The sequence below is a fragment of the Opitutia bacterium genome (assembly GCA_016217545.1).
Taxonomy (GTDB): Bacteria; Verrucomicrobiota; Verrucomicrobiia; order Opitutales; family Opitutaceae; genus Didemnitutus.
Map to the genome: position 1 here is coordinate 114026 of JACRHT010000016.1, position 230686 is coordinate 344711.

Below are 230686 nucleotides of genomic sequence, written 5' to 3' on the forward strand. Positions count from 1 at the left end.
AGCCCGGCGTGTTCGCTACGCTCGACGCCGGTGCGCCGAAGACCGTCGGCATCTACTTCATGTATGATGTGAAGCAGTTCGACCCGAAGGAGTGGTCTTCGCCGCCGCTCGAGGGGCGCATCGTCGAGAAGCAAGGCTACGGGAAGGTCATGATCGGTCGCGGCGCCACGAATCAGAAAGGTCCGGAATCGGCCTTCCTTGCGGCCATCGAGGCGTTTCGCGCCGCCGGCAAGAAACTGCCGGTGAACCTCGTCCTCGTCGCGGAAGGCGAAGAGGAGATCGGTTCGCCGCACATCGCGCAGATCGTCTACCAGCCGCACGTGCAGGCGGCGCTCGCGAAGTGCACCGGCGTCTGGATGCCGTTCCCGGCTCAGAGCCTCGACGGCTCCGTCATCGTGAATCTCGGCGCAAAGGGCGTGATCGAGGTCGAACTCACTTCCAGCGGCGCCGCGTGGGGACGCGGACCGACGCGCGACATCCACTCGTCGTTCAAGTCCCTCGTCGACAGTCCCGCGTGGCATTTGGTGCAGGCGCTCAACACGCTCGTGGCCGCCGACGGCAACACCGTGGCGATCGACGGCTGGTTCGAAAATGTCCGTTCGCTCAACGACGAGGAGAAGGTCATCCTCGCCAACGCCGTGAAAGGCCCGACCCGCGAGCGCCAAATGAAGGTGGCATCCGCCAGCAGCAAATGGATCGCGGACCGGCCGTTCGCCGCGGCGATGGAGCACTACGTTTCGCAGCCCACGGTGAACATCGAAGGCATCTACGGCGGCTACACCGGGCCCGGCGGCAAGACGCTGTTGCCGACCAGGGCGTCCGCGAAACTCGATTTCCGTCTCGTGCCGAATCAAACCGCCGACGAGGCCGTGAAGAAACTCAAGGCCCATCTCGCGAAGCGCGGCTTCGGCGACATCGAGGTCAACTACACCGGCGGCTACAGCCCGACGGCCACGCCCTCGAGCGCGCCGTTGATTCAGGCTCAACTCGCCGTGCTGAAGCGCAATGGCGTCGAGGCGATTCTCTGGCCCCGACTCGCTGGCTCGTATCCCGGCTACATCTTCACCGACGCCCCGCTGAATCTCGCGGCCGGCCACTTCGGCCTCGGTCACGGCGGCGGCGCGCACGCACCGGACGAATATCTCGTCATCGAATCGTCGAACCCGCAGGTGCAGGGCTACGATGGCATGACGCTCTCGCTGGCGGAGTATCTATACGAGTTGGCGAAGTAGTCGCGGATCGTCCGGAGTCAGGATCGCATGCGGCGGCACCGTCGCCGCATGGATCGTTTGCGCGCGCGTGGCGATTGCGCGTCGATTCGGGCCACAATTTTTCTGACCGGTTGGCCCAAGGCGGAAGGCGAAAGCTCGCGCGGTTTACAGCGAGTGGGAGCCGCGCACGTTGACGCGCATGGAACAATCCACGAATCCAAACCAAGCGCTCTGGGAAAAAGGTGACTTCACCGCCATCGCGGCGACGATGCGCGAATCCGGCGAGGCACTCGTGCGCTCGCTCGACCTTAACATTCCGCTCCGCGCACTCGATCTGGGCTGCGGCGACGGCACCACGGCGGTCCCGCTTGCCCGGCTCGGTGCCGAGGTGCAGGGCATCGACATCGCGCGCAACTTGGTGGCGGCCGGCAATCGCCGCGCAACCACCGAGGGACTGACGCGGCTCGCGTTTCGACAGGGCGATGCTTGCCGGCTCGACGACGTGGCGAGCGGCACGTTCGATCTGACGCTTAGCGTGTTTGGCGCCATGTTTGCGCCGAAGCCTCACGATGTGGCGCGCGAGATGGTGCGGGTGACGAAGCCCGGTGGGCGCATCGTCATGGGGAATTGGATCCCGAATGAGCCCACGTCCTTCGTGTCGCAGTTGCTGCGGATCAGCGCCGCTTTCACGCCGCCGCCGCCCGCGGATTTCGTCAGCCCGATGCTGTGGGGCGTCGAGTCGCACGTGACGGAGCGGTTCGCGCAAGCCGGCGTGCCGGCGCAGAGCGTGACGTTCGCGCGCGACACGTTCTTCTTTCGTTCCGCGGACCTGACGCCCGAGGCGTTCATTGAGGTGTTTCGCCGGTTCTACGGGCCGACGATGAACGCCTTTGCCGCCGCCGAGAAGACCGGTCGCGCGGACGAGTTGCAGCGCCAGCTGGTCGCCGAGGCAAAGAAGCACAACCGCCCGGGCAAGCGCGGGCTGGAAATCCCCGCAACATTCATGCGGGTGACCGTGCAGCGCTGAATTGGTCCCGCCGGTCCGGAAGCGGATCAGTGCGGTTTCTGCAGCACGAGAACATCCTGCCGCTGGTCCCAGCCCTGTTCGTGGAAGCCGACAATGCGCCACGGCAGCGCGGGCACGAGCTGCTCGAACGTGAACCGCGGATGCGCGAGGCTGAAACCGTAGCCGGACGCATCCGCATAGTCCACGTAGCCGAAGCCGTGCGCCTGATATTGGCGCAGGAGGTCGGCAATCTGCGCTGCCGGCAGATCGACCGTGCGGCGCCCCGAGGCCAGCTCGCGTTCGTAGTGCCGGCCATGGAGGGTGACGACCGCGATCCCTCCCGGTGCCAGGACGCGGTGGAACAGGGAGAGGAACTCGGCGCAACGCGCCTGCGACAGGTGCGTGAGAAGCGAACCGCACCAAATCAAATCGAAGGCGCCGGAGAGCGGCACTTCGTCAGGCTTCGTGTGCGAGTGCACGGGAATGGCTCCGAGCTGGTTCGCACAGAAATCGACGCCATCGCGATTGAGGTCGCAGGCGGTCAACTCCGCGTGCGGAAACGCGGCGCGCAGAAAGCGCAGGACGCGACCGTGGCCGCACGGAAGATCGAGAATTCGAAGCACCGTCGAGCTCGGGCGGCCGATGGTCGCGAGGGCGTTCTCGACGACGCGTCGGGCGGATTCGCCGACGTCGAAATAGTGCTCCAAATTGCCGCTGAACATTTCGTCACGCGGCGAAACTTCCGTCACGACACCAGCGAGCCGGTTGGATTGACGGAACCAAGCGCGCTGCTCGCGCCGACCGTGGAGGAGAAAATGCTGCCAGGCCGAGGCAACGAGGCCGGAGGCAATCGCCGCGGCGACATCCGGGTAGGCCTGGGTGTAGGCGCACGCGTCGAACTCGTCCCGGAGCGGCAGGGAGGACACGGAATCCATCGTCAAGCGGGGAGCTGGCGGCTGATTTCCGAGGCGATCGCGGCGCCGAGGCGGGCGTTGTTCAATACCAGAGCGATGTTCGCCTCGAGCGAACGGCCGTCGGTCAGCTCGAACAGGCGCTGCAGCAGGAACGGCGTCACGGCCTTCGCGGCGACGCGTTGCTCGGCCGCTTCGGTCAGCGCGCGTTCGATGAACGGCGTGATGACGGCGCGGGGAATTTCCGCGGCCGACGGAATCGGGTTCGCCACCAGCTGTCCGCCGGGCAGGCCGAGGCGCGCGCGCTGAATGTGCGCGGCGGCGATTTCGGCCGCGCTGTCGAGGCGCAGCGGTGCGCGCAGGCCGGACGAGCGCGACCAGAACGCGGGAAACTCATCCTGTCCGACCGCGATAACGGGCACGCCGAGCGTCTCGAGCACTTCGAGGGTTTTGGGAAGATCGAGGATCGCCTTGGCACCGGCGGAGACGACCGACACCGGCGTTTCCGCCAGTTCGCGGAGATCGGCGGAAACATCGAACGACAGCTCGGCGCCGCGGTGAACACCGCCGATGCCGCCGGTGGCGAATACGTGGATTCCGGCGAGCCGGGCGCAGATCATCGTGGCGGCGACGGTGGTGGCACCGGTGCGGCCGGTGGCGACGCACACGGCGAGGTCGGCGCGGGAGAGCTTCATCACGTCTCGGGCGCGGCCGAGCTGTTCGAGCTCGGCGTCGCTCAGGCCGATATGGATGCGGCCGCCGATGACGGCGATCGTGGCAGGCACGGCGCCGCCAGCGCGCACTTCCGCTTCCACGCGGCGCGCGGTGGCGACGTTCTGCGGGTAGGGCATGCCGTGCGTGATGATCGTCGATTCGAGCGCGACCAAGGGAAGGCGCTCCGCACGGGCGGCCTCGACTTCGGCGGAGGATTGCAGCGGCAACTTCATGCGAAGAGCGCCATGTGACGGGATTCGCCAGCGGAAGCCAAGTCGTTCCTCACGTGCCGATTTCGCCCGCGACGTGGGCGCTCGCCGCGCGCAGGGCAGCCGCGAGCGCGGCCTCTCGGTCCGCTCCGGCGCGTTCCGCGACGAGGTGCGCGCCCATGAAAACATCGCCGGCACCGGTGACGCGATGGACCCGCACCTTCTCCGGCACGCCGCAGACGAACTCCGCGCCGCGCGCGCCGTCGCAGCATTCGCGGTCTCCGGCCGTCACGAGCACGCGGGCGGCCCCGCGGTCGAGCAAGCCGCGCGCGGCGGTGATGGCGTCGTCGAATCGCGTGTCGCAGAGCAGGCCGGCCTCCTCGAGATTCACGTAGAGCGTGGCGCGAGGATGTCCGAGCAAGGACTGCAACCGCTCGGCCTTGCCCGGACTTGCCGGCGCCACGCGCAGGTCCGCGGCGACGAACAGCGACGAGCGCGCGATCTCCGCCAGCAGCGCCGTGGTGAGATTGCCGTCGATTGCGATGAGTCCGGCCCACGGACGCGCGGCACTGCCGAGCCGTCCATCCGCCAACGGAGCGAGAATCCGATCTCCGGCCGCTTCGAGCGAATGCGCGTCGGCGATCGCAGCGACCAAGCCATGGAGGTCCTCCACCGCCATGTAGCGATCGGTGGGTCTGTCCGGCGAGCGGTAGGCGAATTGGGCATCGATCCCGAGCCGCTGGCAAACGGCGATGAGTTCGTCGCCCTCGGCGTCGCGCCCGATCACGGTGAGCACCGCGGGCCGCAGCCCGAGTTTGCGCAGCGTCATGGCGATGTTCATCGCGACGCCGCCCGGGACGCGAGTGATGCGACCGGGAACGTCCGCGCCGTGGGCCATGCCGTGCGGCGAGCGGCCGATGATATCCCAGAGCACCGAGCCGATGCAGAGAATGTGCGGGGCCGAGGCGTTCATGGTGCGCGAGGGGGCGAGCAGTGCCGGCGAGTCATCGTGAAGATGGAACGAGTGAGCGGCGGTGCGGGCTCGCGTCGTCGCATTCTCGTCTGTCGGGCTGCGGCGCGCGGGCGGTCAGGTCTCCTAAGTGGCGCGCCGGCGCTTCGCGAGGTCGGCCGGCATCTCGAGTGTCTCGACGTTCCAGCCCTCAAGGTGGAGGACGTCGGCGAGGCATTGCTCGAGTTCGGCGTGGGCCTTTTCGGCGGCAAGTGCGATGCGCTCGTGGACGAGGCGATCCGTGTTCTGGTCCACGAGGCATTCCTGCTGGTATTTGTGCAACTCGCGCATCTGACCGATCGCCTTGCAGATCTGCGCCGGACACGCGCATTGATAGATCATGGCCTGCTCGATGATTTTGCGGAGGGCTTCACGAGGGTAGCGCGGTTGCATGCGCCGACTATCCGCCGAGACCGACAAATGGCTAGAGGGAATTCCGGGAAGGGAAGGCAGTTTTAATTCGCGTGCCTGAAAATTGAAGTGCGTTGCGGGCCGACGCGGCTAGCAAGACGAGCCATGCAACTCAAAGACGTGCTGGCCGAGCTGGAGGCGAAGGGGAGCGAGGCGACGAAGCGGATCTTCCTGAAGCATGGTGCCAAGGAGCCGTTCTTCGGCGTGAAGGTTGCCGACCTGAAAGTGATCGCCAAGAAGATCAAGGGCGACCAAGCGCTCGCGCTCGAACTCTACGCGACGGGAAACGGCGACGCGCAATACCTCGCGGGAATCGTGGCCGACGGCGCGAAGATGTCGCGGAAGGAATTGCAGAGCTGGGCGGACAAGGCGGCGTGGCGGATGATCTCGAATACCATCGTTCCGTGGGTGGCGTCCGAGAATCCCGACGGTCTTACGCTCGCGCTCCAATGGATCGACGCGAAGAAGGAGGCGTTGGCGCAAGCGGGTTGGTCCACGCTCGGCGCTTGGGTGACGACTCACGCCGATGCCGAGCTGGACATGAAGCTTTTGACCGCGTTGCTCGATCGCGTGGTGAAGACGATCCACGCGCAACCCGACCGCGTGCGGCAGCAGATGAACTATTTCGTGATCGCCGTCGGCACTTACGTCGCGCCGCTCGGCGACAAGGCCATTGCGGCCGCGCGGAAAATCGGCCCCGTCGCCGTCGATGTCGGCGACACTGACTGCAAAATTCCCGAGGCCGAGAGCTACATCATGAAGTCGCGTCGTGGCGCGGCGGTGGCACCGAAGCGGAAAACGGTGCGCTGCTGAACGCTCAGCGGGCGAGCGCGGCGCGGATGGCGTCAGCGAGCGGCGTGGTGGGTCGCCTGATCAGACGGCTGAGGACCTTCTGGTCGTCGAACAATGCGCCTTGCGAGGCGCCGGTGTCCCAAGAAGCGATGCCATGCGCGAGCGGAGGCGGAAGTCCGGCCTTGAGCAGGATCTCGGCAAACTGCGCCTCGGGCAGGTTGACGTAAGGAATGGTTTTACCGGTTTGTCGGGAGAGCTCGGCGGCGAGTTCGGCGAGCGTGTAGGCGCTGTCCCCGGCCAGCTCGTAGGTGCGGTTGAGTTCGGCGCCGCCGGTCAACGCGACGACGGCAGCCGCCGCATAGTCGGCGCGGGCAGCGGAGGCGATGCGTCCCGCGCCAGCGCTGCCGACGAAGGCGCCGTGCGCCAGTGCGGCCGGGATGCTAGCGGTGTAATTCTCATGATACCAACCATTGCGAAGGATCATGTAGGGCAGGCCCGATCGCTGGATGGTCTGCTCGGTGGCGAAATGTTCGGGGCCGAGATCGAGCGGCGTCGCGTCCGCGCGGAGCAAACTCGTGTAGACGAGGAGGCGCGCGCCGGCGCGACTCGCGGCGGCGATGACGTTCGCGTGCTGCCGCGTGCGACGTCCGAATTCGTTGCCGGAGATCAGCAGGACTTTCTCGATGCCGGCGAGGGCGCGGTCGAGCGCTGCGGCGTCGTCGTAGCTGGCGGCGCGAACGGTCACCCCACGCGCGGCGAGCGCGGCGGCTCGGGCGGGGTCGCGGACGACCGCGACAACTTGTGCGGCGGGGACTTGAGTGAGGAGCTGCTCGACGACGAGCTGCCCGAGTTGGCCGGTGGCGGCGGTGATGGCGATCATGGAAGGATGGAGTGGCGGACGGACGGCAATCGACGCTTGCGTCGGTGCTCGGCCCGCCCTTGGTTACGAAAGAATACCGACACGGGCCCGTTTCCACAAGAGGAGCGTTTCTCGTTACTCGGTTACCTTTCCGTAACCAACCGCCATGCCTGCCAGCCTTGCCTTACCTCCCGTCGAACCGGGCTCCGGCCGCGAAGAGCGTTGCCCGGTCCGCGATGTTCTCGACTGCATCGGAGACCGCTGGAGTCTGCTGACACTCAGCGCACTCGAGGGCGGCACGTTGCGCTTTACCGAGCTGAAGCGGGCGATCGGCGACATCTCGCAACGGATGCTCGCCCAGACCTTGCGGACGTTGGAGCGGGATGGCTACGTGACGCGCGAAGTATTTCCGACGATTCCTCCCCGGGTCGAATACACGCTCACCGAACTCGGGGAGTCGCTGCTGGCCCGGGTGAAACCGCTCGTGCGCTGGGCGACGGAGAACCACGCGCGTGTGCGAAAGGCGCGCAAGGCCTACGTGCCTCCCGCAGCCGTCACGGCGCTCTGACGCTATCGGGACGCGGCCGGCAGCGTTGCCAGGAGTTGTTCGAACGAGCGGCGGGCTTCCGCGTCGACGGCGAAGCGCGTGCCCATCCGCGCGATCGAGGCGGCAATGTCGTTGGCGCCGATGCTGGCGTAGAGTCGCGCGCCTTTGAGGACGAGCGCGCTGTCGCGGGGAAAGGCCTTCAGGCCCTCGTCGAGCACGGCGAGATTGTCCACCTTCGGCGCGGCGGCGCTGGCGGCCCAGGCATCGGCGGCGACGTGGTAGGTCTCGGCGATCAACGGCGTGTGCTGGCGCGCCTCGAACACCAGCCCGAGCACGGACGCCATTTGCGCCGCGTCGAGCTTTGTCCCGGCCGCGGGGTGGGCGAGAGCGGCGGCCAAGCGAGCGCGGGCCAGCGCAGCATACGGTGAGGGGCGATCGACGTGGGCGGCACAGGCGGCTTCCAGAAATTTCGCCGCGCGCTCGGCCTGCCCGGCGTGCGCTTCGGTGACGGCGAGGCCAGCGAGCAACGCCGGGGCGCGGCTGCCGCGTTGGTAGGCTTCGCGGTAGGTCGCGGCGGCGCGGTCGAGATTGCCGGCGAGGCGCTGGGCGTCGCCGAGGATGACGCCGATTTGCGCGGGACTGGCGTCGGCGAGCACGATGTCCTTCGCGTTGAGGCGGTCTTCCGGCTTGATGTCGTAGGTCTGGTATTTGTGGCGCACGTGCCGGATGTAGGCGCGGAGTTCTTCTTCCATCTGCGCGAAGCCGGTTTTGAAACACTCGCGGAAAAGCGATTCGCTCAACGGCTCGCGGCCGAGTCGGCCGACGAACTGGGCAATGGCGTCGCGGTAGCGGAGGTTCTCGCCGAAGAGGCAGAAGTGGACGAACAGGTAGGCCTGCTTGGCCCAGAGGTTGTTGCCGAGCGGGGAGCGGGCTTCGGGGGCGTCGGCGGTGATGGCGAAAAACTGCGCGAGCGGCATCAGCTTCCGGTGACGCAACACGACGTTGAACGGCTGCTCGCCGACCACCGCGGCGCCACTGGCGGACGGATCCGACTCATCGGCGCCGATGCTCTCGCCGCCGGTCGCACCGCCTTTGTAGGTGTCGATCTTCCCGTAAGTGAGCCAGCGGTCGGTCACCTCGGCATCCATCACGATTTGCGCCAGGCCCTCGGCCATCCAGGCGGGTGGGCGACTCGCGGTCTGAGTGAGGAGGGAGAAAATGTATTCGCGATAGAGCAGTTGCGCGTGATCGACATCGAGTTCGATGGAAGTCGCGCCGGTGGCGGCGAGCGCGGTGGCGTCGTCGATGAGCAGGCGATCGGCGGCGAGGTTGACGGCGATGGTGAGCGACTCGGCGTCGCGCAGGAGCCGGCTCGGTGGCGCGTCCTGTTTTGGCTCGGCGCTCGCTGGCAACAGAGAGGCGAACTCACCCTCACGCGCGCAAAGCACGAGGGTGGCGCTCGCGAGGGGTTTGGGCGGCGCGGGCCAGAGCAGCGTGAGGGCTTGCTGGAATTTCTGGAAATCCGCGATGAGCTTGCGCGTGCGTCCCTCGGTCGTGCTCGAAAGCACCTCGAAGCGCCCGATGCGGCCATAGTGCCACGGCGCCGCCTCGGGCAGCACGCGGCTGTCGGTGACGGTGAAGTCCGGCAGGTCGACGGTCTTGCCTTCGACCTTCACGTCATCGGCCGCGGAGGAATCGAGACCGAGGGCGACCGCGAGACCGAGAAGCAGCGTTGGCGCGAGAAGACGCCGGAACGAGAGAGGGGCGACGTTCATGGGTGAAAAGGCGACATCGGAGGAAATCGTCCCGGTTGGATTGGGGCAATCGGAACCTCGGATGAGCCGCTCTTTCCATGACGGTGTCCGTTGTCCAGGGTTTCAAACGTCGAGCAGTTGAAACCGCACGAAACCCTGAATCCTGAAAAACTCCACGCCATGTCCACGAACGCCGTCCACCTTCACCGCGTCCTGCGCGCCGCGCCGGAAAAAATCTATCGCGCCTTCATCGATGCCGATGCCATGTGCAAATGGTTGCCGCCATTCGGCTTCACCGCCCGCATGTTTCACTGCGACGCCAAGGTCGGCGGGACCTTCAAGATGGCGTTCACTAATTTCACGACGGGACAATCGCACTCGTTCGGCGGCACCTATCACGAACTCGTGCCCGGTCAGCGGATTCGCTACACGGACAAATTCGACGACCCAAATCTCCCGGGCGAAATGACGGTGACGATCGACTTGAAACCGGTGCTCTGCGGCACCGACGTGAGCATCGCGCAAACGGATATTCCGGAGGCGATCCCGGCTGAGATGTGCTATCTCGGTTGGCAGGAGTCGCTCCTCCAACTCGCGCAAGTGGTCGAGCCGGCCATCAAGCAGTGACCCGCGCACCGTCCGCCGACAAACGGAGCGCGGCTTCACGCGTTCCGTGCGATCGGCTTTGGAGCGGCACTCGCGATTGCGTCGCGGACCAAGGTCGTTGGCTGTCGCCGATGCGTGGCACTCGCGCGAGCTCACCGGCGAGTGCCGAGGACGTAGCGTTGCCGACCCAGGATCGCACCGGATCGGCAAGCGGCGGCGTGGAGATCAGGAGGACGCGACGGTGTATGCGCCGGGGAGCAGCGTGATCTCGACGTAGTTGGTGGAGCCGTTGGAGAAGAACATGTCGGGATCGCTTGAGCCCTGCAGGCGGTCCGTGAAGGCCATGTTGTAGGCGTTGGTCAGGCTCTGGAAATCGCTCGCGTAGTTGTTGTAGAAATTGGCGTTGCTCGGCTGGAGGTTGGAGCCGAACCACAGCGCCACGTCGGCCGTGGTGGGCTGGAGCGAGAGCAGGTAGAAGAACTGGCCGGTGGACAGTTGACCGATCGCGGTGTTGGCCAGCGCGCCGGTGTTCACGTCGAACACCGAGCCAGTGAGGTTGGCGGCGGTGCCGCTGCTTTGGGCCTGCGCGGCGACGGTGGTGGTGCAGGCGGCCCAGCCGAAGTTGAAGCCCGCGAGCAGATCGCCGACGATGCGTCCGCTCAGATCGTTCGCGATGCTGTTGTAGGGGTAGGCAGTCGGAGTGGGCTCGCTGGTCCAGTCGACAATGTAGGGCGGGTTGGCGCCGTAGATGCCGGTGGGCGCGTCGAGATCCTGATCCGTGAGGTAGATGCTGAAAGCACCCACGGTCGAGCCACTCCCCGAGAGAATGATGCCCGATACTCCGGCCAGCTGGGGAATGCGCGGGTTTGCCTTGTTGGGATTGAGATCGGAGACGGCGGTGGCGGTCATGCTATAGCTCTGCGCCGCGAGCCACTGGGAGGAGATGATCGAAGTGCCGGTGCTGCCCGCGAACCCGAACAGCGTGCCGGTGGGAACGCTGACGTTTTGATCCGAGGTGACATAGCTCGACACGTTGAGTGCGGTGACGTTCGCACGGAGGTTGTCGATGAGGCTGCCCGAGCCGGTCCAGCCGTGATACGGCGTCGCGCCACTGATCATCGACGCATCGTAGAGCGACGGCGAAAGGATGCGCGCCGTCTGGGAGATGGTGTAGGTGGTGCCGTTGGTGCTGGTCGCCGAACCGCTCGCCGCGACTTGCGTGCCGGTCGGGACATTGGAGTCGCTCGTCAGCGCGTTGAAGAGGGGCATGCCCGACGGACTGGTGAGGGGGTTGTTCGCCGGCGGGTTGGCGAGGGCGCCGGTCGTCGCGTTCTTGATCGCGATGGAGACCGGTATTCCGACGAAGTCGACGTAGGAGGCGTCGATGTTGGTGCTGCCGGTGGCGGGAGTGGGGAAGACGGACGGTTCGACGTAGGCGTAGACGGTGGAGAAATCCGGATCGTTCGGGTTCTGCGCTGCGGGTATCGTGGTCGAGTTGAGTTCGTTGATGAGGCTGAAATAGATCCGGCCGCCGGAGTAGCTGTTGAGCGTGAAATTGGCGACGGGATCGGGCAACGCAGGCAGCGCGAGCTGCGAGGTCATCTCCGCGAGGCTGTAGGATTGGCTCGAGGTTTGGCCGCCGTTGGCCAGCGGGACCGTGCCGGCGTAGTTCTGCGCCAGTGAGTTCGCCGCGATATTGGCGCCGAGAAACTTCACGTAGACGAGATCGTTGGGCACGCCGGTCTTGTTCACGACGACGAACTGGACGTTTTGCGGGGCCGCCGTTTCGAACTGGAACGTCACGCTCGGATTGTCCGGCGTCTTGCCAGTGGGGACGTTGACGCGCACGTCCCACGTGCCCGTGCTGGGCATCGAAGGGGTCGTGGCCGTCACCTGGGTATCGGAGGCGCTGATGACCTTGCCCTGAACCTTGCCGAAGATCACGGCCGTGGCGCCGGAAAGACCGGTGCCAGTGATCGTGATGAGGGTGCCGCCAGCGACGGGACCTGAAGTGGGTGAAACACCGGTGACGGTGGCGATAGTGGCGGAACTATTGGACATGGAGGCAGGGGGACGGAGTGACGGTTGATGGGAGCGCGAATTTCGCGTGCGCCCGTGTGCAGGCACCCTACATGCGCGAATCGCATGCAGAAGATGTCACGTCGCGTGAATTATTTCCCCCTGCGCGCGCAAATCGGCGATGAAAGGCGCGCTTGGCGAGCGAGCGAGCGCGCGCGCTCCCACTCGCCGGAACCATACTGCTGATTTTCCGGTGAGCGCGCGGCTCAGGCGAGGCTCACTTCTTCTCCATGCAATTGAACATCCACTTCACACCGAACTTGTCCGTGAGCGTGCCCCAGTAGGCGCCCCAGAACATCTCTTGCAGCGCCATCTCGACCTTGCCGCCGACCGCGAGCGCGGCGAAAAGCCGATCCGTTTCCGCACGCGTGTCGGGCTCGAGATTGATGCAGATGTTGTTCCCGATGTTCACGGTGAAGCCCATCGACGGCGGAGCGTCGGTGCCCATGAGCATGTGCCCGCCGATCGTCGGCAGGGCGACGTGCATCACGAGTTGTTTGTCGGCCTCGGCGAGCGCGGGTGCGCCCGGGCACGGAGGACCGTCGGTGAAGCGCATGATGGGACCGGCAAACTCGGTTTGGAAAACCGACTTGTAGAACGTGAACGCTGCTTCGGTTTCGCGGGCGAAGTTGAGGTAGGTGGAGACGCGGGCCATGGTGATGAGGTTGGTTAAGGACAGGCCGGAGGCTGAGGTGTCGCCGCGCGCGGCCGCGACAATTCATCGATGAACGCCCCGGAAAAGCCATGAATCATCAAGAAAATCGCGTTGTAGCGCGGCTGGCGAACCGCCGTCAGGCGTCGTTCCCTGGGACCGCGCGCGAGGCGGTCGGGGCCACACGGCCTAGCGGTGCGGCTCCGCCGAAGACAGCATGTCGCGCTCGGCTTCGGCAACGACTGGGTCGATCGAGTCGCTGGCCACGAACACCCGCCGGCGAATCACTCCCCGATGGTCGATCAGGTAAACAGTCGGCCAGCCTTTCACGTTCCACGCCTTGGAAATGTGGCTATCGTCGCCGTTCCAGAACGAGCGCCAGGTCATGTGCTCCTGCGCAATAGCGCGGCGCGCGCGATCCTTGTTCGAGTCGCTGTTCACGCCGACGATGGCGAACGGACGGCCTTGAAATTTCTCAACGAGAGCCCGTTCGCGCGGGACCGCAGCCATGCACGGTCCGCACCACGTGCCCCAGAAGACGAGCAGCACGACCTTGCCGCGATAGTCGCTCAGCTTGAATCGCGCACCGTCCAAATCCTCATCCGCAATCTCCGGCGCCGGCAGGCCGACGCGCAATGTGCGCAATTCGACGAGCTGGCTGGCGGCCTCCGCGCCGATCGTTTCGATGTATGCCGCGTCGAGAAGATAGGGCGCGTCCGCGTAGTCGCGTTGGACGGCTTCCATGGCCTCGACGGCGCGGCGCGCGCCTAGCGCTGCCGCCCCAGAATCGCCCGTGCGTTCCAACTCGTCGAAATCGTCCTTCCCGTAGTTCGCCAGCCCGAGTGCGGCTTGGGCCCGAACGTCCCGGCTCGGATTCTTGTCGATCGCGGCTTGGAAGAGCGCGACGACGGATCGCCGTCGCGGATCGTCCGACCAGAGCCGGTAGTGGGCAAGGTAGGCGAGGGAAGGGCCGATGTCCGGACGCGCGAGGTAGTCGGTGCGCAGAAGTTCGATGAGGCGCGCGCCCGAAGGATGATCGAGGGCTCCGCCGCTGCGCAGGGTCCACTCCACTGCCGCCACGCCATCGGGGAAATCGCGGCGGGCGGCCGCAAGCTCGATGGCCGCTTCGTTTAGTCGCTCGCGATCTTCGCGCGCTTGGGCGTAGAGCTTCGCCGCGGCGGCTTCACCGGCGGCGTTGTCGTCCAATCGAAACAGGGCGTGGAAAAGCGCGTTTTGCTGCCGGGCGTATTGTTCCTGGATGGAAGCCAGCGTGCCCGACGCGGGCTTGAGGTAACGCTTGATGGCGAGGCTTCGGAGCTTCGCCGGTTCGCGTCCCGCGACGATCAATCGATGCTCGCCGGCGGAGAGGGAAAAGAACTTCGGATCGAACTCGTCGTCATCGACGCCGCCTTTGCCGCGCCATGTGACCGGGCGTCGATCAAAGTCGTAGGTTTTTCGAATATCCCAAATCATCGTCGGGTCTTCCGGCGCGGCATCGAAATTGATGTAGAATGAGTTCGCGTCGCTGCTGGGTGCGTTCACCTCGGCTTCGATGAAATAGTCGCCGGCCTCCGGCAGGGTGACGACGAACACCGCAGTGCCGGACTGCGCCAGCGACGTTTTCTCGGGCTGCTGGAGCGCGCCGTCGATCCGCTGCATCGGAGCGGTGAGCTGGGCGTCGGCCGCGCGAAGGATAATTTCGTTCGCCGCTCGCGCGGCGACGTTCGACAGGCAGCCGGCGGCCAGGAGGAGAAGCAGCGCGCGCATGCCTCGAAAAATCACGCCCGGCGCGCGCGGGCGAGGCGGATTTGACGGTGCGCGTGCGACAGTTAACCTGCGGAAGTCGCCGTCGCGTGTGGCGCGGCGGCCTACGTTGTTGTCCCATGAAATCCCTGGTTGCCCGGTTGATCATTTTCGTCGCGGTGAGCGCGTCTGCGTTGCCTGCGGAAGCGCCGAGATTTTCGCCGCACGTCGTCCCGAACTCGGAGCTCCGGGCGTTGCCGACGAACGCGCACGGCCGCACCTACCAGTTGCACATCGGCCTGCCCGGCAGCTACCGCGAGCACCCGACGCGGCGCTACCCGGTCGTCTTCGTGACGGATGCCTACTGGGATTTTCAAAAGATCGACGCGATCCGCGGCTCGCTGGTCTACGACCGGGTGGCGCCCGAGTTCATCATCGTGGGACTCGGCTACGCGGGCGAGAAACTGGACTACGATCGCCTGCGCCGGTGGGAACTGTCGCCGGTGCCGCTGGGGCAGGGTGACGACGCCGCGGACTCGGGGCATGCTGCGGACTTTCTGCGCGTGCTCGAGAGCGAGATCATCCCCTTCGTCGAACGCGAGTATCGCACCGATCCGGCGCACCGGGTGTTGGCGGGCGCATCGATGGGCGGCCTCTTCGCCCTCTACGCGATGTATACGAAGCCCGAGCTGTTCACGGGCTACATTGCCGCGTCGCCGGCCGTGGTCTTCGGCGACGATTGGCTGCTGGGTTACGCGGACCGATTCGCCGCGACGAAGCGTCCGTTGCCCGTGCGCTTGTTCGTGAGCGGCGGCGGCGACGAGTCGCCCGGTTTCCTCGGCGGCGTCACCCGATTCAACGAACACCTCACCGCCCATCGTCCCGAGGGTCTCGCTTATCAGTTTCGAATAATCGAAGGCGCGCGACACTCGGGCATGCAATTCGAGTCCTACGTGCGCGGGCTGACCTTCGTCTTCGCACCACTGGCACCGGAGTCGGGGCCGAGTCGCTGAGCGGCATACGGTGCGGAGAAACGGAGTTGGAATTCGGTTGGTTCGCGCGCTTACCTGAGCGTGATCATGTCACTGCCGCGCACGGCCGGGCTTCTCCTGGTCATCATCTATCTCGGATTCGTGAGCCTCGGTTTGCCCGACGGAACGCTGGGCGTCGCGTGGCCTGCGGTCTATCCGGAGTTGGGTTTGCCGGTCGGTCTCGCGGGGGCGTTGATGTTTGTCGGCACCTTGATGACGGCGACCGCTGGATTCTCGAGTGGCTGGCTGATCGCGAAGTTTCGCACCGGTCCGGTGCTGCTGGTGAGTTGCCTGCTGACCTCCGGAGCGATGCTGCTGCTGTCGCAGGCGCACGGCGCGGCCCTGCTTTTCGGCGCCGCGATACCGCTCGGGCTCGGCGGAGGCGCGGTGGATGCGGGACTCAATGGTTACGTCGCGCGACACTACTCGGGGCGGCACATGAACTGGCTGCACGCGTGCTGGGGCATCGGGGCGACAACCGGACCGTTGCTGATGGGGCACGCGTTGGCCGCCGCACATGGCTGGCGCGCCGGATACCTGTTGATCGGGGCGATCCAAGGAGGATTGGCCGTGCTGTTCTTCGCGACGCTTGGACTCTGGGAGAAGGTGCCGGAGCATGCGGCCGACGCGCAGCGAACGGAAACGAGGAACGCTCCGACGCTCACGGCGTCATCGTTCGCGGGCTGGTTGTCGACGGTGATTTTCGCGCTCTACACCGGGGCGGAAGTTTGCATCGGGCTCTGGGCGGGCACGATTCTCGTCGCCAGCCGCGGACTCGCGCCGGAGCGCGCCGCACTGTGGGTGGCGTGCTATTACGGAGCGATCACGGGTGGGCGAATCCTCGTCGGGTTTGTGCACGGACGCTGGACGAATCGCGCGGCGGTGCGTGCGGGCACGTTGCTGGCGGCGGCGAGCGTGCTCGGTTTCGCGTTGGGCGGCGCGGGGCCGGTCGCAACGGTTTCGCTGGCGCTGCTGGGGCTCGGGTTCGCGCCGATCTATCCGGGGTTGATGCACGAGGTGCCGCGGCGTTTCGCGCCGGCAGCGGTGCAAACGGTCATTGGCCGGCAGTCGGGCGCGGGCGCGCTCGGTGCGGCGTTGTTTCCCGCGCTCGCCGGCGCGATCGCACAACGCGCGCTGGAAGGCATCGTCGTGCTCGTCGTCGCGTTGATCGTGGCGCTGGTGGGCGCCGCTTGGTGGCTGGATCGGCGGACGTGAATTCGGTGCAGCGTGTTTGCCGGCGATTGCCGGGTTGCACTGCGGGGGCGGGGCTGTTGCCTTCACGCGCATGTCGCCCACCCAGCAAGGGTCTTTTCGTCTGTTTCGCTTCCGAGGAATCGATGTCCACGTGCATTGGTCGTGGTTCATCGTCGCGATCTATTCCGTCTCGCAACGCGTGCCGGGTTACGAGTCGCCCGTGTGGGCGCTGTTCGAATACCTGATGCTCTTCGTGGTGGTGACGCTGCACGAGTTCGGCCACGCGCTGGCGTGCCGGCAGGTGGGTGGCAGCGCGAATCAGATCGTGCTGTGGCCGCTGGGCGGCGTGGCCTACGTGGCGCCGCCGCAACGGCCGGGGGCGACGCTGTGGAGCATCGCGGCCGGCCCTCTGGTCAACGTGGTCCTGTTGCCGGTGTTCATCGGCGCGGCGTGGGCCTGTGGTGCGGCCGGGTTGTTCGAGGCGATGCCGGACTTCGCGCGATTCATGCGTGCGCTCATCATCATGGATGTGAGCCTGCTGATCTTCAATGTGCTGCCGGTTTACCCGCTCGATGGCGGGCAAATCCTGCGCTCGCTGCTCTGGTATCCGCTCGGCCGGGCGCGCAGCCTGCAGATCGCGACCATCGTCGGACTTGTGGGCGGGGTGGCGCTCGCGGGCCTCGCGTTGTGGGATCGATCGATTTGGCTGGGGGTGCTCGCGTTCTACCTGTTGTCGCAATCGTGGCAGAGCTACAAGGCGGCGGGGGAGCTGGTGAAGTTCGAGCGACTGCCGCGGCGGCCGGAGTTCAAATGCCCGGTGTGCCACGCGTCGCCGCCGAGCGGGGCGCTGTGGCTGTGCGCCTCGTGTCGCGGCGCGTTCGATGCGTTCGCCACCGGCGGGGTTTGTCCGCACTGCCAAACGGAGCAGAAGGAGACCACGTGCCCGGATTGCCTGAGCGCGCGCCCGCACCGCTCGTGGGACGCGACGATCGTGGATGCGTAAGGTCGTCTTCTGCGAATGCCCTTTCTAGGGCAAATCTATAGTCGGTTTGGCTCCCAGCCGATCGTATAGATTCTCAACGTCGCGCAATTGGAGCACTGCTGCAGCGACGCTCATCTCGAACATCAAGTCTCCGAGGTGCCTGATGGCGCTCAGCAAAAAAGCCGGTTGAACACAGTTTGGCGGATGGCCTCGCGAAAATCTATGTCTGATGTTGCGCCACTCGACTTCCGTGTCGGCCTGAGTGAAGACGCCATTGTTGTGGATGCAATTCCTGACGTTGAACAAGATCGCCAAGAGTGGGATGTCGATGTGCGAGGACATCGACAGATTCTCTAGAACGTCCCTTCGTATTTGCCACCAGGCGATGGTGCTATTTTCCGCTGATCGATTCACCAGCAGCCGATGCAACGCTCTGAAATAATTCTCTGTGATCATAACTGCACTGAAAAACACTCCTCTCACCGTGAATGCCTGGAAATGGGAGGCATTTGCCATCAATTGAGCGTCGGTCCCGTCGGCATAATTCGGAAATCTTCTCCACCAAGAAGGATCCACGAGGTGCTCGGCGATGAGACGGAAACCAATCTCAAGATCATGGCAAGTGATCGCGAGATGATAGAGTGATTTTTCGCGCAGATCGCCTGGCGACGCCGTAGATGGCAGCCTACTCCTTACCCGCTGGCTGAGATTCGCCAGATAGTTGGTGAGAACCCCGGCTTCTCCTGCGATCTCGAGTAATCTGCGCTGGTCGAATGACTCGCCCATAAGGCTGTGTCGACGAATAGCTCCCGCACGACTCTAGGTTCAGTAGGACGGTTGCCAGCGGAATTCAGAGCTGCGCGAGGATGTCGTTGAAGGTCTTGCTCGGGCGGAGCGCGGCGGAAGCCTTCGCGTCGTCGGGCTGGTAGTAGCCACCGATTTCGGCGGGCTTGCCTTGGACGGCGAGGAGTTCTTTCACGATCGTCTCTTCCTGAGCGGCAAGTTCGGCGTAGATCGGCACGAACCAGCGATGCAGTTCCTCATCGACGTGCTGGCTCGCGAGCGCTTCGGCCCAGTAGAGCGCGAGGTAGAAGTGGCTGCCGCGGTTGTCGATCGTGCCGAGCTTGCGACCGGGCGACTTGTCGTTCTCGAGAAACTTGCCGTTGGCGGCGTCGAGCGTGTCGGCGAGGACCTTGGCCTTCTTGTGCGAGGCGACGATGCTCAGGTGCTCGAACGAAGCGGCGAGGGCGAAGAACTCGCCGAGGCTGTCCCAGCGCAGGTAGTTTTCCTGGGTGAATTGCTCGACGTGTTTCGGAGCGGAACCGCCAGCGCCGGTTTCGAAGAGGCCGCCGCCGTTCATGAGCGGAACGATCGAGAGCATCTTGGCGCTCGTGCCGACTTCGAGAATCGGGAACAGGTCCGTGAGATAATCGCGAAGGACGTTGCCGGTGACGCTGATCGTATCGAGGCCCTTGACGATGCGCTCGAGGGAGAACTTGCACGCCTCGGCGGGCGGGAGGATACGAAGGTCGAGACCGGTGAGGTCGTGGTTCTTGAGATACTTCTCGATCTTGGCGATAAGCTGGGCGTCGTGCGCGCGAGCTTGGTCGAGCCAGAAAACGGCGGGCGTGTTGCTGAGGCGCGCGCGCGAAACGGCGAGCTTCACCCAGTCTTGCACCGGAGCGTCCTTGGTCTGGCAAGCGCGCCAGATGTCGCCTTCGGCGACGGAGTGCTCAAGGAGGACGGTAGTTGTAGCCGGGGTCGTTGACCCCGGACCGGCCTCAGCGAGGCCGGCTACAGCGACGACGCGGATGGTGCCGGCGGCGGGGGCGACGAACGTTTTGTTGTGCGAGCCGTATTCCTCGGCGGCTTGGGCCATGAGGCCGACGTTCGGCACGGAGCCCATCGTCTTCGGGTCGAGCGCGCCGTTCTTTTTGCAGAAGTCGATCGTGGCGGCGTAGACGCCGGCGTAGGCGCTGTCGGGGATGACGCAGAGAGCGTCGGCGAGCTTGCCGGCGCGGTCATACATCTTGCCGCCGGCGCGGATCATCGCGGGCATCGAGGCGTCGATGATGACGTCGGACGGGACGTGGAGATTGGTGATGCCCTGGTCGGAGTTGACCATGGCGACCTGCGGGCCGGCGGCGTAGGCGGCGGCGATGTCGGATTCGATCGCGGCCTTCTTGTCGGCCGGGAGTTTGGCGAGTTTCTCGACGAGGTCGCCGAAGCCGTTGTTCAGGTCGACGCCGAGTTCGGCGAAGGTCGCGGCGTGTTTCGCGAGGAGATCCTTGAAGAACACGCGGACGCAGTGGCCGAAGAGGACGGGGTCGGAGACCTTCATCATCGTGGCCTTGAGGTGGAGCGAGAAGAGCACGCCGTCGGCCTTGGCCTTGGCGATCTGCTGTTCGTAGAACGACACGAGCGCGACCTTGCGCATGACAGTAGCATCGAGAATCTCGCCGGCTTTGAGGGCGAGCTTCGGCAGGAAAACCTTGACCGCACCGGGGTCAGCGACCCCGGCTACAGCGGCTGGGACGAACTCGATGCGCGCAGTCGTGGCCGCGGCGAGCGTGACGGACTTCTCATTGGCGAAGAAGTCGTCTTTGCCCATGGTGGCGACCGAGGTCTTGGAGTCGGGCGACCATTTGCCCATGGAGTGCGGGTGCTTCTTGGCGTAATCCTTCACGGCCTTCGGGGCGCGGCGGTCGGAGTTGCCTTCGCGGAGGACCGGATTGACGGCGGAGCCCTTCACCTTGTCGTAGCGCGCCTTGATGTCCTTCTCGGCGTCGGTCTTGGGCGTCTCGGGATAGTCGGGGACTTTGTAGCCGTGGGCTTGGAGTTCGGCGATGGCCTCTTTGAGCTGCGGGACCGAGGCGGAGATGTTCGGGAGCTTGATGATGTTCGCCTCGGGCTTGAGCGTGAGCGCGCCGAGTTCGGCGAGGTGGTCAGGTTGACGCTGCGCTTCGGTCAGAAACTCCGGGAAGACGGCGATGATGCGGCCGGCGACGGAGATGTCGCGCGTCTCGATAGCGATGTCGGCGTGCTTGGTGAACGCCTGCACGATCGGCAGCAGCGAGTAAGTGGCGAGCGCGGGCGCTTCGTCGGTCTTCGTGTAGATGATGGTCGGCTTCGGGGCGGACATGGTGGTGGAGAGAGGGACCGCCACGGTAGGCCGGCCAGCGCGAACCGGTCAAAGGCAAACCCCGGGCATACGGTGCTCAGAGGCAGCCGTGATAGTTTTCACGGCGGGGCGATAAGTGCGGCTGTTGCGCGAACGGAGCGGCGAGCGAGCGAAGGAGGGCGAGGGCTTCGCGTCCTCCGGCGTCGGGCAAACAAAAGGCCCGCGCGGTGAGGCGCGGGCCTTGCGAAGCGGAAGTGGGTTGGCGCGAAGGCGGGTGGCGGCGCGCCTTAGTTGATGTTTTCGCCGCGTTTGAGCTTTTCGATGTTCGTGGCGATGGCGGCGGCGTTGACGGTGTCGCCGGCGGGGATCTGCTTCTGCGCCTTGAGCAGGGCCTCGAGCGCGGCCGGATAGTTGCCGACGCCGCTGTAGCCGCGAGCCAAGCCGTAGTTCACCGGCCAGACATCCGGGAAGCGCTGGGCGTTATACTTGAAGACCTCGAGCGCGCGCTCGAACTGCTTCGCGCCGATGAGGCGGTGGCCGTATTGATGGATCAACTGCGCGGTGCCGAGCGGCAGGGCTTGGTCCATGGCCGCGGCGGCTTCGGCGTGACGGCCGAGCTTTTCCAGCACGATCGCCTTCTGCGAGAGACCCGCGAAGGAGACCTGACCGGTGCGCGGATCGACCGCGCGGTCGGCCCATTCGAGGGCGAGATTCAGATCGAGATTGTTTTGGACGAGGTAGTTCGAGGCGACGCTCCAAGCGCGATCGTCGAAACCGTTGCTGCCGGTCAGCTCGCGCTTGAGCGAGGCAACGACCACGGCGTCGGTGTCGACCGCGACGGGGATCGCGATGCGCTTCTTCTCCCAAAGCAGCGAGAGCACGGCGCCGGTTTTCGTGACGTCGGTGAACTCATAGGTGAGCAATTCGTGATGCGCGCCGCTGTCCTCCAACTTGCTGGGGACGCGCAGGGCGTCGTGTGCCGGGTCGTAGAAAAAGCTGCCCCACGCTTCGTGGTCGCGGGAGAAGACGACGGTCACGCCGCCATCGGCAGCGAGAATCATATGCAGCCCATAGGCGCCGGCGGCGAGCGGCTGGCCGGCGACGCGCACGTCGTGCTGGAAAGTGATGCTCGTGTTGATATCGGCGCCCGCGCGCCATGGGGCTTCGCGCGTCGTGCCGTAACCGAGATCGGCGAGGCCGTAGGGGACGAGTTTGCCCCAGACTTCGCGCTTGTTCACGGCAGGGCGGGCGTAGTCGACGCTGATGCGGGTGATGCCGACGGTTTGGGAAACACTGGCGCGCGAGCTAGCCGCGGGCAGCGTGAGGTTCTGGGCGAGGACCGGGGCGACGAGCGCCAGGCCGATCGACAGGAGGCGAGTTTTCATTTTTGGGGGAGTAAGGTGGAAGTGTGCGGAACCTCCGGCGCGCGAACATCGTGAAATCGACAACTCGCGACAGAAACGCGTCAGAAGGACCAATCGGCACGAAAAACCGTCCAACGGCAGGAGGCGCGTTTACTTCATGCTCCGATCGGAGCGACGGAGAGGAAGCGCAGCACGGGCGCGGCGGCGGCGCGGGACTCGGCGAGCGAGAGCGTGAAGGTGGCTTCCCAGTCGTTGGCGTCCTCGGCGTCGATGAGGACTTGGGCGATGGTCCAAGTGCCGTCGTCGTGCTCGTCGATGTGCGTGTTGAGTGCGGAGCGGCCTTCGGGATCGAGGCGGAAGCGCTCGCGGGCGTCGAAGTAGGCGGCGAAGGATTTCTCGATGCGGCGGGCTTCGGCGAGCGCGGTGAGGCCGGGGTCGGCGGCCCCGGCTACAGGGGCGATCGGCGCCAGGCGCGCGACGGCGGCTTCCCAATCGCGCGAGGCGACGTCTTGCAGGAAGCCGAGCACGTCGATGCGCACGGTGCGGCGAAACGCGGCGGCGTCGCGCGTGACGTCGAAGCTGGACGGACGCGCGGGCTTGTCGGCGGCGTCGGCGGCGACGAACTCGGGGTTGCGCAGGCGCTCCCATTCCTCGAGCAGCGACGAGTCGATGCCGCGGATGAGTTCGCGGAAATAGTCCTCCATCTCGATCACCGGCTCGGTCTTGAACGACTCGGGCACAGTCTGCGAAAGGACTTTGAAGGTCTGCATGAGGTGGCGCAGCAGCAGGCCCTCGCCGCGTTCGAGGCCGTAGTCGCGGATGTAGTCGGCGAAGGACATGTAGCGCTCGAACATCTCGCGCGCGATCGACTTCGGCCGCACGTTCTCCTGCTCCACCCACGGGTGCGCGGCGGCGAAGGCGTTGAAGGTGTCGTAGAGGAACTCGCGCTGCGGCTTCGGGTGCTCGGTGATCTCCTCGAGTTGGGCCATGCGCTCGTCGTAGGGGACGCCGGCGGCTTTGAGTTCGTTGAGCTTGGCGGTTTTCAGGCGGTCCACCTGCTTGCGGAGAATCTGGTCGGGGTCCTCGACGATGGCTTCGCAGAGCGTGAGGACGTTGAAAGGGTAGTCGGGGCTCTCGCGGTCGAGCAGCGGCAGCGTGTCGATGAGGTAGAGCGAGAGCGCTTGGTGAAGGGAGAAATCGTCCTGCAGCTCGACGTTCACGCGGAGCTTGCGGCCGGATGGCGGGCGCGCGTCGCGCGGGAGGATTTCGACGATCTTGCGGTCCACGAGCGCGCGGAAGAGCTGCCACGCGCGACGGCGCAACGCGTTTTTCTTCGTCGCGGTCTCGTGGCAGTCGCGGATGAGACGCTGCATCGCGCGGCAGCCGTCGGTGTCGCGGCCGAGCATGAGCAACAGCATCCCGTGCGAGACGCTGAAGCGCGATTGCAGCTCCTCGGACGGCGCGGTCATCAGGCGCTCGAAAGTCTTCGCGTCCCAACCGACGCTGCCTTCCGGCGCGGATTGCTTCACGAGTTTCTTTTTCTTCGCCGGGTCGGCGGCGGCTTTGGCCTCGGCCTGCTTGTTGGCGATGATGTGCTCGGGCGCCTGCACGACGACGTAGCCAGTGGTGTCGTAGCCCGCGCGACCGGCACGCCCGGCGACTTGGCGGAAGTCGCGCACGCTGAGGATCGCGGCCTTGCTGCCGTCGTATTTCCAGAGCTGGGTGAAGACGACGGTGCGGATCGGGACGTTGATGCCGACGCCGAGCGTGTCGGTGCCGCAGATGAGTTTGAGCAGGCCTTTCTGCGCGAGTTGTTCGACGAGGATGCGGTATTTCGGCAGCAGACCGGCGTGGTGGACGCCGATGCCGTGGCGCAGCCAGCGCTTCATGTCGCGGCCGTAGGGGCTGTTGAATTTCACGCGCTCCAACTCCGTCGCGAGGGCGGCCTTCTCGTCCTTCGTGCAGACGTTGAGGCTCATTAGCGCCTGCGCGGCTTCGCTCGCCGCGCGCTGAGTAAAGTGCACGAGGTAGATCGGCGCGCGATTCAACGCGAGGAGATCGCCGAGCTTTTCGGGCAACGGCGTTTCGGAATACTCGAAGGTCAACGGCACGGGCCGGCGATCGCTGCGCACGGTGAGCGACGGCGCGCCGGTGAGCTTCGTCATCTCCCTCTCGAAAAATTCCGTCGAGCCGAGCGTGGCCGACATGAGGAGGAAGCGCGCTTGCGGCAACGTGAGCAGCGGCACCTGCCAGGCGTAGCCGCGCTCGGCGTCCGAGTAGTAGTGGAACTCGTCCATGATCACCGCACCGATGGGCGCGCGGTCGCCGCGGGCGAGGGCGATGTTGGCGAGGATCTCGGCGGTGCAGCAGAGGACGGGAGCGTGCGGATTCACCGAGGCGTCGCCGGTCATCATGCCGACGTTTTCCGGGCCGAAGTCGCGGCACAGGGAAAGGAATTTCTCGTTCACCAACGCCTTGATCGGGCAGGTGTAGACGGACTGGCGACCGGCGCAGAGCTCCTTGAAATGCAGCGCGGCGGCGACGAGCGATTTGCCGGAGCCGGTCGGCGTGTTGAGGACGACGTTCTGGCCGTCGAAGAGCGCGAGGATCGCCTCCTCCTGCTCAGGATAGAGCGAGATGCCGCGCGCCGACATAGCGGCGAGGAAGCGCTCCAGCACGACGTCGGCCGCCGGGTGGCCGGGCAGTGGTGCGAGCGGAGCGGGGAGCGGCGAGGACATCGCGCGAGCACGACGCCTCGGAGTCGGGCTGACAAGTCAGGAGCGCGCGCGTGTCGGCGCGGTGCGGTCAGACGTGAGCGCGCGCGTGCGCCGTGGGCGCGGACTGCGCCGTGCGCGGCGCGTGAGGTTTGGCCTGGGCGGCCTTCAGGAGACCATCGGGAATCTTCAACTCGATGGGCTTGGGGATGTCGTCGAAGTCGGCCGTGACGACGTGGCCGGACACGACGCACTCGAGGTGGTTGACGATCTTGTGCAGCGAATCGGCCTGGCTCTGGAGTTCGACGGCGGCGCTAGCGCTTTCCTCGGCGGCGGCCGCATTTTGCTGGGTGACGGTTTCCATCGAGTCCATCGACTTCTTGAGTTCCTGCATGTGCGAGTCGCGCGCGTGGGAGGCGGCGACGATTTCGCCCATGATGTCGTCGATCTGGTGGACCTTGCCGATGATGTCGGCCATGCGCGTGCTGACCTTGTCGGAGATGGCCTTGCCCTCGACGGATTTGGCGGAGGCGGCGGTGATCTTGGCGGCGGAGTCCTTGGCGGCGGAGGCGCTGCGCTGCGCGAGATTGCGCACTTCTTCCGCGACGACGGCGAAACCCAGGCCGGCCTCGCCCGCGCGGGCGGCCTCGACGGCGGCGTTCAACGCAAGGATGTTCGTCTGGAAGGCGATTTCATCCATGCTCTTGATGATGTCGCCGATGGCGTCGCTGGAGGCGCGGATTTCCTCCATCGCCTGGCCCATCGTTTCGAGTTCGCCGCGTCCTTCGTCGGCGGTGTGGCGCGCTTCCTTGATCAGGGCGCTGCTCTTGCTGGTGCGAGCGGCGTTCTCTCGCGTCATGGCGGCGACGTGATCGAAGGCGTCGTTGGAATTCACGAGCGAGCACGATTGTTCGGAAGCGCCTTCGGCGACGGTTTGCGCGCTGGTTTGCAGTTGCGCGGCGGCGGCGGCGGTCTCGTGGGCGTTGGATTGGAGTTCCACTGCGAGCGAGACGAGCGGCTTGATGACGGAGCGCTGGGTGGCGAAGAAGAAGGCCAGCGAGAAGAGGAACGCGATCGCGCCGCCGACGATGACGATGTTGCGCAGTCGGTGCACGTCGCTGGAGATCGAGTCGAGCGAGCCCGCCATTTCGGCGAGGTGGCGTTGCACGAACGGATCGAGCGCCTGCCCGAGCGTCCCGGCTTTGCCGTCGAAGGCGGGCATGAATTTGTTGCCCTCGGCCGGGCCGCCCGCGACGTAGTGGCGCGCCATTTCCCGGCCGACTTCATAGTATTCCTCGAAGGCGGCGACGATGCGTGCGAGCTCCGCTTGCGCGGCGCGGTCGTCCTGCGCGGAAATAATGGCGCGGCAAGTCGCGGCGTTGGTGCGAAAACTGTTGGCGTGCTCCTCGGCCGCCTTGAAGCCGTCGTCGAGCCCGTCCTGACCGCGGGTCGCTGAGATGTCGCTGAGGAATTGCTGCACCTGGACGGTGTGCAGCTGCATCTCCTTCGCGAGCAGCGCGAGTTGGAGCGAGCGCTCGCGACCTTGTCGGACGGTGGCCTCCACTTGGCGGGCGAAAAAGACGAGACTGGCAACAAACGCCACCAACACGAGGGCGGGCGTGAGGATAGCCCCCACGAGCTTGGCGCGAAGGGAAACAGTAACCATGGTCCCGGCTAAATCGGCCCAGTCTGCGGGTTAATTTAGTGATTTAAACGCCTCGCAGATAGGGTGAAGAGGGTGCGCGAGGTTGGCGTAGGGCGACTGGGGCTCCGGGCGGGAAATCCCACGCGCGAGCCGTGCCGCGGGCTCGGCTAGTCGCAGTCCGTCACCTGTGATTTCGACTCACGGGCGACCGCGCGGGCGGAAGCGAAATGAGGCGCGCGGTGGATCGAGTGGGAAAAGCGGTTCGGCGAACGGCGTGCTCCGGGCCGGCTTGCGCGGCGGAACGTTGGACGCGGGTGCCTTGGTGAGGCTGGGCGATGCGCCGTGCGCGGTGTCCAGCGGCGCAGCGCTCGGCGGGAGATCGTGCGGCGCGCCGTCGGCGGCGAGGCCTTGCGCGCGGGCGGCGGCGGCGCGGGCTTTGTCTTTTTTGTTCGGGCGCTTGCCCTTGATGCCGCCGGTCGGGCTGGGCGCGGGCGCGTCGAGTTCGACAGGTTCGAAGCCTGCGATCTGTTCGCGCGGCACGTCGAGGTGGTTGCGTTTTTCGATCAGGCGGAAGTGCGCGTGCGTGCCGGCGCTGACGAAGCTGACGGCAGTGCCGCTCTCGCCGGCGCGGCCGGTGCGCCCGATGCGGTGCGTGTAGTCGGTGGGCGAGCGGGGAAGGTCGTAGTTCACGACGACGGGCAGTCGCGCGATGTCGAGGCCGCGCGCGGCGACGTCGGTGGCAAGGAGGACGCGGACTTGGCCGGCCTTGAAATCGGCGAGCGCCTGCGTGCGCGCGCCTTGGCTGAGTTCGCCGTGGAGCGCGGTGGCGGTGAGGCCGGCTTTGCGGAGTTTTTCCGCGACGTGCTCGGTGGCGTATTTCGTGGCGACGAACACCAGCACGCTGGACCAGTCGTGGGTTTCGATGAGGTGGCGGAGGAGTTGCGTGCGGCGCGGTGGGTCCACCTCGATCGCGCGCTGGAGGATGTCGGGTTTCGTGGCCGGCTCGGTGGCGACTTCGATGCGCACGGGGTCGCGCAACAGCGCGGTGGCGAGCGCCTGCACCTCGGGTGGGAAGGTGGCGGAGAAGAGGAGATTCTGTCGCCGCGCCGGCAGGAGACCGAGGATGCGGTTGAGTTCGTCGGCGAAGCCGAGATCGAAGAGGCGATCCGCCTCGTCGAGCACGAGCGTGGAGACGGAGGCGAGCGAGAGCGCGTTGTGATTGATGAGGTCGAGCAGGCGACCCGGCGTCGCCACGACGACATCGGCGCCGCCGCGCAGGGCCATCATCTGGGGATTGATCGAGACGCCGCCGAAGACGGCGAGGGTCTTGACGGGAACGGGCAAGTGATGCGCGTAGGTGCGGAAGGATTCGCGGATTTGGGCGACCAGTTCGCGCGTCGGCGCGAGCACGAGCGTGTGGACGCGGCGCGCACCGCCCGGCCGGCGAGCCGCGAGGTGTTCGAGGATCGGCAGCGCGAACGCGGCGGTCTTGCCCGAGCCGGTCTGCGCCGAGGCCCACACATCGAGGCCGCGCAACACGGCGGGGATCGCGGCGGCTTGCACGGGCGTGGGCGCGACGTAGCCACGCGAGGCGATGGCGCGCAGGAGCGGCTCGGAGAGGCCGAGAGAGGCGAACGGCATGAAGACTGGATGCAGGTCGGGCGCGAGCGAGGGAACCTCAAAGTGCGCGGAGCGGGGGCGCGCCCGCAGTTCGGGCTTCGCATCGGGGCGGCGTTGTGTGTTCGTTGGAGCACATGAGCCGTGAAATGAGCCACCGCTGTTTCTGTGACCGCCGCCGCCCAGCTTCACTGCGTGCGCGCGGCGATCATCCCTGCGCGATCTCAGCGGGACACGCGCCAGTCGGCGCGCGACATCTCCGCGCCTTCCCGCTCCGTGTCCGCGCATGAGGGAGACTTGCTACCGCTGTTTCTGGCCCAAGGCGCTGTGCTGGTGCCCGACGCTGCGCGCGATGGCGACGCGGACGCGGTTCGTGTTCCTGATGCACCCGAAGGAATTCAAGCAGGAGAAGGCCGCCACGGGCAGGCTCACGCGGCTGTGTCTCGAGAATAGCGAGCTGCACATGGGCATCGAGTTCGACCGCGACGAGGCGGTGCAGGCGCTGATCGCCGACGAGGCGAATCTCTGCGTGCTCGTTTATCCGGGACGCGAGGCGCTGAATCTCTCGACGGCGGACGCGGCGACGCTGGGAGCGTTTCGCGGGCAGCTCGGCTCGCGGCGACTGTTGGTGTTCCTGCTCGACGCGACGTGGGCCGGGGCGCGGAAGATGCTCCGACTAAGTCCGAGCTTGCAGCGGTTGCCGCGCGTGATGTTCACGCCCACGGCGCCGAGCCGCTACGTCATCAAGCAGCAACCGCAGGAAGGCTGTCTCTCGACACTCGAAGCCACGCATGAGCTGTTGCTGGCGTTGGAGACCGCCGGGCTCGACGACTACGCGGACAAAGCGCAACTGCTCGACGTGTTCGCGCGGATGCAGGACTACCAGCTCAAGTGCGCGGCGGACCCGGAGCGGCCGGGCTATCGGCGCCGCGCCTACAGCGCACCGGAGGAGCGCACGGCGGCGCGCGGGCGCAGCGGCGAGCGACGGCAGAATTTTTTGAGGCGGCCGGCGGAAGGGCAGGGCAGCCCTGCGATCGGCCAGTAGGTGGAAGGCGTCGACGTCAACGCGTTCGAGTGAGCAGCGCATTGAGGGCAATGCGCTCCACCTTGCTCGCCCCCCTGACAGCAGTGGCAAAAAATCTGTAGCCGCAGTCGCTGCCCCCGGGGAGGAACTTCCCCGAGAGACGAAGTGCCGACCGGGCTCAGCGAGCCCGGCTACAGGAGATCAGAAAACGCGCTAGCTGCCGCGCACGATCAGCGTCTGACCGTTGTAGCTCACGCGGTCGCCGGGGACGATCTTCTTGCCGCGCTGGGTCTCGGTGGAGTCGTTGACCAGCACTTGGCCGGCGGCGATGACCTGCTTGGCTTCGCCGCCCGTGTCGGCGAGGCCGGCGAACTTGAGCAGCTGGGCGAGCTCGATGTGGGCGTCGCGGATGAAGACGATGCGAGATTCGGATTCGGCGGACATGGTCAGCCGATCTTCAACAGCTCGACTTCGAACACGAGAGTGGCGTTCGGCGGGATGGCGCCAGGGAATCCGCGCGCGCCGTAGCCGAGGTGCGGCGGGATGGTGAGCTTCACCTTGTCGCCGATTTTCATGGTGGCGACGCCTTGGTCCCAGCCGCCGATGACCTGACGCATGCCGAGGGCGAAAGTGAACGGCTCGTCGCGGTCGCGCGAGCTGTCGAACTTCTGGCCGTTGGTCAGCCAGCCGGTGTAGTGGACGGTGACGAGGTCGCCTTTTTTCGGCGCGGCGCCGGTGCCGGCGGTGAGGACTTCGATCTGGAGGTCGGAGGAGGTCATTTGTCGGCGACGTTGGGCGAAGGCGCGTCGGAGACAAGAAGCGACTTGCGCGGCCGGGGACGTAATACATAGTTTGACGTCATGATCAAACGCATCACCAAAGTCGGCAACTCGCAGGGCATCATGCTGGACGCGGCGCTCATGGACCTCGCGCGCCTCAAGGTCGGCGATGAGGTGAACGTGACCGTGCACGAAGGCGGCGCGCTCTACCTGACGCCGGTGCGGCCGGTGGTGACGAAGGAGGAGGCCGGCGCGCTCGCGAAGGAAATCATCGGCAAGAACCGTGAGCTGTTCCGGCGCCTCTCGTGAGCACTGGGTTCAAACACCCGACTGTCACCGCAGTGTTGGCAATCCACGCGGAAGTTCTCGCTGCGCATGGCGGGGGCGAAGGCTTGCGCGAGGAGGCGCTGCTGGAGTCTGCCGTCGCTGCGCCGCAGGCGACTTGGGGTGGCGATCCGATCATGACCGATCCGGTGGAAATCGCGGCCGCGTATCTTTTCTACATTTGTCGCAACCATCCGTTCGTGGACGGAAACAAGCGAACGGCGCTGGCGACTTGCCTGGTATTTCTGGCGGCCAACGAACTGCTGTTGCCGCAGCCATTAGCGGTGGACGACTGGGAACGACTCACGCTCGACGTGGCGGCTTCGAAACTTGATCGCGATGCGACGACGGAGCGGTTGCGGGCATTGCTACCGGGCACGAAGGCTGCGAAAACGAAGCCGCGCGCGAAACCGAAAAAGTAGGGCCGGTCTCTGACCGGCCGGTTTGAGGTCTAAAACGGTAATGAGTGCCGTTACGCGGCTTGGTTTGGGCCGGTCGGAGACCGGCCCTACTCAGCCGAGCAACGTCAGGGCGATGCCGACGAGCACGCCGAGGACGGCGGGAAGTTTTTGCAGGCCGTTTTTCTCACCGAAGAACCAGAGTCCGCCAGCGAAGGCCACCAGCGTGCTGCCGCGGCGCAGGCTGGAGACGAGTGAGACGAGAGCGTCGGTATTGCGCAGCGCGTCGAAGTAGAGGAAGTCCGCCGCGAGCAGGCCGAAGGAGACGAGCAGGATGCTCCAGCGCCAGTGGAACTCGTTGCGCTGCCAAAGGCGGAATTTCCACGCCAGCGTGAGCGGCAGGAAGAACGCCACGAGGTAGATCGCGAACCACGCCTGCACCGTGGCGGCCGTGAATCCCTGGCGGTGGAGGAGGAACTTGTCGTAGAGCCCACTCGACGCGCCGAGCAACGTCCCGAGCACAAGCCAGCCGATCCATTTGTTGCGGTGAAAATGGATGCCCTCGCGCGCGCCAGCGAGCGCGAGCCCAACGAACGACGCGAGCGTGATGGCGACGCCGAGCAATTCGAGCCTCGAGGGACGCTCCCCGAGCACGAGCAGCGCGCCGCAGAGCGTCCAAACTGGGCCGGTCGCGCGAATCGGCGAGGCGATGGAGACGGGCAGGTGTTTGACGGCGAAGTAGCCGCAGATCCACGAGCTGCCGACGAGGACGGACTTCGCGGCGAGTTGCAGATGCTGGAACGCGGTGAGCGGCGCGACGTGCAGGATCGCGGGGAGGCCGGAGCCGGCGCGGTCGATCGCGATGAGCATGCACCAGACGGTGGCGCTGCAGAGGTTGGCGAAGAACAGCACCGGGAGCACCGCGTTGTCGCGCACGGCGTGCTTCGTCCCGAGGTCGTAGAGACCGAGGAAGAAGGCCGAGAGCAACGTGGCGGCGACCCAGGGAATCATGACGAGGCGCGTGCGAAGCGATGGTGGTCGCCGACGTCCCGGCGGCGACGAGGGGCGTGCCGCGAGCGTAGTGCCGACGGGGACGTCGGCGCCCACCCGCGCTGCCGCGCGAATTGTTCTGCGTTTTCTTGCGCCGCGGTCTGCTGTTCCGCGCTCACTTCTTCTTGTTCAGCGCGGAGCTGAACCAATCGCTGTTGAGCGACTGCGTGGATTTCGGGAGCGGGGCGGGGCCGCGGTTCATGCCGACGCCAGAAGCAGGACGCGGGCCGTTGCCACCGCCGGGGCGAGCGCCGGCGGCTTGCGGCGTGCGCGGGCCGAGCTGCGGGTTGCTGCGCATCGAGAGGGCGATGCGCTGGCGCGGGAGATCCACTTCGGTGACGGTCACCATGACCTTCTGGCCGGGTTTCACGACTTCGGCGGGCTCCTTCACGAAACTGTCGGCGAGCTGCGAGACGTGCACGAGGCCGTCTTGGTGCACGCCGACGTCCACGAAGGCGCCGAACGCGGTGACGTTCGTGACGATGCCGGGGAGCTTCATGCCGGGCTTCAAATCCTCGGGCTTGCTCACGCCCTCCTGGAAGCTGAACGCCTCGAACTTCTCGCGCGGGTCGCGGCCGGGTTTGGCGAGTTCGGAAAGGATGTCCTTGAGCGTCGGCAGGCCGACGTCGGCGGTGACGTAGCTCTCAAGCTTGATGCGCTTGCGGAGTTTCTCGTCGCGCATGAGGTCGGCGACGGTCGCGCCGAGGTCGGCGGCCATTTTTTCGACGAGCGCGTAGCGCTCCGGGTGCACGGCGCTGGCGTCGAGCGGATGCGCGGCGTCGCGGATGCGGAGGAAGCCCGCGGCCTGCTCGAAGGCCTTCGGGCCGAGGCGCGGGACCTCGAGGAGATCGGCGCGCGACTTGAAGGCGCCCTTTTCGTTGCGCCGCGCGACGATGGCGGCGGCGGTGGCTGCGTTGAGGCCGGAGACGTAGGAGAGGAGCTGCTTCGAGGCGGTGTTCACCTCGACGCCGACGCCGTTCACGCAGGAGACGACACGGTCGTCGAGCGAGCGCTTGAGGGCGGACTGGTCCACGTCGTGTTGGTATTGGCCGACGCCGATGGATTTCGGGTCGAGCTTCACGAGTTCGGCGAGCGGGTCCATGAGGCGGCGGCCGATGGAGACGGCGCCGCGCACGGTGAGATCGTGATCAGGGAACTCTTCGCGGGCGACTTCGCTGGCGGAGTAGATCGACGCGCCGGACTCGTTGACCATGACGACCGGGATCGACGCAGGCAGCCCGATGGCGCGGACGAAGGTCTCGGTCTCGCGGCCGGCGGTGCCGTTGCCGATGGCGATGGCCTCGACTTTGAAGAAGTCCACGAAGCCCTTGAGCTTGTCCTTCGCTTCGGCGGGCGACCGATCGGGGAAGATGACGTCGTTGTGCAGCAGCTTGCCCTGGCGGTCGAGGAGCACGGTTTTGCAGCCGGTGCGGAAACCCGGGTCGATCGCCATGACTGCGCGCTGGCCGAGCGGCGCGGCGAGGAGGAGTTCGCGGAGGTTTTCCGCGAAGACCTTGATCGCGGCTTCGTCGGCGCGCTTCTTCGATTCGAGGCGCATCTCGGTTTCCATCGCGGGAGCGAGGAGGCGCTTGAAGGCGTCTTGCGCGGCGAGGCGGACTTGCGAGGCGGCGGGCGAAGTGTTTTTGGCGAAGTGCAGCTCGACGACGGCCTGCGCGGCGAGTTCGTCGGGCAGCGTGATGCGCATGATGAGGAACGACTCGTTCTCGCCGCGACGCATCGCGAGGATGCGGTGCGAGGGCGCCTTGGCGAGCGGCTCGCTCCAGTCGAAGTAGTCCTTGAACTTCGCTCCCTCGGTTTCCTTGCCATACATGACCTTCGAGGAAACGACGGCTTGCTCGCGGTAAATGGCGCGGAGCTTCTCGCGCACGGCGGCGTCGTCGCTCATGCGCTCGGCGAGGATGTCGCGCGCGCCGGCGAGGGCTTCGTCGGCGGTCTCGATCTTGCCCTTGGTGTTCTTGCCGTCGTCGAGCGTGTATTCGTGGCCGACGAGCGCGGCGGCAGCGGCGGCGATGTCGCTGGCGGGATCTTGCGCCCAGATGAGTTCGGCGAGGGCTTCGAGGCCTTTCTCCTTTGCGATGGTGGCGCGGGTGCGTTTTTTCGGACGGAAGGGAAGATAAATGTCCTCGAGCGCGGTGAGCGTGTCGGCGGCGCCGAGGGCGGACTTGAGGGCGTCGGTGAGAAGATTGCGCTCCGTGAGCGAGGCGATGATGGCGCCGCGGCGGGCGTCCACGGCTTCCATGCGCTCCATGCCGTCGCGGATGGCGGTGACCTGGACTTCGTCGAGTTCGCCGGTGACCTCCTTGCGGTAGCGGGAGATGAAGGGCACGGTCGCGCCGCCTTTGAGCAGTTCGGCGGTCGAGGCGACTTGATGCACCTTGAGCTTCAGTTCCTCCGCGAGGCGGAGCACATGGTCGGGATTGGGAAGAGCCGGAGTGGCGGACATGCGGGAAAAGCGCTGAGTTGACCTCGCGCTCTCCGCGTCGGGCAACGGAAAAGTCCCGGCGATGCTATTTCGCTCGCGTCAGGCGCGGGCAGATGCTCGCGCGCGGGACGCGTCAGGTGACCGAGGCGATTTGATTTTCGGTCCTGCGACCGCCGACATCGAGCATCAGGGAATCGCCCTGCTTGCGGCCGAGCAGCTGGCGGCCGAGCGGCGATTGCGGCGTGACGACCATCACGGTCTTGCCGTCGACGTCGATCTCGGTGCCACCGGCGCGCGGGCCGATGAAGTAGCGGGAAAGAGCTCCCTTGTTTTCGAGGACAACGAGCGCGCCGAGTCCGATCGGATCGGCGGCGGAAAAGTCGCGTGGCGCGAGCGCGCGGAATTGGGCGAGAGCCTGCGCGGCTTCCTCGGCGGCCTTCGACTGACCGTGGGCGAGGTAGGAAGCCTCGAGGCCGCGCGTGTCGTATTTGTCCTCGGCCTTGTTCTCGTCGTCGGTCGCCTCGGCGTGCGTGGCGAGGGCGGCTTTGGTCATCGCCTCGACCTCGGCCGAGAGGTGCGCGATGAGTTGTTCGAGCAAGGCACGTTTGGTCATGCGTGGGGGTAAGCGGGGAATTTCACTCGGCAATCCCGGCGCGTCGAGCGCGGATTGCGGCGGCGAGTCGCCCCAGGCCGGCGCGGATGGGAGCGGCGCAGGCGGGGTCGGTTGCCGGGTCGAATCCTTCGGGGATGCGGCCGCGGAGATTGACGGCGATGGCGGCCTCCGGGCGGAAGTCGGCCGAGATGGCGCGCAGCACCTCTTCGAGCGCCGGGCCGGAATAGATCGACAGCGGCGAGGCATGCAGGATGGCGACGGGCTTGCCCACGATCTCGATGCCGCCGACGAGCCAATCGAGCGCGTTTTTCAGCGTGCCGGGGATGCTGTGGGCGTATTCGGGCGTGCTGAACAGCAGGCCGTCGGCGCGGTCAACGGCGGCGCGCCAGTGCGCGACAGCGGCATGCGGCACGTCTTCGATATCGGGGTTGAAGTGAGGCAGGGCGCCGATGCCCTCGAACAATTCGAGCGCGCAATCGGGAGGCGCAAGGCGAGCGGCGGCGCGGAGGAGAAGCGTGTTGGACGAGGCGGCGCGCAGGCTGCCGGAGACGGCGAGGATTCTCATGCGCGGAGGCTCAACGCGGCTCGTCGCCGTAGATGGCAACGACGGGCGGCTGGCCGGCGACACGGTAGGCGCGATACATCCCCTCGGAATTGAAGTCGGTCATCACGTTGCCGCGCGCGTCGATGCCGATGACGCCGCCGTCGCCACCGAGCGTGGCGACTTTGGCGAGCGTCGCGGCGGCGGCCGGGCGGAGGGCTTTGCCGGCGTATTCCATTTGCGCGGAGATGTCGTGGGCGACGTTGGCGCGGATGAAGAATTCGCCCCAGCCGGTCGAGCTGATCGCGCACGTCGCGTTGTTGGCGTAGGTGCCGGCGCCGATGACGGGGACGTCGCCGACGCGGCCGAATTTCTTGTTCGTCATCCCGCCGGTGGAAGTGCCGGCGGCGAGGTTGCCGTGCTGGTCGAGGGCGACGCAGCCGACGGTGCCGTATTTCTGCTCGTGGATGAAATGCAGGTCGTCGCGCACGCCCGGCGACGTGAGGTCGAGCGGGACGGCAGCGGTGCCATTGTCCTTGCGCGACTCGAGCTGCTTGGCGCGCTCGAGCTGTTTGCGGCGGAAGTCGGTTTGGAAATACTCGTTGGGAACGTTCTCGTAGCCGAGCGACCACGCGAATTTTTCCGCGCCTTCGCCGATGAGGAAGACGTGCTTGGATTTCTCCATGACGTCGCGCGCGAGATGGAGCGGGTTCCTGATGTGGCGGATTCCGGCGACGGCGCCGGCTTGGAGCGTGGCGCCGTTCATGATCGAGGCGTCCATTTCGCAAAAGCCGTCGGCGTTGAGCACGGCACCCTTGCCGGCGTTGAAGAGCGGCGAATCCTCCATAACCGTGACGGCGGCGATGACCGCATCGAGGGACGTGCCGCCGCGCTCGAGGACGGCGTAACCGGCGTCGAGGGCTTGCTGGAGCGTGGCGCGGTATTGGGCGTCGAGCTCGGGCGACATGGCCTTGCGCTCGATGACGCCCGCGCCGCCGTGGATGACGAGGCCGTAGGGCTTCATGGGGGAGGCGGTCGATGAGGGTTGGGCGGAAGCGGGGGCGGTGGCGGCCAGCGCGAACGCGGTGAAGGATAGGGCGAGCGTGAGCTTCATTGTGGATCGCGGCGCGGCGGTAGCCGCGCCCTCCAAGTCAGCGGGCGAGGCCGAGCGCGCTCAGGAAGAACGCGTAGTCGCGCGCGGTGTCGTGCAGGGCATCGTAACGGCCGGACGCGCCGCCGTGGCCGGCGCCGAAGTTGGTGTGGATGAGCGTGGCGTTGCCCTTCGCGTGGTCGAGCGTGCGCAGTTTCGCGAGGTATTTGGCACCTTCCCAATACGGGACCTGGCTGTCGTAGAAGGAGACGTTGACGAGGACGTTGGGGTAGGAGGCCGGCTTCAGGTTGTCGTAGGGGCTGTAGGCGCGCATCCAGAGGTATTGCTCGCGGATGTTCGGGTTGCCCCACTCGACGTATTCCTCGGTGGTGAGCGGGAGCGAGGCGTCGAGCATGGTGTTGAGGACGTCGACGAACGGCACGACGACGAGCGCGGCCTTGAACAGATCGGGACGCTGGTTGAGCACGGCGCCCATGAGAAGGCCGCCGGCGCTGCCGCCGGAGGTGACGAGCTGTTGCGGCGTGGTCCACTTGTTGTCCACGAGCCATTGGGCGCAGTCCACGAAGTCGTTGAACGTGGTCATCTTTTTGTCCATGCGGCCGGCTTCGCGCCATTCCTCGCCGAGTTCGCCGCCGCCGCGAATGTGCGCGATGGCGAAGATCATGCCGCGATCCAGCAAGCTGAGACGGTTGGCGCTAAATGTGATCGGCATGCTGATGCCGTAGGAGCCGTAGCCGTAGAGGTGGAAGGGCTGCGGCTGGGCGCGGTCGAGGTCGGCGCGGTAGACGATCGAGAGTGGCACCTTCACGCCGTCGCGCATGGTGGCCCAAACGCGCTCGGCGCGGTAGTTCTTCGGGTCGAAGCCGCCGAGCACTTCCTGTTGCTTGATGAGCTTGCGTTCGCCGGTCGCGAGGTTGGCCGCGAAGGTCGAGCGCGGACGCACCATCGACTGGTATTCGAAGCGGAATTCGTCGGTGTCGTAGTTCCAGTTCGAGGCCGACGAGACTTCGTAGGCGGCCTCGGGCATCGCGAGGCGCGAGGATTGCCCGGTGGCGAAATTGAAGACGCGGAGATGCGGCAGGCCGTTCTCGCGTTCCTCGACCACCATGTAGCGGGCGAACGGCGTGAGGCCTTCGATCTTCACGGCGGGATTGTGCGGGATGACGTCCTCGAGTTGCGCGGGATGGGATTCGGGCGCGCGAGCGACCTTGTAGTTCTTCGCGTCGCGGTTGGTGACGAAGTAGAAATGCTCGCCGTGGTGCTCCGGGTAGACCTTCACGTTCTCGGTGCGTGGGAGCAGCGACTGGAAATTGCCGGTGGCGTCGTCGGCGCGGAGCGCGAAGGCCTCGGACGTGATCTTGCTCTCGGCGGAGCTGAAGAGCCAGCGGCCGTCCTGCGACTTGGCGACGTCGATGTTGAACAACTCGTCGGCTTCGGTGCGGAGCAGTTCGTGGCGCGCGGTGCTGAGCGTCCAGCGGTGGAGTTTGTCGGAGCGTTTCGCGTCGTTCTCCGTGACGTAGTAGAGGACGTCGTGGCCGGCGCCCCACTCGAGATCGGAGACCTTGCCGATTTGCTGCGGGATGAGCTGCTTGGTGGCGAGGTCCATGACGAAGACCTCGTATTGGCGGTAACCGGTCCAATCGATCGAGTAGGCGAGGCGCGCGCCGTCGTCGCTCACGCGGTAGTGGCCGACGGCGACGTAGGGTTTGCCTTCGCCGAGCTTGTTCAGGTCGAGGAGAACTTCCTCCGTCGCGCCGGGCTTGTCCGCGACGCGGCAGAAGATCGGATACTGCTTATCCTTTTCGGTGCGGGTGTAGTAGAGCCAGCCGAGGTAGGGGACTTTGGCGCCGGTGTCGTCCTCCTTGATGCGACCGCGCATCTCCTTGAAGAGCGCCGCGCGCAGCTCCTTCGCGGGCGCGAGCACGGACTCGGTGTAGGCGTTTTCCTGTTCGAGGTAGGTTTTGACCTCGGGGTTGTCCTTCTCGCGCAGCCAGAAGTAGTCGTCGATCCGCTTGTCCTCGTGGACGGTCACGTCCTTCGGCTTTTTCGCCGCGACCGGCGGCTTGGGCGTGGCGAGGTCGAACTGGGCGGACAACGGAGCAGCGAGCATAAGGGACAGGACGAGGACGGTGGGGACTTTCATGCGTAGAAAAGGAAGCCGGGGCCAGGGCACCGGCTCAACGGGCGGCGCCCGGGGACTTGGGCAACTGGATGCGGTTGGCCAGCTCGACGAGTCGCGCGCGCAGGATTTCGTTTTCCTGCTCGGGTGTCTTTTGAAAGGCGGAGCGCTGCGTGACGCGCTCGGCGAGCTCGGCGGTGAGGATGAAAATATTGTTGTTCTGGACGAACAGCAGCGTGCCGCGCTTGGCGACGGCGGGGGCGTTCACCGGGCCTTCGAGGACGCTGGCGCGCGCCTCGAACACAGAGCCGCCGGGGAGCAGCGAGAACACGAAAAGCGCGCCGTCGCGCAGTTGCGGACTGTAGAGGCTGGCCTCATTCGTCGAGCGCGGGAACCGCTGCGCGAAATCCGGGAAGACGAAATCCTTGAAGAAATACTCCAGATAGTCGCGGATGCCGCGGGTCTCGAGTTCCCACTTGTTCGACAGATCGAGCGGGAAGCACGCCACGCTGACATGCGTGCTCACGGGGTCGTCGAAGGTGACGACGTTCTCGGTGTCGTGGATCTGGCCGCCCAGCTCGGGCAAAACCGGGATCGTCATGCGGAAGCGGTTGCCGGGCGCGACGTAGGTCGTGCCTTTGACTTCGCCGTAGAGCGAGGGCGGCGGCGTCGCCACCTGGGCGCGCGCCGCGGCAAGGGCGAGCAGGCCGAAGCAGCAGGCGGCGAGGCGGCAGATGCGCGGGGGAACAACCACGAGGTCGCAGAATGTGCGGGCGCGGAGCGGAATTTCAAGCGCGGGCATGGGCCCTTAGACGCTCAGTCGCTGCCAGAGTGCCACGGGAATCTGCTCCGGGCGCGCGCGGAAATCGAGTCCGGCCTCCGGCAGGAGCGCCAGCCAGGCGGCGCCGCCGTCGGGCAGCTTGCCGCGCAGGAGCGAGCCGATCTGTTTGCGGCGTTGCTGAAAGCACTCGCGGATCAGGCGCTTCACCGCCGGCGCGAAGATGAACGGCTCGGGGCGCCGGACGAGGTTGAGCAGGTAAGATTCGACGTCGGGCGCCGGGTAGAAGCACGTCGCGGGAACTTTGTGGCCGGGGTCGGCCGTGAATGAGGATTGGATGAAGATCGAGATCGCGCCGAATTGCTTTGTGCCGGGCGACGCGACGTAGCGCTGTGCCGCCTCCTGCTGGAGCATGAGCACCATGCGCTGCGGCAGCGGACCGCCGAGCACGGCGTCCATCCACGGCGTGGAAATCGCGTAGGGCAGGTTGGCGACGATCTTGAAACTCGCCGCGCGCTCGGGCGGCAGACCGGCGATCGGGTGTTCGACCGCGTCCTCCTCGATGAGGTGCAGCTTGCCGGGATGCTCAACGGCGAGCGTGCCGCGAAGGTGCGCCGCCATCGTCGCGTCCTTCTCCACCGCAAAAACCTCCGCGCCCGCCGCGAGCAGCGCCGAGGTGAGCGTGCCGAGACCGGGGCCAACCTCGACCACGGTGTCACCGGGCGCGACGGCGCCGAGTTCGACCGACTTGCGGACGATGTTACCGTCGATGAGGTAATTCTGGCCGAGGAAGCGCTTCGGCGAGTGGCCGAGGCGCGCGAGCAATTCGCGGGTGCCGGTGAGCGTGAGCGGCATGCCTCAGGACTTGCGGCCTTCGTCGACTTCCCAGAACTCGAAGAACGTGCGGATGTCCGCGCGCGCGCCGAAGCCGGCTTCGGCTTTCTGCTTTTCGAGGACGGGCGTGGCTAGATCGTTCCAACCGCGTTTGCTCACGAAATCGTTCCAGATGATCACGTCGTCGGCGTTCAAGGCGCGACCGTGTTGCGCGCACCAAGCAAGGGCCTGCTCGTCGCTCGCGCCGGCGAGAACCTGGGCCCCGAGCGCCGCGTAGTCGACATGGAGGAAGTTGCAGAGGCGGCTGTCCATGCCCTTGCCGAGGTTCGGCAGGTAGTCATCGCGCAACTCGCCGCGCGCGTGCTTGCGGATCTTGTCGAGCATGCGGCCGAAATAGAACAGGCCACCAACGGTGACGCGCGGATCGGACGGAAATTGCTTGGTGCTCATGCGGTGGAAAACTCGTGGATGAGAACGGCCGGGTCGTCGGCGCGCATCAGCGCTTCGCCCACGAGCACGGCCTGCGCACCCGCGGCGCGAACTCGTCCGGCGTCCCGCGCGGTAAAGATGCCGCTCTCGCTGACCGCGATGACGTCGGCCGGGAATTGCGGGATCAAGCGCTCCGAGAGCGCGAGGTCGCACTTGAAGATGGCGAGATCGCGATTGTTCACGCCGATGATCGTCGCCCCGTGCTTCACCGCGCGTTCGAGGTCTTTCTCGTCGTGAATTTCGAAGAGCGCGCTCATGCCCGCGGCCTTGGCGCTGGTGTGGAGCTGGGAAATCTCGGAATCGTCGAGCGCGCGAACGATGATGAGGATCGCGCTCGCGCCGGCCTCGCGCGCCTGCAGCACCTGGACGGGGTGCACCATGAAATCCTTGCGCAAGCACGGCAGGGCCGGGGTCTGTTGCTGGAAAAACTGCGTGACCTCCTCGAGGTCGGCCATGCGGCCGCCGAAGAATTTCTCGTCCGTGAGCACAGAAAGCGCGCTGGCGCGGGCGGCTTGGTAGCGCGCGGCCTGTTCGCTGGCCTTCGTGCTCTCGCTGATCGCGCCGGCCGACGGGGAGCGGCGCTTGATCTCGGCGATGACCGCGAGCTTGCCGTCGGCGCGGCGCAGCGCGGCCGAAAAGGACGGCACCGGCGACAGCGAGCCGTTGAGGCGGGCGAGTTCCTCCTCGAAAACCGGCCGGAGGAGCGGCGCGATCTCGCGCCGTTTGTGCGCCATGATTTCGGCGAGTTTGTCCATGCAGAGGGAAGCGCTCAGGATTGGCGAACGCCCGGACAGCGCAACCACAAGTTTCTTGCCGCCGCCGCTGTGACGCGAAGAGTGGGCGCATGAGCGCCATCGACGACCTGCGCCAGACCATGGCCCGCCTCCGCGCCCCGGACGGCTGCCCTTGGGACCGCGAACAGACCCACCAAACCCTCGCCCGCCACCTGATCGACGAGTGCAGCGAGTTGCTCGACACCATCGACCGGGCGGACATCCCGCACATGCGCGAGGAACTGGGCGACGTGCTGCTGCAGATCGTCTTCCATGCGCAGCTCGCGGCCGAGCGGGGCGATTTCAACTTCGACGACGTGGCGCGCGAGATCAACGAGAAGCTGATCCGGCGCCACCCGCACGTCTTCGGCACCGCCACGGCGGGAAACTCCGACCAGGTGATTGACGTGTGGGAAGGGATCAAGGCGCAGGAGAAGGCGGCGGCAGGGAAATCCGAATCCACGCTCTTCAAAAAACTCCCGCCGCGCCTGCCGGCGCTGATGTTCGCGGAGGATGTCGACAAGCGAATCGCCAAGCAGCGACTGCCGGCGGACGGCATCGTCGATAGCACCGCAATCGCGCGGCTCGCCGACACGCTGACGCCGGAAGCGGCCGGGCGCGCGCTCTATGAGATCGCCGCAGCGTGCCGCGCCCGCGGAATCGATCCGGAGATGGCGCTGCGCCGCGAATGCGATCGCGTGATGCGCGAAGTCGAGGCGCGCGTGGGAGCAAAGACGCCGTGAAGGACGCGGACGGGAGTGCCGACGCGTGCGGTAGGGCGGGACCGCTGGGCCCGCCGAAACGCGTTCCCGGCGCGCCCAGCGGTCGCGCCCTACCAGTTGGGCCGACTGCGGTGATGTCGTCGCGATTGGACTGCCGACCGAGGCGATGAGCGAAAAAACTCCAGCGCCTGAGACGAAATTGCCGGCAGCCATCGCGACGGAGTGGCTCGCGCCGTTTCTCGATTTCCTCGCGAAGGAGCGCCGCTATTCCGCCTACACGGTTCGAAACTACCGGCAGGCGTTCGAAGACTTCTTCGTGTGGGCGCAGACCGGGGCGCGTTGGCAGACGCGCGGGCTAGCTGGGCTGACGACGCGCGACATGAGGGACTTCGTGATCGAAGGCCAGCGGCGGTTCGGTCGGCGCACCCTGCACAATCACGTCTCGGGCTTGCGCGCGTTTTTTCGCTACTGGCAGCGACGCGGACGGCTGACGCGCAATCCGTTCACCGGTGTGCCGCTGCCGAAGCTGGAGAGGTCGCTGCCTAAATTCCTCACGGAAACCCAAACAGCGACGCTCCTCGCCGGACCGCAGAAGCTCCTCGAACGCGACGAAATCGACAAATTCACCGCATGGCGCGACCGGCTCGTCCTCGAGCTGCTCTACGGTGGCGGGCTGCGCGTCAGCGAGGTCGTCGGGCTGAACTACGGCGCGATCGACTTCGGCACGGGTAGCGCGCGCGTGCTCGGCAAGGGCCGCAAGGAGCGCATTTGCCCGCTCGGCGCGGTGGCGATGGCGGTGCTGACGAAATTCCGGGACGAGTTCGCACCCGACCCGAAGCCGACGCATCCCGTGCTCATCACCGAGCGACACGACCGCCTCACGGTGCGCGCGGTGCAGTTGATCGTGAAGCGCTACCTCGCGGTCGCCGATCTGCCGATGGATTTGTCGCCGCACAAGCTGCGGCACTCGTTCGCGACGCACCTCTTGAATTCCGGCGCCGATCTGCGCGCGGTGCAGGAGCTGCTCGGTCATGCGAATCTGGCGACGACGCAGATCTACACGCACACCAGCGTCGCGCGGCTGAAGGAAATCTACGCCAAGGCGCATCCACGCGCCTGAGCGCGAGCGGCTACACGAGTCGGATGCGGTTCGGCTCGATCACGATCTTGCGCTCGCGGTAGAGCGCGCCGATCGCCTGTTTGAAGGCCTTTTTGCTCACGCCGAATGCCTCGCGGATTTCCTCGGGGATGCTGTTGTCGCCGTAGGGCAGCTGGCCGCCTTTGGCTTCGAGGGCTTCGAGAATCTGGTCCGTGAGCGCGGCGATGCGACGGTAGCCGGCCTTGCCGAGCGCGAGATCGATTTTGCCGTCGGGCCGGATGGCGCGGACGTAGCCTTCGACCCAATCGCCGATCGCGAGCGGTTTCGCGACGTCCGTGTGGTAGAGCAGGCCGCGGTGCGCGTGGTTGATCACCATGTTGTAGCCGATGGGGCTGCGGCTCGCGACGAGGAGGCGGACGGATTCGCCTTCGTGGTAGCGTGGGGGAGTGCGATCGAGGAAGCGATTGAAGCGCGCCGTGGCGACGAGGCGGTCGGTGTGCGGATCGACCATGACGAGCACGACGACCTTGTCGCCGGGTTGCACGGGGCCGGACATCTCGCGGATCGGCAGGAGCAGGTCCTTCTCCAAACCCCAGTCGAGAAACACGCCGATCCGTGGCGTGAGGCTGACGACGCGCAGCGCGGCGAATTCGCCGGCGCAGGCGAGCGGCTTGTCGGTCGTGGCGACGAGGCGGTCCTCGGTGTCGCGATAAACCATCACGTCGATCTCGTCGCCCGGCTTCGTGCCGGCGGGGATGTAGCGGCTCGGCAACAGGATTTCGCCGTGGCTGCCGCCATCGAGGTAGTATCCCGGTTGGGCGAAGCGGACGATGCGGAGGCGGTTGATTTTGCCAAGAAGGGCCATTGCGCTGCGAACGTGAACGCGTTTGGGGCAAATTAGGAGGGAAATCCTCGCGCGCGGTGGACGGCGCGCGCGACTCAGGCTGCCAGTTTGCAGGGGTGTTCGTTGCAGGCTGGAAGCCTGCGCTACGGCTACTTCAGCGGAACGCGGCGAGCGGCGCTGTTGCCGGACTTGTCGTAGAGCGTGATTTCGACGGAGGTCGCGTTCGCGGCTTTGGCGTCGGTGAACTCGGCGACGAAGGTCTCGCGGCGGCTGTCAAGAATGCCGTCGGCGGGTTGCTCGAGCGTGAGGCGCGCGCCGTTGTTCAGCACGAACTCGGCGCCTTCGAGGAGGCTCAATCCGTCGCGTCCGTCGATCGTGATGCGCCACGCGCCGCCGATGTGCTCGACCTTGGCGTCGAGGATCTCGGGCGGTGTGCGATCGACGGTGAGGTAGTCGGTCTCGAAGGTGTAGCTGAGGCGTTGCGCTTCGGGGCGTGGCGCCTGCTCGCGCACGGCGAGGCGCGAACGGTAGCGCCCCTCGGGCAGGTGGCTGACGTCGAACTGCACGAACGAATCCGTCGCGTTGATCGCGAGGTCAGTCCACTCGTCTTTGCCCTCAGGGCTGATGGAGAAGGTGGCGGCGAGGTTGTCGTCGTCCGGATCGGCGAGGGTCCAGTAGACGATCTGCGCGCCGGGCGCGGGCACGACGGGGCTGTTGAGCAGACCGCCTTTGCGTTTACTCGCGCCGTCGTCCTTCGTCTCGCGCGGCGAGGGGAAGAGCAACTGGCCGAGCGTCATCGTGGGCATCGCGGGCGCGGTCTCCGGCGCGGGCACGAGGCCGAGATTGGCGGGGAAGATGCGAAAATCGTTCAGCTGCGGGCGGCGATTCTGCGGGAGATGGAAGAGCGTGGCCTTGTCGATGTTGGGCTCGGCGCCGAGGAGGAATTTCCACGTCACGCGCAGCTGCACGTAGCGGCCGCGCAGGCCGGGCGCGAACCAGCCGCCGTCGAGCGGCTTCAGTTCGGTCCAGTCGGTCCAGCCCTCGAGTTCGTCGCTGCCGAAGCTCGTGCGCAGCGCGACGCGCACCCGGTCGGCGGCCGCGCCTTCGAGGCGGGCGAAGCGCACCTGGCCGATCTCCGAGGCGACGCCAAGGTCGAGCTTGCGGGTCTCGAGCGAGCGGTCGACCGACTCGGAGAAATTCAGCTGCGAGAGGCCGCTGGCGTTGTTGCGCAGCAGGTGAAACTGGCCGCGCGCGCCGGCGTGGCTGGGGAGAATGGCGTTCACCTGCGCGGACGGAACGGCGCCGAGGTTGACGCTGCGACGCTCGGCCGGGGCGTAGGCGAGGAGTTCGCCTTGCTCGCCGCCGCTGATGAGGATCCAGCGGTTCGCGCCGTCCTCGTGCCACGTGAGGCGATAGAACGCGGTGCCGGGGCGGGCAGCGACCGTCTCGGGCAAACCACCGTCGGGAAAATAGACCAGTTGCGCGCGGCCGGTGAATTTCTCGGTGCGCGCAGCGTCGGCGGCATCGTCGGCCGGCGCGTCCGGTTTTGCGGCGGCGGGGGTGGCCGGCGTGCGGTTCAGGCGCGATTCGCCGGACGCACCGGAAAAGGTGACCGCGGCGTAGAACGAGCTGTCGCCGTCAGCGAGGAGGTCGGTGGTTTCGGCCTCGCGATTTTCGAGCAGCAGCAGCGGCGCGCCGCCCGCGGCGGGGAAAGCGTAGACGTTGCCCTTCGGCGCGGAGCCGGCGATGACGCGGCCGTCGCCGAGTGCGAGCAACGAGCGGACGTTGCGGTCGCGGATTTCGCCGAAGGTCGTGATGCCGTGCTTCGCGAGTTCGCTGGCGGCGAGTTTGCCCTTCGCTTCGCCCGCTGCGGCGAATTTGGCGAGGTCGACGCGGTAGATGCGGCCGGGATTGCCGGTGGCGACGAGGGCGGTCGTGGCGTCTTTCGGTAGGAGCGTAATGTCGAAGATCGAATCGGCGGGGAGCGCGACCGATGCGACGAGCTTGCCGCCGCGCACGAGGCTCAATGTGCCTTGCGGCGACGTGCCGGCGAGGAACGCGTCGCCCTCGAGCGCGCAGACGGCGAACACGTGCGTGGCGTCGAGATCGACCGCGAGCTCGGCCTGGTAATCGGCGCGCACGTCGGTGTTCACGCGGAAGACTTTTCCCTCGGGACCGGTGCCGACGAGCCAGGCTTTGTCGTCCCCGGCGCGGACGAAGGTCCAGAGCAGGTCGGCGGGGATCGAGCCGGGCAGCTCGCGCACGGTCGGGCCGACGAGCAGGCGGCCGTCGGAGCGGACGGCGAGGCCCTTGATGTTGCGGCTCGGGACCTCGCGGTAGAAGTCGATCTCGAGCTGCTTGGAGAGCGGATCGGCGGCGAGGGTTGCGGCGAGTGTGCCGAACGCGAGGAGAGCGGAAGCGAGGCGCATGAGAATTCGATGGCCGCGGAAGCAGCGGCCGCAGGATCAATCCGTGACCTTGAGCGGGCGGCGCGCGGAGGCGTTGAAGAGGCGGCCGGGTAGGAGGTGTTCTTCCCAGAGCGGCAGCGAGGCCTCGCGACGCTGGTAGCGCGCGGCATCGGCCGAACGCGCGATGCGCTCGAAGGAGCCGGGCAGTTCGACGGTGGTCGCGGTGTTGTCGGTGAAGAGCGCGGTGCGTTCGACGACGGCGAGATAAAGTCCGTCGGCATCGCGGGCGTCGCGCAACATGCCGAGGTATTCGTCGAAGGAGCGGAGCTGGCTGACGTTCAAGACGCGCGGGCGGCCGGTGAGTTCGTCGAGCTGGCGGCCGTTCATCAGGACGATTTCCAGATCCTTGCCCGTCCAGTCGGAAGGCACGGGAATCTGCACAGTCTCGGTGGATTTTTCCGCTTGGAAACCGCGCCAGCTGAGCGTGGCGGTCAGCGTGTCGCCGGCGGCGGCGGTCGTGCGCGAGACTTGGAAAAGTTCGAGATAGCCGACGGGCGTCTCGCTGGTTTCCTCGACGGCGAAGCGAATCTTCTCCGGGAACGTGCGCTCGTAAGGGTTGAAGAGCCACTGCTGGAGATTTTGCGTGAACTCGCCGACGCCTTGCGCGAAGCCCTGCGGGCCGGGGTAGAGGCGGCTGAATTCGAGCGGCTCGCGGCCGGCGTATTCGACGGTGGCGCGCAGGCGGAAGCCGCGGGTGAGGCCGGCTTCGTTCGAGCCGAGGACGGCTTGCGTGAGGCCGGTGGCGGCGATGGTGGGCAGCAGCATTTCGTGCTGCACGACGGAGAAGTGGAGACTCTTGCGATTGAGGCGAGCGGGCAGGCTGATCTCGACCGGCACGAGGTGCGGCATGCGGCCGACTTCGCCGTAGATGCCCGACAGGCGGTCCTGCGAGAAGGAGCCGATGACGCGGCCAGTGTTCGCGACTTTGATCGAGTTCAACGAACTCGGGAGAATCGTGACGATCTCGGCTTCGGCCATCGGCACCTCGGTGGCGCCGAGCGTCATGAGCGGGTGGCCGAATGCCAGCACGTGCGTGCCGTCGATGTGCGAGACGGTGCCGCTCGCGGCCATCGAAACATCGCCGACGGCGAGCGCAGCGGCGACGACTCCGCCGGGCTTGAGATTCGCGGCGGGGGCGTTCGGCGTCTCTTCGGCGGCCGAGCCGAGGTTGCCGCCGAGCGCGACGGCGTTGAGGCCGATGGCTTCGAATTGCGGCGCCATCACTTCCGCGACCTGCGGCGCGATGCCGCCGAGCGAGAAGACCGGGCGAAAGGGTTGGAAATCCGCGCTCAAGCCGGCGCGCGGAGCCGCGGCCCGGCCATCGCGCGCGCGTGAACCGTTGACGGGAATCGGGAGCGTCGTGGCCGGCGCGGGCGTGCTGGCGGGCAGCGCGCTGACTTCGAGCATGTCGGCGATCGGCGTGAAACCCGCGTAGCGCACGGTCTCGAAACGCTGGATTTGGTAGGAGAGGACGCCGACGAGTTTGCCGTCGATGTAGAGCGGGCTGCCGCTCATGCCGGCGACGGCGCCCATGGGCTGAACGCGCGGGTCGGTGAGCTCGCAGAGGATGAGGCTCTTGCCGGGGCCGAGGGCGTTTCGGAGGACACCGGTGACTTGGACGCCGAACGGCTCCGACTGCGTGCCGCGGAAGACGGTCCAGACCTCGCCCTTCATGCCGGGCTTCAACTCCGAGAGCGCGAGCACCGGAGCGTTCGCCGGCTGCGCCTGCGCCGCGACGCCGAAGAGCAACGCGGCGACGAGTGCGACTGCCTCGGCGGCAGCGCGGGCGTGGAGGGAGAGGAATCGCATGGTTGCTCTAGGTAAACGGCACGAGGTGCCGTTTCTTAGAGCGACCTAATGGCCTTCGAGATGGTTTCGCAAGCCCGGGCAATGGCATTTCCCTCGTGCGCGGTGCTGAGGAACCACGCTTCGTAGGCGCTCGGCGGCAGATAGACGCCGCCGTCGAGACAGGCGTGGAAAAACCGGCCGAAAAGCTTCGCGTCGGACTTCAGCGCCGTAGGCATGTCGCGCACGGGTGTCGGCGTGAAGAAGAGGCTGAACATCGAGCCGACTTGCGGCGCCTGCAGCGGGAGGCCCTTGGCGGCGGCAGCGGATTTGGCGGCCTCGACGACCTGGCGCCCGAGCGCGTCGAGACGTGCGTAGGGATTCAACTCGTCGAGCATGCGCAGCGACGTGATGCCGGCAGCCATGGCGAGCGGATTGCCGCTGAGCGTGCCGGCCTGATAGACAGGGCCGAGCGGCGCGAGGTAGTCCATGATCTCGGCGCGACCGCCGAACGCACCGACCGGGAGGCCGCCGCCGATGATTTTGCCGAGGGTCGTGAGGTCGGGCGTGATTTTCTCGAGTTCCTGCACGCCGCCGCGGGCGAGGCGGAAACCGGTCATGACTTCGTCGAAGATCAGGATGGCGCCGTGCGCGGCCGTGAGCTGGCGGACGGATTGGAGGTAGCCCGCGTCGGGTTTGATGAAGCCCACATTGCCGATGTAGGGCTCGAGGATGACGCAGGCGATCTGACCGGGATTGGCGGCGAACGCGGCTTGGAGCGCGGCGGTGTCGTTGTAGGGAAGAACAATGGTCTCGCGCGCGAACGCTGCGGGGACGCCGGCGCTGTCGGGATGGCCGTGCGTGAGGGCGCCGGAACCGGCGGCGACGAGCAGGGAGTCGCTGTGGCCGTGGTAGCAGCCGGCGAACTTCACGATCTTGTCGCGCTTCGTGTAGCCGCGCGCGAGGCGGATGGCGGACATCGTCGCCTCGGTGCCGCTGGAGCACATGCGGACCTTCTGGATCGACGGGAAGAACTTCACGATCAGCTCGGCCATCTCGACCTCGAGCGGATTCGGCGTGCCGAAGGACGTGCCGCGCTCAAGCGCGTCGGCGATGGCGGCCTTGATGCGCGGGTGGTTGTGGCCATGGATGGCCGGACCCCAGGTGCAAACGAAGTCGATCAGCTCGCGGCCGTCGGCCGTGGTGAGCGTGGCGCCCTGCGCGGAACGGGTGAAGAACGGCGCGCCGCCGACGGAGCGGAAGGCGCGCACGGGGGAATTCACGCCGCCGGGGATGAGTTGCTTGGCGCGTTCGAAAAGTTGTTCGGAAGGGGACATGCGAGGGAGAAGGAAACCACTAATTGACGCTAAGGGGACACTAATCAGGTCAGAGCACCACGCGTTTCCACTCAAGCTTCGGGAATGCGCCACTTTTGACCAAGGTTCACCGCGTTTTGCGCTAGTTGAGGAACCAGGATGCGGCGATGCCTCCCGCGATCACGATACCCATGATCAACGACGCCAGCGCGAGGTTGCGATGCGAGCGTGCGGTGCCGCCCGCCCAATTCTCGTCGATGAACCGCTGGAGCCGCTTCCCGGCCCAGTTCGCTTCCGGGCCGGCCAAGGCCAAAAACCCCAGCGCGATGCAAGCAAGGCCCAGCGCGAACTGCAAAAGGTCGGAGATCAGGTCGAGCATCGCCGTGAATCAGCTCACGTATTTTTGGACGATTGGGATGCGGCGGCCGACGCCGAAGGCGAGGGGCGTGATCTTCAGGCCGGGCGCGGCTTGCTTGCGCTTGTATTCGCTGAGGTCGACCTTGCGGACGACGTCGTGCACGACGGCCGGCGGGAAACCTTGCGCGACGAGGTCGGCGCGCGACAGGCCTTGCTCGACGTAGCCGCGAAGAATGGCGTCCAGTTGGTCGTAGGGCGGCAGGCTGTCCTGGTCGGTCTGGTTCGGGCGCAGCTCGGCGCTCGGCGCCTTGTCGATCGTGTTCTGCGGAATGATCTCGCGCTCGCGGTTGATCCAGCGGGAGAGCGCGTAGACCTGTGTCTTGAACACGTCCGAGATAACGGCGAGTCCGCCGCACATGTCGCCGTAGAGCGTGCAGTAACCGACGGCCAGTTCGCTCTTGTTGCCCGTGGTGAGGAGGAGCGAGTTGAACTTGTTCGACATCGCCATGAGCAACAGGCCGCGAGCGCGGGCCTGGATGTTTTCCTCGGCGATGTCGCGCGCGGTGCCGGCGAAGAACGGCGCGAGCGTCGCCTCGGCGGAGCCCACGACATCCGCAATCGAAACCGTGTGGAATGGAATGCCGAGATGACGCGCGAGCGTCGCGGCGTCGTCCTTCGAGTGCTGGCTGGAAATGACGGACGGCAGGCTGACGCCGGTGACGTTTTCCTTGCCAAGCGCCTCGGCGGCGAGAACCGCGACGAGCGCGGAGTCGATGCCGCCGGAGAGACCAAGGAGCGCCTTCTTGAAGCCGGTTTTGTGCGCGTAGTCGCGCACGCCGAGGACGAGCGCATCGTAGATGTCGGCGAGTTCCTCCTGCGTGTAGGTGAGATGAACGCTGCCGCTCGTGGCCGGCGCGCCGAGATCGATGACGCGCAACTCCTCGCGAAACGCCGCGAGCCCGCCGAGCAAGTCGCCGTTGGCCGCGCAGGCGAGGCTGCGGCCGTCGAAGATCAGTTCGTCGTTGCCGCCGATGGAATTCACGTAGACCACCGGCGCACGGACGGTGCGCGCGGTGTCGGCGACGAGCGCGGAGCGGACGAGGCCCTTGCCGCAATTCCAAGGACTGGCGGAGAGGTTGAGAACCAAGTCACAACGCTGTCCGGCGAGTTGGGCGACGGGAGTCTGCGCGCCGTAGAGGCGGCGGGTCGGGACCATCTCGTGCGTCCAAATGTCCTCGCAAATCGTCAGGCCGATGCGGCGTCCGGCAAACTCAACAATGGTCGGCGCGGTAGCGGGCTCGAAGTAGCGGTCCTCGTCGAACACGTCGTAGGTCGGCAGCAGGCACTTGTGGGCCGAGCGCAGGATCTGTCCGCGATGGCAAAACGCCGCAGCGTTGAACGCCGGACGGCCGACCCCGGTCGAGTTGGTCTCGACGGTGCCGACGACGGCCGGCACCTCGCCGATCTCGGCGGCGATGGCGCGAGTGGACTCCTCGACGTCGCGCACAAAACGCTTCTTGAACAGCAGGTCGCGCGGCGGGTAGCCGCAGACGATGAGCTCGGGAAACAGGACCAGCTCCGCGCCTTGCGCGACGAGGCCGCGATAGGCTTCGAGGATGCGGCGGCGATTGCCCGCGAGGTCGCCGACGATGGTGTTGAGCTGAGCCAATCCGATACGCATGACGCCGGAAACGTGGGCGGCGGGCGCGCGGCTGGCAACAGCTACTTCCCGCTAGCCGGAACGCGAATTCCCTGCCAACTGTGCCACGTGCCGCGCCTTATTCTTGCCTCCGCCTCGCCTCGCCGCCGCGAACTCCTCGCGCAACTCGGAGTCGCGTTCGAAATCGTCACGGCGGCGGTGACCGAGCACGAAGCACCGGATGCCGATCCGCGGCACATGGTGCTCCACAATGCCGCACTGAAGGCGGATTGGGTCAGTGCGCGGCACCCGGAGGACTTCGTGCTCGGCGCCGACACGACGGTGTGCATCGACAACCATGTGTTGAACAAACCCGCCGACCTCGCCGAGGCGCGGGCGATGCTTTGGCGGCTGAGCGGTCGCACGCACTCGGTGTTCACTGGACTGGCGGTGCGGCGTGGAGTGGACGGCCTGCGGATCGACGAGATCGTGGAAAGCCGTGTCACCTTCCGGGAACTCGATGAGCCGACCATCTCGCGTTACCTGGAGCGCGTGCATACCCTCGACAAGGCGGGCGGTTACGCGATCCAGGAGCACGGCGAGCTGATCGTCGCGTCATATTCGGGGTCCTTGACGAACATCGTCGGTCTTCCCGTGGAAGAAACGAGAACACTTTTGACTCGTGCGGGTCTGATGCGCTGAATCCGCCCCGAAAGTGGTAACTTCGACCAATCCTCTGCGTCCCGACACCGCGCCCGAACCCAGCTCGCCCGTTCAGGCCCCCTCGAACCGTTCGGTTGCGATCGGCCTGCTCTGCACGCTGCTCTTCCACGTGCTGCTGCTGTGCCTCGCGCCGCTCTTCCCGGTCGAGAAATTCGCCGGCTCGCACTCGAATCTCGATTGGGTCGCCAAGGCGAACCGCGGCAAGGAATTCAACTTCGAGCTCGCCCAACCCGAGCCGCAGCCGAAGCAGCCCGATCCCTTCAAGTTCGTCGAAACCAATCCCGACGCCCCCGAAAACACGCCGGACAAGACGAACAACTACTCTAACCGCAACCAGCAGTCGGCCCAACAGGAGAAGCCGAAGGAAACCGATCCGGAAAACCGCCCGAGCATCAAGGGCCGCGACGACATCAAGAACGACTCCGCCATCGTGTCCGGCGACATGGCGCGCCCACAGGACGGCGCCGCGGTGACGGCGATGCAGAACGCGCTCGACAACACCACGCCGCAAGCGGCGCAGCAGGCTCGCGCTGAGCAAATCCCGCTGCAGGGCACCGAAAAGATCGACGGCAAGTCGGAGGAGGGCGTCGGCAGCAACATTTCCCAGAGCCAGTCGCCCTCGAACCACGCCGCGCAATTCCAGGAAGGCGCGAAGAACGGCAAGAGCGCGACCGGCGGCCTAACCGAGAGTCCCGATGTGCAGGAGCAACGTCCGAAGCCGAAGGCGCGCCCGCGTCTCACCCAAGCGCGTCCGAACGTGCTGCAGAACCGTTTGGCCGGTGTGCAGAACATCGGCATCCTCGGCATCGACGCGCGCTGGAGCGAATACGGCGAATACATGCAGGAGTTCGTCGAGATCGTGCAGGCTTCGTGGTATTCGATCCTCGACGAATCGCGCATCGCTCCGAAGTCCGGCACGCACGTCTTCGTGACCTTCACCCTGAATTCCGACGGCGAGGTTTCCATCGTGAACACCGAGGAGACCGCGGGCAAGCCGGGCACCTACGCGTGCACCAACGCGCTGACGATGCGCCAGCCCTACCGCAAGTGGACGGACCAGATGATCGCCGTGCTGGGCAAACAGCAGACGATCACGTTCAGCTTCTATTACTGGTGAGCACCGTCGGGGTAGAGTTCTGGTCCACTGTGCCGCTCGGGTTCGGGGTCAAGTTGCTCGCGCACGACGCCAACGGCCTCGCTGCCTTCGACAAGCCTGCCGGCGTGCTGTCGCATCCCAACTCGCGCGCCGACGAACCGCGCTCGCTGCTAACGTGCCGCTACGACGACGCGGCGGAGAGCTGGGTCTGGACCGACGCGAACGGCGGAGAGCGACGCGTCTGGTTGCTCAACCGCCTCGACGGTGCGACTTCCGGCGTGATTCTCGTGGCGGCGGACGGCGCGCTGGCGCGGGCGATCAAGGAGCAGTTCGCGCGGAAACAGATTCGCAAGGTCTACCACGCGCTCGTCTTCGGCAAACCCTCGGAGCGGGTGCAACTGTGGCGAGATCTCCTCGCGGTGCAAAAGAAGGGCGGCCAGGTGCGCACGAGCGCGAGCGCCGGCCACATTCCCGCCGTGACGCAATTCAGCTTCGTGCGGCACCAGCAGGGTGCGTTCTCGACCTCGTTGATCAAACTCGAGCCGCACACCGGGCGCAGCCATCAGCTCCGCGTGCAATGCGCGAAGCGCAATCTGCCGATCGTCGGCGACCAGACCTACGGCGACTTCGGCCTGAATCGCGCCTTCACGAAGGCCACGGGCGAGAAGCGCCTTTTTCTTCACTCCCTCGAAACGAGCTTCAGCTACGACTTCGCAGGGGCGACGCACCACTTCAAGGCCCACGCCCCGCTGCCGCCGGAGTTCATGGCGAAGTTCTGAGAAGGAGGAACACGCGTCCAAGCGGATCGGACGCACGACACGGCACAGCGTGGACGGACAAGTGAGCACAGGCCGCGAACGGGAAACGGCCCGTGAGGACACGGGCCCTCCGAAAAGCGTTCGTTTATCGGATAGGATGCGGCACTTTGCTGGCGGGCCGCTCAATGACACCTGATTCATTCTCGGAATTGCCCAAGCGCCGTCGGCCGGTGCACCTGCCATTGTGGGATGCCGCCGTTCGTTCGAATATCGTCTTTCTCACGGTGTGCACAAAAGACCGGCGTCCGGTGCTCGCGAATCCGGAAATGATGCGACGATTGACCGAAGCGTGGAGTGCGGCGACACGGTGGCGGGTGGGGCGCTACGTCATCATGCCGGACCACGTGCATCTCTTCTGCGCGCCGGGAAGCTGGCCGGCGGAGTCGCTGGCGCTTTGGGTGCGTTACTGGAAGCGACTGACAGCGCAGGCTGTCGCTGGCGACATCTGGCAGAAGAATTTTTGGGACACCCAGCTGCGTCGACACGAAAGCTACGGCGCCAAGTGGGAGTATGTGCGGCAAAATCCCGTGCGCGCCAAACTGGTGCGGCACGACGAGGATTGGCTCTACCAAGGCGAACTGAACGTCTTGGAATGGGTGGAGTGAAACCGGAGGGCCCGCGTCCCCGCGGGCCGCGAACGAGAGAACGGCCCGTGAGGACACGGGCCCTCCCTTACAGCAGGTTCAACTGCGAGTCGTCGGTCGGCTCGACCGTGATCTTTTTCTTCGGCTTCGCCTGCGGTGCGGCGGGGAGCGTCACGGTGACTTCGTCGGATTCGAGCTGACTGAGGATCGTCTTGGCGCGGTCGATCACCGTGAGCGGCAAGCCCGCGAGGCGGGCGACTTGGATGCCGTAGCTGCGGTCGGCGGCGCCTTCGACGACGCGGCGCACGAACACGATGTCGTCGTTCCACTCCTTCACGGCGACGGAGAAGTTGCGCAGGCGCGGCAGGTGTTTGTCGAGCTGCGTGAGTTCCTGATAGTGCGTGGCGAACAGCGTGCGCGGACCGCGATCGGCGGAGCGGTGCAGGTGTTCGACGACGGCCCACGCGATCGAAAGGCCGTCGTAGGTCGACGTGCCGCGGCCGATTTCGTCGAGGATGATGAGCGAGCGGTCGGTGGCGTTGTTGAGGATGTTCGCGGTCTCGTTCATCTCGACCATGAAGGTCGAGTTACCGCGCGCGAGATCGTCGCTGGCGCCGACGCGGGAGAAAATGCGGTCCACGAGTCCGAGTCGGCAGGCCTTGGCGGGCGTCCAGCAGCCGATCTGCGCCATGAGCGTGATGAGCGCGACTTGGCGGATGTAAGTGGATTTGCCCGCCATGTTCGGACCGGTGAGGAGGATGATCTGCGCGTCGGTGGCGGAGAGCGCGGCGTCGTTCGGCACGAAGGTGTAGCTGCCCGCGAGGCCGAGGCGTTCCTGCTTCATCATCTGCTCCACGACGGGATGGCGGCCGTCGGTGATCGAGAGCGAGTCGCCTTCGTCGAGGTCGGGGCGGCAGTAATCCCACTCGCGCGCCAGCACGGCCCAGCCGCCGAGCACGTCGAGTTCGGCGAGCGCCTCGGCGGTGCGCTGGAGCGCGGCGGCTTCGGCGAGGACGGCGCCAACGAGGTAGGCGAAGAGCTCCTGCTCGCGCGCGAGCGATTTCTCCTCGGCGGAGAAGATTTCCTTTTCCTTCAGCTTGAGGTCTTCGGTGACGTAACGCTCGCCGTTCACCGTCGTTTGTTTGCGGACGTAGTCGGCGGGGACGAGGTGGACGTTGGCCTTGGTGACCTCGATGTAGTAACCGAAGACGGACGTGAAGCGGACCTTGAGGCTCTTGATGCCGGTGCGCTCCTGCTCACGGCGTTCGAGTTCGGCGAGCCAGCTCTTGTTGTCGGTCGTGAGGCTGCGCAGGCGGTCGAGCTCGGCGTCGTAGCCGGCGCGGATGTAATTGCCGTCGGCGAGGTCGTTGGGGAGTTCGTCGGCGAGCGCTTGCGAGAGCAGATCGCGCAGCGCGGGCAAGTCGGTGAGGCGCGCGCGGACCTTGGAAATTTCTCCGCCGTGGCTGCCGACGAGGTGCGAGTCGAGCAGGTCGAGGCAGGCGATGATGGCGGGAATCTGCGCGAGCGTGTCGCGCACGCCGCCGAGTTCGCGCGGGTTGCGGAGGCGGTTTTGCAGGCGACCGAGGATGCGCGGGATGTCGCGGACTTTGTTGAGCAGTTCGCGGATGTTCGCGAGGTCGCTCGGTTGGGCGACGAATTCGCCCACGGCGGTCTGGCGGCGGCGAATTTCGGGGAGATCGAGAGTTGGCGCGGCGAGCCAGCGTTCGAGCAGGCGGGCGCCGGCGGCGGTCGTGGTGCGGTCGATGGCGCCGAGCAGCGAGGCGTCGCGGGTGCCGCGGATGGAGGCGAAAATCTCGAGGTTGCGCAGCGTCGCGGGGTCGAGGAGCAGGGTGTGCGCGCTGCGGTATTCCTGAAGCGAGCGGAGGTTTTCCGGCTTCGCGCAGAGATTTTCCGTCGCATAGTAAACGACGGCGCCGGCCGCACCGAGCGCGGCATGGTTGTTGGCGAGGCCGAAACCTTGGAGATTCAGCACGCCGAGCGCGTCCATCACGGTCTTCGCGCCGCCGCTGATCTCGAAATGGTAGCCGGGCAACTCGGTGATGAGACGCTCGGCGCAAAAGTGCTGGAGGTTGTGCGTGACGTGCTCCTCGTGCGGCGCGGCCTTCCATTTTTCGAGGTCGCCCTCGATGAGGACAAGTTCGGCGGGGTCGAGCGCGGTGAGAACGGGCAGGAGATTTTCCGGACGCGCGTCGGTCGCGACCCGGAACTCACCGGTCGAGACGTCGAGCCACGCGGCGTGCAGGCCGTGTTTGTTCAGCTCGAGGGCGCAGAGGTAGTGGTTTTTCGCGGCTTCGAGCTGATTGGCGGCGAGCGTGGTGCCGGGCGAGAGGATGCGGGTGAGCTGGCGCTTGACGAGTTTGCCGGCCTTGGCGGGCTCGGCCTGGTCGCAGATCGCGACCTTTTTGCCGGCGGCGAGGAGCTTGGTGACGTAGTTGTCGGCGGCGTGGAACGGGATGCCCGCCATCGGGTAGTCTTGGCGCTTGGTCAGAGTGATCCCGAGCAGACGCGAGGCGACCTCGGCGTCCTCGAAGAACATCTCGTAGAAATCGCCCAGGCGGAAAAGCAGCAGCGTGTTCGCCGGGAGGCCGCGTTTGACCTCGAAATACTGCTGCATCATCGGCGTGAGCTTTTCGGACATGAGCGGGCTTTCTTGAACCACCAACGGCCGGAGGGCACGCAGAAAATCGCCCCGGAAGGGGCGCGGGCTTTTCGCGCTGGTTTTGTGGGGCGGCGTGTGCTTCGTGTGCGGCGTGGTGAATCTTTTCCATGTCGATTTGGGCGGGCAGGGGAATCCGCCGATGATCGTGCTGCACGGGTTGCTCGGCTCGTCGCGCAACTGGCAAACGACCGGGCGCGACCTCGCAACGCGCTTTCACGTCGTCGCGCTCGACTCCCGCAATCACGGCCGCTCGCCGCACGCGGGCGACATGAGCTACGAGCTGATGGCGGACGATGTGCTCGCGTGGATGGACGCGCGCGGGCTGCCGGCGGCGACGATCGTCGGACACAGCATGGGCGGGAAGATCGCGATGCTGCTTGCCTGCCGCCATGCGGCGCGCGTGCAGCGACTCGTGGTCGTCGACGTGGCACCGCGCGACTACAGCTGGCAGGGGCATCGCGCGGAGTTCATGGCGATGAACGAGCTGAATCTGACGAACCTCCAGTCGCGGCAGGAGGCCGAGATGCGCTTCGAGGCGCGCGTGCCTGACCTGGGCATGCGGAAATTTCTCACGACGAATCTCGCGCGCAATGACGCGGGCGAGTGGTCGTGGGCGATCAACCTGCCGGTGCTCACACGTGAGTTGCCGCGACTCGAAAAGGACGCCTTGACACCCGCCGATCGTTACGAAAGGCCAACGCAGTTCATTCTCGGCGGCCGGTCACGCTACGTGCAGGAGAGCGACCACGAAGCGATTCGCCGGCACTTTCCGCAGGCGCGGCTCACGACGATCCCGGAAGCCGGCCACAATCCGCACATGGATGCGCGCGAGGCGTTCGTGCGCGCGGTGCTCGATGGATAGGGCGGATCAGGTCTCGGACACCATCGGCAGCCGGCCGCCGCTCGCGACGGCATCGCGGCTGCGTTGCGCATGCGGGAGCCACGAGCGCTTCGTCCAGCGGCGCAGCATCATGAGACCACGTGCCCATTCCTCGACCGCCATGGCCACCCAGACGCCCACGAGTCCCCAGCCGAATTTCAGGCCGAACAGCCAGCAGAGCGGCACGCTGAAGCACCATTGCGAGAAGACCGCGATCGAGATCGGGAAACGCGCGTCGCCGGTGGCGCGGAGCGCATTGATGATGACAATATTCAGGACGCGACCTGGCTCGTAGGGGATCGAAATCAGCAGCAGAAACGCTCCGCCCGCGACTACCACAGCGTCGTGCGAGAATTGTCCGAGCAGTTGCTTCGCGAAAATCGCCACGAGCACGATCGCCGTGGTCGAGATGGCGAAACCGATGCGCACGCTTTTCATCACCTCTCGATAGGCGCCTTCGAAATCGCCCGCGCCGACGAGGCGGCCGATCAGCAGCTCGGTGCCGAGACCGAGCGCGATGGAGAAGAGGATCACCAGCAACTGCACCTGCCGGGTGTAGGTCATCATCGCGAGGCTCTCGGAGCCCATGCGGGCGACAAAGCTCGTGATCACCATCAGCGACACCCAGTAACTCATGTGCTCGCCGGCGGCCGGCAGGCCGATGTGCAGGATGCGCTTGATGCGGTCCATGCTCACATCGACGAAGTCGCGCGCACGCAGCATGAGCTTCAGGCGGCGATCGAGCAGCACCCAGAGGATGATGCATGCGACAACACGGCTGAAGACGCTCGCGAGCGCCACGCCGGTGACGCCCATCTTCGGTGCGCCGAAGAGCCCGAAGAGCAGCACGCAGCTGCCACCGATGTTGATCAGATTCTGCAGCGTCGTGACGACCATCGCATCGCGCGTGTGGCCGTGCGCGCGGAGCGAGGCGCCGAGCGAGACGTTCATCGATTCCATGAACAAGGTTCCGCCCATCAGCGTGAGGAACGGCCGGGCGTGCACCATCAGCTCGTCGGGCAACTGCATCAGGCGCAGCAGCGGCGTGGCGCACGTGAACGCCACGAGGCTGACGGCGAGACCGATCCAGGTGTTCACCGCGATGGCGGTTGTGACGATTTTCTCCGCGCCCTTGGCGTCGCCCGCGCCGACGTGATGCGTGATGACGACGCTTGCGCCGATGCCGATGAAGTTGAAACAAATTAGCGCCAGCACGACGAACTGGTTGGCGACACCCAGCGCCGCGACGGCGCCGTCGGACACGTGGCTGACCATGAAGGTGTCCACGACGCCGATGAGTATGCGCAGCGACTGCTCGATGAAGATCGGCCAGGCGATCTGGAGCAGAGTCGGTGCGGCTTTGGTATTCGACGAGTTCATCGGGCGGGAGGAACCACAGACAGCCGCCGCCGCGCCAAGACAAGGCGAATTCCCGTCAAGGAGGAGAGCGTCCGGCCAAAATCGGCGGAGAGGTAGGGCGAGTCGTCCCGACGAGCCGCGAAAGGGAAAGAGGCGCGCGCCGCGGCCGAGCGGCTCGTCGGGACGACTCGCCCTACCGTCGCGACCAGATCCGCAGCGAGCTGAGGAGGAAATTTTCCAAGGCGGCGGCTTCGTTCAGATTCAGGCGCAGGAGGCCGACGTCGTGCTCGAGTTGGGCGATGGCGGCGACGGTCGAGCGGCGCGCGGCTTCGTCGCCGGCCGCGAGGCGGGCTAGCGCGAAATCTCGGGTGGCGTGCTCGAGCTCAGCGAAGAGCTTCAGGCGGATGCCGTTCGTGATTCCCGTCTGGATCGCGTCGACTTCGTCGTCGTCGAGATCGTCCGGAAGCTTTTCCTTTTGCTGCTTCCACGCCTGCTCGGTGGCGGCGGAGAGCACGGCGTTGAAGCGCGTGGTGAGGCCGTAGACGGAAATCACCTGGTCGGCCACGGCGCGCTTGTCGGCGGCGCCATCGGCGAGCTTGCCGAGCCAGGCAGCATAGGCGGTGCGCGCTTGCTGCCAGGACGCGATTAAGTCGGGCTCGCAGCCGGCGAGCGCCTCGGCGCCGGAGTCGGTGAAGCGGAAGTGCAGGCAGCGGCTGCGGATGGTGGCGAGGAGCGAGTAGGGGCGCGTCGTGAGCAGCAGGATGGCAGTGCTTGCGGGCGGCTCCTCGAGGGTTTTGAGGAAGATGTTGGCCGCGGCGACATTCATGCGGTCGGCCTCGTAGACGACGGCGACCTTGCGGTGCGAGACCTGCGGCGAGACTTGGATGCGGTTGATCAGGTCGCGCGTGGCGTCGGCACCGATCTGGCGCATCTTGCCGGCGGGGCGGAGAGCGAAAAAATCCGGGTGCTGCTTCGGCGCGAAATACTGGCTCGGCGTGCGCGGGTCGTTGAGCAGGCGGTCGGCGATGCCGTGGGCGACGGTGGCGAGCGTGGCGAGGTTCTCGCCGTGGAGCAGGAGGCTGTTCGCGAGACGGCGGCGCTCGATCGCGCGCTCGATCACGGAGACGGCGGGCGTGCCGGCGAGCGTGTCGGGCCAGGGAGCTGGAGTTACGGAGGACAGGGGACGGAGGCCGGTAGGGAAAGGACCGGTGCGCGGGCTCAGGCGGTTTGGAGGTCGAGGAGGCGGAGTTGCACGGCGCCCCAGATTTGTTCCTCGAGGGCGTTGGGGGCCTGCGTGCCGTCCATGACGACGACGCGTTCGGGCCACTGGCGCGCGAGCAGCAGGTAGCCTTCGCGGACCTTGTTGTAGAACTCGATGTTCTCGCGCTCCATGCGGTCGGGCAGGTCGGAGGCGCGCTGGCGGACGCGCTGCAGGCTGACCTCCGTCGGCACGTCGAGGACGATGGTGAGGTGCGGCATGACGTTGCCGACGGCGAAGCGGTTGATCTGGTTCACCGGATCGGGGGCGAGGTTGCGCGCGACGCCTTGGTAGACGGTCGAGGAATCGAGGTAGCGGTCGCTCAGCACGACGGCGCCGCGGAGCAGGGCGGGGGCGATGACTTCGCGCACGAGTTGGGCGCGGGCGGCGGTGAAGAGCAGGAGCTCGGTCTCCGGGCACATCTCGTCGCCGCGATGATTGTGGATGAGAATGTTTCGGATCTGCTCGCCGATCTCGGTGCCGCCGGGCTCGCGCGTGGCGATGACTTCGCGGCCGAGTTTCTGGAGATGCTCGGCGAGACGCATGATTTGCGTGGACTTGCCGGAGCCTTCGGAGCCCTCGAACGAGATGAGTTTGCCAGCGAGTTTGGACTTGTTGGGCATGGGAATGCGGGAGGTGGGAAAACGAAACGCGCGCGAGCGATTGGCGGCAACCGTTTTTCCGCGCGGCCGCGGGAGGAAACCCCTTGATTGCGCCGGACAATCGCGCCAACACTCGGCGCGTCATGCTCAGCCCTGTCTCGGCGCCGCTTTTTCTCGCCACCACCAACATCGTCGAAGTCTTCGCCCGCTGCGATCCGGTCGGCCAAGTCATCACCACCATCCTGCTGATCTTCAGCGTCGTCGCCTGGTCGGTGATGCTCGGCAAGAACTCCGAGCTGAACAAACTGCGCGCGCGCAACTACCAGTTCGAACAACGCCTGCGCGAGGAGCGCAAGCTGCTCGATCTGCCGGAGTCGTTCCGCAACATGCGCTCGATTCCCTACGCCGATCTTTTCGCCGATGCCTCGGAATCCTACTGGCGCGCCGCCGCGATCGGCAAGGAGAAGGGCGACGACTCGCTGCACGCGCGCCTCGAACACGCCGAAAACGCCATTTCCCGCGCGCTCGCGCGGCAAGTGCTCCGCTACGAGGAGAGCATGGTGTGGCTCGCGACGATGGTGACGGTCGCGCCGTTCATGGGCCTGCTCGGCACGGTGTGGGGCGTCATGGAGGCGTTCAGCGCCGTGTCGGTGATGCAGACGGCGAGCATCCAGACGCTCGCGCCGGGCGTCTCGGCGGCGTTGCTCACGACGATCGCCGGCCTCGTGGTCGCGATTCCGTCCGTCGTCGGCTACAACGTCCTGTTGAACAAAACCAAGACGCTCACGACCGAGATCGAGAACTACGCGAGCACGCTCGCGGACCGCATCGAATTGGAGATGCAGAAATAAGGAGCCGTCACCATGGCCCGCACTTTCCGCCGCGCGCGCGCCGCGCATCCGATCTCGGAGCTGAACGTCACCAACCTCATCGATTTGGCGTTCACGCTTCTGATCATCTTCATGATCTCGACGCCGCTGATCCAGTCGGAACAGACGGTCCCGGTCAATTTGCCCGTCGAATCGAAGAGCGAGCAATCGCGTCCGGACAAAGACACGCGTTTCGAGACGATCAGCATCAAGGCCGACGGCACGTGCACGCTCGGCAGCAAGCTGGTGCCGATTGCGAATCTGAAGAAGGCCCTCGCGACCTACGCCGCCGAGGCGAAGCCGCCGGTCTTCCGCATCCGCATGGACCAGAAGGCGACGGCGCAGCACTTCATCAGCGTCATGGACGCCCTGAAGCAGAACGGTCTCTCCAAGGTCACTTTCGACACGCAGACTCCCTGAGCGCCGATGCGCGCGAATTCCCCCAGCGCCTATTTTGCTTCGTTGATGCTGCACGCCGCGGTGGCAGCGATCATCGCGGGACTTTCGCTCTACATCGCGCAGGTGCAATCGCAGCAGCGGCCGCCGGTGATTTTCGATCTCGTCGCCGGTCCGCCCACGGCGCCGGACGAACTGGTCGCCGCCAAACTCGGCAACACGCTCATGGCGCCCAAAATCACGCCGCCGGCGGATGCGCCTGTGCGCCAGCCGGAAGTCGCGCCGCAGCCCGATCCGGTCGTCGAGACGGTGAAAACTCCGCCTCCCGAGGACGTCATTCCCACGCCGCCGAAGGAGACGCCTAAGCCGAAACAAAAGGTCAAGGACGTGCCGAAGCCGAAGGAGCCGTTGACGAAGGAAGCGAAGGCGGTCGTCGACAAGATGAAGAACAAGCAACTCGTCTCGTATCTGAACGAGAAGAGGAAGATCGACCGCGAGATCGCGAAGCAGGAGGCCGCGCGCAAAGCCGCCGAAGCTCGCGCCGCGAAGGCGAACGCCGGCGTCAAGGGCGTCGACGTTGAAGGCATCAAGGAAGGCGTGCTCGGTGGCTCGACCGCGAACAAGCGCGGCGGCGGGGGCGGCAAAGCGCTCTCACGCGAGGAGGCGGACGAACTTTTGGTCTACCAGACGCTGCTGAAGAATGAGCTGAAGCCGATCTTCGATGAACTGAAGCCCACTGGCGTCTCGGACTCGCTCACCGCGGACATCTCCTTTCTGATGACTGCTAACGGGGAGTTCGGCAACGTGCGCGTCGCGCGATCGTCGGGCAACGCGGAGTTCGATCAGGCGGCGTTGGCGTCCTTCAAGAAGCTCGCATGGGGCAAACGCCGGCCAGACGGCAAGACGAGCACCTGGGTGCTGACGTTCCGCATGCGCGACGTCGATTGACCGACCCGGCGTAACGCACTGGAGAAAAGAAAAAACCGCCGGATCGCTCCGGCGGTTTTTCGTTTAAAGTGGTGGACCCGATCAGATTCGAACTGACGACCTCCTCAATGCCATTGAGGCGCTCTGCCAACTGAGCTACGAGCCCACAAAGAACTGCGGAGGGCCAAAAAGCGGAGTTTGCCGGGCGAATGCAAGGCCTTTTTGAACGAGATGCCGAAACTTAGTTCGGACCGTGGAAAACCAGCGGTGGGGGCGGCTGGGAAGGGTCGTCGGGGTTCGCCGCGGCCGCCGCTTGGGCCGCCGCCATGCGCTGGGTCCACTCCGCCCAGTAGGCCGCCTCGCGTTCGCGGCGCAGCAACTGGCGGTATTCCGCGTCACCCGCAAAGAAGATGAAAATGAACAGCACCGACAGCAGATACCAGTGAAGGAAATACGCCGCCGCCAACGCGAGCAACGGCGCGGCGATCTTCCCGATGAGAACGGCGCGGCGAGTGGCCTTGAGGTAATCCATCTTGCGGGCCAGCAACGCGCGGAGGATGCGCCCGCCGTCCATCGGGAACACCGGCAGCAAGTTGAACGTCCCCATCACCAGATTGCCGAGCGCGAGCTGGATGAGCGTCATTTGCGAACCGTAGGCGGGCACCGCCTGCTCCGACCAGAGGTCGCGCCACACCAGCGGCAGCAAGACGGCCACGAGCACGAAGTTCACCGCCGGGCCCGCGACGGTGATGAGCAACTCCGCGCGCGGCCGGCGCGGGATGCGGTCGAACTCCGCCATGCCTCCGATCGGCATCAGCAGGATGCGCGGGACGTGGACGCCGTAGCGCCGGGCGGTCAGCGAGTGGCCTAATTCGTGCAGCACCACGCAACCGAAGAACAATGTCACCACGAGCAAACTCCACAGCGCGCCTGTCGCGCCCGCATCCATCCAGCCTTCCCAACCGAAGTAGGCCAGCAGCAGCAAAAAGCTCACGTGGATCGCGAGCTGTATGCCAAAGATGCGGAACAGATTAATTGACCACCCTAACATCGGCCCTAAGTAGAACCATCGCTCTCGAAAGCGCTAATACAATCCATGTCCACCGACGCTCCGGCACCCACCATTCTCGTCATCGATGATGACACCGAGGTGCGCTACTCGCTCAACCGCGTGCTCAGTTCCCAACGCTACCGCGTGCAAGAGGCCGCGAGCGGCGAGGAGGGCGTGGCGGCGGTCAAGAAACAGGCGCCCGACGTCGTGTTGCTCGACAACCGCATGACCGGCATGACCGGCCTCGAGACGCTGCAGCACATCCGCGCCGCGAGCCCGCGGCAGCTGGTGATTTTCATGACGGCCTACGGCACCGCGCAGACGGCGATCGAGGCGATGAAATACGGTGCCTACGACTACGTGGTGAAGCCGTTCGATCCGCCGAAATTGCTCGCGCTGGTCGAGAGCGCTTTGCGCACGCAGGCCGACAGCAAGTCCGCCAGCAGCTACCAGCCGGTGGTCAATTCCGACGAGCACAAGGAAGGCATCGTCGGCACCTCGCCCGCGATGCAGGAAGTCTTCAAGGCGATCGGCCAATTCGCCGCCTCCGACGCCTCGGTGATGATCACGGGCGAGTCCGGCACCGGCAAGGAGCTCGTCGCGCGCGCCATCCATCGCCACAGCCACCGCTCCGCCAAGGCGTTCGTCGCGGTCAACTGCGCCGCGATTCCGGAAAACCTGATCGAGAGCGAACTCTTCGGCCACGAGCGCGGCTCGTTCACTGGCGCCACCGCGCAGCGCCTCGGCAAGTTCGAACTCTGCGACGGCGGCACGATCTTCCTCGACGAAATCGGCGACATGACGCCGACGACGCAGACGAAGATTCTCCGCGTGCTCCAGGAAGGCGAGATTCAGCGCGTGGGCGGCGTCGAGACGATCAAGGTCAACGTGCGTGTCGTTGCTGCGACGAACAAGAATCTCGAGGTGCTCGTGAAGGAGAAGAAATTCCGCGAGGACCTCTACTACCGGCTCAACGTCGTCCGCGTGAAGCTTCCGCCGCTGCGCAAGCGCGTCGAGGACGTGCCGCAGATCGTCGATTTTTTCCTCCAAGGCCTCTTCAAAGCGAAGAAGACGAAGGTCCGCAAAGTCTCGCCGGAGGCGCTCGCGCTGTTCTGCCGCTATCGCTGGCCCGGCAACGTGCGCGAACTTGAGAACGTCGTCTACCGCAGCGCCGTGGCGGCGACCGGCGACGCCATCCTGCCGCGCGATTTGCCCGACGAAGTTCGCCAAGCCGGCGAACAGGAGGACGTCGCGCTCGCCGCCGACAGTTCGACCGGCGCACCCGTAGCGTCAGTCGCACCGGCAGCACCACTCGCGAGCACCGCCGACTCAGTCGAGGAACTCGCTGCCCGCCTGCTCGCCGCGATCGCAGCCGCGCACCCGGGCAACGAGCGCGCAGCACTCGCGCAGCTGCTCGGCGACAAATTGCCGGCCCCTGAAGCGCTCGCGCCGAAGAAGCGCGCGGCCAAGAAACACTGATCCGCGCTGGCGGGGCTACTTGCGGTCGCCGTAGCCTTTGGGGCGGGCCCTATGCCAGCGCCACGCGGTCTCGACGATCGGTTCGATGTGCGTGTATTTCGGCGTCCAGCTGAGTTCGGTCTTCGCCTTGGTGGCGTCCGCGTAGAGCGCCGGCGGATCGCCCGCGCGGCGCGGCGCGTAGGTGACGGGGACCTTGAGCCCGCTGACTTTTTCGACGGCCTTGATGACTTCGAGCACGGACGTCGGCGTGCCGGTGCCGAGGTTGTAGAAGAGTTTCGTGCCCGGCGTGCCAAGTTTGTCGAACGCGGCGATGTGCGCGCGGCTGAGATCGTCGACGTGGACGTAGTCGCGCAGGCAAGTGCCGTCGGGCGTCGGGTAATCCGTGCCGAAAACCTGCAGGGCAGGGCAAAGCCCTTGCGCGGCGCGGATCGACACGGGAATGAGGTGTGTCTCGGGATCGTGGTCCTCGCCGATTGCGCCGTCCTCGGATGCGCCGGCGGCATTGAAGTAGCGGAACGCGGCGAAACTCACGCCGTGTGAGCGGGCGAGCGCCTTGAGCAGGTTTTCGAGATCGAGCTTGGTCTGGCCGTAGGGATTGATCGGCGCCTGCGGCAAATCCTCGGTGATCGGCATGCGCTGCGGGATGCCGTAGGTCGCGCACGTGGAAGAGAAGACAAATTTCCGCACCCCGCGCTTGAGCATCGTCTCCAACAACGTGAGCGGGGCGGCGACGTTGTTGCGGTAATATTTGATCGGATCGGTGACGGACTCACCGACGTAACAGTAGGCGGCGAAGTGCATCACGAGATCGATCGCATGCGCGTCGAACACGCGATCGATCGCGGCAGCGTCGCCGAAGTTCACGTCGTAGAACGGCACGTCGGGCGCGACCGCCGCGCGATGACCGTAGACGAGATTATCGACCACGACGGGTTGATGGCCGGCGGCTTGGAGCTGGCGCACGCAGTGACTGCCGATGTAACCGGCTCCGCCGGCGACGAGCACTTTCATAGGGCAGACAAAGTTCTATTGAGGTTGCTTTCGCAGTGGCTAGGCAATTCCGTGTCCATTTTCCCGCCCGCCACATGAAGCAAACCCGCATCGTCATCACCGGAGTCGGCCTCACCGCGCCGAACGGCAATACGTTGGCCGAGTTTCGCCAGAACCTGCTGAAAGGCATTTCCGGCATCACGACCGTCGACGTCCGCTACATGGGACGCTGGCCGGCGGGCATGTGCACGTTCGACCCTCTGAAATATCAGAAGAAAAAGGACGTCCGCATCGGCACCCGCGCGGGCAGCATCAGCGTGTATTGCGCGCGCGAGGCGCTCGCCGATGCCGGCGTGAACGTTGAAACGCGCGACAAGAGCCGGATTGGCATCTACGTCGGCATCACCGAGCACGGCAACGTCGAGACCGAAAACGAGGTCTACAACATCTCGCAGTTCAAATACGACACGAAGTTCTGGACGCACCACCACAACCCGCGGACCGTCGCCAACAACCCGGCGGGCGAGGTATCGCTCAATCTCGGCATCACCGGTCCCGCCTACACGATCGGCGCCGCTTGCGCGGCCGGCAACATGGGCCTGATCCACGCCGCGCAGATGCTGCGCCTCGGCGAAGTCGATTTCGCCATCGCCGGCGGCATCAGTGAGAGTCCGCAGACCTTCGGCATCTTTGCTGGTTTCAAGAGTCAAAACGCCCTCGCGGCCCACGCCGACCCGACTAAGGCCAGCCGGCCGTTCGACAAGGCGCGCAACGGCATCGTCATTTCCGAAGGCGGCTGCCTCTACACGATCGAACGCCTCGAGGACGCGCAGGCGCGCGGCGCGAAGATTTACGGCGAGATCGCGGGCTACTGCGTCAACTCCGACGCGACCGACTACGTGTTGCCCAACCCCGAGCGTCAGGCCGAGTGCGTCCGCAAGGCCCTCGCCAACGCCGGCATGACCGTCGACGACATCGACATCGTAAACACGCACGCCACCTCGACGCCCCAAGGCGACATCCAGGAGTGTCAGGCGATCGCCGCCGTGTTCAAGGACCGCAAGGAACCCGTCGCGATCAACAACACGAAGAGCTTCATCGGCCACTGCATGGGCGCGGCCGGCGCGTTGGAGCTGGCGGGCAACTTGCCCAGCTTCGACGACCTCGTGGTTCACCCAACGATTAACGTCGATGAGCTTGATCCCCAGTGCGATATCCCGGGCCTCGTGCTCAACCAACCGCGCTCGGTTAAACGGGTTGACGCCATCCTGAATAATTCCTTCGGTATGCTCGGAATTAATTCCACGCTGATCATCAAGCGATTTACTGCCTGACCTCACCTCCGCACACCATGACGAAAGACGCCTGCAAGAAGCTGGTTATCGACATCATCTCCGACATCGCCCCCGACGAAGATCTCTCGGCCATCAAGCCGGACGTCCGTCTGCGCGACCAGCTCCAGCTCGATTCCATGGACTTCCTCGACATCGTCATGGAGCTCCGCAAGCGCCACGGCATCGAGGTCCCCGAAGCCGACTACATGCAGCTCGCCTCGCTCGACAGCTGCGCCGAATACCTGACGCCGAAGTTCCAAGCCAAGGGCTGAACCGGAACCCGACGAACACGCGAGAGTAGGGGCGCAGCTTGCTGCGCCCTTTGTTTTATCCGGATCGCGACGGGCAGATGCACACCTCCAGCCACTACGACGCAGTCATCATCGGCGCCGGCATGTCCGGCCTCGCCGCCGGCATCCGTCTCGCGCACTTCGGCAAGAAAGTCTGCATCTTCGAACGCCACAACGCCCCCGGCGGGCTCAATGGTTTCTACAGCATCGCCGGCCGGAAGTTCGACGTCGGCCTGCACGCGATGACCAACTTCGTGCCGCCCGGCGTCAAAGGCACGCCGCTCACGAAGCTCCTCCGCCAGCTCCGCATCGACCGCGACGAGTTCGCGCTCTGCCCGCAAAAGCAATCAAAGATCGCCTTCGGCCCGCGCGGCGAAACGGCGCTGCGTTTCACCAACGACTTTGCCGTGCTCGACGCCGAGGTGCGCGAGAAATTCCCGCACGAAGCCGAAGGCTGGAGCCGCCTCGTCCAACTCGTCCGCACCTACGACGACGTGTCGCTCGACGCCCAGCCGCGCTCGGCGCGCGAAGTCGTCGCCCAGCACCTCCGCGACCCACTGCTCACCGACATGATCTTCTGCCCGGTGATGTATTACGGCAGCGCGCAGGAGCGGGACATGGAGTTCGGCCAGTTCGTGATCATGTTCAAGGCGCTCTACCTCGAAGGCTTCGCCCGGCCGCTCGATGGCGTGCGCGTGATCATCCGCGTGCTGCTCGAGAAATTCCGCCAAGCCGGCGGCGAGCGCCGCATGAAGTGCGGCGTCGCCCGCATCGTCGAGCGCGACGGACGCGCCGCTACGCTCATCCTCGACGACGGCTCGGAGATCACCGCCGACCACGTCATCTCGTCAGCCGGCTTCGCCGAGACAATGCGTCTGTGCGAGCCGGCCCGCACCGCCGAGGCGGCCGCAAACACCGGCCAGCTTTCTTACGCGGAAACGATTTCCGTTTTTCAATCCGCGCCGGCGACGTGGGGTTGGGGCGCCGACACGATCATCTTTTTCAATGACTCGCCGCGCTTCGCCTACGAGCGCGCGAGCGAGCCTGTGGACCTCCGCAGCGGCGTCATCTGTTTCCCGAACAACTTCGCGTATCCCGACGGTGCCGACCTGCCCGAGGGCCTCGTCCGCGTCACCTGCCTCGCGAACTTTGACCGGTGGGCAAACCTCCCCGAGGAAGCCTACCAAGCCGGGAAACGCCGCTGGTTCGACGCCATCCAGCGCAGCGCGCGGCGTTTCCTGCCGCCGGTGGACGACGCGGCGCTCGCCGCGCAACTCGTCACCACCGACATGTTCACGCCGCGCACAGTGAAAAAGTTCACCGGCCACCTGAACGGCGCGATCTACGGCGCGCCGCAAAAGATCCGCGACGGCCGCACACACCTGCGCAACCTCTACCTTTGCGGCACCGACCAGGGATTCCTTGGCATCATCGGTGCCATGCTCAGCGGAATCTCCATGGCCAACTACCACGTGCTGCAGGGGAGCGCGAAATAGCGCCGCCTTCCGCCGGGCGCTTGCCTCAACTTCCCGGTTGCCCTGCCTCCGCGCGCACTCTTACTTGGGCCGCTTTCATGGCCTACGACTGGCTCAAAGGAACCCACGATCACTACGACGTCATCGTCATCGGCAGCGGCCTCGGCGGCTTGACCGGCGCCAATGTGCTGGCCAAGTGCGGCCACAAGGTCCTGCTGCTCGAGCACCACTACCAACTCGGCGGCCTCGCGACGTGGTTCACCCGCAAAGGCGGACACATCTTCGACATCTCGCTGCACGGTTTCCCGCACGGCATGATCAAGTCCTGCCGCAAGTATTGGAGCCAGGACATCGCCGACGCCATCGTTCAGCTCAAAGGCGTGCGGTTCATCAACCCGCAGTTCCAGATCGACACGACGTTCGACCGCGACGACTTCACGCGCCAACTGATCGAGACGTTCAAGATCCCCGCCGAGACGGTGGAGCGTTTCTTCACCGACCTGCGCGCGATGAACTTCTACGACAACTCGACCGAGACCACCGGCGAGATGTTCGAGCGCTACTTCCCGGGCCGCGACGACGTGAAGCGACTCCTCATGGAGCCGATCGCCTACGCCAACGGCTCCACGATGAACGACCCCGCGATCACGTTCGGCATCGTGTTCTCGAATTTCATGAGCAAGGGCGTCTTCACGTTCCAAGGCGGCACGAACGTCCTGATCAAGCGCATGGCCGAGGAGCTGAAGAAGAACGGCGTGGAAATCCGCAAGCACGTCCTCGTCGAGAAAATCCTCACCGAGGAAGTCGACGGCCGAAAGCGCGTCTGCGGTGTCGTCGCCAACGGCAAAACCATCCGCTGCGGCGCCGTGCTCTCGAACTCGAACGTCAAGAACACCGTGCTGCGCATGGCGGGCGAGGAGAACTTCACACCCGAGTTCGTCGCCGCCACCAAAGCCGTGCGCGTGAACAGCAGCTCGTGCCAGGTCTACCTCGGCATCAAGAAAGGCGAGACGCTGCCGCACATCGGCGACCTCGTGTTCACGTCCGACGAGCCGAAATTCTCGAGCGAAGCGCTCGTCGGCCTGCACACGACGAGCCGGACGTTCTCGATGTATTACCCTGACACCCGTCCCGGCACCGACCGCTACACCGTCGTCGTGTCGATCAACGCGAAGTATCAGGACTGGGCCGCCCTGTCGGACGACGACTACGCGAAGCACAAGGAGCGCCTCATCGAGGAATCGATCACGTCGCTCGAGCGCTTCATCCCGGACATTCGCGGCAAGATCGAGTGGAAGGAAGCCGCGACGCCGCGCACCGTCGAATACTACACGAAGCACTGGCACGGCACGTCGTTCGGCACGAAGTTCGAGGGCCTGAAAATCTCGATGGACCTGCCGACGCAGCTGCCCGGTCTCTACCACGCCGGCTCAGTCGGCATCATCATGTCGGGCTGGCTCGGCACGATTAACTACGGCGTGATCGTGGCCAACCAGATCGACAAGGCCCTCGCCGCCGCGAAGCGCACCGCCGCCTGATTTCCCCGTGAACGAAGTCGAGCAACTCATCCCGCACCGTCCGCCGTTTCTGTTCGTCGACGCCATCGTGTCCCACGACGGAGAGACCATCGTCACGCGCCGCACTTGGCGCGCCGAGGAGGATTTCTACAAAGGCCACTATCCGGGCGCACCGATCACACCGGGCGTGCTGCTCAGCGAAGCCGTCTTTCAATCCGGCGCCTGTCTCATGGCCAAACTCATGGCGGGCTCGGCCGGGCAGGGCGGCGGCGTTCCTTTGCTCACCAAGGTTTCGGACATCCGTTTCCGTCTGCCGGTTTACCCGGGCGACACCGTGACGATCGAAGTGAAGCGCAAGGAGACCGCCGGCGAGTTTCATTTCCTCACCGGCCTCATGAAATCTGCGGACGGCAAGAAGATCATGAACGTCGATTTCGCCGTCGCGTGGAAGAAACCCGAAGGCCAGGTCACCACGGCATGAGCGATTTCCTCCAAGTCGCGGGCAAAACGTTCCTCGTCCAAGGCGTTGCCAACAAGAAGAGCGTCGCGTGGTTGATCGCGAAATCGCTGGAAGAGCAGGGGGCGCGCGTCGTCTACGCGGTGCGCTCCGAGGCGCGCAGGAAATCCCTCGAAGCCCTGCTCGCCGACCGCCCGGTCTTCGTCTGCGACGTCGAACAGGAGGGCGCGGGCGAGAAACTTGCCGCCGATGTCGCCGCCGCCGGCTTCGCGCCGCTGCACGGCTTGGTTCACTCGATCGCATTCGCGAACTACAGCGAAGGGTTCAAGACGTTCGCCGAGACGAAGCGCGGCGACTTCCTGCAGGCGACCGCCATCTCCGCCTTCTCGCTCGTCGAGCTGACGCGCGCCTTCAAGCCGCACCTCGCGCGCGACGCCTCCGTCGTGACCATCGGCATTTCCTCGCTGCTCGTGACACCCGACAACTACGGCTACATGGGCCCGATCAAAGCCGCGCTGGAATCCTGCGCGCGTTTCCTCGCCAAGTCGCTCAGCGCCGACACCGCCATCCGCGTCAACGTCCTTGGCAGCGGTCCGCTTAAAACGAGCGCTTCGGCTGGCATTCCCGGTTATCTCGAAAGCTATCTCTACGCGGAGAAAATGACCTTCCGCAAACGCGCGCTCGAGACGCAGGAGGTCGCCAACGCCGCGCTCTTTCTCCTCAGCCCGCGCAGCAGTGGCGTGAACGGCACGACGCTGGTCGTGGACGGCGGCCTTGGCTCGAACTACTTCGACAAGGACATCATCCACCTCGCCATGCGGCCGGAGGCACCGAAAGCATGAACCGAGCGCGGCCGCAACATGTAGGAGCCTGCTTGCAGGCGACCACAAATTATCGCCTGCAAGCCGACTCCTCCGGGCCAAAGGCGCATGCCGCAGCCGCATGAAATTCGCGCACGCCTGCATCGAGTCCATCGCCGCGGTCGAGCCGGGCGAAGTCTGGTCGTCAGCCGCCATCGAAGCGCAGCTGAAGCCGATGTATGAACGGCTGCGCCTGCCGGAAGGGCGCCTCGAACTCATGTCCGGCATTCGCGAGCGTCGCATGTGGGCCGCCGGCACGCGGCCTTCCGACGCGAGCGCCGCTGCTGGGCGCAAGCTGCTCGGCATTTCACGAATCCCCGCCGCGAAACTTCAGGTGCTCATGCACAGCGCCGTGTGCCGCGATATGCTCGAACCGGCGACGGCGACCTTCGTGCACCACAAGATGGGCCTCGGCGGCGGCATGCAGGTTTTCGACGTCTCGAACGCCTGCCTCGGTTTCCTTAACGGTCTCGTGCTACTCGGCGGCATGATCGACGCCGGCCAGATTCGCGCAGGCATTGTGGTCTCCGGCGAAAACGGACGCCCGCTCGTCGAGCGCACGATTCAGCACCTGCTCGGCGCCAATCTCGACCGCAACGCGATCAAGCCGTTCTTCGCCAACCTCACCATCGGCTCCGCCGCCGTCGCGGCCGTCGTGTGCCACGAGGACGAGTTGCCCGCCGGCGCGCCGCGGCACCGTCTCGTCGCCGGCGCTGCGCTGGCCGACACGAGCCACAGCGATCTCTGCCAAGGCGACAGCGCGGGCGACGGTCTCTCGATGGAAACCGATTCCGAGCAGCTGCTCATCGCCGGCATCGACGTCGCGCGGCGCACCTGGGCGGACTTCAAGGGCGAGAGCGGCTGGGACGAGGCAACCCCCGACCGCTTCATCTGCCACCAAGTCGGCAGCGCGCATCGCCGCAAGCTCTACGAGACGCTCGGCCTCGATCTCGCGAAGGATTTCTCCTCGTTCGAAACACTCGGCAACACCGGGTCCGCCGCGCTGCCCACGACGCTTGCCCGCGCCGTGGAGCAAGGCGCCGTGCGCGACGGGCAAAAAGTCGCGCTGCTCGGCATCGGCAGCGGCATCAACAGCCTCATGCTCGCGCTCGAGTGGTGATGACGCCCGCCGCACAACTCCCGGACTGGCTGCGGAAACTCTATCCGTTCACGCCGCAACGCTTCGCGACGCCCGCGGGCGAACTGAGCTACGTCGACGAAGGCCCGCGCTCCGACGAAGCGGTCGTGATGGTGCACGGCAATCCGACCTGGTCGTTTTTCTACCGCGACGTCGTGCTCGCGCTGCGCGGCCGGATGCGCTGCATCGTGCCGGATCACCTCGGTTGCGGCCTGAGCGACAAACCGCAGCAATGGGACTACACGCTGCCCAACCACGTCGCGAACCTGCGCGCGCTCCTCGATTCGCTGCAGTTCCGCAAAATTCACCTCGTCGTCCACGACTGGGGCGGGCCGATCGGACTCGGCGCGCTGCTGCCGCAGCCGGAGAAGCTCGGCGGTGTCGCGATTCTCAACACCGCAGCATTCGCCGACACGGTCGTGCCGCTGCGCATCCGGCTCTGCCGCGCGCCGTTGCTCGGTGAGCTGATCGTGCGCGGCGGCAACGGCTTTGCGTGGCCCGCGACGTGGATGGCGGTTTCGCAGCCGCTACCGGGCGACGTGAAGCGCGGTTTTCTTTTCCCCTACGACTCGTGGGCCAACCGCATCGCGACGCACCGTTTCGTCGTCGACATCCCGAGCGGACGCGGCACTGCATCAGACCGCGCGCTCGCAGAGATCGAGTCGCGCCTGCCGCTGCTGCGCGAGCGCGACGTCGCGGTGTTGTGGGGTGCGGATGATTTTTGCTTCAACCGACACTACTTCCGCCGCTGGCGCGAGCTACTGCCCGACGCGCAGCACGAACTGCTCGAAGGCGTCGGCCACTACCTGATCGAGGACGGCGGGAGCAGGGTCGTGCAAAGCATCGCCGCGCACGTGACCGGGGACGCGGGCAACCGGCGCGTGTGACCGCCCCAACTCAACGAACGTCTTAGCCAACACATGGCAAACGCAGCGCCCCATCGTCCGACTGGCACGGGTCACGTCTTCTGGCTTTTCGGACTCTCCGGCGCGGGCAAATCCACGCTCGCCCACGCGCTCGCGAACGACCTGCGACAGGGCGGCCGCAGTGTGCTCGAACTCGACGGAGATCGCTTGCGCTCCGGATTGTGCCGCGGGCTCGGTTTCTCGACCGAAGAGCGGGCCGAAAATCTCCGTCGCGCAGCCGAGGTCGCGAAGCTCGGACTCGATTCGGGACTGTGCGTCGTTGCCGCCTTCATCACGCCGCTGAACGAGAACCGGGCGCTCGTGGCGTCCATCGTCGGGCGGGACGCGCTTTCGTTCGTTTTCGTCGACGCGCCGCTCGACGTCTGCCGGCAACGCGACGTGAAGCACCTCTACGCCGCCGCCGCTCGCGGCGACGTGCAGAAATTCACCGGCGTGAGCGCCGCCTTCGAGCCGTCACCGGACGCCGACCTCCAGGTGCCAAGCGCGCAGGAGAGCGTGGCCGAGAGCAGCGCGCGGCTGCGCGCGTTCGCTTGGGACAAGTTGACAGGAGCGCGATAGCCATGCGTTCGCTGGATCACCTGGAGCTGCTCGAGCACGAAGCCATCTACATCGTGCGCGAGGCGGTGGCGCTCTTCCCGCGACTCGCGCTGCTGTTCTCGGGCGGCAAAGATTCCCTCGTGCTCGCGCACGTCGCCCGCAAGGCTCTGGCGCCGCTCCAGCCCCAGTTCCCGCTGCTGCACATCGACACCGGCCACAATTTCCCGGAGACGCTGGAGTTTCGCGACGCCTACGTGCGCCAGACGGGATGGCGACTGGAAGTCCGGAGCGTCGAGGCCTCGATCGCCGCCGGACGCGTCCAGGCTGACCCCGCGCCGCACGCGAGTCGCAATCACCTGCAGTCCGTCACCCTCACGGATGCCATTCGCGAGTTGAATCTCGACGCCTGCCTCGGCGGTGCCCGGCGCGACGAGGAAAAGGCCCGCGCGAAGGAGCGCGTGTTCTCGCACCGCAATCGCGATGGCCGCTGGGAGCCGCAACATCAGCGCCCGGAGCTCTGGCACCTCGTCAACGGACACAAGGCGCCCGGCGAGCACTTCCGGGTTTTCCCGCTCAGCAATTGGACCGAGCTCGACGTGTGGAGCTACATCCGGCGCGAGAACTTGGCGCTGCCGAGCCTCTATTTCGCGCACGAGCGCCGGGTCGTGAACCGAAGCGGCACGCTGCTGGCGCTGCCGGACGAATCGTGGCTGCAACCGGGCGAAGAGCTGCGCGGCGAGCGCGTGCGTTTCCGCACCATCGGCGACATGACGTGCACCGGCGCCGTGCGTTCCGCGGCGCAGACACTCGACGAAGTGATGGCCGAGGTTGCGGCCGCTCGCCAAACCGAGCGCGCTGCCCGTGCAGACGATCAGCGCTCCGACGCCGCGATGGAGGACCGGAAGCGCGAGGGCTACTTCTGATGGACATCCTGCGTCTCATCACCTGCGGCAACGTGGACGACGGCAAGAGCACGCTGCTCGGCCGCCTCCTGCACGACACCAAGTCGATTTTCGAAGACCAGTGGGCGGCTTTGCAGCGCATCTCGAGCGAGCGCGGCGATAGCGCGGTGAATCTGGCGTTCATCACCGACGGCCTGCGCGCGGAGCGGGCACAAGGCATCACAATCGACGTCGCGCACCGCTATTTTTCCACGCCGCGAAGGAAGTTCATCCTCGCGGATTGCCCGGGCCATCTGGAATTCACGCGCAACATGGTGACCGGCGCCTCCAGCGCGCAGGTCGCGCTGCTCCTGGTGGACGCGCAGCGGGGGATAACGGAGCAGACGCGCCGGCACGCGTTCCTGGTGTCGTTGCTCCGCGTGCGGCACCTCGTCGTTTGCGTGAACAAGATGGACCTCGTGGGCTTCGCCGAAGCGCGGTTTGACGAGATTCGCGACCAGGTCATGGCTTTCGCAGAGCGGTTGGAAGGCGTGGAAGTGCAGTTCATCCCGATCGCCGCCTTGCACGGCGACAACGTCGTCGAGCGGTCGGCGCGGATGCCGTGGTATGCCGGCACGCCGTTGCTGTATGCCTTGGAGAATTTCTATGTCCGCAACGAAGCGAATCTGGTCGATGCGCGGTTCTCGGTGCAGCTCGTGATGGAATCGGCCGGGAAGCGCCTTCTGGCGGGGCGCGTGGCGAGCGGCGTGCTGCGACCAGGCGAGGAGCTTGTTCACTTGCCGTCCGGGCGGCCGCTGAAGATTTGCCGGATCGACGTTGCGGGCGAGGAGACCGCGGAAGCACGTCATCCGATGAGCGTAGCGCTCGAAGTCGACGCGACGTTCGCCATCCAACGCGGCGACATGCTCGCGCGACCGCACAATCATCCCACGCCGGCGACGGAGCTGGACGCGATGGTTTGCTGGCTGGATGAGCGTCCGCTGGAGCTTGGGCGGACTTACCGGATACGGCAGGCGGAGCGCGAGGTTGGGGGAAGCGTGGCGGAGATTCTTTACACGATCGACGTGAACACGCTGCGGCGACAGCCCGCGGCTGACGGCCGGTTGCCGATGAACGCGATCGCGCGCGCGGCGCTGAAAGTGGACGCGGTGATTTTCGCCGACGCCTACCGACGGAACCGGGAGACGGGGAGTCTTCTGATCATCGACCCGGAGACCAACGCCACCGCCGGAGCCGCCATGATCTTGGCACCTTAAGGACGTTGCCGAAGGACGGGCGAAAGGGTTGTGCGTCGGGAGGTTTTCCGAACAAGTCTTATTTGGGACATAATGCTTATTGTGCGACTTTCCACTGAGAAAACAGCCTGTTCCGAGTAGACGCTGATCCGGTCAAGGAGACTCCACTATCGGCGCGAGCGCGTCCGGACTACATCGTCGTCGGTTCGCGTCGGGGCACACCAGCTCCTACGAAATACTTATGACCAGCGAGGTCCAGCGGCTGACTCGCGAGGCCCCTGCCCGGTCGTCACCGTTGCGATCGCCGCGCGTGCCCGCCCGGACAAGTGCGCAAGACCCAAGCGGCTGCGCGTGCCGAAGTCCACTAACCGGCCGATTCAGCGTGCGAGGCCCCAGCGGCGCGTGAGCGGATAATAGATGAACAGCGGTTTGCCGACCACGTCCTTGTCCGGGATAAATCCCCAATAGCGACTGTCCGCGCTGTTCGGCGAGTTGTCGCCTAGCGCCATGAACGAGTTCGCCGGAACCTCAACGACGTTGCCGCTGCCGAGCAGTCCGACGTTCGTGTAGCCCGGATAAAGTCCGCGCTTCTCAGAATTCGCTTTGAATGCATCAGCGCCCGCGATCGGCGCGCCGTTGCGGAAAAGCTGCGCGGCAGGATCGTTCGAATTTTCACCGCCATCGCGGATGAACTTCGGCTCGCGGACCTCGATCTTGTCGCCCGGCGTGCCGACGAGACGCTTGATGTAGTATTGGCGCAGTTGTTCGCCGTTTGGCCCCGTCATCGCGTCGCTGTGGATGTTCTCGGTCTTGAAAACGAAGCCCTGTCCCACTTTCGGCGGGAAGAAGTTGTAGGTGATGCGGTCGACGAAGAGCAGGTCGCCCGTGAGAATGTCGAACGACAGGATCGGTTCGCCGCGCTTCGCCTGCCTGCCCACGGGAATCCAGTATACGCGCTGATCGAAGGTTCGGCCACCCGCGGAGATCGTGAGAATCGAGGATTCCGGCGTCCGCCCGCTGCTCGCCTGCTCGCGGAGCACGCGGGTGAACGGACGATTCTTGCCGCCAAATGCTTCGTCGAGCACGCGTTCGAAACCGAAGTCGACGGGCACCTCGATCTCCGTCGGAGTGCCGTTCACCAGGAACGTGTAGACCCGGTAAGTCGTCGGGAAAAACCCGAGCGCGCGACCGGCGCGCTGCGTCGACACCACGTGGAACTCGCCATCCTGAAACTTCAGCGCCGGGACGAGGATCTCGCCGTCGGCAGGTGCGATTGCCCGGTAGTTCGTCGCGCCAAAGGCGAGCAACCGGCCAACGCGTCCGAGCACGCCGGGCTCCTCGCCCGGTTTAATGAGCTCGTGCGTCATGCCGTAGTAAGTCGGCCACATCGAGTTCGTCGGAATCTTGAACGGCTGCACGAAATACGCGCGCAAACCGAGAATCACGATCGCGGCAACGAGGAAGAACTCGACGTTCTCGACGAGCGACGAGGTCGGATAAATGCGGCCGCCGGTTTGGCGCAGGACATCCTCGAGCTTCTCGATCGCCATCTTGAGCTTCGAGGCGTCGGCCTTGTCCTTTAGGCGCAGCTTGAGGTCGCCCGTCGCGGCGACGAGTTGCTGCACTTGCGCGGGCGGCAACTGGTCGCGGCGGAAGTTGTAGACGCGCTCAGCGACTTCGAGCCAGTTGGCGGCGTGGCGCCGCATCTTTTTTTCTTCGGAGAGGAGAAAGTCGAACACGGCGGAAAGGAAAACGTCTGACTCAGTTGTTGGTTTTTAGAACCTGAATGAAAGCGTCCGGAGGGATCGAGACTTTGCCGATCTGCTTCATCTTCTTCTTACCCTCCTTCTGTTTCTCGAGGAGCTTGCGCTTGCGGGAGATGTCGCCGCCGTAGCATTTCGCTGTGACGTCCTTGCGCATCTCGCGAACGTTGTCGCGGGCGATGATCTTGCCGCCGATGGCGGCTTGCACCGCGATCTTGAACATCTGCGGCGGAATGATCTCGGCGAGTTTCTCGCAGAGCGCGCGGCCCTGCATCTCAGCTTTCGAGCGGTGCACGATGCTCGCGAAGGCGTCGACGGGATCGCCGTTCACGAGGATATCCATCTTCACGAGGTCGGAGGCGCGGTATTCGCCGAGCTCGTAGTCCATCGAGCCGTAGCCGCGCGTGATGCTCTTCAGGCGATCGTTGAAATCGACGAGGATTTCGTTGAGCGGCAGCACGCAGGTCAGCATGACGCGCGCGCCGTCGAGCGTGTCGGTGTGATCGAGCGAGCCGCGCTTTTCCATGATGAGGTTCATGATGTCGCCCATGAACTCGTTCGGGATATGGATCTGCGCCTTGATGGTCGGCTCGGCGATTTCGAGGATCGAGGCCGGGTCCGGCAAATCGACGGGATTGTCGACTTCGATCGTCTCCTTGGCGTGATTCGTCACCTTGTAGACGACGCTCGGATACGTAGAGATGATATCGACGTCGTATTCGCGGCGGATGCGCTCCTGGATGACTTCCATGTGGAGCAGGCCGAGGAAGCCCGCGCGAAAACCGAAGCCGAGCGCGACGGACGATTCCGTTTGGTAGACGAGCGCCGAGTCGTTGAGTCGGAGTTTGCCGAGCGCGACCTTGAGTTTCTCGTAGTCGTCGGACTCGAGCGGATATAGGCCGCAATAGACCATCGGACGCACTTCCTTGTAGCCGGGCAGCATCTCGGCCGCGGGCTTGTTGGCATGCGTGACGGTGTCGCCGATCTTGATCTCGTCGGTGCTCTTGATGTTCGAGACGATGTAGCCGACGTCGCCGGGGCCGAGTTCGTTCACCTTCTCCATCGCCGGGCGGAACACGCCCACTTCCTTCACTTCGGAGCGCTGGCCGGTGCTCATCAGCATCATCATTTCGCCGGCCTTGACGGTGCCGGAAAAGACGCGGGCGTAGGAAATGACGCCGCGGTAGGAATCATATTTCGAGTCGAAAACCAGCGCGCGCAACTCCGCGCAATCGGTCCAACGCGGCGGCGGGATGCGAGTGACGACGGCTTCGAGAATGTCCTGGATGCCGATGCCGGCCTTGCCGCTGGCGAGGATGGCTTCCTCGCCCGGAATCGTGAGGATGTCCTCGAGCTGCTTGATGCAGAGCTCGAGGTTGGCGCTCGGCAGGTCGATCTTGTTGATGACCGGAATGACCTTGAGGCCTTGGTTGAACGCCAGGTGCGCATTCGCGACCGTCTGCGCTTCGACGCCTTGGGCAGCGTCGATGAGCAACAGCGCGCCTTCGCACGCCGCGAGGGAGCGCGACACCTCATAGGAGAAGTCGACGTGTCCGGGCGTGTCCGTGAGGTGCAGCTTGTAGATTTTGCCGTCCTTCGCCGGGTAGTGCATCACGACCGGGTGCATCTTGATCGTGATGCCCCGCTCCTTCTCGAGATCCATCGCGTCGAGGTGCTGATCGGTCAGCACGCGCTGCGACACGGTGTTGGTGTATTCGAGCAGGCGGTCGGACAGCGTCGTCTTGCCGTGATCGACGTGTGCGATGATGCAGAAGTTTCTGGTGAGCAAATCGGGCATTAAGCGGGAAGTTCGGAGAGTTCGCTGAACGATTTGACGACCCACGCCTTCTCGGTGCGGCGCGCGAGTCCGGCGAGGACGCCGCCCGGGCCGCACTCCCAGAATTCCGTGGCGCCGGCAGCGACGGCGCTGCGCATGCAATCTTCCCACAGCACGCTCGACACGACCTGTTTGACCAGCGCTTCGCGAATCTGTGCCGGCTCGCTCACGGCCTGGCCGGTGGTGTTGGTGAAGACGGTGAAGGCGGGGCGATTGAACGTCACGCCTTCGAGGAACTGCGCAAATTCCGCGCGCGCCGGTTCCATCAGGCGACTGTGGTAGGCTCCCGCGACGTTGAGCGGCATGACGCGCTTGAGGCCCTTATCCTTGGCCGCGGCGACGAGCGCTTCGACTTTGGTCTTCTCGCCGGAAACGATGATCTGGCCGGGCGCGTTGAAATTGGCCGCCTCGATGTCGAACTCACGGCAAAGCTCGGCGACCTTCGCGCGCTCCTCGCCGATGATCGCAGCCATGCCGCCGACGCTCTTCTCGCACGCCTGCTGCATGAGTTCGCCGCGGCGCGCCACGACTTTGAGGCCGGTTGCAAAATCGAAAACGCCGGCCGCGGTCAGCGCGGTCACTTCGCCGAGGCTGAGGCCGAGCGCGATGCTCACTTCCGGCAACTTGCCGCGCTCCTTCAGCGCCGCGACGACCGCGAGACCGTGGACGAACAGCGCGGGCTGGCAGACCTTGGTCTGCGTGAGTTCCGCCTCGGGTCCCTCGAAGCTGAGTTTCTTCAAATCCCAGCCGAGCACTTGGTTGGCTTGGTCGTAAAGCGCGCGCGCGGCGGCGGAGCCGTCGTAAAGCGACTTGCCCATGCCGACTTTCTGGGCGCCCTGCCCTGCGAAAAGAAGTGCCAATGACATAGATGAAAGGGGCCGGTTAAACCGGTCCGCCGCGCTGAATCCAAGCCCTAAAATTTTTTCAGCTGCGGGAAGTATTTTTTGTCCTCCGACGGCGGCGGTGGAAGCGCGAGTTTCAGGTCGGGCTTCGCGCGCTCCGGGAGATCGTAAACCGTGCTCGGCGCCGTCGCGGCGGGCGATGCCGGCGAGACACCCGATTCGAGGGCACTCGGACGCGCCTCAACCGGCCGCGGTTGGTCGAACGACGGCAACCCCAGCGCTTGAACGAACGGGTTGCCCGTTGCGGAATGTCGCGCCGCGCCCGTGTCGATTGCCGGCAAGTTCGCCGACGAGGTGACGCGCGATTCGCCCCCGTCCGTCGCGCCATTCGGCATGGCTGCGCCGCCGGTCGCCACGTCCGTGGGCATCGAGTCCTTCAACGCGTCGCTCACCGGCGAGTTCGCCAGCCAGTCCTTCATGAAGGGCGCGAACGGGTCGGCCGCCGCCGAAGGGGTGAGTTTGGTGTCGGGTGCGCCGGCCGCGTCGAGCTGCCGCGTTTCGCTCTGCGCGCGCTGACGTTCGTAGAGACGGAGGAAATAGTCGGGATCAGAAGGATCGAGCGGCTTCGCCTCCTCCTCGCGCTCCCGGTCCCGATCTTCCTTCGTGGCTCCCCCGCTGACCGATTTGCGGCTTTCGAGTTTGTTGAAACCCTCGAGCAGCCAGTCGCGGCGTGCCTTGGCCTTCTCTTGCGCGGCGCGATCTTCGCGCTTCGGAGTCGGTGCAGGCACATTGGTTTCCGGCGTGTTGAGCGATGGGAGGTCGAGTTTCACGCCGCCGGGCGTCGCGGCGTTTTGCGCCGCCTCGTCCTTGCGCAGCGCCTGGAGCTGCTGCTTGGCCTCCGCGAGCGGCGCGTTGGGGTCATCTGCGGCGGGGGCGAGACACGCGACGCCGAACGCAGCAACCATGGCGATCGTGTGTCTCACGTCGGGGCGCCGATTCCCTTCATCGTCATTTCCAGCGCGCGAGGATTCGGCGAGAAGCGAAGGGCCTCGGCTTTGCTGATTTTGCCCTCGCGGAACAACCGGTGCAGATCGCGATTGAACGATCGCGACATACCGTCGGCACCGGAATCGAGCAGCTGTTGGATCTTATCGTTCTGTCCTTCGAGGATCAGGTTCCTGATCGTGGTGTCGGCGACCATGATTTCGTGGGCGGCGAAGCGGCCGCCGCCTTCCATCGCGGGAATGAGTTTCTGGCAGATGAAACCGCGCAGCGAGCCCGCGATCTGGCGGCGCGCCTGCGCGATTTGCTCGGGCGGGAAAAATTCGAAAAGGCGCGTCAGCGATTGCGCGACGGTGGCGGCGTGCATCGTCGAGAACACCAAGTGGCCAGTCTCGGCGGCGGAGATGGCGGTCTCGAACGTCTCCTTGTCGCGCATTTCGCCGATCAGGATGATATCCGGGTTTTGGCGGAGCACGGATTTGATCGCCATTTCGAAGTTCGGCACGTCGATGCCGATCTCGCGCTGCTGGAAGACGGACTTGTCGTCGCTGAACGTGTATTCGATCGGGTCCTCGATGGTGACGATGTGCTTGTCGAGATTCTGGTTAATCCAGTTCATCATCGCCGCCATCGTCGAGCTCTTGCCGGAGCCGGTTGCGCCGCAGACGAGCAGGATGCCGTCTTTGGCCTGCGCGAGTTTCACGAGCACGTCGGATTCGATCTTCAACTCCTCGAAAGTCGGCGGGCGGCTCTTGATATGACGCAACACGATCGAGACCGTGCCGCGCTGGTGAAAACCGTTCACGCGAAAGCGCCCGACGTCCGCCGCCGCATACGCGAAGTCCACCTGGCCGTCCTTTTCCCAATTCGGCCGGAACACCGACGGCACATGCTCGCTGACCCAAGCGTCGGCCTGCTCGTGGGTAATCGGGTCCATCTCGACGGCCCGCAGCCGGCCACCGATGCGCAGATAGCCCGGCTTGTTTGATTTGATCACGACGTCACTCGCGCCGCTCTCGACGGCGAGTTTCAACAGATCGTTCATGATCTCGGTGTGAACCGTTGTGCTCATGGGGAATTTTGGGCGTGAACCGGCAGCCAAGCTTGTTTTGCCTACGAACTTCGCAATCGTTGAGACAACTCTCCATGAAGTCCAGCCGCCCGTTCACCGGGACCATCACTGCCCTCGTCACGCCGTTCAAGAATGGCGCGGTCGCCTACGACGACCTGCGCGCGCTCGTGAATTTCCAGATAAAATCCGGCATCGACGGCATCGTCTCGGTCGGCACGACGGGCGAGTCCCCCACTCTCGACCACGAAGAGCATCTGGAGGTGATTCGCGCGACGATCGCGGCCGCGCGCGGCCGCACGCCGGTCATCGCGGGCACCGGCTCCAACTCCACGAAGGAAGCGATCCACCTCACGAAGGAGTCCGACCGCGCCGGCGCCGACGCGATGCTCGTCGTCGCGCCCTACTACAACAAGCCGACGCAACAGGGTATCTTCGAATATTTCTGCGCCATCGCCGATGCGACGGACAAGCCGATCATCCTCTACTCGATCCCCGGCCGTTGCGGCATCGAGATTAGCGTCGGCGTGATCGAGAAACTCCGCGCGCGCTACAAGCACGTCGCCTGGGTCAAGGAGGCCGGCGGCTCCGTTGATCGCGTCGACCAGATTCTCCAGGCGTGCGGCGACTCCGTGACGGTGCTCAGCGGCGATGACTCTCTCACGTTGCCGTTCATGTCCGTCGGCGCGCAGGGCGTGATCTCGGTCGCATCGAACCTCTATCCGAAGGAAACCGGCAAGATGGTGCGCCTCGCGCTAGACGGCGACTTTGCCAAGGCCCGCGCGCTGCACCGGAAGCTCTACCCGATGTTCAAGACGATCTTCATCGAGGCCAACCCGGTGCCGATCAAGGCCGCCCTCGCGCGCGCCGGATACATCGCTTCGGAGGAAGTCCGCTCGCCGCTCTGCCCGCTGCTCGACGCCAATCGCAAAACCCTTTTCGGCGTGCTCGACGCACTTGCCGCCAAGAAGTGAGCGCGCCCCGCCTCATCATTAACGGTGCCAAGGGCCGCATGGGCCGCGCGCTGCTCGCCGCCGCCGCGGATCTGAAGCTGCCGGTCGCTGCGTCGGTCGACGCAGGCGACGATCTCGCCGCCGCCCTCACGCTCGGCGACGTGCTTGTCGACTTCAGCGCGCACAGCGCGACGCACCGCGTGATCGAACTCGCTGTCGCGCAAAAAAAGGCGCTGGTCATCGGCACCACCGGTCATGCGGCGGACGAGAAGAAGAAACTCGCCGCGCTCGCCGCGCAGGTGCCGACCGTCTGGGCCGGCAATTTTTCCGTCGGCGTGAATCTCCTGTTCGCGCTCACGCGCCGGGCGACGCGCATCCTTGGTGCCGATTACGACACCGAGGTCGTCGAGATGCATCATCGCTTCAAGAAAGACGCTCCGAGCGGCACGGCCGCGCGCTTGCTCGAGATCATCCTTGAGGAGCGCAAGCTCGCCGCAGCCGACGCGCTGCGCCACGGCCGCTCCGGCATCACGGGCGAGCGTTCCACGAACGAGGTCGGCGTGCACGCGCTCCGCGGCGGCGACGTGGTCGGCGATCACACGGTCATCTACGCGGCGCTCGGCGAGCGCGTGGAGCTCACGCACAAGGCGAGCGACCGACAGATCTTCGCGCGCGGTGCGCTGCGTGCGGCGCAGTGGGTCGTGAGCCAGAAACCCGGCGTTTACGACATGCAGGACGTCCTCGGCTTGAAGGAGTGAAATGATCACCCGAATCACCGGCACGCTCGTCAGCGCCACTCCGCTCCACGCCGTCATCGAGACCGGCGGCCTCGCTTACGAGGTGCACATCCCGGTGACGACCGCCGAACGGCTGCCCCAGCCCGGCCAGCAGGCGCGACTGCACACGCTCGTCGTCTATCGCGAGGACTCGCAGACGATGTATGGCTTCGCGAGCGAGGATGAACGCGATTTCTTCCGCCTCCTCGTGGAAAAAGTCTCCGGCATCGGTCCGAAGACGGCGCTGAGCATTTTCAGCAAACTCTCGCTGCCGGTGTTGCAGGGCGCGATTGCGGCAGGCGATGTCGGGTTGCTCGCGAAATGCCCGGGCATCGGCAAGAAGACCGCCGAGCGCCTCGTCATGGAATTGCGCGACAAGCTCAGCGCCGCGCCAGTGGCAGTCCCCGCCTCCGCCGGCGGAGACGCAACCGCGCCAGCGGACAACAAGGTCCGCGATGCTGTCATGGCTCTGGTTGCGCTCGGCTACAAGGCGGCCGACGCCGACAAGTCCGTGCGTCAGGCTTGGGTCGCGCTCGGGGCGTCGGCGACGACCGAAGCGCTGATCAAGAAAGCACTGGGCTAAGAAAAAGCCCGCGTCGGTGGACGCGGGCCGGGCAACGAAGGACTTTCGGGCGCTCAGCGCTGGAATTGGAAGGCGGTGAACTCCGTCTGCACGCGCGGATTCTTGCTCTTCTGGAGCAGGTTCGCGCGGCGTTGGAGTGCATTGCGTTCGTCGAAGACACCGTCGTCGAACAGCGAGTCGAGGCGCGGCGCGGTGCCGTTGGGCAGCGCGAGCAGGCGATCGTCTTCCTGCCGCAGGGACGCGAGGAGCGTCGCGTAGTCGGCGGCGATAGCCTGACGCTGCGGAAGCTCGGCGCGGGCCGGTTGCGGCGCGGCGGCCACGGCCACCGGTGCGGGTTGCTGGACTGCCGCCACCACCGGAGCGGCGGCGGTCGGCTTGGCCGCGGCCAGATCCGTCGACGCGAGCGCGGCGTCGGAAAAATTGGAGCGCATCACCACAAAGGCGACGCAGGCTGCGGCGGCAAGGCCGCTGGCGGCGTAGGCCCAACGCAGGCGACGCTGGCGAATGCGCCCTTGGATGTGGGCGATGGTCGCGGGCTGGCGGGCGGGCTGGCCGGTCTGCTCGGAGTGGGCGCGGAAGCTCTCATAGACGAGCTTCGTGGCGCGGTGCATCCGGCAGTATTGCAGGTAAACCTGGCGGCGACGCGGGTTGGACTGAATCTCCAACTCGAGTTCGGCGGCCTCGTCCGGCGAAATTTGCCGGTCGATGTAGAGGTTCACCAGTTCGGTGAAACGTGTGTCCTTCATTGCTGAAATTCCTCCCCTAGTCTCTCGCGCAGGCTCTCGCGGGCGCGGGCGATGCGGCTTTTGACGGTGCCGACGCTGATGCCGAGAATCTCGGCGATTTCCTCGTAAGAAAGGTTCTGCACATTGCGGAGAATGAGAATCTCCCGGTGCTTCTCGTTGAGCTCCTCCATGCACTCGGCCACGCGATTGACGAATTCCTGCGTGACGGTGGCGTCTTCGGGAGTCTCCTGCTCGGACGGGATGAGTTCGGCGATCGTGGTATCGTTGTCGGCGCCGAGGGGCGCGTCGAACGAGATCGATTGGTCGCGCTTGCGCCGCCACCAATACCAGTAGCGGTTCCGCGCGAGGTTCGTGGCGATCTGGTAAAGCCACGTGGAGAACGCGGACTCGCCGCGGAAATTGGTGAGTCCGCGATGCGCGCGGATGAACGCGTCCTGCGTGACCTCCTCGGCATCCTGCTGGTTGCGCAGGAGCTGGTTGACCATCGCGTAGATGCGATCCCAATAACGGGTGACGAGCTGGTCGAACGCGGCGGAGTCCCCGCCTTTGAAGCGTTCCACCAGCATGCGATCCAATGCGACTTCCTGGGCCTTGGCTGTCATGTGCTCAGGGTCGTTTGGATTTGGAAATTCGTGAATTGTTCCCACAGAAAATTCTCCGGGCCGGTTTATTGGTTTGATGGCAGACCGACCTGACGGGTCGGACGTTGAGCGTTGGGCGGCGAAGTGCCAAATAATTCTTGCTTTGCCCGCCATCTGAAAAAATAAACTGCCCGCTTACTTGGGTTTGGGGTCGATAGCTCAATGGTAGAGCAGCGTCCTTTTAAGTCGTTGGTTCTGGGTTCGAATCCCAGTCGACCCACCACCCCTTCCAAGTGCGTGCGGCCACTTCGGTTGCACAAACATCCGGGTTGTGTTTTCCAGGCCGCTTGTCTTACCTGCGGACACCAAGTCTCTCACTCGCGCTCGCGCATTTTTCCCAACACCACGTGGCTACGCCTCCCCAAATCAAACGCATCGTAATCGTCGAAGATCAGACTGCCATCCGGGAGATGCTCGCGGAGATTCTCCGAATCGATCCCAGCTACAAGATCGTCGGCGAGACCGGCGATGGCCAGGCGGCCTGCAATCTCTGCCTCGAACTGAAGCCCGACGTCATCGTCCTCGATGCGCGCCTGCCGGGACTCAGCGGCGTGGACATCCTGCGTCGCATCGCGAAGCAGTTGAAGACGACTCGCATCATGGTTTTCTCGGGCTACGAAAGCCCCGCGCTCGTGCGCGAAATGCTCGAGGCTGGCGCGCACGGTTTCGTGGAAAAGACGGCCGGCCTGACGGAGTTCAAGAAGGGCCTCGAAACCGTCGCGAATGGCGGCACCTATTTCGGCCCCGGCGTCGCCGCGCTCCTGCGCAACGTCGTCGCGAACAACTCCCCCACTTCCGGCGCCGATCTCCTCACCGACCGCGAGCGCGAAATCCTCAAGCTCGTGGCAGAAAGCCACAGCACGAAGGAGATCGCCCAGAAGCTCGGCATCAGCGTCAAGACGGTCGATAATCACCGCACCAACCTCATGCGGAAACTCAACCTGCACGACGTCGCGAGCCTCACCCGCTACGCTCTCGAAATAGGTCTCATCGATCATCGCTCCCAGGCGTGGGCGTGATGACAGCTGCGGCAGGGTTTTCGTTCTTGCCGCGCCCGGATGATTACCGATAACTCGCGCCATTCTCGTCTCTTTTCCATGAAGCATCTTAAGAAGTTCCTCAGCGTCGCGCTCGCCGGCTCCGTGCTGCTGCTCGCGGCCTGCTCCAAGAAACCCGTGCGCGATCCGAACGCCGGTGCGAACCAAATGGCGCCGACGGAAACGATCGATCCCACTAAGGTGGCGACACTCGATCCGGACAGCACGCTCGCTCAACGCCCGGAAGGCACTCCCTTCGGCAAGAGCGTCGTGGAGCCCGTTTATTTCGATTTCGATCGCGCCGCCGTTCCGGAGCGCGAGCGTCCAAAACTCGAAGCCGCCGTCAAGTGGCTCAAGGACAACGCCGACAAGCGCATGGTCCTCGAAGGCCACTGCGACTGGCGCGGCACTGCTGAATACAACCTCGGCCTCGGCGACCGACGCGCGAACGCCGTGCGTCGTTTCCTTGAGCACCTCGGTGTCGATTCGAAGCGTCTCGAGATCCTCTCGAAGGGTTCCACCGAGGCCAAGCAGGGCGGCTCCGACGCCGAGTGGGCCAAGGACCGTCGCGTCGACTTCATCGAGCTGACCAAGTAAGGCGTCTCTCGCCTTCCGAGTTTTCCAAGCCGCGGTTCGCCGCGGCTTTTTTGTTTTCGAATTTCCCGGGGCGCGCTCGTGGAAAAAGAAAAGCGGCGCCGTCGGGCGCCGCTCGGGGTTTAAACGATGTTTCGCCTGCGCTTCAGCGCGTCAGCTCTTCGCCAGTTGCGCGAGCACGCTCTTGCTGGTGGCGATACCCTTCTTCATCACGCGCAGATCGAAGCCCTCATTCGGCGCGTGCAGGTTGTCCTCGGGGAGGAACAGGCCCATCATCACCGCGTCGAGGCCGAGCACTTCCTTGATGTCGGCGATGAGACCGACGCTGCCGCCCTCGCGGAGATACAGCGGCTCCTTGCCCCAGACATCCTTGGCCGCCTTGTCGAGCGCACGGAAGCACGCGGCGAGTTTCGGTGACTGGTTCTTCGGCGTGTTGGAGCGATCGGGCGGAATCACGACGTAGGGCGTGGCGACGTGCTGCTCGGTGATCTTGATCGAAACACCCTTCGGGCAACGCTTCTTCACGGTGTCGAAGATGAGCTTCTTCACGTTCTCGGGCGTCTGGTTCGGCACGAGGCGGCACGTGACCTTCGCCGAGGCCTTGCTCGGGATGACGGTCTTCGTGCCCTCGCCCTGGTAACCGCCGGAGAAGCCGTTGAACTCGAGCGTCGGCAAAAAGCGGATCGCCTCGAACGGATTGTAGCCGGGCGGCGTGTGGAATTTCGAGATGCCGAGGAATTTCTGGTAAGCGTCTTTCTTCAGGCCGGCCTTCTTCAGTTGCGCGCGTTCCCATTGCTCCGGCTCGATGACCTTCTTGTAGAAGCCCGGGATGTTCACGCGACCATCCGGCGTGTGCAGCGAGGCGCACAGCTCGGCGAGCGCTTGCAACGGATTCATCAGCACGCCGCCGTTCATACCGGAGTGCAGATCCGTCTTTGGGCCGGTGAGCTCGATCTCGAACGCGAGCATGCCGCGCAGGCCGACCGTGATCACCATCTGGTCGGGCGACGGAATGCCGGTGTCCGACATGAAAATGAAGTCGCCATCGAAGCGATGGCGGTTCGCCTTCAGGAAGTCCTTGAAATTCTTCGAGCCGATCTCCTCCTCGCCCTCGACGACGAAGGTGATGTTGAGCGGCAGATCGGGCTGCTCCTCGAGCAACTGGCCGACGGCGGCGACGTGCACGAGCAGCGGGCCCTTGTTGTCGGCGGTGCCGCGACCGTAGATGCGGTTGCCCTTCACCGTCGCCTCGAACGGCGGCGTTTCCCAGAGATTGAGCGGGTCCGGCGGCTGCACGTCGTAGTGGCCGTAGATGATCACGTGCGGCGACGTCTGGTTGACGATGCGCTTCGCGACGATGACCGGGTGCAATTGCGTCGGCACGACGTCGACGCTGAAACCGAGTTCCTTGAACAATGAGGTCAGGAACTGCTGCGCGCCCACCATGCCGTCCTTGAACTTCGGATCGGCGGAGACGCTGGCGTGACGGACGTATTCCTTCAGTTTCTCAACGGGGTCGAACATGCGGGCAGGTTGCCCCCACTCGCTCGCGGCGGCTAGTCGAAATCGACGGGCCGTTCGACTAGTAGCGACTTCGCCTTGCGCAGTAGCGTCCGTCTCGCCCCGCGCATCCATTCAGCCGCGGACCGCGCGAGGCGCGCCGCCGTTCGCGGGCACATCGCGCGTGCACGGACTGCGCTTGCTCAGTGTTTGAAGTGGCGAACGCCGGTGAAAACCATCGCCATGCCGCGTTCGTCGGCGGCTTTGATGACTTCCTCGTCGCGGATCGCACCGCCCGGCTGGATCGCGGCGGTCGCGCCAGCATCGGCGGCGGCGAGCAAGCCGTCCGGGAACGGGAACAGCGCTTCGCTCGCGACGACGGAGCCCTTCAGGTCGAGCTTGGCCTCGCCGGCTTTCCACACGGCAATGCGCGAACTGTCGACGCGCGCCATCTGGCCGGCGCCGACGCCGAGGGTTTGTTCGCCGCGGCAATAGACGATGGCGTTCGACTTGACGTGCTTGCAGACCTTCCAGCCGAAGAGCAGCGAGTCCCACTCTTCGGGCGTGGGCTGGCGCTTGGTCACGACTTTGCAACCGGCCATCTTCTCCATCGAGCGGTCGCGGTCCTGCACGAGCACGCCGCCGACGACCGAGCGCACCTCCTGCAGCGCGTCGGCGCCGATGCCGCCCTTGGCGATCATGAGGCGGAGGTTCTTTTTCTTGGCGAAGATCGCCAGCGCCTCGTCGCTGAAACGCGGCGCGATGATCACCTCCGTGAAGATGTCTTTGATCTGCTCCGCTACGTCCTGGCCAAGCGTCTGGTTCACGACGATGATGCCGCCGAACGGTGCCTGGCGGTCGGTCGCGTAGGCTTTTTCCCACGCGGCGAGCAGCGTGTCGGCGCTGCCGACGCCGCAGGGATTCGTGTGCTTGAGGATCGCGACGGTGGGCTTCTCGAACTCGCCGATCAGGTAGGTCGCGGACGTGATATCGAGAATGTTGTTATACGAGAGTTCCTTGCCCTGCAGTTGCTGGAAGTGCTCGTGAAACGTGCCGTAGAGCGCGGCCTTTTGGTGGGGATTCTCGCCGTAGCGGAGGCTCTGGGCCTTCTTGAGCGAGAGCGAGTAGGTCGCGGGAAAACCGCTCAGCGCCTCGAGGTCGGGTTCGTCCTGTTGGGTTTCGAGATACTTCGCGATCGCCGTGTCGTAAGCGCCGGTGCGTTGGAAGACCTTCAGCGCGAGCTTGCGGCGCAGCGCCTTCAACTCCGCGCTCCCCTCGCCCGCCGTCAACGCCGCGAGCACACCAGTGTAGTCGGCGGGGTCGCACACGACGGTCACGCTCTCGTGGTTCTTGGCGGCGCTGCGCAGCATCGACGGGCCGCCGATGTCGATGTTTTCGATGGCTTCCTCGAATTCGACGTGCGGCTTCGCGACGGTCTGCTCGAACGGGTAAAGGTTCACGACGACGAGATCGATCAGGTCGATACCGTGCTGCTTCGCGGCGGCGAGATGGTCGGGCTTGTCGCGCCGGCAGAGCAGCCCACCGTGGATCTTCGGATGCAGCGTTTTCACGCGCCCCTCCATCATCTCCGGGAAACCCGTGTGCGCGCTCACCTCGGTGACGGGCAGGCCCGCCTCCGCGAGCAGTTTAGCCGTGCCGCCGGTCGACAGCAGCTTGTAGCCGTGTTGGCGGACGAGGGCGGTGGCGAAGTCCACCAGGCCGCGTTTGTCGGAGACGGAAAGGAGCGCGTGCTTAGCCATTAATCTAAGGACGTGACGGCCGCGTAGGCTGGCAAGCGGGAAAACTTCCGTGACACGCGCACCTCGAAAAAAACGAGCGACCGACTCGCGCCGGCCGCTCGCCTGCTCGGGGTTAGGGTCCGGCTCAGGTGCCGGAAATTCCAATGATGTCGCCGCTCGCGTCCACGTCGATGTGCTCGGCGGCCGGCACCTTGGGCAACGCGGGCATCCGCATCATCTGCCCGGTCAAAGCGACGACGAAGCCGGCGCCCGCCGCGAGTTCGAAGTCGCGCACGGTGACGCGGAAGCCGCGCGGGCGGCCGACCTTCTCGGGATCGTCCGTCAGCGAATTCTGCGTCTTGGCCATGCAGACCGGCAGTTTGCCGAATCCCGAAATCTCGAGCAGCCCGAGCTTGATCTCGGCTTCGGGCAGGATGTCCACGCCGTCGGCGCCGTAGAACCGATGCGCGATCGCCTCCATTTTTTCGCGGATGGGCTGTTCGTCGCGGTAGGTGAATTGCAGCGGAGGCGTGCTGGAATAGATCGAGTGGAGCACGGTCTCAGCGAGCGCGAGTGCGCCCTCCCCGCCCTTGGCGAAAACCTCGGAGACTTCGCACTCCACGCCCAGCGCACGGCAGAACGCGCGCACGCGCACGAGCTCGTCAGGCGTGTCGCTCGGGAATTTGTTCAACGCCACCGTAACCGGCCGGTTGAAGTTCCGCGCCGCCGTGACGTGCGCCTCGAGGTTGGCGAGGCCACGCTCGAGGGCGGCGAAATCAGGTCGCGCGAGCGCATCGGCCGGAGCGCCGCCGTGCAACTTCAGCGCGCGCACCGTCGCGACGAGCACGATCGCGTCCGGGTTCAGGCCGGTCTGGCGGCACTTGATGTCGATGAACTTCTCGCCGCCGAGATCGAACGCGAAACCCGCCTCCGTGACGACGAAGTCCGCGTGCGCGAGCGCCATGCGGGTTGCGAGCACCGAGTTGCAGCCGTGCGCGATGTTGGCGAACGGCCCGCCGTGCACGAACGCCGGCACGCCTTCGCAGGTCTGCACGAGGTTCGGCTTCAGCGCGTCGCGCAGGAGCGCCAGCAGCGCGCCGGTCGCCTTGAACTCCGAAGCGCGCACCGGCACACCTTCCGTCGTGAATCCGATCACGATGCGGTCGAGGCGTGCGCGCAAATCGCTCATCGATTCGCTCAGGCAGAGGATCGCCATGATCTCGGACGCCGCCGTGATGTCGAAGCCGCTGCGGCGCTCGCCGGACTTGCCGCCGGCATTGAGCACGACGTTGCGCAGCGCGCGATCGTTCACGTCGAGGACGCGCTTCCACAGCACCTGCGTCGGCGTCAGGCGCGTCTGCTTGAGGTGAAGTTGATTGTCGATGATCGACGCGAGGAGGTTGTGCGCCGAAGTGATCGCGTGAAAGTCGCCGTTGAAGTGGAGATTGATGTCCACGGCCGGCTGCACCGTGCTGCGGCCGCCGCCCGTCGCGCCGCCCTTGCGGCCGAAGACTGGGCCCATTGACGGCTGGCGCAGCGCCAGCGCCGCCCGCTTGCCGAGCTTGGCGATGCCCTGTGCGAGGCCGATCGACGTCACCGTCTTGCCCTCGCCGGCGGGCGTCGGCGTGATTGCTGATACGAGTATCAGCTTCCCTCGCGATGGCTTGTTCTCGAGCGCCTCGAGCGAAACCTTCGCCTTGTCTTGGCCGAAAAGCACCAGATGCTTTTCCGCGATTCCAATCTCCCTCGCGACATCCGCGATTTTCTTCATGGGGTCCTCCGGTAAAGCTACTTAATCAATCAGCGAAAATTCGCTCAACGTCTAATGCCCTCAGCTCCATTGGAATTACGCGGACTTCGCGTTGAATTAGATAAACTCGTCTACCGCCATGGAGGAGACGAGCTGCCGCCGGACCGGCCGCACGCGTTCATCTACTACCTCACAATCCACCACGACGCCGACCGCACGGTGACGCTGCTCGGTCGCAAGTGGGTCGTCGTGCACGACGACGGCACGCACCTCGTCATCGAAGGCGACCGCATCGTGGGCGAGACGCCCCGCCTCGCGCCCGGCGAGCACTTTTCCTACAACAGCTACCACGTCACTGCGACCGACGCGCGCGTGCACGGCAGCTTTCACGGCGTGGACGAGTTCGGCGCGCACATCTTCGTGCGCATCCCGGAGTTCGCGCTCGAGGTCCCGCCGGCGTGAGGCGCGCCTGATGAGCGGGCCGGAATACGCCCAGCGCTTTAACTTGCGCTCGCCGGACGCGTGCGCCTCCTTGGCTGCCCCGCAATGAAGCTCATCGATCTCAATCGCGACGGCGGCATCGGCGCGAACTCCACCTACTGCCAGCTGGGCGATTTTCATTTCGTCATCGATAGCGGCCTGCACCCGAAGCAGGTCGGCCGCCAAGCCGCACCGGACATCACCCCGCTGCGCGACGTTGAGCTCGACCTGATCATCATCACGCACTGCCACCTCGATCACATCGGCTCCCTGCCGATCCTGATGCGTGAACACCCTAACACGCCGGTGATCATGACGCAGCCGAGCCGCATGATCATCGATCGCATGCTGCACAACTCCGCCAACGTGATGGTGCGCGAGCGGGCCGAGAAGAACGTGATGGATTACCCGCTCTTCACGCACGAGGAGATCGACCGCATCATGCCGCGCCTGCACGCGCACGGCTTCAACAATCCCAAGAAATTCACCGGCCAGCACGAGGAGATCGAGTTCACCTTCTTCCCCGCCGGCCACATCGTCGGCGCCGCCGGCGTCGAGATCGTCCACAAGCACCGCCGCATCTTCTTCACCGGCGACGTCCTCTTTGAAGCTCAGCGCACGATCAACCCCGCGAAATTTCCCCGCGCCCGCTACGACACGCTGGTGATGGAAACGACGCGCGGCGCCACCGAGCGCCCGGCGGACCACTCACGCCTCCGCGAGGTCACGCGCCTCGTCGACACCATCAACGAGACGCTCCAACGCGACGGTTCGGTGCTGATCCCGGTCTTCGCGCTCGGTCGCATGCAGGAAATCCTCGCCGTGCTCCACGACGCGAAGAAGTTCGGCAAGCTCGTCGAGTCGCCGATCTTCGCCTCGGGCCTCGGCATGGATCTGTGCGACTACTTCGACGAGATCGCCCGGAAGACCGGCCAGGTGCACTTCACCCGCACGATCCTGAAGGACCTCGGCGTGCGCAAGACACCGCGCGATCTCCAACCCGGCAAGCAGCCGCCGCAGCAAGGCATCTACGTCGTCAGCTCCGGCATGGTCGTGGACAACACGCCGTCCTACACGCTGGCCTCGGCGCTCGTCGGCAACGCCAAGAATTCGATCTGCTTCGTCGGCTACTGCGACCCCGACACGGCGGGCGGCCGCCTGCTCGCCGCGCGCCAGGGCGAGGAATTCCTGTTCGATGCCGCGCACGTGAAGACCAAGATCCGCTGCCACATCGAGCGCTTCGATCTTTCCGGCCATGCCGATCGCGAGGAGCTGCTTCAATTCGCGGTCGACTGCCAGCCACGCTCACTTGTCGTCACGCACGGCGACCCGCCGGCGCGCGCATGGTTCATGCAACAGCTCGCCGAGAAGCTCCCGCATACCAAGCTGCTCGATCCCGTGCCGCTGCGGGAATATCAGGTCTGATCAGCGCCCGACGATTTCGTGCAGCTTCGCCACCATCGCGGCGTTGCCGGCGAGGTATTGGACGCGCGGGCTCTTGAGCCAAAATTCCTTGAGCGGGAATGGCGTCGGCGTGAGGTAGTCGATCGTGCCGCCGCCCTCCTCGATCATCGCGGCGGCCGCAGCGATGTCCCAGAGCTTGTTGTTGTGTTCCACGACTCCGTCGAGGTGGCCGGTGGCGCAATATGCCAGATGCAACGCGCTGCTGCCGAGGCCGCGAATCTTGAACGCTTCGATGATGCGCTTTCCTTCGGCGGCGTAGCTTTTTTCCACCGGCGAGTGAAAGCCGATGAGGCTGTGCCCGTGCGGCGCTTCGGGCGCCACGCGCGCGGGTTTGCCGTCGTCCCACACACCGCGGCCACGACCACCGTGCATCAGGGTGCGGCGCGCCATGTCGTAGATCACGCCGTAGACCGGCACGCCGTTCTCGAGGAGCGCGAGCGAGATGGAGACGTAGATGATGCCGTTCGCGTAATTGTTGGTCCCGTCGATAGGATCGAGAATCCAGCAGAAGCGCGACGTCACGGGCACGGGCTGGTCGGTGACGGCGAGTTCCTCGCTGAAAAACTGGTCCTCCGGAAACTGCTTCGTGATCGCGGCCTGGATCGACTCGGAAATCGCGATGTCGACCGGCGTCACGCGCGTGCCGTCGTATTTGATGTGCGCCTTCGTGCGTCCGAACTCGGCGTGGAGACGCCCGGTTTCGGCGAGCACAGCGACCTTGGCGGCTTCGATGCGTGAATCGACGGCGGAAGACATTTCGCGCAAAGGAACACGAGAACGCCCAAGAACCAAGCGCAGAGTGCGTGGCACGGGCCTCGCGCCGGGGAACCCGCCAACGCCCCTCCGTTCCGCGCCCGTCGCGGTCACTCGTAATCGTAGAGCTTCGGGTCGCGCGTGGGCGGCGGGCGCCGGACCTTGAACTTCGCCCTGCCCTCCTTCGGTTCCGACGGCTTCACGCCACCCGGGGGCATGCCGTCGCCATACGGATCGGCACTGTCGCCAGCCTCATCACCGAAAGCCCCGCCCAGCTCCGCCTCGAGCGAGTCCGGATCGGCGCCTTCCTCCAACTTGCGCACGGCCTCCTCCATCGGTTCATCGAGCTTCTCGCCGCTGAGCTCCGCCATGCGGCGCATCATGCGCGCCATCGCGCGGGGATCGTTTTCGTCGACGCTGGAAAACTCGCGCTCCATCGCGCCCATCGCCGCTTCCATCCGTGCGTCTTCGGCAGCGTCGCCCGCGCCCGGCGCCGCGGCAGACGCAGGTTCTTCCTTGCGCGTGCCGCCCACGGCGAAGCTCGAAACGAGTTTCACCATGCGCGCCTTCGGGTTGTCGGGGCAGCGAGGCGTGAGCTTCCCTTGCGCGAGGGTCTTCGCGAAGAACGAGTAGATGCGATTCGTGTCGGGGCTGTAATACTCGTAGATTGGCATGGCGTGACGCCTCCACGGATTGCGCGCTTCCGCGCAGTTTCAAATCGAAACTAGCCGCGCTCGCCGCCGAGCTGGTGGCCGCGCTGCACGGTGGGCTTTTTGCCGGTGTTCATCTTGTCCAGCACCGCGGCGAGCCGGCGCTTCTTTTCGTCGGCTTGGGCGAACATCTCGAGTTGCGTCGCCGGCTCCTCGATGCCGGAAAAGCGCACGCTCACCAGTCGCAGCGGGCGTCGCTTGGTCCACGCCGCTTTGAGCAACGGGCCGACGAGCGGATAAAACGGCGCCTCGAGATCCGTGGCGTCGGGCAAACTGCGGCCGCAGGAACTGTCCTCCATTCCCGGATAGCGGACCTTCACCGTGAGCGTGCGCGCGCGCTTCCCGTCGCTGCGCACGGACGGCATGAGGTCGTCGATCATGCGCTTGGCGATGCGTTCGATCTCGGCGAAATCCCAGATGTCCTCGCCGAAGGTCTCCTGCTGCGAATACGACTTCGCGTCCTCGTGGTCGACGTGCACGACACGGTCGTCCTCGCCGCGGGCCATGCGCGCCACCTCATCCGCGAAGTTCCCGAAGGCTTCCTCCCTCCCCCGCTCGTCCAACGCCACGATGTCGCGCACGAGCTTGATCCCGGCGGCCTTCAAGCGCTCCTCCGTCTTCTTGCCGATGCCCGGCAGCACGCCCACCGAGAGCGGCGCGAGGAACTCCGCCTCCTGCCCCGGCGGCACGACGGTGAAGCCGCGTGGCTTGCGCGCCTTGCTGGCGATGGCGGCGACGAGCTTGTTCGACGCGATGCCGAATGAGGTCGGAATCTGCAAATCGTCACCGATGCGCTTTTGCAGCGCGCGGACGCGCGTCTCGATTTCGGCGGCGGTCTTGAACCCGCACATGGCCAGGTCGAGGTAGCCCTCGTCGATCGAGTTGCGTTGCACTACCGGCGTGAGCGTCTCGCAGAGGTCGAACATCTGCCGCGACACCTTGCCGTAGAGCCCCGCGGTGTGGGGCAGCATGATGAGGTCGGGGCAGACCCGCAGCGCGAGCTTGGTCGGCATCGGCGTGTAGACGCCGGCCGCCCGCGCCTCGTAGCTCGCCGAGGAAATGATGCCGCGCTCGCGTCCGCCCACCGCCGTCTTCTTGCCGCGCAACTCCGGACGCAGCGCGAGCTCGCACGACACGAAGAACGCATCGGCATCGAGGTGCACGATCATCGGCAGGGCCGGCTTCGTCGGGCGGTTCGGCGGGTCACTGGGCACGGCGCCAGTCTTCGCGGGAATTTGCTCCGCGCAACTCCGCGTCGTGCAAAAAAACGCCCGCGTCGAAAAACGCGGGCGGGAATCAGTTCACTCATCCGTGGCGGGGCACCCCGCCGCGCTCAGAGGAGCTTCTGGTGCCGGGACGCAATCTTTTTGACCTGCTCCGGGGTGTGGCGCTCCACCAATTCGCCCAGAGTCTCCGGGTCGACCGTCGTGGAAACGACGACCAGTTCGCGGCGGTTGACGACTGCGATGCAGATGTCGATCGGCTCGTCCTCATCGAGATCATCGGGCGTGTAGACGAGGACCGCCTCGGCTTCGCCGCGGTCAGAGACGCCCACCAAGCGGGTCCAGCCGCGCTTTTTCATCGCGAGGTCGGTGTCCACGAAAAGCTTCTCGCGCGACCACTCGCCGTTCTGATCCCGGCGTTCGTAGACGCCGACGCTGGCGTGCTTGACCGCGGCGAGCGCGAGGCGCGCGTCGACGATCTCGGGCTTTTGCACGAAGAGCAGCCCGCCGCGCACGGCGCCGAGCGTGAGACGCCCGACGCTGCACTGGACTTTCGTGTGCCAGTCCGCGTTGGTGGACTTCATCACTTGGCGGCGCAGGGCCGCGGCGTCGCTGTCGAGGGTGATGTAACTCGCCACCGCGACCGCCATGATCACGAACGGCGCGAGGCAGATGCCGAGCACCCAAGGCCAGATGCGGCGGCGGGGTGCGGCGGGAGTTTGCGGAGTCGTCGGATTCATGGGCGGAGAGTCAACGGTGGCGTGGTTGCGGGACCGCGGGCGATCAGGCCTTCGCCTTCAGCTTCGCGTTCATCTTCACGTGACGAAGGGGCTCGATGTCGTATTTCTCCGCCAGCGCGCCGATCTTGTCGGCGTTGATGCTGCCGACGATGTTCACGAAGACGGCTTCGCCCTTGTGATCGATCACGGTGACGACGAGGCCTTCGATGACGTCCTCGCCCTTCATCTTGGCGAAGATGGCGACGTCGTCGCCCTTGTTCTGCTCGCGCACGGTGATCATGCGGTGCCAGCCGGCTTTCTCGAGCTTGGCGCGAACCGCCTCGATCTTCTCGACGTTGGCGGCGCGGTTCGCGTCGTCGAGACCGACGACATTGACGCGGATGCGTTGGATGTCGCCGACAATGTCGGCGGCGTCGGCATCCTGGTGCTTGGCGATGCGGGCGGCGAACTTGAGCATCGCGGGAGAGAGGTTGACCTCGACGAACTGTCCCTTGGCGGACGGGAGGAGTTGGCCGATGTCGACGAAACCGGATTCTTCATCCGCCGCGAAAGCAGCGGTGGCAGTGAGCGCCAGAGAAACAGTGGCGGCAGTGAGGAGGGAGCGGAGCGAGGATTTCATGGGAGGTTCTTTGGGAGGGTTGGTGGCCGGATGGTTCCAACACCCCGCAGTCCGCGCGGAAGTTGCGGAAAGATTTCTCGGAAGCAAAAACGCGGCTCCGCACGAGAGGCGCCTGCCGACTCGGGCGGCGAAACGCGCAGCGTCGTAGGCGACGATCTTGGCCGCACACTCGCGGCCCGAGGCGGCACACCTGGCGCGGTGTTGCGCCCCGTTGCGAATGAGAAGCCGCGCGGCCGTCAGAGCGCGGCTACTTCGCCGCCCGCCAGGTGCGCAGCGCCTCGCCGGTGAGCGAGCGCGGCTCCTTTTCGATGCCGCCGCGCGCGCCGGCGTAGACGATTTCGCCGCCCTCAGGACCGCCGCCGGGGCCGAGATCGATGAGCCAGTCCGCGAGGTGAATCACGTCGAGGTTGTGCTCGATGATGACGATGGTGTTGCCGGCGTCGCGCAGCTTGAAGAGCAAGTCCATCAGCCGCTGGATGTCGGTCCAGTGCAGGCCGGTCGTGGGCTCGTCGAGGATGTAGAGCGTGCGGCCCTGCTCGCGTTTGCTCAGCTCGAGGGAGAGTTTGATGCGCTGCGCTTCGCCACCGCTGAGCGTCGTGGCGGACTGCCCGAGCTGGAGGTAGCCGAGGCCGACGGCGTCGAGCGTCGCGAGCTTTTCGGAGATGCGCGGAATCGCGCGGAACAGCTCCATCGCCTCGCGCACGGTGAGATCGAGGACGTCGGCGATGTTCTTGCCGTGATAGCGCACTTCGAGCGTCTCGCGGTTGAAGCGCCGGCCGTCGCAACTCGGGCACGGCGCAAACGCATCCGCCATGAATTGCATGTCGAGACGGATAACGCCGTCGCCCTGGCAGCGTTCGCAGCGGCCGCCGCGGACGTTGAACGAAAAACGGCTGGCCTTGTAGCCGCGGACCTTGGCGAGCGGGATCTGCGCGAAGAGATCGCGCAACAAATCGAGCAGGCCGACGTAGCTGGCGGGATTGGAGCGCGGGCTGCGACCGATCGGTTCTTGGTCAACCTGCACGGTCTTCTCGAAGTGCTCGAGGCCGGCGAGGCCCTTGTGTTTACCGGGCAGTGTCTTCGCGCCGTTCAGCTTGCGCGCGGTCACGGCGGCGAGGATGTCGTTCACGAGCGAGCTCTTGCCGGAACCGGAAACGCCCGTGACGCACGTGAGCAAGCCGACCGGGAACGCGGCATCGACGTTCTTCAGGTTGTGCTCCGACGCGCCGCGCACGGTGAGCCAGCGGCCGTCGGGCGCGAGCGTCTTGGCATCCTTCGCGACGCCCATCTTGCGTGCGAGATACGGGCCGGTGCGCGAGGCCGACGCGGGCAGCCGCGCGCATTCGGCGGGCGTGCCTTGAAAAAGAATTTCGCCGCCTTCGCGGCCCGCGCCGGGTCCGAGTTCGATGAGCTGGTCGGCGATGCGCATCGTGTCTTCGTCGTGCTCGACGACGACGACCGTGTTGCCGCGATCGCGAAGGTCGCGCAGCGTGGCGAGGAGTTTCTGGTTGTCGCGCGCGTGCAGCCCGATGCTCGGCTCGTCGAGGACGTAGATGACGCCAACGAGGCCCATGCCGAGCTGCGTGGCGAGGCGCACGCGCTGGGATTCGCCGCCGGAGAGCGTGCTGTATTCGCGATCGAGCGTGAGATAGCCGAGGCCGGTTTCCTGGAGGAAATGCAGACGCTGCTCGACGCCCTCAATGACTTCGGCGACGGCGCCCGCCTCGGTCGCGCCGAGTTGCGCTGGCACGGCGCGCAGGAAGGCGAGCGCGTGATTGATGTCCATCGCGCTGAACTCCGGATACGCCACGCCCGCCAGTCGCACGGCGGCACTGCGCGGGTTGAGTCGGGCGCCGTGGCACATCGGACACTCGCCGCTGACCATGAACGTCGTGAGCCGCGCGCGGAAGCCGTCGCTGTCCGTCTCGCGAAAGCTTTCCATCAGGTCCGCGACGACGCCGGGAAACGGCATCGCCTTCGCCTCGCGCATGCGCCGGAGCTTGAAGCTGAAGAGCCGCTCCCCCGCCCCGTGCAAAATCAGGTCGCGCGTCTCCTCATGGAGTTTTTTCCACGGCACGTCCGGATCGAACGGCAACTGCTCGGCGAGCTGCTTCAGCAGGGCGTTGTGTTTGATGATGAGATTTTTTCCGCCGATGCGCCACGGCTTGATCGCGCCTTCGCGCACGGACTTCTCCGGGTCGGGAATGACGAGCTCGTCGCTGAACGTGAGCTGGCGGCCGATGCCGCCGCAATCGGGGCACGCGCCTTCCTTGTTGTTGAACGAGAAATGGCGCGGCGTGAGCGGCTCGAAGACGTCGCCGCAGACTTCGCACGCGAGATTCTGGCTGAGCGGAATTTCGCGCCACGGCGCGTCGGCGGATTTCTGCACGAGCACGAGCGCGCGGCTTTGGCCCTCACGGAAGGCGAGTTCGAGCGAGTCGGCGACGCGGCTGCGCTGGTCGGCGTTGAGCACGATGCGATCGAGGACGACCTCGACCGTGATTTCGGCGGCGCCCGTCGGAATGAGCTTCGTTTCCTCGAGCGACTTGACCTCGCCGCCGATGCGCACGCGCTGGAAACCGCGCTGGCGGAGACGGGGCAGTTCGTCGCGCAACACGGCCGGCTTCGCCTTCATGAACGGCGCGAGGATGAGCGCGCGTTCGGCAGGGGCGTCGCGAAACAGCTGGTCGATGCAGTCGTCGAGCGAGCGCTTCACGACGCGGCCGCCGTCCTTCGGGCAGCGTTGCTCGCCGCAGAGCGACCAGAGCAGGCGCGCGTAGTCGGCGACTTCGGTCACCGTGGCCACCGTGCTGCGCGGTGAGCCGGTGCCGGTGCGCTGCTCGATCGCGAGCACCGGCGAAAGGCCGTGGATGAAGTCGACGTCGGGTTTCTTGAGTTGCTCGAGAATCTGCCGCGCCTGCGCCGAGAGGCTCTCCATGTATTTCCGGTAGCCCTCGGCGTAGAGCGTATCGAACGCCAGCGAGCTCTTCCCGGAACCGCTCGGGCCGGTCACGACCACCAACTTGCCGCGCGGGATGCGCAGCTCGAGATTCCGGAGATTGTGTTCCCGGGCTCCCTTGATGTGAATATGCGCAGCGGCGTCCATGGCGATGGCTCACCGTTGCCGATTCGGACGGGAGGTCAAAACGCTTATGGCGAAACCAACCCCCTGCACCATCGTGGATTAAGTCTTGAAGTCATAAACGAAACGCCGCTTCATCCGCGCCAATGAGCCCGGTCTCCGGCTCCTCGTTTCACCCTAACCACCCCGCCCGCTCCGCTTGAGCGGCAGTGTTTACCCGCTATGAACCCAAGCAAACCCATGCATCGTCGTCTGCGCACGCAGGCGATCGCCGCGTTAACCGCCGCCCTCTGCCTGACGCCCGCCGTGCGCGCCGTCGTGCTGCAGTTCGGCGAAGTCAAAGGCCACTTCGATACGACGTTGTCGTTTGGCGGCCTCTATCGACTCAACGCGCCCAGCCCCGAACTCTACGGCCTCACCAACTCCTTCAACGGCGTCGCCGGCAAGCAGCGCTCCGTCAACGCCGATGACGGCAACCTCAACTACGACCAAGGTTTCGCCTCGGCCCTCCTCAAGGCCAGCCACGATCTCGAACTGAACTACAAGAACTCGGGCCTCTTCGTCCGTGGCTTCTACTTCAACGATTTCGTCAACTCCAACGGCACGCGCAAGAAGGCGGCGCTCTCCGACGAGGCCCAGCGCATCGTCGGCAAAGGCGGCGAACTCCTCGACGCCTATGTCTATTTCAAGCCCACACTCGGCAACATGCCGGCGCGCTTCGCCATCGGCAAACAGGTCCTCAGCTGGGGTGAAAGCACGTTCATCCCGAACGGCATCAACTCGGTCAACCCGATCGACGTCGCCAAGCTGCGCACTCCCGGCTCCGAGCTGAAGGAAGCGCTCCGCCCGCTCAACATGGTGTCTGCCTCCCTCGGCATCACCGACAAGCTCACCGCCGAAGCGTTCTACCTCCTCGACTGGGAACGCACCCGCGTCGATCCCCCGGGCACCTATTTCTCGACCAACGACTTCGTCGCCAAGGGCGGCAAGAAGGTCTACCTCGGCTTCGGCGGCATCAATGACGGCTCCGCCCTCGGCGCCATCATGCGCGGCACCGACAACGAACCGGGCAACTCCGGTCAGTGGGGCATCGCGTTCCGCTACCTCGCCGAGAACCTCAACAACACCGAGTTCGGCGTCTACTACATGAACTACCACAGCCGTCTCCCGGTCATCTCGGCGCGCACGCCGCTGGTTCCCGTGAACGGCGCCAAGGCCGCCGCCGACTCCGGCGCGCTCCTGCAAGCCAACACCGCGTTCATGACCGGCCTCGCCACCGCGCTCGGCACCGCCGACCCCGCGGTCATCGGCAACGCGCTGACCACGCTCATCGGCGCCACGCTCACCGGCGTGCCTGCCGCCGCTCTCCCCGCGCCGCTCCAGCCGTTCTACGCCACGGTCGGCGGCGTCACCAGCCAGCTCGCCACGCGCGAACTCCTCACCGCCGCCGCCACGGGCAACTACGTCATCGAGTTCCCCGAGGACATCCATCTGTGGGGTGCCAGCTTCAACACCAACATCGCCGGCGTCGCGCTCCAGGGTGAAATCAGCTACCGCAACAACCAGCCGTTCCAAGTGGACGACGTCGAACTGCTGTTCGCCTCGCTCTCGCCGCTCAGCTCTCGTTTCGCAGCCAACAACCAGATCGGCACCTTCGGCCTCAACACCTACGTCCCCGGCTATCGCCGCCACAAGGTCTGGACCGGCCAGATGACCGCCACGAAAGTCGCGCGCGGCATCTTCGGCGCCGACCAGACGACACTCATCGCCGAAGTCGGCTACGTGAACGCCGACATCCCGAATCCCGGCAAGCTCCGCTACGACGGCCCCGGCACCTTCGTCGGCGGCGACGTCATCTACATGACCGCCTCCGGCAACAACACCTCGGGCGCGCAACCCGCCTCCGAGCCCGCCAGCGCCTTCGCCACCAAGTTCTCGTGGGGCTACCAGCTGGTCGGCCGCCTCGACTACAACAACGCGTTCAATGGCGTGAACGTCTCCCCGCTCGTGCTCTTCTCGCACGACGTCACCGGCAACACGCCGCTTCCGATGGGCAACTTCCGCGAAGGCCGCAAGACCGTCACCGCCGGAGCCGACTTCAGCTTCCAGAACGCCTGGGCGCTCGAGCTCCGCTACGTGAACTTCTTCGGCGCCGGCCGCTACAACCTCCTCGGCGACCGCGACTACGTCTCCGCCACCCTCAAGTATTCGTTCTAACCCCGCGCCCCACGTCACCATGAAGACCAAGATCACACTCTCTGTCCTCACCTGTCTGGGCGCCATTGCCGCCCAAGCAGCCCTCTCCCAAGCCGACGCCGATCGCCTCGGCGCCGACCTGACGCCGCTCGGCGGCGAGAAGGCCGGCAATGCCGATGGCTCGATCCCCGCTTGGGACGGCGGCATCACCGCCGGCCCCGCAGGCTACAAGCCCGGCATGCATCACCCGGATCCGTTCGCGAGCGAGCAACCGCTCTTCACGATCACCGCGGCGAACGCCGACCAATACGCCGGCAAGCTCAGCGCCGGTCACCTCGCGCTCCTCAAGGCCTACTCGACCTACAAGATGCCGGTCTACGCCTCGCATCGCACGGCCTCGAATCCGCAGCGCATCTACGACGCCACGAAGAAGCACGCCACCACCGCCGCGCTCACCGAGGGCGGCAACGGCATCAGCGGCTCGGTCGTCGGCATTCCCTTCCCGATTCCGCAGAACGGCCTCGAGGTGATCTGGAATCACCTCACCCGCTACCGCGGCATCGCCGCCACGCGCTCGATCAGCCAAGCCGCCCCGCAGCGCAACGGCAGCTACACGCTGGTCGATTTCGACGACGAGTTCTTCTTCAACTACGTCCGCGACGACATCTCCGAGGCCGAACTCGCCAAGCAGCTCACCTCCGACAACGTCCTGATCTACTTCAAGCAGGCCGTCACCGCGCCCGCCCGTCTCGCCGGCTCCATTCTGCTCGTGCACGAGACGATGGACCAGGTGAAGGAGAAGCGCCGCGCCTGGCTCTACAACGCCGGCCAGCGCCGCGTGCGCCTCGCCCCGTCGATCGAATACGACAACCCCGGCACCGCCGCCGACGGCATGCGCACCTCGGACCAGTTCGACATGTTCAACGGCGCTCCCGACCGCTACGAATGGAAGCTCGTCGGCAAAAAGGAAATGTATGTCCCCTACAACTCCTACAAGCTGCACAGCGACTCCGTGAAGTATGACGAGATCCTGAAGCCCCTGCACATCAACCAGGACCTCACCCGCTACGAACTCCACCGCGTCTGGGTCGTTGACGCGACGCTCAAGGCCGGCACCAGCCACGTCTATTCCCGCCGCACGTTCTACGTCGACGAAGACAGCTGGCAGGTCCTCGCCGTCGACCAATACGACGGCCGCGGCCAGCTCTGGCGCGTCTCCGAGGCGCACTGCATCAACTACTACGATGCCCTCACCTTCTGGAGCACGCTCGAAGTCCACACCGACCTGATCGCCGGCCGCTACCTCGCGATCGGCCTCGATAATCAGGGCAAGATGTATGACTTCACCCTGAAGCGCACGCCGCAGGACTACACGCCCGCGCGTCTCCGCCAGGAAGGCGTCCGCTAACGCCAAGAATTGCGCAAGGGCGGCCACGATCCGGGCCGCCCTTTTGCTTGCCCGCCCCGCCCCACGCAAAATCATCCCCCCATGCCCTCGCCGTTCGCTGTAGCAGCGGCCGTCTGTGACCGCCGTCCCTTGCGCCTCCTCGTCGCATCGTTGGCACTTCTTGTTGGTCTGCGCGCGAGCGCCCAGGTGACCTCCGAGCCCGCGGCGCTCGCCGCAAAATCGCTCCTGCTCGACATCACTCGCGCCGGCGACCGCGTGATCGCAGTCGGTGACCGCGGACACGTGCTCCTGTCCGCCGACGACGGCAAGACCTGGCAACAGAGCATCACTCCGACCCTCGCGATGCTCACCTGCGTCTCCTTCCCCGACGCCGACCACGGCTGGGCCGCAGGCCACGACGGCGTCATCATCGCCACCAGCGACGGCGGCAAGACCTGGACGCGTCAGGATCGCGGCCAGGACCTCGAGACCGTGTTCCTCGACATTCTCTTCCTCGACGCCCAACACGGCTTCGTGGTCGGAGCCTACGGGAAATTTCTCGAAACGATCGATGGCGGCAAAACTTGGACCGCGCGCAAGATTTCGGAGGAAGACGTCCACTTCAACCGCCTCGCACACGACGGCACCGCAGCGCTCTACCTTGCTGGCGAACAGGGCACCGTCTTGATCTCGCGCGATCTCGGCCAGACTTGGCAGCGTTCGCCGCTCGACTACGAGGGCTCGCTCTTCGGCGTCCGCCCGCTCACCGGCGGCCTCCTCGTCGCTTACGGACTGCGCGGCCGCATCTTCGTTTCCGCCGACGACGGCGCCGCCTGGCAGCCGCGCGACAACGATATCAAGACTCTCATCACATGCGGCGCCCGCCTGCGCGAGGGCGTCGTCGTTCTCGCTGGCCAAGGCGGAAACTTTTTCATCAGCCGTGACGGCTGCCGCTCTTTTCACCACTGGAAACCCGACGATTTCGGGACCAGCGTCGCAGACATCGCGGTCGCGCGCGACGGAGCGCTCATCACCGTCGGCGAAGCCGGCGCCATCCGCGTCAACATCCCCTGACCATGCTCGCGCGCGTTGAAGAACTCGTTTTCCGCTTCCGCCATGCCACCGTGGCGCTGTTCGCCGCTGCGACCATTGTTCTCGGTTTCTTCGCGAGCAGGACCCACGTCGACGCCAGCTTCAACAAGCAGCTGCCGAGCGACCACGAATACATCCAGAACTTCAAGAAATACCAGGAGCAGTTCGGCGGCGCGAATCGCCTCGTGATCGCGCTCGTCGCCAAGAAGGGCGACATCTTCACTCCGGAGTTCTTCCAGACGCTCAAGGCCGCGACAAACGAGGCCTACTACCTCCCGGGCGTCGACCGCGCGCAGGTCACCTCAATCTTCACGCCCAACGTCCGCTACATCGAGGTGGTCGAGGAAGGCCTCAGCGGTGGCAACGTCATCCCCGCCGACTTCGTGCCGACCGCCGCGGGCCTGGAACGCGTCCGCCAGAACATCATCAAATCCGGCCGCGTCGGCATGCTCGTCTCCAACGACTTCACCGGCGCCGCGATCATCGTGCAGCTCCTCGACGTCGACCCGCAGACGGGCAAGAAGCTCGTCTACGCCGAGGTCGCCGACGCGCTTGAGCAAAAGATCCGGCAGAAGTTCGAGTCCGACACCGTCGGCGTGCACATCATCGGCTTCGCCAAGGTCATTGGCGACATCACCGACGGCGCGCGCGGCGTGCTGGTGTTCTTCGGCGTGGCCATCGTCATCTCGGCGTTCCTGCTCTACTATTTCTCGCAGTCGCTCGCGCTCACGATCCTGCCGCTCATCACGTCCTTCTGCGCCGTCATCTGGCAACTCGGCATCCTCAACCTGCTCGGCTTCGGCATCGACCCGCTCTCGATTCTGGTGCCATTCCTCGTCTTCGCGATCGCGCTGAGCCACGCCACGCAGATGCTCCGTTCGTTCCGCTACGAATACAACGTCGGCGGCACGGAGATGCACGCGGCGCGGGCGTCATTCGCCAATCTCTTCATCCCCGGCACCGTCGCGATCCTGACCGACACCGTCGGCTTCCTCACGATCTGGCTGGTCAAGGTCCCGATCATTCAGGAGCTCGCCATCACCGCATCGATTGGCGTCACGCTCATCATCCTCACCGACCGCTTCATGCTGCCGGTGCTCCTGAGCTACACGAAGATGTCGCCCGACTTCCGCCGTCGCGTGAACTTCCGGCGCTTTGCCCTCCAGCCGACGTGGCGGCGCCTCGTCAACTTCACCACCGGACCGAAGTCGTCGCTCGTCATCATCGCGGTCGGCGCGGCGCTGTGGGGCTTCGGCCTCTACAAGGCGAAGCACATCCGCATCGGCGACATGCACGCCGGCGTGCCGGAGCTGCGCCAGAGCTCGCGCTACAATCAGGACACCGCCGCCATCACCAAGAAGTTCAGCATCGGCGTCGACGTCATCACGATCATCGTCGAGACGGTGCCCAACGGCGTCATCGACCACGACGTCATGTCGCTCGTCGACCACTTCGCCTGGCACATGCGCAACATCGACGGCGTGCAGTCCACGATGGCGATCACCGACCTCGCGCGCACGATCAACGCCGGCTGGAACGAAGGCTCGCTCAAATGGCGCGTCATTCCCCGCAACAAGGACGCACTCGCCCAAGCCGTTTCTCCGGTCGAGACCTCCACCGGCCTGCTCAACAACGACGGCAGCGTCATCCCCGTGATGATCTACCTCAAGGATCACAAGGCCGAGACGATCCAACGCGTGATCGCCGCCGTGAAGGACTTCCGCGCCGCGCACCAAAACGACAGCGTGCATTTCCAACTCGCCACCGGCAACGTCGGCGTCATGGCCGCCACCAACGAGGTCGTCGTCGCCGCCCAGTTCCCCATGGTGATGTGGCTCTACGTCGCCATCGTCGTGCTCTGCCTGATCTCATTCCGCTCGTGGCGCGCCACGCTCTGCGTCGTTCTGCCGCTCATCATCGTCTCCGACCTCGCCTATGCGCTCATGGTCTTCCTCGAGATCGGCCTGAAAACCTCGACCCTGCCGGTCGTCGCGCTCGGCGTCGGCATCGGTGTCGACTACGGCATTTATCTCTGCTCCGCGTTGATGGAGCGCATGCACGAAAAGGGCGATTCGCTCGAGGACGCCATCTGCTTCGCCTACGCCACGATGGGCACGTCGGTCGTCTTTACCGGTCTCGCACTGTCGATCGGCGTCGGCACCTGGGCGGTCTCGGCGCTCAAGTTCCAAGCCGACATGGGCGTGCTGCTCGCGTTCATGTTCCTCGTCAACATGCTCGGCGCGATGCTCCTCATGCCCGCGCTGGCGACCTGGCTCTTCCGCCACAAGCGCGGCACGATCCACGACGCGACACGCCCGCCGTTCCCGATGACGAAGTGACGCGCGCCGCCGGCCCATTCGGCGCGCCCTTGGTTTCCGCTCACTCGCTCCGCAACGTCACCGCCGGATCGACGCGCGCCGCCCGCCGGGCCGGAGCCCAGCAGGCCAGCGCGGTCGTTCCCAACAGGAGCCCGATGACGCTCCCGAAAACCAGTGGCTCCACCGGCGCGAGACCGTAGAGCAATTTCGAAAGCGCCAAGCCGAAGAGCACGGCGACAGCCGCTCCCGCCGCCACGCCGATGAGCGACAGTTTCATGCCCTCGCGGACGAGGAGACGCACGACCCGCCGCGCATCGGCCCCGAGCGCCATGCGGATGCCGATCTCACGCGACCGCTGCGCGACCCCGAAGGCCACCACCGCATACAGCCCCATCACCGACAGCACGAGGGTGATGCCACCCTGCGCCGCCGCCGCCGTCATGCCCATGCGCATCGGCAGCAACGCGAACACACTGCCCCCCATCAAGTCCTCCATCGTCCTGACATCGTAGATCGGCAGCTGCGAATCCACTGCGAGCAGCTCGGCGCGCACGCGCTTCGCGTCGAGCGCTGGATCTCCGCTCGTGCGCAACATGAGCGTGACCGGCAACATCGATTCCTGATTCAAGGAGGTGAAGAACGCCGGCGCCGGCTGCTCGGCCAGCATCATGTATTTCGAAGTTTCAACAAGGCCCACGACCTCGATCCACGGCCCGTCTTTCCAAGGTTGAAACCGCTTCCCGATCGGGTCCTGTCCCGGCCAGCACAAGTCGGCCATCGCGACGTTTATCACCGCGACACGCGGCGTGTTCGGCTGGTCGGCCTCGCTCAAGGTCCGGCCGCGCCGCAAACGGATGCCTATCGCCTCGGTGAATCCCGGGGAAACGATCGAAAGCTTGGCCGACGCGACGCCATCCTTGAGCTGGGGCGGCGGATTCTCGGGGCGAACCTCCCGGGCGTTGATTTGATTGTCGAACGGCATGTGGCTGGTCAGCCCCGCCGCCTCGACGCCATGCATGGCGCGCAAACGCTCGAGCAACTCGCGGTTGAAATTCCGGCTGCGCTCTTCGCTGTATCCCTGCAGCGCCAGATCGTATGAGGCCATCAGCAAGCGCTCGGGCCTGAACCCCAACTCCACCGATTGCACGCGCTGGAGACTGCGCATGAACAGACCGCCGCAAACGAGCACGATGAGTGACATCGCCACCTGACCGATCACCAGCATGTCGCGCAAACGATGCCGGCCCTGACCGCCCAACGCCTCGCCCGTGCCGCGCTTGAGTTGATCCGCCAAATCGATGCGTGACGCCCGCAAGGCCGGCAACAGTCCGCTCGCCAGCCCCGCCACCAGGGTCACCACCACCACGAATACGTAGCCCTCCCAGCCGGGCCGGCCGTCGACGGTGACAGGCATGTCGCTCTGCGGCGTGAAGCGTTGCATCGCGGCCCCCATCGCGTTCGCGAGAAACCATCCGGCCAGGCCAGCCAGCGCCGCCAACACCATGCTTTCAACCAACAGTTGGCGCACCAATCGCGCCCTGCTCGCTCCGAGCGCAGTTCGCACGGTCAGCTCCCGCTGCCGCGTCACCGCGCGCGCGATCATGAGATTGGCCACATTCGCGCAGGCGGTGAAGAGCACGAGCAGCACTATGCCGAGGAACAAAGCCAGGAACACCGGCAGGAATTCCGCCACGCTCGGGTCCGGTCGCGCGCGGCTCTCGAGCATCGCCATCGAACGATAGGCGCGATGGTCGCTGGGATACTCCTTCGTCAATTGATCCAAGACCACCGCCGCTTCCGCGCGCAGATCGTCCAACCTTGCTCCGGGTCTCAACCGACCCGTCACTCGCCAACCTCCAGCGCCACGCCAGTCGATCATGCCCGCCATGCTTGGCCTAAAACTGTCGATCGCTCCCGCCGGCACCCACGCACTCATGGCCAGCATCGAATGGAATCCATGAAACCCCGCCTGCGCGACGCCCACGACCGTGAAAGGCTGTCCATTGAGCCGGATCGTGCGCCCGACTATTCCGGCGTCCCCGCCGAAGCGCGTCTGCCAAAAATCGTGGGAGAGCACCGCCACCGGAGCGCCGCCATGCTTCTCTCCATCCGACGGCAGCAGCGTCCGCCCGACCGCGGGCGCGATCTCCAGTCCCGTGAACGCGTTCGGCGACACCACTTCGACCCAAGTCCGCTGCGGAGCCCCTTGATCAGCACTGAAATTGGCCGGCGACGGCATCGACGCCACGAGTGCGTCCACGCTCCGGAGCCGCTCGCGGTAGTCGCGATAATCGGAATAAGACAGCCCGATCGGTATCTGCACCGCATCGGTGCGGTGCAACAGCACGACCAGCCGCTCCGCCGCCGGGAGCGACGACGGGCGGAAGAAAAAAAGGTTCACCATCCCAAACAGCACGTTGTTCACCGCGATGCCGAACGCCAACGTCAGCACCACCACGACCGCGAAGCCCGGAGACTTCGCGAGCTGGCGCAGCGCCGAGCGGAAGTCCTGCCGCAATTCATCGAGCCAGCGCCAACCGCGCGCGTCGCGCGCCCGCTCCTGGACACTGGCCACGTTGCCGAAATCGCGGAGCGCCGCGAAACGCGCCTCCTCCGCGGTCATGCCGGCGGCGCGATGCCGCTCAGCCTGCATGTCGAGGTGCGCCTGCATCTCGGCCGCCATCTCCCGTTCGCGCTGCGTCCTCCGCAGCAAGCCCCAGAATTTCCGCACGATTTTCATGATTTCTCCTCTCTGACTACTCCGTCCGCAACGCCACGAGTGGATCGACGCGCAACGCCCGCCGCACCGGCCAATATCCCGCGACCAGCGCGACGAAAACGAGCACGCCCGCCGCGGCCAAAAGCGAGACCGGATCGAACGGCGACACGCCCTCGAGGCTGCCGCGAAATAGCTGCCCCGTCAGCGCGGCGCCGATCATACCTGCGGTCAGCCCGATTCCGGTGACACGCAACGTATCACGGAGCAACGGCACGACCACGTCGCGCGGCGTCGCGCCCAGTGCCAGGCGAATGCCCACCTCGCGGGTCCGCTGTGAAACGGCCTGCGCCACCAACGCAAAGAGCCCGGTCGTCGTCAGCAGCACCGCAAGCGCGGCGAAACCGGCGAGCAATTGCGTCGAGATTCGGCGAGGCGCCAGCGCAAGACCGACACCTTCGTCCAATGTCTGCACTTCGAACAGCGGCATCGCTGGATCGAGCGCGCGCAACGCGGTCCGCAAGGCCGGAGCGAGTTCCTCTCCCGGTCGGTCGCTGCGCACGACGAGCGTCATCGTGTTCCACACCCAGCGATGCGCCGACAGATAGAACTGCGGCGCGGGCGGCTGCCCGGGATCCCGGCTGCGCACGTCGCCCACGACGCCCACCACCGTCGAATACGTCTTGCCACCGCCTGGATTGATCTGCCGCCCGATCGGGTCCTCGTCGCCCCAAAGCTGACGCGCGAGTGACTGGCTCACGATCGCCACGCGCGGCGCCTGCTCGTTGTCGGCTCGGGTGAACGATCTTCCTCGCAACACGGGAATCTGCATCGCGCGAAAATAGTCCTCCGACACCACGCGCCATTCGCACTGGATCGACTCGTTGGCTGGAATCCGCGCCGCCCCGACCGGGAAGATGTTGTTGCTGGTGTTCTGCGGCGCCATTGGCGCGCTGTTCGTGACCGCGACCGCTTCCACGCCCGGCAGCGCACCGACACGTTCGATCAACTGCTCGACCAACGCCCGGCCTTCATCGCCGGGCGCGAGACGCGCGGTGAGAACCTTATCCGCGCGAAACCCCAGCTCCGCGCCCTGCAACCGCGTGAACGACCGGAACAACAGCGCCGCACTCGACAACAGGATGAACGCCAGCGCCAGCTGTCCGGCCATAAGGAGTTGGCGTCCCCGCGCGCGCCCCCCACCCGTCGCGGCGCCGTCCTTCAGTCCGTTTTGCACATTCACGCGCGCCGCCGCCAGCGCCGGCGCCAGAGCGGCCGCCACGCCGGTGACGATCGTGGCGAGCACTGCAAAGGCCAGCACGCGTCCATCGAGGGAAATCTCATTCGCGCGCGGCAAACCCAGGGCGCCGAGCCCACGCAGCAGCTGCACGCTGCTCGCCGCCAGCCAACCACCGAGCGCACCGCCAAGCGCGACTATCACCATCGTCTCGGCGATCATTTGCCGGATCAACCGACCGCGCCCGCCGCCCAGCGCGACGCGCACCGCAAACTCGCGCGTCCGCGCGCTCGCGCGCGCCAGCAACAGTCCGGCGAGGTTCGCGCACGCGATGGTCAGTAAAATTGCCACCGCGCCGAGAAGGAACCAAAGGCCGCGCCGCACGCCCAGCGGCACCATCGTGTCGAACACCGATTCCAAGTGGACGCCCCAACCCGTGTTCGTCTGCGGAAACTCCCGCGCCAGCTGCACAGCCACCGCCGCCAACTCCGCTTCGGCCGCCGCACGATCCACGCCGCGCTGCAACCGGCCATAAACATCGACATCATGCTCGCCGCGGTCCGCGCTCCGCGTGCCGCCACGCAGCGGCACAAAAAGATCGAATCCTTCCATGACGCCGAGCTCCGGTCCCGCGACGCCGATGATCGTGTGACTGACGCCATTCACCGCCAGCGCCCGACCCACCACGGACGTATCAGCGGCAAACCGCGTCCGCCACAACCGATCGGATATCACCACCACGCCGCCCGCGCCTTCCGTGAATTCCTTCTCGTTCGCCGCCCGTCCGCGCGCGATGCGCAGGCCGAAGAGCGGGAACCAATCGGACGTATGGGCAACCGTGCGCAGGCGTTCCGGCTCTTCGCCGAGCAGGACGTTGCTCGCGGGATACGCCGCGGCGGCGAGTTGCGCCCAAGCCGTGCTGCGCCGTTGCCAATCGGCAAAATTCAGGAGCGAAACCGAGAACCTCGCGATGCCGCGCCCCGGATTCGCTTCCCACACCCGCACCACCCGCCCGGACTCCGGCAGAGGCAGCGGCCGCAGCGCGATGGAGTTCACGACACTGAAAAGAGTCGTCGTCGCGCCGATGCTCCCGGCCATCGCCACGATCGCGAGCAGCGAGAACAGCGGTTCCTTCGTCAGCAATCGAACCCCGAGACGAACATCCTGCCACGCGTCCTCGATCCAGCGCCACGAGCGCTGCTCTCTCGAGCGCTCCTGCACGCTCGCCACATTGCCGAACGCCCGCAGCGCGGCGAACCTCGCCTCGCGCGCGTCCATGCCGGCCACGCGATTTCGCTCCGCCTGCATCTCAAGGTGGTGCTCCATCTCCGCCTTCATCTCGGCATCGAGACGGCGGCGCTGGAAATACCCGAGCAGGCGGCGCAACGCTTTCATCGCTCAGGTCGCCTTCAACACGAGATTGATGGCCGCCGAGACCCGCTCCCAATTCTCCGTCTCCTCCACGAGCTGCTTCCGGCCCGTCGCAGTCAGCGAATAGAACTTCGCCTTACGGTTGTTCTCCGAGACGCCCCACTCCGAGCGGATCCATCCCTGCTCCTCCAACCGGTAGAGCGCCGGATACAGCGAGCCCTGCTCCACGAGCAAGACGTCCTTCGACATCTGCGCAATGCGCAGCGAAATTCCGAAGCCGTGCATCGGTTCGAGCTGCAGCGATTTCAGGATCAGCATGTCGAGCGTCCCCTGCAGCAATTCCTGTTTTTCGTCCTTGGGCATGATGGTCTCTCCTAGATTATCTAGGAGAGGAACAGCTCTCCCCTAGACCGTCAAGAGGAAAGGCCGTTGCGGCGAATCTCCCGGTGAATTTCCAGCGCGGCGCTTTGCTCTGGCCAGCGCGCAGCGGGTCGCTTTCCTCGCAGCATGGCCGCGGCCGAAGATACTCCGCTTCTCTCTCCCTCGCAGCGCCGGCTCGTTGGGGCGGCGCTCGCGTTCGCCGCGGTCGTGGGGATTTTCGCCCTGATCGTCTACAGCGTGCGCATGGTCGGGCTCGTCGTGCACGAGTTCGCCGGTGTCATCTGGCCGATCGCAACCGCGGGCATCCTCGCGTTGATCCTGCATCCATTCGTGGACTTTCTGCAGCGGCGCCTGCGGCTGCGTCCGCTCGCCTCCGTGATCATTCTCTATGGCGTCGTCGTCCTGGCGATCGCCGGTGTGCTGCTCGCGGTCGCGCCCGCCGTCATCGGACAGGTCATCGACTTCTTCAACTACCTGCCGACGCTGTGGCAGCACGTCGTCACCTGGAGCGAATCTCATTTCCCGGAATGGCTCGCGGTGTTCCGCAAATATTCCGACGTGCCGGCCGTGAAGAACGCGATCGCGGCGCTCACGACGCAGGCGCAGGACCTCGCGACGCACATCCTGCCGTCGCTGAAACAGGCCGGCGCAGGCCTCTTCGGTATTTTTGGCGTGATCGCTTCCCTCGCGATCATTCCCGTCTACCTGTTCTTCTTCCTGATGGCCGACGGCCGCGACCCGACCAAGCGGCTCGCGGAGCACCTCGTGTTTCTCCGGCCGCACGTGCGGGACGACATCGTTTTCCTCGCTCGCGAGTTCGTCGGTATTGTCGTCGCGTTTTTCCGCGGCCAGCTGCTCATCGGCCTGATCATGGGAGCGCTGCTCGCCACGGGCTTCTCGCTCGCCGGGCTGAAGTTCGGCTTGGCGCTCGGCGTTGCGATCGGGTTCCTGAACATCGTGCCCTATCTCGGATCGATCCTCGGCCTCAGCATCGTGCTGCCGCTGGCATTGCTCCAGCCCGACGGCGGTGCGTGGCTCTTTCTCACGTGCATCGGGATCTTCGTCGGCGTGCAGATCATCGAGGGCTGGTTCCTCACACCGCGCATCATGGGTCAGCAGACCGGGCTGCATCCCGTCGCGATCATCTTCGCGGTGTTTTTCTGGGGCGAGGCGCTCGGCGGTATCCTCGGCATGCTGCTGGCCGTGCCGCTCACGGCGTTCTTCGTGACGGCATGGCGTCTCGTCCGTCGGAAATATTTCCAATCGCCCCAGGCCGCCCCGCCCGCCTGAGGAGCGCGGCACGTTTCCTACTGCTCCGCACATGCCTTGGGAGGTGCGATTCGATCACGGAATTTCGCTGCCGCAAATCGGCTGGTGGCTGGACGCGCAGAAATCGACGCCGCGCGCGATCGTCACGCACGGCCACTCGGATCACATCGCGCGCCATCGCGAGGTGGTGTGCACGCGCCCGACCGCTCGCTTCATGCAAGAGCGGCTGCCCGGACGCCGCGAGTGTCACGTGCTCGCATTTGGCCAGACCGAGCAACTGACGCTCGACTGCACCGTCACTCTCCTGCCCGCCGGCCACATCTTCGGCTCCGCCCTCGTGCGGCTCGAACACGCGGAGCACGGCACGCTCCTCTACACGGGCGACTTCAAGCTCCGTGGCGGACGCGCCGCCGAAACCTGCGCCACGCCGCGCGCCGACGTGCTGATCACCGAGAGCACTTTTGGCCTGCCGCGCTACGTGATGCCTCCAGCTGAACAGACGGAGTCGGCCATTCTCGATTTCTGTCGCGGCGCCCTCGCCGAAGGCATCACGCCGGTGCTCTACGCCTACGCGCTGGGCAAGTCGCAGGAATTGCTGCGCTTGCTCGACAGTGCCGGCTTGCCCGTCTCGCTCCACCCGCGCGCCGCGCGTTTCGCGCGTCTCTACGCCGAGCTGGGAGCCGCGATGCCGGCGCATCGCACGCTCGACACGCAGGGTCACCGCGGGAGCGTCGTCATCGCGCCGGCGGGAGACAAACTGCTCGACCACGTGCACCCGAAACGCACCGCCGCCGTCACCGGTTGGGCGCTCGACACCCGCACGCGCTACCAGATGGGCTGCGACGCGGCTTTCCCGCTCTCGGATCACTCCGATTTCAACGAGCTCCTCGCGTTCGTCGAGGCCGTGCAGCCGCGCACGATCTACACCGTGCACGGCTTCGCCCGCGAGTTCGCGGCCACGCTCCGACAGCGCGGACTCGACGCGTGGGCACTGGGCCGCGGCAACCAGCTGGAACTTTCCTTGTAGCAACCGGACTCAACATCCACTTTCGCCGCCGTGTCCCGCCGCCTGCGCCCCCTTCTCTTCTTTAGTCTCTTTGCCCTCGTGAAACTCAATGCCGCTCCCTTCACCGGCATGGCCGACGGCGAACGCTTCATCTACAAGGTCGGCTTCGCCGTCTTCCCGCACGCGGGCGACATCACGATTTCCGCGAAGGCCGAGAAATCCACCGACGGACGCGCGTTGATGCGCGTCACGACCGAGACCGCGTCGCGCGGGATCGTCCGGGGGCTCTACGAATTCGACAATCTTGCCCACGTGCTCATCGACGTCGCATCGGGACGCGCGCTCGCGATCCGCGAGACCGGCGAAGACCCGAAGCGAAAATCCGACTCCGAAACCAACTTCGACTACGAGAAACACGTAGCGCACCACGTCGACCGCAGCCGCCCCGAGCGCAGCGTCGACCTAGCCATTCCCGAGGGCGATCCGATCGATCTGATCAGCGCGCTCGTGCAAACGCGCGACTGGAACCTCAAGCCCGGCGAGAAGCGCGATGTGCTCATGTTTTTCGGCCGCGATCTCTACCCGCTCTCGATCTACGCGGAGAACTACGAGGAAGTCCGCACCCCGATCGGCAAATTCAAGACGCTCGTGCTCGTGCCGCGCATGGACAAGGACCCGAAAGGCCTCTTCAAGCGCGGCGGCGAAATCAAAGTCTGGATCGCGCAGGACGGCTCGCGCCTGCCTGTGAAGATGCAGCTGAAATTGAAATTTGGCACCGCTTCCCTGCTGATGACGAAATACGAGGCGGCCGCGAAATAGCTCGCCGCATCGCGATCAGGCGCGCGGCGCCGGCCGACGAAGATCTTCCGGCGCGATGCGAAAGCGCCACGGCTTCGCCGCCCAGATCGGTCCCGCGTAGTCGACGCCCACGCGCGGCCCGCACAGGATTTTCCGCGCTGGCGCGGTGATGCCGTGGTCCTCAAGATGCAGCCCGCTCGGCGGCGCCGCCGGCTCGCCGTTGAGTGCGCGACCGATGGAAAGTTGTTTCGTCACCCGCCCCGGACCGATCGCACCTTCGACGCCGCGAATAAGGATCGCTGCAGGAAATCCTACCGGACCGGTCACCAAATTGAGCATCTCGTGAATTCCGTAGCACAGGTAAACATACCAAACGCCGCCCGGTCCAAACATCACCTGGGTGCGCGGCGTGCAGCCCTTGCTCGCATGGCAGGCCAGGTCTCGCGCTCCCACATAAGCCTCCGTCTCAACGATTACCCGTTCCTCGCGGCCCGACGCGGTTGTCCGCACCAAGATCTTTCCGAGCAGCGCGCGCCCCATGCCCACAGTCCCTCGGCCCTGCCAATTTTCGGAAGAAATCACGCGCTCCATCTTCGTGATTTGACGCGCCTCGGGGCCTTCCGCAAGCTGCGCCTCGTCAGCGCGAAGCCCATTTTCACTCGGGAAATCGCGAACTGAAAATAAATCCTTGCACACCCTCCGGGCGCTCCCCTTATTTCGGCCCTTTGAATTTATGAAAGCCACTATCAAGACACAGGGCAAACAGTTCTCCGTGAGCGAAGGCGACATCCTCATCGTGAACCGCTACCCGAAGACCGAAGCCGGCTCCACGGTGGAAATCACCGAGGTCCTCGCCGCCGGCGAAGGCGAAAACTTCAAGGTCGGCACGCCGTTCCTTTCGGGCGCGTCCGTCAAGGCCAAGGTCCTTGAGAACAAGCGCGGCAAGAAGGTCGTCGTCTTCAAGAAGAAGAAGCGCAAGGGCTACGAAAAGAAGCGTGGCCACCGCCAAGAGCTTTCCGTCATCAAAATCGAATCCATCAGCGCCTAAGGAACCACTGCCATGGCTCACAAGAAAGGTCAGGGAACATCCAGCAACGGCCGCGACAGCCACTCCAAGCGTCTTGGTGTGAAGGTCTTCGGCGGCCAGAAGATCCTCGCCGGCGGCATCATCGTCCGTCAGCGCGGCTCCAAGCACCACGCCGGCGAAGGCGTCGGCACCGGTCGCGACTGGACGCTGTTCGCGCTCCGCGACGGCACGGTCGAGTTCGACAAGGCTCACCGCAAGGTGAACGTCGTCTGAGTCGACTTCGCTAATTAACTTTCAAGGCGCACCCTCGGGTGCGCCTTTTGTTTGGCCGGGCTTGCCGCGCCAGAAGCTCTCGCCCACTTTTGCCCGCGTGTCCGATCGGCTCGACGAACTCCGCCGCCAGCGCGCGCTGCTCCAGCAGCACCTCGAGTGGCTCGACGCCGAGATCGCCGCGACGGAGCAATCGCCCGAGACCTCGCTCGCCGTCTCCGGCAGGATACGGCCGCCCGATTCGCATTCGCGCGCCACTCCGATGGGCCAAGGAGTTCTCTCGCCCGCGACAGCACCCGTCGACACCGAGATCGCCGCAGTTCTTGCCGCGCAGAAAGACGCGCCGAAGGACTCCGCGCAGGAAGCCAAACGAGGCTGCCTTGCCGCATTCGCGCTGATGCTGCTCGTCCTCGGACTGGTGATTTTCGGTTGGTATCTTCTCGTCCGGGCGAGGCACTGACGGCTGGAACTCACGTGCCACACTGCGGCGTTGCCCTCGGACCGGTCCGAGCGATACCCCTTCTCCTCGGATGCGCTTCCACAAATATCACGCCTTGGGCAATGACTACCTCGTCATGGATCCGGCCGACTACCCGAGTTGGACCGCGCCGACTTACGACCAGATTCGCGCGATCTGCCACCGGAACTTTGGCGCTGGCTCCGATGGAATCTTGTGGGGCCCCGTCCGCTCCGAACGCGCGCCGTTCGGCCTGCGCATCTTCAACCCTGACGGTTCCGAAGCCGAGAAATCCGGCAACGGCCTCCGCATCTTTGCCCGCTATTTGTTCGACCAGAAAAAAGTCGGCGACGCTCCGTTCACCATCGAAACCGCGGGCGGCGTAGTGGAGGCAGTCGTGCGCGACGGCGGCAAATCGATCACCATCGCGATGGGCAAAGTGTCGTTCAGCAGCGACCGCATCCCGGTCGCCGGCCCGCTGCGCGACGTCGTGAACGAGAAGTTGGTGATTCAGGAACGGGAGTTCACCTTCACCGCCGCCACTATAGGCAACCCGCACTGCGTGATTCCGCTCGCCGAAATCTCGGAGCCGATTGCCCGCTGCTATGGGCCGGAGATCGAGACCCACGCCAATTTTCCGAAGCGCACCAACGTGCAATTCCTCAAGGTTCGGGATCGCGCCAACATTCAGATCGAAATTTGGGAGCGCGGCGCCGGCTACACGCTGGCGTCGGGCAGCAGCTCAAGCGCAGCCGCCGCGGTGGCGCATCGACTGGAACTCGTGGATCGCGATGTCACTGTCCATATGCCCGGCGGCCAGATTCGCATCGAGATCGGCGACGGGTTCGCGATCAAGATGACAGGCCCCGTCACCCGAGTGGCCGAGGGATCGCTCCACGACGAACTGTTCACGACTCGCGTCTAGGCGAGATCGGAGCGCGCAACAAAAAGCCGGAGCCAACGCTCCGGCTTCGTGTAAACGGATTTCGCGGCGCCTCAGTATTTCACCGAGCAGCCGTATTCCTTCGTCGAGGAGTGCGTGATCGGTTTGCCCGCCTTTAGCTCGGCGAGCGCGGCCTTCACGTAATTGATCGCATTTGGGATGTCGGACTCCTTCGACGAGCGGATGCTGTCGATGCCGCCGAGGTAAACCAATGTGCCGTCCCCTGAGATGATGAACATGTGCGGCGTCGTGCGCGCGTCGTAGAGCTTGCCGACCTTGCCGTCCTGATCGCGGAAGTAGGCCGTCGCGACCACGCCAACGTCCTTCTGCCAGGTCTTCGCCTTGGCCACGTCGTAGTCACCCTCCTTGCCCGGCGCGGCCGAGTTGATCTGCAGCCAGACGACGCCGTCCGCCGCCGCGGCCTTCTGCGTGTCCTGCATGTTCGTGGATTTGTTGTAGTGTTTCCGGACGAACGGGCAGTCGGGGTTCACCCATTCGAGCACGACCGTCTTGCCCTTGAACGACGACAGGGCGTGCGTCTGGCCGTTCAGGTCGGTGAGCGTGAAATCGGGGGCCGGCTTGCCAACCTCGAGCGAGGCGTGGGCGATGGCGGCAGCGGAAAGCGCGGCCGCGAGACTGAGGAGTGACGTGATGCGGTTCATGGGAAGCGCGCCTAACAAACCCAACTTCATCGCGTCGTCAAAGCCCACGTCGTTGGAAGAACCCGCTCCCGTTTCCACGGCGGGCGGGGAGAATGCGCCTTGCCCGTCGCGCGCGCCAATCTAGGTTCCGCAGCGCAACGATGTCCGCTGCGCCCGCCCCCTCACGCCCTTTCCGCGACTGGTTTTCCTCCCCTGTCGGATGGGTTACCGTGCCGCTTGCGGGATTCACGGTGGCTTTCATCGCGATGGTCGGCGACGAGTGGCACCGAAACCCGGACCTCTCCCACGGGTTGTTCGCTCCCGTCGTCTTCGCGCTCCTGCTCTGGGAAGGCGCGCGTCGCGGCACGCAGCGTTGGCTCGCCCCGGCAGGTTGGCGACAAGCCGCCGCCGCCCTCCTGGCGCTGCTCGGACTCGTGCTGTTCGCTGCCGCCGGACTTCTCGCGGCAACCGTCGGCTGGGGACACGCGCTGGTCAATTGCGTGCTCGCTCTCGCTCTCGTCGCCGCGTGGCTGGGTGCGTGGCTGGTGCTGGCGGACGAACGCGTCCGCGTGCTGCCGTTCAACTGGATAATTTTCACCGCCATCGTCCTTTGGGTGCTCGCCTCTCCCATTCCGGACGGCACCTATCGGCGCGTGACGATGACGCTGCAACACGGCGTCACGACCGGCGTCCTCGACGCGCTGCACCTCCTCGGCATACCCGCGCGGCAGATGGGCAACGTCATCGAACTCGCCACGGCAAGCGTCGGCGTGGAGGAAGCGTGCAGCGGCATCCGCTCGCTGATTTCCTGTCTCTACGCCGGTTTCTTTTTCGCCGCGTGGCTCGTGCGCGGTGCGGGGCGCAGGCTCTTCCTGATCCTCGCCGCGCCCGTCTTGGCGATCGTGATGAACTTCATCCGCTCGCTGGCCCTCACGCTCTTGGCGAACAACGGCATCGACATCGCCGGCTTTTGGCACGACGCCACCGGCTACGCGATTCTGGGCGTGACGTCGCTCGCCCTCGCCGGCCTCGCGGCGCTGATGAGCGCGCCGCCCGCCCCGCCGGCACCGGTGGACGACGTTGGCCGCGCCGCCACTATACCTCGCGCGCCGTTTGCGCTGCTCGCCAGCGTGTGCGGACTCGGACTCGCGCTCGGGATCTTCTTCGCGTCGTTCAATCACACCACCCCAACGCCGTCTGCGACGTCGAGGATTTCCGCTGCGTCGCTGATTCCCGAGTCCGCTCCCGGTTGGGAGGTGCGTAGCTCCGACGATCTCTACCAATTCTCCGACATTTTGCGCACGCGCGACCTCGCCGAGCGAACTTACCTCCGGCGCGGGCCCAACGGCGTCGTCCAAGTGACCCTCTACATCGCCCACTGGTTGCCGGGCGAAGCTTCCGTGAGCGTCGTCGCCTCGCACACCCCCGATGCGTGCTGGCCCGGCGGCGGCTGGAACGTCGGCCCCGTCGCGTCGCCGCAGGAACGTCTTACCGTCGGCGATCGCCAACTGCCCACCGCGGAGCATCGCTTCTTCGTCAAAGGTGCGCTGCCACAACACGTCTGGTTCTGGCACGTCTACCATGATCGCCCGATCAACTACCGCGATCCGTATTCGGTCCCCGCGTTGTTCGAGATCGCGTGGCGCTACGGCTTCCGTCGCGAAGGCAGCCAGTATTTCATCCGTTTCTCCAGCAACCAACCATGGGAAACCCTCAAGCAGGAGCCCCTCGTGCAGGAGATCTTCCGCCGCCTCGCCACCGTGGGTCTCACGCCATGATCTTCTCCACCACCCGCCAGGAACGCAAAATCCTCGCCTGCGTCGCTGCCTTGCTGGCCCTCGGCCTCATTGGCTTGCTCGTTCTCTGAGTCAGGGAAGAACCGAGTTGCCAAGCCCCACCCCCACCGAAAGCCTGCATCCCCCCGCCCGCTCTGCACGTATTCCGATGAAATGCTCACGGCAATCGTCTCACCGCTTCCCTCCGCCGGCTGGCTCAGCCGCCGGGAGCCGGTGCGCCCACGCATGACCCCGGTTTCCGCCAACGAATCGACACCGGACCCGGCCGAGGAGCACCGCCGCCTCGCCGCCGCCCTCGCTCGCGGCGACAAACAGGCTCTCGCACGCCTCTACGACCTGCTGGCCAAACCGCTCTACTCCCTCGCGCTGCGCATCACCAACGACGCCGCCGAAGCGCAGGACGTCATCCAGGACGTCTTCCTCCAACTCTGGAACAAGGCGGTCGACTACGAGCCGGCACGCGGCAGCTACTTCTCCTGGGCCGCCACCCTGACCCGCAACCGCGCCCTCGACCGCGTCCGGATGCGCACTCGCCGCGCCGAGATCGTCCAGGAATCCGCGGGCGACCTTCTCCCCGCCAGCAACGACGACCTCGACTCCAGCGACAGCCTCTGGCTCCGGGAAAAAGCCAGCGCGGTCCGCGCCGCCCTCACCGCGCTCCCGCCGGAGCAAAAGGGCGCCATCGAACTCGCCTTCTTCCGCGGCCTCACTCAGCAGCAAATCGCGGAGCAACTCGGCGAACCTCTCGGCACGGTCAAAGCCCGCATCCGCCGCGGCCTCCTGCGGCTGCGCGAACACCTCACGTCCCGGCTATGACCACGGAACGCCACGAAGAACTCGCTGCGCTCTACGCCCTCGGTCTGCTCGACGGCGCGGAGAAGCGGTCGTTCGAAGCGGACCTCGCCGGCAACCCCGCGCTGCGCGCCATCGTCGACGACCTGAGCGAATCCTCCGCGGCGCTCGCCCTCGCCGTCCCGCAGGTCGAGCCGCCGCAGGAGCTGCGCGACCGCATCCTCTCGGCGGCCGTCGCGCCCCCCTCGTCCGATCGCCCCGTCGCTTCCGTGCTCCCTTTTCCGCTTGCGCGCGCGCTGCCTTGGGCCGCCGCCGCGTGTCTGGCGATCAGCACCGTTTTCTTTGCCACGCGCGCGATCTCCCTCCGCTCGGAGAACGACACGCTGCGCACCGAGCGCCAGCTCGCCGAAGTCGCCTACCAAATGGCGCAAAACAAACTCAGCGAGCGCACGCTCCTCGCCGAGCGCATGATCGCCGATCTCGGCGCGAAACTGAAGCACACCGAGGATCTCAGCCGGTTGAAGATCACCGCGCTCGCCTCCCTCGCCGGCAACTCGCCCGAGGCAAAGGCCGTCGCAGTCTGGGATCCCGAGCAACAAAGCGGCCTGCTCACCGTGGAGAAACTGCCCGCCATCGCCGCCGAGCAGGATTACCAGATCTGGGTCATCGATCCGCAGTATCCGATTCCCGTCGACGGCGGCGTGTTCAAGCCCGACGCCAGCGGCAAGGCGGTCCTCACCTTCAAGGGCGACAAACCCGTGAAACAGGCCTCCGCCTTCGCCATCAGTCTCGAGAAAAAAGGCGGCGTGCCGAAAGCCGAAGGCCCACTCGTGCTGCTCGGCAAATTCTGAGCCGTTGCGCGCCGCTGCGCAGGCTGGCGAGCATAATTTTCCCGGGTGGAAGTTGACTCTTGTCACTCGGCGGACCGCCGAAAGACTCGCGCGCGTATGATCATCAAACCGAAGGTCCGCGGCTTCGTCTGCGTGACCGCCCATCCCACGGGTTGTGCCGCGCACATCCAGGAGCAGATCGACTACGTTAAGTCCAAGGGCCCGATCACGAACGGCCCGCGCAACGCGCTCATCATCGGCGCGTCGACCGGCTACGGTCTGGGCTCGCGCATCGCCGCTGCGTTCGGTTCCGGCGCGAAGACGCTCGGTGTGTTTTTCGAGCGTCCTTCGGAGGACGGCCGTCCCGCCACCCCCGGCTGGTATAACACCATCGCCTTCACCAACGCCGCCCGCGCCGGCGGCCTCTACGCCGCCAACATCAACGGCGACGCCTTCTCCGACGACATCAAGAAGCAGGCGCTCGAAGTCATCGCGCGCGACATGGGCCCGATCGACCTCGTCGTCTATTCCCTCGCCTCGCCGCGCCGCACGCACCCGCGCACCGGCGTCGTTCACAAGTCCACTCTCCAACCGCTCGGCGCCCCCTACACCAACAAGACCGTCGACACCGACAAGGGCATCGTCAGCGAAGTCACCATCCCGCCAGCCGACGACACCGGTGTCGCCGACACCATCGCCGTCATGGGCGGCGAAGACTGGGAAATGTGGATGCAAGCGCTCGCCGACGCGAAGCTCCTCGCGCCCGGCGCCACCGCGATGGCCTACTCCTACATCGGGCCCCACCACACTTGGCCGATCTACAAGGACGGCACCATCGGTCGCGCGAAGATCGACCTCGAGCGGGCCGCCCGCGCCATCGACGCGCAGCTGAAGGCCCACGGCAACGGCCGCGCGTTCATCTCCGTCAACAAGGCCCTCGTCACGCAGGCCAGCTCCGCGATCCCCGTGGTGCCGCTCTACATTTCCATCCTCTACAAGGTCATGAAGGAAATGGGCCTTCACGAAGGTTGCGTGGAGCAGATGCAGCGCCTCTTCGCCACGCAGCTCTACAACGGAAACCAGCCGAAGCTCGACAGCGACGGTCGCGTCCGCGTCGACGACTGGGAAATGCGCCCCGACGTGCAGGCGAAGGTCGCCGAGATCTGGCCGCACGTCACCACCGAGAACCTCGCGCAACTGACCGACATCGCCGGCTATCGCGCGGAGTTCCTGAAACTCTTCGGCTTCGGCCTTGCGGGAATCGACTACGACGCCGAGGTCGAGCCGCACATCCCGATGAGCTGACGCTCAGCGGCACCGAGCAAAGATCGGTGACAAGTATCAAGACCTCCGCTCGCTTGCGGTCCTCTTGGCACTTGCCCCTTGATCCTTGTTCCTTCGCAAACGCATGCGAGTTGTCGTCCAACGCGTCGCGAACGCCAAAGTCACGGTCGAAGGCCGCGTCACCGGAGAGATCGGTCGCGGCCTTCTCGTTTTGCAGGGCATCGTGCCCAGCGACACGCCCGCCGACGGCGACTGGCTCGCCCAGAAACTCACCAAGCTCCGCATCTTCGAAGACACCGACGGAAAGATGAACCTCTCCGTCGCCGACATCGGCGGCGGCATCCTGCTCGTCAGCCAGTTCACGCTTCACGCGAGCACCGCCAAGGGCACGCGCCCGTCCTTCAACGCCGCCGCGCGCCCGGAAATCGCCCGCCCCCTCTACGAACTGTTCCAACAGCAACTGGCATCCGCACTCGGCCGTCCGGTCGCGACCGGCGAATTCGGCGCCATGATGCAGGTTTCCCTCGTGAACGACGGCCCCGTCACGCTCGTGATCGACTCGCAGCAACGCGAGTAAGCCTCACTCCCGCAGCCACGGCTTCACGTCGCTGCCCTTGAGGATCCGGTCGCAGTAGCCGAACGTTCCGGACTCGAGGATTTCCCGCGCCGCCGCATCCACGCCGCTCAACGCCGCACGGTAGAGCGACGCCGCCAAGCTCACGCGTTTCACTCCCGCCGCCTCGAGTTCGCGCAAACCCAGGCCCATCCCCGCGATGCTCGCCATGACGTTGACCGGCTTCCCGACCGCCGCGCACACGCGCCGGATATCGTCGATCTTCCTCAATCCCGGCGCGAACAGCACGTCGGCGCCCGCCGCCTCGTAGGCCTGCAGACGCCGGATCGCCTCGTCGATGCTGTCGTGGCCGTCGTGCAACAGATTCTCCGCCCGCGCGGTGACCACGAAAGGAAATCCGAGCGAACGCGCCGCCGCCACCGCAGCCGCCACGCGCTCCGCGGCGAACCCGATTTCAAATAACGGTGCCGACGGATCGCCCGTGAAATCCTCGATCGAGCCGCCGGCCAAACCTGCCTCCGCCGCGAGCCGGATCGTCTCCGCCACGATGGCCGGCGCGGTGCCGAATCCGTTCTCGAGATCGGCCGACACCGGAATCTCCACCGCCTCCGCGATCAAGCGCGCGTGCGCCAGCGCTTCGTCCCGCGTGATGCGGTTGTCCGCCTTGCCGAGCAACGCCGCCGCCGCCGCGCTCGACGTGGCGAGCGCCGTGAAGCCGCGTGCTTCGAGCAAACGAGCCGAGACCGCATCCCAAGGATTCGGAATAACAAAGACGCCGGGCGCCGCGTGCAGCTCCCGCAGACGTTGGGCCTTCGCCGCCTGATTCGTGCTCATGCCTTCATGGCAGCGACCCGAGCTGCGGCTGACGAGGGCGAAGCCAGCCGCCACCAGCACAGCCGGCGAGAATTCCCGGCGAAAGCTCCATGGACATTTCGGTGCGACTGGTTTCGCTTTCGCCATGCGCTTCCTGCTGCCCCACGCATTGGCCGTCGCATTGCTCGCGACCTCCATCCGCGCCGAAGAAGACCCCAGTCTCGCCTACTTCCGCGATCTCGCCGAGACACGGAACTACACGCTCGGTCGCCCCGTCTCGCCCAAGCTGACTCCGGATGGTGAACACGTCGTCTTCCTCCGCGCCCAATCGCGCAATCCCACGCTGCGCCTTTACGAGTTCACCGTCGCCACCGGCGAAGAACGCGAGCTGCTTTCGCCGGAGCAGATTCTCGCCGGCGGCGAAGAGAAGCTCACCGCCGAGGAGAAAGCGCGACGCGAGCGCCAGCGGCAAAGCCTGCGCGGCTTCACGTCCTTCGAGATGTCGCGCGACGGCGCGCAACTGCTCGTCGTCCTCTCCGGCAAGCTCTACGTCGTGAACCGCGCCACCCAGAAGTTCACCGAGTTGCCGGGCAAGAACTGGATCGATCCGCGCTTCTCGCCCGATGGCAAATCCGTCGCCGCCGCCAAAGAGCGCGAGCTCTTCGTCATCGACCTCGCAACCAACCGCGAGCGCCAGCTCACGGCCGGCGCGACCGACCTCATCAGCCACGGCGTCTCCGAATTTGTCGCGCAGGAAGAAATGAAACGCGACGAGGGTTACTGGTGGTCGCCCGATTCCGCGACGTTGCTCTATCAGGAAACCGACGAGAGCGCCGTTGAAACGCGCTACATCGCCAACGCGCTTCACCCCGAGGAGAAACCGACGAGCTTCGCTTACCCGAAAGCCGGTTCGCCCAACGCCAAGGTTCGCCTCGGTCTCATGCCCGTCGCCGGCGGCGCCACGACGTGGGTGCGATGGGACGCCGAACGCTATCCCTACCTGGCGCGCGTCAATTGGTCGAATCCCCGCGCGCCGCTCACGATCCTCGTGCAGAACCGCGAGCAGACCGAGCAGGTTCTCCTCGCGGTCGATCCGCACACGGGCGCGACAAACGAACTGCTGAAGGAAACCGACACGGCCTGGCTGAATCTCGACTACGACAGCGATGTTCCCCTCTGGGCGAAGGACGGCTCGCGCTTCCTCTGGACGACCGAGCGACGTGGCGCGTGGCAAGTCGAGTTGCGCGACGCCTCTGGCAAACTCGTGCGCGAGCTCACGCCTGCGAGCTTCACCTTCCGCGGCCTCGTGGGCCTCGACGAGGCCGCCGGCCACGTGTTCGTGAAGGGCAGCCTCGACGCGCGTGAGGTTCACCTCTGGCGTTTCCCGCTCGCCGGTGGACCAGGCTCGCAGCTGACCCGCGAAGCCGGACACCACAATGCCGTGATCGGCACCGGCGGCACGCGGCTCGTGCATACTTACGACCGCTTCAACGGCGCCTACGGCGCGCAGGTCATCGACGCCAATGGCCAGCCGCTCGCGATGCTCCGCAGCGTCGCCGAAGCGCTGCCCCGCCGGCCCACGACCGAACTCACGAAAGCCAAAAGTGCGCCCGAGTTCGACGCCGCCATTACGCGGCCCCGGAACTACGAGGCTGGAAAGAAATACCCGGTCATCCTTTCCGTTTACGCGGGCCCGACCGCCAAGCGCGTCAACGCCGTCGTGCGCGACTACCTTCCCGATCAGTGGACGGCCGACCAAGGCTACATCGTCGTGCGCCTCGACGGTCGCGGCACGCCGTGGAAAGGCCGGGACTGGGAACGCGTGATCAAGGGCAACTTCATCGACACTGCCCTCAACGACCAAATCGCCGGCCTCACCGCCCTCGCCGGCCAATATCCGGAGCTCGATCTCGCCCGCGTCGGCGTGACCGGTTGGTCGTTCGGCGGCTATTTCAGCGCGATGGCGACGATCCGCCGGCCGGATTTCTTTCGCGCTGGCGTCGCCGGTGCGCCCGTCATCACGTGGGAAAACTACGACACGCACTACACAGAGCGTTACCTCGGTCTGCCGCAGTCCGCCCCTGACGCCTATCGCGTCAGCAACGTCACGACCTACGCCAACGAGCTGCGTCGTCCGCTGATGCTCATCCACGGCCTCACGGACGATAACGTGTATTTCCAGCACACGCTGCAACTCGCCGATGCGCTCTTCATGGCTGGCAAATCCTACGAACTGCTCCCGATGCTCGGCACGCACATGGTCAGCGACCCGGTGGTGAAGCTCCGCCAGCAGCAACGCATCATCGAGTTCTTCAACCTGAACCTGAAGGGCGCACCCTGAGCGCGCCGGCGTCGATGGCGCCGCTCACTCGTGCGCGTAGCGCGGGACGGTGGCGGGACGGCCGTTGTCCTTGGGGCCGAGTTGCAGAATGAACGGTGCGGCGGTCTTCGCCCACTCGTCGGGCTTCACGTAGCTGCTTGCGCCGTCAGCCCACGCCTGCCGGAGCATGTCCGTGTCGATCACGCCCGGATTCAGCGGCACGGCGGCCATGCCTTTCGGCAACTCCTGCGCGAGCGCTTGCGTGAGTCCTTCGATCGCGAACTTGGACGCGCAATACGGCGCGACGTCGGGCGAAGTGCTGCGGCCCCAGCCGGAGCTAAGCGTCACGATCGTGCCGCTGCCGCGCGCGATCATCGGCGGCGCAAAGTGGCGGATCACCGTGGCCACGCCTTTGACGTTGATGTCGATGAGTCGGTTGAACTCCTGCGCCGGCACCTTCCAAAGGGGCGCAGGCTGGTTCATCACGGCGGCATTGCAGATGAGAACGTCGGGCGCGACGTCGGGCCCGCAAAGCTTGGCCGCCCAAATCGAGACCTTGGTTTCATCGGCGACATCGACGACCGAGAAATCGTGCGGCGCGGGGTGCGTGAAGCGCAGGTCGAGAATCTCCGCGCTGCGACCGCAGCCGGCGACGGTGTGGCCATTGGCGATATACCACTCGGCGAGCGCGCGCCCGAGTCCCTTCGTGACCCCGGTGATGACGATGAATTTCCCCATGCCGCCACCGTGTCACCGACGCGGCGTGGCGCAACCGTGATTCATCACCGCAACCTTATCAGAGCGTGAGCGCTGGCTTCTAGAGTCGCCTCGGCGCGGTTCGATCTTCTGCGATCCGCGTCGTCTACCATTGTGCGGTCATGCAATTCGTCGCCATATTGCTAGCCACTGTGTTCGCGCTCATCGCCGGACTCCACATTTTCTGGGGCTTGGGCGGTCGCTGGGGCGGCAGCGCGGCCGTGCCTAAACTCGCGGACGGCCAGCCTCTCTTTGTCCCCGGCATCGCCGCGTGCTTCGTGGTGGCGTCAGGCCTGGGTGCGTTCGCCTTCGTCTGTCTTTCTCACGCCGGCCTCACCAGTTGGCCGTTCTCCCGACTCTCAAGTGGCCACGCGCTATGGGTGATGGCCGCAATCTTTCTCGCCCGCACCGTAGGCGATTTCCGCTACTTCGGGCTGGCGCGCCGGGTGACAGGGACGGATTTCGCCCGGCTCGATCGGATTTTCTACACACCGCTCTGCGCGGGACTTTCGCTGATGTTGGCGTGGCTCGCAGCGCGCTGAGAGACCTCAGCGCGACTGCAGCCGGATCTTGTTCAGGCCGTTCTTGCGGCAGATGTCCATCGCGCCGGTGATGTGGCGCAGCGGCGTGTTTTCGTCGGAGCGAATCAAGACGGTCACGTCCTTGCTGATGCCGCCGAGTTCGTTCACGAGTTTCTCGAGTTCCTCGATCGAAACCTTCCGGCTGCGGGCGCCGGTCTGAAAGGTGAATTCGCCCTCTTTGGTGATTGCGATGGTAATCGAGTCCTTGAGCTCGCTCTTGCCGGCGGTTTCCACCTTGGGGAGTGTCAGGTTCATCGTCGCCACCGAGCGAAACTGCATCGTGACGAACGCGAAGAAGATCAACATGACGAGCACGTCGATCAACGGCACGAGGTTCATCTCGGGCCGCTTGCGCCGGCGCTGGTAGAGGCCGCTCATGACTGACGATTGCGGCTGAGCACGCGCTCGAGAATCACGTCGATCTGCACGGCGTAATTTTCCACCTTGCGCTGCAAGTAACCCGCGCCGACGAGCGACGGGATCGCGATGGAGAGACCGATGACCGTGGCGGAGAGCGCGAGCGCAACGCCCTTCGTGAAGGCGACCGGGTCAGGCAGGCCGGTTTCGGGGGAGATTTGCGAGAAGACCTGGAGCAGGCCGGTCACCGTGCCGGTGAGGCCGATGAGCGGCGCGGCGGCGTAGATGACGTCGAGATACGGGATGCCCCGCTCCATGCGGTTGATCTCGAGGCGGGCGAAGGCCTTCACCGCGTCCGGGTCGTCCTTATGCTGGCTGGCGTAGTCGAGCACGCGGGCGAGCACCGAGTGTTTGCCTCCGGCGTAAGCCTTATTCTGGAAGACGGCGTCGACCAAGTCGTCCGGGAGAACAGCCGCCTTGCGGAGGGAGTAGATGCGTTCGCAGATGATGAACACTGCGGCGATCGAGCAAAGAGCCAGTGGATAGATCAGGAGGCCTGCGCCCCGGAAGACGTCAAACATGGGAAGAGAGTGAGTGAACCGGGCAGTCAGACTCCGACAAGCCGGAAAAGGTTCATCTTTTTGCCCGGGAATCTTCCTATGACGCTCCTGAGCGCCAGCCGGTTGCGTCAGCGCGGGCGACGCAAGTCCGTCGCCATCTGGTTCAACTCAGTCTCGAGCTGGCTGCCTTTCGCGATGCGCAGCGTTCGGCGGGCCCGGTCAACGGCGTTCAACGCGTGTGCCACCTCACCGCGCCGACGGAGGTTCTCCACGAACGGTCGAACCACCTTGTCGAAGAAATCGATGTTCGCGCCGCTGCCGTAGGTTTCCAGCAGGCGTTGGTAAGTGCGGAACTGCGTCGCGATGTCGTCTCTCCGCAGGCTGCGCTGCAGGATGTCGCCGGCCTGTTGATAGCTCAGATCCGAGCGGGTGGCCTCATACTTCTTTGCGAGCCGCTGTTCTTCGACGTTGGCGAGACTGGCTTCGCCGCGCTCTCGCAGACTCGCGACGAGCTGCCGTCCGAAGTTGCTCTCCAGATCCGGATAGCCCGCAAACGCTCGCATCGCCTCGCGCAAGGTGCCTTCGCGCTCGCGGGCGTCGGTCCCGGCTATCTTTTGCGCGGACAAGAGCACCTGCCAGCCGCGGAGATTCCGGCTCTCGCGATTCACCGCCTCGCGCGCGGCGTGCAAAGCTGCGGCGGGGTCGTCCGCGCGAAGAAACTCGAGGGCAAATGACGCGTGCAGCTCCGACAGTTGGGAAAGTGGCAGCTGCCGGGAGCGTTTCGAAATGAAGGATAGCTCGTGGTCGGTGAGTTCGCGCCACGTCTGCGGGTCGCGCACGAAGCCGGCGACGAGTTTCTGCTCGGCGTAGCGCCCCGCGTCCATCACCCACCCCGTCGGCGAGAGAAAGCCGAACCACGCGTGCCGCCCGTCGAGTCCGGCGCCGCGAAACAGCAGCGTGGGCACGCCGCGCGCCTTGCCGACGTTGGCGGCGAAATACGCCTGATCGACGCAAATGCCGCCGTCGCGCAGGATCGATTGCAGCGCGTAGTCGCGTCCGGGCCACGTGAACTGGTTGTTCGCGACGCGCTCCTTCCGGTAGCGAATCATGTCGTAGGCCTTGGCCAGTTCGGAAAGCGGTGGCGTGACATTCTGCCGCGCCCAGACGAGTTCGGGAAACGGCGTGCTCGTATCGACGACGAACTTCAGCTCGCTCGCAGGGAGCCGCTTGAGTTTGTGCGCGGCGACATTCGCCCGGTCCAGCTTGGTCCAGTAGTCGAAGGCGGCCACCGGATCAGGCAACCGGCGCGGGAGAAGCGCTGCGCTCACCTGCCCGTGCGGCCAATCGGGCGGAGGCGGGACGTCGTAGACGACGGCGATCGCCAGCGCGAGCGACGCGTAGTCGGCAAAGACACTGGGATTCGCCGCCGCGATCTTCTGGAGGATTGCGAGCACCTCGACCGGATTGTCCTGCTCGACGAGAGTCGCGAAGAACTCCTGCGAGAACGCCACGTTGCCCACGAGCCAACGCTGCAATTCGGGTTTCAACTCTCCACTGAGCGAGCCTGGCGGCAGGGCGTAGTTGTGCGGCATGTTCGCGTGGCCGCCGCCGCCGGCCTCGATGGCTTTGATCCAAGTCTCGAGCGCCTGTCGCCGCGTCGTGCCGAAAAGCTGTCCCCAACGATACAGCAGCAGCCACGGCCCAGCGCTGGCGGGCTCACGCTCGTAGGCGCCCAGTGCGGCCGCACCCAAGCCCGGCTCCCACCGGCCCCACCCGTCGCGCGCGGCCGATGCCACCAACGCATCGAGGCGCGCGGCGGTGGGAGCGCGCGTCAATTCCTCTGCGGGAATCGTCAGGTCCTGCGCGCACAGCGGCGCCAGGAGGAGAACGAAGATCGGGAGCGCTCGCACGCGGGGACCAAAGCGCACGGCGCGAACGGCGACAACAAAAAGCCCGCCGGAGTGCGGCGGGCTGAATTGTTTGCGGAGACGGACTCGCGGCTTAGGACGAGACGCCGGTATCGGCCGTGGGCGTCTTCTGTTTGAACTCGAGCTTGTCGCCGTTGCGCACGACGAGGATCGGGTCGCCTTCCTTCACGTCCCCGCGGAGCAGGGCCTCGGCGAGAGGATCCTCGAGGTAGTGTTCGACCGCGCGGCGCAGCGGACGCGCGCCGTATTTCTCGTCGTAGCCCTTCTCGATGAGCAGGAGCTTCGACTCGGGCGAGAACTCGAGCAGGATGTGGCGCGCCGCGAGACGCTTGCCGACCTTCGCGACTTCGATCTCCACGATCTTGATCAGCTCCTCCTTGCCGAGCGGCTTGAAGACCACGAGGTCGTTGATGCGGTTGAGGAACTCGGGCTTGAAGACGCGCTTGGCCTCCTCGAGCACCTTTTCCTTCAGCTTGTCCTGATCGTGGAAGTCCGATTTCGCCGCGGCGGCGAAGCCCATCGTCGTCTGATTCTGGATCAGCTTCGCGCCGACGTTCGTCGTCATGAGGATGATCGTATTGCGGAAGTCGACGGTGCGGCCGAGCGAGTCGGTCAGGCGGCCGTCTTCGAGGATCTGCAACATCAGCTGCACGACGTCCGGGTGCGCCTTCTCGATTTCGTCGAAGAGCACGACGGAATACGGGCGGCGGCGGACGGCCTCGGTGAGCTGGCCGCCTTCCTCGTAACCAACATAGCCCGGAGGCGAGCCGATGAGGCGCGAGACGGAGAACTTCTCCATGTATTCGGACATGTCGATCTGCACGATCGCGTCCTGCGAGCCGAAGATCTGCGCCGCGAGTTGCTTCGCGAGTTCGGTTTTGCCGACGCCGGTCGGGCCGAGGAACATGAACGAGCCGATCGGGCGACGCGGATCCTTGAGGTCGGCGCGGCTGCGGCGCAGGGCGCGCGCGATCGCGACGGTGGCGGGATCCTGACCGACGATCACCTTTTGGAGCTCCTGTTCGAGGACGAGCAGCTTCTCGCTCTCCTTCTTCTCGAGGCGGCTGAGCGGAATGCCGGTCCAGTCGGAGACGACCTGGGCCATCATTTCCTCGTCGATGATGACGCGCTTCTCGTCGCGGACCTTCTTCCAGTCCTCGACCATCTGCTCCTGCTTGGAGCGGAGTTGCTTCTCCTTGTCGCGATACTTCGCGGCCTCCTCGAAGTGCTGGGCGGCGATCGCCTGCTCCTTCTGCGAGCAAACGTCGTCGATTTCCTTGGTCATGCCCTCGATCTCGGGCGGACGCACGAGCGCGCCGATGCGGGCGCGCGAGCCGGCCTCGTCGAGCACGTCGATGGCCTTGTCGGGCAGGAAACGGCCGGTGATGTAGCGGTCGGAGAGCTTGGCGGCGGCCTCGACGGCCTTGTCGGTGAAGGTCGCCTTGTGGTGCTCCTCGTATTTTCCGCGGATGCCTTTGAGGATGATGATCGTGTCGTCGACGGACGGCGGCTCGACCTTCACGCTCTGGAAGCGGCGGTCGAGGGCGGAGTCCTTCTCGATGTATTTGCGATACTCGTTGAGCGTCGTCGCACCGATGCACTGCAACTCGCCGCGCGAGAGCGCGGGCTTGAAGATGTTCGACGCGTCCATCGCGCCTTCCGCGGCGCCGGCACCGACGATCGTGTGCAATTCGTCGATGAAGATGATCACGTTCTTGGAACGCTTGATCTCGTCCATGACGGCCTTGATGCGCTCTTCGAACTGGCCGCGGTATTTCGTGCCGGCGACCATGAGGGCGAGGTCGAGCGTGACGACCTTCTTGTCGGCGAGGATCTCGGGGACGTTGCCCTTGGCGATTTCCTGCGCGAGTCCTTCGACGATGGCGGTCTTGCCGACGCCGGCTTCGCCGACGAGCACCGGGTTGTTCTTGGTGCGGCGGCAGAGAATCTGAATGACGCGACGGATCTCGTTCTTGCGGCCCACGACTGGGTCCATCTCGCCCTTGCGAGCGAGCTCCGTGAGATCGCGACCGAACGCCTTGAGCGCGGGCGTCTTGACCTCCTTCTTGTCTTCCGGGCTGGAGCGCGAGGACGCCGGCTCTTCGCCGCCGCCGCTGCCACCGGCGCCCGCTGCGCCCGCGCCGCCTGCCCCACCCTCGCCGCCCTGGCCGGCGGAGAACTGCGGGTCGAGTTCGCGGAGGATTTCGTTGCGGGTGCGCTCGATGTCGATGTCGAGCGACTTCAACACGCGGGCGGCCACGCCCTCGCCTTCACGAAGAAGGCCGAGGAGGATGTGCTCGGTGCCGACGTAGGAATGATTGAGGGCCTTCGCCTCCTTGCCGGCGAGCGCAAGGACCTTCTTCACGCGCGGCGTGTAGGGAATGCTGCTGGCCGGGGTCTTGGTTTCCTGGCCGGTGCCGACCTGTTTCTCGACCTCACCGCGGACGGTTTCGAGATCGAGGCCCATCTTCTGCAACACGCTCACGGCGACGCCCTGGCCGAGCTTGATGAGGCCCAGCAAGAGGTGCTCCGTTCCGACGTAGTTGTGGTGGAAGCGGTCGGCCTCCTTGCGAGCCAGCGCGAGCACTTGCTGCGCGCGTGGCGTGAAATTGTTCATGGGTTCCATGTGGGCGTTTGGAGAGTGAAATCGGTTACTTGGTGGCGTTACTGAAGTCCGGACCGGGCACTTTGGCAAATTCCGCGCGGAGCAACTGGCCGCGCATGACGTCGCGCTGGCCGGCCTCGACGGATTCTTTGACGGAGTTCTGAATGTGCCCCGGCTGGCACTCGATGAGGAGACGGTCGACGATCGCGCGCTGCGTGTCCGGGAAGATGCCGAGGTCGATGCCGAGGCGGATAAGCGAGAGGAGGTTCATCGCCTCGCCGGAGTTGAGCAGGAAGCCATGCTGGAGGATGCCGTAGGCGCGGCCAATCTTGTCGAAGAGTTTCGTCTGCTCGCCTTCGAGGAGTTTTTCCCGGGCGTTCAGCTCCTGCTCGATGATCGTGTTCAGCACACCGGTGAGATGCTTGATGATGTCCTCTTCGGTTTCGCCGAGCGTGGTCTGGTTGGAAATCTGGAAGATCGAGCCGCTGGCGTCGGAGCCTTCGCCGAACAGGCCGCGAACGGCCATGCCGAGCTGGTTGACGGCGCGCACGACTTTTTCCATCTGGCCGGAAATCACGAGAGCCGGCAGGTGCATCATCGTCGACGCGCGAATCGCCGTGCCGAGGTTCGTCGGGCACGCGGTGAGGTAGCCGAGCTGCGGGTTGAAGGCGTAGTCGAGATGCTCTTCGAGTTCGGTGTCGAGGGCGTCGATGGTGTTCCAGACCTTCTTGAACGAGAAACCGGCGCGCAGCACCTGAATGCGGAGGTGATCCTCTTCGTTGATCATCACGACGCACGACTGGTCGCGACTGATCACCATCCCGGCGCCCGCCTTGGCGTGGCTGAGTTCGCGGCTGATCAAGTGGCGCTCGACCAAAATCTGGCGCTCGAGTTCGGTGAGATCCTCGACGCCGACCGCGAGCCCGCGCTTCATCTGCGGGAGCGAAGACACGGCCTGCAGGCAAGCGCCGAGGACTTCGCGCCGCTGCGATTCCTTGGCCCAGCCGGGGAAAGGCATGCGTGCGAGATTTCGCGCCAAGCGGATGCGCGTCATGAGCACGACGGCGCTCTTGCTGGCCGACGTGTCGGTCAACTCGGAAGGCGCGGCGATGAGATCGTTGATCTTCATCTCAGTTTTGCGCGCGGGCCTTTTTGCCGACGGCTTGGCGGACTTGCGTGATCTCATCGCGGTAACGCGCGGCGTCTTCGTAACGCTCGGATTTGATCGCCTGATCGAGCTCGGTCTCGAGCTGCGTGAGGCGTTCGTAGAGGGATTTGCGCTCGATGGCTTTCTGCGGGATCTTGCCGACGTGCGACGTGCCCTTGTGCATGCTGTCGAGCACCGGCTCGAGCGTCTCGGCAAACGCTTCGTAGCACGCCGGACAGCCGAAACGGCCGGTCTTCTTGAAGTCCTGCTGGGTGAACCCGCACACCTCGCAGCGCAGGTCGCCGCGCGGCTCGGGATTCAGCGAAGCCTTCAAGAGAAGGTCGGCCAGCGAGAACCCGCTGGGATCGGTCACGCCCTTCGCCTGGGCACACGCCTCGCACAGGTCAACTTTGTGGATCTTGTTGTTGACGATCTGAGTGAGATGGACCGTGGCAGGCTTCGAGCACAGGTCGCACTTGAGGGAATTGGCCATGTAAATTCGTGGAGGTGACAGGTTCAGCGGCGGGCCTGCCGTCTCCGTGTCGGTTACCCGCGGACCGCTGTCCTTTGACGATTGTGAAAATGCCCAAACTCATTCGCGAAGCAAGTGCGCAGTCCTCCGCGCGTGTGGCATCGCGCCCCTGGAGCGCCTCCTTCGCACCCCGAACGCGAATTCACCCGCAGCCCGCGCGCGGCGAGTCTTGACCGCGCCAGACGCCGACGCGCGGCGCCGTCTCACGTGTCACAACGGCGAGAATGGGCTTGCGGTTATTTTTTCCTATGACTCGACTCGCGGCCTCTTCGTTATGCTATCAGGCGACCGCCGCAACGCAGGCTTCACCCTCATCGAGCTGCTCACGGTCATCGCCATTATCGGAATCCTCGCCGCACTGATTTTCCCGACCGTCGGCAAAGTCCGCGAAACCGCCCAGCGCACCGTCGACGCGAACAACCTCCGCGAAATCGTCAAAGCCGCGCAGCTCTACGCCGCCGACAACAACGATCGTCTGCCCGACCCGACGACGATCGCCACCCAATACCCCGGCCTCGGCCAAGGCGCCTTCGCGTGGGCCGGCATCCTCGCCCAACGCGGCATCCTCACCGACCCCACTTTCTACTTCGCGAAGAACGATCCCCAGTTCAACGGCACTTACCCGACCGCCATCGTCACTCCCACCAGCCGCACGACCATCGACTCCTCGTTCACCACGAACCGCGTGCTGTCGTTCGAACTCGTCGGCGGCCTGCGCATGAGCGACGGCCCGACGGTTCCCGTCGCCTTCACCCGCGGCCTGCTCACCACCGGCCTGTGGAGCGCCGAGAATGGCGTCTACAAGGACGCCGGCGGCCACATCGCTTTTCTGGGCGGCAACGTCCAGTTCTACCCCAACACCACCGAGGCCGCCAATCAGTTCACTCTGAACAACGGCCAGAAGGGCAGCAACCTGCTGCAGGCGCTCCCCTTCAACAGTAATGCAGCAAGCAATCCGAGGGTCTACGCGACGCCCCCGGCCGGCGTCGGCTCCCAAGCCGGCACGCCCGCCGTGCGCGCCTCGTAAACCCGATTAGTCAGCACAGACCCGCCATTGCTTTCGGCTAAAAACAAAAGCCCGGCCCGCACAGGCCGGGCTTTTTTCTTTTCCCGCGCCGCCCTCCATCTACTTTCGGCCGCTTTCCACCCCGCGAAGGCAGCCGCCGGGATCGCCCCCATGCCACGCGTCAGCCTCGCGCCCTAGTCCCTTTCCTCCTTCAATCTCCCCGTGCCCACCGTTCCGCCCTTCCCGTCCGACGTGCCGCCGACCTTCGTCGTCGGCCACAAGAACCCCGACGCCGACTCCATCTGCTCCGCGGTGGCCTACGCCGCCTTCAAGGAAGCCCGCGGCGAAAAAGGCTACGTCGCCGCCCGCTGCGGCAACTCCAACGCCCGCATCGACGCCATCCTCGCGCGCTTCCACACGCCGCTCCCGCTCTACCTCGCCGACGTCCACCCGCGCGTCCAGGACGTCATGGTTAAGGACGTCCACAGTCTCCCCGAAAACGCCACCTGCGCGGAGGCCCTCGAATTCATCGATCGCTTCGGCCACCGCGTCGTCCCCGTCGTCGGCCCCGACCAAAAGCTCACCGGCACCATCAGCACACCCGCACTGGCCCACGCGTTCCTTCCGCAAATCTCCGAGCCGAAGAAAATGCGGCTCGTGAACACCGACCTGAACTCCATCGCCCGCACGCTGCGCGCCGAAGTCGTCCACCTCGGCACCGAGTCCGACGTCGTCGAGGAACTCTTCGTTCGCATCGGCGCCATGGACATCGCCTCCTTCTGGCGCCTTTCCCAAGCCGAAGGCATTCCCGCCGAGAAATCCATCATCGTCGTCGGCGACCGCAGCGACATCCAGCAGCGCTCCCTCGAACTCGGCATGCGTCTCCTCGTCATCACCGGCGGCAAGCGCGTGCACCCGTCCATCGCTGACGCCGCCCGCGCCCGCGGCACAACGCTCTTCATCAGCCCCTACGACACCGCCACCACCGCCTGGCTCATCCGCACCGCCAGCCGCCTCGCTCCGGTCGTCGACCGAAACTTCGCCACCGTCAACGCCGACAGCCGCCTCGCCGACGTCCGCCGCAAAGTCGGCGGCTCCGCCGCGCCCGCGTTCATGGTCCTCACCGACACCGGCCGCCTCGCCGGCATCCTCACCAAGACCGACATGCTCAAGCCCGTGCCGACGCGCCTCGTGCTCGTCGACCACAACGAGCTCACCCAAGCCGTCCCCGGCGCCGACGAAGTTACGATCACCGAAATCATCGACCACCATCGCCTCGCCCCGATGGCCACGCCGCAGCCGATCTTCTTTCTCAACGACCCCGTCGGCTCCACCTGCACCATCGTCGCCGACCTTTTCCGCCGCTACGGCCTCAAGCCCACGCCCGATCTCGCCGGCCTCATGATGTCCGGCCTCATCTCCGACACGCTGCTCCTCCAAAGCCCGACCTCCACCGCCAAGGACGCCGACATCCTCGCCTGGCTCGAATCGCATGCCGACATCAAGGCCAAGGCCCTCGCCGAACTCATTTTCAGTTCCGGCTCCGTCATCCTCGCCAGCCCACCCGCCAAGGTCGTGCGCTCCGACTTCAAGATCTACGACGAGGAAGGCGTGCACTTCTCCGTCTCGCAGGTCGAGGAACTCGGCTTCGACAACTTCTGGGCCCACGCCAAGGAAATCGCCGCCGCCCTCGGCGAGCTACGCGACACCGAGAAACTCAACTTCGCCGCGCTGCTCGTCACCGACATCAACACGCAGAACTCCCTCCTCATCGTGAAAGGCGAGCCCGAGTTCATCCGCAAAATTTCCTACGCCCACGTCGAACAGGACGAGATCTTCGACCTCCCCGGCGTCGTCTCCCGCAAGAAGCAACTCATCCCCTACCTCACGAGTTTACTGCGAGAGATGCGGGGGTGACTTGCATTGGCGGATTATTTTACGCGCAACAGCAGCGATTCCACGTAAGTAATCCCTAGCGGAGAAAGATGAATTCGCCGCGCCATGCGGTCATATTCGATCAGTTTCTCTTTGTGCGCGCGCGTCAGCACATCGCGCCGAAACACTGCCGCATTCGAATGTTCGGACCACCGAAACAGTTCTGCTTCGGCTACGGCTTCAACGTGTGAGTAGACGAGCAAAAGCGCCTTATCTTTGAAGGACAAATCGGGACGCAATACCCGTTTGACGCCGGCTACGTCCCATACCACAGGGTTGGTTCGGTCGACCAACGCGTCGACGGTGGCCCTAGCGGTTTCAGTATCCACCGAGTGGAAAATACGGACCAGTTCAGCCAAAAGCCACTTTGACATTCCGAGCACGGCGGCGGCGTCCATGTGGTTCGGATCTACGTCACCGCCCGTGTGCCCCACTCCGCGGTTATTTCGAATTTCGTAAAGTGCCAACAGCATGCGCGGAATTTGAATGCGCACGCTGCGACTAAACTTGTTTTGGTCCGTCTGCTCGAGTTGACGGCAAGCATCCACCATGTTTTGCGGTTTGGCGGGAGCGTCCGGATATGCTCCGTCCACCAAGCCGCGCAAAATAGAGTAGATGATTTCGCACAGCTTTCCCCCGTTAAGCTCAGCAGGTTCCCACCTGCGCTCTCTGAAGTTTCGGACTATTTCGCGATAAGCGTTCAGTAGTGGAATTCGCAGGCTATCCGGAATGCCGGCTAGCAGACCGCCTACTTCCGCTGAGGCTGGATTCATACCTTAGTCTTGGGTGGCAGGTCGTGCTCGACGAGATTTTCGCCCGCCACGGTCATTCGAATATCCCCGGATTTAGAGGTATCGATCCATCCTTTTCGGCTCGCTGTCATTCGGAGACCAGCATCGATGTCGAGCGGGCTCTTAGCTCCGATATCTTTGAAACCGGTATGAACGTGATCTCTGGTGATACCGCTCAGTCCTAGCGTGTTTTGCAGATAGTAGATAATCACCGCAAATCGTTCTTCGTTGGTCGAAGGTCTTTTCTCTCCACAGAAATCTTTCAGCGATTTCTTCCCGTCAGGCTTCAAGTCCAGCTCGCCCAATACCCGCGGTGATCCTACGGCCGCTCTCTTGCGCGGTTTCCCGCCAGGCTCGTCACTCTTTCCAATTGAACCGTCACTCACCGTGGTTGCGGAAGCTTGAATTTCAGGTCGCCCAATATTTCTCTCAGAACCCGACGTCGCTCGGAACGTCGCGATCAGAACTTGGAAAGCTTGCAGCTGGACAGAGTCAGATTTGAACGCATTTACCGCTTCCGCGATAGCGGGCATTTTTTTCAGCAGGTCATCACCTTCGAGACATGTGCTCATAGTTAGGGTTAAGTCTATCGGATTTGAGACATCCCCTTGGCCCCGAGGACACCGACGCGCGAATGTTGAGAAACAGGCGAACTTACCGCAAGCGGCATATAATCCGCCGAGTTAGAGTCAGCCTTCCACAACTACTCCATTGCATCCCGGCGGTCGGCTGCGCAACGTGCTCCCTCTATGTCCGCCGAGAACACGTCACCCTCCACGCCCGCGCCCGCTCCCAGCGATTTCGTCCGCGACATCGTCGCGCAACACGTCGCTGAGCAGCGTTACGCGAAGATCGTGACGCGTTTCCCGCCCGAGCCCAACGGCTACCTCCACATCGGCCACGCCAAGTCCATCTGCCTGAACTTCGGCATCGCCCGCGAAAACCACGGCCAGTGCAACCTCCGCTTCGACGACACGAACCCCGTCAAGGAGGACGTCGAATACGTCGAGTCCATCACCGCCGACGTGAAGTGGCTGATCGACGGCTGGGCCGACCACTGCCTCGGGTTCAAGGCCAAGGGCGCCACGCCCGCCGCCGTCACCTCCAACGGCAAACCCGACTTTTTCCTCCCGGCTGCGCCACTCTCAGCTGGTTCGACCGCTCCTGCGGTCGAACCTTTCTTCGCCTCCGACTACTTCGAGCCGCTCTATCACTACGCCGTCGAGCTGATCAAACGCGGCAAGGCCTACGTATGCGACCTCACGCCGAAGGAGACCGACGAATACCGTGGCGCCCCCGACAAGCCCGGCCGCGAGTCACCCTACCGCAACCGCACCGTCGCCGAGAATCTCGATCTCTTCACCCGCATGCGCGCCGGCGAATTTCCCGACGGCGCCCGCACGCTCCGCGCGAAGATCGACATGGCCTCGCCCAACGTCTGGCTGCGCGACCCGCTGCTCTACCGCATCCGCCACGTCGCGCACCACCACGCCGGCAGCGGCTGGTGCATTTATCCGCTCTACGATTACGCGCACTGCCTGAGCGATTACCTCGAGGGCATTACGCACTCCATCTGCACGCTCGAGTTCGAGGTGCACCGCCCGCTCTACGACTGGATTCTCGAGTCGCTCGATCTTCCGCGCCCGCTCCCGCACCAATACGAATTCGCGAAACTCAACCTCGCCTACACGCTCGTCTCCAAGCGCAAGCTCCTGACTCTCGTGAACGAGAAAGTCGTCACCGGTTGGGACGACCCGCGCATGCCCACGATCTCCGGCCTCCGCCGCCGCGGCATCCCCGCGCCCGCCCTCCGCGAGTTCGTCACCAGCGTCGGAGTCACCAAGGCCGACTCCGTCACCGAGGCCGCCGTCTTCGAAAACATCGTTCGCGGCTACCTCAACGCCACCGCGCAGCGCCGCCTCGCCGTCCTCAAGCCGATCAAGCTCGTCCTCACCAACCTCGCCCCCGGCGAAGTCATTGAGTGCACGGCGACGAACAACCCGCAGGACGAAAACCCGACCACGCGCACCGTCGCGCTCACCCGCGAAGTCTTCATCGAGTCCGACGACTTCGCCGAAGTTCCGCCGCCGAAGTATTTCCGTCTCAAACCCGGCGGCGAAGTTCGCCTGAAATACGCCTGCATCATCAAGCTCGACGAGATCGTGAAAGACGCCGCCGGCGCCATCACCGAGCTCCGCTGCACCGCCCAACTCGACACGCGCTCCGGCCAGCCCAACGCCGACAAGAAGGTCAAAGGCACGATTCACTGGGTCAGCGCAACGCAGTGCATCGACGCCGAGGTGCGCCTCTACGACCGCCTCTTCACCGTCCCCGAACCCGCCGCCGAGGAGGATTTCCTCAAGGTCGTGAACCCGAAGTCCCTCGAAGTCGTCACCGCCAAACTCGAGTCCTCGCTCGCCGCCGCGACGCTCACCGACCGCTTCCAATTCGAACGCCTCGGCTACTTCGCGCTCGATGCGAAGGACAGCGCCCCCGGCAAACTCATCTTCAACCGCACGATCACGCTCAAAGACACTTGGGCGAAGTGAAGTGGCAGCTGTCTCCTTGTAGAAGCCTGCTTGCAGGCGACAGCCCCTCGATCGATCAGATCACCGAGCGCACAGAGAAACCGAACCGAGCACACGGAGTTTCAAACCAAACCTCCCCGCTCTCCGGTTTGCCTCTGTGCCCTCTGTGACGACATCGAAAAACACCGCTCTCCGCGCCCTCCGCTTTTTAACGCCGTTCACGGGTGTGCGTTCGTGTTCAGTAGTGTTTCCCCTCCGCCTCCGATGAATCCCCTCCCGCAACTCGACGCCATCGAAGCCCGCGTGCTCGGCGCGCTCATCGAGAAGGACCTCACGACGCCGGACTACTACCCGCTGTCGCTGAACGCGCTAGTCAACGCCTGCAACCAGCTCAACAACCGCGAGCCGGTCATGGCCCTCGGCGAGCCCGAAGTCACCCGCGCCCTCGACAAGCTGCGCGACAAACGCCTCGCCGTCGTCATCACCGGCGGCGACAGCCGCGTGATGAAGTTCGCCCACAAGACTCGCGAAATCCTCGAACTCTCCCGGCCCGAAGTCTCGCTGCTCTGCCTGCTGCTCCTGCGCGGTCCGCAGACCGTCGGCGAACTCCGCGGCCGCAGCGGTCGCATGCACGAGTTCGCCGATCTCGCCGACGTGCAAACGACGCTCGGCCGCCTCGCGCACCGCGAGAACCCCGATCAGCCCGCGCTTGTCACCCTTCTGCCTCGCGCCCCGGGCACGAAGGAGTCGCGCTACGCCCACCTTCTCTCCGGCGAGCCTCCGCAAGCGTCAGGTAGGGCGAGCCGTCCCGACGAGCCGTCAGCCGACTCCGCCGCTGTGGTCCCCCTGTCCTCCGACACCGTCCGCCTCGCCCAACTCGAAACCGACAACGCCGAGCTCAAGCGGCAGCTCGCCGACCTCCGCCGCGAGTTCGAAGAGTTTCGCAAGAAGTTCGAGTGAGCGCCGCCGACTCCCGGCCGGCACCGGGACCGCCCTACCGCGGCGGACGCCCCGCGACTTCCGCGAGCACCGGGCTCACCGCCGCGAGCGGTCGCACTTCAACCGTCAGGCCATGCGGCAATCCCGGGCATTGGCGCGCAATCTCCGTCGCCTCGTCGAACGACTCGACCGTGAGCATGATGTAGCCGCCCACGACCTCCTTCGTCTCGGCAAACGGCCCGTCGGTCACGCGACCGGTGGCTCCCGAGACGACGCGCCCTTCGAGCGCGAGCGGCTGGCCGTGCGAGACCTTTCGCCGCGCCGCGAGGCCGTCATACCAGTCGTTCCATTGCCGCGCCAGCACCGCGCGGCCCTCGGGAGTCAGGTGCGCGTGCGCCTCCGGCCCGGCATTGCGAAACAAGAGCATGTAGCTCGACACAGGAGTGGTGGGCGTGGACATGCGCGCGTAGTGAGCGCGCCAACCGGGTGGCGTCAATCGCTGCGCGACGAAACCGCGGCCTCATCCGCCGCCGGCGGTTCGAAACGCGCATGAAATACGTCCCACGCCGCGCCGTTTATCTCCAACACGCCGCCTCCCGCCGCCGTCCGCGCCAGCGTCCGGGCGCGCGCGACCCTGTCGTCGCAAGCGACCACATGCAGCGCGCACGCCGCGCCGATCTCCGCCGCGCGCTGACGCGCGGCATCCCGCTCGGCACGCGTCCAGAATCCCCAATCCAGGATCACGTCGCGCCCCGACGCGACGACCTGCGCGGCCTCGCCCCAGAGTTCCTCGGTCACCGCGCGCGCCAGCGCGGCGAATTCCGCTTCGGGTGGGTTCGTGCCGTGGCGCGCCACCATGCGCTCATCGTGGCCAAGAATCGTCGCGCCGCGCTCGGCGGCCATGCGACGCGCGCGCGTCGTCTTGCCGCAACCGGGCAGCCCGCACAACAAATGAACGGTAGGCCGAATCGACTTCTCGGCCGGTGACTTCATTGGCTCAAAATCCGACGTTGCCCTGCGCGTGCAGTTCCGCGCCGCTGCGCACGGCGAAGCCGGCCGCGTCATCCGCGCGCCGCTCGAGCGCCACTTGGACCGCCCCGACCGCCGGCGAGACTTCCTTGAGAAACTGCATCTCGACGCGCTTGGGCCGCGCGGGCATCGCCTGCCGGCTCAGCGCGGTTTGCACGCAATCGAGATAGGCGGTGTTGTTCAGGTGCGCGTTGCCGTCGAAGTCCGAATAGCGCAGCGAGATTTCCGTCGCGGGCGCGCTCGCCGCCGGTGGCTCGATGCGCAACTTGTCGAGGTCGGGACGAAAGACCTCCGCCTGCCCGACGGGGAAACGCTCCGCAAGTTCCGGCGCCAGCCGTGCCAGCGATTTCGTGCGCAGGTTGATGTAGAGCCACAGCGTCGAAGCCGAAGCCACGATCTCGTCGCCGCAGAAGATCCGCAAATCCCGGTAACCGCGAAACCCGCGAATGCCGGCCGACCACGTGCGCACGGTCACCTTCTCCTCATAGCGCGGATAGCGCGCGATCTCCGCCGCGACGCGATTCAGCACCCAGCTTTCGCCGAGCGCCGACATCGCCTTGGCTCCGAGGCCGTAGACGTCCGCGTGCTTGATGGCGGCTTCCTGCAGGAGTTTGAACACGCCGCCGAGCGTCATCCGCTGGTCGCGGTCGACGTCCCAGTAGGACACCTCCGATTCCAGAGTGAAGATCTCGCTCATCGCGCCTCGCTCGCTTCAGGCCGTGAACTTCTGCAGCCGCGCCAGCACGCGCTCCTTCCCCAGCACGCGGAAGATGCTCGTGATGCTCGGGCCGGCATTCGTTCCGGTGACCGCGAGGCGCGCGATGCCTTGATAGTCGCCGAAGCCAAGCTGCTTCGATTCGGCGAGCGCCTTGAGCGCCGCTTCGATGGCGGCGTCGGTCGAGAAATCCATCGCCGGCAACGCCGCGATCAGCTCGGCGAGGCGCGCCTTCGGGTCGCCCTTGGCCATCAGCTTCTCCTTCACCTTCGCGTCGACGGGGAAATCGTCCGTGAAGAAATAGACCGTGTAGGCCGCGAGTTCGTCGATCGACTTAATCTTCGGCTGCGCGAGCAGCATGATTTCGCGGAAATAGGCGGAGTAGTTCAGAGTAAATCCGAACACTCTTCCGGCCGCTTGTTCGCGCTCGCCGAAGACGCGCTGCGAAAACTTCATCACATCCGCCCATTTTCCGATCGCCGTGAAATACCTTTCCGCAAGCGATACAAACTTCTCCGCCGGCAACTCCAGCAGATACTGCATGTTGAGGTTCGCGAGTTTCTTGTGGTCGAACTTCGCGCCGCTCTTGTTCACGGCGGGCAAGTCGAAGAGCCGCACGATCTCGCTGATCGGCATCTTCTCGCGATCGTCGCCCGGATTCCAGCCGAGCAGCGAGATGTAGTTCACCAGCGCCTCGGGCAGGAAGAAGCGCTGCTGGTATTCCTCGATCAGCGCGCCCTTGTCGCGCTTCGACATCTTGCCCTGCCCCATTTCGGGCGACTTCAGGATGAGCGGGATGTGCGCGAAGATCGGCGGCGTCACGCCGAAGCCTTCGTAGAGGCGCACGTGCTTGCTCGTGTTGGAAAGGTGATCCTCGCCGCGGATGATGTGCGAGACCTTCATCGTGATGTCGTCGACGACATTCACGAAGTGGAACACCGGGTTGCCGTCGGAGCGGAAAATGACGAAGTCCTCGTCCTCCATGCGTTCGACGCGGCCGCGGATCTGGTCGTCGATCACGACCGGGGCGCTCTTCACCTTCTCGACCTCCTTCTTGCGGTGGTCGTCGAACACGCGGTAGCGCTCGCCGAGCATCTTGAACCAAATGGCGCCGTCCTTCTCGTAGGCGCGGCCGTTGGCGAGGAGCTTCCGCTTGTATTCCTCGTAGAGCGCGCCGCGCTGGCTCTGGCGATACGGACCGTAATCGCCGCGCTCGCCGACGCCGTTGGCATTGGGACCCTCGTCCCAATCCATGCCGAGCCACGTCATCGAATCGTAGATCAGCCGCAGGAACTCCTCGCTGTTGCGCTCCTTGTCCGTGTCCTCGATGCGCAGGATGAACGTGCCGCCGGTGTGGCGCGCGTAGAGCCAGTTGAACAGCGCCGTGCGGGCGCTGCCGATGTGAAAGAAGCCCGTCGGGCTGGGTGCGAAGCGGACACGAACGTTCGACATGGGAAAAAGGAGAACCACGAATGGACACGAAGGAACACAAATTTCCAAGCCCGCTTCCGCGTCGGCCTCGCCCGCGATCGCGCATTGCCCCGGCTGCTTTTCTGGGCATCTCTGCGCGCTGATGCCCACGCCGCTGCCGCTCGATCCCGCCGAATTCATCCCGCGCTTCGACGCAGCCGCGCGCCGCGCCGGCTTCGTTGCCGAGCGCTTTGGCGAAATCAACGGCTACGCGCTGAACGCTTACACGAAACAGGCGACGCCCGAGGCGCCGCGCGTCTACGTTTCCGCCGGCATGCACGGCGACGAGCCGGCCCCGCCCTGGGCGTTGTTGGAACTCGTCGAACGCGGCTTCTTCGATGCGCGCGCCTCGTGGTGGATTTGCCCGGTGCTCAACCCCACCGGCCTCGCGCTTGGCACGCGCGAGAACTTCGCGGGCGTCGATCTCAACCGCGACTACAAGCGTCCGAGCTCCGCCGAAATCCGCGCCCATATCGCGTGGCTGGAGCGCCAGCCGGATTTCCACGCCGCCTTCTGCCTCCATGAAGACTACGAGGCGACCGGCTTCTACCTCTACGAGCTAAATCCCGACCATCGCCCGACGCTCGCCGATGCCGCGCTCGCCGGTGCCGCCCGCCACTGCGCGATCGAGAACGCCGCGATCATCGACGGACGCGAGTCCGCCGCACCCGGCATCATCCGACCCGTCAGCGATCCGCTCCTGCGCGATCAATGGCCCGAAGCGATCTATCTCCGACACGGTCGCACCACGCTCAGTTACACGTTCGAATCGCCCACGCAACTGCCGCTCGAGCAACGCGTCGCCGCGCATTGCGCCGCGCTTCACGACGCGCTGACGCGTCTACTTACAGCTTAGCGCGCGCGGCACGCAGGCCCAACAACAGGGCCGCCAGCGCACCGAAGGCGCCGCTTGCCGCACCGCCGCCTCCTCCGCCACCACCGGAAGAACCTCCTCCCGGCGCGGGAGTCGGCTCGCTCGCGGTCACGGACACCGACGCGGTGCTGCTCACGACGGAGCCAACGCGGTTGCTCACGCTCACCGTGTAGTCTCCGGCATCGCTCGCCGCGACCGAGGACCGTGTCAGGCTCGCCGCGGTCGCGCCGGCGACGGCGGCGCCATTTCGCGACCACTGATAAAGCAACCCACCGCCTTCCGCCGAGACGGACAACGTGAGCGATCTTCCCGCCGCGACACTCGCTCCCTGCGGCTGCGCCACGATTCGCGGCTGTGTCAGTTCCGCGTTCACGTTCACGATCGATGACGCGTTGTCGTTCAGCACGCGGGCGTTGTAGGCCGCCTTCGCATGCGACTCGGGATACCCGATTGTGCGCGTGCCCAGCGGCAGGTTCGGACCGCTCCGTTCCTCCATCGCGGTCGTCACCTCGAGCGTGATGTTCGGGTTGCTGAAATAAGGCACGATGTAGTTCGCATACGACATGACCGTGCCGGACGTCGTGTTGCCGCCCACGCTTTCAGGGTCGTTCCACAGCAGCCCATAACACCAAAAGCCGTCACCCTCCGGAGTGGACACGCCTGTGCCCCCGAAATTCGCGCGGTCGTGCCGGCAACCGAAATTGTGCGCGAGTTCATGCGCCATCAGCTTGTAGCTGGAGCTCACGCGGATCACCGTGCACGCGAGCGAGCCGGATACGGGCACTTGTTTGGCCACAATGTTGGCCCAGCCGCCGGCATCGGTCTTGCCGCCGATGAACAGCATCACTTGGTCCGCGCCGTAGCGATAGCGCAGGTCGGCGACGAAATCGCCGATCGCACCGCCAGGCGAAATTTGGCGCAAATCGTCGATCAGGACGCCCGTCCGCGTGTAGGGCCGCGACGCCTCCAACCCGACCCAGCGCCAGACAAACGACGTGACGCCGCTCTGCGCCAACACGAGATTCGCGCTCTCAAGCGTCGCTCGGCTGCGACCCTCGAGATAACCGACCGGATCCGTCGAGCGATCCGAAGCATAGCTCAGCGAGTCCGTGTCGTAGAGAAACAACACATCGACATTCGGCGCCGTGCTCACCGCATTCACGGCTTCCGCGACCTCGGCGATCGCCGCTTCGCTCGCTTGCGAGGCCCGGTAGATCACTCCGCTGCGCGCCGGCGGAGCCGGCCGGTCCGGTTGCGCCGGCTCGACGCCGCAGCCTTCTTCGCCCGGCGCGCTTTCCTCCACCACGACCGAGTTCCCGCGCGCGTGGAAACTGAATTGGCTGGCCCCCGGAATCACCAGCACCGCATCGAAACCGTCCGCGCGCGCCACGCTCACCAAACTTGCACCGGGAACCGCCGCATTGCGTCCGATCCACGTCACGCATCGCCCGTCGTCCCTCAGTGCGCTCCGCGAAAAAGTGATCGGCATCCCCCGCAACGGTTCCACTTGCAGACGCTCCGGCCGGAATTCGCGCCAGTCCGCCACAGCGGGCGGGACGTCGGGGAAAATCTCCCTCAGCTCCATCCGCACGAACGACGGCGATGCCTGTGCTGCCGCAGTCTTCCGAATTTCCACAGGCGAAGTCGGAGCGACCGCGGGCGAAACTCGCGCCTCTGAAACTCGCGTCGACGTCGACGCATCGTTGCCCCGCGCCCGGACCGGCGCTGTTTCCGCGAGCCAAACCCGCCCGCCGAGATAGAAAATCGCTGCGATCGCCACAGCACTGAGGGTAACTGGCAGCCGCGCTTTCATTCGGGTTCGCTCCCACCCAGCCCACCGCCGCGTCGCACGAAGTCAACTCAGCCGTCGGTCAGCTCGGGCCCATAAGTCGCGGGCCGCTTCACTCCACGACTCCTGAATACACGCCCGAGACTGGCCCGATTTGCCGAAAAACTGCGCGTCCGAAAGAAGCGCGCACTTCCCGCCCGCGCACTAGGCCGGCGGTGTGCCGCTCGCGAACGTCCGGCCGACAAACGCATCAATCAGCGCCTGCGCCTCGCTCGGAGGCAGCGCCATCAGGCGTTCCGCAAAACGCGCCAAATCCGCCGGCCACGGTGCCGTCAGCAAATAGTCCATGTGCGCCGGCCGCAAATCGATCGCCGCGCAATGCAACGCCTGGCGCGTGAGCGCCAGCAACGCGCTGTGCCGCTCCGTCCAACCGTGCTCCGCGAACTCCAGATAGAGCGACGGATCGGGTCCATAGAGCTTGTCGCCCACCACGCGCCGCCCGAGCCATTCCGCGTGGGCGCGGATTTGGTGCTTTCGCCCCGTGAACAACTCCACGCCGACCAGCGTGTAGCCGCCGCGCGCGAGCAGCGGATGAAAAACCGTCCGCGCCTCCTGCGCGCCTTCCGTGCCAGATTCCACGACGCGCTGTTTCACGGTGACATTGGCCGTGGGATCCGGTCCGAGCGCGCGGTTCACTTCCGTGCTCGCGGTGAGTTCACCCTCGAGGATCGCCACGTAGGCCTTGCCGATGAGCCGCTTCATCATCGCCTTTTGCAGCCGGCTCCCTGTCGCCTCATCCTTCGCGAGAATAATCACTCCAGAGGTCTCGCGATCGAGCCGATAGACGAAGCGGATGGTTTGCAGTCCCATTCCTTCGCGCAGTGCCCCCGCGAGGCTCGACCACGGTCCGTTTTTCGACGGGTGGACGACGAGCCAGCCGGGCTTGTCGATCGTCAGCAGGCGCTCGTCCTCGAACCGCACCCAGCCGGGCAAGTCGGCCGGATTCACGAGCGGCGCCTCGGCGGGCGGGAGCGGTTGGTCGTCAAGCGGGGACATGCGGGGACGTTCAAAATTATTGTGCGTTATAACCGACACCGCGAGGTTGCCTCCGCGACGGCATGAGCTATGCGTCTGGGTGTCGAATGAAGCACTTTCCCACAAGGAAAGAATGGCCGGCCCACACGGGCGGCCTCGTCGACATACCGCACGCCGCAGAGAGGGACTTTGCACCGTGCCATACCCAACCAGAAAGGATACCCATGAATAGCTCCCACGAAGTGATCGTTACAGGCATCCACCTCGAACTGACCCCGTCCCTTAAGTTCTACGTCCGAGAAAAGATGGAGCGACTGTTCCGACACGAGAGCCATATCGTCCGCGTGAAAGTCGAACTCGAGTGCGACCGCAAACACGACCGACAGCACAAGTTCATCGCCAAGGCGCACGTCCAGCTCCGCGGACCCGACATCAACGCCACCGTCAATTCGGAGGACTGCCACAAATCCATCGATCTCCTCGTCGACAAACTCGACCACTGCGTCCGCCGCCGCCACAGCCTCGCCAAGGACAAACGCAACCATCCGCACGCCGTCGAATGGCAGGATGTCGCGCTGCCGAAGGCCGTCTGACAAATCGCAAAAGCGCACGACCCTTTCGAGCCCGCCCGCCGGCGGGCTCTTTTTTTGCGCTCTCCCCTCCTTCCCGCCGTTCAACTCGCCTCGCTATCTCAAGAAGCAGAAACGCCCCACACACCCGGTGCCGCACTTATCCCCCAAACGGCCTAGACCTTTTCAGTTTCCAAAATCCCGCGCCGGGACTTCTATGACACGACCTCCGCTATGCCCGGCAAACTCCCCCTCTCCGGCCGCGACCTGACCCTGTCCCGTCTGCGCCGCGCCCTCGCCCGCGGCGAGCAGCTCGCGCTCACCGCCGACGCGCGCCGCCGCATCCGCGCCTCGCGCGCCATCGTCGACCGTCTCCACGACGACCCGACGCCGCACTACGGCATCAACACCGGCTTCGGCGTCCTCGCGCATCAACGCGTGCCCGCGGCCGACCTCGAGAAGCTCCAGGAGAACCTCATCCTCAGCCACGCCGTCGGCGTCGGCGACGAGGTGCCGGCCGAGATCGTTCGCCTCATGTTGCTCCTCAAGGTCAACGGCCTCGCCGTCGGCATGTCGGGCGTCACGCCGCGAGTGGTCGATCATCTCATCCGCTTCTACAACGAAGACGCGCTGCCGATCGTCTACACCAAGGGCTCCCTCGGCGCCTCCGGCGATCTCGCGCCGCTCGCGCATCTCGTGCTCCCGCTCCTCGGGCTCGGCGAGATGAACTTCCGCGGCAAGCGCCAGCCCGCGCGCGCTGTCCTGAAAAGCCTCGGCCTCGCGCCGCTGAAGCTCCAATCGAAGGAAGGCCTCGGACTCATCAACGGCACGCAATTCATGTCGGCCTACGCCGTGCATTGCCTGCTGCGCGTCGAAAATCTCCTCAAGACCGCCGACGTCGCCGCCGCCACCACGCTCGAAGCCGCCCGCGGCAGCGCCGCTCCGTTCGACGCGCGCATCCACGACGCCCGTCCGCACTCCGGCCAGCGCGAAGTCGCGCAGAACATCCGCGCCCTGCTCGCCGAATCGACGATCCTCCCGTCGCACGCGCACTGCGGCAAAGTGCAGGACCCCTACTCGCTCCGCTGCGTCCCGCAGGTGCACGGCGCCGTGCGCCTCGCGTTCGGACACGCACGCAGCGTCGTCGAGACCGAGATCAACTCCGCCACCGACAACCCGCTCATCTTCGAGAACGGCGACGTCGTCAGCGGCGGCAACTTCCACGGCGAACCGCTGGCGTTCGTCATGGACTACCTCGCCATCGCCACCGCCGAACTCGCATCGATCTCCGAGCGCCGCATCTACATGCTGCTGCACGGCGACACCATCGGCGACCTCAAGGTCCCGAAGCTCCTCATGAAAGACACCGGCCTGAACTCCGGTTTCATGATTCCGCAATACACCGCCGCCGCGCTCGTCTCCGAAAACAAGGTCTTCGCGCACCCGGCCTCCGTCGATTCGATCCCGTCCTCGCTCGGCCAGGAAGACCACGTCTCGATGGGCTCGATCAGTGCGACCAAGCTCCTCGAAGTCGTGAAGAACACCGAGACTGTGCTCGCCATCGAGTTCATGTGCTCCGCGCAAGGCCTCGAATTTCTCCGCCCGCTCAAGGCCGGCCGCGGCGTCGAAGGCGCCGTCGCCGCCGTGCGCCGCGTCATCCCCTTCGCCCAAGCCGACCGCCTCTTCCACGACGATGTCCAAACCGCGCTCGCGCTCGTGCGCAGCGAGCAACTCGTCGCCGCCGCAGAAAAAGCTGCCGGCCGCCTGTGCTGACTCTGCCCTTCGCGATGAAACCATCGTTTCGTCCCTGCACGCCTGCGGACAGCGAGTGGGCTTACGAACTGAAACGCGAAGCCTACCAATCCGTGGTCGAACGCCAGTTCGGCCCGTGGGACGAATCGTTTCAGCGGCAGCTTTTCGCCGAACGCTGGAAACCGGAGTTCAGTCGCATCGTCTTCATCGCCAACGAACCAGTCGGACTCATCGCCGTGATCGAGCGCGCCGAAGAGAATTGGATCGACGAAATTCAGCTCACGGCCCCATGGCGCAGCCGGGGTTTGGGCACTCTCCTGATCAAAGGCGAAGTCGAACGCGCCCGCGCGCTCGGCAAGCCCGTGGCGCTGCAAGTCCTGCGCGAGAACGCGCGCGCCCGAAGCCTGTATTTGCGCCTCGGCTTCCGCATCACCGCCGAGACCGCCACCCACCATCGCATGTCCTCGGCTTCCGTCGCCGCGCTCCTCTAACCCTCTTCCCCATGCCGCGCTCCCGACCGTCCTCATCCCCGCGAAAGCTTCCGGCCTCCAAACCCCGCCCCGTGCGCGCACCACGCGGCACGATGCGCACCTGCCAGTCGTGGGCCGCCGAGGCCGCGCTGCGCATGTTACAGAACAACCTCGACCCGGAAGTCGCCGAGCGTCCGAACGACCTCGTCGTCTACGGCGGACGTGGCAAAGCCGTCCGCAACTGGGCGTGCTTCGACGCCATCCTCGCCGCGCTGCCGAAACTCGCGCCCGACGAGACGCTCCTCATCCAATCCGGCAAACCCGTCGGCGTCGTTCGCACGCACGTCGACGCCCCGCGCGTCCTCCTTGCCAACAGCAACATCGTCCCCGCATGGGCGACGCAGGAGCGCTTCGACGACTTCGAGAAGCGCGGCCTCATGATGTATGGCCAGATGACCGCCGGCTCGTGGATCTACATCGGCACGCAAGGCATTCTCCAAGGCACCTACGAGACCTTCGCCGAGTGCGGACGCCAGCACTTCGGCGGATCGCTCGCCGGACGCCTCTGCGTCACCGGCGGCTGCGGCGGCATGGGCGGCGCTCAACCACTCGCCATCACCATGGCCGAAGGCACGTGCCTCATTGCCGACGTCGACAAGTCGCGCCTGCAAAAGCGCGTGCACGACCGCTACCTCGACGAGATCGCGCCGTCGCTCGACGAAGCCATCGACCGCGCGGTGCTCTACGCCGAGCACCGCAAGGCGCTCAGCGTCGGTGTCGTGGCCAACATTACCGATCTCCTCGAGCGTCTCCTCGCGCGGAAAATCCCCGTCGACGTCCTCACCGACCAGACGAGCGCGCACGACCCGCTCGTCGGCTACGTGCCCGTCGGCTACGACCTCAAGACCGCCGCCAAGCTCCGCAAAGCCGACCCGAAGAAATACCAGAAGCTCTCGCTCGCGTCGATGGCCCGCCACGTGAAAGCGATGCTCAAGCTCCAAGCGCGCGGCGCGAAGACCTTCGACTACGGCAACAATCTCCGCCAGCACGCGCTCAACCAAGGCGTGAAGCGCGCGTTCGATTTCCCGGGTTTCGTCCCCGCCTACATTCGCCCGCAATTCTGCCTCGGCCGCGGTCCGTTCCGCTGGGTCGCGCTCTCGGGCGATCCGGCCGACATCGCCGCGACCGACCGTGCGCTGATGGAGCTTTTCCCGGAGGATCAGGCGCTGCACCGCTGGCTCAAGATGGCCGGCGAACGCGTCGCGTTCCAAGGCCTGCCCGCGCGCATCTGCTGGCTCGGCCTCGGCGAGCGCCACCGCGCCGGCCTGCTCTTCAACCAAATGGTCGCCGACGGTCGCGTGAAGGCGCCGATCGTCATCGGCCGCGATCATCTCGACTGCGGCTCCGTCGCGAGCCCAAACCGCGAGACCGAAGCGATGAAGGACGGTTCGGACGCCATCAGCGACTGGGCCATCCTCAACGCCATGGTGAACATCGCCAGCGGCGCCTCGTGGGTGAGCTTCCACCACGGCGGTGGCGTCGGCATCGGCTACTCGCAACACGCCGGCCAAGTCATCGTCGCCGACGGCACGCCCGAAGCCGCGCGTCGCCTCGAGCGCGTGCTCACGAACGACCCGATGATGGGCGTCTTCCGCCACGCCGACGCCGGCTACGAGCAAGCGCAAGACTGCGCCGAACGCTTGAACGTGCCGATCCCAATGAAAGCACCGTGACGCTTATGTAGGAGCCTGCTTGCAGGCGACCCGCTCCCCGCCTGCCAGCAGGTTCCTACAAAAATCCGCCCGATGAAACCCATCCCGCACCTGATCCCCGCCCAGTGGCCCGCTGATCTCTCGCGCGCTCGCTTCGCGTCTACGTTCCGCACCGACAACCCCGACGGCTGCCAAGTCGCCCTGCTCGGCCTCCCGGACGACCGGGGCGTGTGGATGAACAACGGTCGCCCCGGCGCCGCGCGCGGCCCCGCCGCCTTCCGCGAGGCGCTCTGCCGCTACGGCGCCGCCGAGCCGGCCGCCGGCGATCTCCCGCGCGTCTTCGACGCGGGCAACGTCGAGGTTTCCGATTCGCTCGAGGAAACGCATCGCCGCGTCACCGCCGTCACCGGCGCGCTGCTCGACGCCGGCCTGTTTCCCATCGCGATCGGCGGCGGCCACGATCTCACCTACCCGTTCGTGCGCGCCGTCGCGGCGCGTTTTCCGAAGCCCGTCGGCGTCTACTTCGACGCCCACCTCGACGTCCGCGAGACCACCGGCTCCGGCATGCCGTTCCGCCGCCTCGTCGAGGATTGCGGCGTGAAACAACTCCACGTGCACGGCCTGCGCCCGCTCGTGAATTCGCGCGAGCACTTCGGCTGGTTCGCCTCGCACGGCGGCATCACACATCCCGACCGCGCCAAAGTCGCGCTCCCCCGCGCGAAGCACCTCTTCGTCAGCTTCGATCTCGACGTGCTCGACGCCGCCCAAGCTCCCGGCGTCAGCGCGCTAAATCCGTCCGGCTGGTCCGTCGCGGACGCCGAGCGCTGGGTGCGCGCCTGCGGGGCGAACCGCACCGTGCGCTGCTTCGACCTGATGGAGCTGAATCCCGCGCACGACGTCGACGGCCGCACGGCGCGCGTGGCCGCGCACCTGTTCCTCACGTTCCTGCTCGGCTTCACTCGGCGGTGAGTTCTCGCCCCGTTCCTGTCGGACCAGCGCTTGCCACCGGGCCGAAACACGCCACCGCACACCGGTCCGGCGGCAAGCGCCAGCCCTACAGACTTGCGTGCCACTACCGGCGCAGCGAAAAGTGACAGCCGAGAAGATGTCCTCCCTCCTCATCCGCAACGCCCGCGTCCTCACTCTCGCGCTTCCCGGTCAAACCGGTCCCCGCCGGGGCAAAGCCCTTCGCGAACTCGGCATCTTGCCGCAGGGCGAAGTCCTCGTGGTCGACGACAAGATCGCCGCCGTCGGCGCGAAGGTCGAAGCTCCCGCCGACGCGCAAGTCATCGACGCCGCCGGCCGCGTGCTCATGCCGGGCTTCGTCGACTGCCATACGCACGCCTGCTGGGCGGGCGACCGTCTCGACGAGTGGGAAAAGAAGCTCAACGGCGTGCCCTATCTCGAAATCCTCAAGGCCGGCGGCGGCATTCACGCCACCGTCCGCGCCGTGCGCGAGGCCACACAGAAGCAGCTCGCGGCGAGCCTGCGCGAGCGACTCGGCCAGGTGCTGCGCGGCGGCACGACGACCATCGAAGTGAAGAGCGGCTACGGCCTGAACACCGAGAACGAACTCAAGATGCTCCGCGCCATCCGCCGCGCCGCGAGCGACTGGCCCGGCACGGTGGTGGCCACGGCGCTGCTCGGCCACGCGGCCGAGGGCGACGTCGAGGACTACTCACGCATGGTCACGAAAGAGATGCTCGCGGAGGTCTCGCGCGAATTCCCCGACATCGCCGTCGACGCGTTCTGCGAGAAGGAAGCCTGGACGGTCGAGGCCTGCGTGCGGTTCTTCGAGAAAGCGCGCAAGCATCACCCCATCCGCGTGCACGCCGATCAGTTCAATCCGCTCGGCATGATTCCCGAGGCGATCCGCCTGCACGCGCGCAGCGTCGACCACCTCGAGGCTTCCACCAAGGACGGCCTGACCGCGCTCGCCGAGTCGAACACCTTCGGCGTGATCCTTCCGTGCACCGGTCTGCACACCGACCAGCGTTTCGCCAAAGCCGGATTCTTCGCCGACCGCGGCGGCGCGCTCGCGCTCGCCACGAACTACAACCCCGGCTCGTCGCCGACGCACTCGATGCCGCTGGCCATCGCGACCGCCGTGCGCTTCTGCGGCCTGCTTCCCGCGGAGGCCATCGTCGCCACGACCTACAATCCCGCGCAACTCCTCGGCTTCACCGACCGCGGCTCGATCGAGGTCGGCAAGCGCGCCGACCTCGTCCTGCTCCATCACAAAGACGAGCGCCAGCTCGCCTACGAACTCGGCGGCAATCCCGTCGACGTCGTCGTCTGCGCCGGGAAAATCGCCTGATCAGGATCAGTGTTCGCCCGGTCGCTCCGCCGGCGCGACGCCCGGGCGAATGTCCTTGGTCACGCGCTCGAAGAGCGGTGGCTCCGCGTCCTTGATTTCAAAGTCGCGCTCGGCGCTGAGCTTCACGTCGCGCAGCGTGACACCGCGAATCCGGCTGTCGGGCAGGCCGATGATTTTCCCCGCGCGACGCGAACCACTGATCGTCACGTTGTCGATGAGGACGTCCCGGATGGACGGCACCTTGCTCTGGTCGCCGCGGAAATCGGGGCGATTGTTGTCGGTGTAGTCGAGTTGGAGCACGATCGCGTTCTCGACGTCCTTCATCGTGATGCCGGTGTAGCGGATATTTTCAACCGGGCCACCCGCGCCGCGCATCGACTTGATGCGAATGCCGTTGTCCGTGCCTTCCATCGTGCAATTGCGGACCAGCATATTCTTCACGCCCACGGAGGTCTCGGAGCCGATCGAGATGCCATGGCCGTGTTTGATCGTGCAGTTTTCGATGAGGATGTTCGTGCCGCCGGATTTGATGACGATGTCGTCGTCGCCCGTGTCGATCAGGCAGTCGCGAATTAGAAAGTTGGTGCCCGGCCCCGGATCGATCGCGTCGGTGTTCGGCGCGCAGCCGTCCCAAGGAGCGAAGACCTTCACGCGCTCGATGGTCAGGTCGTTGACGCGCTTCGGCACGAGGTGAAACATGGGAGAGTTCTTCAGCGTGACGTCCGCCACGAGCAACCGCTCGCAATCGTCTATGACGATCAGGTGCGAGCGGCGGTAAACGAGCCGGTTGGGCTCCGTCGCCTTGGCGTTGCGCGCGGCGCGCTCGGACCATTTCCACCAGTGGGCGCCGTTGCCGTCGATCGTCCCCGGCCCGGTCAAGGCGACATCGTGGAGTTTCTTGCCGCTGATCAACGGATCGAGCACGGCCACCTTCGCACGCACCTCGGCCTGGCTTTTCAGCGTCTCGGGCTCCGGCAGACCGGCTTCGGTGAACGTTGCCGGAGCTTGGATTACGGCTCCCTCCTCCAAGTGCAGATCGAGATTCGAGCAGAGCTTAAAAGGTCCAGTTCGGAAAACGCCCTGGGGCACGACGAGCCGGCCGCCGCCTGCCTCCGCGACCGCAGCGATGGCTCGGGCGAAAGCCGCGGTGTTCATCGTCTTCGCATCGCCGACCGCCCCGAAGTCGGTGAGCCGGAAGACGCGCGCGGGAATCGACGGGAGCGCCGGGCGAAGATTCTCCACGGCGGAGACATCGACGTCCGCAGCGAACAGGGTCGGGCTTGCAGCCAGCGCGCCGGCGAGCAACGCGAACGAAAGCAGTTTCATCGCCGTAACCGTAGCGTCGCCGGCCGGCCAACTCAATAGCCCGCCGCGTCGTAGGGTCCCTGCCCGCGTCCGTAGATCAGGATCATCCGCTCGAACGTGCACACGAGGCGGCCGTCGTGCGTCTTCGCGGTCGTGCGGACATGGACGATGCCTTGCCCCGGCCGCGACTTCGACTCGCGTTTCTCGATCACGGTCGACTCGGCGTAGACGGTGTCGCCCGCCAACACCGGCCCGTGGAACTTCACGTTCTTCCACGCCAGATTCGCGACGATCTTCGAAAACGTCTTCGTCATCATTCCGGTCAACACGGCCAGCACGTGCGTCGGATTGATCGGCAGCGCGCCACGACCGAGCTGCGCATGAAAATGCAGGTCGGTGAGCGCGGGGGTTTGATCGAGCGAGCGCAGCGTCTGCTGCATGCTTTCGTCCGCCGTGAAGGTCTTGCCCGGCCGGTGCTCGTAGGTCTCGCCCACGACGATGTCCTCGAAAAACAGTCCCATGCGCTCGAGGAAAACTCCGGGCGCGACTTCAACGTGCGAGGCGTGGCGCGGGTCCATGGTCAGTAATCGAGGCGGGTGAAATCGTCGTGTCCGGCGCGCGCGATGAGCGCGTCCCAGACGAGGATCGCGACCGTTTCGCCGCGCTGGTTCAGGCCGAGCGTCCGCACTTTGAGGAGCCCCGCGTGCGGCGTGTCGGCATTGGCCGCGTGTTCGAGAATCTCCGACTCGGCGTAGAGCGTATCGCCGCCGAACGTCGGCTTCGGCAGCGTGATCTCGTCGAAGCCGAGCAATTGGACGCGCTTCGCGAAGGTCTTCCACGTCATGCCAAGCACGACCTTGGTCGTGAGCGTCGAGTCCATCAGGCATTTCTTCCATTCGCCGTGCGCGGCGAACTGCTCGTCGAAATGCAGCATCTGCTGGTTCAGCGTGTCGAGGCACTCGTCGCGGCTGTCCTGCTGCGACAGCGTGACGCCGGGGCGATGCTTGAACTTCTGCCCCACCGCGAACTGCTCGAAATCCAGCCCGAAGCGCTCGCGAAAGCGCTGCGGACCGGTGGCGACGTAAGCGGAAAACGCGTTCATGTTTCAGGCTCCGGCGCGCGCGAGCACACGTTGCGCCGAGCGATACATCGGCACGTCGATCATCTGACCATCGATCACGGCCACGTTCCCGCGCGCAGCCTCGAACTCCGCGACGACGCGCTGCGCGCGCGCGACCGCCGCCTCGGTCGGCCGGAATGCCGCTTTGATCGCGGCGCACTGTTTCGGGTGAACCGCCAGCTTGCCGGCGAAGCCCAACGCGCGAACCGCCGCGCACTCCTCGGCCAGGCCGCCCAGATTTTCCAAATCGATGAACGGCTGATCCAGCGCCAGCACGCCCGCCGCCGTCGCGGCGTGAACGACCTGCGTGCGCGGCCACAGCAGCGCATCCCACGTCGGCTCGCCACCGGTCTCCGCCGAGAGATCAAACCCTCCGAACGCCAGCGCGGCGACCTGCGTCGATGCCGCGGCGATCTCCGCCGCGTGGCGCACTCCGAGCACCGTTTCGATGAGGCACAGGAGACGCGGTTCGCCGAAGAGCTGGCGCGCGGCTTCGCGCACTTCGGCCGCCGACTCGACTTTCGGCAACACCACGACATCGAGCCGCAAAGCCGCAGCGTTGAGCGCGTCGAGATCGGCGCGCCCGTGCGCCGAGCGCAGATCGTTTACTCGCACCGCCGTCGCAAAGGGCGGCGTGCCGACGCGCCCGTGCTGCTTGAGCCACGCAATCGTCTCGCCGCGCACGCGATCCTTGTCGGCGGCCGGCACGGCGTCTTCCCAGTCGATGATGATGCCGTCCGCGCCGCTCGTCGGGACCTTCTCGAAACGGTCGGGACGCGTGCCGGGCGTGAACAGCAGCGAGGTGAGCCGGGGGTGCGACATCGCGGCCACTGAAAGCGCTTTTGCCCGGCGAGGGAAACAAAAAGCGGCCCGCCGCCCGTGCGCGCTGCGTGCGATCGAGGCGCGCAGCGCGCTCGTTGGATTCCTGCTCGCAGCCGGAGCGAGGATGCGCGTGGAGGCCCGCGCGCGTCAGGCTTTCGTCCGATCGGCCGCGATCGAAAACTCGCACATCACGCGCGTGCCGAGTCCGGGCTGCGAATCGACGACGAAGGTGCCGCCGATCATGTTGGCGCGGTATTCCATCAGGCGCAGTCCGCCCTTGCGCAAGGGCCGCGCGGCGGCGTCGAAGCCCTTGCCATCGTCGGCGATCGTCAGGCGAAAGTCCGCGCCGCCCTGCGCGAGGAGCGTGACTTCGATGTTCCTCGCCGCACTGTGGCGGAGCGCGTTGTTGATCGCCTCCTGCGAAATGCGGTAGAGCTGCACGCCGGTGAGATGGTCGCACTCAAACTGCGGCGGGCTGCGGAACCGACAGCGCACGCCCTGGATCACCTCGGTGCTTTCCACGAGTTCCGTGAGCGCCGAATGCAGGCCGCCCGCCTGCTCCAACTGCACCGGGCAAAGACCGCGGGCCAGCGCGCGCGACTCGAGCGTGGCGTCGTTCGAAAGCGCCGCGATGAGGTTGGCCTGCTCGGCGTTTTGCGCATCGCCGCTCGCCAGGCGGTCGCGCAACGCCGTCGCGAGGCACGCGAGTCCGGTCAATTTCTGGCCGAGTCCGTCGTGCAGGTCGGCGCCGATGCGCTGTTGCTCGGCGTCGATCACGGTGAGGAGCCGCTGCTCAAGCCAGCGGCGTTCGGTGACGTCGCGTCCGAGGAACGTCACGCCGGCGCCCGGACTGCCCACCGCGTAGAAATCGGCGTGCCACTCGCGCTCGTTCGCCTGTCCGCGAAGCGTGAAGCTCACTTCCTCGTTGCGCTGCGCGCGTTCGAGCGCGTCGCGGCTTTGCGGGAAAAGATCGGCGAAGACCGCGCCGGTGATCGTCTCGGCGGCGATGCCGCAATGCGCGAGCTTGCCGCGCGCCTCCAGCACCTGGCCGGAGGCGTCGAGGCGGCCGACGATGACCGGCAGGTTCTTCATGATGTTGTCGAGCAGCTGCGCCTGCCGGAGCCGCTCCTCCTCGGAGCGGACGCGCTCGGTGATGTCGATGGCAGCGAGACCTTGCAGCTGCCTCTCGAGCGAGACGGTGAGCGGGAAGGTCGTCACGAGCCAGCACCGCTCCTGATGCCGGAGGATCCACGGCGTGGCGCTTTCGCGGGGGCGCAAATCGCCGTCGAAATCGCGCATGTGTTCCGCGAAGAGCCGATTCTGGAAAAGCACTCCACCCTCGTGGTCGCAGATCGCGACGGCGCACGGGACATTGTGCATGAAAAGCTCGAGCTGGTTCTGGCTCGAGCGCAGCTCCCGCAGGGTGTTGCTGTGGCGGAGCGCGTAGCGGATCGAGCGTTCGAGCTGGCCCGTGGTGAGGCCGTTCTTGCACAGGTAATCCGCCGCACCCGCGCGGGTGGACTCGCGGTCGATCTCGTGGCTGTCGTGGCCGGTGAGCAGAATCACGGGCAGGCCGCAGTTCTTCGCCTGCGCCATCCGGACGAGTTCGAGCCCCGTCTCCATGCCGAGACGGTAGTCGACGATGGCGACGTCGTGACCGCCGCGCTCGAGCGCATCGAGACCGGCGGCGTAACTGGCGGCCCACTCGAGGCGGTATTCCGCGAAGGTATTGCGGGTGAGCAGCCGGGAAACGACGAAGAAATCGTTCTCGTCGTCGTCGACCACCAACACGCGAACGGGCGCAGAGGCGGCAGCCGCGCCGGTGGTCGGTGGCAGCGATTGGGCGAGCGTTTGCTTCACGGAAACGGACATGGGGAAGGACGGTTGCGTGAGTGGAAACCAAGCGACGAGCGGCGCACGGCGGCGGCGCAACTCCGGCGAACCAACGTGGAGGCGGACGCGGCGACGGTAGCACAATCGTCCCGATTTGCACCAAGCGATTCCCTTCGCGCACCACGCCGGGCACCGCGAAGTTCACCTCGATCGCTCGATGCTTCCGCAGGACGAATTCCCCGCATCGACTCTGCTCCGCGTAGGCTCGGGCTTAGCGACAATTCACGCGACGAAGCATCGGGCGCCGCGCGCCCTTCCCCGTCCGGCCAAACCGCTGGAAGCTTCCCCGCTGACGGCCCGGGCAGCCCCTGCAAGCGCATCAGACACTGTCCTGCGCCTTCACCCACTGAATCGCGTAGCGCACGAGTTCGGCGCCGGACTCGAGGCTCAGCTTGAGCTTCAAGTGTTCGCGGTAGGAATCGATGGTCTTCACGCTCAAGTTGAGGCGCTCCGCGATCTGGCGGGTCGCGTAGCCGTTGCCGATGAGTTGGAAGACTTCCATCTCGCGATCGCTGAGACTTTCGACGGGGGACGTGACTTCCCCGGTGCGATTGTTCACGAGGCGCGACAGCATGCGACCGCGCACGCGATCGCTGATGTAGAGCTCTCCGGTGCTGATCTTCCCGAGGGCCTCGACCACGCGCTCGCTCGCCTCGTGTTTCATCAAATAGCCGCGCGCGCCGGCGCGGAGAGCCCGCTCGGCGAAAAGCTCCTCATCGTGCATCGAGACGATCAGAATCAACAGATCCGGCGAGTGAGCTTTCAGGTTTTTCGTGAGCTCGATGCCGTTGGCGGAGCGCAGCGCGATGTCGACGATCACGATGTCCGGCTTGAGCTTCGCGGCGAGATCCATGGCCTGGGCGGCGTTGTCGGACTCGCCCACGACCGACATTCCGGGCTGCTGGCTGATGAGCATGCGCAGCCCCTGCCGGGTGATCGGGTGGTCGTCGACGAGCAGGATCTTCCGGGCAGTGGACGGAGCGGGCGCGGCAGCGGAACTGTCGCCGTCGGCGGACGATGGGGCCTTCATGCGAGTTTGCATTGATTCCCCGTGGACACCGGCGAGCAAGCCAAAGTGCCATCGGGAAATCCCCCAAATTCAAACGCGTCCGGCAAAACGGCAAAGGCCGCGCGGACTTCGCAGTCCACGCGGCCTTTGTTGGTGTTGGTGTGTGTCAGTGACGCCGTTAGGCGGTCAAATCGCGGTGCCGCCGCGCTCGCCGGTGCGGATGCGGATGCACTCCTTGAGTTCCTGGATGAAGATCTTGCCGTCGCCGACCTCGCCGTCCTTGCCGGACTTCGCGGCCTTCAGGATGGCGTTGACGGTGATGTCTTCGAAGGCGTCGTTGCAGGCGATCTTGATCTCGATACGCGGAATCAGGTTCGGGATGACCTTCTGACCGCGCTGGAATTCGATTTCCTGCTGTTGGCCGTGGCCGGAGACGCGGCTCACGGTGATGCGCTCGATTTCGGCGTCGATGAGGGCCTGGCGGACCTCGTCGAGTTTCTCTTCGCGGATGATGGCGGTGATAAGCTTCATGGTCGGGGCGCTCCTTAGTTGAGGTTGTTGAGGCCGTAGCCGCGCTCGCCGTGGAGGTCATGGTCCATGCCCGCGCGCTCAGACTGCTCGCTGAGGCGGAGACCGACCGTCTTCTGCACGATGAACCCGATGATCAGCGTCATCACGACGGCGAAGGCCACCGTGGCGCCGACCGCGAGGGCCTGTGTCTTCAGCTGGCCCACGAGCGTCCAGCCTTCCGGCTTGGCCCAGCTGTCGCGGATGAAGAACGTGAGCGCGATGGCACCGATGATGCCGCCCGCGCCGTGCACGCCGAACGCGTCGAGCGTGTCGTCGTAGCCGAACTTGCCCTTCAGGGTGATGACGAAGTAGCAGCCGAGCGCGGCGATGACGCCGAGCGCGATGGCGCCCTTGACGCCGACCACACCGGCGGCCGGCGTGATGGCGACGAGACCGGCGAGAATGCCCGAGGCGAGACCGAGCGAGGTCGGCTTGCCGTGCGCGAAGGCTTCGATGAGCACCCAGGTGAGCGCGCCGGTGGCGGCGGCAACCTGCGTGACCGTGAGCGCGCGAGCGGTGTCGAGATTCGAGGCGACGGCGGAACCGGCGTTGAAGCCGAACCAGCCGACCCAGAGGAGACCGGCGCCGAGGAGCACCATCGTGAGGTTGTTCGGCGAGGTGGAAAGTTTCGGGTGGCCGAGGCGCGGGCCGACGAACAGCGCGAGCACGAGACCCGAGATGCCCGAGGAGATATGGACGACCGTGCCGCCCGCGAAGTCGATGGCGCCCATCTTGAAGAAGTAGCCGTCACTCGCCCAAACCCAGTGACAGAGGGGCGCGTAGACGAAGAGGACCCAAAGGGTGATGAAGACCGCCCAACCGCGGAAGCTGATGCGCTCCGCGACCGCACCGGCGATCAGCGCCGGCGTGATGATCGCGAACTTGCCCTGGAACATCGCGAACACGTATTCGGGCACGTTGTAGGACATGATCGTCTGATCGATGCCCGAGAGGAACACGAGGTCCTTGTTCCAGCCCACAAAGCCGCCGAGGATGTTCGGGCCGAAGGCCAGCGAGTATCCGACGACCGCCCAGATGACACCGACGATCGCCATGGCGATGAACGAGTGCATCATGGTGCCGAGAACGTTTTTCGTGCGGACAAGGCCGCCGTAGAAAAGCGCCAGGCCGGGGACCATCAGCAACACGAGCGTCGTCGAGACGAGCATCCACGAAGTGATGCCTGAGTCGACCGTCGGAGCGGGTGGCGTCGCGGCCTGCGCGAGCGCGAGCGTTGGCAGGGAAAGCACGGCGGCTCCGGCCGCGAGCTTCCGTAGTGGGTGTGTGTTCATCATGTGTGGTATGGGGTAAGGGACCCGCCACGCGTAACGCAGAGCCCGTGCCAACCGCGCCGGAGCGCGCGTGTCATCGGAAAATTTATGCCGCCACCGCACCGCGCCGCGCCGGCGCGCGTGTGCAATCGGTCGTCAGTTCTTCGACGGATCGTCCGGCTCGTCCGCGAGCAACTTCAACTCGGGATCGAGCGAGCCCAAAATCAATCGCCACAACGCCGGCCCCTCCTCGGCGCCGAGGTTGTAGTTGGCCGGCCCCGCGACGAACCACGTGTTCTGCTTCATCTCGTTTTCGAGCTGTCCCTTCCCCCAGCCCGCATAACCGAGGAAGCCGCGCAGCGTGTAACCCGGCTCGGCCACCAACGCGGCCGCACGATCGGGGTCGAGGCCGAACTGCAGCTCGAACTCGCTGGGATCCTCGCGCCACCGCCAGGCCGCGAGGATGAGCTTCGCCGTCTCGACCGGGCCTCCGGTGTAGAGCGGGACCTTGGCCAACGGACTCAGCGCGAAGTCCGGACTGATTTCGTCGAGCCGGCGCCGCAGCGGACGGTTGATGACGATCCCAAGCGCACCGTCCGCATCGTGCGCCGACATGAGCACGACGGTGCGGCCGAAATTCGGGTCCTTCATCGCCGGATGCGAAAGCAACAAGCTGCCCGCGAGACTCTCCTTCGGATTCGGGCGGCGCGCTTTCATGGAGAGGAGGACAAGTGCGGCGGCACGCCGTGGCATCGGCGCGCCGCCGGCTCAGAGTTTGGAAATCCTCACGCCTGCGTCGGCGAGGATCGGCGCCACGAACGGGTCGTTGTTGTAGTCCGTGTGGTATTTGATTTCCGCGATGCCGGCGGCCGCGAGGATCTTCGCGCAGTTGATGCACGGGTAATGGGTCACATAGACCGTGCAGCCCTCGACGCTCGAGCCGCGGCGCGCGGCATCGGCCACGGCGTTCTGCTCGGCGTGCACGGTCGCGGTCTCGTGGTTGTCGCGGATGCGCGAGACGTGCGGCGTGCCGGGCAGCCAGCCGTTGTAGCCCGCCGCGACGATGCGGTTGCGCCGCTCGCCGCCGGTCACGATGACGCAGCCAACGTTCAGCCGCTCACAGTTCGACCGCGACGAGATCAGCGTCGCCGTCGCCATGAAATACTCGTCCCAGCTCGGCCGGTGATCGAAGCGAGCGGTGGCGTCGGCAATCAGGTCGATGGGGTTGCTCGTAGCCGTCTCGCGCGGAGCGGCGGCGGGAGCGGTAGGTTTCAAGCCAGCCTCCATGCCGTCACGCTGCCGGCCGTCTGCCCGCTGGCAAGCCTCAGCTGCGTCTTGCGCGCGCCCGTCCCGCCGCTCAACCTGCCCCGAATGGCTTCGCTCCAGCAGCTCACCGACTACTGCGACCGGCGCACCCGGCGTTCGTCCTTCAAGGACTATCCCGGCGCGGTCAACGGCCTGCAGGTCGGCAACGACGGGCGCGTCACGAAGATCGGCGCCGCCGTCGACGCGGGCCTCGTGCCGTTCGAGAAGGCGGTCGAGTGCGGCGTGGATTTTCTCGTCGTGCACCACGGGCTTTTCTGGGGCGGCGCGCAACCGCTCACCGGGCCAGCCTACGAACGCTACGCGACGCTCATCCGCGGCAACTGCGCCGTCTACTCCTCGCACCTGCCGCTCGATGCGCACGCGGAACTCGGCAACAACGTCCTGCTCGCGCGCCAACTCGGCCTGAAACCGAAGGGCCGCTTCCTGCCGCACGACGACGACTTCATCGGCTGGACCGCGCCGAACAAGTTCAAGCGCTCGCAGCTGCGCAACCGCCTCGAGGAACTCTACCCGCGCGTCGTCGCCCTCGAATTCGGCGCCGCGCAACCCAAGCACGTCGCGTTCTGCAGCGGCTCGGGCAACAGCGCCATCGCCGCCCTGCCCGCGACCGGCATCGACACCCTCGTGACCGGCGAGCTGCGCGAAGAGTGGTTCAACTTCGCCCAGGAACAGCGCCTCAATGTCTATTGCTGCGGCCACTACGCGACGGAGACGCTCGCCGTGAAGGCGCTCGCCGCCGAACTCGCGAAGAAATTCCGCCTGCCCTGGGTGTTCATCGACACGGAAAATCCCCTTTGAAAACCTTCGCCATCCTCCACGGCCCGAACCTCAACCGCCTCGGCAAACGCGAGCCGCACATCTACGGCACCGCGACGCTCAAGGACCTCGAGCAACTCATCCGCGCCGAAGCGAAGCGCCTGGGCGTCCGCGTCGTGTTCTTTCAGTCGAACCACGAAGGCGCGCTCATCGACCGCATCCATGCCCTCGCCGATCGCGGCGTCGCCGGCTTCGTCGTGAATTTCGGCGCCTACACCCACACGAGCATCGCGCTCCACGACGCCTTGAAGAGCGTCGCGCCGCTCCCCGCCGTCGAGGTGCACATCTCGGACATCAAGAAGCGGGAAAAATTCCGCCGCCACTCCTACACCGCCGCCGCCTGCATCGCGATGATCAGCGGCCGGGGTTTCCCGGGCTACCTCGAGGCGCTGCAACTCCTCGCCGCGCGCGCCTGACCGCGCGCCGTTCTCCGTCCTCAGTCCTCCGTTTCATGGGCCAGCATCTTCCCGACTTCACCGAGCCGCGTTGGTTCGTCTGCCACACCAAGCCGCGCTGCGAAAAGAAATTCGCCGATCTCCTCGCGCGCGAGAAATTCGATCACTACCTCGCGCTGATCGAGAGCGTGCGCCGCTACGGCACGCAGAAAAAGGTGTTCACGAAACCGCTCTTCGCCGGCTACGTCTTCGCGCAAATCATCCCGGAAAAAAAGGCGCGCGTCTACCAGCAGGACCTCCTCGTCCGCGCCCTCATGGTGGAGAACGAATCCGTCTTCCTGCGCCAGCTCGCCGATGTGAAGGCGGTCTGCGCGTCCGGCTACGAAGCGGCGCTGCACCCGTTGATTCGCAAGGGCACCCGCGTGCGCGTGAGCGGCGGCGCGCTCCACGGCCTCGAAGGATATGTGGACGATCCGGTGAACCCGAAGGGAATCGTCGTGTCCGTGGACGTGCTGCAGCAGGGCCTGCTGGTCCGCCTGCCGCTCGAAAGCCTGCAACCGCTCCCGTGACGCCCCGCCCCTCGCTCGCTCTTTTTACCGCGCTCCTGCTCGCCACTGCGCCCCTCGCCATGACCGGCGCGAGCGCACCGGCGGCCGCCGCGGACAACGTGCAAGCGCCCCAGGCCCCGCCGCGCCTCTTCGACCGCATCCGGGGCTTGTTCGACATCGACCTGCCGCACCTCGACCCGCCCGGCACGTTCCAAGTCACCTTCAATCCGCGCTTCGGCGATCTCCTGCATCGCGACTACATCCGCCTGCCCACCGGGATTCGCTGGGCGGTCAACGACCAACTCGGCCTGAAGGTCGAAGCCGAAGCCTACGCCACCCACGGCCTCGGCGGCGGCGAGACCAATCACGGCGTCGGGCTCATGCGCTTCGGCGGCAAATACCTCCTGCCCCGCTGGCCGCTCGCCGAATACGAGACCAGCGTCGGCCTGAACCTGGACCTGCCCGTCGGTTCGCCGCCGCGCGACCTGACCGACGGCCACAATCACTACTCGCCGTTCATCGTCGTGCAGCACCACGACGACGAGCACCCGCGCTGGACCGAGTTCGCCGGATTCAGCGCCGACTTCGTGACGCCCTCGCACGTCCAAGGCGGCTTCGGCACCAACACGCCGCGCGACGACTCGATGTCCTTCACCGGCGGCGCCGTCTACGACATGGGCCAGCTCAAGTGGACGGTGCAAGCCACCTACACGACCACGCTGCTCCTCAGCGGCACGGACGACAATTTCTTCACCGTCCGCCCCAGCGTGCTCTGGTTCGTGCCCCGGCGCTTCACGTTCAACTCGAAGACGCAATGGATCGTCGGCTTCGGCGCCCGCTCCACGTGGGGCCCCGACGGCTACGAATTCTCCACCGGCACCCGCGTCCGCGCCGAACTCACCTTCGGCCAAGCCCTGAGAAAACTCCGCGGCGCGTTCGACTACCGGCGCTGAAGTTCAGAACCGCAGCCAAACCCACCCGCTCAGGTGCAGCGCCGCGCACGCCGCGAGCGCCGCCACGAAATCGTCCGCAACGATCCCCCACCCGCCCGGCCAGCGCTGCAGGCGCGCGATGCCGAACGGCTTCAGGATGTCGAACACGCGGAACCACGCGAAGCCCACCGCGAGCACGACCCATTCGGGCCACACACCGCCGAATGCGCGCGCCGCGCCGAGGAACACCAGCGGCATCACGACGAACTCATCGAGAATCACTTCGCCGGGATCGCTCTTGCCCATGCGCCGCGCCGCCTCGCCGGTCAGCCCCACCGCGACGTAGCTCGCGAGCAGCGTGACGATAATCGTCGTCGGCCAAGGCACGTGCCGGAAAAACAGCAGCGCGTAGAACACGCCCGCCGCCGCGCCCCACGTTCCGGGCGCCGGCATCCGCATACCCAGCGGCCCGAGCGTCGCGAGTCCTTGCACCCATTTGCCCGGCAGCAACGCCGGCCAGCGCGGCTCCTTCAGTTGCATTTCAATCCATCACCACGTGCCCGTGGCGCTTGAAATACGAGAGGCCCGACGTGATCGTCAGCACCGCCGAAAGCACGAAAAGACCCAGACCGATGTTGTGGATGACCGTGATGATGATGCGGTCGCTCGGCGGGAAGATATCGCTCCAATCGTGTTCGAACATCCGCGCGCCGAGCAGCCAGCCGATCGCGTTGAGCTGCGTGAAGGTCTTCACCTTGCCGCTCGTGTCCGCCTCGATCGCGATCCCGCGCATCGCCGCCGCCATCCGCATGCCGGAGACCGCGAATTCGCGCGCGAGGATGCAGAGCAGCAACATCACCGCCGTGATCGTATAGTCGTGGCCCGCGAACGAGAAGAACCCACGGTTCGTCAGCGCGATCATCAGACCGAGCACCATGACCTTGTCGATCACCGCGTCCATGAAGCGCCCGAAAGCCGACACCTGATTCGCGCGCCGCGCCAGCAGGCCGTCCAGCCAGTCAGTCAGCGCCGCGGCGATATAGAGCCAGAACGCGATCGTCGCGCACCATGCGAAGTCCGCATACATCAATCCGACCACGACGAACATCAGTGGCACGCGCGAAATGGTGAGCAGATTGGGGAGGGTCATGCGCCGTGGCTGAGTCGAGCGGTCGCACCAATCCTTGGCAACCATGGAGTGCCGTGCCGCGCGCTTTCGGATTCGCCCGCGCGGCATCAGGCGGTCGGCGCCGGCACGCTGCGGCTTGGTCCGAAATAACTCCGCCGCGCCGCACGAATTCTCCTCGCCAACCCGCAGCCCGTGCCGTTGGCTCCCGCGCGCCCGACGCCGCATGAGACTCTGCATCTACCCCGGCACTTTCGACCCCTTCACCAACGGACACCTCGACGTGCTGTTGCGCGCCGCCAAGCTGTTCGACCGCGTCACGGTCGCCGTTGCTCTCAGCTCCACCAAGGAGCCGCTCTTCACCGCCGAGCAGCGCGTCGCTTTGATCAAGGCCACCGTCGGTCGCATGCCGAACATCGACGTCGTCGCGTTCGACGGCCTCCTCGTTGAATTTGCCCATCAGCAGAAAGCTCACGCCATCATCCGCGGCCTGCGCGCGCTCTCGGACTTCGAATTCGAGTTCAACATGGCGTTGATGAACCGCCACCTCGAGCCGCAGGTGGAAACGATCTTCGTGATGCCGAACGAGAGTTACAGCTACACCAGCTCCACGCTCGTGAAGCAGATCGCGCGACTCGGCGGCGACATCACCAAGTTCGTCCCCGCGCCCGTCGCCGAGGCGTTGCAGGAGGTGTTCAAGCACCCCACCCCGCGCCAGGCGCGCGCCGGTGCGAAAAGCGGCTGGCATCGCCGGGGCAACACCTGACGGCGTCACGATCGTCTCGTTGCCCGTTCGTTTTGCGCCATTCGTCTCGCCACACTCGCCGTCGCTGAAGCAGCGACGCTCAATTTCTCTTACCCCATGCGTGCCATGAACCGCCTCCTCCTCGGCCTCGTCTCAATCCTCGCGCTGGCCTCGACCCTCCACGCCGACAGCACCGCCGGTTACTACCGCTTCCCCTCGATCCACGGGGACACGATCGTGTTCACCGCCGAGGGCGATCTCTGGCGCGCCTCGATCAACGGCGGCGCGGCCCAGCGCCTCACCAGCCATCCCGGCTTCGAGACCAGCGCCTCGATCTCGCCCGACGGCCAGTGGGTCGCGTTCTCCGGACAATACGAGGGCCCCGTCGAAGTCTACGTGATGCCGCTCTCCGGCGGTCGTCCCAAACGCCTCACTTTCGAAGGCGAAGCCGCCCTCGTCCGCGGCTGGACGCCCGACGGAAAAGTCCTCTACGCCACCCGCACCTACGCGACGATCCCCGACAACCAACTCGTCGCGATCGACCCGCAAACCGGCGCCCGCACCTTCGTGCCGCTCGCGCAAGCCGACGAAGGCGCCTACTCGCCCGACGGCAAGACCCTCGTCTTCACGCGCTACTCGTTCCAAGGCTCGCACGCCAAGCGCTACGTCGGCGGCACCGCGCAGAACCTCTGGCGCTTCGACGCCGGCGCCACCGACGCCACTCAATACCACGCGGACTTCCGCGGCGTGAGCCGTTGGCCCATGTGGCTCGGCGAACGCGTCTACTTCGCCAGCGAACGCGACGGCACCAACAACCTCTGGTCGATGAATCCCGACGGCTCCGACCTGCGCCAGCACACGCGTCACAACGATTTCGGCGTGAAGAATCCCCAAGGCGACGCCGCGCACATCGTCTACCAGAACGGCGCCGATCTCTGGCTCTACGATCTCAAGACCGATCAGACGCGCCGCCTCGATCTCGCGCTCACCTCCGACTTCGACCAGACGCGCGAGACCTGGGTCACCAAACCGACCGACTTCACGACCGCCTTCGCGATCTCGCCCGACGGCGACCGCATGGCGCTCGTCGCCCGCGGCCAGGTCTTCGTGGCCCCGGCCGGTCAGGGCCGCCTCGTCGAAGTCGCCCGCAAGAGCGGCGTCCGTTACCGCAGCGTCAGTTTCACGCCCGACGGCAAATCGCTCGTCGTCCTCTCCGACGAATCCGGCGAAGTCGAATTCTGGAAACTCCCCGCCAACAACCGCGGCCCGGCCGAGCAACTCACCACCGGCGGCGAGACGCTCCGCATGACCGGCCTGCTGTCACCCGACGGCAAGTGGATCGCCTACACCGAACGCGACGACGACCTGATGCTCTTCAACGTCGAGACGAAGGAGACCAAGCTCGTTGCCCACTCGAAACTCCAGGACTTCGTCAGCCCCGACTTCGATTGGTCCCCCGACAGCAAGTGGCTCGCCTACGTGATGTCCGCCGAGACGGGCAACCAGCAGATCTTCCTCCACAGCGTCGACTCCGGCAAATCCACGCCCGTCACCAGCGACCGCGTGATCAGCGCCAGCCCCGCCTTCGCACCGGACGGCAAGTGGCTGTATTTCCTCTCCGACCGCTCCTTCAACTCGCTCGTCGGCGCCCCGTGGGGCCCGCGCCAGCCCGAGCCCTTCCTCGACAAACCGACGAAGATCTACCTCCTCGCGCTCTCCGATGAAAAGCGCTCGCCCTTCCAGCCGAGCGACGAACTCGTCGCCGAGGAGAAGAAGGCGTCCGAGAAAAAATCCGACGACGAAAAACCCGCCAAGCCCGCGACCGATGACAAGAAGCCGGTCCCGTCCGGCGACAAAGCCGTCGCGAAGACCGACGAGAAAAATTCCGACGACGCCGACAAGAAAGCCGCGACCGACAAGAAGCCCGCCGACGAAAAGAGAAAGAAGGTCGAAGTCACGGTCGTCCTCGAAGGCCTCGCCTCGCGCCTCTGGGAAGTGCCCGTCGGTCCCGGCAACTACTCCAACTTGGGCGTGAACGACAAAGCGATCTTCGTCACCGACAGCGACGCCGGCGCCAGCGGCCCGAGCGCGAACCGCCTGCTCGCCATCGAAATCAAGAACAAGGACGTCGAGACCACCACGGTGCTCAGCGGCGTGGGCGGCTATCGCCTCTCCGCCGACGGCAAGAAGCTGCTCGTGCGCCAGAGCGAGAACTTCGCCATCATCGACGCCGCCCCGCGCCCCGCCGGCGATGTCGCCAAATCCCGCGTCAACCTCGGCGCCCTGCGCTTCCCCTACTCGCCCCGCGAGAGCTGGCGCCAGATGTTCACCGACGCGTGGCGCATGCACCGCGACTATTTCTACGCGCGGAACATGCACGGCGTCGACTGGAAGGCCAACCTCCAGAAGCACCTTCCGCTCGTCGACCGCGTCACCGACCGCGCCGAACTCGACGACGTGCTGAACTACCTCATCAGCGAACTCTCCGCGCTGCACACCGACGCGCGCGGCGGCACGCTCCGGCCGTTCGAGCCGCAAATCGCCGTCGCGTCGCTCGGCGCCCGCTGGTCGCGCGACGAGGCCGCCGGCGGCTATCGCCTCGACTACATCTATCAAAGCGATCCCGAATTCCTCGAACGCCGCGGCCCGCTGCTCACGCCCGGCCTCGGCATCAAGACCGGCGACGTGATCGTCGAGATCAACGGCACGCCCACGCTCTCCGTTCCCGACGCCGCCTCGCTGCTCCGCAACCAAGCCGGCCGGCAGGTGCTCCTCACGCTCAAGCCCGCGGGCGGCGGCGATCCGGTGCAACGCATCGTCACCCCGGTCCCCGCCAACGAGGCCGCCGGCCTGCGTTACACCGATTGGGAATACACGCGCCGACTCGCCGTCGACCAGAAGTCGGACGGCCTGATCGGCTACGCGCACATTCGAGCGATGGGCACCGACAACTACTACGAGTTCGTCCGCCAATACTACGCCGCCGCCAACAAGGGCGGCCTGATCCTCGACCTCCGCCACAACCGCGGCGGCAACATCGACAGCTGGATGGTCGCCCGCCTCATGCGTCCGGCCTGGATGTGGTGGAGCAACCGCGACGGTCTCGCCTCACCGCACCTCCAAAGTGCTTTCCGCGGCCACCTCGTCGTGCTTGTCGACGCGTGGACCGCCTCCGACGGCGAGACGATGGCCAACGCCATCCGCCACCTGAAACTCGGCGAGACCATCGGCGTCCGCACCTGGGGCGGCGGCATCTGGCTCACCGGCTCGAACTTCCTCGTCGACCGCGGTCTCGCGCGCGCGGCGGAGTTCGGCAGTTTCATCCCCGGCGAAGGCTGGGTGATCGAGGGCGACGGCTTCACGCCTGACGTGATCGTCGACAACAATCCCGCCCGCGCCTTCCGCGGCGAAGACGCACAACTCGACGCCGCCATCAAGCGCTTGCAGGAGCTCATCGCGAAGAACCCCAAGCACCTCGTGCCCACGCCGCCGCCCCTGCCCGACAAAACGCTGAAGACCTGGACGCCGCCGAAGTCCTAGGCTCTTTCGCGTCGGCGGCGAGACGGCCAAACTATTGGGCCACCCTTTTCTGCACGGGCTTGTCACGAAAGTGTGACAGCCCGCCCGACGCTTCGCGGTTATCCGCCGGGCCGCCTGTGTCGACATGTGGGGTAATACCCCCGCCCACATGCTCAAAAACCTCGGTCGCCTCCTCGTCCTCGGCACTCTTTGCGTTGCCTTCGCCCACGCCCAAAACCCGTCACTGGAGGATCGTCTCGCCCGCGTTGAAGCCGCGATAGCCCGCATCGAGGCGAAGCTCAACGACACCGTTTCGGCCGACGAGCTCGCGCCTACGCTCAAGGAATTCTCCGACCTCACCCGCCAGCTCGGCTGGGACGGCAAGGCCCCGCTCAACGTCGTCAAAGTCGCCGGCAACGAGCAGAAGCTCGCGCTCGGCGGCTTCATCCACGCCCAATTCGAAAGCGGCGGCGCGCCGGACACGCGTTACACCGGCATCAACGACCGTTTCCTCCTGCGCCGCACGCGCGTGAATCTCGCCGGCACTTTCGCGGAGAACGTCGCGTTCAAGCTCGAGGCCGATTTCGGCAACAACTCCATCGCCACCAAGACCGGCATCTCCGGCCAGCTCACGGACGCCTTCGTTAACTGGACGCCCGACGCCCGCGCCAGCGTCCGCGTCGGACAATTCAAGACGCCCTTCGGCTTCGAACAACTCCAGCCCGACACCAAGACCTACACCATCGAACGCTCGCTGCCGAACGACCGGCTCACCGTCTCCCGCCAGATCGGCGCCATGCTCTACGGCGATCCCGTGCCGAAGCGGCTGAGCTATTCCGTCGGCGCCTTCAACGGCACCGGCGTGAACGCCAGCAGCAACGACAACCAAAAATTCATGTGGGTCGGCCGCCTCAACGGCGTCGCTTACGAAGGCAAGATCGGCACGCAGAAAGCCCGGTTGGCCATCGGCGGCGACTATTTCACCACGAACGACAAGGGCACCTTCACCGGCCGCCGCGAAGGCTACAGCTACGATGCGCAACTCGCCGTCGGTCCCGCCGAGCTCCAAGCCGAGTGGCTCCGCAACACGCAGCACCCGGCCGTCGGCTCCGCGACCACCGCCGAAGGCTGGTCGATGCTCGGCGCCTACAACTTCGCCAAGCGCTGGCAGGGTGTCGTCCGCTACGAGAACTACGACAGCAACACCGCCATCAACGCCACGACGTCCAAGCTCTGGACCTTTGGCCTGAATTTTCTCCTCAAGGGCGACGACCTGAAATTCTCGCTCAACTACCTCCAAGGCGATCCCGCTGCGCCCGTGCCGTCCGACCATCGCTTCCTCGGCCGCATCCAGGTCGTGTTCTGAAACTCTCTTTCCACCGTCACCATGAAGCCCCGCTCCCTCCTCGTCCTCATCGCGCTGGCCGGCAGTTTCGTCCTCGCTCGCGCCGAGCCGCTCGCTCCCGAAATCCAGGCCAAGATCGACGCCCGCATCGCCGCCATCGCCACTTGGGCGGCCGACCCCGTGATCGTTGACGCGGTCCGCGCCCAGAACTCCGCCGCTTCGGCCGACTACACTGCCATGACCCAGGAAAAGTGGCGCGCGCTCACGGTGCTCGACCCCTTTGTCCGCAGCTTCTCCAAGAACGCCGCCGGCCAGTTTCTCAAATCCAAGCGCGACGACGTCGTCACGGAAGCCTTCCTCAGCGCCGCCAACGGCTGGAAAGTCGCCTGCATCGCCAAACCGACCAACTGGTCCCACAAGGGAAAGGATAAGCACGACGTCCCCATGTCCGGGAAAAACTGGCAGGGCCCCGTCGAGCTAGACGAATCCTCCGGCCAGCAACAGGTGCAGGTCGCCGTGCCCGTGCTCGACGGCGGCAAGCCCATCGGCTCGCTCGTCGTCGGTCTCAGCGTGTCCAAAATGAAGTCCTGAGCCCGTGATTTCGGTCCGCTCCCTTCGTTTCAAACTGGCCGCGCTCGTCGCGGGTGCCGCGCTCTGCAGCGCCACGCTCGCCGCCGTCGCCGCCTGGCGGATCGTCTCCACGCACCGCGGCGATGCGAACGTCGCACGGAAAATCACCGGACAGCTGCAGGCCGCGCAACGGGGCCTCCAGCAGCTCGTGACTTCCGAGCAGCGCTTGCAGGCCATCCTTCGTCTCAAGGATCCCGACGAGATCGAACGCGGCCTCGACGACTACAAAGGAGCACTCGCGCAGGCGACCCGAACCCTTGAGGCGGCCGACGCGCGGTTCGTCGCGCGGGTCAAGCGTCTCGCCACCGCAGGCGAAACCGTCACCGGTGCCGTCCTGCTCGGCGATAACGTCGCCGCCGTGGAGGCCTACATGCGGCAATTTTCGCCCGAGATCGAAGGCACCGTCGCGGAACTCCACGACTACAGCGATCGCGTCGGCGAAGCTGCGAACGGCGAAATCGCCGCGCGCGAAAAGGACATCCGCCGCGAGCTCGCCTGGAGCGCCGGCGCATTGGCCCTCGTGTTGGCCGCCATCAGCGCGGCCGGCTGGGTTGTCCAACACAGCATCACGAAATCGCTCACCGAAACCTCCGATTCACTCGAAATCGCCGCCGAAGCGCTGGTGTCCCAATCCACCGAGGTCGCCACCGGCAGCCAGACCGTCGCCGAGGGCGCGAGCACCCAAGCCGCCGCGCTCGAGGAGGCCGGTGCCTCGAGCACCGAACTGCTTTCCATCAGCGAAACGGCGCACACCAGCATGGGCGAGGCCGCCCGCGAGGCGTCCGAAGCGCGCGCGCTGTGCGCCCACAGTGAGACCGGCGTGACCGGACTGAAGACCGCCATGCAGGAACTCGCCGAGGCCAGTCGCGGCGTCGAAAAAATCATCAAGAGCATCGACGAAATCGCCTTCCAGACGAACATCCTCGCGCTCAACGCCGCCGTCGAGGCCGCCCGCGCGGGCGAGGCCGGCGCCGGCTTCGCCGTGGTCGCCGAGGAAGTCCGCGCGCTCGCCAAACGCTCGGCCGACGCCGCGCGCGAGACCGCCACTCGCATCGGCGACGCCATCGGTGCCACCGAGCGCGGCGGCAAGATCAGCGGCGACGTCGCGACCCAACTTCTCGACATCTCCACCCGCGTGCGTCGCGTCGATGAGTTGATCGGCGGTCTCTCCCAGTCGTCCCGCGAACAAACCGACGGCATCCGCCACATCGGCGGCGCCATGACGCAGATCGACAAAGTCACGCAAGCCAACGCAGCCGCGGCCGAGACCAGCGCCGCCGCCGCGAACGAAATGCGCGCCGCTGTCGGAGGTCTGCACGACGCCATCCACCAATTGCGCGGCATCATCGGCCTGCCCGACCTGCAATTCAGCACCAGCCCGAAGGCGGAGGAACCGGCCGACGCGAACACCGAGCCGCGCGCCGCCAAATGCGCTCCGACGGCTCTCGCCGCGGCGCACCGTTGAGGCGTCGTCGCGCGGGCTGCGCTTCGCGCGGCGCGGCGCCCTCAACGGATCGCGCGAGCCGCGCGACGTTCACGCGCACTCGCGCGCGTCAGCGGTTTCGCTGGCTCGCGAGCGTGGCCTGAAACCACTGGCTGAAGTCCGCCTTCAACTTCTTCAGCGAGTCCACGTGCGTATACATCATGTGGCCTGCCTCGTAGTAGGTCATGCTGACGTTTTTGCGCACCGGCTCCGGCAGGTTCATGTGGCGAAACGTCCAGTCCGTCGCGTAGTAGGGCGTGGCGAGATCGTAGAAGCCGTTCGCGACCCAAACCTTCATCGCGGGGTTGCGCACCATCGCGTTCTTCAACGCGACGCTGACGTCGAGGTAGGTGTTCTCGACGTTTTTGTAGCTCCAGGGCTGCACATTCACGAGGACGCCGTAGGGCAAATCGGTTTCGAACTTCAGCACGTTGCGCGCGTAGTCGCTCATCGCCGCCGCGTAGGGGCCGCGAATCGCCTCCATGCTCGGATCGAAGAAACCGCCGCCGCGCCCGCCGCCCGGGCCGCCGTCACCGTCGCCGCTGTCGTCGAGGATGCCGGTGATGCTGCTGTCGAGCCGGCCGACCACGATGCCTTCGTCGCGACGGAGTTCGCGGATGAATTCGCCGATGCTCACGCGGAGATTCTGCTTCTTGACGTAATCGAGCGAGAGGCCGGTGAGCGCGGCGAGTTCGCCCGCGATGCGCTCGCGTTCGGCGGCAGGCAGCGCGTCGCCCTGCATCAGCGCAACCGTGTAGTCCTTCGCCGCAAATTCCTCCGCGCGCTTCCGCGCGCCGTCGAGCGTTTTGGCCCAATCGGCCTTGAGGCGCCCGTGAAACCACGCGGTCGCGGTATAGGTCGGGAGGAACAGCGGATACGGGTCGTCGTTGCCGGGCGCGAAGCGCGCCGTCTGGAAATTGAGAATCGAGGACACGAGCATCACGCCGTTGACGTAGAGATCGTATTTCTGCTGCAACCGCTCGGAGAGCGCCGCGACACGCGTCGTGCCATAGCTTTCGCCGACGAGAAATTTCGGCGAGAGCCAGCGTGAGTTGCGGGTCGTCCACACCTGGATGAAGTCCGCGAGCGACTCGAGGTCGCCGGTGAAACCATGAAACTGTTTCGGGTCCTGATCCTTGGCCGCGCGACTGTAGCCGCTCGAAACCGGGTCCATGAACACGAGGTCGGTCTCGTCGAGCCAGGAGAACGCGTTGTCCTCGTAACGATACGGCGCGGACACCGCGCCACCCGTGTCGGTCATCACCGCGCGTTTCGGACCGAGTCCGCCGAGATGCAGCCACACCGAGGCGGCGCCCGGTCCGCCGTTGAACGAAAATGTGACCGGCCGTTGCGCGACGTCCTTCACGTCGGCCTTCGTGTAGGCGACATAGAAGATGTTGGCCTTGGGCGCGCCTTTTTCATCGCGCTGCACGAGATAGCCGGCCGTGGCCTTGTAGCGAACGACCTTGCTGTCGATGGTGACCTCGCCGTCCGTCACCGAGGGCGCAGGATCCTTCTCCGGCGGCGCCGGTTTGGCGGCCGCTTCCGCCGGAGCCGCTTTGCGCTCCGCCGATTTTTCCTTGGGTTCTTCCTGCGCTGTGACAGCCACCGCGGCCGCCGCCAGCACCAGCGTGGAAAGGAGGTGCTTCAGGGACTTCATAGGGGTGCGCGGAAGGAATCGCCCGGATCGCGACGCGGCAACAGGAAAGCCGCGAACGGTGAAACCTTTGCGACGAACGCGGCGTCTCAGGGTTGGCGGCGCCGAGACACGCCGGGAAGTTGCCTTCCCGGTGCCGTTCGCTTCGCTCCTACGTTCCCACGTCCCGCATGAAGAAACTCCTGTTGCTCCTCGTTGTGATCGGCGTCGCTGGCGCCGGTTGGTATTACTATTCGGCCCGCAGCCGTGCCGACAGCGCGCCGGAGTTCACGACGACCACCATCGCGCGAGGCGACATCCTCCAACAGGTCACGGCCACCGGCCAGCTCGACTCCGTCATCAGCGTCGACGTCGGCTCCCAGATTTCCGGGCTCATTCAAAAACTCTACGTGGACTTCAACTCGCCGGTGAAAAAAGGCGACAAGCTCGTAGAAATCGACCCCGCCACCTACCAGCAGAAGCTCCGCCAGGCGGAGGCCAACCTCGCGTCCGCCGAGGCCTCGAATCAGCTCCAAAAGGTCAACACCGAGCGCGTGAAGGAACTCTTCCAGCAGAAACTGGTGACGCGGCAGGAGTTCGATCAGGCCGTCGCCCAGCTGCAGCAGTCCAACGCCTCGCTCGTCACCGCGCGCGCCACGGTGGAGAACGCCAAGGTCGACCTCGAGCGCTGCACCATCACCTCCCCCATCGACGGCATCGTGATCAACAAGCAGACCGAGGAGGGCAAGACCGTCGCCGCCAGCCTCAACGCGCCCGTGCTCTTCACCATCGCGAACGACCTTTCGAAGATGCAGATCACCGCCGCCGTCGCCGAAGCCGACATCGGCAGCGTCGCCGAAGGACAACAGGTGACGTTCACCGTCGACGCCTTCCCGAACCGCGCTTTCCGCGGCCAGGTCGTGCAGGTCCGCAACGCGCCCAAGACCACGAATAACGTGGTGACCTACGACACCATCATTTCCGTCGACAACCGCGACCTGAAGCTGCGTCCCGGCATGACCGCCAACGTCTCCATCGTCGTCGCCCGCCGCGACAACGTCCTGCGCATCGCCAACGCCGCCCTGCGCCTCCGCGTCCCCGAAACCGTCGCCGTGAAACGCGACGAACCCGCCGCCGCGAAAACCGAACACGCACCCAAAGCCGACCCGGCCGCGAAGATGGAATCCGCCCCCGCGCCCGCAGCCGCGCCGTCCGGCGGCAACAGCGCCGAAGGCCAAGGCGGTCGCCGCGGTGGCGGCATGTTCGCCAACTTCACGCCCGAGCAGCGCCAGAAGATGCGCCAGATCACCGCAGAACTCGGCATCGACTTCCGCAACGGTCCCCCGACGCCCGAGCAGCGGGAGCAGCTCCGCAAAGCCATGATCGAAGCCGGCCTGCCCGTGCCCGAATCGCCGTCGTCCGCGCGCCCCGGTGAAGTCGTCGTCACCACGCGCAAAGTCTACAAGCTCGTCGGCATCGCCCCGAACCAGTCGCTCGAGGAATTCTCCATCAAGGTCGGCATCACCGACGGCACCGCCACCGAGATCATCGAGGGTCTGAAGGAAGGCGACGTCATCGTCACGAGCGCGAGCGTGCCCAACGCCTCCGCGCAATCCAACCGCCCGGCCGCGAATCCGTTCGGCGGCGGTCGTCGCTTCTAACCATGCCCGCCGTCGTTCAACTCGAGGAGATCCACAAGATCTACAACTCGGGCGAAGTTCCCGTGCACGCCGTGCGCGGCGTGTCGCTGCGGATCGAGAAAGGCGACTTCGTCGCCGTGATGGGCGCGTCCGGTTCCGGTAAATCCACGCTGATGAACCTGCTCGGCTGCCTCGACCGGCCGACGAAGGGGCGCTACCTCCTCGACGGCACCGACGTCTCGGTGCTCGAGAAAAACCAGCTCGCTGACATCCGGAACCAGAAACTCGGGTTCGTTTTCCAGGGCTTCAATCTCCTCTCCCGCACCACCGCGCTCGAGAACGTCGAGCTGCCGATGCTCTACGGCGCGCGCAAGCTCACCTCCCGCGAGATGCGCGACCGCGCGCAAAAGAGCCTCGAACTCGTCGGCCTCGGCCAGCGCGCGGACCATTTTCCCAGCCAGCTCTCCGGCGGCCAGCAGCAGCGCGTCGCCATCGCGCGCGCCCTCATCAACGACCCGCAGATCCTCCTCGCCGATGAGCCGACCGGCAACCTCGACTCCAAAACCTCGGTCGAGATCATGGGCGTTTTCCAAAAGCTCAACGAGCAGGGCATCACGATCGTGATGGTCACGCACGAGCTCGACATCGCGCACTACTGCAAGCGCAACCTCATCATGCGCGACGGTCGCCTCGTGAGCGACGTGCAGGTGGAGAGCCGCCTCATCGCCACCGCGGAACTGCGCAAAATCCAGGAAGCCGAAGCCGCCGCCAAGCTCACCGACTGACATGCGCCTCCTGAACACCATCACGGTCGCCCTCCGCGCCCTGCGCCGCAACCTGCTCCGGTCGATCCTCACCGCGCTGGGCATCATCATCGGTGTCGCCGCCGTCATCGCCATGGTCAGCATCGGCAACGGCGCGAAGTCGCAGGTCGAGGGCCAGATCGCCAGCCTCGGCCAGAACATCATCTCGGTTTTCCCCGGCAACTTCACCAGCGGCGCCGTCCGCGGCGGCTTCGGCAGCGCCAGCACGCTCACGGTCGAGGACGCCATGGCCATCCGCAACGAGGTCGCCGGCGTCGCCAACCTCAGCCCCGACATGCGCGACCGCGTGCAGATTCTCGCCAGCGGCCAGAACTGGAGCACCACCGTGCAGGGCGAAGACGTCAGCTACCTCGATATTCGCCTCTGGAACATCGCCGAAGGCGCCATGTTCTCCGACGCCGACGTGCGCAGCGGCGCGAAGGTGTGCGTCATCGGCAAGACCGTTTCCGATCAGCTTTTTCAAGGCGACGATCCCATCGGCCAGACGCTGCGCATCCGCAACATCCCCTTCAAGGTGGTCGGCGTCCTCGCGCCGAAAGGATTCAACTTCTTCGGGCAGGACCAGGACGACGTCGTCATCGTGCCCTACACGAGTCACCTGAAACGCATCGCGCGCCGGCCGTTCCTGAACTCGATCACCATCCAGGCCGCGAGCCCCGACCAGATGGCGCGCATCCAGCAGGACATCACCGACCTTCTCCAACAGCGCCGCAACGGCAAGGAGCCGGACTTCACGGTGCGCAACCAGCAGGAACTCGCCGAAGCTGCGACCGCGACCACCAAGACGATGACCGTTCTCCTCGGTGCCATCGCCGGCGTGTCGCTCATCGTCGGCGGCATCGGCATCATGAACATCATGCTCGTCTCCGTCACCGAGCGCACGCGCGAGATCGGCATCCGCCTTGCGGTCGGCGCGCACGGTCGCGACGTGCTCCTGCAATTCCTCACCGAAGCGATCATCCTCTCGATGATGGGCGGCATCCTCGGCATCCTGCTCGGCGTCGGCAGCTCGCAGCTGATTTCGAAACTGAACGGCTGGCCCGTCCTCGTCTCGAGCACCGCGGTGATCGGCTCGTTCGCTTTCAGCGCGGCCATCGGCGTCTTCTTCGGTTTCTACCCGGCGCGCAAAGCCGCCGAGCTCGATCCGATCGAGGCCCTGCGCTACGAGTGATCCGCACGACGGATAACACCTGACCGGTCGCCTAGCCGACGGCGTCCCACTCGCGGGAACGCCGCTTCCCGTCTCCGCAGGGAAACCGGGACAAAAGCGGCGCGCCACTCGTGGCAGAAATTCGCCGCGAATCTTTATCTGCTTGGCGTCAGAGCGCTTAACGTCCCGCACCGCCCGTTGGCACGCGCGGTGCGATAGAGGAAGCATCAACCAACTGATTCTCCTATGAAGTCCACGCTCTCCATCATCCTCGCCGCCGCCGCCGCCGGCTCCGTCATCGCCAAGCTCTCCAACGCCGCTTTCCTCGCCACCGTCCCCGGCGAAGTCGTCTTCGCCGCCGCCGCGAGCCTCGCCATCGTCGGCATCACGATCGCCGATTACGCGCGCAACATCCGCCCGCTGACGATCAAGGCGCCTCTCTCTCGCGTCGAACTCCCGACCGGCAAGCGCAGCAACGCCTACGGCGTCCGCCGCCGCTCCGCCATCGTCGAGCGCATCGCCGCCTGAGCGCGCCACTCCGCCACACGCACCGATCCGCCGCCGCTTCAGCGAAGGCGGATTGACTCTTGCGGCGCATCGCGAGTCACTACCGCAAAATGGCAGCCAACGACCCCGCGCCCCACCGCATCCTCGTTGCGGACGACCAACCCGACGTCCTCGAAGCCCTCCGCCTGCTCCTGAAGGCCGAAGGCTATCTCATCGACACCGCCAAGTCGCCCGGCTCGGTCATGAAGGCCGTCGAGCAACGCGACTACGCGCTCGCTCTCATCGATCTCAACTACGCGCGCGACACCACGTCCGGCCAGGAAGGCCTCGATCTCCTCGCCAAGCTCCAGCAAGCCGACTCCACGCTGCCGGTCGTCGTCATGACGGCGTGGGCCAGCGTCGAAGTCGCCGTTGAAGCGATGCGCCGCGGCGCGAAGGATTTCATCACGAAGCCGTGGGACAACCCGCGCCTCATCGCGATCGTCAAAAACCAGATCGAGCTCGCCAGCGCCGTGCGCGCCTACCAGCGCCTCGAGCAGGAAAACCAGATTCTCCGCGGCAAGGGCGGTCCGAACCTCATCGCCCAATCGCCCTCGATGCGACCGGTGCTCGAGGTGATTTCACGCGTCGGTCCGTCCGATGCGAACGTCCTCATCACCGGCGAAAACGGCACCGGCAAAGGCGTCGTCGCGCAGGCGCTGCACGCCGTCTCCGTGCGCGCCGGCAAGCCTTTCATCTCGGTCAACATGGGCGGCCTGCCCGAAGGCGTGTTCGAGAGCGAACTCTTCGGCCACGTCCGCGGCGCGTTCACCGACGCGAAGACCGACCGCGCCGGCCGCTTCGAGCTGGCCGACGGCGGCACGCTCTTCCTCGACGAAATCGGCAACATCCCGATGAGCCAGCAGGCGAAGATCCTGCGCGTCCTTGAAACCGGCGAGCTCGAGCGCGTCGGTTCCTCGCGCACGTATCGCGTCAACGTCCGCCTCATCTCCGCCACGAACGCCGACCTCCAGACCGAGGTCGCCGCCGGCAAGTTTCGCCAGGACCTCCTCTTCCGCCTCAACACGATTCACATTCACCTCCCGCCGCTCCGCGAGCGCCGTGAGGACATCGCGCTTCTCGCCCAGCATTTCCTCAAGGCCCACGTCGAGCGCTACCGGAAAGCGATCACCGGCTTCGACGACAGCGCGCTCGAAGCGATGCGCGACTACGCGTGGCCCGGCAACGTCCGCGAACTCGATCACGCGGTCGAGCGCGGCGTGCTGATGACGCAGGGTAAGGTCGTGCGCGGCCCCGATCTCGGCCTCAACGCCGGTCAAGCCGCCCCGCGTCTCGAAGACATGAGCCTCGAGGAAGTCGAAGGTTTCCTCATCAAGAAGACCCTCGCCCGCTGCGACGGCAACGCGCGCAAAGCCGCCGAACAACTCGGCCTCAGCCGCAGCGCCTTCTACCGCCGCCTGGAGCGCTACGGGCTCTGACGAGCCCAGCTTTAGGCGATAAGCTTTAAGCCTTAAGCTCCGAACCGATGAAAGATTATCGCGAACTCAAGGCGTGGCAGAGAAGCCATGCTTTGACGCTCGCGATCTACGACATCACGAAACGTTTTCCCAAGGACGAGATGTTCGGATTGACGGGACAGATGCGGCGGGCCGCAGCATCGGTTCCGGCCAATATCGCTGAGGGTTGCGGCCGCGACGGCGACGCCGAACTGAAGCGCTTCCTGAACATCGCGCTCGGTTCCGCTTGCGAACTCGATTACTTCATTCAGCTCGCCACCGATCTTGGCCACATCGACGCCCCGATCGCTCGTCGATTGGCCGACGATGCCTTCGAAGTTCGCCGCATGCTCGGTGCCTTCATCAAGAAGCTTAAAGCTTAACGCCTACCGCCTACCGCCGATGGCAAAGCCATCCCAACGTCGCCTCGCCCACGAGAACCGCGTGCTCCTCTACACGCTGCTCTCCGGCCTGCCCGCTGTGGTGGTCGCGGTGTGGCTGATGGTCGATCGCGAGATCGAAATGGACGCCAAGAAGCAATGGACGTTTGGGCTCATCATCGTCGGCTTCTGGTTCGGCTACGCGCTCGCCGTGCGCGAACTCGTCATGCGTCCGCTGCAGACGATGGCCAATCTCCTCACCGCGCTCCGCGAGGGCGACTTCTCGACCCGCGCCCGCGGCGCCAATCGCGACGAGCCGCTCGGCGACGTCATGGCCGAGATCAATCTTCTCGGCGGCGTCCTCCAGGAACAACGCCTCGGCGCCCTCGAAGCCACCGCACTCCTCCGCACCGTGATGGAGGAAATCGACGTCGCGATCTTCGCCTTCGACGGCAACGAAACGCTGCGCCTCGTCAACCGCTCCGGCCAGGAACTTCTCGCCCAGCCCGCCGAGCGCATCCTCGGCCGCGACGCGCGCGAACTGGACATGGTCGATTGCCTCACCGGTGACGCTACGCGCGTGCTCAACCGCACGTTCCCCGGCGGCGCCGGCCGCTGGGGTATGCGCCGCACGATGTTCCGCGAAGGCGGCCTGCCCCACTCGCTCGTCGTCATCGCCGATCTCAGCCAGCCGTTGCGCGAGGAGGAATTGAAAGCCTGGCAGCGCCTCGTCCGCGTCATCGGCCACGAACTCAACAACTCGCTCGCCCCGATCAAATCCATCGCCGGCTCGCTCGGCGCGATGCTGCGCCGCGACAAACGCGCGGATGATTGGGAAGACGACATGCGCGGTGGCCTCGAGATCATCGAAGCGCGCGCGGAAGGCCTGAATCGTTTCATGCAATCCTACGCGCGGCTCGCGAAGCTCCCGCCGCCGACCAAATTGCCCGTGCAAATCGGTCCCCTGCTCCGCCGCGTCGCCTCGCTCGAGACCCGCACGCAGGTCGAGGTCGTCGAAGGACCCGACACCGTCCTTAACGCCGACGCCGCGCAGCTCGAACAGGTTTTCATCAATCTGCTGAAGAATGCCGTCGAGGCCCAACCCGAGTCCGGCCAACCCGGCCAGCCCACCTGCTGCGTGCGCACCGGCTGGCGCGAGTTACCGGGCGCGATCGAGGTCTTTGTCGAAGACGACGGCCCCGGCCTCGCCAACTCGCAAAACCTGTTCGTCCCGTTCTTCACGACGAAGCCCTCCGGCTCAGGCATCGGCCTAGTGCTCTGCCGCCAGATCGCCGAAAACCACAGCGGCTCCCTCACGCTGGAAAACCGCACCGACGGCCCGGGCTGCATCGCGCGGCTGCGGTTGCCGGTGTGACGTCGCTGGCGCGGCGACCATCGCCGGTAGATAGCGTCACTGTTTTATCCCGCCTCAAAAAATGAATCTCCTCGCTAGATCATCGGTGACAGGAGCCATCGCTGGCGTCGCAGTATTCGGCGCCGTGTTTACATGGCAGTATTTTCAGTTGCTGGCCCATCAGCCCGGTGTGGCAACGGACAACCGGGTCACCAGTTATCCCCCGTCAGCGGCGTGGATCACCGCGGCCCCGTGCGCGCTGGCCGCCTTCATTGTCGTGGCGGCCGGCTTCTTTCTCATCGGTAAGATGAGGAGGAAGACACCGAACCAGCTGCGTGGGCCTGCAAACGGCAACGCGTCGTAGCCCGCACGGCCTTTTCGCTCCGACTCGCTTTCAGTGCACGCGCCGGAGCGTTGGCGGCGGGTCGCCCAGCCGCACACGCTTTCCCGCTTTCGGGACGACCATATCCCGGCTTCGACTTTCGGCTACTCGCAGGGGAATCCCTATCGATGCACAGATCGCTGCCGGTCAGCGATTTAAACCTTCTTCAGCGATTGGCACACTCGGTGCGATAGTCGGGCAGATCTTCCGAATTTCGCAATGGATATTCCCCGCCCCAACGCCGCCAAAGAGAAGCGCAAGAAGCGCATCGTCTACGGAGTCATCGCCGCTGTCGTGCTCGTCGGTATCACCGTCGTGCTCGCGCGCCTCAAGCCCGCCGCTCCCACGGTCGAACGCAATCTCGTGTGGATCGACACCGTGAAGCGCGGCCCGATGGTCCGCCAAGTCCGTGGCCTCGGCACGCTTGTCCCGGAGGAAATCCGCTGGATCGCCGCCCGCACGCAAGGTCGCGTGGACAAGATCATCCTCCGCCCCGGCGCGATCGTCGAACCCGGCACGCTCATCCTCGAACTGACCAACCCCGACGTCGTCTCCGCCTCGGCCAACGCCGACTCCCAGCTCCGCGCCGCTGAGGCCCAGCTCTCCAATCTCCGCGTCCAACTCGAGTCGCAGCTGCTCCAATCCGAGTCGACCGCCGCCCGCGCCAAGTCCGATTTCGAAACCACCAAGCTCCAAGCCGAGGTCCGCGAACAGCTCTTCAAGGACGGCCTCGTCTCCGAACTCGAGCTCCGCCTCTCCCAAGCCACCGCGTCCCAAGCCGCCAACACCAACGCCATCGAGCAAAAGCGCTTCGCCTTCGCCAAGGAATCCATCAAGCCGCAGCTCGCCGTGCAGGAAGCCGAAGTCGAGCGCCTCCGCTCCCTCGCCAAGCTCCGCGCCGAGGAACTCGATGCGCTCAAGGTCCGCTCGTCCATGAGCGGCGTGCTCTCCGCTCTCCCCGTCGAAGTCGGCGCGCAAGTCCAGCCCGGCACCAACATCGCCCGTGTCGCCGACCCCGCGAAGCTCAAGGCCGAAGTCCGCATCGCGGAAACCCAAGCCAAGGACATCGCCATCGGCCAACTCGCCCAGATCGACACGCGCAACGGCGTTGTCGAAGGCAAGGTCGCCCGCATCGACCCCGCCGTGCAAAACGGCACCGTGCTCGTCGACGTCCGCCTCGATGGCCAGCTCCCGCGCGGCGCCCGCCCTGACCTCTCCGTCGACGGCACGATCGAACTCGAGCGCCTCAACGACGTCGTCTACGTCGGCCGCCCCGCCTTCGGCCAGGAACGCAGCACGGTCGGCATCTTCAAACTCGACCCCGCCAGCAACGACGCCGCTCGCACGCAAGTGCAGCTCGGCCGCAGCTCCGTCAACACCATCGAGATCGTCAGCGGCCTCCAACCCGGCGACCGCGTCATCCTCTCCGACATGTCGCAATGGGACGCCAACGACCGCATCCGCCTGAACTAATTCCGTCCTGTGCGACGCTCTAACGAAATCGCCTCCATGCTCGCCGCCGTAGTCATCCTTTGCCTCCTCAGCTTGGTCATCGCGACCGACGCTGACGCCTCAGCCTGAAATTTCTGTAACCCCAGACACGCTTCGCGTGTTTCCTCCCCACTGCCACGCGCATTCACCCAATGACCACTGAGAATACATCCCTGATCAAACTCGAGGGCGTCACCAAAGTCTTCCTCACCGACGAGGTCGAGACCCACGCTCTTTCCGGCATCCACATGGAGATCTTCAAGGGCGAGTTCGTCTCGATCGCCGGCCCCTCGGGCTGCGGTAAGTCGACGCTCCTCTCCATCCTCGGCCTGCTCGATACCCCTTCCGACGGCACCTATTACCTCAACGGCCGCCCCGTCCACGGCCTGACGCTCCCCGAGCGCGCCCGCATCCGCAACCGCGAGATCGGCTTCATTTTCCAATCCTTCAACCTCATCGGCGACCTCACGGTTTACGAAAACGTCGAGCTCCCGCTCACCTACCGCGGCATGCCCGCCGCCGAGCGCAAGCAGCGCGTCACCGAGGCCCTCGAGAAGGTCGGCATGGGCCACCGTGCCAAGCACCTCCCGTCGCAGCTCTCGGGCGGTCAACAGCAGCGCGTCGCCGTCGCCCGCGCCCTCGCCGGCTCGCCCGCCGTGCTCCTCGCCGACGAACCGACCGGTAACCTCGACTCCAAGAACGGCGACGCCGTCATGGAGCTCCTCCACAATCTCCACAAGGCCGGCTCGACCATCGTCATGGTCACGCACGACGCCCGTTTCGCCCGCCACTCCGAGCGCACGATCCACGTCTTCGACGGCCGCGTTGTCGAAGAGCAGGTCGAGAGCGATCCGACCCACTAAGTTTCAGTCCATAGCCCAATCAGCGGAGCGGCGCCATCCACGCATCTTCGCCCCTTCCCGAACGGCCCTTCTCAGTGGTCGGGCTCTCGGGAAGAAGGCGAAACCCGGCGCCCTCCGCTATTTTTGTTCTTTCGTTCGGTGGTGCCGCGATGGCGGCGCCCATTTCCCGGTAGCGGCGATTTGCGTCCGCCGCTCGTTGCGTTCCACGCCGTGCTGCACCCATGACCACGCACCTCCGCCTCGCGCTCCGCTCGCTCGCGAAATCGCCCGGATTCACCGCCGTCGCGCTGCTCACCCTCGCTCTCGGCATCGGCGCCAACGTCGCGATCTACTCCGCGATCAACACGCTGTTCCTGCGCCCGCTGAATTTCTCCGAGCCGTCGCGTCTCGTGCGCGTCTGGGGCGCCTTCGCCGACCGCGGTCTCGATCAGGCCAATCTCTCCTACCCGCGCTACGAGCACTTCCGTGACAACGTCGATGCCGTCGACTCGCTCTCCGCGCTCGCGGGAACGGCGTTCACGCTCACCGGTCGCGGCGACCCGGTCCGACTCACCGCCGCGCGCGTCACGCAGAATTTCTTTCCCGTCCTCGGCGTGCAGCCGCAGCGCGGACGTAATTTCCTCGCCGACGAGGACCGCTCCGGCGGCGCCCCGGTCGTGCTCATCAGCGCGGCGCTCTGGCAGCGCCAGTTCAACCGCGCGCCCGACGCCGTCGGCCAGACGCTGACGCTCAACAACGTCCCACACACGGTCGTCGGCATCCTGCCGGACAGTTTCGGTTTCCCCTTCAACGGCATCGACGTGTTCGCCGCGAGACCCTTCGAACTCGAGGGACTGCCGCGGGAACTCATGTTGCAAGGCTCGGGCTACCTCCTCGTCCACGGGCGCCTTAAACCCGGCGCCACCCTCGAGACACTCGACGCGCAACTGAAACGCGCCGCAACCACCTACGCCGCCGCGCACCCGGAAAAAGTCGACGCCAACGGCGGCATCTTCGCCCGCTCGATGCAGGCCGATCTCGTCGGCAACCAGCGTCCCGTCTTCTTCGTGCTCCTCGCCTCGGTCGGCTTCGTGCTCCTGATCGCCTGCGCCAACGTCGCCAATCTCTTCCTCGTCCGCCTCGCCGCGCGCCGCAAGGAGATCGCCATTCGCGCCGCGCTCGGCGCCACGCGACGCAGCATCGTCGCGCAATTTCTCACCGAGAGCACCCTCGTCGCCCTGGCCGCCGGCCTCGCCGGCTCGCTGCTCGCCGTCTGGGGCGTCGATTCGCTCGCGCGTGTCGCCGCTGATTTCATTCCGCGCGCGCAGGAAATTTCCGTCGATCTGCCGGTGCTCGGCTTCGCCCTGCTGCTTTCCCTCGCGACCGGCCTCGGCATGGGTTTTCTCCCCGCTTGGCAAGCCTCGCACACCGACGTCAACGAAACGCTCAAGGACGCCACGCGCGGCAACACCGGCGGCCGCGCCGCCAACCGCCTGCGCTCCGCGCTCTTCGTGGGCGAGGTGGCGCTCTCGCTCGTGCTGCTCATCGGCGCCGCCCTGCTCCTGCGCAGTTTCGTGCGACTCCAGAACGTCTCCCCCGGCTTCGACGCCACGAACATCACCACCTTCAACCTCCAACTCTCGCCCGCGCAATACCCCGACGCGAACGCCCAGACCGCCTTCTACGAGCAGCTCGTCGCGCGCCTCTCCGCGATTCCGGGCGTCACCGCTGTCTCGGGCATCAGCAACCTCCCCGTCGTGGCCGGCGGCAACACCCGGTCGCCATTCTTCCTCGAGGGCGAGACGCTCCCGCCCGTCAACGAGCGCAAACTCGCCGTCCGCAGCAACACGCTGCCGGGCTATTTCGCGACGATGGGCATTCCCATCAAGCAAGGCCGCGACTTCGACTGGCGTGACCGCACCGACCGCTCGAACGTTCTCCTCGTCAGCGAATCCACCGCGCGGCGCCTCTTCCCCAACGGCGAAAACCCGATCGGCCGCCGCCTGATCACCGGCCTCGGCTCCATTCCCCGCGAGATCGTCGGCGTCGTCGGCGAAGTCCGCGCCACCGGACTCGACCAAGTGGCGGGCGACGCCCTCTACTATCCCACGGCGCAGCTCGGTGATGGCTTTTTCAGCTTCATCGTCCGCTCCAGTCGGCCGGCAGCGAGCCTCCGCGACGAGATCCGCGCCGCCGTGCACGCGCTCGATCGCGGCACCCCGGTCGATCAGGTTCTCTCGATGAGTCAGCTCACGGCCGACTCGATTTCGGATCGCCGGCTCGTCATCGGCATGGTCGGCGGATTCGCTGCGCTCGCGCTCGTGCTGGCCGCGCTCGGCATCTACGGCGTCATCGCCTACTCCGTCGCGCAACGCACCGCCGAGACCGGTGTGCGCATGGCCCTCGGCGCTTCCCGCGTCGCAATCGTCGGACTCGTCCTGCGCGAAGGCCTGCGCCTCACGCTGGTGGGCCTCGCCATCGGCGTCGCGATCGCGCTCGGTCTCACGCGGCTGCTCAGCGCGCAACTCTACGAAGTCAGCGCGACCGACCCCGCCGTCTTCGTCGGCGTGTCGGCTTTTCTCGTGTTCGTAGCCGCGTTCGCCTGCTGGCTTCCGGCGCATCGCGCCAGCCGCATTGATCCGTTGGTCGCCCTGCGCGCCGAGTGAATTCTTCCGTCATTCTGTCTGCCTTCCCCACGTCGCGCTCCCCCGCGCCGGCCTCTCCTCCACGTTCCGACCCGTAGATTCCCTGCCGCTTCCCATGTTGTCCCTCTTCCGCCAGTCGGTCCGCAGTCTCTCGAAATCCCCCGGCTTTTCGTTCGTCGCGATCGTCATTCTAGCCGCCGGCATCGGCGCATCGACTGCGGTGTTTTCCGTCGTCCACGCCCTGCTGCTCACGCCGCTGCGCTACGGCCAGGGCGACCGTCTCGTCCAAGTGCAGAGCGTCCACCCGCAGCAAGGCGTCTCTCCGCTCGCGCCGGCGACGATGCTCGATGTCGCCGCGCAAGCCCGGACCCTCGACGCGATCGCCGCGCAAACCTACTACTACGTCAACCTCACCAAGTCGGGCACTCCGGCGCTGCTGACCGCCGCGCAGGTTACCGCCAACTATTTCAAGCTCCTCGCCGTCGCGCCGCTGCACGGTCGCACGTGGACCGCCGACGAGGCCAAACCCGGCGCGACGCCGGTCGTCGTCCTCGGCCAGCGCCTCTGGGAAACGCAATTCGGCGCGCGCCGCGACCTGATCGGCGAGACCATCCTGCTCGAGGACACGCCAACGACCGTCATCGGCATCATGCCCAAATCTTTTGGCGACCCGTGGGGCACGGCCGAGCTTTTCATCCCGATGCCGCTCGGTGCGGAGACGGTCAAGAACCGCGGCTCGCGTTACTGGAGCACCTTCGCGCGCCTCGCGCCGGGTGTCTCGCTCGAACAGGCCAACGCCGAGCTCGCCGGCGTCGCGCGCGACCTCGAGCGCGGCTTCCCCGAAAATTACCGGGGCTGGTCGCTGCAGGCGGCCGACCTGCACCGCCTCATCGTGGGCGATTACCGCGAGGCGCTGTGGATCATCGTCGGCGCCGTCGCGTGCGTGATGCTCATCACCTGCGCCAATCTCGCGGGTCTCTGCCTCGTGCGCGCCTCCGCCCGCCGCAAGGAACTCGCCATCCGCGTCTCCCTCGGCGCCACGCGCGGCCAGATCGCCGCGCAATTGCTCACCGAGAGCTTCCTGCTCTCGCTCGCCGGCGGCGGCGGCGGCGTCCTGATCGCGCATTGGGGCCTCGCGGGACTTTTGGCACTGACCGACGGCTGGTTGCCGCGCGGCGACGAGGTCGCCGTCAACGCCCCCGTTCTCCTCGCCACTCTCGGCCTCACCTTGCTGACCGGACTCGCCTTCGGCCTCGCTCCCGTCTTCACACAGGCGCGCGTCGATGCGCAGGAAGCCCTCAAGGACGCCCACAGCGCCACCAGCCGCTCTGCGCAACGCCTCCGCTCCTCTCTCGTCGTCGCCGAGATCGCCCTCGCGCTCGTGCTCCTCGTCGGCGCCGGCGTGCTCGGGCGCAACCTCTACCGCATCCTGTCTCGCAATCCCGGCATCGAAGCCTCGCGCGTGCTCTCGCTCACGCTCACTCCGCCCGAGAAACGCTACGACACCCCGGAAAAGCGCCGCGATTACTACACCCGCGCGCTGGCCGAAGTCGCCGCGGTGCCCGGCGTGCAGTCCGCCGCCTTCACGCAAACCTCCCCGTTCCGCTGGGGCATTCCCATCGCGCTCGCACCGGTGCCGCTGGCCGGCGAGCCGCGCAGCGAGAATCCACCGCAGGTCTTCTACGACTCGGTCAGCCGCGACTATTTCAAAACCATGGGCACGCCGCTGCGCGCCGGACGCAGCTTCTCCGACGCCGACGCACCGGGCGCGAAACCGGTCGTGATCATCAGCGAATCGACCGCGCGCCGCCTCTTCGGCGAGGCCAATCCCATCGGCCGCGAACTCACGCCCGATCTGAACGGCCCCGTGCGCTTCGAGATCATCGGCGTTGCCGCCGACATCGCGCGCACCGGCCTCGCTGCCGAGACGCCGTTGCAGGTCTACCGCTCGCTCCAGCAACGCCCGACCGCGTTCGCGACGCTCATGGTGCGCACGACGCTTCCGCCCGCCACGCTGGCCAAATCGGTGCAGGCGGCCCTGTGGCGCGTCGACGCCGACATTCCGTTCTCGGCCATCACGCCGATGGATCAGGTCGTCAGCCGCACCGCCACGCAGCCGCGGCTCTACCTCACGCTGTTCGCCGTGTTCGCGGGATTGGCGCTCACGCTCGCCGCCATCGGCCTCTACGGCCTGCTCGCCTACTCCGTCGCGCAACGCACCCGCGAGTTCGGCATCCGCGCGGCGCTCGGCGCCAACCCGTCCGACGTGCTGCAACTCATCCTCCGCGAAGGAGCGCTGTTGATCGGCGGCGGACTCGCGCTCGGCCTGCTCGGCGCGCTCGGCGCGGCGCGTCTCCTCCAACAACTGCTCTTCTCCGCCCGCGCCTACGATCCGCTCGTCTTCGGTGGCGTCGCGTTCCTGCTGGCGGCGGTCGCCCTGTTGGCGTCCCTCATCCCGGCACGTCGCGCAGCCCGCGTCGCACCGATGGAGGCGCTGCGCACCGACTGACCGTCTCCCCGTCCACTCCCAATCCGCCGCTCTCCCACCATGCTCTCCGACCTGAAATTCGCCCTCCGCTCGCTCGCCAAAGCTCCCGTCTTCTCGCTCATCGCCATCGTGACGCTCGCGCTCGGGATCGGCGCGAACTCCGGCGTCCTGAGTTTTCTGAACGTTCTTCTGTTCAAACCGCTGCCCCTGCCGCACGTGCAGGAACTCGTCTTCTTCGGCGAACACTCCCAGCAGGTCCCGAACATGTCGGTGTCCTACCCGAATTTCGTCGACTGGCGCGAGCGGCAGAAGAGCTTCACGCACCTCGGCGCGTTCCGCGGCCAGTCGTTCAACTACGTCGGCCCCTCCGAGACCGAGCGCATCAACGGCGCCTTTTTTTCCTCCGAGATGTTCCTGGCGCTCGGCGTCGCGCCCATCCAAGGCCGCTGGTTCTCCGCCGACGAGGACAAACCCGGCGCGGAACGCGTCGCCGTCATCAGCGAGCGCTTCTGGCAAACCTCGCTCGGCGGCCGTCCCGACGTGCTCGGCGCCAAGCTCACCCTCAGCGGCGAAATCTACTCCGTCGTCGGCGTCATGCCCGCCAACTTCAACTTTCCCACCAACTCGCCCGATGTGTGGGCGCCGCTCGGACTCCTCGCCGACTCGATGCGCGACCGCGGCAGCCATCCCGGCCTCTACTGCATCGGCCGCCTGAAGCCCGGCGTCCCGCTCGAGACCGCGCGCGCGGACATGGTCGCGATCGCGAAGCAACTCGAGCAGCAATACCCGCAGTCGAACACCGGCAACTCGGTCAACATGCAGACGCTCGTCGACCGCGCCGTCGGCCAGCAACGCGGCGCCGTCTGGATTTCCTTCGGTGCCGCCCTCGGCGTGCTGCTCATCGCCTGCGCCAACGTCGCGAACCTTCTCCTCGCCCGCGCCGCCGTTCGCTCGCGCGAGTTCGCCGTGCGCGCCGCGCTCGGAGCCGGTCGCAGCCGCCTCATCCGCCTCGTGCTCGCGGAGAGTCTCCTGCTCGGGCTCGCCGGCACCCTCCTCGGCCTCGGCGCCGGCTACGCCGTGATGCAGGGCATCAAGACCCTCATCCCCGCCAACTCGCCCTTCGTCACGCAGGTCGCGATGGATTTCAACGTGCTCGGCCTGTCGGTGGCGATCGGAGTCGGCACCACCATTCTCTTCGGTCTCGTGCCCGCGCTCTCGGGCACCAAGGTGAACCTCAACGAGGCTCTCGCCGCCGGCGGCCGCAGCGGCAACGCCGTCAACGCCCGCTGGCGCTCCCTCCTCGTCGTCGGCGAATTCGCCCTGACGCTCATGCTTCTCTTCGCGTCCGGCCTGATGATCCGGACCATCCACAACCTCTATCGCGCCGACCTCGGCCTCAAAACCGACCGCATCGTCAGCTTCGGCTACGTCATGCCGGGCCGCGACTGGCAGGACGCCGCCAAGCGCACCCAGCTCCTCGACCGCGCGCTCGCCGAACTCCGCCAGCTCCCCGGCGTCACGCACGTCGCGCTCACCAACCCGCTCCCGCTCGCGGGTGGCGGCAACCAGACGTTCTACCTCGTCGAAGGCGAAGCCGATCCCGGCGCGGGCAAGCGCCCGTCCACGGAAAACAACGCCGCCAGCGCCGCGTATTTCGAGACCATGCGCATCCCGCTGCTGCGCGGACGCACCTTCACCGACACCGAGAAGCCCGACGATCCCGCGAGCGTAATCATCGACACCAAGTTCGCCGAAACCCACTTCGCCGGACAGGATCCCATCGGCAAGCGCATCAGCCTCGGCCTCAGCCCCACCGGCCCGAATTGGTCGACGATCATCGGCGTCGTCGGCCACGTGCAAAACTACGGCATCGGCGAGAATACGCGCGTCCAAATCTATTACCCCTACCGCCGCCTCCCGCCGGGCTCCGTCAGTTTCGTGCTGCGCACGCAGCAGGACCCGGCCTCGCTCGCGGGCGCGATCCGCGCGACGATGCGGAAAATCGAACCGACCTTGCCCGTGTTCGCCCTGCGCACGATGGACGAGCTCTTCGACCAATCGGTCACGAACGAACGCGTCATGCTCCGGCTCCTCGCTGTCTTCGCCGGCATCGCCCTGCTGCTCGCCGCGATCGGACTCTACGGCGTGCTCAGCTACATCGTCGCGCAACGCACGCGCGAAGTCGGCGTGCGCATGGCGCTCGGCGCTTCCGCCGCCTCCGTGCGCCAGCTGATGCTCGGCCAGGGCCTGCGGCTCGCTCTCATCGGTCTCGGCATCGGCCTGCTCGCCGCCGCGGGCCTCGGCAAACTCATGAGCAGCGTCCTCTACGGCGTCTCGCCTTTCGACCTGCTCAGCCTTGCCACCGTCTCGGTTGTGCTGCTCGCGATCGGCCTCTTCGCCAGCTGGCTCCCCGCCCACCGCGCCACTCGCATCAATCCGGTCGAGGCGCTGCGCGCAGATTAAGAAAATCCCTGGTAACCGCAACGCCCACACTCAGTTCATCTCCTGATGCTCGCCGACCTGCGCCTCGCCATCCGTCAACTCCATCAGAGTCCCGGTTTCACCGCCCTAGCCGTCCTATCGCTCGCCCTCGGCATCGGCGCCAACGCCGCCGTCTTCAGCCTGGTGAACGAGTTTCTCCTCCGCCCGCTACCGGTGCGCGCGCCGGAGGAGTTGGTCATCTTTCGCAACGTCGAGGGACCGCGCGGCGGACTCGCGCAATCCGTCGAAGGTTTCGGCGGCATGGACATCGCCAGCGGTCGCTACTACACGACTTCATTTTCGCTGGGGATGATCGAGCGCTTCCGCGCCCACCCGGAAGTGCTCTCCGAAGTCATCGCCTTCGTGCCATCCACTGAGAGCTTCGTTCTCGTGGACGGCGCCCCGGAAATCGGCCTCACCGCGCAACTCGTGTCAGGAAACTATTTTTCGGGGCTGGGGGTTTCGATGCAGGTCGGCCGCCCGATCGCGAGCGACGATGATCGCGTCTCGGCGCAACCGGTCGCCGTGATTTCCCATCGATTCTGGCAGCGCCGCTTCGCCGGCTCAGGCGATGTGCTTGGCCGCACCGTGACCTACAACAACGTCCCGGTCACCATCATCGGTGTAGCTGCGCGCGATTTTGGAGGCACCAGCCAAGTCGGCGAACACAGCGACATCTATCTTCCCCTGGCCCAACACGGGCGCTTCGAACCGGACAGCGCCGAAGAGCGCTCGCGGCTTTCCACCTGGTGGGTCCGCATCATGGGGCGGCTCGCGCCGGGTGTGACTGCGGCGCAGGCCCGCGCCACGCTTGAACCGGTCTTCGTGGCCACCGCGCAAGAGGGCTGGCGCAACGCGCCGCCTCCGCCCGAGGGACGCGGCGAGATGCCCGGCGCGCCTACCCTGCACGCCGACCCCGGTTTCCAAGGTGAGCGCGACTATCGCCAGCACTACAAGGACTCCCTGCGTCTCATGCAGGGTCTCGTCGGCCTCGTGCTCCTCGCCGCCTGCGCCAACGTCGCCAATCTCCTCCTCGCGCGCGGCGCCGCCCGCCGTCGCGAGATTGCCGTCCGCCTCGCACTCGGAGCGAGCCGAGTGCGCATCGTGCGCCAACTCCTCGCCGAAAGTCTGGTTCTCGCGGCGTTTTCCGCGCTGGCCGGTCTCACGCTCGCCGCCTCGGCCCGGGGCGCATTGATCGCCTTGCAACCGTTCGGCAGCCAGTCCGCGAATTTGGAACTGCCGCTCGATTGGCGCGTCGTCGCGTTCACGGTCGCGGCCGCCTTGATCACCACGGTGGCCTTCGGCCTCGCGCCCGCGCTGCGCGCCACGAAGCTCGATCTCACGCAAGAATTCCAAGGCGGTCGCGGTGCCCGCGGCGCGCGTTCGCGTCTCAGTCGCGCGCTGATGGCGACGCAGCTGGCTCTGTCACTCGTGCTGCTCGTCTGCCTGACGCTGTTGCTCGGCTCGCTCCGCAACCTCGAGCGCGTGGACGCCGGCTTCAACCGGCGCTCCCTCCTTCTTTTCAATTTCAATCTCACCGCCGCCGGCTTCGACGAGGCGCAGACGCGAAATTTCCGTGATCGGGCGCAGGAGCGTCTCGCGGCATTGCCTGGTGTGCGTGGAGTCACGTTCTCGCGCGTGCCGGTGTTGTCGCATCACAGGCAGACAAGTTCGGTCCTCATTCCGGGCGTGACGCCGCCCAAAGGCGCCAGCGGACTCGAAGCGCACTTCAACGCCGTGGCGCCGAACTTCTTCTCGGTGCTCGAACTGCCACTGGTGCTCGGCCGAGGTTTCACGGCTGCGGACGGTCCGTCCTCTCCCAAGGTGGCGATCGTCAACGAGACCTTCGCGCGCCTCTACCTGGCGGGCGCCTATCCGCTCGGCTTGCGCTTCCACTATCCCGGAGACGACAAGAACGAGTTCGAGATCGTCGGCGTCGCCCGCGACGCGAAATATGCCGATCTCCGCTCGGAGGTGCCGCCCACAGTGTATCTCAGCGCCGCGCAGCGTGACGGCGGATACACTTTCTACACGATTCGCTACTCGGGCTCGGCCGAGGCCTTGACGGGGTCTGTCCGCGAAGCGATTCGCACGCTCGCTCCGCAAATCCCCGTGTTGAATCTCCGCACGATGGACCAGCAGGTCGACATGTTGCACAGCGAGGAACGACTCTTCGCCAAGCTGGCCGGATTGTTCGGCGCGCTCTCGTTGCTGCTCACGTCGGTCGGGCTCTACGGTCTCATGTCCTACCTCATCGCGCGCCGCACGAGCGAGATTGGCGTGCGGATGGCGCTTGGCGCCTTGCCGATCCATATCCTTCGCCAGTTCATCGGCGAAGCCGGTGCGATGGTGGCGACTGGCGTCGCGGCGGGCGGCCTCGCCGCGTGGGGCGTCGCGCAGCTGCTGCGCCAGATGCTCTACGGCCTCACTCCCGCCGATCCCTCGGCTTACGCGATCGCCGCGGCTGGACTTGGTCTGGCAGCTCTCGTCACGGCGGCCGTGCCGGCCTGGCGCGCCTCCCGCGTGAGCCCCAGCGAAGCGCTGCGCGCCGACTGAGGCGCATCCGGCGGAGGTGATCGCGGCGTCGACATCCGCGGCGAAACGCGGTAGGGCTTTGCTTGCTCCCGAACTGTTCCGCGCTGGTTCGGCACCTTTGCCGTGCTCACCAACGCCTTCATCAACCATCCGCGCGCACCGACATCGACGGAGCTCTCCGCGGCATTGCAATCCGCGCAGCCAGTCTGGGACGAATTTCTCTCCGGCTTGATGCACGAGGGCGTCGCCACGACGCGCGAATGGAAATGTCATTCGCCGAAGTGGGGCTGGTCGTTGCGCGTGCTGCAGCGCCAGCGCACGATCGTCTGGCTGTCCCCCGGCCGCGGCGGCTTCAACGTCACCTTCATCCTCGGCAACAAGGCCGTCGCCGCTGCACGCGCGGCGCGGCTGCCTCAAATCGTCCGCCAGGCGCTCGCCACGGCGCTGCGTTACCCCGAAGGCACCGGCCTCCGCCTCGTCGTCAAATCTCCCCGCAGCCTCCCGGCTCTGCGCCGGCTCGCCGCGATCAAATCCACCCACTGATTCCGCCATGCGCTTCCTCGCTCTCGAAAGAGAAATCCCCGCGTTGCCCCGCCCCGATCACACCGACCTCCTGCGCCACGAAGCCGCCGCCGTCTGGCGTCTGCAGTCGGCGGGCGTCGTCCGCGAAATCTGCTTCACCCATCCCGAGCGCCATGCCGTCCTCACGCTCGAATGCCCCAGCCTCGCCAGCGCCCGCGCTCATCTCGCGGCGTTGCCTCTGGCGCGAGCGGGGCTGATCGAGTTCCAGTTGCTCGAACTGCGCCCCTACGACGGCTACGAACGTCTCTTCGCGGCCGGTTACGACGCTCCCGCCGATCCCGCCGGCGGCCCGGCGGAATACTGAAGAATTCCGGTAACCGCGGACGCGGCGGCGGGTTCTCTTGGCCAGCACCCCTGACCAAGACCATGCCGCACGTCATCCGCTTCGCGTTGCGCTCCCTGCGCAAGTCCCCCGGCTTCACCGCTGCCACGATTCTCACGCTCGCGCTGGGCATCGGCGCGACCACGGCGATTTTCTCCGTCCTCTACGCCGTGCTCCTCCGGCCGTTCCCCTACCCGCACGCCGACCAACTCGTGGTGCTCTGGCAGAAGGGTCCGCAAATGGAGATGTCGATCTCCTGGCCCACCGTGCAGGACTGGATGAACGAGCAGCAGACGTTCAGCGCCCTCGCCGTCCACCGCCGCGACCGCTTCAACCTCTCCGGCGCCGGCCAGCTGCCCGAAAACGTCAACGGCGCCTACGTCTCCGCCTCTCTCTTCGACGTCGCCCAGCTTCCGCCCCTGCGCGGCCGCTACTTCGGCCGCGACGACGACAAAGCCGGTGCCGCGCCCGTCGTCGTGATTTCAGAAAAACTCTGGGAGCGTCGCTTCGGCCGCAATCCGTCGCTCCTCGGCACGACCATCCCGGTCGACGGCGTGCAGCGCACCGTCATCGGCATCGCGCCCGCCGCGCTCGCGCTCCCGCGCCTAGCCGAGGTCTGGGTGCCGATCTTCCCTTATGCCGCGACGCAGCAGAGCTGGCAGTCCCGCGGCAACAACCCCGGCCTCTACAGCTTCGGCCGCTTGAAGCCCGGCGTGACACTGCAGCAAGCCGCCGCCGACATGGAGCGCATCTACGTCGGCCTGCGCCCGAATTACCCCGGAAATCTCACCGGCGTCGGCGCGCGCCTCCAGGCCTACTCGGAGAACCAGACCAACTCCTACAGTGCCGGACTGTGGTCGCTGCTCGCCGCGACGGCGTTCGTTCTCGCCATCGCCTGCGCCAACGTCGCGAGCCTATTCATCACCCGCGGCATCCAGCAGGAACGCGACTACGCCGTCCGCGCCGCGCTCGGCGCCAGCCGCGCGCAACTCATCCGCCAGATGCTCGCCGAGTCGCTGCTCGTCGGCCTTGCCGGCGGCGTGCTCGCGCTGCTCGTGGCGAGCGGAGCGCTCCAGCTCATCCGTTCGTTGATCCCGGCCGACAACGTTCGCTTCCAGTCGATCTCGCTCAATTTCTGGGTGCTCGGCTTCTCTTTCGTCCTCGCGATCGTCTCCGGCGTGCTCGCCGGCTTGTGGCCGGCCCTGAAAATCTCGCGCACCGACGTCCGCGGCGCCCTGCACGACGGCGGACGCGGTTCGACCGCGGGCGGCGGCGTGCGGCAGATTCTCGTCGGGGCCCAGGTCGCGCTCACCCTCGTGCTGCTCAGTGTCAGCGGGTTGATCCTGCGCAGCCTCGAGCGGATGCAAAGCGCCGACCTGGGCTTCGACGCGACCTCCACGCTCACCTTCCAAATCTCGCTCCCGGGCAGCCGCTACGGCAGCGACGACGCGCGCCGACGGGACTTCTACCTGCACCTGCTCGACGAGTTGAAGGCCCTGCCGGGCGTCAAGACCGCCGCCGTCAACACCACCCCGCCGCTCAACACCGGCTGGCAATCGAGCTTCGCCGTCGAAGGCGTGCATCGCCTCGAGCAAAACGATCTTCCGCTCGCCGAGATGGGCATCGTCAGCGACGACTACTTCGCCACCTTGAAAGTGCCGCTGCTGAAAGGCCGCGCGTTCGGGCCGCAGGACATGACCGGCCCGAGCGTCGCCATCGTCGACGAAAGTTTCGCCCGCAAATTCTGGCCCGGCCAAGACCCGCTCGGGAAACGCATTCACTGGGGCTTCAGCGACGATGAGAGCCGCAACTGGTTCACCGTCGTCGGCATCGCCCCGACGCTCAAAGTCTACGGCTACGGCGAACCGCCCTCGCGGCCCCAGGCCTACGTTTCGCTCCGGCAATTCGCGTGGCAGCAGAAGACCGGTCTCATCCGCACCGAAGGCAACCCGCGCCTCCTCGAACGCCAGATCCGCGAACTCGTCGGCAAACTCGACCCCGAACTCGCGATCTTCGATCTCAGCACGATGCAGGAGGACGTCGCCTCCACCTACCAAAACACGACCCTGCAATCGCGCCTGCTCACCGGCTTTTCGGTCCTCGCCTTCGTCCTCGCTCTCACCGGCCTCTACGGCGTCGTCGCCTACGGCGTGAACACGCGCCGCCGCGAGATCGGCGTGCGCATGGCGCTCGGCGCCGACAGCGGCAACGTCGTCGGCCTGATGCTCCGCCAAGGCATGCTCCCGCTCGCCATCGGCGCCGGCATCGGCCTCGTCGGCGCGCTCGCCGCCGGCCGCGCCCTGAAGGCGCAACTGTTCGAGGTGTCGCCCTTCGATCCCGCCACGCTCGGCGTCGCGACCGTTCTCCTCGCGCTCGCCGCCGCGCTCGCCAGCTGGCTGCCCGCCCGCCGCGCCGCCCGCGTGAACCCCGTCGAAGCCCTCCGCGCCGACTGAACTAGGGGAAATCACTGCGTCCCACGCGCACTTTTTAGTTTAGCCGGAGAACCCGACCCGCCAGCGTGCCGGAGTGACCGATTCCGGCCCCACGTCCAACCCCGTCCCGGAGCTCACCCTCGCGAGCGACCCGGCGGCGCTGCTCGCACTGGTCTACGACGAACTCCGAAAGCTGGCCGCCGCCAAACTCGCGCGCGAGTCGGCCGCGTTCACGCTTCAACCCACGGCGCTGGTGCACGAGGCCTGGCTGCGCCTCGGCGGCGACCGGCAGCCGACCTGGGCCAACCGCCGCCACTTCTTCGCGGCCGCCGCCGAAAGCATGCGGCGCATCCTGATCGACAGCGCCCGGCGCAAGCACGCCGCGCGACGCGGCGCCGGTGCCACCAAGGTCAGCGCCGACTCGACGGGCTTCGACCTCGCGGCGCCCGCGGACGACGACGAGCTGATCCTCGTCAACGACGCCCTCGACGCCCTCGCCGCGCACGACGCCCGCAAGGCCGAGCTGGTGAAACTGAAATACTTCGGCGGCCTCACGCTCGACGAAGCCGCCGACACCTTGGAAATTTCCCACCGCACCGCCAAACGCGACTGGGCCTACGCTCGCGCCTGGCTGTTCAACGAAATCACCCGACTCCGCGGCTGACGCCGCCCCTCCGCGCTCCGGCGCCGCCCGGACCGGTCACCACGGTCGCGGCGATTCGTCGGCTCCCGTCGTCGGCGTGGCCCCTTTCTTTTCGATTTTCCGCATCTCCGTATTGCCCGCAAAGCGCAATTCCTCCGCGCCCCGCCCTTGAGACCCGACGACGAAATCTTCTCCGACGCCCTCGAACTGCCGCCCGCCGAACGCGCCGCCTTCCTCGACCGAGCCTGCGCTGACGCTGCGCAGCGCAGCCGCATCGACGCCCTGCTCGCCGGCGACGCCGCCGCACGCAACTTCCTCGACCGGCCGCCGGTCGTGCCCCGCATCGACCTTGCCGAGGAGAAACCGGGCGACCGCATCGGCGCCTACGTGCTCGAACGCCGCATCGGCGAAGGTGGTTGCGGCGTCGTCTACCTCGCCGAACAAACCGAGCCGATCCGCCGCCACGTCGCGCTGAAGGTCATCAAGCTCGGCATGGACACGCGCGAAGTCATCACGCGCTTTGAGGCGGAGCGGCAGACGCTAGCGATGATGGACCACCCGTGCATCGCGCGAGTCTTCGACGCCGGCGCGACCACCACCGGCCGGCCGTTCTTCGTGATGGAATTCGTCGATGGCCTGCCGATCACGCGCTTCTGCGACGAACACCGGCTCACGACCGAGCAGCGCCTCGACCTCTTCGCCCGCGTCTGCCTCGCCATCCAACACGCGCATCAAAAGGGCATCATCCATCGCGACGTCAAACCGTCGAACGTCCTCGTCGCGATGCACGACGGCACCGCGATGCCCAAGGTCATCGACTTCGGCATCGCCAAAGCCACGCAAGGGCGCCTCGCCGAGCACACACTCATCACACGCGTCGATCAGCTCGTCGGCACGCCCGCCTACATGAGCCCGGAGCAAGTCGAGGCGCGCGACCACGACATCGACACGCGCAGCGACGTCTACTCGCTCGGCGTGCTCCTCTACGAACTCCTCGCCGGCCGCCCGCCCTACGACCCGCAATCGCTCCTCCAAGCCGGCGCCGCCGAGATTCGCCGCATCATCCGCGAAGTCGATCCGCCGCGTCCGTCCACGCGACTCGCCACGCTCGCCGCCGCCGACCGCGACACCGTCGCCCGCCTCCGCGGCGCCGCCGCCGTGCAGCTCAGCTCGGTGCTCCGCGGCGATCTCGACTGGATCGTCATGCGGTGTCTCGAGAAGGACCGCACCCGCCGTTACGGCACGGCGTTCGAACTCGCGGACGACGTGCGCCGCCACCTCCGCCGCGAAGCCGTCGTCGCCCGCCCGCCCGACGCGCTCTATCGTGCGCGGAAATTTGTTTCGCGGCACCGCGTCGCCTGCGCCAGCGCCGCCGCGATCGCCACGTCGCTCGTCGCCGGCACGATCGTCAGCCTCGTCCAAGCCGAACGCGCGCGTCGCGCCGAGGTCATCGCGCGCGCCGAGCGCGACATCGCCCAAGCCGCCCAATTCGCCGAGACCGTCGCCCGCACCGACGCCCAGCGCCGTCAGGAACAAGCCGAGGCGCTGCTCACGTTCATGCTCGGCGATTTCCGCACCGAGCTGAAGAAAATCGGCAAACTCAGCCTGCTCGACGCCGTCGGCGACAAGGCGATGGCGCACTTCGCCGCGCTCGACTCGAAGGACCTGACCGACGCAGCGCTGACCCAGCAGGCGAAAGCGCTCACGCAGATCGGCGAAATCCGCCTCGACCAAGCGCGCTACGCCGATGCGTCGAAGGCCTTCGAAGCCGCCTACCAACGCTCCGCCGCACTCGTGACGCGCCATCCCGCCAACGCCGAGATGCTGTTCGAGCGCGCGCAGGCCGAATTCTGGATCGGTTTCACCGCCCGCCGCAGAGGCGAATTCTCCCTGGCGCGCGAGTGGTTCACCCGGTATCGCGATTCAGCCAACGCACTCGTGAAAGCCGAGGGGCCCACGCTCCGCGCGCTGCGCGAAAGCAGCTCCGGCGAACACAATCTGGCGGTGCTCGAGTTTGAACAGGGCAACTGGTCGCAGGCCCAAGCCGGATTTGAAGCCGTTCGCCAGACACGCGAGCGATTGCGCGCCGCCAATCCGGCGGACCTTTCGATCCAGGCGCAGCTCGCCGACAACTCTTCGTGGCTCGGGCGACTCGCCGAGTCCGACGGCCGCTATGCCGACGCGCTGGCCCGTTACGGCGACATGAACCGAGTGCTCGAACAGCTGAGCCAATCGGAGCCGAACGTTCCCCGTTGGCGGGCAAGACTCGCAGACGGGCTGGTGTTTTCGGCAACCGTTCTCTCCTTCACCGGCGAGTTGGAGCGCGCCGCGGAGAAGCTGCGCGAAGCCCAATCGATCTACACCTCGCTCGCCGACAGCGATCACCAGAACCAGCAGTGGCGCCGCCTCTCCTTCTCCGTGACACTGCAGCGTGCGGAACAGGCGATCGGGCGCCGCGACCTCGAACAGGCTGGCCAGATTCTCTCCTCGGTCCGCAAGGAGATCGGAGACCTCGCCGCGAGCGAACCTTCCTCCCAAACATTCCGCCTGCGTCTTGCCACCACTTATCGCCTCGATGCCCGGCTCAACCTTGAGCAATCACCGGACAGAGCCCTGGTCGCGGCCGAACGGGCCGCATCGATGCTTCAATCGCTGCTGACCACGGATCCCAATGACGCGTGGGCGATTTGGGAGTATGCCCAATCGGTCCTGCTTGCCGGTCGCGCCGAAGTCGCGTTGCAGCGCCCGGCCGAAGCCCGCCGCCGCTGGGAAAGCCTGATCGGCCTGCTCACACCGCGAATCAAACGAACCCCGCGCGAATGGCGTCTGCTTGATCCGCTCGCCCAAGCCAGCGCCCTGGTCGGCGACTCAAATACCGCGCGGTCACTCGCCGCCGAGCTAAAGCGCCACGGTTATCGCGCCGTTGATCCTCTGTCCGCTTCCACCCTGGAGGCTCCCTGAAACCGCATCCCACATCATGTATACCGCCACCACTCAGATCACGATCATCAACTTCGTGCCCGTCGTGGACTTCCCCACGAATGGTATCTGCACCCAAGCGACGATCTCGCCGCCCGTTAATACTTCCCCCCAACCCCCGAACCAACAGATACCCGTGTTCACTGGCGACGGTCAGTCGATCACGATCACGGTTCCAGCCGACTACCATGGCGCGACCCAACTGACCTACCAGCTCTTCGATCCGCGGTATGTTCTGCTGGGCATCGCGTTCAAGGGCCCGATTGCGGGATGTGGCCGGGAGGAGTTCAACCAACTCGACATCTACCGCGACGACACAAGCAGTCAGATCATCGTGACCGACACCTGCGATCCCGAGTATAGCGGAGTTGAATACCAATACATCATCCTGATCCAGGATTCGGAGACCGGCGCGATCGGCATCATCGATCCGGACATCGAAACTGACATCGACAGATAATCGACCGCCCGATTTTTCTTCTTCCAAGGCCGCTTCGCTGAAGCGGCCTTTTGTTTTGTCCGGCCCCTTTCGCCTTCTTGCAAAAAAAACGCCGACGCGTGGCCCCTTCGGACGCGCCACCGCGCATTGGGACAGTGGCGTGCCGCCCACACCGGCGCTCCGGTCACACCTCGTCCCGCATGAGCTCCTCCCTCGTCACCTTCGCTGCGCTGCCTCAGGTCCAGAAATTCGTCGTGCCCGAGGAAGGCTTGTATGTGCTCGAGGTCTCCGGCGCGCAGGGCGGCGCCGGTGGCGGCCCGGGCGGCAAAGGAGCGCGGCTGCGCGGGACTTTTCATTTCACGGCCGGCCAACGGCTCTGCCTCGTGGTCGGAGAGCGCGGCGAATCCGGAGTGAAGCCGCCCCACGCCGCGGGCGGCGGCGGTGGCGGATCGTTCGTCTGGTGCGACACCGGTCCGGTTCGGCCGATCTTCCCCCTCATCGCCGCCGGAGGCGGTGGCGGCGGCAGCGGCAGCGATGGACGCACCGCCGCGGAAGGTGGCATCGGCGGCGGGCCCGGCGGCGCCGGCGGCCGGGGCGGACAGACTGATCTCGCCAATTTCCACTACAGTGGTGGCGGCGGCGCCGGCTGGTATTCGACCGGTGCGATCGGCTCCCTGCCGACACATTGCGGCGGCGGCGGCCACTGGAACGGCGGCGAAGGGGCTAACTACGGCGGTTTCCATGGCGGCGACGGCGGTTTCGGCGGCGGCGGTGGCGGCTCGTTTTTCGGCCACGGCTCCGGCGGGGGTGGCGGCTACAGCGGCGGCGGCGGTGGCACCGAAATGGGCCCGGCCGGCGGCGGCGGCGGATCGTTCAACGCCGGGGCGGACCAACTCAACCACAGCGGAGTCCAGGCGGGCGACGGCTGCATCCGGATCTGCCTCGCGCGCGAAGCGCACCTCCTGCTGAACGCCGGCCATCCGAACAAGTCCGCCGACCCTCAGCTTTGGTGACGAATTGGGGCGGACGGTTCACCCGCAATCGAACCGCCCGCCTCTGCGGCGCAGTGGCCCTCTGGCCCGAGACCACTGCGCCGCAAACCCTTTTCCGCCGCGCGTCGCGCGCGAAAAAAAGCCGCAACTTCGTGTGACCAGGCCGTGTTGTGCCGGGAACCCATCCGGGGTTCGCACACCCCCGCGCCATGTCCTCGCTGCTCCACGACCTCCGTTTCGCCACTCGTCTGCTCGCCAAAAGCCCCGGCTTCACCGCCGTCGCCGTCGCCACGCTCGCCGTGGCCATCGGTGTCAACTCCGCCATCTTTTCCCTCGTCAACGGCCTGCTCCTGAAGCCCGTCGTGCTCGAGCGCCCCCACGAGGTCGTCGGCGTTTTCTCCGCCCGCAAGGACGCCTCGCGCGACTACCGCCAGTTTTCCTTCGCCGAGTATCAGTCGCTCCTCGAGGCGAAGGACGTCTTCACCCAGGTCGCCGCGGTTAACTTCTCCCTCGCCGGCATCGGCCGCGAGCCGGGCGAGATGCACCGCAGCTTCGCGTTCATGGTGACCGACGGCTTCTTCCCGCTCATGGGCGCGAAGCCCGCCGCCGGCCGCTTCTTCAACGCCGAGGAAACCCGTCCCAATTCCAACATCGCCGTCGTCGTCGCCAGCTACGCGCTGTGGCAGCGGATGGGCGGCGGCGCCGACTTCGTCGGCTCCACGCTGCGGGTCAACGACCGCCCCTACACCGTCATCGGCATCGCGCCGGAAGGTTTCTCGGGCATCAGCGCGCTGATCGCCCCCGAAGTCTGGCTGCCCACCGGCGTCTTCTCCCAAATCGCCTCGGCCTTCGGCGACGGCGCAGACGTGCGCGACCTCGCCGCGTTGAAAAACTACACGCTCAACGTCTACGCGCGCCTCGCGCCCGGCCTCACCCTCGAATCCGCCAAGGCCCGCCTGCCCGTCCTCGAGCAACGCCTCACCGCGCTCCAGCCGCCCGACGCGCAGGGCACGCGCGAGATCCAGCTCACGGTGCCGAGCAAATTCAGCATCAGCACGAGCCCCGAGTCCGACGGCGCGCTCGGCCTTCTCGCCACGCTGCTCATCGCCATGGCCGGCGCCGTTCTCCTGATCGCGTCGCTCAACCTCGCCAACATGCTCCTCGCCCGCGGCACCGCGCGCTCTCGCGAAATGGCCGTTCGCCTCGCCATCGGCGCCAGCCGCGGCCAGATCGTGCGCCAGCTCCTCGTCGAAGGCCTGCTGCTCTCCATCCTCGGTGGTTCCCTCGGCCTGTTGCTCAGCTATTGGTCGAACACGCTGCTGGAAAAATCGTTCACCGCGCTGCTCAGCTCGATGAACTTCACGCTCGCCAGCGGCCTCCAGCCCGACGGCACCGTCCTCACCGTCACCACGCTGTTCTGCCTGCTCTCGACGCTCGTCTTCAGTCTCGGGCCCGCGCTCAAGGCCGCCCGCACCGACGTCGTCACCGATCTGAAGTCCAACGGCGCCGAAGCCACCGGCACCGGCCGCTTCAATCGCTTCTTCGCGCCGCGCCACGTGCTCGTCATGGTCCAGATGACGCTCTCGCTCGTGCTGCTGTTCAGCGCCGGCCTCTTCCTCCGCGGCGCGCTCAACGCCAGCGGCCTCGACAAGGGCTTCGATCCCGCCAACGCCGTGCTCGCCGAGATGGACTTCTCGCTCAGCAACACACCGCAACAGGAAGGCCTGCGCCGCATGAGCGACCTCGCCGACCGCGTCCGCGCGCTGCCGGGCGTCGAATCCGCCGGCTACACCACGCTCATCCCCTACGGCAACATCACCAACACCACGCGCATCATGCCCGCCAACGAGCCGATGCCCGTCACCACCGACCCGAAGGCACCGCGCCCCGGCTCCAGCGGTGTCGAAGCCGGCATCACGCCCGGCTTCCTCCGCGCCATCGGCGTGCGCATCCTCCGCGGCCGCGACTTCACCGAGACCGAGGCGCGCGACAAGAATTCACCCAAGGTCGTCATCATCGACGAAGGCATGGCCGCGAAACTCTTCCCCAACGGCGATGCCCTCGGCCAGCGCGTGAAATTCACGCAGGCTCCGACCGACGGCTCCGTCAACGAGCTTGAGATCGTCGGCATCTGCTCCGCGCATCGCCACGATTTGCAGGACAACAGCGGCAACACCGCCGCGCGCCGCGTCTACTTCCCGCTCGCGCAGCGCTACAACGCCTCCGTGTTCCTCGCCACGCGCTTCGCCGAACGCGACCCGCAAGCCGTCCTCGCGACGCTGCCGTCGTTCCGCGCCGAGCTGCGCCGCATCGACACCGCGCTGCCGCTGCTCCAGCTCGTGCCCTACGCTTCCTTCCTCGAGCGCAGCATCACGCTTTGGGTCGTGCGCCTCGGCGCCGTGCTCTTCGGCGTCTTCGGCAGCATCGCCCTCGCGCTCGCCGTGGTCGGCGTCTACGGCGTCAAGGCCTACGCGGTCGAACGGCGCACGCGCGAAATCGGCATCCGCATGGCGCTCGGCGCCGAGCGCGGCGACGTCTTTGCCCTCATCATGAAACAAGGCGCCTTGCAGACCGTCGTGTCCATCGCCGCCGGCACCGTCCTTTCTCTCCTCGTCGGCCAGGTGCTGGCCACCGCGTTGTTCAAGGTCAGTCCGATGGACCCGCTCTCGCTCGGTCTCTCCGCCGTGCTGCTCGGCGCCGCAACGCTCGCCGCCTGCTACATTCCCGCCCGCCGCGCCACCCGCGTGAGCCCGACCATCGCCCTCCGCGCCGAGTAGAAAGTTCTTAATGAGTAACGCTCGTCGACAACGTCCGCCGCGTAGTCGCCGCCAGCATACCGCTCCATAGTTCTTAATGAGCAACTATTCTCCATGACCTCCCTGCTCCAAGATCTCCGCTTCGGTCTCCGCCTGTTCGCCAAGGCGCCCGGCTTCACCGTCGCCGCCATCGCCGTGCTCGCCCTCGGCATCGGCCTGAACACCGCGGTATTCAGCCTCACCTACTCGCTCGCGTTCAGCCCGCGTCCGTTCCCGGAACCTGAGCGCATCGTGCAACTCTACACGCACGACCGGAAGGAACCGGCGAACTACCGCGCGTTCTCCTACCCGCTCTACCGCGAGATCGCGGCCCGCTCCGATCTTTTCTCCGGCGTGCTCGCGCACGCGCTCAGCATCGTCGGCGTCGGTGAAAAAGGCGAAACCCGCCGCTCGTTCTCCGCGCTCGTCAGCTCCAACTATTTCGACGCGCTCGGCGTGCGCCTGCTCCAAGGCCGCCCGTTCACGCCCGCGGAGGAACGCCCCGGCTCCGCCGTGGCCGTCACGATCGTGAGCTACGAGTATTGGCGCAAAACCGGTTTCAACCCCGCCCTCGTCGGCTCGACGCTGCGGATCAACGAGCGCCCCTGCACCGTCATCGGCATCGCGCCGCGCGGATTCTCCGGCACGATGATGCTCGTGGGGCCGGAACTCTATTTCCCGCTCGGGATGTTCGACCTGCTGAGCGACGATTTCGAGGGGCGCGCCAAGCGCACGCTCGAACGCGCCGACACCTTCAACCTCTTCCTCGTCGCCCGGCTCGCCCCGGGCGTGACACGCGAGGCCGCGACCTCCGCCCTCGGCGCGCTCGGCACCGCGCTGGAAAAGGACTTCCCCGTCGAGTTCAAGGACAAGACCGTGGGACTCGGCTCCCTGCCCCGCCTCAGCACGAGCACGGCGCCATCGGAGGAGAAAAGCGTCAGGCTCGTGGGCTTCCTGCTCCTGGGCATGGCCGGGGCGATGCTCCTCGTCGTCTGCCTCAACCTCGCCGGGCTCCTCCTCGCCCGCGGCAACGCGCGGCGCAAGGAATTCGCCATCCGTCTTGCCCTCGGCGGCGGGCGCGCCCGGCTCGTCCGCCAGCTTCTGGTCGAGGGTCTCGTCCTCACGCTGGGCGGCGGTTCGATCGGTGTCCTGTTGGCGGGCTACGTCAACGGCCTCGTCGCCCAAACGCTCAACACGCGTCTGCCCATCACGCTTTTCCTCGCCGACGGGGTCACGCCGGTGATCGTGGCCGCCACCGCCGCATTCTGCCTGCTCGCGACGCTCTTCTTCGCGCTCGGGCCGGCGCTCAAATTCGCGCGCACCGACGTGCTGACGGACTTGAAGGGCAACTCCGGCGAAGACGCCACCGCCCGTCACCGCCGCTGGCTGCCGCGTCACCCGCTGGTCGTCGCCCAGATCGCGTTGTCGCTGGCGCTGCTCGTCGCCTCCGTCCTGTTCATGCGCATGGCGCTCGGCCTCGCCACGGTCGAAAACGGCTACCACGCCGAGCACACGCTGATGGTCGAAGTCGACGCCGCGCTCGGCGGCTTCAACGAGGCCCAAACCCGCGATCTCTACCGCGCGGTCCAGGATCGCCTCGCCGCGCTTCCGGGCGTCGCGCAATCCAGCCTGGGCTCGATCGCGCCGTTCGGCTTCACCAGCATCAGCCGCCCGGTGCGGCGCGCCGGCATCAACCCCGGTCCCGACGCCAAACCGGCGACCGCCGCCGAGGGGCTCGCCTTCGATCCCGCATGGAATTCCGTCGGCGTGGGTTACTTTGCCGCGATGGGCCTGCCGATCCTGCGCGGTCGCGATTTTACCCGCGCGGAAACGGACGCCCCCGGCAGCCCGCTCGTCGCCATCATCGATGAGGAGCTGGCGCGCCGCCTCTGGCCCGACGGCGACGCGCTCGGCCAGCGCCTGCAGTGGGCCGATCGCGATGCGCCGCGCGCGAATGCCTCGTCCGGCGGCGGCATCGGCGATTCGCAGGAGCTTTCCGTGCGTCCCGGAGAGGCGAAGATCGTCGAGATTGTCGGCATCGTCCGTTCCACCCGCGATGACATCGGACAAAAGACCGCCGGCCCCGCGCTCTACGTCCCGTTCGCCCAAGGACACCGCAACAACGTCTTCTTCTACGTGCGCTCCAACGCGAACACCCGCGAGGCCGCGCTCGCCCTGCTCGATCCCACCCGCCGCGCCGTTCGCGAGGCCGCACCGGGTCTGCCCATGTTCAAGGTGCAGACCTTCAGCGACCATCTCGCCTCCAACATCGAGATCTGGCTTTCCCAATTCAGCTCCGCCCTCTTTGGCTTCTTCAGCCTCGTGGCCATGATCGTCTCGGTGGTCGGCATCTATGGCGTCAAATCCTACTCGGTGTCGCGCCGCACGCGGGAGATCGGCGTCCGTATGGCCTTGGGCGCGCAACCGCGCGAAGTGCGCGCCATGATCCTCCGTGAAAGCGCCGTCATTGCCGGCTCGGGTATCGCGATCGGCCTGCTCCTTTCGCTCGCCGTCGGCCAGGCGATGGCCGCGGTCTTCACCGATGTGCCTGCGTTCGACCTGTGGGTGTTCTCCGGCGCTGCCCTCGCGTTCGCCATCGCGAGCCTGGCCGCCTGCTGGTCGCCCGCCAGCCGCGCCACGCGCGTCAACCCGCTGGAGGCGCTCCGCGCGGAATAATCCTGTAACTTCGCGCCACGCGCCGGGTTTTCCTAGGCAACCACCGCCTCGCCGATGAACTTCCGCCTCTTCCGTCTCCCCGTCCTTGCTGTGTTTGCGCTCGCCGCTGTCGGCGTCGCCTCCGCCAAAGTCACGGAGAAATTCAGCCAGACCTGCCCGCTCGGCGCCACCGGCACCGTCGCCCTGTCCAACGTGAACGGCGACGTCGAGATCGTCGGCTGGGACAAGGCCGAGGTCAGCATCGAGGCGGAAAAATCGGCCCGCAACGACGAGGAGCTGAAACGCATCGAGATCGTCGTCGAGGCGTCCGCCGATCAGGTTTCCATCCGCACCAAACACCACAAAGCCGAAGGAACCTCGTGGTGGCACCGCAACAGCAACACGCCCGGCGCGGTGCACTACGTTGTCCGCGTCCCCGCGAAACTCGTGCGCCTGAAGATCGATGCGATGAACTCCAACCTCTCCATCGACAAGGTCAGCGCCGCGATGAAGCTCGAGACCATGAACGGTCGCATCCGCGCCAACAGCCTCACCGGCGACGCCGAGCTCGACACCATGAACGGCCGCATTTCCGCCTCCTTCGACCGCCTCGGCGCCGGCCAAAAGGTCAACGTCGATACCATGAACGGCCAGTGCGAGATCTTCGTCCCCGCCGACGCCAGCGCCCGCGTGAACGCCTCTTCGATGAACGGCCGTGTCACCAGCGAACTGCCCATCACGATCGAAAAATCCTCCCGCCGCTCGCTCCACGGCGCCCTCGGCAAAGGCGAAGCCTCCGTCTCGATGGACTCGATGAACGGCTCGCTCTCGATTCGCGCTCGCACCTAATTCTCCACCTCCATGTCCACCGCGCTCCGCCGCCTCGCCCTCGTCGCTCTTTCCCTCGCCACCGCCGCCTCGCTCTCCGCGACGGTGACCGAGAAATTCAACCAGACCCACCCGCTCGCCGCCGACGGCACGGTCGCCCTCAGCAACGTCAACGGCACCGTTGAGATCGTCGGCTGGGACAAGAACGAAGTCAGCATCGAGGCCGAGAAGATCGCTTCAAACGAAGCCGGCATGAAGCGCATCGAGATCGACGTCGACGCCACGCCCGACCGCGTGACGATCAAGACGAAGCTCGAGAAGAAGTGGTTTTCCTTCGGCTTCAACCGCGCCGAAGTCCGCTACAAGCTCCACGTGCCCGCCTCGGCGACACTGCGAAAAATCGACGTCGTGAACGCCGACGTCCACGTCCGTGGCGTCAAAGGCTACGTCGATCTCGACACCGTGAACGGCTCCATCGACGCCGAGGGTCTCGCCCGCGGCGGCCGCTTCGACACCGTCAACGGCTCGATCCGCGCCAGCTTTGTCGAAGTCGGCGCGAAGGACCGCATCGTCCTCGATACCGTCAACGGTTCCGCCACGGTCACGCTGCCCGCCAACGCCGCATTCAGCCTCAAAGCCGATTCGGTCAACGGCAGCATCTCGTGCGACTACCCGATCACGATCGGCAAAGCCGGCAGCCGCCACCTGAAAGGCGACGTCAACGGCGGCGGCGCCGAAGTCGTGCTCGACTCCGTCAACGGCGGCCTCGCCGTCCGCGCAAACCGCTGAGTTCCCAGCTCGGGGCATGCCGCCCTGGCATCCCATTCATGGGACGGCGCAATTTCGCTTTTAGGCTAACCGGACTATTGCGCCTTCCTCAGGAAACCCGCAAAGCGCTGCGCGAGCGGGAATAAGCTTCTTCCGCACGCTTGGCACAACGGCTGCAATTTCGCGGCCGTGCTGCTCGCCACGCACTCGATCCACTTTCGTGTCCACACGCGTGTTTTGCTCACGTTGCTGGTCGCGTGCGCGATCGCCACGGCGATGTGGGCGCAACCTCCCGCGCGCGAGCTGCTGCGCGACGCCAATGCCGCACTGAAAGCCGGCGATCGCCGCCTCGCGCTCGCAAAACTCGAAACCGCCCGCGACCTGCTGCCCGATTATCCGCGCCTCCACCTCCAAATGGCGCGCCTGCACGCGGCGTCCGGCGACAACGCCGCCGCGTTCGCTTCCCTGCTGAAGTTGGCCGATCTCGGCGTCGCGCACGACGCGGCGAACGACGCCGCGCTCGCACCCTTGCACGCCTCTCCCGCGTGGGCGGACACCGTCGCCCGCTTCGCCGCCAACACCGCGCCGCGCGGTCGCGCCGAGCGCACGCTCACGCTTCCGGCCCGCGACGGCATCATCGAAACCGCCGTGGCCGACTCGCACGGACGCTGGTATTTCGCCGATGTCCGCAATCGCTGCATTGGCGTGCGCGAAGCGGTCGGCACCGTCCGCGCTTTTTCGAGCGAGCGCGACGGTCTCGCCGGCGTTTTCAGCCTCGCGCTCGACGAAACGCATCAGCGCCTGTGGGCGGGCATTTCCGCCACGCCGGAAGTCAAAGGCTACCGCGCCGAGGAAAACGCCTCGGCGTTCCTCGCGGAATACGATCTGCAATCCGCCAAACTCGTGCGCGTGCTGCGATTGCCAGAGGATGGCCGCACGCACGTCCTCGGCAGCCTTGCCCTCGCGCCCGACGACACCGTGTTCGCGACGGACAGCGGCGCGCCGTGCATCTGGCGCGTGAATCCCGCCGACGGCTCCGTCGCGTCGTGGCTCACGAGCGACGACTTCGCCTCGCTGCAGGGCCTCGCGTTCTCTGCCGACGGCAAGACGCTCTACGTCGCTGACTACGCGCGCGGCATCTGGGCCATCGATGTCGCGACCAAGGCGCCTCTCCGCCTGCGTGCACCGGCGCACGCCACGTTGTTCGGGATCGACGATCTCCGCCTCGCTTCGGCTAGCGCGCTCGTCGCCGTGCAGAACGGCATCGAACCGCAACGCGTGATCCGTCTCGACTTCGATTCCGCCGGTGAAATCTCCGCCGCCCACGTCCTCGCCTCCGCCTTGCCCGGCATGGACGACCTCGCGGGCGGCTGGCTGCGCGAAGGCCGCTACGTCGTCGTCGGCAACGCCGGCTGGTCGCTCTTCGACGCGCCTGGCTCCGCCCCGGCACCGCGCGACGTGCGTCTCTTTTCCGTCATCCCTTAATTTTCCACGCCATGTTCATCGAATCTTTCGGCCAAGACCTGCGCATCGGCCTGCGCGTCCTCGTTAAGGAAAAAGGCTTTTGCGCGCTCGCCGTCACGGTGCTGGCGCTCGGCATCTGCGCCGTCACCACGATGTTCGCCGTCGTCAACGGCACGCTCTTGCGGGGCTTCTCGTTCCCCGAGCCCGACCGACTCGTCGACGTGCAACTTGTCGATCCGACAAATTTCCAGCCGAACAACTTCAACGGTCAGATCCTCACCGTCGACTTCAAGGAAATGAGCGAGATGGAGCTGAAGTCGTTTTCCAGCCTCAGTGCTTACCTGAACGGCTCGACCGTCAACGTGACCTACCAGGGCCAGCCGCGCCGCTACCAAGGCGGCTACATCTCGCACGACTTCTTCCGCACGCTCGGCATCAAACCGGCGCTCGGCCGCGACTTCCTCCCCGAAGATGACCGCCCGGCCGTCGACAAGGCCGTCATCCTCTCCGATACGCTCTGGAAATCCGATTTCGGCGGCGATCCCTCGATCCTCAACAAACCCATCCGCGTCAACGGCACCGCCGCCACCGTCGTCGGCATCATGCCGCCGAAGTTCCAGTTCCCGCAGAACGAGCAGCTCTGGATTCCCGTCAACGCCTCGTTCCCGCCGCGCGGGCGCGCCGACCGGAACAACCAAACGGTGAACATCATCGGTCGCCTGAAGCCCGGCGTGAGCCTCGACGCGGCGCAGAACGAAATCGACGTCATCGCCAAGCAGTTCGCGCAGTCCTATCCGGAGACCAACAAGCAGTTCTCGATGGGTTACGTCCGCCCGCTGATCGAGTCGTTCGTCGGCGGCGGCTTCCGCCAGACCGTTTTCACCATGCTCGCGTTCTGCGTCGGCGTGCTGCTCATCGCCTGCGTCAACGTGATGAACATGCAGTTCGCGCGCGCCACGCTGCGCAGCAAGGAACTCGCGATCCGCTCGTCGCTCGGCGCCGGTCGTTGGCGCCTCCTGCGCCAGATGCTCACCGAAAGCCTGCTCGTCGCCTCGCTTGGCGCCCTCGTCGGCGTGGGGCTCGCGTTCTGGTCCACCGATTTCATCGACGCGGCCTCGCGCAACACCGCGTTTCCCCTGCCCGCCTGGATGGCCTTCACCATCGATCCGATGGTGCTCGTCGCCGTCGTCGGCTTCACGCTCCTGGCCGCGCTCGTCTCGGGCCTTGTGCCGGCGTGGTTGTCGTCGCGCGCCAACGCCGCCGAAGTGCTCAAGGAATCCGGCCGCGGCAACACCGGACGCACGATCAATCTCATCACGAAGGGTCTCGTCGTCTTCCAGATTTTCATCACGAGCATCCTGCTCGTCGTCGGCCTGCTCCAGGTGCAGTCGATCCTCCGCGCGCAAACGCTCGACCTCGGCTACGACACCGGCGGCGTCCTCGGCGCGCGCATCGGCCTCATGGAGGGCGACTACCCGACCGCCGCCACTCGCGCGTTGTTCTACCAGAAACTCGTCCGCGAACTCCGCGCCACGCCCGACTTCGAGTCCGCCGGACTCACCATCCGTTTTCAGATGATGTTCGCGCCGCAGGCCCCGATCGAGATCGAGGGCAAGAGCTACGCGCAACCCAGCGACCGCACGATCGCGCAGGCGGAGAACGTCTCGCCCGACTTCGCCCGCACGCTCGGCCAGAAGATCGTCGAAGGCCGCTACCTGACCGACGAGGACGCCGATGCGCGCGAGCCCGTCGCCGTCGTGAACGCCACTTTCGCCCGCAAGCACTTCGGCACCGAGTCCGCCGTCGGCCGCCGCATCCGCACGAACTCTCCCGACGGCAAAAACGCCGGCGTGTGGCGCCGCATCGTCGGCGTCGTCACCGACGTCCGCATGCTCGGCCCGTTCAACACCCAGAACGACAACGCGGGCTTCTACGTGCCGCTCACCGCCGCGATCTTCGGCCCGTTGCCGACGGAAGTCACCGCGCCGCAGTTCGTCACCATCGTCGCCAAGCCCCGCGGCGGCCAGCGCGGCGAATCGCTCACTCGGGCGATCAGCGCCGTCGTGCAAAAAATCGACCCCAACCTCCCGCCCTACTTTGTCCAGACACCGAAGGCCTCGCTCGACGCCATCCTCGCGCAAAACCGCATCGTCGCCGGCCTCTTCGGCGTGTTCGGCCTGATGGCCATCGTGCTCGCCTCGGTCGGCCTCTACGGCGTCCAGAGCTTCTCGGTCAACCAACGCACGCAGGAGTTCGGTGTCCGCATGGCGCTCGGAGCGCAGCCCTCGACGATTCTCGGCATGGTCTTCCGCAGCGGAGCCTGGCAGCTCGGCCTGGGCCTCGCGCTCGGGCTCGGGATCATGTGGACGATCGCGACGATCTTCTCCCAACAGATTGCCGGCGCGTTGTTCATCACCCAAATCGCGCCGTCCGATCTGCCGACCTACGTGGCGGTAGCCGGCCTGCTCACGCTGGTATCCGCCGGCGCCGTTCTCGTGCCCGCCCAACGCGCCACCCGCGTCGACCCGATGGTCGCGCTGCGTGCCGAGTAACCGCCTCGCGACACCCGCCCCTTTCCCCGTCATCCCATGCTCCCCGATCTCCGCTTCGCCTTCCGCTCACTCTCCAAAACCCCGGGATTCACGACCGTGGCCGTGCTCACCATGGCGATCGCCATCGGCGCCTGCACCGCCCTGTTCAGCGTGCTCCAAGCCGTCGTGCTGCGCCCGCTGCCGTATCCGAACCTCGACACGCTGGTCTCGATCTGGGCGGTGCAGGCCGACCGCAATCTCCAGGCGCCTGCCGTTTCGTGGGACAAATACCTCGCGTTCCGCGAGCGCAAGGACGTGTTCGCCGACATCGCGCTGCTCGCCAACAACGGCTTCACGCTCACCGCCGAGCGCGCCGAGCCGGAACAAGTCACGGGCCTCCACGTCTCCGCCAACTTCCTCCCCGTGCTCGGCCTCGCGCCGCTCAAGGGCCGTAATTTCACGGTCGACGAGGACCGCGCGGGCGGCGCGCCGGTCGTCATGATCAGCGCCCGCCTCTGGCGCAACCGCTTCGGCGGCGCCGCCGACGTCATCGGCCGCACGCTCCAGGTCGACGGCGTGGCCCGCGAGGTGATCGGCGTCCTGCCCGACCCGATGCCCGTGCCGTTCAACGGCACCGACGTCGTCGTCACCGCCGCGCGCGAGCTTCCCTACCTGACGGAGCAGCAGCGCAACTTCGCCGTCTTCCACGGTGCGCTTGCCCGCCTCGCGCCGGGAGTCACCCGCGAACAAGCCAACCTGCGCCTCACGGAAATGAGCAAGCAGTTCGCCGCCGCCCACGCCGGCCACCTCGATGCGCCGAACGCCAACGAGGCCCGACCGATCGCGCAGCAGGTCCTCGGCAATCTCGGCCAGCTCTTTTGGACACTCGCCGGCGCCGTCGCCGCCGTCCTGCTCATCGCCTGCGCGAACATCGCCAATCTCTTCCTCGCCCGCGTCAGCGCCCGCCAAAAGGAAATCGCCGTCCGCATGTCGCTCGGTGCCCGCCCCTCCGAGGTGGTGCGACAGTTCCTCATCGAAAGCCTCGCGTTCACCGCCGTCGCCGCCTCGCTCGGCGTGCTGCTCGCGTGGTGGAGCTTGCGCGGCATCGAGCTGCTCGCCGGCCCGCAACTCCCGCGCGGCGACGAGATCGCCCTCGATCCCGGCGTGCTCACGTTCTCCGTCGTTGTCGCGTTGCTCGCTTCGCTCGTCGTCGGACTTTACCCCGCGCTCCAAGCGTCGCGCACCGATGTCGGCTCCGTGTTGAAGGACAACACCCGCGGCGCCGGCGGCGGCACCGCCGCCAAGACCTTCCGCCACGCCCTCGTCGTCGCCCAGGTCGCCCTATCCCTCTGCCTGCTCATCGGCGCCGGCCTGCTCGTGCTGAGCTTCAGCAAACTGAACCGCGCCGACCCGGGCTTCGCCACCGAGGGCCGCGCCTTTGGCGGCGTCAGCTTGCCGACCTCCAAATACGACACGCCGGAACGCGTGCGCGAATTTCACCGCCGCCTGCAGGAACAGCTCCGCCAGACGCCCGAGCTCCAACACGGCGGCCTCTCCGGCAACGTGCCGCTCGCCGGCGGCGGCTTTCTCTCGCCCTACACCGTCAAGGGCCGGCCGATCGTGCCGTTCGGCGAGCGTCCGCTGGCCACGATCAGCAACGTCAGCGTCGACTACTTCGCCACGCTCGGGATCAAGCTGAAGGCCGGCCGCTTCTTCGCCGACACCGACACCGCCCAGTCCGAGCAGGTCTGCCTCATCAACGAGACGCTCGCGAAGAAACTCTTCCCCAACTCCGATCCGCTCAACGAATCCTTCGTCATCGGCCCCAAAACCGACATCGTCGTCCGCATCGTCGGCGTCGTGAAGGACGTCAAGACCGCCGGCCTCAACGCGCCCGCCGGTGACGAGATCTACTATCCCTTCAACCAGCGCGGCCCGATCTTCACCGGTGTCGTCGGCCACGCCCAGCCGGGACTCGCCGCCGCCGCCGTGATTCCGGCGCTGCGCCGCGCCGTCGCCGCCGTCGATCCCAACGTCGCGCTCGCCAACGTCCAGACGATGCCCGATCTCCTCACGCAATCGCTCGGCGTCCAGCGCGTGACGATGTCGCTGCTGCTCGTCTTCGCCGCCATCGCCGCCCTGCTCGCCGCCGTCGGCGTCTACTCGATCATGGCCTACGCCGTCACCCAGCGCACCGGCGAGATCGGCGTCCGCCTCGCGCTCGGCGCGAGCGAACGCGACATTCTCGGCCTCATCCTGCGCGGCGGCGCCTGGCAGGTCGGCCTCGGCCTGCTGCTCGGCGTCGCCGGTGCGCTCGCCTCCAGCCGGCTCCTCGAGCAGGCGCTCTACGAGGTGAAACCGTTCGACCCGCTTGTCTTCTCCGTCGTAGGCGCCGGCTTCGCCGCCGTCGCGCTCCTCGCCTGCCTCATCCCCGCCCGCCGTGCCATGCGCGTCGATCCCATGATCGCGCTGCGGGCCGAGTAACCGTCGCCTCTTTTCCACTCTTTCCTCCACGCTCCACATGCTCGCCGACCTCCGTTTCGCTCTCCGCTCGCTCGCCAAGACTCCCGGCTTCACCGTCGTCGCCGTGCTCACGATGGCCATCGCCATCGGCGCCTGCACCGCGCTGTTCAGCGTGCTGCAGGCCGTCGTGCTCCGCCCGTTGCCTTACCCGAATCCCGACGCACTCGTCTCGATCTGGGCCCGCAACGACGAGCGCAACCTCGAGGCGCCGGCGCTTTCCTGGGCGAAGTTCGAGGCGTTCCGCACGCGCACCGACGTGTTCACCGACATTTCCATGTCAGCCGGCAACAGCTTCACGCTCACCGAGGGCGAAGGCGAACCCGAGCAACTCCCCGGCCTCCACGTCACCGAAAATTTCCTCCCGATCCTCGGTCTCGGCACCCTTCGCGGCCGCAATTTCACGAAGGAAGAAGATTCCGAAGGCGGCGCACCGGTCGCGATGATCAGCCGCCAGCTCTGGCAGACGCGCTTCAACTCCGACCCGAACATCGTCGGCCGCCTCGTCCAATTCGACGGCGTCGGCCGCACCGTGGTGGGTGTGTTCGACAACCTCCCGCTGCCGTTCAACGGCACCGCGGTGCTGGTGCCGCGCGCTGACGACTTGCCCTATCTCCCGCGCGCCAACCGCGACAACGCCATCACGCATCAGGCCATCGCCCGCCTCGCGCCGGGCGTGTCGCTGAAGGTCGCCAACCTGCGGCTCGCGGAAATGGTGCAGCAGTTCAAGGCCGACAAAGCCTCGCACATCGACGCCGAGAACAAGAACGAACTCCGCACCGTCACCCAGCAGGTGCTCGGCAACCTCGACCGCACGTTCTGGACGCTGGCCGGCGCAGTCGCCGCCGTCCTGCTCATCGCCTGCGCGAACATCGCCAACCTCTTCCTCGCACGCGTCAGCGCCCGCCAAAAGGAAATCGCCGTCCGCTTGTCGCTCGGCGCGCGTCGCGGCGAAGTCGTGCGGCAATTCCTCGCCGAGAGCATCGTCTTCACCCTCGCCGCCGGCGCGATCGGCGTCCTGCTCTCGTGGTGGAGCCTGCGCGGCATCCAGGTCGTCGCCGGCCCGCAACTCCCGCGCGCCGACGAAATCTCCCTCGACCCCGTCGTGCTCGGCTTCGCGCTCGTCACCGCACTCCTCGCCGCGGTGCTCATAGGCGTCTACCCGGCGTGGCAGGCGTCGCGCACCGACGTCGGCACCGTCCTCAAGGACAACACCCGCGGCGCCGGTGGCGGCTCGGCCGCGAAAGCCTTCCGCCATATTCTCGTCGTCGCACAGGTCGCGATGTCGCTCACGCTGCTCATCTGCGCCGGGTTGCTCGTCCTGAGTTTCTACAAGCTCCAGAACGCCGACCTCGGCTTTCAAGTCGAGCGCCGCGCTCTCGGCCAGCTCAACCTCCCGAGCGCGCGCTACTCCAAGCCGGAGCAATCGCGCGAGTTCTACCAACAGCTCCAGCAAAAGCTCAACGAAGCGCCCGAGCTCGAGGCCGGCGGGGTCGCCTTCGGCGCACCGCTGACCGGCATCGGCGCCATCTCGCCGTTCGCCGTCCAGGGCCGCCCGATTCCCGAACTCACCAAGCAACCGCTCGCGAGCATCCGCCAGGTGAGCTACGGCTACTTCGCGGCGATGGGCATCCAGCTCCGCGAAGGCCGGTTCTTCGACACCACCGACCGCAACGGCGGCGAAAACGTCGTCCTCGTCAACGAGACGCTCGCGAAAAAGCTCTTCCCGGGTGAAAGCGCCCTCGACAAGGTGCTCCTCACCGGCCGCGGCAACACGAAGAACCGCATCGTCGGCGTCATCCGCGACGTCAAGGCCTCCGGCCTCGCCGCGCCGCCACCGGACGAAATCTATTTCCCGCGCTCCCAGCGCGGCGGCGCCTTCATGAACGTCGTCGCAGCCGCCAAGCCGGGCCTCAACGCCTCGACCGTCATCCCCGTGCTCCGCCGGCTGGTGAAGGAGATCGATCCCACCGTCGCCGTCGCGACGCCGCAAACTTACGAACAACTCGTGGCCGCCTCCATCGGCGTGCAACGCGTGACGATGGCGCTGCTTCTCGCCTTCGCCGGCATCGCCGCGCTGCTCGCGGCCGTCGGCGTCTACTCGGTCATGGCCTACGCCGTCACCCAGCGCACCGGCGAGATCGGCGTGCGCATGGCGCTCGGCGCGACACCCGGCAGCATCCTCGCGCTTGTCCTCCGCTCCGGCGCGGTCCAGGTCGGCGGCGGCCTCGCGCTCGGCCTGATCGGAGCGTTCGCGGCGAGCCGCCTGCTCAGCGACGTGCTCTATCAAGTGAAGCCCTTCGATCCGCTGGTCTTCTCCGTCGTCGCGTTGTTCTTCGCCGTCGTGGCCACCGCCGCCTGCCTCGTGCCCGCGGCGCGCGCCACGCGCGTGAGTCCGCTCGACGCGCTGCGCAGCGAATAGTCTCCTCTCCATGCTAACCGATCTCCGCTACGCGCTCCGCCAACTGACGAAATCGCCGGGCTTTTCGCTCACCGTCCTGCTGATCCTCGCCCTCGGCATCGGCGCGACAACCATCGTCTTCACGATCGTCGATTCCGTGTTGCTGCGGCCGGTCGAGTATCCGGAGTCGGATCGCCTCGTCGTGGTGCGCGAGCGCTCGATGCCTCGCTTTCCGCAGTTTTCCGTTTCACCCGGCAACTACGCGAGTTTCGCCTCGGAGATCGAGGCGTTCGAGAGCACCTACGCCACGACCGGCCGTCTCTTCAATCTCACCGGCCGGGGCGATCCGGTGCGCGTGAGCGCGCTCGCCGCCAGCGGCCGCTACTTCGAAGTTCTCAAAACGCCGCCGTTCATCGGCCGCGCCTTCGGCCCTGCGGAGGACGCCCCGGGCAAAGGAAACGTCGTCGTGCTCATGCACGCCTTCTGGCAACGGCAGTTCGGCGGCCGCCGGGAGGTCGTCGGCGAGGCGATCACGTTGAGCGGACAGAGCTACACCGTGATCGGCGTCATGGGGCCGGATTTCCGCCGCGGCAGCACGCTGGATTTGATCGTGCCCATGGCCCTGCCCACCGACCAGGCCGGCCAGCGCGGCGGGCACTATCTCAGCATGGTGGGCCGGCTGAAGCCGGGCGCGACGCTCGAGCAGGCCAACGCCCAGCTCGCCGCCGTGACGGCCCGCCTCGCGCGCGAATTCCCCGACTCGAACGCCGGCTGGGACGCGTTCGCGATCACGATGCTCGAGAACAACACCCGGAGCGCCCGCACCGCACTCTATCTGCTGCTCGGGGCCGTCGGCGCCATGCTCCTGATCGCCTGCGCCAACATCGCCAACCTGATGCTCGCCCGCGCGACCGTGCGGCACCGCGAAATCTCCATCCGCGCCGCGCTCGGCGCCTCGCGCTGGCGCACGGTGAGGTTGCTGCTTACGGAAAGCCTGCTGCTCTCGCTCGCCGGCGGCGCCCTCGGCGTCCTCGCCGCGCGTTGGGGACTCGATCTGGTGCTCGCATTCGGCAGCGACGCGCTGCCGCGCGCGGCGGAGATCGCGCTCGACTGGCGCGCCATTGGCGCCACGACCGCCTTGTCGGTCGTGACCGGCATCGCCTTCGGGCTCGCGCCGGCGCTGGCCGGGGTGCGGGTCAATCTCATCGACGCGCTCAAGAGCGGCGCCCGCACGGCCGGCGACAGCGGCATGCGCTGGGCACGCTCGGCCCTCGTCGTGATTGAGATGGCGCTGGCGCTGATTCTCCTGACCTGCGCCGGCCTGCTCATGCGGAGCTTCGTGACACTCGTGCACACCAGCCCCGGTTTCGATCCGAGCGGCGTCGCCGTCGCCTCGGTCGCGCTGCCCGAAAGCCAATACGACACGCCGGAAAAACAGGCGCTGTTCGTCGAACAGGTCCTCGCCAACTACCGCGCGGTGCCAGGCGCGCGCTTCGCCGCGGCCTCGCACTCCATGCCCTATGTGAGCAACGAGTGGATTCTCTCGCTCGAGTTCGAGGGGCGTCCCGCCCCGAAGCCCGGCGAGGGCGTCTCCGTGCATTACTTCGCGATCACCCCGGACTACTTCCGCGCGATGGGCGTCCCGCTCCTGCGCGGTCGCTCGTTCACGGCCGCCGACCGGAAGGACGCCCCGCGCGTGGCGATCGTGAGCGAATCGTTCGTGCGCCAGCATTTCCCCTCCGGCGAGGCGCTCGGCCAGCGTGTTGCCGTGGGCATCGGTCCCCAAGTGTGGCACGAAATCGTCGGCATCGTCGGCGACATCAAGCACGCCCGCGTCGACGTGGCGACGATGCCGCAGGTCTACGAGCCCCTCGCCCAACAACCGTTCGACACCGTCACGTTTGCCGTGCGTTTCGACACGCCCGCCGCCGCTGCCGCGGCCGGGAGCGCGCTCAAGCAAGGCGTGCTCGCGGTCGATCCCGCCCAGCCGGTCATGCTTGGCCGGACGCTCAGCGGCTACGTCGACGAGACGAGCGCGCGGGAGCGCTTCATCCTGGGACTCTTCGGCGTCTTCGCCGTGCTCGCCGTGCTGTTGGCGGCCCTCGGCATCTACAGCGTGATCGCCTACGGTGTCGCGCAGCGTCGCACGGAATTCGGCGTGCGCGTCGCGCTGGGAGCGATGCCGGCGGACATTCTCCGGTTGGTGCTGGCGACCGGCGGCAGGCTGCTCGCACTCGGTGTGCTGCTCGGTCTGGCCGGCTCGCTCGCCGCGTCCCGTTTGCTGGAATCGATGCTCTTCCGCACCAACGCCCGCGATCCTCTCGTCCTCGCCGCCGTCGCCGCGCTGCTCGGCGCCGTCGCCCTTGTCGCGTGCCTCGTCCCCGCACGGCGCGCGGCCCGCATCGACCCGATGACCGCCCTGCGCGCGGAATAATCTCCGACCACTCCACCACCCATGCCCTCCAGCCTCCGCTCTCTCTTCCGCAACATCGCGCGCGCGCCGTTTCTCAGCGCCGTCATCATCGGCTCGCTGGCCGTCGGCGTCGGCGTGAACACCGTCATCTTCAGCTGGCTGCGCGAAGTGGCGTTCGATCCGCTGCCGGGCACCCGCAGCGCCGGACTCGTTTCCCTCGAGACGCTCGACGATACCGGCCGCTACGTCTCCACCTCGTGGCTCGAATACCTCGACCTCCGCGAACGCGTCCCGTCGCTGCCGGGCATCGCGCTCCAGCGCAACCGTCCGCTCACGCT

At 66.0% G+C, this 230686-nt stretch carries 198 protein-coding genes and 2 tRNA genes (2 of these 200 cut by a window edge); 110 read left to right on the forward strand and 90 right to left on the reverse strand.

Going from position 1 to position 230686, the window contains the following annotated elements:
- Both HZA32_13070 and HZA32_13075 read left to right on the forward strand, forming a co-directional pair.
- Nucleotides 1–1232 carry the 3' portion of a M20/M25/M40 family metallo-hydrolase gene (locus HZA32_13070; GenBank protein ID MBI5425002.1) on the forward strand. 262 nt of this gene lie to the left of the window's left edge, so 1232 of the gene's 1494 nt are visible here — the last part of the coding sequence; the start codon falls outside the window, past its left edge; it ends in the stop codon at nucleotides 1230–1232.
- A gap of 178 nt (nucleotides 1233–1410) precedes the next feature.
- Nucleotides 1411–2238 (forward strand): class I SAM-dependent methyltransferase, encoded by an 828-nt coding sequence (locus HZA32_13075; protein MBI5425003.1) that lies wholly within the window; start codon nucleotides 1411–1413, stop codon nucleotides 2236–2238.
- Nucleotides 2239–2264: 26 nt separating this feature from the next.
- Here HZA32_13075 and HZA32_13080 read toward each other — a convergent pair whose 3' ends face one another.
- From HZA32_13080 to HZA32_13095, 4 genes are all read right to left on the reverse strand, one after another.
- The gene (locus tag HZA32_13080; protein MBI5425004.1) at nucleotides 2265–3143 is read right to left on the reverse strand and encodes a class I SAM-dependent methyltransferase; all 879 of its coding nucleotides are present in this window, start codon (nucleotides 3141–3143) and stop codon (nucleotides 2265–2267) included.
- Nucleotides 3144–3154: 11 nt separating this feature from the next.
- Nucleotides 3155–4075 (reverse strand): pseudouridine-5'-phosphate glycosidase, encoded by a 921-nt coding sequence (locus tag HZA32_13085; GenBank protein ID MBI5425005.1) that lies wholly within the window; start codon nucleotides 4073–4075, stop codon nucleotides 3155–3157.
- 49 nt (nucleotides 4076–4124) lie between these two features.
- A complete protein-coding gene (locus HZA32_13090) occupies nucleotides 4125–5024 on the reverse strand; it encodes a kinase (GenBank protein MBI5425006.1) in 900 nt (299 codons plus the stop codon).
- A 123-nt stretch (nucleotides 5025–5147) separates the two neighbouring features.
- A complete protein-coding gene (locus HZA32_13095) occupies nucleotides 5148–5453 on the reverse strand; it encodes a hypothetical protein (GenBank protein MBI5425007.1) in 306 nt (101 codons plus the stop codon).
- 123 nt (nucleotides 5454–5576) lie between these two features.
- Here HZA32_13095 and HZA32_13100 point away from each other — a divergent pair, with 123 nt between their 5' ends.
- Nucleotides 5577–6284 carry a DNA alkylation repair protein gene (locus HZA32_13100; protein ID MBI5425008.1) on the forward strand — a complete coding sequence of 236 codons (708 nt, stop codon included), beginning with the start codon at nucleotides 5577–5579 and terminating at the stop codon, nucleotides 6282–6284.
- A gap of 4 nt (nucleotides 6285–6288) precedes the next feature.
- Here the strand turns inward: HZA32_13100 and HZA32_13105 are convergent, their stop codons facing one another.
- Nucleotides 6289–7143 carry an NAD(P)H-binding protein gene (locus HZA32_13105; GenBank protein ID MBI5425009.1) on the reverse strand — a complete coding sequence of 285 codons (855 nt, stop codon included), beginning with the start codon at nucleotides 7141–7143 and terminating at the stop codon, nucleotides 6289–6291.
- Nucleotides 7144–7288: 145 nt separating this feature from the next.
- On the opposite strand from HZA32_13105, the gene HZA32_13110 reads away from it, so the two are divergent.
- The gene (locus HZA32_13110) at nucleotides 7289–7690 is read left to right on the forward strand and encodes a helix-turn-helix transcriptional regulator (GenBank protein ID MBI5425010.1); all 402 of its coding nucleotides are present in this window, start codon (nucleotides 7289–7291) and stop codon (nucleotides 7688–7690) included.
- 2 nt (nucleotides 7691–7692) lie between these two features.
- Here HZA32_13110 and HZA32_13115 read toward each other — a convergent pair whose 3' ends face one another.
- Complete coding sequence (locus HZA32_13115) at nucleotides 7693–9444, reverse strand: hypothetical protein (GenBank protein MBI5425011.1); 1752 nt, start codon at nucleotides 9442–9444, stop codon at nucleotides 7693–7695.
- Nucleotides 9445–9603: 159 nt separating this feature from the next.
- Between HZA32_13115 and HZA32_13120 the strand changes: the two genes are divergently transcribed.
- The gene (locus HZA32_13120) at nucleotides 9604–10050 is read left to right on the forward strand and encodes an SRPBCC family protein (protein ID MBI5425012.1); all 447 of its coding nucleotides are present in this window, start codon (nucleotides 9604–9606) and stop codon (nucleotides 10048–10050) included.
- A 204-nt stretch (nucleotides 10051–10254) separates the two neighbouring features.
- Here HZA32_13120 and HZA32_13125 read toward each other — a convergent pair whose 3' ends face one another.
- From HZA32_13125 to HZA32_13135, 3 genes are all read right to left on the reverse strand, one after another.
- Complete coding sequence (locus tag HZA32_13125; protein MBI5425013.1) at nucleotides 10255–12090, reverse strand: IPT/TIG domain-containing protein; 1836 nt, start codon at nucleotides 12088–12090, stop codon at nucleotides 10255–10257.
- 235 nt (nucleotides 12091–12325) lie between these two features.
- On the reverse strand, nucleotides 12326–12763 hold the full coding sequence (locus HZA32_13130) for a VOC family protein (protein ID MBI5425014.1): 438 nt from the start codon (nucleotides 12761–12763) through the stop codon (nucleotides 12326–12328).
- Between the two features lie 186 nt (nucleotides 12764–12949).
- Nucleotides 12950–14527, reverse strand: a complete 1578-nt coding sequence (locus HZA32_13135; protein MBI5425015.1) for a TlpA family protein disulfide reductase — start codon at nucleotides 14525–14527, stop codon at nucleotides 12950–12952.
- Nucleotides 14528–14643: 116 nt separating this feature from the next.
- Between HZA32_13135 and HZA32_13140 the strand changes: the two genes are divergently transcribed.
- From HZA32_13140 to HZA32_13150, 3 genes are all read left to right on the forward strand, one after another.
- On the forward strand, nucleotides 14644–15516 hold the full coding sequence (locus HZA32_13140) for an alpha/beta hydrolase (protein ID MBI5425016.1): 873 nt from the start codon (nucleotides 14644–14646) through the stop codon (nucleotides 15514–15516).
- Between the two features lie 66 nt (nucleotides 15517–15582).
- Nucleotides 15583–16749 carry an MFS transporter gene (locus HZA32_13145; protein ID MBI5425017.1) on the forward strand — a complete coding sequence of 389 codons (1167 nt, stop codon included), beginning with the start codon at nucleotides 15583–15585 and terminating at the stop codon, nucleotides 16747–16749.
- A gap of 70 nt (nucleotides 16750–16819) precedes the next feature.
- Nucleotides 16820–17731, forward strand: a complete 912-nt coding sequence (locus HZA32_13150) for a M50 family metallopeptidase (protein MBI5425018.1) — start codon at nucleotides 16820–16822, stop codon at nucleotides 17729–17731.
- Between the two features lie 24 nt (nucleotides 17732–17755).
- On the opposite strand, the gene HZA32_13155 is transcribed toward HZA32_13150, so the two are convergent.
- From HZA32_13155 to HZA32_13180, 6 genes are all read right to left on the reverse strand, one after another.
- Nucleotides 17756–18496 (reverse strand): hypothetical protein, encoded by a 741-nt coding sequence (locus HZA32_13155; protein ID MBI5425019.1) that lies wholly within the window; start codon nucleotides 18494–18496, stop codon nucleotides 17756–17758.
- 64 nt (nucleotides 18497–18560) lie between these two features.
- A complete protein-coding gene (locus HZA32_13160) occupies nucleotides 18561–20852 on the reverse strand; it encodes an NADP-dependent isocitrate dehydrogenase (protein MBI5425020.1) in 2292 nt (763 codons plus the stop codon).
- Between the two features lie 266 nt (nucleotides 20853–21118).
- The gene (locus HZA32_13165) at nucleotides 21119–22216 is read right to left on the reverse strand and encodes a DUF2911 domain-containing protein (GenBank protein MBI5425021.1); all 1098 of its coding nucleotides are present in this window, start codon (nucleotides 22214–22216) and stop codon (nucleotides 21119–21121) included.
- A gap of 134 nt (nucleotides 22217–22350) precedes the next feature.
- Nucleotides 22351–24933: a DUF3516 domain-containing protein gene (locus HZA32_13170; GenBank protein MBI5425022.1), complete on the reverse strand. Its 2583-nt coding sequence runs from the start codon at nucleotides 24931–24933 to the stop codon at nucleotides 22351–22353.
- Nucleotides 24934–25000: 67 nt separating this feature from the next.
- Nucleotides 25001–26575 (reverse strand): hypothetical protein, encoded by a 1575-nt coding sequence (locus tag HZA32_13175; GenBank protein ID MBI5425023.1) that lies wholly within the window; start codon nucleotides 26573–26575, stop codon nucleotides 25001–25003.
- A 177-nt stretch (nucleotides 26576–26752) separates the two neighbouring features.
- Complete coding sequence (locus HZA32_13180; GenBank protein ID MBI5425024.1) at nucleotides 26753–28195, reverse strand: DEAD/DEAH box helicase; 1443 nt, start codon at nucleotides 28193–28195, stop codon at nucleotides 26753–26755.
- Between the two features lie 262 nt (nucleotides 28196–28457).
- Between HZA32_13180 and HZA32_13185 the strand changes: the two genes are divergently transcribed.
- The gene (locus HZA32_13185; GenBank protein ID MBI5425025.1) at nucleotides 28458–29216 is read left to right on the forward strand and encodes a DTW domain-containing protein; all 759 of its coding nucleotides are present in this window, start codon (nucleotides 28458–28460) and stop codon (nucleotides 29214–29216) included.
- Between the two features lie 192 nt (nucleotides 29217–29408).
- Here HZA32_13185 and HZA32_13190 read toward each other — a convergent pair whose 3' ends face one another.
- Nucleotides 29409–29639: an RNA-binding S4 domain-containing protein gene (locus HZA32_13190; GenBank protein MBI5425026.1), complete on the reverse strand. Its 231-nt coding sequence runs from the start codon at nucleotides 29637–29639 to the stop codon at nucleotides 29409–29411.
- 2 nt (nucleotides 29640–29641) lie between these two features.
- On the reverse strand, nucleotides 29642–29974 hold the full coding sequence (locus tag HZA32_13195; GenBank protein MBI5425027.1) for an FKBP-type peptidyl-prolyl cis-trans isomerase: 333 nt from the start codon (nucleotides 29972–29974) through the stop codon (nucleotides 29642–29644).
- Between the two features lie 81 nt (nucleotides 29975–30055).
- Between HZA32_13195 and HZA32_13200 the strand changes: the two genes are divergently transcribed.
- Together HZA32_13200 and HZA32_13205 are read left to right on the forward strand one after the other, a co-directional pair.
- On the forward strand, nucleotides 30056–30283 hold the full coding sequence (locus HZA32_13200; GenBank protein ID MBI5425028.1) for an AbrB family transcriptional regulator: 228 nt from the start codon (nucleotides 30056–30058) through the stop codon (nucleotides 30281–30283).
- Between the two features lie 32 nt (nucleotides 30284–30315).
- Entirely contained in the window at nucleotides 30316–30720 is a 405-nt protein-coding gene (locus HZA32_13205; GenBank protein ID MBI5425029.1) for a type II toxin-antitoxin system death-on-curing family toxin, read from the forward strand.
- 90 nt (nucleotides 30721–30810) lie between these two features.
- On the opposite strand, the gene HZA32_13210 is transcribed toward HZA32_13205, so the two are convergent.
- The 10 genes from HZA32_13210 to trpC all read right to left on the reverse strand — a co-directional run bounded on the left by HZA32_13210 (nucleotide 30811) and on the right by trpC (nucleotide 41429).
- Nucleotides 30811–31707, reverse strand: a complete 897-nt coding sequence (locus HZA32_13210; GenBank protein ID MBI5425030.1) for an EamA family transporter — start codon at nucleotides 31705–31707, stop codon at nucleotides 30811–30813.
- A 154-nt stretch (nucleotides 31708–31861) separates the two neighbouring features.
- Nucleotides 31862–34210: an RNA-binding transcriptional accessory protein gene (locus HZA32_13215; protein ID MBI5425031.1), complete on the reverse strand. Its 2349-nt coding sequence runs from the start codon at nucleotides 34208–34210 to the stop codon at nucleotides 31862–31864.
- Nucleotides 34211–34322: 112 nt separating this feature from the next.
- Nucleotides 34323–34802, reverse strand: a complete 480-nt coding sequence (locus HZA32_13220; protein MBI5425032.1) for a GreA/GreB family elongation factor — start codon at nucleotides 34800–34802, stop codon at nucleotides 34323–34325.
- Between the two features lie 22 nt (nucleotides 34803–34824).
- A complete protein-coding gene (locus HZA32_13225) occupies nucleotides 34825–35367 on the reverse strand; it encodes an NAD(P)H-dependent oxidoreductase (protein MBI5425033.1) in 543 nt (180 codons plus the stop codon).
- 10 nt (nucleotides 35368–35377) lie between these two features.
- Nucleotides 35378–36457 carry an isoaspartyl peptidase/L-asparaginase gene (locus HZA32_13230; GenBank protein ID MBI5425034.1) on the reverse strand — a complete coding sequence of 360 codons (1080 nt, stop codon included), beginning with the start codon at nucleotides 36455–36457 and terminating at the stop codon, nucleotides 35378–35380.
- 37 nt (nucleotides 36458–36494) lie between these two features.
- On the reverse strand, nucleotides 36495–38597 hold the full coding sequence (locus HZA32_13235) for a S9 family peptidase (GenBank protein ID MBI5425035.1): 2103 nt from the start codon (nucleotides 38595–38597) through the stop codon (nucleotides 36495–36497).
- A 34-nt stretch (nucleotides 38598–38631) separates the two neighbouring features.
- Complete coding sequence (locus HZA32_13240; protein MBI5425036.1) at nucleotides 38632–39375, reverse strand: hypothetical protein; 744 nt, start codon at nucleotides 39373–39375, stop codon at nucleotides 38632–38634.
- Between the two features lie 6 nt (nucleotides 39376–39381).
- Nucleotides 39382–40206 carry a ribosomal RNA small subunit methyltransferase A gene (gene rsmA / locus HZA32_13245; protein ID MBI5425037.1) on the reverse strand — a complete coding sequence of 275 codons (825 nt, stop codon included), beginning with the start codon at nucleotides 40204–40206 and terminating at the stop codon, nucleotides 39382–39384.
- Nucleotides 40207–40209: 3 nt separating this feature from the next.
- Nucleotides 40210–40635 (reverse strand): DUF5069 domain-containing protein, encoded by a 426-nt coding sequence (locus HZA32_13250; GenBank protein ID MBI5425038.1) that lies wholly within the window; start codon nucleotides 40633–40635, stop codon nucleotides 40210–40212.
- Nucleotides 40632–41429 (reverse strand): indole-3-glycerol phosphate synthase TrpC, encoded by a 798-nt coding sequence (gene trpC, locus HZA32_13255; protein MBI5425039.1) that lies wholly within the window; start codon nucleotides 41427–41429, stop codon nucleotides 40632–40634. Before trpC ends, HZA32_13250 begins: the two co-directional genes overlap by 4 nt.
- An 89-nt stretch (nucleotides 41430–41518) precedes the next feature.
- Here trpC and HZA32_13260 point away from each other — a divergent pair, with 89 nt between their 5' ends.
- Together HZA32_13260 and HZA32_13265 are read left to right on the forward strand one after the other, a co-directional pair.
- Complete coding sequence (locus tag HZA32_13260; protein MBI5425040.1) at nucleotides 41519–42190, forward strand: MazG family protein; 672 nt, start codon at nucleotides 41519–41521, stop codon at nucleotides 42188–42190.
- A gap of 145 nt (nucleotides 42191–42335) precedes the next feature.
- Complete coding sequence (locus HZA32_13265; GenBank protein ID MBI5425041.1) at nucleotides 42336–43289, forward strand: tyrosine recombinase XerC; 954 nt, start codon at nucleotides 42336–42338, stop codon at nucleotides 43287–43289.
- 10 nt (nucleotides 43290–43299) lie between these two features.
- Here HZA32_13265 and HZA32_13270 read toward each other — a convergent pair whose 3' ends face one another.
- From HZA32_13270 to HZA32_13295, 6 genes are all read right to left on the reverse strand, one after another.
- The gene (locus HZA32_13270) at nucleotides 43300–44133 is read right to left on the reverse strand and encodes a GntR family transcriptional regulator (protein ID MBI5425042.1); all 834 of its coding nucleotides are present in this window, start codon (nucleotides 44131–44133) and stop codon (nucleotides 43300–43302) included.
- A 128-nt stretch (nucleotides 44134–44261) separates the two neighbouring features.
- A complete protein-coding gene (locus tag HZA32_13275) occupies nucleotides 44262–46541 on the reverse strand; it encodes a hypothetical protein (GenBank protein ID MBI5425043.1) in 2280 nt (759 codons plus the stop codon).
- Between the two features lie 36 nt (nucleotides 46542–46577).
- Nucleotides 46578–48389, reverse strand: a complete 1812-nt coding sequence (locus HZA32_13280) for a hypothetical protein (protein MBI5425044.1) — start codon at nucleotides 48387–48389, stop codon at nucleotides 46578–46580.
- 35 nt (nucleotides 48390–48424) lie between these two features.
- On the reverse strand, nucleotides 48425–49702 hold the full coding sequence (gene hemL, locus HZA32_13285) for a glutamate-1-semialdehyde 2,1-aminomutase (protein MBI5425045.1): 1278 nt from the start codon (nucleotides 49700–49702) through the stop codon (nucleotides 48425–48427).
- Nucleotides 49703–49823: 121 nt separating this feature from the next.
- Nucleotides 49824–50060 (reverse strand): hypothetical protein, encoded by a 237-nt coding sequence (locus HZA32_13290; GenBank protein MBI5425046.1) that lies wholly within the window; start codon nucleotides 50058–50060, stop codon nucleotides 49824–49826.
- A 9-nt stretch (nucleotides 50061–50069) separates the two neighbouring features.
- Nucleotides 50070–51719 (reverse strand): NAD+ synthase, encoded by a 1650-nt coding sequence (locus tag HZA32_13295; protein MBI5425047.1) that lies wholly within the window; start codon nucleotides 51717–51719, stop codon nucleotides 50070–50072.
- A gap of 78 nt (nucleotides 51720–51797) precedes the next feature.
- Here HZA32_13295 and maf point away from each other — a divergent pair, with 78 nt between their 5' ends.
- The 4 genes from maf to HZA32_13315 all read left to right on the forward strand — a co-directional run bounded on the left by maf (nucleotide 51798) and on the right by HZA32_13315 (nucleotide 54919).
- Nucleotides 51798–52379 (forward strand): septum formation protein Maf, encoded by a 582-nt coding sequence (maf, locus tag HZA32_13300; GenBank protein ID MBI5425048.1) that lies wholly within the window; start codon nucleotides 51798–51800, stop codon nucleotides 52377–52379.
- A gap of 13 nt (nucleotides 52380–52392) precedes the next feature.
- Nucleotides 52393–53517: a hypothetical protein gene (locus tag HZA32_13305; GenBank protein MBI5425049.1), complete on the forward strand. Its 1125-nt coding sequence runs from the start codon at nucleotides 52393–52395 to the stop codon at nucleotides 53515–53517.
- Between the two features lie 29 nt (nucleotides 53518–53546).
- Entirely contained in the window at nucleotides 53547–54275 is a 729-nt protein-coding gene (locus HZA32_13310; protein ID MBI5425050.1) for an RluA family pseudouridine synthase, read from the forward strand.
- Nucleotides 54276–54463: 188 nt separating this feature from the next.
- Entirely contained in the window at nucleotides 54464–54919 is a 456-nt protein-coding gene (locus tag HZA32_13315; protein MBI5425051.1) for a transposase, read from the forward strand.
- Between the two features lie 67 nt (nucleotides 54920–54986).
- Here HZA32_13315 and mutS read toward each other — a convergent pair whose 3' ends face one another.
- Complete coding sequence (gene mutS, locus HZA32_13320) at nucleotides 54987–57536, reverse strand: DNA mismatch repair protein MutS (protein ID MBI5425052.1); 2550 nt, start codon at nucleotides 57534–57536, stop codon at nucleotides 54987–54989.
- 133 nt (nucleotides 57537–57669) lie between these two features.
- Between mutS and HZA32_13325 the strand changes: the two genes are divergently transcribed.
- Nucleotides 57670–58440: an alpha/beta fold hydrolase gene (locus HZA32_13325; GenBank protein ID MBI5425053.1), complete on the forward strand. Its 771-nt coding sequence runs from the start codon at nucleotides 57670–57672 to the stop codon at nucleotides 58438–58440.
- Nucleotides 58441–58446: 6 nt separating this feature from the next.
- Here the strand turns inward: HZA32_13325 and HZA32_13330 are convergent, their stop codons facing one another.
- From HZA32_13330 to HZA32_13340, 3 genes are all read right to left on the reverse strand, one after another.
- Nucleotides 58447–59838: an MATE family efflux transporter gene (locus HZA32_13330; protein MBI5425054.1), complete on the reverse strand. Its 1392-nt coding sequence runs from the start codon at nucleotides 59836–59838 to the stop codon at nucleotides 58447–58449.
- A gap of 172 nt (nucleotides 59839–60010) precedes the next feature.
- Complete coding sequence (locus tag HZA32_13335; GenBank protein MBI5425055.1) at nucleotides 60011–60997, reverse strand: DNA polymerase III subunit gamma/tau; 987 nt, start codon at nucleotides 60995–60997, stop codon at nucleotides 60011–60013.
- Nucleotides 60998–61035: 38 nt separating this feature from the next.
- Nucleotides 61036–61698: a dTMP kinase gene (locus tag HZA32_13340; protein MBI5425056.1), complete on the reverse strand. Its 663-nt coding sequence runs from the start codon at nucleotides 61696–61698 to the stop codon at nucleotides 61036–61038.
- Between the two features lie 122 nt (nucleotides 61699–61820).
- Between HZA32_13340 and HZA32_13345 the strand changes: the two genes are divergently transcribed.
- From HZA32_13345 to HZA32_13355, 3 genes are read left to right on the forward strand one after another with little or no spacing between them, the layout of a single operon-like run.
- The gene (locus HZA32_13345) at nucleotides 61821–62528 is read left to right on the forward strand and encodes a MotA/TolQ/ExbB proton channel family protein (protein MBI5425057.1); all 708 of its coding nucleotides are present in this window, start codon (nucleotides 61821–61823) and stop codon (nucleotides 62526–62528) included.
- 12 nt (nucleotides 62529–62540) lie between these two features.
- Nucleotides 62541–62966, forward strand: coding sequence for a biopolymer transporter ExbD (locus HZA32_13350; GenBank protein MBI5425058.1), 426 nt, complete (start codon nucleotides 62541–62543; stop codon nucleotides 62964–62966).
- Between the two features lie 45 nt (nucleotides 62967–63011).
- The gene (locus tag HZA32_13355) at nucleotides 63012–63890 is read left to right on the forward strand and encodes an energy transducer TonB (GenBank protein MBI5425059.1); all 879 of its coding nucleotides are present in this window, start codon (nucleotides 63012–63014) and stop codon (nucleotides 63888–63890) included.
- A 69-nt stretch (nucleotides 63891–63959) separates the two neighbouring features.
- Here HZA32_13355 and HZA32_13360 read toward each other — a convergent pair.
- Both HZA32_13360 and HZA32_13365 read right to left on the reverse strand, forming a co-directional pair.
- Nucleotides 63960–64035 (reverse strand) — tRNA-Ala (locus tag HZA32_13360).
- A 75-nt stretch (nucleotides 64036–64110) separates the two neighbouring features.
- Entirely contained in the window at nucleotides 64111–64863 is a 753-nt protein-coding gene (locus HZA32_13365; GenBank protein ID MBI5425060.1) for a site-2 protease family protein, read from the reverse strand.
- Nucleotides 64864–64965: 102 nt separating this feature from the next.
- On the opposite strand from HZA32_13365, the gene HZA32_13370 reads away from it, so the two are divergent.
- Nucleotides 64966–66399, forward strand: a complete 1434-nt coding sequence (locus HZA32_13370) for a sigma-54-dependent Fis family transcriptional regulator (protein ID MBI5425061.1) — start codon at nucleotides 64966–64968, stop codon at nucleotides 66397–66399.
- A gap of 15 nt (nucleotides 66400–66414) precedes the next feature.
- On the opposite strand, the gene galE is transcribed toward HZA32_13370, so the two are convergent.
- Nucleotides 66415–67410 (reverse strand): UDP-glucose 4-epimerase GalE, encoded by a 996-nt coding sequence (gene galE, locus HZA32_13375; protein ID MBI5425062.1) that lies wholly within the window; start codon nucleotides 67408–67410, stop codon nucleotides 66415–66417.
- Nucleotides 67411–67484: 74 nt separating this feature from the next.
- On the opposite strand from galE, the gene HZA32_13380 reads away from it, so the two are divergent.
- From HZA32_13380 to HZA32_13430, 11 genes are all read left to right on the forward strand, one after another.
- Complete coding sequence (locus HZA32_13380) at nucleotides 67485–68723, forward strand: beta-ketoacyl-[acyl-carrier-protein] synthase family protein (protein ID MBI5425063.1); 1239 nt, start codon at nucleotides 67485–67487, stop codon at nucleotides 68721–68723.
- Between the two features lie 17 nt (nucleotides 68724–68740).
- The gene (locus tag HZA32_13385; protein ID MBI5425064.1) at nucleotides 68741–68995 is read left to right on the forward strand and encodes an acyl carrier protein; all 255 of its coding nucleotides are present in this window, start codon (nucleotides 68741–68743) and stop codon (nucleotides 68993–68995) included.
- A 77-nt stretch (nucleotides 68996–69072) separates the two neighbouring features.
- Nucleotides 69073–70509, forward strand: a complete 1437-nt coding sequence (locus HZA32_13390; GenBank protein MBI5425065.1) for an NAD(P)/FAD-dependent oxidoreductase — start codon at nucleotides 69073–69075, stop codon at nucleotides 70507–70509.
- Between the two features lie 77 nt (nucleotides 70510–70586).
- Nucleotides 70587–72026 (forward strand): NAD(P)/FAD-dependent oxidoreductase, encoded by a 1440-nt coding sequence (locus HZA32_13395; protein ID MBI5425066.1) that lies wholly within the window; start codon nucleotides 70587–70589, stop codon nucleotides 72024–72026.
- 7 nt (nucleotides 72027–72033) lie between these two features.
- Complete coding sequence (locus HZA32_13400) at nucleotides 72034–72486, forward strand: beta-hydroxyacyl-ACP dehydratase (GenBank protein ID MBI5425067.1); 453 nt, start codon at nucleotides 72034–72036, stop codon at nucleotides 72484–72486.
- The gene (locus HZA32_13405) at nucleotides 72483–73304 is read left to right on the forward strand and encodes an SDR family oxidoreductase (GenBank protein MBI5425068.1); all 822 of its coding nucleotides are present in this window, start codon (nucleotides 72483–72485) and stop codon (nucleotides 73302–73304) included. The genes HZA32_13400 and HZA32_13405 overlap by 4 nt, the downstream gene beginning before the upstream one ends.
- Nucleotides 73305–73404: 100 nt before the next feature.
- Nucleotides 73405–74442 (forward strand): 3-oxoacyl-ACP synthase III, encoded by a 1038-nt coding sequence (locus HZA32_13410; protein ID MBI5425069.1) that lies wholly within the window; start codon nucleotides 73405–73407, stop codon nucleotides 74440–74442.
- Nucleotides 74442–75347: an alpha/beta fold hydrolase gene (locus tag HZA32_13415; GenBank protein ID MBI5425070.1), complete on the forward strand. Its 906-nt coding sequence runs from the start codon at nucleotides 74442–74444 to the stop codon at nucleotides 75345–75347. The genes HZA32_13410 and HZA32_13415 overlap by 1 nt, the downstream gene beginning before the upstream one ends.
- A 33-nt stretch (nucleotides 75348–75380) precedes the next feature.
- A complete protein-coding gene (gene cysC, locus HZA32_13420; GenBank protein ID MBI5425071.1) occupies nucleotides 75381–75944 on the forward strand; it encodes an adenylyl-sulfate kinase in 564 nt (187 codons plus the stop codon).
- Entirely contained in the window at nucleotides 75941–76846 is a 906-nt protein-coding gene (locus tag HZA32_13425; GenBank protein ID MBI5425072.1) for a sulfate adenylyltransferase subunit 2, read from the forward strand. Before cysC ends, HZA32_13425 begins: the two co-directional genes overlap by 4 nt.
- A complete protein-coding gene (locus HZA32_13430) occupies nucleotides 76846–78081 on the forward strand; it encodes a sulfate adenylyltransferase (GenBank protein ID MBI5425073.1) in 1236 nt (411 codons plus the stop codon). The genes HZA32_13425 and HZA32_13430 overlap by 1 nt, the downstream gene beginning before the upstream one ends.
- Nucleotides 78082–78437: 356 nt before the next feature.
- On the opposite strand, the gene lepB is transcribed toward HZA32_13430, so the two are convergent.
- From lepB to HZA32_13455, 5 genes are read right to left on the reverse strand one after another with little or no spacing between them, the layout of a single operon-like run.
- Nucleotides 78438–79799 (reverse strand): signal peptidase I, encoded by a 1362-nt coding sequence (lepB, locus tag HZA32_13435; GenBank protein MBI5425074.1) that lies wholly within the window; start codon nucleotides 79797–79799, stop codon nucleotides 78438–78440.
- Nucleotides 79800–79821: 22 nt separating this feature from the next.
- Entirely contained in the window at nucleotides 79822–81621 is a 1800-nt protein-coding gene (lepA, locus tag HZA32_13440) for an elongation factor 4 (protein ID MBI5425075.1), read from the reverse strand.
- A complete protein-coding gene (gene fabD, locus HZA32_13445) occupies nucleotides 81621–82526 on the reverse strand; it encodes an ACP S-malonyltransferase (GenBank protein ID MBI5425076.1) in 906 nt (301 codons plus the stop codon). Before fabD ends, lepA begins: the two co-directional genes overlap by 1 nt.
- A 47-nt stretch (nucleotides 82527–82573) precedes the next feature.
- Nucleotides 82574–83467, reverse strand: coding sequence for a hypothetical protein (locus HZA32_13450; GenBank protein ID MBI5425077.1), 894 nt, complete (start codon nucleotides 83465–83467; stop codon nucleotides 82574–82576).
- Between the two features lie 14 nt (nucleotides 83468–83481).
- On the reverse strand, nucleotides 83482–84576 hold the full coding sequence (locus tag HZA32_13455) for a PilT/PilU family type 4a pilus ATPase (protein ID MBI5425078.1): 1095 nt from the start codon (nucleotides 84574–84576) through the stop codon (nucleotides 83482–83484).
- 74 nt (nucleotides 84577–84650) lie between these two features.
- Here HZA32_13455 and HZA32_13460 point away from each other — a divergent pair, with 74 nt between their 5' ends.
- Genes HZA32_13460 through ruvA form a run of 3 tightly spaced genes read left to right on the forward strand, consistent with a single transcriptional unit; the run spans nucleotide 84651 to nucleotide 86885 of the window.
- Complete coding sequence (locus HZA32_13460) at nucleotides 84651–85547, forward strand: 4-hydroxy-tetrahydrodipicolinate synthase (protein MBI5425079.1); 897 nt, start codon at nucleotides 84651–84653, stop codon at nucleotides 85545–85547.
- The gene (locus HZA32_13465) at nucleotides 85544–86284 is read left to right on the forward strand and encodes a 4-hydroxy-tetrahydrodipicolinate reductase (protein MBI5425080.1); all 741 of its coding nucleotides are present in this window, start codon (nucleotides 85544–85546) and stop codon (nucleotides 86282–86284) included. The genes HZA32_13460 and HZA32_13465 overlap by 4 nt, the downstream gene beginning before the upstream one ends.
- A 1-nt stretch (nucleotide 86285) precedes the next feature.
- Nucleotides 86286–86885 (forward strand): Holliday junction branch migration protein RuvA, encoded by a 600-nt coding sequence (gene ruvA, locus HZA32_13470; protein ID MBI5425081.1) that lies wholly within the window; start codon nucleotides 86286–86288, stop codon nucleotides 86883–86885.
- A gap of 53 nt (nucleotides 86886–86938) precedes the next feature.
- Here ruvA and HZA32_13475 read toward each other — a convergent pair whose 3' ends face one another.
- Together HZA32_13475 and HZA32_13480 are read right to left on the reverse strand one after the other, a co-directional pair.
- Nucleotides 86939–87631, reverse strand: coding sequence for a hypothetical protein (locus HZA32_13475; GenBank protein ID MBI5425082.1), 693 nt, complete (start codon nucleotides 87629–87631; stop codon nucleotides 86939–86941).
- A complete protein-coding gene (locus HZA32_13480; protein ID MBI5425083.1) occupies nucleotides 87628–88233 on the reverse strand; it encodes a sigma-70 family RNA polymerase sigma factor in 606 nt (201 codons plus the stop codon). Before HZA32_13480 ends, HZA32_13475 begins: the two co-directional genes overlap by 4 nt.
- Before the next feature lie 187 nt (nucleotides 88234–88420).
- Between HZA32_13480 and HZA32_13485 the strand changes: the two genes are divergently transcribed.
- From HZA32_13485 to HZA32_13495, 3 genes are all read left to right on the forward strand, one after another.
- Nucleotides 88421–88495, forward strand: a tRNA-Lys gene (locus HZA32_13485).
- A 142-nt stretch (nucleotides 88496–88637) separates the two neighbouring features.
- Nucleotides 88638–89291: a response regulator transcription factor gene (locus HZA32_13490; protein MBI5425084.1), complete on the forward strand. Its 654-nt coding sequence runs from the start codon at nucleotides 88638–88640 to the stop codon at nucleotides 89289–89291.
- 78 nt (nucleotides 89292–89369) lie between these two features.
- On the forward strand, nucleotides 89370–89906 hold the full coding sequence (locus tag HZA32_13495) for an OmpA family protein (GenBank protein MBI5425085.1): 537 nt from the start codon (nucleotides 89370–89372) through the stop codon (nucleotides 89904–89906).
- A 150-nt stretch (nucleotides 89907–90056) separates the two neighbouring features.
- Here the strand turns inward: HZA32_13495 and HZA32_13500 are convergent, their stop codons facing one another.
- The 3 genes from HZA32_13500 to HZA32_13510 all read right to left on the reverse strand — a co-directional run bounded on the left by HZA32_13500 (nucleotide 90057) and on the right by HZA32_13510 (nucleotide 94913).
- Nucleotides 90057–91427, reverse strand: a complete 1371-nt coding sequence (locus HZA32_13500) for a M20/M25/M40 family metallo-hydrolase (GenBank protein ID MBI5425086.1) — start codon at nucleotides 91425–91427, stop codon at nucleotides 90057–90059.
- A 179-nt stretch (nucleotides 91428–91606) separates the two neighbouring features.
- Complete coding sequence (purH, locus tag HZA32_13505; protein ID MBI5425087.1) at nucleotides 91607–93163, reverse strand: bifunctional phosphoribosylaminoimidazolecarboxamide formyltransferase/IMP cyclohydrolase; 1557 nt, start codon at nucleotides 93161–93163, stop codon at nucleotides 91607–91609.
- A gap of 124 nt (nucleotides 93164–93287) precedes the next feature.
- Nucleotides 93288–94913, reverse strand: a complete 1626-nt coding sequence (locus HZA32_13510; protein ID MBI5425088.1) for a formate--tetrahydrofolate ligase — start codon at nucleotides 94911–94913, stop codon at nucleotides 93288–93290.
- 54 nt (nucleotides 94914–94967) lie between these two features.
- Between HZA32_13510 and HZA32_13515 the strand changes: the two genes are divergently transcribed.
- Together HZA32_13515 and HZA32_13520 are read left to right on the forward strand one after the other, a co-directional pair.
- Entirely contained in the window at nucleotides 94968–95354 is a 387-nt protein-coding gene (locus tag HZA32_13515; GenBank protein ID MBI5425089.1) for an ApaG domain, read from the forward strand.
- An 84-nt stretch (nucleotides 95355–95438) separates the two neighbouring features.
- Entirely contained in the window at nucleotides 95439–96797 is a 1359-nt protein-coding gene (locus HZA32_13520) for an MBL fold metallo-hydrolase (GenBank protein MBI5425090.1), read from the forward strand.
- Here the strand turns inward: HZA32_13520 and HZA32_13525 are convergent, their stop codons facing one another.
- The 6 genes from HZA32_13525 to uvrA all read right to left on the reverse strand — a co-directional run bounded on the left by HZA32_13525 (nucleotide 96798) and on the right by uvrA (nucleotide 103987).
- Nucleotides 96798–97592 carry an inositol monophosphatase gene (locus HZA32_13525; GenBank protein ID MBI5425091.1) on the reverse strand — a complete coding sequence of 265 codons (795 nt, stop codon included), beginning with the start codon at nucleotides 97590–97592 and terminating at the stop codon, nucleotides 96798–96800.
- Between the two features lie 107 nt (nucleotides 97593–97699).
- Nucleotides 97700–98263 (reverse strand): FmdB family transcriptional regulator, encoded by a 564-nt coding sequence (locus HZA32_13530; GenBank protein ID MBI5425092.1) that lies wholly within the window; start codon nucleotides 98261–98263, stop codon nucleotides 97700–97702.
- A gap of 50 nt (nucleotides 98264–98313) precedes the next feature.
- A complete protein-coding gene (locus HZA32_13535; GenBank protein ID MBI5425093.1) occupies nucleotides 98314–99468 on the reverse strand; it encodes a DNA polymerase IV in 1155 nt (384 codons plus the stop codon).
- A 164-nt stretch (nucleotides 99469–99632) separates the two neighbouring features.
- Nucleotides 99633–100262, reverse strand: coding sequence for a hypothetical protein (locus HZA32_13540; protein ID MBI5425094.1), 630 nt, complete (start codon nucleotides 100260–100262; stop codon nucleotides 99633–99635).
- 43 nt (nucleotides 100263–100305) lie between these two features.
- Nucleotides 100306–100881 carry a DUF4252 domain-containing protein gene (locus HZA32_13545; protein ID MBI5425095.1) on the reverse strand — a complete coding sequence of 192 codons (576 nt, stop codon included), beginning with the start codon at nucleotides 100879–100881 and terminating at the stop codon, nucleotides 100306–100308.
- 247 nt (nucleotides 100882–101128) lie between these two features.
- Nucleotides 101129–103987, reverse strand: coding sequence for an excinuclease ABC subunit UvrA (gene uvrA / locus HZA32_13550; GenBank protein MBI5425096.1), 2859 nt, complete (start codon nucleotides 103985–103987; stop codon nucleotides 101129–101131).
- Between the two features lie 216 nt (nucleotides 103988–104203).
- Here uvrA and HZA32_13555 point away from each other — a divergent pair, with 216 nt between their 5' ends.
- From HZA32_13555 to HZA32_13570, 4 genes are all read left to right on the forward strand, one after another.
- Complete coding sequence (locus tag HZA32_13555; protein ID MBI5425097.1) at nucleotides 104204–106180, forward strand: DUF1302 domain-containing protein; 1977 nt, start codon at nucleotides 104204–104206, stop codon at nucleotides 106178–106180.
- A 19-nt stretch (nucleotides 106181–106199) separates the two neighbouring features.
- A complete protein-coding gene (locus tag HZA32_13560) occupies nucleotides 106200–107567 on the forward strand; it encodes a DUF1329 domain-containing protein (GenBank protein MBI5425098.1) in 1368 nt (455 codons plus the stop codon).
- Between the two features lie 81 nt (nucleotides 107568–107648).
- A complete protein-coding gene (locus HZA32_13565) occupies nucleotides 107649–108620 on the forward strand; it encodes a hypothetical protein (GenBank protein ID MBI5425099.1) in 972 nt (323 codons plus the stop codon).
- A gap of 2 nt (nucleotides 108621–108622) precedes the next feature.
- The gene (locus HZA32_13570; GenBank protein ID MBI5425100.1) at nucleotides 108623–110977 is read left to right on the forward strand and encodes an RND family transporter; all 2355 of its coding nucleotides are present in this window, start codon (nucleotides 108623–108625) and stop codon (nucleotides 110975–110977) included.
- A 40-nt stretch (nucleotides 110978–111017) separates the two neighbouring features.
- Here the strand turns inward: HZA32_13570 and HZA32_13575 are convergent, their stop codons facing one another.
- From HZA32_13575 to HZA32_13585, 3 genes are read right to left on the reverse strand one after another with little or no spacing between them, the layout of a single operon-like run.
- Nucleotides 111018–113696 carry an ABC transporter permease gene (locus tag HZA32_13575; GenBank protein MBI5425101.1) on the reverse strand — a complete coding sequence of 893 codons (2679 nt, stop codon included), beginning with the start codon at nucleotides 113694–113696 and terminating at the stop codon, nucleotides 111018–111020.
- 16 nt (nucleotides 113697–113712) lie between these two features.
- On the reverse strand, nucleotides 113713–116304 hold the full coding sequence (locus tag HZA32_13580; GenBank protein MBI5425102.1) for an ABC transporter permease: 2592 nt from the start codon (nucleotides 116302–116304) through the stop codon (nucleotides 113713–113715).
- A 3-nt stretch (nucleotides 116305–116307) separates the two neighbouring features.
- Nucleotides 116308–116643: a PadR family transcriptional regulator gene (locus HZA32_13585; GenBank protein MBI5425103.1), complete on the reverse strand. Its 336-nt coding sequence runs from the start codon at nucleotides 116641–116643 to the stop codon at nucleotides 116308–116310.
- 144 nt (nucleotides 116644–116787) lie between these two features.
- On the opposite strand from HZA32_13585, the gene HZA32_13590 reads away from it, so the two are divergent.
- From HZA32_13590 to HZA32_13600, 3 genes are read left to right on the forward strand one after another with little or no spacing between them, the layout of a single operon-like run.
- Nucleotides 116788–117951 carry an AI-2E family transporter gene (locus HZA32_13590; protein ID MBI5425104.1) on the forward strand — a complete coding sequence of 388 codons (1164 nt, stop codon included), beginning with the start codon at nucleotides 116788–116790 and terminating at the stop codon, nucleotides 117949–117951.
- A 31-nt stretch (nucleotides 117952–117982) separates the two neighbouring features.
- Nucleotides 117983–118957, forward strand: coding sequence for an MBL fold metallo-hydrolase (locus tag HZA32_13595; GenBank protein MBI5425105.1), 975 nt, complete (start codon nucleotides 117983–117985; stop codon nucleotides 118955–118957).
- 30 nt (nucleotides 118958–118987) lie between these two features.
- Nucleotides 118988–119755: a DUF3108 domain-containing protein gene (locus HZA32_13600; protein ID MBI5425106.1), complete on the forward strand. Its 768-nt coding sequence runs from the start codon at nucleotides 118988–118990 to the stop codon at nucleotides 119753–119755.
- A gap of 15 nt (nucleotides 119756–119770) precedes the next feature.
- On the opposite strand, the gene HZA32_13605 is transcribed toward HZA32_13600, so the two are convergent.
- Nucleotides 119771–120325 (reverse strand): DNA-3-methyladenine glycosylase, encoded by a 555-nt coding sequence (locus HZA32_13605; protein MBI5425107.1) that lies wholly within the window; start codon nucleotides 120323–120325, stop codon nucleotides 119771–119773.
- Nucleotides 120326–120467: 142 nt separating this feature from the next.
- On the opposite strand from HZA32_13605, the gene rplU reads away from it, so the two are divergent.
- The 4 genes from rplU (at nucleotide 120468) to HZA32_13625 (ending at nucleotide 122413) form a co-directional block, all read left to right on the forward strand.
- The gene (gene rplU, locus HZA32_13610) at nucleotides 120468–120782 is read left to right on the forward strand and encodes a 50S ribosomal protein L21 (GenBank protein ID MBI5425108.1); all 315 of its coding nucleotides are present in this window, start codon (nucleotides 120468–120470) and stop codon (nucleotides 120780–120782) included.
- Nucleotides 120783–120794: 12 nt separating this feature from the next.
- The gene (gene rpmA, locus HZA32_13615) at nucleotides 120795–121034 is read left to right on the forward strand and encodes a 50S ribosomal protein L27 (protein MBI5425109.1); all 240 of its coding nucleotides are present in this window, start codon (nucleotides 120795–120797) and stop codon (nucleotides 121032–121034) included.
- Nucleotides 121035–121131: 97 nt separating this feature from the next.
- On the forward strand, nucleotides 121132–121491 hold the full coding sequence (locus tag HZA32_13620) for a hypothetical protein (protein ID MBI5425110.1): 360 nt from the start codon (nucleotides 121132–121134) through the stop codon (nucleotides 121489–121491).
- 70 nt (nucleotides 121492–121561) lie between these two features.
- Nucleotides 121562–122413, forward strand: a complete 852-nt coding sequence (locus HZA32_13625) for a diaminopimelate epimerase (protein ID MBI5425111.1) — start codon at nucleotides 121562–121564, stop codon at nucleotides 122411–122413.
- A gap of 71 nt (nucleotides 122414–122484) precedes the next feature.
- On the opposite strand, the gene HZA32_13630 is transcribed toward HZA32_13625, so the two are convergent.
- Nucleotides 122485–123093: a thioredoxin family protein gene (locus HZA32_13630; GenBank protein ID MBI5425112.1), complete on the reverse strand. Its 609-nt coding sequence runs from the start codon at nucleotides 123091–123093 to the stop codon at nucleotides 122485–122487.
- A gap of 209 nt (nucleotides 123094–123302) precedes the next feature.
- Here HZA32_13630 and HZA32_13635 point away from each other — a divergent pair, with 209 nt between their 5' ends.
- The 5 genes from HZA32_13635 to HZA32_13655 all read left to right on the forward strand — a co-directional run bounded on the left by HZA32_13635 (nucleotide 123303) and on the right by HZA32_13655 (nucleotide 128351).
- Nucleotides 123303–124850 carry an exosortase/archaeosortase family protein gene (locus HZA32_13635; GenBank protein MBI5425113.1) on the forward strand — a complete coding sequence of 516 codons (1548 nt, stop codon included), beginning with the start codon at nucleotides 123303–123305 and terminating at the stop codon, nucleotides 124848–124850.
- Nucleotides 124851–125021: 171 nt separating this feature from the next.
- Nucleotides 125022–125684, forward strand: a complete 663-nt coding sequence (locus HZA32_13640; protein MBI5425114.1) for a sigma-70 family RNA polymerase sigma factor — start codon at nucleotides 125022–125024, stop codon at nucleotides 125682–125684.
- A complete protein-coding gene (locus tag HZA32_13645) occupies nucleotides 125681–126511 on the forward strand; it encodes an anti-sigma factor (GenBank protein ID MBI5425115.1) in 831 nt (276 codons plus the stop codon). The genes HZA32_13640 and HZA32_13645 overlap by 4 nt, the downstream gene beginning before the upstream one ends.
- Before the next feature lie 96 nt (nucleotides 126512–126607).
- On the forward strand, nucleotides 126608–127795 hold the full coding sequence (locus HZA32_13650) for a trans-2-enoyl-CoA reductase family protein (protein ID MBI5425116.1): 1188 nt from the start codon (nucleotides 126608–126610) through the stop codon (nucleotides 127793–127795).
- Nucleotides 127796–127898: 103 nt separating this feature from the next.
- Nucleotides 127899–128351 carry a D-tyrosyl-tRNA(Tyr) deacylase gene (locus tag HZA32_13655; protein ID MBI5425117.1) on the forward strand — a complete coding sequence of 151 codons (453 nt, stop codon included), beginning with the start codon at nucleotides 127899–127901 and terminating at the stop codon, nucleotides 128349–128351.
- Between the two features lie 3 nt (nucleotides 128352–128354).
- Here HZA32_13655 and HZA32_13660 read toward each other — a convergent pair whose 3' ends face one another.
- The gene (locus HZA32_13660; GenBank protein ID MBI5425118.1) at nucleotides 128355–129182 is read right to left on the reverse strand and encodes an isocitrate lyase/phosphoenolpyruvate mutase family protein; all 828 of its coding nucleotides are present in this window, start codon (nucleotides 129180–129182) and stop codon (nucleotides 128355–128357) included.
- A gap of 124 nt (nucleotides 129183–129306) precedes the next feature.
- Between HZA32_13660 and HZA32_13665 the strand changes: the two genes are divergently transcribed.
- Complete coding sequence (locus HZA32_13665; protein MBI5425119.1) at nucleotides 129307–131502, forward strand: DPP IV N-terminal domain-containing protein; 2196 nt, start codon at nucleotides 129307–129309, stop codon at nucleotides 131500–131502.
- 24 nt (nucleotides 131503–131526) lie between these two features.
- Here the strand turns inward: HZA32_13665 and HZA32_13670 are convergent, their stop codons facing one another.
- The gene (locus HZA32_13670; GenBank protein ID MBI5425120.1) at nucleotides 131527–132219 is read right to left on the reverse strand and encodes an SDR family oxidoreductase; all 693 of its coding nucleotides are present in this window, start codon (nucleotides 132217–132219) and stop codon (nucleotides 131527–131529) included.
- 140 nt (nucleotides 132220–132359) lie between these two features.
- Here HZA32_13670 and HZA32_13675 point away from each other — a divergent pair, with 140 nt between their 5' ends.
- Nucleotides 132360–132779, forward strand: coding sequence for a DUF3995 domain-containing protein (locus tag HZA32_13675; protein MBI5425121.1), 420 nt, complete (start codon nucleotides 132360–132362; stop codon nucleotides 132777–132779).
- Nucleotides 132780–132785: 6 nt separating this feature from the next.
- Here HZA32_13675 and HZA32_13680 read toward each other — a convergent pair whose 3' ends face one another.
- The 6 genes from HZA32_13680 to HZA32_13705 form a co-directional block, all read right to left on the reverse strand.
- A complete protein-coding gene (locus HZA32_13680) occupies nucleotides 132786–133196 on the reverse strand; it encodes a biopolymer transporter ExbD (protein ID MBI5425122.1) in 411 nt (136 codons plus the stop codon).
- On the reverse strand, nucleotides 133193–133756 hold the full coding sequence (locus tag HZA32_13685; protein ID MBI5425123.1) for a MotA/TolQ/ExbB proton channel family protein: 564 nt from the start codon (nucleotides 133754–133756) through the stop codon (nucleotides 133193–133195). The genes HZA32_13680 and HZA32_13685 overlap by 4 nt, the downstream gene beginning before the upstream one ends.
- Nucleotides 133757–133863: 107 nt before the next feature.
- Nucleotides 133864–135645, reverse strand: a complete 1782-nt coding sequence (locus tag HZA32_13690; protein ID MBI5425124.1) for a hypothetical protein — start codon at nucleotides 135643–135645, stop codon at nucleotides 133864–133866.
- A 91-nt stretch (nucleotides 135646–135736) separates the two neighbouring features.
- Nucleotides 135737–138289 carry an ATP-dependent Clp protease ATP-binding subunit gene (locus HZA32_13695; GenBank protein MBI5425125.1) on the reverse strand — a complete coding sequence of 851 codons (2553 nt, stop codon included), beginning with the start codon at nucleotides 138287–138289 and terminating at the stop codon, nucleotides 135737–135739.
- 25 nt (nucleotides 138290–138314) lie between these two features.
- Complete coding sequence (locus tag HZA32_13700; GenBank protein MBI5425126.1) at nucleotides 138315–139397, reverse strand: protein arginine kinase; 1083 nt, start codon at nucleotides 139395–139397, stop codon at nucleotides 138315–138317.
- 1 nt (nucleotide 139398) lies between these two features.
- Nucleotides 139399–139908 (reverse strand): UvrB/UvrC motif-containing protein, encoded by a 510-nt coding sequence (locus HZA32_13705; protein ID MBI5425127.1) that lies wholly within the window; start codon nucleotides 139906–139908, stop codon nucleotides 139399–139401.
- 313 nt (nucleotides 139909–140221) lie between these two features.
- Here HZA32_13705 and HZA32_13710 point away from each other — a divergent pair, with 313 nt between their 5' ends.
- The gene (locus HZA32_13710) at nucleotides 140222–140974 is read left to right on the forward strand and encodes a type II secretion system protein (GenBank protein ID MBI5425128.1); all 753 of its coding nucleotides are present in this window, start codon (nucleotides 140222–140224) and stop codon (nucleotides 140972–140974) included.
- A 231-nt stretch (nucleotides 140975–141205) separates the two neighbouring features.
- Nucleotides 141206–142870 (forward strand): putative manganese-dependent inorganic diphosphatase, encoded by a 1665-nt coding sequence (locus HZA32_13715; GenBank protein ID MBI5425129.1) that lies wholly within the window; start codon nucleotides 141206–141208, stop codon nucleotides 142868–142870.
- Nucleotides 142871–142884: 14 nt separating this feature from the next.
- Here HZA32_13715 and HZA32_13720 read toward each other — a convergent pair whose 3' ends face one another.
- Together HZA32_13720 and HZA32_13725 are read right to left on the reverse strand one after the other, a co-directional pair.
- Nucleotides 142885–143661 (reverse strand): hypothetical protein, encoded by a 777-nt coding sequence (locus HZA32_13720; protein ID MBI5425130.1) that lies wholly within the window; start codon nucleotides 143659–143661, stop codon nucleotides 142885–142887.
- Nucleotides 143658–144251 (reverse strand): hypothetical protein, encoded by a 594-nt coding sequence (locus HZA32_13725; protein MBI5425131.1) that lies wholly within the window; start codon nucleotides 144249–144251, stop codon nucleotides 143658–143660. Before HZA32_13725 ends, HZA32_13720 begins: the two co-directional genes overlap by 4 nt.
- Before the next feature lie 177 nt (nucleotides 144252–144428).
- On the opposite strand from HZA32_13725, the gene glnS reads away from it, so the two are divergent.
- Together glnS and HZA32_13735 are read left to right on the forward strand one after the other, a co-directional pair.
- A complete protein-coding gene (gene glnS, locus HZA32_13730) occupies nucleotides 144429–146228 on the forward strand; it encodes a glutamine--tRNA ligase (GenBank protein MBI5425132.1) in 1800 nt (599 codons plus the stop codon).
- 243 nt (nucleotides 146229–146471) lie between these two features.
- Complete coding sequence (locus HZA32_13735) at nucleotides 146472–147167, forward strand: YceH family protein (protein ID MBI5425133.1); 696 nt, start codon at nucleotides 146472–146474, stop codon at nucleotides 147165–147167.
- A gap of 34 nt (nucleotides 147168–147201) precedes the next feature.
- On the opposite strand, the gene HZA32_13740 is transcribed toward HZA32_13735, so the two are convergent.
- The 4 genes from HZA32_13740 to HZA32_13755 all read right to left on the reverse strand — a co-directional run bounded on the left by HZA32_13740 (nucleotide 147202) and on the right by HZA32_13755 (nucleotide 150342).
- Nucleotides 147202–147573, reverse strand: coding sequence for a hypothetical protein (locus tag HZA32_13740; GenBank protein ID MBI5425134.1), 372 nt, complete (start codon nucleotides 147571–147573; stop codon nucleotides 147202–147204).
- A 65-nt stretch (nucleotides 147574–147638) separates the two neighbouring features.
- Nucleotides 147639–148094 (reverse strand): ATP-binding protein, encoded by a 456-nt coding sequence (locus HZA32_13745; protein ID MBI5425135.1) that lies wholly within the window; start codon nucleotides 148092–148094, stop codon nucleotides 147639–147641.
- 49 nt (nucleotides 148095–148143) lie between these two features.
- On the reverse strand, nucleotides 148144–148872 hold the full coding sequence (locus tag HZA32_13750) for a hypothetical protein (protein MBI5425136.1): 729 nt from the start codon (nucleotides 148870–148872) through the stop codon (nucleotides 148144–148146).
- Nucleotides 148873–148887: 15 nt separating this feature from the next.
- Complete coding sequence (locus HZA32_13755; protein MBI5425137.1) at nucleotides 148888–150342, reverse strand: glutamate--tRNA ligase; 1455 nt, start codon at nucleotides 150340–150342, stop codon at nucleotides 148888–148890.
- A 121-nt stretch (nucleotides 150343–150463) separates the two neighbouring features.
- On the opposite strand from HZA32_13755, the gene HZA32_13760 reads away from it, so the two are divergent.
- Complete coding sequence (locus HZA32_13760; protein ID MBI5425138.1) at nucleotides 150464–151216, forward strand: M14 family metallocarboxypeptidase; 753 nt, start codon at nucleotides 150464–150466, stop codon at nucleotides 151214–151216.
- Here HZA32_13760 and HZA32_13765 read toward each other — a convergent pair.
- Nucleotides 151206–153047 carry an immunoglobulin domain-containing protein gene (locus HZA32_13765; GenBank protein ID MBI5425139.1) on the reverse strand — a complete coding sequence of 614 codons (1842 nt, stop codon included), beginning with the start codon at nucleotides 153045–153047 and terminating at the stop codon, nucleotides 151206–151208. The two genes, HZA32_13760 and HZA32_13765, sit on opposite strands and share 11 nt — an antisense overlap.
- Before the next feature lie 180 nt (nucleotides 153048–153227).
- Nucleotides 153228–154079, reverse strand: a complete 852-nt coding sequence (locus HZA32_13770; GenBank protein ID MBI5425140.1) for an RluA family pseudouridine synthase — start codon at nucleotides 154077–154079, stop codon at nucleotides 153228–153230.
- Nucleotides 154080–154282: 203 nt separating this feature from the next.
- On the opposite strand from HZA32_13770, the gene raiA reads away from it, so the two are divergent.
- From raiA to HZA32_13800, 6 genes are all read left to right on the forward strand, one after another.
- Nucleotides 154283–154651, forward strand: coding sequence for a ribosome-associated translation inhibitor RaiA (gene raiA, locus HZA32_13775; protein MBI5425141.1), 369 nt, complete (start codon nucleotides 154283–154285; stop codon nucleotides 154649–154651).
- Between the two features lie 210 nt (nucleotides 154652–154861).
- Nucleotides 154862–156400 (forward strand): histidine ammonia-lyase, encoded by a 1539-nt coding sequence (gene hutH / locus HZA32_13780; protein ID MBI5425142.1) that lies wholly within the window; start codon nucleotides 154862–154864, stop codon nucleotides 156398–156400.
- Nucleotides 156401–156414: 14 nt separating this feature from the next.
- Complete coding sequence (locus HZA32_13785; protein MBI5425143.1) at nucleotides 156415–156870, forward strand: GNAT family N-acetyltransferase; 456 nt, start codon at nucleotides 156415–156417, stop codon at nucleotides 156868–156870.
- An 11-nt stretch (nucleotides 156871–156881) separates the two neighbouring features.
- On the forward strand, nucleotides 156882–158582 hold the full coding sequence (gene hutU, locus HZA32_13790; protein ID MBI5425144.1) for a urocanate hydratase: 1701 nt from the start codon (nucleotides 156882–156884) through the stop codon (nucleotides 158580–158582).
- Nucleotides 158583–158654: 72 nt separating this feature from the next.
- Nucleotides 158655–159530 (forward strand): formimidoylglutamase, encoded by an 876-nt coding sequence (locus HZA32_13795; GenBank protein MBI5425145.1) that lies wholly within the window; start codon nucleotides 158655–158657, stop codon nucleotides 159528–159530.
- Between the two features lie 136 nt (nucleotides 159531–159666).
- The gene (locus HZA32_13800) at nucleotides 159667–160878 is read left to right on the forward strand and encodes an imidazolonepropionase (GenBank protein ID MBI5425146.1); all 1212 of its coding nucleotides are present in this window, start codon (nucleotides 159667–159669) and stop codon (nucleotides 160876–160878) included.
- Between the two features lie 6 nt (nucleotides 160879–160884).
- Here the strand turns inward: HZA32_13800 and HZA32_13805 are convergent, their stop codons facing one another.
- From HZA32_13805 to HZA32_13850, 10 genes are all read right to left on the reverse strand, one after another.
- Nucleotides 160885–162204, reverse strand: a complete 1320-nt coding sequence (locus HZA32_13805) for a right-handed parallel beta-helix repeat-containing protein (GenBank protein ID MBI5425147.1) — start codon at nucleotides 162202–162204, stop codon at nucleotides 160885–160887.
- Between the two features lie 32 nt (nucleotides 162205–162236).
- A complete protein-coding gene (locus tag HZA32_13810) occupies nucleotides 162237–162761 on the reverse strand; it encodes a MaoC family dehydratase (GenBank protein ID MBI5425148.1) in 525 nt (174 codons plus the stop codon).
- A gap of 2 nt (nucleotides 162762–162763) precedes the next feature.
- The gene (locus HZA32_13815) at nucleotides 162764–163285 is read right to left on the reverse strand and encodes a MaoC family dehydratase (protein ID MBI5425149.1); all 522 of its coding nucleotides are present in this window, start codon (nucleotides 163283–163285) and stop codon (nucleotides 162764–162766) included.
- 3 nt (nucleotides 163286–163288) lie between these two features.
- Complete coding sequence (locus tag HZA32_13820; GenBank protein ID MBI5425150.1) at nucleotides 163289–164125, reverse strand: CoA ester lyase; 837 nt, start codon at nucleotides 164123–164125, stop codon at nucleotides 163289–163291.
- A gap of 147 nt (nucleotides 164126–164272) precedes the next feature.
- Nucleotides 164273–165997 (reverse strand): response regulator, encoded by a 1725-nt coding sequence (locus tag HZA32_13825; GenBank protein ID MBI5425151.1) that lies wholly within the window; start codon nucleotides 165995–165997, stop codon nucleotides 164273–164275.
- A gap of 340 nt (nucleotides 165998–166337) precedes the next feature.
- Nucleotides 166338–167048: a response regulator transcription factor gene (locus HZA32_13830; GenBank protein ID MBI5425152.1), complete on the reverse strand. Its 711-nt coding sequence runs from the start codon at nucleotides 167046–167048 to the stop codon at nucleotides 166338–166340.
- A 165-nt stretch (nucleotides 167049–167213) separates the two neighbouring features.
- On the reverse strand, nucleotides 167214–167558 hold the full coding sequence (locus HZA32_13835; GenBank protein MBI5425153.1) for a P-II family nitrogen regulator: 345 nt from the start codon (nucleotides 167556–167558) through the stop codon (nucleotides 167214–167216).
- Nucleotides 167559–167572: 14 nt separating this feature from the next.
- Nucleotides 167573–168889 (reverse strand): ammonium transporter, encoded by a 1317-nt coding sequence (locus HZA32_13840; GenBank protein MBI5425154.1) that lies wholly within the window; start codon nucleotides 168887–168889, stop codon nucleotides 167573–167575.
- Between the two features lie 135 nt (nucleotides 168890–169024).
- Nucleotides 169025–169585, reverse strand: a complete 561-nt coding sequence (locus tag HZA32_13845; protein MBI5425155.1) for a YqgE/AlgH family protein — start codon at nucleotides 169583–169585, stop codon at nucleotides 169025–169027.
- Nucleotides 169586–169636: 51 nt separating this feature from the next.
- Entirely contained in the window at nucleotides 169637–170155 is a 519-nt protein-coding gene (locus tag HZA32_13850; protein MBI5425156.1) for a cytidine/deoxycytidylate deaminase family protein, read from the reverse strand.
- 84 nt (nucleotides 170156–170239) lie between these two features.
- Between HZA32_13850 and HZA32_13855 the strand changes: the two genes are divergently transcribed.
- Genes HZA32_13855 through HZA32_13870 form a run of 4 tightly spaced genes read left to right on the forward strand, consistent with a single transcriptional unit; the run spans nucleotide 170240 to nucleotide 172906 of the window.
- On the forward strand, nucleotides 170240–170992 hold the full coding sequence (locus HZA32_13855; protein ID MBI5425157.1) for a Nif3-like dinuclear metal center hexameric protein: 753 nt from the start codon (nucleotides 170240–170242) through the stop codon (nucleotides 170990–170992).
- A complete protein-coding gene (gene aroQ / locus HZA32_13860; protein ID MBI5425158.1) occupies nucleotides 170989–171426 on the forward strand; it encodes a type II 3-dehydroquinate dehydratase in 438 nt (145 codons plus the stop codon). Before HZA32_13855 ends, aroQ begins: the two co-directional genes overlap by 4 nt.
- Nucleotides 171427–171461: 35 nt before the next feature.
- Nucleotides 171462–171974 carry a UpxY family transcription antiterminator gene (locus HZA32_13865; GenBank protein MBI5425159.1) on the forward strand — a complete coding sequence of 171 codons (513 nt, stop codon included), beginning with the start codon at nucleotides 171462–171464 and terminating at the stop codon, nucleotides 171972–171974.
- The gene (locus HZA32_13870; GenBank protein MBI5425160.1) at nucleotides 171971–172906 is read left to right on the forward strand and encodes a hypothetical protein; all 936 of its coding nucleotides are present in this window, start codon (nucleotides 171971–171973) and stop codon (nucleotides 172904–172906) included. Before HZA32_13865 ends, HZA32_13870 begins: the two co-directional genes overlap by 4 nt.
- 3 nt (nucleotides 172907–172909) lie before the next feature.
- Here the strand turns inward: HZA32_13870 and HZA32_13875 are convergent, their stop codons facing one another.
- Nucleotides 172910–173425, reverse strand: a complete 516-nt coding sequence (locus tag HZA32_13875) for a phosphatidylglycerophosphatase A (protein MBI5425161.1) — start codon at nucleotides 173423–173425, stop codon at nucleotides 172910–172912.
- A 1-nt stretch (nucleotide 173426) separates the two neighbouring features.
- Nucleotides 173427–174035 (reverse strand): CDP-diacylglycerol--glycerol-3-phosphate 3-phosphatidyltransferase, encoded by a 609-nt coding sequence (pgsA, locus tag HZA32_13880; GenBank protein MBI5425162.1) that lies wholly within the window; start codon nucleotides 174033–174035, stop codon nucleotides 173427–173429.
- Nucleotides 174036–174237: 202 nt separating this feature from the next.
- Between pgsA and coaD the strand changes: the two genes are divergently transcribed.
- The 5 genes from coaD (at nucleotide 174238) to HZA32_13905 (ending at nucleotide 181715) form a co-directional block, all read left to right on the forward strand.
- On the forward strand, nucleotides 174238–174777 hold the full coding sequence (coaD, locus tag HZA32_13885) for a pantetheine-phosphate adenylyltransferase (GenBank protein MBI5425163.1): 540 nt from the start codon (nucleotides 174238–174240) through the stop codon (nucleotides 174775–174777).
- 105 nt (nucleotides 174778–174882) lie between these two features.
- Complete coding sequence (locus HZA32_13890; protein ID MBI5425164.1) at nucleotides 174883–178296, forward strand: PD40 domain-containing protein; 3414 nt, start codon at nucleotides 174883–174885, stop codon at nucleotides 178294–178296.
- Between the two features lie 148 nt (nucleotides 178297–178444).
- Nucleotides 178445–179641 (forward strand): hypothetical protein, encoded by a 1197-nt coding sequence (locus tag HZA32_13895; GenBank protein MBI5425165.1) that lies wholly within the window; start codon nucleotides 178445–178447, stop codon nucleotides 179639–179641.
- A gap of 21 nt (nucleotides 179642–179662) precedes the next feature.
- Nucleotides 179663–180211, forward strand: a complete 549-nt coding sequence (locus HZA32_13900; protein MBI5425166.1) for a hypothetical protein — start codon at nucleotides 179663–179665, stop codon at nucleotides 180209–180211.
- Nucleotides 180212–180215: 4 nt separating this feature from the next.
- Nucleotides 180216–181715 carry a hypothetical protein gene (locus tag HZA32_13905; protein MBI5425167.1) on the forward strand — a complete coding sequence of 500 codons (1500 nt, stop codon included), beginning with the start codon at nucleotides 180216–180218 and terminating at the stop codon, nucleotides 181713–181715.
- A gap of 88 nt (nucleotides 181716–181803) precedes the next feature.
- Here HZA32_13905 and HZA32_13910 read toward each other — a convergent pair whose 3' ends face one another.
- A complete protein-coding gene (locus tag HZA32_13910; protein MBI5425168.1) occupies nucleotides 181804–183393 on the reverse strand; it encodes a peptidase S10 in 1590 nt (529 codons plus the stop codon).
- A 167-nt stretch (nucleotides 183394–183560) separates the two neighbouring features.
- Between HZA32_13910 and HZA32_13915 the strand changes: the two genes are divergently transcribed.
- From HZA32_13915 to HZA32_14065, 31 genes are all read left to right on the forward strand, one after another.
- Nucleotides 183561–185030 carry an efflux RND transporter periplasmic adaptor subunit gene (locus HZA32_13915; protein MBI5425169.1) on the forward strand — a complete coding sequence of 490 codons (1470 nt, stop codon included), beginning with the start codon at nucleotides 183561–183563 and terminating at the stop codon, nucleotides 185028–185030.
- Between the two features lie 2 nt (nucleotides 185031–185032).
- Nucleotides 185033–185794, forward strand: coding sequence for an ABC transporter ATP-binding protein (locus HZA32_13920; GenBank protein MBI5425170.1), 762 nt, complete (start codon nucleotides 185033–185035; stop codon nucleotides 185792–185794).
- 1 nt (nucleotide 185795) lies between these two features.
- A complete protein-coding gene (locus tag HZA32_13925) occupies nucleotides 185796–187004 on the forward strand; it encodes an ABC transporter permease (protein MBI5425171.1) in 1209 nt (402 codons plus the stop codon).
- A 225-nt stretch (nucleotides 187005–187229) separates the two neighbouring features.
- Nucleotides 187230–187511 (forward strand): hypothetical protein, encoded by a 282-nt coding sequence (locus HZA32_13930; protein ID MBI5425172.1) that lies wholly within the window; start codon nucleotides 187230–187232, stop codon nucleotides 187509–187511.
- An 89-nt stretch (nucleotides 187512–187600) separates the two neighbouring features.
- Nucleotides 187601–188968, forward strand: a complete 1368-nt coding sequence (locus tag HZA32_13935) for a sigma-54-dependent Fis family transcriptional regulator (protein ID MBI5425173.1) — start codon at nucleotides 187601–187603, stop codon at nucleotides 188966–188968.
- A gap of 47 nt (nucleotides 188969–189015) precedes the next feature.
- Nucleotides 189016–189369 (forward strand): four helix bundle protein, encoded by a 354-nt coding sequence (locus HZA32_13940; protein MBI5425174.1) that lies wholly within the window; start codon nucleotides 189016–189018, stop codon nucleotides 189367–189369.
- Between the two features lie 19 nt (nucleotides 189370–189388).
- A complete protein-coding gene (locus tag HZA32_13945) occupies nucleotides 189389–190741 on the forward strand; it encodes a PAS domain-containing sensor histidine kinase (GenBank protein ID MBI5425175.1) in 1353 nt (450 codons plus the stop codon).
- A 61-nt stretch (nucleotides 190742–190802) separates the two neighbouring features.
- A complete protein-coding gene (locus tag HZA32_13950; GenBank protein ID MBI5425176.1) occupies nucleotides 190803–191084 on the forward strand; it encodes a hypothetical protein in 282 nt (93 codons plus the stop codon).
- A gap of 237 nt (nucleotides 191085–191321) precedes the next feature.
- Entirely contained in the window at nucleotides 191322–192575 is a 1254-nt protein-coding gene (locus HZA32_13955; protein MBI5425177.1) for an HlyD family efflux transporter periplasmic adaptor subunit, read from the forward strand.
- A gap of 170 nt (nucleotides 192576–192745) precedes the next feature.
- On the forward strand, nucleotides 192746–193456 hold the full coding sequence (locus tag HZA32_13960) for an ABC transporter ATP-binding protein (GenBank protein ID MBI5425178.1): 711 nt from the start codon (nucleotides 192746–192748) through the stop codon (nucleotides 193454–193456).
- A 221-nt stretch (nucleotides 193457–193677) separates the two neighbouring features.
- Nucleotides 193678–196101, forward strand: coding sequence for an ABC transporter permease (locus HZA32_13965; protein MBI5425179.1), 2424 nt, complete (start codon nucleotides 193678–193680; stop codon nucleotides 196099–196101).
- A gap of 94 nt (nucleotides 196102–196195) precedes the next feature.
- Nucleotides 196196–198589, forward strand: coding sequence for an ABC transporter permease (locus HZA32_13970; protein MBI5425180.1), 2394 nt, complete (start codon nucleotides 196196–196198; stop codon nucleotides 198587–198589).
- A gap of 39 nt (nucleotides 198590–198628) precedes the next feature.
- A complete protein-coding gene (locus HZA32_13975; GenBank protein ID MBI5425181.1) occupies nucleotides 198629–201031 on the forward strand; it encodes an ABC transporter permease in 2403 nt (800 codons plus the stop codon).
- A gap of 45 nt (nucleotides 201032–201076) precedes the next feature.
- A complete protein-coding gene (locus tag HZA32_13980; GenBank protein ID MBI5425182.1) occupies nucleotides 201077–203605 on the forward strand; it encodes an ABC transporter permease in 2529 nt (842 codons plus the stop codon).
- A 102-nt stretch (nucleotides 203606–203707) separates the two neighbouring features.
- Entirely contained in the window at nucleotides 203708–204127 is a 420-nt protein-coding gene (locus tag HZA32_13985; GenBank protein MBI5425183.1) for a DUF3788 family protein, read from the forward strand.
- 7 nt (nucleotides 204128–204134) lie between these two features.
- Entirely contained in the window at nucleotides 204135–204470 is a 336-nt protein-coding gene (locus HZA32_13990; protein MBI5425184.1) for a hypothetical protein, read from the forward strand.
- Between the two features lie 62 nt (nucleotides 204471–204532).
- Nucleotides 204533–206941 carry an ABC transporter permease gene (locus HZA32_13995; GenBank protein MBI5425185.1) on the forward strand — a complete coding sequence of 803 codons (2409 nt, stop codon included), beginning with the start codon at nucleotides 204533–204535 and terminating at the stop codon, nucleotides 206939–206941.
- A gap of 73 nt (nucleotides 206942–207014) precedes the next feature.
- Nucleotides 207015–207584, forward strand: coding sequence for a sigma-70 family RNA polymerase sigma factor (locus HZA32_14000; protein ID MBI5425186.1), 570 nt, complete (start codon nucleotides 207015–207017; stop codon nucleotides 207582–207584).
- A 111-nt stretch (nucleotides 207585–207695) separates the two neighbouring features.
- A complete protein-coding gene (locus tag HZA32_14005) occupies nucleotides 207696–210524 on the forward strand; it encodes a serine/threonine protein kinase (protein ID MBI5425187.1) in 2829 nt (942 codons plus the stop codon).
- A gap of 16 nt (nucleotides 210525–210540) precedes the next feature.
- The gene (locus HZA32_14010) at nucleotides 210541–211002 is read left to right on the forward strand and encodes a hypothetical protein (GenBank protein MBI5425188.1); all 462 of its coding nucleotides are present in this window, start codon (nucleotides 210541–210543) and stop codon (nucleotides 211000–211002) included.
- Between the two features lie 179 nt (nucleotides 211003–211181).
- Nucleotides 211182–211994, forward strand: coding sequence for a hypothetical protein (locus tag HZA32_14015; protein ID MBI5425189.1), 813 nt, complete (start codon nucleotides 211182–211184; stop codon nucleotides 211992–211994).
- 188 nt (nucleotides 211995–212182) lie between these two features.
- On the forward strand, nucleotides 212183–214750 hold the full coding sequence (locus HZA32_14020; protein ID MBI5425190.1) for an ABC transporter permease: 2568 nt from the start codon (nucleotides 212183–212185) through the stop codon (nucleotides 214748–214750).
- 93 nt (nucleotides 214751–214843) lie between these two features.
- The gene (locus HZA32_14025) at nucleotides 214844–217444 is read left to right on the forward strand and encodes an ABC transporter permease (protein ID MBI5425191.1); all 2601 of its coding nucleotides are present in this window, start codon (nucleotides 214844–214846) and stop codon (nucleotides 217442–217444) included.
- A 54-nt stretch (nucleotides 217445–217498) separates the two neighbouring features.
- Nucleotides 217499–218272, forward strand: coding sequence for a DUF4097 family beta strand repeat protein (locus tag HZA32_14030; protein ID MBI5425192.1), 774 nt, complete (start codon nucleotides 217499–217501; stop codon nucleotides 218270–218272).
- A gap of 12 nt (nucleotides 218273–218284) precedes the next feature.
- On the forward strand, nucleotides 218285–219040 hold the full coding sequence (locus HZA32_14035) for a DUF4097 family beta strand repeat protein (GenBank protein MBI5425193.1): 756 nt from the start codon (nucleotides 218285–218287) through the stop codon (nucleotides 219038–219040).
- A 168-nt stretch (nucleotides 219041–219208) separates the two neighbouring features.
- Nucleotides 219209–220504, forward strand: coding sequence for a hypothetical protein (locus HZA32_14040; GenBank protein MBI5425194.1), 1296 nt, complete (start codon nucleotides 219209–219211; stop codon nucleotides 220502–220504).
- Nucleotides 220505–220515: 11 nt separating this feature from the next.
- Nucleotides 220516–223035 carry an ABC transporter permease gene (locus HZA32_14045; protein MBI5425195.1) on the forward strand — a complete coding sequence of 840 codons (2520 nt, stop codon included), beginning with the start codon at nucleotides 220516–220518 and terminating at the stop codon, nucleotides 223033–223035.
- A 36-nt stretch (nucleotides 223036–223071) separates the two neighbouring features.
- Entirely contained in the window at nucleotides 223072–225498 is a 2427-nt protein-coding gene (locus HZA32_14050) for an ABC transporter permease (GenBank protein ID MBI5425196.1), read from the forward strand.
- A gap of 37 nt (nucleotides 225499–225535) precedes the next feature.
- Nucleotides 225536–227956: an ABC transporter permease gene (locus HZA32_14055; protein MBI5425197.1), complete on the forward strand. Its 2421-nt coding sequence runs from the start codon at nucleotides 225536–225538 to the stop codon at nucleotides 227954–227956.
- A 10-nt stretch (nucleotides 227957–227966) separates the two neighbouring features.
- A complete protein-coding gene (locus tag HZA32_14060) occupies nucleotides 227967–230369 on the forward strand; it encodes an ABC transporter permease (protein ID MBI5425198.1) in 2403 nt (800 codons plus the stop codon).
- Between the two features lie 21 nt (nucleotides 230370–230390).
- Nucleotides 230391–230686: the beginning of an ABC transporter permease gene (locus tag HZA32_14065; GenBank protein MBI5425199.1), read on the forward strand. It continues 2119 nt past the right edge of the window; 296 of the gene's 2415 nt are visible here — the first part of the coding sequence; it begins with the start codon at nucleotides 230391–230393; its stop codon lies off the right edge, out of view.

Bases quoted from the DNA above. Each gene is read 5' to 3' on its own strand.
- HZA32_13135 (MBI5425015.1), bottom strand. From the start codon at position 14,527: ATGCGCGCGCTGCTTCTCCTCCTGGCCGCCGGCTGCCTGTCGAACGTC.
- HZA32_13655 (MBI5425117.1), top strand. From the start codon at position 127,899: ATGCGAGTTGTCGTCCAACGCGTCGCGAACGCCAAAGTCACGGTCGAA.
- HZA32_13180 (MBI5425024.1), bottom strand. From the start codon at position 28,195: ATGCCGTTCGCCTCTCTCGGCCTCTCCGAGCCGCTCCTGCGCGCCATC.
- HZA32_13760 (MBI5425138.1), top strand. From the start codon at position 150,464: ATGCCCACGCCGCTGCCGCTCGATCCCGCCGAATTCATCCCGCGCTTC.
- HZA32_13530 (MBI5425092.1), bottom strand. From the start codon at position 98,263: ATGCCAATCTACGAGTATTACAGCCCCGACACGAATCGCATCTACTCG.
- HZA32_13820 (MBI5425150.1), bottom strand. From the start codon at position 164,125: ATGTCGCACCCCCGGCTCACCTCGCTGCTGTTCACGCCCGGCACGCGT.
- HZA32_13545 (MBI5425095.1), bottom strand. From the start codon at position 100,881: ATGAAATCCTCGCTCCGCTCCCTCCTCACTGCCGCCACTGTTTCTCTG.
- HZA32_14050 (MBI5425196.1), top strand. From the start codon at position 223,072: ATGCTCCCCGATCTCCGCTTCGCCTTCCGCTCACTCTCCAAAACCCCG.
- HZA32_13875 (MBI5425161.1), bottom strand. From the start codon at position 173,425: ATGCAACTGAAGGAGCCGCGCTGGCCGGCGTTGCTGCCGGGCAAATGG.
- HZA32_13580 (MBI5425102.1), bottom strand. From the start codon at position 116,304: ATGAAAGCGTTGCGCCGCCTGCTCGGGTATTTCCAGCGCCGCCGTCTC.
- HZA32_13385 (MBI5425064.1), top strand. From the start codon at position 68,741: ATGACGAAAGACGCCTGCAAGAAGCTGGTTATCGACATCATCTCCGAC.
- HZA32_13965 (MBI5425179.1), top strand. From the start codon at position 193,678: ATGACCACGCACCTCCGCCTCGCGCTCCGCTCGCTCGCGAAATCGCCC.
- HZA32_13565 (MBI5425099.1), top strand. From the start codon at position 107,649: ATGCCCTCGCCGTTCGCTGTAGCAGCGGCCGTCTGTGACCGCCGTCCC.
- rplU (MBI5425108.1), top strand. From the start codon at position 120,468: ATGAAAGCCACTATCAAGACACAGGGCAAACAGTTCTCCGTGAGCGAA.
- purH (MBI5425087.1), bottom strand. From the start codon at position 93,163: ATGGCTAAGCACGCGCTCCTTTCCGTCTCCGACAAACGCGGCCTGGTG.
- HZA32_13950 (MBI5425176.1), top strand. From the start codon at position 190,803: ATGAATCTCCTCGCTAGATCATCGGTGACAGGAGCCATCGCTGGCGTC.
- HZA32_13815 (MBI5425149.1), bottom strand. From the start codon at position 163,285: ATGAACGCGTTTTCCGCTTACGTCGCCACCGGTCCGCAGCGCTTTCGC.
- HZA32_13970 (MBI5425180.1), top strand. From the start codon at position 196,196: ATGTTGTCCCTCTTCCGCCAGTCGGTCCGCAGTCTCTCGAAATCCCCC.
- HZA32_13995 (MBI5425185.1), top strand. From the start codon at position 204,533: ATGCCGCACGTCATCCGCTTCGCGTTGCGCTCCCTGCGCAAGTCCCCC.
- HZA32_13345 (MBI5425057.1), top strand. From the start codon at position 61,821: ATGCTCAGCCCTGTCTCGGCGCCGCTTTTTCTCGCCACCACCAACATC.
- HZA32_13675 (MBI5425121.1), top strand. From the start codon at position 132,360: ATGCAATTCGTCGCCATATTGCTAGCCACTGTGTTCGCGCTCATCGCC.
- HZA32_13645 (MBI5425115.1), top strand. From the start codon at position 125,681: ATGACCACGGAACGCCACGAAGAACTCGCTGCGCTCTACGCCCTCGGT.
- hutU (MBI5425144.1), top strand. From the start codon at position 156,882: ATGCCGCGCTCCCGACCGTCCTCATCCCCGCGAAAGCTTCCGGCCTCC.
- HZA32_13705 (MBI5425127.1), bottom strand. From the start codon at position 139,908: ATGGCCAATTCCCTCAAGTGCGACCTGTGCTCGAAGCCTGCCACGGTC.
- HZA32_14035 (MBI5425193.1), top strand. From the start codon at position 218,285: ATGTCCACCGCGCTCCGCCGCCTCGCCCTCGTCGCTCTTTCCCTCGCC.
- HZA32_13115 (MBI5425011.1), bottom strand. From the start codon at position 9,444: ATGAACGTCGCCCCTCTCTCGTTCCGGCGTCTTCTCGCGCCAACGCTG.
- HZA32_13225 (MBI5425033.1), bottom strand. From the start codon at position 35,367: ATGAGAATCCTCGCCGTCTCCGGCAGCCTGCGCGCCGCCTCGTCCAAC.
- hemL (MBI5425045.1), bottom strand. From the start codon at position 49,702: ATGTCCCCTTCCGAACAACTTTTCGAACGCGCCAAGCAACTCATCCCC.
- HZA32_13920 (MBI5425170.1), top strand. From the start codon at position 185,033: ATGCCCGCCGTCGTTCAACTCGAGGAGATCCACAAGATCTACAACTCG.
- HZA32_13945 (MBI5425175.1), top strand. From the start codon at position 189,389: ATGGCAAAGCCATCCCAACGTCGCCTCGCCCACGAGAACCGCGTGCTC.
- HZA32_13085 (MBI5425005.1), bottom strand. From the start codon at position 4,075: ATGAAGTTGCCGCTGCAATCCTCCGCCGAAGTCGAGGCCGCCCGTGCG.
- HZA32_13665 (MBI5425119.1), top strand. From the start codon at position 129,307: ATGCGCTTCCTGCTGCCCCACGCATTGGCCGTCGCATTGCTCGCGACC.
- HZA32_13210 (MBI5425030.1), bottom strand. From the start codon at position 31,707: ATGATTCCCTGGGTCGCCGCCACGTTGCTCTCGGCCTTCTTCCTCGGT.
- HZA32_13125 (MBI5425013.1), bottom strand. From the start codon at position 12,090: ATGTCCAATAGTTCCGCCACTATCGCCACCGTCACCGGTGTTTCACCC.
- HZA32_13765 (MBI5425139.1), bottom strand. From the start codon at position 153,047: ATGAAAGCGCGGCTGCCAGTTACCCTCAGTGCTGTGGCGATCGCAGCG.
- HZA32_13340 (MBI5425056.1), bottom strand. From the start codon at position 61,698: ATGCCCAACAAGTCCAAACTCGCTGGCAAACTCATCTCGTTCGAGGGC.
- HZA32_13265 (MBI5425041.1), top strand. From the start codon at position 42,336: ATGAGCGAAAAAACTCCAGCGCCTGAGACGAAATTGCCGGCAGCCATC.
- HZA32_13795 (MBI5425145.1), top strand. From the start codon at position 158,655: ATGAAACCCATCCCGCACCTGATCCCCGCCCAGTGGCCCGCTGATCTC.
- cysC (MBI5425071.1), top strand. From the start codon at position 75,381: ATGGCAAACGCAGCGCCCCATCGTCCGACTGGCACGGGTCACGTCTTC.
- HZA32_13075 (MBI5425003.1), top strand. From the start codon at position 1,411: ATGGAACAATCCACGAATCCAAACCAAGCGCTCTGGGAAAAAGGTGAC.
- mutS (MBI5425052.1), bottom strand. From the start codon at position 57,536: ATGATGCAGCAGTATTTCGAGGTCAAACGCGGCCTCCCGGCGAACACG.
- HZA32_13625 (MBI5425111.1), top strand. From the start codon at position 121,562: ATGCGCTTCCACAAATATCACGCCTTGGGCAATGACTACCTCGTCATG.
- coaD (MBI5425163.1), top strand. From the start codon at position 174,238: ATGAGACTCTGCATCTACCCCGGCACTTTCGACCCCTTCACCAACGGA.
- fabD (MBI5425076.1), bottom strand. From the start codon at position 82,526: ATGTCATTGGCACTTCTTTTCGCAGGGCAGGGCGCCCAGAAAGTCGGC.
- HZA32_13835 (MBI5425153.1), bottom strand. From the start codon at position 167,558: ATGAAGCTTATCACCGCCATCATCCGCGAAGAGAAACTCGACGAGGTC.
- HZA32_14015 (MBI5425189.1), top strand. From the start codon at position 211,182: ATGAGCTCCTCCCTCGTCACCTTCGCTGCGCTGCCTCAGGTCCAGAAA.
- HZA32_13380 (MBI5425063.1), top strand. From the start codon at position 67,485: ATGAAGCAAACCCGCATCGTCATCACCGGAGTCGGCCTCACCGCGCCG.
- HZA32_13495 (MBI5425085.1), top strand. From the start codon at position 89,370: ATGAAGCATCTTAAGAAGTTCCTCAGCGTCGCGCTCGCCGGCTCCGTG.
- HZA32_13630 (MBI5425112.1), bottom strand. From the start codon at position 123,093: ATGAACCGCATCACGTCACTCCTCAGTCTCGCGGCCGCGCTTTCCGCT.
- HZA32_13720 (MBI5425130.1), bottom strand. From the start codon at position 143,661: ATGAATCCAGCCTCAGCGGAAGTAGGCGGTCTGCTAGCCGGCATTCCG.
- HZA32_13755 (MBI5425137.1), bottom strand. From the start codon at position 150,342: ATGTCGAACGTTCGTGTCCGCTTCGCACCCAGCCCGACGGGCTTCTTT.
- HZA32_13740 (MBI5425134.1), bottom strand. From the start codon at position 147,573: ATGCTCTTGTTTCGCAATGCCGGGCCGGAGGCGCACGCGCACCTGACT.
- HZA32_13475 (MBI5425082.1), bottom strand. From the start codon at position 87,631: ATGAAGGACACACGTTTCACCGAACTGGTGAACCTCTACATCGACCGG.
- HZA32_14025 (MBI5425191.1), top strand. From the start codon at position 214,844: ATGACCTCCCTGCTCCAAGATCTCCGCTTCGGTCTCCGCCTGTTCGCC.
- HZA32_13165 (MBI5425021.1), bottom strand. From the start codon at position 22,216: ATGAAAACTCGCCTCCTGTCGATCGGCCTGGCGCTCGTCGCCCCGGTC.
- HZA32_13270 (MBI5425042.1), bottom strand. From the start codon at position 44,133: ATGGCCCTTCTTGGCAAAATCAACCGCCTCCGCATCGTCCGCTTCGCC.
- HZA32_13975 (MBI5425181.1), top strand. From the start codon at position 198,629: ATGCTCTCCGACCTGAAATTCGCCCTCCGCTCGCTCGCCAAAGCTCCC.
- HZA32_14010 (MBI5425188.1), top strand. From the start codon at position 210,541: ATGTATACCGCCACCACTCAGATCACGATCATCAACTTCGTGCCCGTC.
- HZA32_13605 (MBI5425107.1), bottom strand. From the start codon at position 120,325: ATGGAGCGCGTGATTTCTTCCGAAAATTGGCAGGGCCGAGGGACTGTG.
- HZA32_13220 (MBI5425032.1), bottom strand. From the start codon at position 34,802: ATGACCAAACGTGCCTTGCTCGAACAACTCATCGCGCACCTCTCGGCC.
- pgsA (MBI5425162.1), bottom strand. From the start codon at position 174,035: ATGACCCTCCCCAATCTGCTCACCATTTCGCGCGTGCCACTGATGTTC.
- HZA32_13555 (MBI5425097.1), top strand. From the start codon at position 104,204: ATGCATCGTCGTCTGCGCACGCAGGCGATCGCCGCGTTAACCGCCGCC.
- HZA32_13725 (MBI5425131.1), bottom strand. From the start codon at position 144,251: ATGAGCACATGTCTCGAAGGTGATGACCTGCTGAAAAAAATGCCCGCT.
- HZA32_13230 (MBI5425034.1), bottom strand. From the start codon at position 36,457: ATGAAGCTCACGCTCGCCCTATCCTTCACCGCGTTCGCGCTGGCCGCC.
- HZA32_13355 (MBI5425059.1), top strand. From the start codon at position 63,012: ATGCTGCACGCCGCGGTGGCAGCGATCATCGCGGGACTTTCGCTCTAC.
- HZA32_13930 (MBI5425172.1), top strand. From the start codon at position 187,230: ATGAAGTCCACGCTCTCCATCATCCTCGCCGCCGCCGCCGCCGGCTCC.
- HZA32_13110 (MBI5425010.1), top strand. From the start codon at position 7,289: ATGCCTGCCAGCCTTGCCTTACCTCCCGTCGAACCGGGCTCCGGCCGC.
- HZA32_13960 (MBI5425178.1), top strand. From the start codon at position 192,746: ATGACCACTGAGAATACATCCCTGATCAAACTCGAGGGCGTCACCAAA.
- HZA32_14060 (MBI5425198.1), top strand. From the start codon at position 227,967: ATGCTAACCGATCTCCGCTACGCGCTCCGCCAACTGACGAAATCGCCG.
- HZA32_13170 (MBI5425022.1), bottom strand. From the start codon at position 24,933: ATGTCCTCGCCGCTCCCCGCTCCGCTCGCACCACTGCCCGGCCACCCG.
- HZA32_13855 (MBI5425157.1), top strand. From the start codon at position 170,240: ATGGCTTCGCTCCAGCAGCTCACCGACTACTGCGACCGGCGCACCCGG.
- HZA32_13650 (MBI5425116.1), top strand. From the start codon at position 126,608: ATGATCATCAAACCGAAGGTCCGCGGCTTCGTCTGCGTGACCGCCCAT.
- HZA32_13100 (MBI5425008.1), top strand. From the start codon at position 5,577: ATGCAACTCAAAGACGTGCTGGCCGAGCTGGAGGCGAAGGGGAGCGAG.
- HZA32_13370 (MBI5425061.1), top strand. From the start codon at position 64,966: ATGTCCACCGACGCTCCGGCACCCACCATTCTCGTCATCGATGATGAC.
- HZA32_13405 (MBI5425068.1), top strand. From the start codon at position 72,483: ATGAGCGATTTCCTCCAAGTCGCGGGCAAAACGTTCCTCGTCCAAGGC.
- HZA32_13145 (MBI5425017.1), top strand. From the start codon at position 15,583: ATGTCACTGCCGCGCACGGCCGGGCTTCTCCTGGTCATCATCTATCTC.
- HZA32_13560 (MBI5425098.1), top strand. From the start codon at position 106,200: ATGAAGACCAAGATCACACTCTCTGTCCTCACCTGTCTGGGCGCCATT.
- HZA32_13825 (MBI5425151.1), bottom strand. From the start codon at position 165,997: ATGTCCGTTTCCGTGAAGCAAACGCTCGCCCAATCGCTGCCACCGACC.
- HZA32_13900 (MBI5425166.1), top strand. From the start codon at position 179,663: ATGAAGCCCCGCTCCCTCCTCGTCCTCATCGCGCTGGCCGGCAGTTTC.
- HZA32_13980 (MBI5425182.1), top strand. From the start codon at position 201,077: ATGCTCGCCGACCTGCGCCTCGCCATCCGTCAACTCCATCAGAGTCCC.
- rpmA (MBI5425109.1), top strand. From the start codon at position 120,795: ATGGCTCACAAGAAAGGTCAGGGAACATCCAGCAACGGCCGCGACAGC.
- HZA32_13540 (MBI5425094.1), bottom strand. From the start codon at position 100,262: ATGAATCCGACGACTCCGCAAACTCCCGCCGCACCCCGCCGCCGCATC.
- HZA32_13175 (MBI5425023.1), bottom strand. From the start codon at position 26,575: ATGGTTACTGTTTCCCTTCGCGCCAAGCTCGTGGGGGCTATCCTCACG.
- HZA32_13250 (MBI5425038.1), bottom strand. From the start codon at position 40,635: ATGAGCACCAAGCAATTTCCGTCCGATCCGCGCGTCACCGTTGGTGGC.
- HZA32_13585 (MBI5425103.1), bottom strand. From the start codon at position 116,643: ATGCCCAAGGACGAAAAACAGGAATTGCTGCAGGGGACGCTCGACATG.
- HZA32_13500 (MBI5425086.1), bottom strand. From the start codon at position 91,427: ATGTTCGACCCCGTTGAGAAACTGAAGGAATACGTCCGTCACGCCAGC.
- HZA32_13450 (MBI5425077.1), bottom strand. From the start codon at position 83,467: ATGGTTGCTGCGTTCGGCGTCGCGTGTCTCGCCCCCGCCGCAGATGAC.
- HZA32_13195 (MBI5425027.1), bottom strand. From the start codon at position 29,974: ATGACCTCCTCCGACCTCCAGATCGAAGTCCTCACCGCCGGCACCGGC.
- HZA32_13460 (MBI5425079.1), top strand. From the start codon at position 84,651: ATGAAGTCCAGCCGCCCGTTCACCGGGACCATCACTGCCCTCGTCACG.
- HZA32_13095 (MBI5425007.1), bottom strand. From the start codon at position 5,453: ATGCAACCGCGCTACCCTCGTGAAGCCCTCCGCAAAATCATCGAGCAG.
- HZA32_13770 (MBI5425140.1), bottom strand. From the start codon at position 154,079: ATGTCCCCGCTTGACGACCAACCGCTCCCGCCCGCCGAGGCGCCGCTC.
- HZA32_13350 (MBI5425058.1), top strand. From the start codon at position 62,541: ATGGCCCGCACTTTCCGCCGCGCGCGCGCCGCGCATCCGATCTCGGAG.
- HZA32_13200 (MBI5425028.1), top strand. From the start codon at position 30,056: ATGATCAAACGCATCACCAAAGTCGGCAACTCGCAGGGCATCATGCTG.
- HZA32_13190 (MBI5425026.1), bottom strand. From the start codon at position 29,639: ATGTCCGCCGAATCCGAATCTCGCATCGTCTTCATCCGCGACGCCCAC.
- HZA32_13595 (MBI5425105.1), top strand. From the start codon at position 117,983: ATGCCTTGGGAGGTGCGATTCGATCACGGAATTTCGCTGCCGCAAATC.
- HZA32_13390 (MBI5425065.1), top strand. From the start codon at position 69,073: ATGCACACCTCCAGCCACTACGACGCAGTCATCATCGGCGCCGGCATG.
- HZA32_13925 (MBI5425171.1), top strand. From the start codon at position 185,796: ATGCGCCTCCTGAACACCATCACGGTCGCCCTCCGCGCCCTGCGCCGC.
- HZA32_13850 (MBI5425156.1), bottom strand. From the start codon at position 170,155: ATGGAGGCTGGCTTGAAACCTACCGCTCCCGCCGCCGCTCCGCGCGAG.
- HZA32_14055 (MBI5425197.1), top strand. From the start codon at position 225,536: ATGCTCGCCGACCTCCGTTTCGCTCTCCGCTCGCTCGCCAAGACTCCC.
- trpC (MBI5425039.1), bottom strand. From the start codon at position 41,429: ATGGACAAACTCGCCGAAATCATGGCGCACAAACGGCGCGAGATCGCG.
- HZA32_13940 (MBI5425174.1), top strand. From the start codon at position 189,016: ATGAAAGATTATCGCGAACTCAAGGCGTGGCAGAGAAGCCATGCTTTG.
- HZA32_13130 (MBI5425014.1), bottom strand. From the start codon at position 12,763: ATGGCCCGCGTCTCCACCTACCTCAACTTCGCCCGCGAAACCGAAGCA.
- HZA32_13215 (MBI5425031.1), bottom strand. From the start codon at position 34,210: ATGTCCGCCACTCCGGCTCTTCCCAATCCCGACCATGTGCTCCGCCTC.
- HZA32_13140 (MBI5425016.1), top strand. From the start codon at position 14,644: ATGAAATCCCTGGTTGCCCGGTTGATCATTTTCGTCGCGGTGAGCGCG.
- HZA32_13800 (MBI5425146.1), top strand. From the start codon at position 159,667: ATGTCCTCCCTCCTCATCCGCAACGCCCGCGTCCTCACTCTCGCGCTT.
- HZA32_13260 (MBI5425040.1), top strand. From the start codon at position 41,519: ATGAGCGCCATCGACGACCTGCGCCAGACCATGGCCCGCCTCCGCGCC.
- HZA32_14030 (MBI5425192.1), top strand. From the start codon at position 217,499: ATGAACTTCCGCCTCTTCCGTCTCCCCGTCCTTGCTGTGTTTGCGCTC.
- HZA32_13280 (MBI5425044.1), bottom strand. From the start codon at position 48,389: ATGCGATTCCTCTCCCTCCACGCCCGCGCTGCCGCCGAGGCAGTCGCA.
- HZA32_13910 (MBI5425168.1), bottom strand. From the start codon at position 183,393: ATGAAGTCCCTGAAGCACCTCCTTTCCACGCTGGTGCTGGCGGCGGCC.
- HZA32_13695 (MBI5425125.1), bottom strand. From the start codon at position 138,289: ATGGAACCCATGAACAATTTCACGCCACGCGCGCAGCAAGTGCTCGCG.
- galE (MBI5425062.1), bottom strand. From the start codon at position 67,410: ATGAAAGTGCTCGTCGCCGGCGGAGCCGGTTACATCGGCAGTCACTGC.
- HZA32_13680 (MBI5425122.1), bottom strand. From the start codon at position 133,196: ATGAGCGGCCTCTACCAGCGCCGGCGCAAGCGGCCCGAGATGAACCTC.
- HZA32_13295 (MBI5425047.1), bottom strand. From the start codon at position 51,719: ATGCGTATCGGATTGGCTCAGCTCAACACCATCGTCGGCGACCTCGCG.
- HZA32_13240 (MBI5425036.1), bottom strand. From the start codon at position 39,375: ATGCCCGCGCTTGAAATTCCGCTCCGCGCCCGCACATTCTGCGACCTC.
- HZA32_13640 (MBI5425114.1), top strand. From the start codon at position 125,022: ATGCTCACGGCAATCGTCTCACCGCTTCCCTCCGCCGGCTGGCTCAGC.
- HZA32_13590 (MBI5425104.1), top strand. From the start codon at position 116,788: ATGGCCGCGGCCGAAGATACTCCGCTTCTCTCTCCCTCGCAGCGCCGG.
- HZA32_13935 (MBI5425173.1), top strand. From the start codon at position 187,601: ATGGCAGCCAACGACCCCGCGCCCCACCGCATCCTCGTTGCGGACGAC.
- HZA32_13275 (MBI5425043.1), bottom strand. From the start codon at position 46,541: ATGCGCCTCGCTTCCGCTCTCCTCGCGTTCGGCACACTCGCCGCAACC.
- HZA32_13330 (MBI5425054.1), bottom strand. From the start codon at position 59,838: ATGAACTCGTCGAATACCAAAGCCGCACCGACTCTGCTCCAGATCGCC.
- HZA32_13510 (MBI5425088.1), bottom strand. From the start codon at position 94,913: ATGAAGAAAATCGCGGATGTCGCGAGGGAGATTGGAATCGCGGAAAAG.
- HZA32_13845 (MBI5425155.1), bottom strand. From the start codon at position 169,585: ATGAAAGCGCGCCGCCCGAATCCGAAGGAGAGTCTCGCGGGCAGCTTG.
- HZA32_13515 (MBI5425089.1), top strand. From the start codon at position 94,968: ATGCCCTCAGCTCCATTGGAATTACGCGGACTTCGCGTTGAATTAGAT.
- HZA32_13430 (MBI5425073.1), top strand. From the start codon at position 76,846: ATGGACATCCTGCGTCTCATCACCTGCGGCAACGTGGACGACGGCAAG.
- ruvA (MBI5425081.1), top strand. From the start codon at position 86,286: ATGATCACCCGAATCACCGGCACGCTCGTCAGCGCCACTCCGCTCCAC.
- HZA32_13415 (MBI5425070.1), top strand. From the start codon at position 74,442: ATGACGCCCGCCGCACAACTCCCGGACTGGCTGCGGAAACTCTATCCG.
- HZA32_13520 (MBI5425090.1), top strand. From the start codon at position 95,439: ATGAAGCTCATCGATCTCAATCGCGACGGCGGCATCGGCGCGAACTCC.
- lepA (MBI5425075.1), bottom strand. From the start codon at position 81,621: ATGCCCGATTTGCTCACCAGAAACTTCTGCATCATCGCACACGTCGAT.
- uvrA (MBI5425096.1), bottom strand. From the start codon at position 103,987: ATGGACGCCGCTGCGCATATTCACATCAAGGGAGCCCGGGAACACAAT.
- HZA32_13480 (MBI5425083.1), bottom strand. From the start codon at position 88,233: ATGACAGCCAAGGCCCAGGAAGTCGCATTGGATCGCATGCTGGTGGAA.
- HZA32_13235 (MBI5425035.1), bottom strand. From the start codon at position 38,597: ATGAAAGTCCCCACCGTCCTCGTCCTGTCCCTTATGCTCGCTGCTCCG.
- HZA32_13410 (MBI5425069.1), top strand. From the start codon at position 73,405: ATGAAATTCGCGCACGCCTGCATCGAGTCCATCGCCGCGGTCGAGCCG.
- HZA32_13805 (MBI5425147.1), bottom strand. From the start codon at position 162,204: ATGAAACTGCTTTCGTTCGCGTTGCTCGCCGGCGCGCTGGCTGCAAGC.
- HZA32_13185 (MBI5425025.1), top strand. From the start codon at position 28,458: ATGAGGGAGACTTGCTACCGCTGTTTCTGGCCCAAGGCGCTGTGCTGG.
- HZA32_13105 (MBI5425009.1), bottom strand. From the start codon at position 7,143: ATGATCGCCATCACCGCCGCCACCGGCCAACTCGGGCAGCTCGTCGTC.
- HZA32_13990 (MBI5425184.1), top strand. From the start codon at position 204,135: ATGCGCTTCCTCGCTCTCGAAAGAGAAATCCCCGCGTTGCCCCGCCCC.
- HZA32_13455 (MBI5425078.1), bottom strand. From the start codon at position 84,576: ATGAGCACAACGGTTCACACCGAGATCATGAACGATCTGTTGAAACTC.
- HZA32_13670 (MBI5425120.1), bottom strand. From the start codon at position 132,219: ATGGGGAAATTCATCGTCATCACCGGGGTCACGAAGGGACTCGGGCGC.
- HZA32_13735 (MBI5425133.1), top strand. From the start codon at position 146,472: ATGAATCCCCTCCCGCAACTCGACGCCATCGAAGCCCGCGTGCTCGGC.
- HZA32_13525 (MBI5425091.1), bottom strand. From the start codon at position 97,592: ATGTCTTCCGCCGTCGATTCACGCATCGAAGCCGCCAAGGTCGCTGTG.
- HZA32_13685 (MBI5425123.1), bottom strand. From the start codon at position 133,756: ATGTTTGACGTCTTCCGGGGCGCAGGCCTCCTGATCTATCCACTGGCT.
- glnS (MBI5425132.1), top strand. From the start codon at position 144,429: ATGTCCGCCGAGAACACGTCACCCTCCACGCCCGCGCCCGCTCCCAGC.
- HZA32_13830 (MBI5425152.1), bottom strand. From the start codon at position 167,048: ATGAAGGCCCCATCGTCCGCCGACGGCGACAGTTCCGCTGCCGCGCCC.
- HZA32_13120 (MBI5425012.1), top strand. From the start codon at position 9,604: ATGTCCACGAACGCCGTCCACCTTCACCGCGTCCTGCGCGCCGCGCCG.
- HZA32_14045 (MBI5425195.1), top strand. From the start codon at position 220,516: ATGTTCATCGAATCTTTCGGCCAAGACCTGCGCATCGGCCTGCGCGTC.
- HZA32_13785 (MBI5425143.1), top strand. From the start codon at position 156,415: ATGAAACCATCGTTTCGTCCCTGCACGCCTGCGGACAGCGAGTGGGCT.
- HZA32_13915 (MBI5425169.1), top strand. From the start codon at position 183,561: ATGAAGAAACTCCTGTTGCTCCTCGTTGTGATCGGCGTCGCTGGCGCC.
- HZA32_13810 (MBI5425148.1), bottom strand. From the start codon at position 162,761: ATGGACCCGCGCCACGCCTCGCACGTTGAAGTCGCGCCCGGAGTTTTC.
- HZA32_13710 (MBI5425128.1), top strand. From the start codon at position 140,222: ATGCTATCAGGCGACCGCCGCAACGCAGGCTTCACCCTCATCGAGCTG.
- raiA (MBI5425141.1), top strand. From the start codon at position 154,283: ATGAATAGCTCCCACGAAGTGATCGTTACAGGCATCCACCTCGAACTG.
- HZA32_13160 (MBI5425020.1), bottom strand. From the start codon at position 20,852: ATGTCCGCCCCGAAGCCGACCATCATCTACACGAAGACCGACGAAGCG.
- HZA32_14020 (MBI5425190.1), top strand. From the start codon at position 212,183: ATGTCCTCGCTGCTCCACGACCTCCGTTTCGCCACTCGTCTGCTCGCC.
- HZA32_13865 (MBI5425159.1), top strand. From the start codon at position 171,462: ATGGGCCAGCATCTTCCCGACTTCACCGAGCCGCGTTGGTTCGTCTGC.
- HZA32_13660 (MBI5425118.1), bottom strand. From the start codon at position 129,182: ATGAGCACGAATCAGGCGGCGAAGGCCCAACGTCTGCGGGAGCTGCAC.
- HZA32_13895 (MBI5425165.1), top strand. From the start codon at position 178,445: ATGCTCAAAAACCTCGGTCGCCTCCTCGTCCTCGGCACTCTTTGCGTT.
- HZA32_13750 (MBI5425136.1), bottom strand. From the start codon at position 148,872: ATGAGCGAGATCTTCACTCTGGAATCGGAGGTGTCCTACTGGGACGTC.
- HZA32_13955 (MBI5425177.1), top strand. From the start codon at position 191,322: ATGGATATTCCCCGCCCCAACGCCGCCAAAGAGAAGCGCAAGAAGCGC.
- hutH (MBI5425142.1), top strand. From the start codon at position 154,862: ATGCCCGGCAAACTCCCCCTCTCCGGCCGCGACCTGACCCTGTCCCGT.
- HZA32_13890 (MBI5425164.1), top strand. From the start codon at position 174,883: ATGAACCGCCTCCTCCTCGGCCTCGTCTCAATCCTCGCGCTGGCCTCG.
- HZA32_13570 (MBI5425100.1), top strand. From the start codon at position 108,623: ATGCTCGCGCGCGTTGAAGAACTCGTTTTCCGCTTCCGCCATGCCACC.
- HZA32_13575 (MBI5425101.1), bottom strand. From the start codon at position 113,696: ATGAAAATCGTGCGGAAATTCTGGGGCTTGCTGCGGAGGACGCAGCGC.
- HZA32_13150 (MBI5425018.1), top strand. From the start codon at position 16,820: ATGTCGCCCACCCAGCAAGGGTCTTTTCGTCTGTTTCGCTTCCGAGGA.
- HZA32_13290 (MBI5425046.1), bottom strand. From the start codon at position 50,060: ATGCTCGACCTGATCTCCGACCTTTTGCAGTTCGCGCTGGGCCTTGCT.
- HZA32_13700 (MBI5425126.1), bottom strand. From the start codon at position 139,397: ATGAAGATCAACGATCTCATCGCCGCGCCTTCCGAGTTGACCGACACG.
- HZA32_13395 (MBI5425066.1), top strand. From the start codon at position 70,587: ATGGCCTACGACTGGCTCAAAGGAACCCACGATCACTACGACGTCATC.
- HZA32_13090 (MBI5425006.1), bottom strand. From the start codon at position 5,024: ATGAACGCCTCGGCCCCGCACATTCTCTGCATCGGCTCGGTGCTCTGG.
- HZA32_13535 (MBI5425093.1), bottom strand. From the start codon at position 99,468: ATGATCGTGCACCTCGATGCCGATGCGTTCTTCGTGTCGTGCGAGCTC.
- HZA32_13155 (MBI5425019.1), bottom strand. From the start codon at position 18,496: ATGGGCGAGTCATTCGACCAGCGCAGATTACTCGAGATCGCAGGAGAA.
- rsmA (MBI5425037.1), bottom strand. From the start codon at position 40,206: ATGCCGCTCACGCTCACCGGCACCCGCGAATTGCTCGCGCGCCTCGGC.
- HZA32_13840 (MBI5425154.1), bottom strand. From the start codon at position 168,889: ATGAACACACACCCACTACGGAAGCTCGCGGCCGGAGCCGCCGTGCTT.